206 protein-coding genes, 1 other RNA gene and 1 pseudogene (2 of these 208 running past the window's edge) are annotated in these 229,517 nt (G+C 60.0%); 111 read left to right on the top strand and 97 right to left on the bottom strand.

What is annotated here, in order from left to right; all coding sequences use genetic code 11:
- Positions 1–713, top strand: partial view of a sensor histidine kinase gene (locus AC0J6G_RS01685; protein WP_475250682.1) — the 3' portion only. The gene continues 751 nt to the left of window position 1, outside the view; only the last 713 of its 1,464 coding nucleotides appear in the window; its start codon lies off the left edge, out of view; the stop codon is at positions 711–713.
- A gap of 9 nt (positions 714–722) precedes the next feature.
- Here the strand turns inward: AC0J6G_RS01685 and AC0J6G_RS01680 are convergent, their stop codons facing one another.
- Positions 723–1,487 (bottom strand): FCD domain-containing protein, encoded by a 765-nt coding sequence (locus AC0J6G_RS01680; RefSeq protein WP_475250681.1) that lies wholly within the window; start codon positions 1,485–1,487, stop codon positions 723–725.
- 309 nt (positions 1,488–1,796) lie between these two features.
- Here AC0J6G_RS01680 and AC0J6G_RS01675 point away from each other — a divergent pair, with 309 nt between their 5' ends.
- The 4 genes from AC0J6G_RS01675 (at position 1,797) to AC0J6G_RS01660 (ending at position 7,875) form a co-directional block, all read left to right on the top strand.
- Complete coding sequence (locus AC0J6G_RS01675; protein ID WP_475250680.1) at positions 1,797–3,491, top strand: L-lactate permease; 1,695 nt, start codon at positions 1,797–1,799, stop codon at positions 3,489–3,491.
- Positions 3,492–3,569: 78 nt separating this feature from the next.
- Positions 3,570–4,724, top strand: a complete 1,155-nt coding sequence (gene lldD, locus AC0J6G_RS01670) for an FMN-dependent L-lactate dehydrogenase LldD (protein WP_475250679.1) — start codon at positions 3,570–3,572, stop codon at positions 4,722–4,724.
- A gap of 17 nt (positions 4,725–4,741) precedes the next feature.
- A complete protein-coding gene (locus tag AC0J6G_RS01665) occupies positions 4,742–7,549 on the top strand; it encodes an FAD-binding and (Fe-S)-binding domain-containing protein (RefSeq protein WP_475250678.1) in 2,808 nt (935 codons plus the stop codon).
- Positions 7,550–7,629: 80 nt separating this feature from the next.
- Entirely contained in the window at positions 7,630–7,875 is a 246-nt protein-coding gene (locus AC0J6G_RS01660) for a hypothetical protein (RefSeq protein WP_475250677.1), read from the top strand.
- 26 nt (positions 7,876–7,901) lie between these two features.
- On the opposite strand, the gene AC0J6G_RS01655 is transcribed toward AC0J6G_RS01660, so the two are convergent.
- Positions 7,902–10,817 carry a hybrid sensor histidine kinase/response regulator gene (locus tag AC0J6G_RS01655; RefSeq protein WP_475250676.1) on the bottom strand — a complete coding sequence of 972 codons (2,916 nt, stop codon included), beginning with the start codon at positions 10,815–10,817 and terminating at the stop codon, positions 7,902–7,904.
- Positions 10,818–10,961: 144 nt separating this feature from the next.
- Here AC0J6G_RS01655 and ssrA point away from each other — a divergent pair.
- Positions 10,962–11,352, top strand: a transfer-messenger RNA (tmRNA) gene (gene ssrA, locus AC0J6G_RS01650).
- A gap of 184 nt (positions 11,353–11,536) precedes the next feature.
- Positions 11,537–12,793, top strand: coding sequence for an integrase domain-containing protein (locus AC0J6G_RS01645; RefSeq protein WP_475250675.1), 1,257 nt, complete (start codon positions 11,537–11,539; stop codon positions 12,791–12,793).
- Here AC0J6G_RS01645 and AC0J6G_RS01640 read toward each other — a convergent pair whose 3' ends face one another.
- Together AC0J6G_RS01640 and AC0J6G_RS01635 are read right to left on the bottom strand one after the other, a co-directional pair.
- Positions 12,794–14,920 carry a hypothetical protein gene (locus AC0J6G_RS01640; protein ID WP_475250674.1) on the bottom strand — a complete coding sequence of 709 codons (2,127 nt, stop codon included), beginning with the start codon at positions 14,918–14,920 and terminating at the stop codon, positions 12,794–12,796.
- A gap of 103 nt (positions 14,921–15,023) precedes the next feature.
- Positions 15,024–17,606: an AAA family ATPase gene (locus tag AC0J6G_RS01635; protein WP_475250673.1), complete on the bottom strand. Its 2,583-nt coding sequence runs from the start codon at positions 17,604–17,606 to the stop codon at positions 15,024–15,026.
- 155 nt (positions 17,607–17,761) lie between these two features.
- Here AC0J6G_RS01635 and AC0J6G_RS01630 point away from each other — a divergent pair, with 155 nt between their 5' ends.
- From AC0J6G_RS01630 to AC0J6G_RS01615, 4 genes are all read left to right on the top strand, one after another.
- On the top strand, positions 17,762–18,091 hold the full coding sequence (locus AC0J6G_RS01630) for a hypothetical protein (protein ID WP_475250672.1): 330 nt from the start codon (positions 17,762–17,764) through the stop codon (positions 18,089–18,091).
- A 97-nt stretch (positions 18,092–18,188) separates the two neighbouring features.
- Positions 18,189–19,157: a DUF932 domain-containing protein gene (locus AC0J6G_RS01625; RefSeq protein ID WP_475250671.1), complete on the top strand. Its 969-nt coding sequence runs from the start codon at positions 18,189–18,191 to the stop codon at positions 19,155–19,157.
- Between the two features lie 78 nt (positions 19,158–19,235).
- Positions 19,236–20,237, top strand: coding sequence for a YqaJ viral recombinase family nuclease (locus AC0J6G_RS01620; RefSeq protein WP_475250670.1), 1,002 nt, complete (start codon positions 19,236–19,238; stop codon positions 20,235–20,237).
- A 90-nt stretch (positions 20,238–20,327) separates the two neighbouring features.
- Positions 20,328–21,221: a recombination directionality factor gene (locus AC0J6G_RS01615; protein ID WP_475250669.1), complete on the top strand. Its 894-nt coding sequence runs from the start codon at positions 20,328–20,330 to the stop codon at positions 21,219–21,221.
- A gap of 407 nt (positions 21,222–21,628) precedes the next feature.
- Here the strand turns inward: AC0J6G_RS01615 and AC0J6G_RS01610 are convergent, their stop codons facing one another.
- The 9 genes from AC0J6G_RS01610 to AC0J6G_RS01570 all read right to left on the bottom strand — a co-directional run bounded on the left by AC0J6G_RS01610 (position 21,629) and on the right by AC0J6G_RS01570 (position 33,585).
- On the bottom strand, positions 21,629–23,302 hold the full coding sequence (locus AC0J6G_RS01610) for a hypothetical protein (protein WP_475250668.1): 1,674 nt from the start codon (positions 23,300–23,302) through the stop codon (positions 21,629–21,631).
- Between the two features lie 10 nt (positions 23,303–23,312).
- A complete protein-coding gene (locus tag AC0J6G_RS01605; protein WP_475250667.1) occupies positions 23,313–24,317 on the bottom strand; it encodes a hypothetical protein in 1,005 nt (334 codons plus the stop codon).
- A gap of 25 nt (positions 24,318–24,342) precedes the next feature.
- Complete coding sequence (locus AC0J6G_RS01600; RefSeq protein ID WP_475250666.1) at positions 24,343–24,501, bottom strand: hypothetical protein; 159 nt, start codon at positions 24,499–24,501, stop codon at positions 24,343–24,345.
- A 66-nt stretch (positions 24,502–24,567) separates the two neighbouring features.
- A complete protein-coding gene (locus AC0J6G_RS01595; RefSeq protein WP_475250665.1) occupies positions 24,568–27,756 on the bottom strand; it encodes a type I restriction endonuclease subunit R in 3,189 nt (1,062 codons plus the stop codon).
- Positions 27,757–27,793: 37 nt separating this feature from the next.
- Positions 27,794–28,873: a lysozyme inhibitor LprI family protein gene (locus tag AC0J6G_RS01590; protein WP_475250664.1), complete on the bottom strand. Its 1,080-nt coding sequence runs from the start codon at positions 28,871–28,873 to the stop codon at positions 27,794–27,796.
- A 13-nt stretch (positions 28,874–28,886) separates the two neighbouring features.
- Positions 28,887–29,840, bottom strand: coding sequence for a GIY-YIG nuclease family protein (locus AC0J6G_RS01585; RefSeq protein WP_475250663.1), 954 nt, complete (start codon positions 29,838–29,840; stop codon positions 28,887–28,889).
- A complete protein-coding gene (locus AC0J6G_RS01580) occupies positions 29,837–31,171 on the bottom strand; it encodes a restriction endonuclease subunit S (protein WP_475250662.1) in 1,335 nt (444 codons plus the stop codon). Before AC0J6G_RS01580 ends, AC0J6G_RS01585 begins: the two co-directional genes overlap by 4 nt.
- The gene (locus tag AC0J6G_RS01575) at positions 31,168–33,087 is read right to left on the bottom strand and encodes a type I restriction-modification system subunit M (protein ID WP_475250661.1); all 1,920 of its coding nucleotides are present in this window, start codon (positions 33,085–33,087) and stop codon (positions 31,168–31,170) included. Before AC0J6G_RS01575 ends, AC0J6G_RS01580 begins: the two co-directional genes overlap by 4 nt.
- 141 nt (positions 33,088–33,228) lie before the next feature.
- Positions 33,229–33,585, bottom strand: a complete 357-nt coding sequence (locus tag AC0J6G_RS01570) for a hypothetical protein (RefSeq protein WP_475250660.1) — start codon at positions 33,583–33,585, stop codon at positions 33,229–33,231.
- 185 nt (positions 33,586–33,770) lie between these two features.
- Between AC0J6G_RS01570 and AC0J6G_RS01565 the strand changes: the two genes are divergently transcribed.
- On the top strand, positions 33,771–34,646 hold the full coding sequence (locus tag AC0J6G_RS01565; protein ID WP_475250659.1) for a WYL domain-containing protein: 876 nt from the start codon (positions 33,771–33,773) through the stop codon (positions 34,644–34,646).
- Here the strand turns inward: AC0J6G_RS01565 and AC0J6G_RS01560 are convergent.
- Complete coding sequence (locus AC0J6G_RS01560; RefSeq protein ID WP_475250658.1) at positions 34,640–35,698, bottom strand: CHAT domain-containing protein; 1,059 nt, start codon at positions 35,696–35,698, stop codon at positions 34,640–34,642. The genes AC0J6G_RS01565 and AC0J6G_RS01560 overlap by 7 nt on opposite strands.
- A gap of 344 nt (positions 35,699–36,042) precedes the next feature.
- Here AC0J6G_RS01560 and AC0J6G_RS01555 point away from each other — a divergent pair, with 344 nt between their 5' ends.
- Together AC0J6G_RS01555 and umuC are read left to right on the top strand one after the other, a co-directional pair.
- Positions 36,043–36,480: a LexA family protein gene (locus tag AC0J6G_RS01555; RefSeq protein ID WP_475250657.1), complete on the top strand. Its 438-nt coding sequence runs from the start codon at positions 36,043–36,045 to the stop codon at positions 36,478–36,480.
- Positions 36,473–37,747 carry a translesion error-prone DNA polymerase V subunit UmuC gene (umuC, locus tag AC0J6G_RS01550; RefSeq protein WP_475250656.1) on the top strand — a complete coding sequence of 425 codons (1,275 nt, stop codon included), beginning with the start codon at positions 36,473–36,475 and terminating at the stop codon, positions 37,745–37,747. Before AC0J6G_RS01555 ends, umuC begins: the two co-directional genes overlap by 8 nt.
- Positions 37,748–37,781: 34 nt before the next feature.
- On the opposite strand, the gene AC0J6G_RS01545 is transcribed toward umuC, so the two are convergent.
- The 3 genes from AC0J6G_RS01545 to AC0J6G_RS01535 all read right to left on the bottom strand — a co-directional run bounded on the left by AC0J6G_RS01545 (position 37,782) and on the right by AC0J6G_RS01535 (position 40,272).
- Entirely contained in the window at positions 37,782–38,747 is a 966-nt protein-coding gene (locus AC0J6G_RS01545; RefSeq protein ID WP_475250655.1) for a YagK/YfjJ domain-containing protein, read from the bottom strand.
- A 332-nt stretch (positions 38,748–39,079) separates the two neighbouring features.
- Positions 39,080–39,310 carry a helix-turn-helix transcriptional regulator gene (locus AC0J6G_RS01540; RefSeq protein WP_475250654.1) on the bottom strand — a complete coding sequence of 77 codons (231 nt, stop codon included), beginning with the start codon at positions 39,308–39,310 and terminating at the stop codon, positions 39,080–39,082.
- Positions 39,311–39,363: 53 nt separating this feature from the next.
- Positions 39,364–40,272, bottom strand: coding sequence for a hypothetical protein (locus AC0J6G_RS01535; protein ID WP_475250653.1), 909 nt, complete (start codon positions 40,270–40,272; stop codon positions 39,364–39,366).
- A 543-nt stretch (positions 40,273–40,815) separates the two neighbouring features.
- On the opposite strand from AC0J6G_RS01535, the gene AC0J6G_RS01530 reads away from it, so the two are divergent.
- Positions 40,816–41,730 (top strand): hypothetical protein, encoded by a 915-nt coding sequence (locus AC0J6G_RS01530; RefSeq protein ID WP_475250652.1) that lies wholly within the window; start codon positions 40,816–40,818, stop codon positions 41,728–41,730.
- 606 nt (positions 41,731–42,336) lie between these two features.
- On the opposite strand, the gene AC0J6G_RS01525 is transcribed toward AC0J6G_RS01530, so the two are convergent.
- Genes AC0J6G_RS01525 through AC0J6G_RS01515 form a run of 3 tightly spaced genes read right to left on the bottom strand, consistent with a single transcriptional unit; the run spans position 42,337 to position 46,337 of the window.
- The gene (locus AC0J6G_RS01525) at positions 42,337–44,376 is read right to left on the bottom strand and encodes an LTA synthase family protein (RefSeq protein ID WP_475253558.1); all 2,040 of its coding nucleotides are present in this window, start codon (positions 44,374–44,376) and stop codon (positions 42,337–42,339) included.
- A 48-nt stretch (positions 44,377–44,424) separates the two neighbouring features.
- Positions 44,425–45,039 (bottom strand): hypothetical protein, encoded by a 615-nt coding sequence (locus tag AC0J6G_RS01520; RefSeq protein WP_475250651.1) that lies wholly within the window; start codon positions 45,037–45,039, stop codon positions 44,425–44,427.
- Positions 45,039–46,337 carry a sialidase family protein gene (locus AC0J6G_RS01515; RefSeq protein ID WP_475253556.1) on the bottom strand — a complete coding sequence of 433 codons (1,299 nt, stop codon included), beginning with the start codon at positions 46,335–46,337 and terminating at the stop codon, positions 45,039–45,041. The genes AC0J6G_RS01520 and AC0J6G_RS01515 overlap by 1 nt, the downstream gene beginning before the upstream one ends.
- A 734-nt stretch (positions 46,338–47,071) precedes the next feature.
- Here AC0J6G_RS01515 and AC0J6G_RS01510 point away from each other — a divergent pair.
- The 3 genes from AC0J6G_RS01510 (at position 47,072) to AC0J6G_RS01500 (ending at position 49,645) form a co-directional block, all read left to right on the top strand.
- Positions 47,072–47,602, top strand: coding sequence for an NUDIX hydrolase (locus AC0J6G_RS01510; RefSeq protein WP_475250650.1), 531 nt, complete (start codon positions 47,072–47,074; stop codon positions 47,600–47,602).
- A gap of 521 nt (positions 47,603–48,123) precedes the next feature.
- Entirely contained in the window at positions 48,124–49,245 is a 1,122-nt protein-coding gene (locus tag AC0J6G_RS01505; RefSeq protein ID WP_475250649.1) for an alkene reductase, read from the top strand.
- Between the two features lie 94 nt (positions 49,246–49,339).
- Entirely contained in the window at positions 49,340–49,645 is a 306-nt protein-coding gene (locus AC0J6G_RS01500) for an ArsR/SmtB family transcription factor (RefSeq protein WP_475250648.1), read from the top strand.
- A gap of 26 nt (positions 49,646–49,671) precedes the next feature.
- Here AC0J6G_RS01500 and mnmH read toward each other — a convergent pair whose 3' ends face one another.
- Together mnmH and selD are read right to left on the bottom strand one after the other, a co-directional pair.
- Positions 49,672–50,775 (bottom strand): tRNA 2-selenouridine(34) synthase MnmH, encoded by a 1,104-nt coding sequence (gene mnmH, locus AC0J6G_RS01495; protein ID WP_475250647.1) that lies wholly within the window; start codon positions 50,773–50,775, stop codon positions 49,672–49,674.
- On the bottom strand, positions 50,775–51,809 hold the full coding sequence (gene selD, locus AC0J6G_RS01490; RefSeq protein WP_475250646.1) for a selenide, water dikinase SelD: 1,035 nt from the start codon (positions 51,807–51,809) through the stop codon (positions 50,775–50,777). Before selD ends, mnmH begins: the two co-directional genes overlap by 1 nt.
- A gap of 316 nt (positions 51,810–52,125) precedes the next feature.
- Here selD and AC0J6G_RS01485 point away from each other — a divergent pair, with 316 nt between their 5' ends.
- From AC0J6G_RS01485 to AC0J6G_RS01465, 5 genes are all read left to right on the top strand, one after another.
- Complete coding sequence (locus tag AC0J6G_RS01485; RefSeq protein WP_475250645.1) at positions 52,126–52,977, top strand: putative selenate ABC transporter substrate-binding protein; 852 nt, start codon at positions 52,126–52,128, stop codon at positions 52,975–52,977.
- Positions 52,974–53,771 (top strand): phosphonate ABC transporter ATP-binding protein, encoded by a 798-nt coding sequence (locus AC0J6G_RS01480; RefSeq protein WP_475250644.1) that lies wholly within the window; start codon positions 52,974–52,976, stop codon positions 53,769–53,771. The genes AC0J6G_RS01485 and AC0J6G_RS01480 overlap by 4 nt, the downstream gene beginning before the upstream one ends.
- Positions 53,765–54,592, top strand: coding sequence for a PhnE/PtxC family ABC transporter permease (locus AC0J6G_RS01475; RefSeq protein WP_475250643.1), 828 nt, complete (start codon positions 53,765–53,767; stop codon positions 54,590–54,592). The genes AC0J6G_RS01480 and AC0J6G_RS01475 overlap by 7 nt, the downstream gene beginning before the upstream one ends.
- On the top strand, positions 54,589–55,356 hold the full coding sequence (gene phnE / locus AC0J6G_RS01470; protein ID WP_475250642.1) for a phosphonate ABC transporter, permease protein PhnE: 768 nt from the start codon (positions 54,589–54,591) through the stop codon (positions 55,354–55,356). Before AC0J6G_RS01475 ends, phnE begins: the two co-directional genes overlap by 4 nt.
- Positions 55,357–55,471: 115 nt before the next feature.
- On the top strand, positions 55,472–56,095 hold the full coding sequence (locus AC0J6G_RS01465; RefSeq protein WP_475250641.1) for an eCIS core domain-containing protein: 624 nt from the start codon (positions 55,472–55,474) through the stop codon (positions 56,093–56,095).
- Positions 56,096–56,553: 458 nt separating this feature from the next.
- Here the strand turns inward: AC0J6G_RS01465 and putA are convergent, their stop codons facing one another.
- Entirely contained in the window at positions 56,554–60,495 is a 3,942-nt protein-coding gene (gene putA, locus AC0J6G_RS01460; protein WP_475250640.1) for a trifunctional transcriptional regulator/proline dehydrogenase/L-glutamate gamma-semialdehyde dehydrogenase, read from the bottom strand.
- A gap of 616 nt (positions 60,496–61,111) precedes the next feature.
- Here putA and AC0J6G_RS01455 point away from each other — a divergent pair.
- The 5 genes from AC0J6G_RS01455 to AC0J6G_RS01435 all read left to right on the top strand — a co-directional run bounded on the left by AC0J6G_RS01455 (position 61,112) and on the right by AC0J6G_RS01435 (position 64,033).
- A complete protein-coding gene (locus tag AC0J6G_RS01455) occupies positions 61,112–61,888 on the top strand; it encodes an outer membrane protein OmpK (protein ID WP_475250639.1) in 777 nt (258 codons plus the stop codon).
- A gap of 150 nt (positions 61,889–62,038) precedes the next feature.
- Positions 62,039–62,533 carry an LEA/WHy family protein gene (locus AC0J6G_RS01450; protein WP_475250638.1) on the top strand — a complete coding sequence of 165 codons (495 nt, stop codon included), beginning with the start codon at positions 62,039–62,041 and terminating at the stop codon, positions 62,531–62,533.
- 66 nt (positions 62,534–62,599) lie between these two features.
- The gene (locus AC0J6G_RS01445) at positions 62,600–62,941 is read left to right on the top strand and encodes a zinc ribbon domain-containing protein YjdM (RefSeq protein ID WP_475250637.1); all 342 of its coding nucleotides are present in this window, start codon (positions 62,600–62,602) and stop codon (positions 62,939–62,941) included.
- A 152-nt stretch (positions 62,942–63,093) separates the two neighbouring features.
- Entirely contained in the window at positions 63,094–63,816 is a 723-nt protein-coding gene (locus AC0J6G_RS01440) for a substrate-binding periplasmic protein (RefSeq protein ID WP_475250636.1), read from the top strand.
- Positions 63,817–63,841: 25 nt separating this feature from the next.
- Positions 63,842–64,033: a hypothetical protein gene (locus tag AC0J6G_RS01435; RefSeq protein ID WP_475250635.1), complete on the top strand. Its 192-nt coding sequence runs from the start codon at positions 63,842–63,844 to the stop codon at positions 64,031–64,033.
- 33 nt (positions 64,034–64,066) lie between these two features.
- On the opposite strand, the gene AC0J6G_RS01430 is transcribed toward AC0J6G_RS01435, so the two are convergent.
- Complete coding sequence (locus tag AC0J6G_RS01430; RefSeq protein ID WP_475250634.1) at positions 64,067–64,810, bottom strand: hypothetical protein; 744 nt, start codon at positions 64,808–64,810, stop codon at positions 64,067–64,069.
- Positions 64,811–65,107: 297 nt separating this feature from the next.
- Between AC0J6G_RS01430 and AC0J6G_RS01425 the strand changes: the two genes are divergently transcribed.
- From AC0J6G_RS01425 to AC0J6G_RS01405, 5 genes and pseudogenes are all read left to right on the top strand, one after another.
- Positions 65,108–65,833 (top strand): endonuclease, encoded by a 726-nt coding sequence (locus tag AC0J6G_RS01425; protein ID WP_475250633.1) that lies wholly within the window; start codon positions 65,108–65,110, stop codon positions 65,831–65,833.
- Positions 65,834–65,916: 83 nt separating this feature from the next.
- Entirely contained in the window at positions 65,917–66,498 is a 582-nt protein-coding gene (locus AC0J6G_RS01420; RefSeq protein ID WP_475250632.1) for a DUF1415 domain-containing protein, read from the top strand.
- Positions 66,499–66,656: 158 nt separating this feature from the next.
- Positions 66,657–67,019 (top strand): hypothetical protein, encoded by a 363-nt coding sequence (locus AC0J6G_RS01415; protein WP_475250631.1) that lies wholly within the window; start codon positions 66,657–66,659, stop codon positions 67,017–67,019.
- Positions 67,020–67,540: 521 nt separating this feature from the next.
- Positions 67,541–67,669, top strand: a pseudogene (locus AC0J6G_RS01410) (NYN domain-containing protein); the annotation flags it as partial.
- Between the two features lie 99 nt (positions 67,670–67,768).
- On the top strand, positions 67,769–69,457 hold the full coding sequence (locus tag AC0J6G_RS01405) for an ATP-dependent nuclease (RefSeq protein WP_475250630.1): 1,689 nt from the start codon (positions 67,769–67,771) through the stop codon (positions 69,455–69,457).
- 66 nt (positions 69,458–69,523) lie between these two features.
- Here the strand turns inward: AC0J6G_RS01405 and AC0J6G_RS01400 are convergent, their stop codons facing one another.
- From AC0J6G_RS01400 to aptA, 3 genes are all read right to left on the bottom strand, one after another.
- A complete protein-coding gene (locus tag AC0J6G_RS01400) occupies positions 69,524–70,294 on the bottom strand; it encodes a gamma-glutamyl-gamma-aminobutyrate hydrolase family protein (RefSeq protein WP_475250629.1) in 771 nt (256 codons plus the stop codon).
- A gap of 459 nt (positions 70,295–70,753) precedes the next feature.
- A complete protein-coding gene (locus tag AC0J6G_RS01395; RefSeq protein ID WP_475250628.1) occupies positions 70,754–72,250 on the bottom strand; it encodes a CoA-acylating methylmalonate-semialdehyde dehydrogenase in 1,497 nt (498 codons plus the stop codon).
- 160 nt (positions 72,251–72,410) lie between these two features.
- The gene (gene aptA / locus AC0J6G_RS01390) at positions 72,411–73,757 is read right to left on the bottom strand and encodes an omega-aminotransferase AptA (protein ID WP_475250627.1); all 1,347 of its coding nucleotides are present in this window, start codon (positions 73,755–73,757) and stop codon (positions 72,411–72,413) included.
- Positions 73,758–73,920: 163 nt separating this feature from the next.
- On the opposite strand from aptA, the gene AC0J6G_RS01385 reads away from it, so the two are divergent.
- From AC0J6G_RS01385 to AC0J6G_RS01325, 13 genes are all read left to right on the top strand, one after another.
- Positions 73,921–74,841, top strand: coding sequence for a LysR family transcriptional regulator (locus AC0J6G_RS01385; RefSeq protein ID WP_475250626.1), 921 nt, complete (start codon positions 73,921–73,923; stop codon positions 74,839–74,841).
- A gap of 285 nt (positions 74,842–75,126) precedes the next feature.
- Positions 75,127–75,915 (top strand): outer membrane protein OmpK, encoded by a 789-nt coding sequence (locus AC0J6G_RS01380; protein ID WP_475250625.1) that lies wholly within the window; start codon positions 75,127–75,129, stop codon positions 75,913–75,915.
- 42 nt (positions 75,916–75,957) lie between these two features.
- Entirely contained in the window at positions 75,958–77,016 is a 1,059-nt protein-coding gene (locus AC0J6G_RS01375; protein ID WP_475250624.1) for an ABC transporter substrate-binding protein, read from the top strand.
- Positions 77,017–77,084: 68 nt separating this feature from the next.
- A complete protein-coding gene (locus AC0J6G_RS01370) occupies positions 77,085–77,864 on the top strand; it encodes an ABC transporter ATP-binding protein (protein WP_475250623.1) in 780 nt (259 codons plus the stop codon).
- Positions 77,865–77,892: 28 nt separating this feature from the next.
- Positions 77,893–78,666 carry an ABC transporter permease gene (locus tag AC0J6G_RS01365; RefSeq protein ID WP_475250622.1) on the top strand — a complete coding sequence of 258 codons (774 nt, stop codon included), beginning with the start codon at positions 77,893–77,895 and terminating at the stop codon, positions 78,664–78,666.
- Positions 78,667–78,890: 224 nt separating this feature from the next.
- Positions 78,891–79,556 (top strand): TetR/AcrR family transcriptional regulator, encoded by a 666-nt coding sequence (locus tag AC0J6G_RS01360; protein ID WP_475250621.1) that lies wholly within the window; start codon positions 78,891–78,893, stop codon positions 79,554–79,556.
- A gap of 13 nt (positions 79,557–79,569) precedes the next feature.
- The gene (locus AC0J6G_RS01355; RefSeq protein WP_475250620.1) at positions 79,570–80,154 is read left to right on the top strand and encodes an IMPACT family protein; all 585 of its coding nucleotides are present in this window, start codon (positions 79,570–79,572) and stop codon (positions 80,152–80,154) included.
- Positions 80,155–80,411: 257 nt separating this feature from the next.
- Entirely contained in the window at positions 80,412–81,992 is a 1,581-nt protein-coding gene (locus tag AC0J6G_RS01350) for an ABC transporter ATP-binding protein (RefSeq protein ID WP_475253554.1), read from the top strand.
- Between the two features lie 11 nt (positions 81,993–82,003).
- Positions 82,004–83,101 (top strand): ABC transporter permease, encoded by a 1,098-nt coding sequence (locus AC0J6G_RS01345; RefSeq protein WP_090255392.1) that lies wholly within the window; start codon positions 82,004–82,006, stop codon positions 83,099–83,101.
- Positions 83,102–83,124: 23 nt separating this feature from the next.
- Positions 83,125–84,051, top strand: coding sequence for an ABC transporter permease (locus AC0J6G_RS01340; protein ID WP_475250619.1), 927 nt, complete (start codon positions 83,125–83,127; stop codon positions 84,049–84,051).
- A gap of 197 nt (positions 84,052–84,248) precedes the next feature.
- Positions 84,249–85,331, top strand: coding sequence for a BMP family ABC transporter substrate-binding protein (locus tag AC0J6G_RS01335; protein WP_475250618.1), 1,083 nt, complete (start codon positions 84,249–84,251; stop codon positions 85,329–85,331).
- 131 nt (positions 85,332–85,462) lie between these two features.
- Entirely contained in the window at positions 85,463–86,428 is a 966-nt protein-coding gene (locus AC0J6G_RS01330) for a 2-oxoglutarate and iron-dependent oxygenase domain-containing protein (RefSeq protein ID WP_475250617.1), read from the top strand.
- Positions 86,429–86,624: 196 nt separating this feature from the next.
- Positions 86,625–87,572 (top strand): adenosine deaminase, encoded by a 948-nt coding sequence (locus AC0J6G_RS01325; RefSeq protein ID WP_475250616.1) that lies wholly within the window; start codon positions 86,625–86,627, stop codon positions 87,570–87,572.
- Between the two features lie 79 nt (positions 87,573–87,651).
- On the opposite strand, the gene AC0J6G_RS01320 is transcribed toward AC0J6G_RS01325, so the two are convergent.
- From AC0J6G_RS01320 to AC0J6G_RS01290, 7 genes are all read right to left on the bottom strand, one after another.
- A complete protein-coding gene (locus tag AC0J6G_RS01320; RefSeq protein WP_475250615.1) occupies positions 87,652–88,185 on the bottom strand; it encodes a cytochrome b/b6 domain-containing protein in 534 nt (177 codons plus the stop codon).
- Positions 88,185–88,451, bottom strand: a complete 267-nt coding sequence (locus tag AC0J6G_RS01315; protein ID WP_475250614.1) for a PepSY domain-containing protein — start codon at positions 88,449–88,451, stop codon at positions 88,185–88,187. The genes AC0J6G_RS01320 and AC0J6G_RS01315 overlap by 1 nt, the downstream gene beginning before the upstream one ends.
- Positions 88,452–88,644: 193 nt before the next feature.
- A complete protein-coding gene (locus tag AC0J6G_RS01310; protein WP_475250613.1) occupies positions 88,645–90,756 on the bottom strand; it encodes a TonB-dependent copper receptor in 2,112 nt (703 codons plus the stop codon).
- An 82-nt stretch (positions 90,757–90,838) separates the two neighbouring features.
- Positions 90,839–91,213, bottom strand: coding sequence for a DUF2946 domain-containing protein (locus AC0J6G_RS01305; protein ID WP_475250612.1), 375 nt, complete (start codon positions 91,211–91,213; stop codon positions 90,839–90,841).
- A 103-nt stretch (positions 91,214–91,316) separates the two neighbouring features.
- Entirely contained in the window at positions 91,317–91,799 is a 483-nt protein-coding gene (locus AC0J6G_RS01300) for a copper chaperone PCu(A)C (RefSeq protein WP_475250611.1), read from the bottom strand.
- Between the two features lie 90 nt (positions 91,800–91,889).
- The gene (locus AC0J6G_RS01295) at positions 91,890–93,263 is read right to left on the bottom strand and encodes a PepSY-associated TM helix domain-containing protein (RefSeq protein ID WP_475250610.1); all 1,374 of its coding nucleotides are present in this window, start codon (positions 93,261–93,263) and stop codon (positions 91,890–91,892) included.
- A 90-nt stretch (positions 93,264–93,353) separates the two neighbouring features.
- Positions 93,354–93,740 carry a DUF2946 domain-containing protein gene (locus AC0J6G_RS01290; protein ID WP_475250609.1) on the bottom strand — a complete coding sequence of 129 codons (387 nt, stop codon included), beginning with the start codon at positions 93,738–93,740 and terminating at the stop codon, positions 93,354–93,356.
- Between the two features lie 299 nt (positions 93,741–94,039).
- On the opposite strand from AC0J6G_RS01290, the gene gltS reads away from it, so the two are divergent.
- From gltS to AC0J6G_RS01275, 3 genes are all read left to right on the top strand, one after another.
- Positions 94,040–95,236 (top strand): sodium/glutamate symporter, encoded by a 1,197-nt coding sequence (gene gltS, locus AC0J6G_RS01285; protein WP_475250608.1) that lies wholly within the window; start codon positions 94,040–94,042, stop codon positions 95,234–95,236.
- A 2-nt stretch (positions 95,237–95,238) separates the two neighbouring features.
- Positions 95,239–96,741 (top strand): TAXI family TRAP transporter solute-binding subunit, encoded by a 1,503-nt coding sequence (locus AC0J6G_RS01280; protein ID WP_475250607.1) that lies wholly within the window; start codon positions 95,239–95,241, stop codon positions 96,739–96,741.
- A gap of 225 nt (positions 96,742–96,966) precedes the next feature.
- Positions 96,967–97,146: a hypothetical protein gene (locus AC0J6G_RS01275; RefSeq protein ID WP_475250606.1), complete on the top strand. Its 180-nt coding sequence runs from the start codon at positions 96,967–96,969 to the stop codon at positions 97,144–97,146.
- Here the strand turns inward: AC0J6G_RS01275 and AC0J6G_RS01270 are convergent.
- The 3 genes from AC0J6G_RS01270 to AC0J6G_RS01260 form a co-directional block, all read right to left on the bottom strand.
- Complete coding sequence (locus AC0J6G_RS01270; RefSeq protein WP_475250605.1) at positions 97,143–98,333, bottom strand: multidrug effflux MFS transporter; 1,191 nt, start codon at positions 98,331–98,333, stop codon at positions 97,143–97,145. The two genes, AC0J6G_RS01275 and AC0J6G_RS01270, sit on opposite strands and share 4 nt — an antisense overlap.
- A 125-nt stretch (positions 98,334–98,458) precedes the next feature.
- Entirely contained in the window at positions 98,459–101,587 is a 3,129-nt protein-coding gene (locus AC0J6G_RS01265) for an efflux RND transporter permease subunit (protein WP_475250604.1), read from the bottom strand.
- Between the two features lie 12 nt (positions 101,588–101,599).
- On the bottom strand, positions 101,600–102,736 hold the full coding sequence (locus AC0J6G_RS01260) for an efflux RND transporter periplasmic adaptor subunit (protein ID WP_475250603.1): 1,137 nt from the start codon (positions 102,734–102,736) through the stop codon (positions 101,600–101,602).
- A gap of 139 nt (positions 102,737–102,875) precedes the next feature.
- On the opposite strand from AC0J6G_RS01260, the gene AC0J6G_RS01255 reads away from it, so the two are divergent.
- A complete protein-coding gene (locus AC0J6G_RS01255; protein WP_475250602.1) occupies positions 102,876–103,502 on the top strand; it encodes a TetR family transcriptional regulator in 627 nt (208 codons plus the stop codon).
- Between the two features lie 12 nt (positions 103,503–103,514).
- Here the strand turns inward: AC0J6G_RS01255 and AC0J6G_RS01250 are convergent, their stop codons facing one another.
- Positions 103,515–103,727, bottom strand: coding sequence for a heavy-metal-associated domain-containing protein (locus AC0J6G_RS01250; RefSeq protein ID WP_475250601.1), 213 nt, complete (start codon positions 103,725–103,727; stop codon positions 103,515–103,517).
- Between the two features lie 213 nt (positions 103,728–103,940).
- Between AC0J6G_RS01250 and AC0J6G_RS01245 the strand changes: the two genes are divergently transcribed.
- Both AC0J6G_RS01245 and cueR read left to right on the top strand, forming a co-directional pair.
- A complete protein-coding gene (locus AC0J6G_RS01245) occupies positions 103,941–106,334 on the top strand; it encodes a heavy metal translocating P-type ATPase (RefSeq protein ID WP_475250600.1) in 2,394 nt (797 codons plus the stop codon).
- A 70-nt stretch (positions 106,335–106,404) separates the two neighbouring features.
- A complete protein-coding gene (cueR, locus tag AC0J6G_RS01240; RefSeq protein ID WP_475250599.1) occupies positions 106,405–106,818 on the top strand; it encodes a Cu(I)-responsive transcriptional regulator in 414 nt (137 codons plus the stop codon).
- 81 nt (positions 106,819–106,899) lie between these two features.
- On the opposite strand, the gene AC0J6G_RS01235 is transcribed toward cueR, so the two are convergent.
- Positions 106,900–107,487: an HAD family hydrolase gene (locus AC0J6G_RS01235; RefSeq protein ID WP_475250598.1), complete on the bottom strand. Its 588-nt coding sequence runs from the start codon at positions 107,485–107,487 to the stop codon at positions 106,900–106,902.
- Positions 107,484–108,353 carry an acyl-CoA thioesterase II gene (tesB, locus tag AC0J6G_RS01230; protein ID WP_475250597.1) on the bottom strand — a complete coding sequence of 290 codons (870 nt, stop codon included), beginning with the start codon at positions 108,351–108,353 and terminating at the stop codon, positions 107,484–107,486. Before tesB ends, AC0J6G_RS01235 begins: the two co-directional genes overlap by 4 nt.
- 269 nt (positions 108,354–108,622) lie before the next feature.
- Here tesB and AC0J6G_RS01225 point away from each other — a divergent pair, with 269 nt between their 5' ends.
- The 3 genes from AC0J6G_RS01225 to AC0J6G_RS01215 all read left to right on the top strand — a co-directional run bounded on the left by AC0J6G_RS01225 (position 108,623) and on the right by AC0J6G_RS01215 (position 113,076).
- Positions 108,623–111,166 (top strand): EAL domain-containing protein, encoded by a 2,544-nt coding sequence (locus AC0J6G_RS01225; protein WP_475250596.1) that lies wholly within the window; start codon positions 108,623–108,625, stop codon positions 111,164–111,166.
- A gap of 44 nt (positions 111,167–111,210) precedes the next feature.
- Positions 111,211–112,131: a histone deacetylase family protein gene (locus AC0J6G_RS01220; RefSeq protein ID WP_475250595.1), complete on the top strand. Its 921-nt coding sequence runs from the start codon at positions 111,211–111,213 to the stop codon at positions 112,129–112,131.
- Positions 112,132–112,233: 102 nt separating this feature from the next.
- Positions 112,234–113,076, top strand: coding sequence for an EamA family transporter (locus AC0J6G_RS01215; protein WP_475250594.1), 843 nt, complete (start codon positions 112,234–112,236; stop codon positions 113,074–113,076).
- A gap of 13 nt (positions 113,077–113,089) precedes the next feature.
- Here AC0J6G_RS01215 and AC0J6G_RS01210 read toward each other — a convergent pair whose 3' ends face one another.
- Complete coding sequence (locus AC0J6G_RS01210) at positions 113,090–114,223, bottom strand: aminotransferase class V-fold PLP-dependent enzyme (protein WP_475250593.1); 1,134 nt, start codon at positions 114,221–114,223, stop codon at positions 113,090–113,092.
- Between the two features lie 113 nt (positions 114,224–114,336).
- Here AC0J6G_RS01210 and AC0J6G_RS01205 point away from each other — a divergent pair, with 113 nt between their 5' ends.
- The 3 genes from AC0J6G_RS01205 (at position 114,337) to AC0J6G_RS01195 (ending at position 117,142) form a co-directional block, all read left to right on the top strand.
- Positions 114,337–115,572: a TIGR03862 family flavoprotein gene (locus AC0J6G_RS01205; RefSeq protein ID WP_475250592.1), complete on the top strand. Its 1,236-nt coding sequence runs from the start codon at positions 114,337–114,339 to the stop codon at positions 115,570–115,572.
- Positions 115,573–115,675: 103 nt separating this feature from the next.
- Positions 115,676–116,677 carry a response regulator gene (locus AC0J6G_RS01200; protein ID WP_475250591.1) on the top strand — a complete coding sequence of 334 codons (1,002 nt, stop codon included), beginning with the start codon at positions 115,676–115,678 and terminating at the stop codon, positions 116,675–116,677.
- Between the two features lie 3 nt (positions 116,678–116,680).
- Entirely contained in the window at positions 116,681–117,142 is a 462-nt protein-coding gene (locus AC0J6G_RS01195) for a PAS domain-containing protein (protein ID WP_475250590.1), read from the top strand.
- 2 nt (positions 117,143–117,144) lie between these two features.
- Here AC0J6G_RS01195 and AC0J6G_RS01190 read toward each other — a convergent pair whose 3' ends face one another.
- The 4 genes from AC0J6G_RS01190 to AC0J6G_RS01175 form a co-directional block, all read right to left on the bottom strand.
- Complete coding sequence (locus tag AC0J6G_RS01190; RefSeq protein WP_475250589.1) at positions 117,145–118,485, bottom strand: DEAD/DEAH box helicase; 1,341 nt, start codon at positions 118,483–118,485, stop codon at positions 117,145–117,147.
- A 215-nt stretch (positions 118,486–118,700) separates the two neighbouring features.
- Positions 118,701–119,795 (bottom strand): cell division protein ZapE, encoded by a 1,095-nt coding sequence (gene zapE, locus AC0J6G_RS01185; RefSeq protein WP_475250588.1) that lies wholly within the window; start codon positions 119,793–119,795, stop codon positions 118,701–118,703.
- A 120-nt stretch (positions 119,796–119,915) separates the two neighbouring features.
- The gene (locus AC0J6G_RS01180; protein ID WP_475250587.1) at positions 119,916–121,262 is read right to left on the bottom strand and encodes a tryptophan--tRNA ligase; all 1,347 of its coding nucleotides are present in this window, start codon (positions 121,260–121,262) and stop codon (positions 119,916–119,918) included.
- 28 nt (positions 121,263–121,290) lie between these two features.
- Complete coding sequence (locus AC0J6G_RS01175; RefSeq protein ID WP_475253552.1) at positions 121,291–121,896, bottom strand: alpha/beta hydrolase; 606 nt, start codon at positions 121,894–121,896, stop codon at positions 121,291–121,293.
- Between the two features lie 152 nt (positions 121,897–122,048).
- Here AC0J6G_RS01175 and AC0J6G_RS01170 point away from each other — a divergent pair, with 152 nt between their 5' ends.
- On the top strand, positions 122,049–122,486 hold the full coding sequence (locus tag AC0J6G_RS01170; protein ID WP_475250586.1) for a Z-ring associated ZapG family protein: 438 nt from the start codon (positions 122,049–122,051) through the stop codon (positions 122,484–122,486).
- Between the two features lie 83 nt (positions 122,487–122,569).
- On the opposite strand, the gene cysN is transcribed toward AC0J6G_RS01170, so the two are convergent.
- From cysN to AC0J6G_RS01155, 3 genes are all read right to left on the bottom strand, one after another.
- Positions 122,570–124,471, bottom strand: a complete 1,902-nt coding sequence (gene cysN / locus AC0J6G_RS01165) for a sulfate adenylyltransferase subunit CysN (RefSeq protein ID WP_475250585.1) — start codon at positions 124,469–124,471, stop codon at positions 122,570–122,572.
- Between the two features lies 1 nt (position 124,472).
- Complete coding sequence (gene cysD, locus AC0J6G_RS01160; protein ID WP_475250584.1) at positions 124,473–125,390, bottom strand: sulfate adenylyltransferase subunit CysD; 918 nt, start codon at positions 125,388–125,390, stop codon at positions 124,473–124,475.
- Between the two features lie 142 nt (positions 125,391–125,532).
- Positions 125,533–126,291, bottom strand: a complete 759-nt coding sequence (locus AC0J6G_RS01155) for a Nif3-like dinuclear metal center hexameric protein (RefSeq protein ID WP_475250583.1) — start codon at positions 126,289–126,291, stop codon at positions 125,533–125,535.
- 112 nt (positions 126,292–126,403) lie between these two features.
- Here AC0J6G_RS01155 and algW point away from each other — a divergent pair, with 112 nt between their 5' ends.
- A complete protein-coding gene (algW, locus tag AC0J6G_RS01150; protein WP_475250582.1) occupies positions 126,404–127,558 on the top strand; it encodes a Do family serine endopeptidase AlgW in 1,155 nt (384 codons plus the stop codon).
- Positions 127,559–127,671: 113 nt separating this feature from the next.
- On the opposite strand, the gene hisC is transcribed toward algW, so the two are convergent.
- From hisC to AC0J6G_RS01100, 10 genes are all read right to left on the bottom strand, one after another.
- Positions 127,672–128,724: a histidinol-phosphate transaminase gene (gene hisC, locus AC0J6G_RS01145; RefSeq protein ID WP_475250581.1), complete on the bottom strand. Its 1,053-nt coding sequence runs from the start codon at positions 128,722–128,724 to the stop codon at positions 127,672–127,674.
- 111 nt (positions 128,725–128,835) lie between these two features.
- A complete protein-coding gene (hisD, locus tag AC0J6G_RS01140; RefSeq protein WP_475250580.1) occupies positions 128,836–130,146 on the bottom strand; it encodes a histidinol dehydrogenase in 1,311 nt (436 codons plus the stop codon).
- Positions 130,147–130,317: 171 nt separating this feature from the next.
- Complete coding sequence (gene hisG / locus AC0J6G_RS01135) at positions 130,318–130,953, bottom strand: ATP phosphoribosyltransferase (RefSeq protein WP_475250579.1); 636 nt, start codon at positions 130,951–130,953, stop codon at positions 130,318–130,320.
- A 4-nt stretch (positions 130,954–130,957) separates the two neighbouring features.
- Complete coding sequence (gene murA, locus AC0J6G_RS01130) at positions 130,958–132,223, bottom strand: UDP-N-acetylglucosamine 1-carboxyvinyltransferase (RefSeq protein ID WP_475250578.1); 1,266 nt, start codon at positions 132,221–132,223, stop codon at positions 130,958–130,960.
- A 13-nt stretch (positions 132,224–132,236) separates the two neighbouring features.
- Complete coding sequence (locus tag AC0J6G_RS01125) at positions 132,237–132,476, bottom strand: BolA family protein (protein ID WP_090255487.1); 240 nt, start codon at positions 132,474–132,476, stop codon at positions 132,237–132,239.
- Positions 132,477–132,606: 130 nt separating this feature from the next.
- Complete coding sequence (locus tag AC0J6G_RS01120; RefSeq protein ID WP_475250577.1) at positions 132,607–132,915, bottom strand: STAS domain-containing protein; 309 nt, start codon at positions 132,913–132,915, stop codon at positions 132,607–132,609.
- The gene (locus AC0J6G_RS01115; RefSeq protein WP_475250576.1) at positions 132,912–133,544 is read right to left on the bottom strand and encodes an MlaC/ttg2D family ABC transporter substrate-binding protein; all 633 of its coding nucleotides are present in this window, start codon (positions 133,542–133,544) and stop codon (positions 132,912–132,914) included. Before AC0J6G_RS01115 ends, AC0J6G_RS01120 begins: the two co-directional genes overlap by 4 nt.
- Before the next feature lie 14 nt (positions 133,545–133,558).
- A complete protein-coding gene (mlaD, locus tag AC0J6G_RS01110; RefSeq protein WP_475250575.1) occupies positions 133,559–134,029 on the bottom strand; it encodes an outer membrane lipid asymmetry maintenance protein MlaD in 471 nt (156 codons plus the stop codon).
- Positions 134,029–134,826 carry a lipid asymmetry maintenance ABC transporter permease subunit MlaE gene (mlaE, locus tag AC0J6G_RS01105; protein ID WP_475250574.1) on the bottom strand — a complete coding sequence of 266 codons (798 nt, stop codon included), beginning with the start codon at positions 134,824–134,826 and terminating at the stop codon, positions 134,029–134,031. The genes mlaD and mlaE overlap by 1 nt, the downstream gene beginning before the upstream one ends.
- The gene (locus AC0J6G_RS01100; RefSeq protein ID WP_475250573.1) at positions 134,826–135,635 is read right to left on the bottom strand and encodes an ATP-binding cassette domain-containing protein; all 810 of its coding nucleotides are present in this window, start codon (positions 135,633–135,635) and stop codon (positions 134,826–134,828) included. Before AC0J6G_RS01100 ends, mlaE begins: the two co-directional genes overlap by 1 nt.
- 246 nt (positions 135,636–135,881) lie before the next feature.
- On the opposite strand from AC0J6G_RS01100, the gene AC0J6G_RS01095 reads away from it, so the two are divergent.
- The 10 genes from AC0J6G_RS01095 to AC0J6G_RS01050 all read left to right on the top strand — a co-directional run bounded on the left by AC0J6G_RS01095 (position 135,882) and on the right by AC0J6G_RS01050 (position 143,171).
- The gene (locus AC0J6G_RS01095) at positions 135,882–136,856 is read left to right on the top strand and encodes a KpsF/GutQ family sugar-phosphate isomerase (protein WP_475250572.1); all 975 of its coding nucleotides are present in this window, start codon (positions 135,882–135,884) and stop codon (positions 136,854–136,856) included.
- Positions 136,856–137,395, top strand: a complete 540-nt coding sequence (locus AC0J6G_RS01090; protein ID WP_475250571.1) for a KdsC family phosphatase — start codon at positions 136,856–136,858, stop codon at positions 137,393–137,395. The genes AC0J6G_RS01095 and AC0J6G_RS01090 overlap by 1 nt, the downstream gene beginning before the upstream one ends.
- A gap of 7 nt (positions 137,396–137,402) precedes the next feature.
- Positions 137,403–137,972, top strand: coding sequence for an LPS export ABC transporter periplasmic protein LptC (gene lptC / locus AC0J6G_RS01085; RefSeq protein ID WP_475250570.1), 570 nt, complete (start codon positions 137,403–137,405; stop codon positions 137,970–137,972).
- Positions 137,959–138,501 carry a lipopolysaccharide transport periplasmic protein LptA gene (gene lptA / locus AC0J6G_RS01080; protein WP_090255504.1) on the top strand — a complete coding sequence of 181 codons (543 nt, stop codon included), beginning with the start codon at positions 137,959–137,961 and terminating at the stop codon, positions 138,499–138,501. Before lptC ends, lptA begins: the two co-directional genes overlap by 14 nt.
- A 2-nt stretch (positions 138,502–138,503) precedes the next feature.
- A complete protein-coding gene (gene lptB, locus AC0J6G_RS01075; RefSeq protein ID WP_136665423.1) occupies positions 138,504–139,229 on the top strand; it encodes an LPS export ABC transporter ATP-binding protein in 726 nt (241 codons plus the stop codon).
- Between the two features lie 292 nt (positions 139,230–139,521).
- Positions 139,522–141,036, top strand: a complete 1,515-nt coding sequence (locus AC0J6G_RS01070; RefSeq protein WP_475250569.1) for an RNA polymerase factor sigma-54 — start codon at positions 139,522–139,524, stop codon at positions 141,034–141,036.
- A 191-nt stretch (positions 141,037–141,227) separates the two neighbouring features.
- Positions 141,228–141,536, top strand: coding sequence for a ribosome hibernation-promoting factor, HPF/YfiA family (gene hpf, locus AC0J6G_RS01065; RefSeq protein WP_274086383.1), 309 nt, complete (start codon positions 141,228–141,230; stop codon positions 141,534–141,536).
- A gap of 15 nt (positions 141,537–141,551) precedes the next feature.
- Positions 141,552–142,025, top strand: a complete 474-nt coding sequence (gene ptsN, locus AC0J6G_RS01060) for a PTS IIA-like nitrogen regulatory protein PtsN (protein ID WP_475250568.1) — start codon at positions 141,552–141,554, stop codon at positions 142,023–142,025.
- A 2-nt stretch (positions 142,026–142,027) separates the two neighbouring features.
- Positions 142,028–142,885: an RNase adapter RapZ gene (gene rapZ / locus AC0J6G_RS01055; RefSeq protein ID WP_475250567.1), complete on the top strand. Its 858-nt coding sequence runs from the start codon at positions 142,028–142,030 to the stop codon at positions 142,883–142,885.
- A 13-nt stretch (positions 142,886–142,898) separates the two neighbouring features.
- Positions 142,899–143,171: an HPr family phosphocarrier protein gene (locus tag AC0J6G_RS01050; RefSeq protein WP_475250566.1), complete on the top strand. Its 273-nt coding sequence runs from the start codon at positions 142,899–142,901 to the stop codon at positions 143,169–143,171.
- 66 nt (positions 143,172–143,237) lie between these two features.
- Here the strand turns inward: AC0J6G_RS01050 and pmbA are convergent, their stop codons facing one another.
- Complete coding sequence (pmbA, locus tag AC0J6G_RS01045; RefSeq protein ID WP_475250565.1) at positions 143,238–144,584, bottom strand: metalloprotease PmbA; 1,347 nt, start codon at positions 144,582–144,584, stop codon at positions 143,238–143,240.
- 103 nt (positions 144,585–144,687) lie between these two features.
- Between pmbA and yjgA the strand changes: the two genes are divergently transcribed.
- A complete protein-coding gene (gene yjgA, locus AC0J6G_RS01040; RefSeq protein WP_475250564.1) occupies positions 144,688–145,206 on the top strand; it encodes a ribosome biogenesis factor YjgA in 519 nt (172 codons plus the stop codon).
- Between the two features lie 61 nt (positions 145,207–145,267).
- Here the strand turns inward: yjgA and tldD are convergent, their stop codons facing one another.
- From tldD to mreB, 8 genes are all read right to left on the bottom strand, one after another.
- Positions 145,268–146,725: a metalloprotease TldD gene (gene tldD, locus AC0J6G_RS01035; protein WP_475250563.1), complete on the bottom strand. Its 1,458-nt coding sequence runs from the start codon at positions 146,723–146,725 to the stop codon at positions 145,268–145,270.
- A gap of 2 nt (positions 146,726–146,727) precedes the next feature.
- Positions 146,728–147,576: a carbon-nitrogen hydrolase family protein gene (locus AC0J6G_RS01030; RefSeq protein ID WP_475250562.1), complete on the bottom strand. Its 849-nt coding sequence runs from the start codon at positions 147,574–147,576 to the stop codon at positions 146,728–146,730.
- Positions 147,577–147,661: 85 nt separating this feature from the next.
- Positions 147,662–151,495, bottom strand: a complete 3,834-nt coding sequence (locus AC0J6G_RS01025; protein ID WP_475250561.1) for a YhdP family protein — start codon at positions 151,493–151,495, stop codon at positions 147,662–147,664.
- A 31-nt stretch (positions 151,496–151,526) separates the two neighbouring features.
- Positions 151,527–152,984 (bottom strand): ribonuclease G, encoded by a 1,458-nt coding sequence (gene rng / locus AC0J6G_RS01020; protein ID WP_475250560.1) that lies wholly within the window; start codon positions 152,982–152,984, stop codon positions 151,527–151,529.
- A gap of 61 nt (positions 152,985–153,045) precedes the next feature.
- Positions 153,046–153,666, bottom strand: a complete 621-nt coding sequence (locus AC0J6G_RS01015) for a Maf family protein (protein ID WP_475250559.1) — start codon at positions 153,664–153,666, stop codon at positions 153,046–153,048.
- A 44-nt stretch (positions 153,667–153,710) separates the two neighbouring features.
- Positions 153,711–154,196 carry a rod shape-determining protein MreD gene (gene mreD, locus AC0J6G_RS01010; RefSeq protein ID WP_475250558.1) on the bottom strand — a complete coding sequence of 162 codons (486 nt, stop codon included), beginning with the start codon at positions 154,194–154,196 and terminating at the stop codon, positions 153,711–153,713.
- Positions 154,196–155,146 (bottom strand): rod shape-determining protein MreC, encoded by a 951-nt coding sequence (mreC, locus tag AC0J6G_RS01005; protein WP_475253550.1) that lies wholly within the window; start codon positions 155,144–155,146, stop codon positions 154,196–154,198. Before mreC ends, mreD begins: the two co-directional genes overlap by 1 nt.
- A gap of 135 nt (positions 155,147–155,281) precedes the next feature.
- The gene (mreB, locus tag AC0J6G_RS01000; RefSeq protein WP_108096189.1) at positions 155,282–156,319 is read right to left on the bottom strand and encodes a rod shape-determining protein MreB; all 1,038 of its coding nucleotides are present in this window, start codon (positions 156,317–156,319) and stop codon (positions 155,282–155,284) included.
- A 267-nt stretch (positions 156,320–156,586) separates the two neighbouring features.
- Here mreB and gatC point away from each other — a divergent pair, with 267 nt between their 5' ends.
- The 6 genes from gatC (at position 156,587) to pcaC (ending at position 161,824) form a co-directional block, all read left to right on the top strand.
- On the top strand, positions 156,587–156,874 hold the full coding sequence (gatC, locus tag AC0J6G_RS00995; RefSeq protein WP_475250557.1) for an Asp-tRNA(Asn)/Glu-tRNA(Gln) amidotransferase subunit GatC: 288 nt from the start codon (positions 156,587–156,589) through the stop codon (positions 156,872–156,874).
- 16 nt (positions 156,875–156,890) lie between these two features.
- Positions 156,891–158,342 carry an Asp-tRNA(Asn)/Glu-tRNA(Gln) amidotransferase subunit GatA gene (gatA, locus tag AC0J6G_RS00990; RefSeq protein ID WP_475250556.1) on the top strand — a complete coding sequence of 484 codons (1,452 nt, stop codon included), beginning with the start codon at positions 156,891–156,893 and terminating at the stop codon, positions 158,340–158,342.
- An 11-nt stretch (positions 158,343–158,353) separates the two neighbouring features.
- A complete protein-coding gene (gene gatB, locus AC0J6G_RS00985) occupies positions 158,354–159,802 on the top strand; it encodes an Asp-tRNA(Asn)/Glu-tRNA(Gln) amidotransferase subunit GatB (RefSeq protein ID WP_475250555.1) in 1,449 nt (482 codons plus the stop codon).
- Positions 159,803–159,874: 72 nt separating this feature from the next.
- Positions 159,875–160,246 carry a septal ring lytic transglycosylase RlpA family protein gene (locus tag AC0J6G_RS00980; RefSeq protein WP_475250554.1) on the top strand — a complete coding sequence of 124 codons (372 nt, stop codon included), beginning with the start codon at positions 159,875–159,877 and terminating at the stop codon, positions 160,244–160,246.
- A gap of 100 nt (positions 160,247–160,346) precedes the next feature.
- Entirely contained in the window at positions 160,347–161,444 is a 1,098-nt protein-coding gene (locus tag AC0J6G_RS00975) for a calcium/sodium antiporter (protein WP_475250553.1), read from the top strand.
- Between the two features lie 2 nt (positions 161,445–161,446).
- Positions 161,447–161,824 carry a 4-carboxymuconolactone decarboxylase gene (gene pcaC, locus AC0J6G_RS00970; protein WP_475250552.1) on the top strand — a complete coding sequence of 126 codons (378 nt, stop codon included), beginning with the start codon at positions 161,447–161,449 and terminating at the stop codon, positions 161,822–161,824.
- 55 nt (positions 161,825–161,879) lie between these two features.
- Here the strand turns inward: pcaC and AC0J6G_RS00965 are convergent, their stop codons facing one another.
- The 3 genes from AC0J6G_RS00965 to AC0J6G_RS00955 all read right to left on the bottom strand — a co-directional run bounded on the left by AC0J6G_RS00965 (position 161,880) and on the right by AC0J6G_RS00955 (position 164,813).
- Entirely contained in the window at positions 161,880–162,821 is a 942-nt protein-coding gene (locus AC0J6G_RS00965; protein ID WP_475250551.1) for an AEC family transporter, read from the bottom strand.
- 165 nt (positions 162,822–162,986) lie between these two features.
- Positions 162,987–163,547, bottom strand: coding sequence for a response regulator transcription factor (locus tag AC0J6G_RS00960; protein WP_304868289.1), 561 nt, complete (start codon positions 163,545–163,547; stop codon positions 162,987–162,989).
- Between the two features lie 12 nt (positions 163,548–163,559).
- Positions 163,560–164,813 (bottom strand): ATP-binding protein, encoded by a 1,254-nt coding sequence (locus AC0J6G_RS00955; RefSeq protein ID WP_475250550.1) that lies wholly within the window; start codon positions 164,811–164,813, stop codon positions 163,560–163,562.
- 211 nt (positions 164,814–165,024) lie between these two features.
- On the opposite strand from AC0J6G_RS00955, the gene AC0J6G_RS00950 reads away from it, so the two are divergent.
- From AC0J6G_RS00950 to AC0J6G_RS00920, 7 genes are all read left to right on the top strand, one after another.
- Positions 165,025–165,753: an SIMPL domain-containing protein gene (locus tag AC0J6G_RS00950; RefSeq protein ID WP_475250549.1), complete on the top strand. Its 729-nt coding sequence runs from the start codon at positions 165,025–165,027 to the stop codon at positions 165,751–165,753.
- A 223-nt stretch (positions 165,754–165,976) separates the two neighbouring features.
- Positions 165,977–167,575, top strand: coding sequence for an ABC transporter substrate-binding protein (locus AC0J6G_RS00945; RefSeq protein ID WP_475250548.1), 1,599 nt, complete (start codon positions 165,977–165,979; stop codon positions 167,573–167,575).
- A gap of 112 nt (positions 167,576–167,687) precedes the next feature.
- Positions 167,688–167,837, top strand: coding sequence for a hypothetical protein (locus AC0J6G_RS00940; protein ID WP_475250547.1), 150 nt, complete (start codon positions 167,688–167,690; stop codon positions 167,835–167,837).
- A gap of 5 nt (positions 167,838–167,842) precedes the next feature.
- Positions 167,843–168,853, top strand: a complete 1,011-nt coding sequence (locus AC0J6G_RS00935) for an ABC transporter permease subunit (RefSeq protein WP_475250546.1) — start codon at positions 167,843–167,845, stop codon at positions 168,851–168,853.
- A 120-nt stretch (positions 168,854–168,973) separates the two neighbouring features.
- Complete coding sequence (locus AC0J6G_RS00930) at positions 168,974–169,876, top strand: ABC transporter permease subunit (RefSeq protein WP_475250545.1); 903 nt, start codon at positions 168,974–168,976, stop codon at positions 169,874–169,876.
- A gap of 10 nt (positions 169,877–169,886) precedes the next feature.
- Positions 169,887–170,861, top strand: coding sequence for an ABC transporter ATP-binding protein (locus AC0J6G_RS00925; RefSeq protein ID WP_475250544.1), 975 nt, complete (start codon positions 169,887–169,889; stop codon positions 170,859–170,861).
- A complete protein-coding gene (locus tag AC0J6G_RS00920; protein WP_475250543.1) occupies positions 170,861–171,832 on the top strand; it encodes a peptide ABC transporter ATP-binding protein in 972 nt (323 codons plus the stop codon). Before AC0J6G_RS00925 ends, AC0J6G_RS00920 begins: the two co-directional genes overlap by 1 nt.
- 27 nt (positions 171,833–171,859) lie before the next feature.
- On the opposite strand, the gene AC0J6G_RS00915 is transcribed toward AC0J6G_RS00920, so the two are convergent.
- Both AC0J6G_RS00915 and AC0J6G_RS00910 read right to left on the bottom strand, forming a co-directional pair.
- Positions 171,860–172,636, bottom strand: coding sequence for a YdcF family protein (locus AC0J6G_RS00915; protein ID WP_475250542.1), 777 nt, complete (start codon positions 172,634–172,636; stop codon positions 171,860–171,862).
- Positions 172,637–172,662: 26 nt separating this feature from the next.
- On the bottom strand, positions 172,663–173,106 hold the full coding sequence (locus AC0J6G_RS00910) for a hypothetical protein (protein WP_475250541.1): 444 nt from the start codon (positions 173,104–173,106) through the stop codon (positions 172,663–172,665).
- Positions 173,107–173,298: 192 nt separating this feature from the next.
- Between AC0J6G_RS00910 and leuS the strand changes: the two genes are divergently transcribed.
- From leuS to lipA, 6 genes are all read left to right on the top strand, one after another.
- Complete coding sequence (gene leuS, locus AC0J6G_RS00905; RefSeq protein WP_475250540.1) at positions 173,299–175,911, top strand: leucine--tRNA ligase; 2,613 nt, start codon at positions 173,299–173,301, stop codon at positions 175,909–175,911.
- Between the two features lie 57 nt (positions 175,912–175,968).
- Complete coding sequence (locus AC0J6G_RS00900) at positions 175,969–176,580, top strand: LPS-assembly lipoprotein LptE (RefSeq protein WP_475250539.1); 612 nt, start codon at positions 175,969–175,971, stop codon at positions 176,578–176,580.
- A gap of 43 nt (positions 176,581–176,623) precedes the next feature.
- Complete coding sequence (gene holA / locus AC0J6G_RS00895; RefSeq protein ID WP_475250538.1) at positions 176,624–177,655, top strand: DNA polymerase III subunit delta; 1,032 nt, start codon at positions 176,624–176,626, stop codon at positions 177,653–177,655.
- An 80-nt stretch (positions 177,656–177,735) separates the two neighbouring features.
- Positions 177,736–177,894, top strand: coding sequence for an alternative ribosome rescue factor ArfA (gene arfA, locus AC0J6G_RS00890; RefSeq protein WP_475250537.1), 159 nt, complete (start codon positions 177,736–177,738; stop codon positions 177,892–177,894).
- Between the two features lie 82 nt (positions 177,895–177,976).
- Positions 177,977–179,260 (top strand): lytic murein transglycosylase, encoded by a 1,284-nt coding sequence (locus AC0J6G_RS00885; RefSeq protein ID WP_475250536.1) that lies wholly within the window; start codon positions 177,977–177,979, stop codon positions 179,258–179,260.
- Positions 179,261–179,380: 120 nt separating this feature from the next.
- Entirely contained in the window at positions 179,381–180,433 is a 1,053-nt protein-coding gene (lipA, locus tag AC0J6G_RS00880) for a lipoyl synthase (RefSeq protein ID WP_475250535.1), read from the top strand.
- Between the two features lie 64 nt (positions 180,434–180,497).
- Here lipA and lipB read toward each other — a convergent pair whose 3' ends face one another.
- The 11 genes from lipB to AC0J6G_RS00825 form a co-directional block, all read right to left on the bottom strand.
- Positions 180,498–181,151, bottom strand: coding sequence for a lipoyl(octanoyl) transferase LipB (gene lipB / locus AC0J6G_RS00875; protein ID WP_475250534.1), 654 nt, complete (start codon positions 181,149–181,151; stop codon positions 180,498–180,500).
- Entirely contained in the window at positions 181,151–181,426 is a 276-nt protein-coding gene (locus tag AC0J6G_RS00870; RefSeq protein ID WP_475250533.1) for a DUF493 domain-containing protein, read from the bottom strand. Before AC0J6G_RS00870 ends, lipB begins: the two co-directional genes overlap by 1 nt.
- A 72-nt stretch (positions 181,427–181,498) precedes the next feature.
- On the bottom strand, positions 181,499–182,674 hold the full coding sequence (locus AC0J6G_RS00865) for a D-alanyl-D-alanine carboxypeptidase family protein (RefSeq protein ID WP_475250532.1): 1,176 nt from the start codon (positions 182,672–182,674) through the stop codon (positions 181,499–181,501).
- Between the two features lie 122 nt (positions 182,675–182,796).
- Positions 182,797–183,804 (bottom strand): septal ring lytic transglycosylase RlpA family protein, encoded by a 1,008-nt coding sequence (locus tag AC0J6G_RS00860; protein ID WP_475250531.1) that lies wholly within the window; start codon positions 183,802–183,804, stop codon positions 182,797–182,799.
- On the bottom strand, positions 183,804–184,814 hold the full coding sequence (gene mltB, locus AC0J6G_RS00855; protein WP_475253548.1) for a lytic murein transglycosylase B: 1,011 nt from the start codon (positions 184,812–184,814) through the stop codon (positions 183,804–183,806). Before mltB ends, AC0J6G_RS00860 begins: the two co-directional genes overlap by 1 nt.
- 17 nt (positions 184,815–184,831) lie before the next feature.
- A complete protein-coding gene (gene rodA, locus AC0J6G_RS00850; protein ID WP_475253546.1) occupies positions 184,832–185,935 on the bottom strand; it encodes a rod shape-determining protein RodA in 1,104 nt (367 codons plus the stop codon).
- 38 nt (positions 185,936–185,973) lie between these two features.
- Positions 185,974–187,863, bottom strand: a complete 1,890-nt coding sequence (gene mrdA, locus AC0J6G_RS00845; protein WP_475250530.1) for a penicillin-binding protein 2 — start codon at positions 187,861–187,863, stop codon at positions 185,974–185,976.
- A gap of 27 nt (positions 187,864–187,890) precedes the next feature.
- Positions 187,891–188,358, bottom strand: a complete 468-nt coding sequence (rlmH, locus tag AC0J6G_RS00840) for a 23S rRNA (pseudouridine(1915)-N(3))-methyltransferase RlmH (RefSeq protein WP_475250529.1) — start codon at positions 188,356–188,358, stop codon at positions 187,891–187,893.
- Between the two features lie 12 nt (positions 188,359–188,370).
- Positions 188,371–188,742: a ribosome silencing factor gene (rsfS, locus tag AC0J6G_RS00835; RefSeq protein WP_475253544.1), complete on the bottom strand. Its 372-nt coding sequence runs from the start codon at positions 188,740–188,742 to the stop codon at positions 188,371–188,373.
- Between the two features lie 43 nt (positions 188,743–188,785).
- Positions 188,786–189,445 carry a nicotinate-nucleotide adenylyltransferase gene (gene nadD, locus AC0J6G_RS00830; protein WP_475250528.1) on the bottom strand — a complete coding sequence of 220 codons (660 nt, stop codon included), beginning with the start codon at positions 189,443–189,445 and terminating at the stop codon, positions 188,786–188,788.
- Positions 189,445–190,710: a glutamate-5-semialdehyde dehydrogenase gene (locus AC0J6G_RS00825; protein ID WP_475250527.1), complete on the bottom strand. Its 1,266-nt coding sequence runs from the start codon at positions 190,708–190,710 to the stop codon at positions 189,445–189,447. The genes nadD and AC0J6G_RS00825 overlap by 1 nt, the downstream gene beginning before the upstream one ends.
- 274 nt (positions 190,711–190,984) lie before the next feature.
- Here AC0J6G_RS00825 and AC0J6G_RS00820 point away from each other — a divergent pair, with 274 nt between their 5' ends.
- Both AC0J6G_RS00820 and AC0J6G_RS00815 read left to right on the top strand, forming a co-directional pair.
- A complete protein-coding gene (locus AC0J6G_RS00820) occupies positions 190,985–191,701 on the top strand; it encodes a DNA-3-methyladenine glycosylase (protein ID WP_475253542.1) in 717 nt (238 codons plus the stop codon).
- Positions 191,698–193,014 carry a bifunctional DedA family/phosphatase PAP2 family protein gene (locus tag AC0J6G_RS00815; protein ID WP_475250526.1) on the top strand — a complete coding sequence of 439 codons (1,317 nt, stop codon included), beginning with the start codon at positions 191,698–191,700 and terminating at the stop codon, positions 193,012–193,014. The genes AC0J6G_RS00820 and AC0J6G_RS00815 overlap by 4 nt, the downstream gene beginning before the upstream one ends.
- On the opposite strand, the gene AC0J6G_RS00810 is transcribed toward AC0J6G_RS00815, so the two are convergent.
- Genes AC0J6G_RS00810 through AC0J6G_RS00800 form a run of 3 tightly spaced genes read right to left on the bottom strand, consistent with a single transcriptional unit; the run spans position 193,008 to position 194,678 of the window.
- Positions 193,008–193,595 (bottom strand): LON peptidase substrate-binding domain-containing protein, encoded by a 588-nt coding sequence (locus AC0J6G_RS00810; protein ID WP_475250525.1) that lies wholly within the window; start codon positions 193,593–193,595, stop codon positions 193,008–193,010. The genes AC0J6G_RS00815 and AC0J6G_RS00810 overlap by 7 nt on opposite strands.
- Before the next feature lie 10 nt (positions 193,596–193,605).
- Entirely contained in the window at positions 193,606–194,322 is a 717-nt protein-coding gene (locus tag AC0J6G_RS00805; protein ID WP_475250524.1) for an LrgB family protein, read from the bottom strand.
- Positions 194,319–194,678 carry a CidA/LrgA family protein gene (locus AC0J6G_RS00800; protein WP_475250523.1) on the bottom strand — a complete coding sequence of 120 codons (360 nt, stop codon included), beginning with the start codon at positions 194,676–194,678 and terminating at the stop codon, positions 194,319–194,321. The genes AC0J6G_RS00805 and AC0J6G_RS00800 overlap by 4 nt, the downstream gene beginning before the upstream one ends.
- A gap of 218 nt (positions 194,679–194,896) precedes the next feature.
- Here AC0J6G_RS00800 and AC0J6G_RS00795 point away from each other — a divergent pair, with 218 nt between their 5' ends.
- The 5 genes from AC0J6G_RS00795 to AC0J6G_RS00775 all read left to right on the top strand — a co-directional run bounded on the left by AC0J6G_RS00795 (position 194,897) and on the right by AC0J6G_RS00775 (position 198,939).
- Positions 194,897–195,352: a MaoC family dehydratase gene (locus AC0J6G_RS00795; RefSeq protein ID WP_475250522.1), complete on the top strand. Its 456-nt coding sequence runs from the start codon at positions 194,897–194,899 to the stop codon at positions 195,350–195,352.
- A 139-nt stretch (positions 195,353–195,491) separates the two neighbouring features.
- Positions 195,492–197,216, top strand: a complete 1,725-nt coding sequence (locus AC0J6G_RS00790) for a C13 family peptidase (protein WP_475250521.1) — start codon at positions 195,492–195,494, stop codon at positions 197,214–197,216.
- An 83-nt stretch (positions 197,217–197,299) separates the two neighbouring features.
- A complete protein-coding gene (locus AC0J6G_RS00785; RefSeq protein WP_475250520.1) occupies positions 197,300–197,941 on the top strand; it encodes an oxidoreductase in 642 nt (213 codons plus the stop codon).
- Between the two features lie 15 nt (positions 197,942–197,956).
- On the top strand, positions 197,957–198,307 hold the full coding sequence (locus AC0J6G_RS00780) for a DUF5629 family protein (RefSeq protein WP_475250519.1): 351 nt from the start codon (positions 197,957–197,959) through the stop codon (positions 198,305–198,307).
- A gap of 20 nt (positions 198,308–198,327) precedes the next feature.
- Entirely contained in the window at positions 198,328–198,939 is a 612-nt protein-coding gene (locus tag AC0J6G_RS00775) for a class I SAM-dependent methyltransferase (RefSeq protein ID WP_475250518.1), read from the top strand.
- A gap of 69 nt (positions 198,940–199,008) precedes the next feature.
- On the opposite strand, the gene AC0J6G_RS00770 is transcribed toward AC0J6G_RS00775, so the two are convergent.
- The 3 genes from AC0J6G_RS00770 to AC0J6G_RS00760 form a co-directional block, all read right to left on the bottom strand.
- A complete protein-coding gene (locus AC0J6G_RS00770; RefSeq protein WP_475250517.1) occupies positions 199,009–201,636 on the bottom strand; it encodes an EAL domain-containing protein in 2,628 nt (875 codons plus the stop codon).
- A gap of 127 nt (positions 201,637–201,763) precedes the next feature.
- On the bottom strand, positions 201,764–202,399 hold the full coding sequence (locus AC0J6G_RS00765) for a response regulator transcription factor (protein WP_475253540.1): 636 nt from the start codon (positions 202,397–202,399) through the stop codon (positions 201,764–201,766).
- Positions 202,400–202,491: 92 nt separating this feature from the next.
- Positions 202,492–204,753: a PAS domain-containing sensor histidine kinase gene (locus tag AC0J6G_RS00760; RefSeq protein ID WP_475253538.1), complete on the bottom strand. Its 2,262-nt coding sequence runs from the start codon at positions 204,751–204,753 to the stop codon at positions 202,492–202,494.
- A gap of 287 nt (positions 204,754–205,040) precedes the next feature.
- Here AC0J6G_RS00760 and AC0J6G_RS00755 point away from each other — a divergent pair, with 287 nt between their 5' ends.
- The 5 genes from AC0J6G_RS00755 to AC0J6G_RS00735 all read left to right on the top strand — a co-directional run bounded on the left by AC0J6G_RS00755 (position 205,041) and on the right by AC0J6G_RS00735 (position 212,418).
- Positions 205,041–206,663, top strand: coding sequence for an acyl-CoA synthetase (locus tag AC0J6G_RS00755; RefSeq protein WP_475250516.1), 1,623 nt, complete (start codon positions 205,041–205,043; stop codon positions 206,661–206,663).
- 128 nt (positions 206,664–206,791) lie between these two features.
- Positions 206,792–208,165 (top strand): solute carrier family 23 protein, encoded by a 1,374-nt coding sequence (locus AC0J6G_RS00750; protein WP_475250515.1) that lies wholly within the window; start codon positions 206,792–206,794, stop codon positions 208,163–208,165.
- Positions 208,166–208,284: 119 nt separating this feature from the next.
- A complete protein-coding gene (locus tag AC0J6G_RS00745; RefSeq protein WP_475250514.1) occupies positions 208,285–210,057 on the top strand; it encodes an acyl-CoA dehydrogenase C-terminal domain-containing protein in 1,773 nt (590 codons plus the stop codon).
- Positions 210,058–210,184: 127 nt separating this feature from the next.
- Positions 210,185–211,363, top strand: coding sequence for an acetyl-CoA C-acetyltransferase (locus AC0J6G_RS00740; protein WP_475250513.1), 1,179 nt, complete (start codon positions 210,185–210,187; stop codon positions 211,361–211,363).
- A gap of 188 nt (positions 211,364–211,551) precedes the next feature.
- Positions 211,552–212,418 (top strand): MBL fold metallo-hydrolase, encoded by an 867-nt coding sequence (locus AC0J6G_RS00735; RefSeq protein ID WP_475250512.1) that lies wholly within the window; start codon positions 211,552–211,554, stop codon positions 212,416–212,418.
- Positions 212,419–212,425: 7 nt separating this feature from the next.
- Here AC0J6G_RS00735 and AC0J6G_RS00730 read toward each other — a convergent pair whose 3' ends face one another.
- From AC0J6G_RS00730 to AC0J6G_RS00715, 4 genes are all read right to left on the bottom strand, one after another.
- Positions 212,426–212,725: a YceK/YidQ family lipoprotein gene (locus tag AC0J6G_RS00730; RefSeq protein WP_475250511.1), complete on the bottom strand. Its 300-nt coding sequence runs from the start codon at positions 212,723–212,725 to the stop codon at positions 212,426–212,428.
- Positions 212,718–213,350 (bottom strand): flavin prenyltransferase UbiX, encoded by a 633-nt coding sequence (gene ubiX, locus AC0J6G_RS00725; RefSeq protein WP_475250510.1) that lies wholly within the window; start codon positions 213,348–213,350, stop codon positions 212,718–212,720. Before ubiX ends, AC0J6G_RS00730 begins: the two co-directional genes overlap by 8 nt.
- Positions 213,351–213,498: 148 nt before the next feature.
- Positions 213,499–214,848 carry a UDP-N-acetylmuramate:L-alanyl-gamma-D-glutamyl-meso-diaminopimelate ligase gene (gene mpl, locus AC0J6G_RS00720; protein ID WP_475250509.1) on the bottom strand — a complete coding sequence of 450 codons (1,350 nt, stop codon included), beginning with the start codon at positions 214,846–214,848 and terminating at the stop codon, positions 213,499–213,501.
- 128 nt (positions 214,849–214,976) lie between these two features.
- Positions 214,977–216,881, bottom strand: coding sequence for a sigma-54-dependent Fis family transcriptional regulator (locus AC0J6G_RS00715; protein ID WP_475250508.1), 1,905 nt, complete (start codon positions 216,879–216,881; stop codon positions 214,977–214,979).
- A gap of 288 nt (positions 216,882–217,169) precedes the next feature.
- Here AC0J6G_RS00715 and exaC point away from each other — a divergent pair, with 288 nt between their 5' ends.
- The 5 genes from exaC (at position 217,170) to AC0J6G_RS00690 (ending at position 223,317) form a co-directional block, all read left to right on the top strand.
- Complete coding sequence (gene exaC / locus AC0J6G_RS00710; RefSeq protein ID WP_475250507.1) at positions 217,170–218,690, top strand: acetaldehyde dehydrogenase ExaC; 1,521 nt, start codon at positions 217,170–217,172, stop codon at positions 218,688–218,690.
- Between the two features lie 183 nt (positions 218,691–218,873).
- Complete coding sequence (eat, locus tag AC0J6G_RS00705) at positions 218,874–220,322, top strand: ethanolamine permease (RefSeq protein ID WP_475250506.1); 1,449 nt, start codon at positions 218,874–218,876, stop codon at positions 220,320–220,322.
- Between the two features lie 51 nt (positions 220,323–220,373).
- A complete protein-coding gene (locus AC0J6G_RS00700) occupies positions 220,374–221,768 on the top strand; it encodes an ethanolamine ammonia-lyase subunit EutB (protein WP_475250505.1) in 1,395 nt (464 codons plus the stop codon).
- Between the two features lie 14 nt (positions 221,769–221,782).
- Positions 221,783–222,595 (top strand): ethanolamine ammonia-lyase subunit EutC, encoded by an 813-nt coding sequence (gene eutC, locus AC0J6G_RS00695; protein ID WP_475250504.1) that lies wholly within the window; start codon positions 221,783–221,785, stop codon positions 222,593–222,595.
- A 254-nt stretch (positions 222,596–222,849) separates the two neighbouring features.
- A complete protein-coding gene (locus tag AC0J6G_RS00690; RefSeq protein ID WP_475250503.1) occupies positions 222,850–223,317 on the top strand; it encodes a GNAT family N-acetyltransferase in 468 nt (155 codons plus the stop codon).
- A 43-nt stretch (positions 223,318–223,360) separates the two neighbouring features.
- Here the strand turns inward: AC0J6G_RS00690 and AC0J6G_RS00685 are convergent, their stop codons facing one another.
- Positions 223,361–224,947: a protein kinase family protein gene (locus AC0J6G_RS00685; protein WP_475250502.1), complete on the bottom strand. Its 1,587-nt coding sequence runs from the start codon at positions 224,945–224,947 to the stop codon at positions 223,361–223,363.
- Between the two features lie 111 nt (positions 224,948–225,058).
- Here AC0J6G_RS00685 and AC0J6G_RS00680 point away from each other — a divergent pair, with 111 nt between their 5' ends.
- From AC0J6G_RS00680 to AC0J6G_RS00670, 3 genes are all read left to right on the top strand, one after another.
- Positions 225,059–225,898 (top strand): M90 family metallopeptidase, encoded by an 840-nt coding sequence (locus AC0J6G_RS00680; protein ID WP_475250501.1) that lies wholly within the window; start codon positions 225,059–225,061, stop codon positions 225,896–225,898.
- 78 nt (positions 225,899–225,976) lie between these two features.
- Positions 225,977–226,504, top strand: coding sequence for an inorganic diphosphatase (gene ppa, locus AC0J6G_RS00675; RefSeq protein WP_475250500.1), 528 nt, complete (start codon positions 225,977–225,979; stop codon positions 226,502–226,504).
- Positions 226,505–226,712: 208 nt separating this feature from the next.
- Positions 226,713–227,084 carry a PilZ domain-containing protein gene (locus tag AC0J6G_RS00670; RefSeq protein ID WP_475250499.1) on the top strand — a complete coding sequence of 124 codons (372 nt, stop codon included), beginning with the start codon at positions 226,713–226,715 and terminating at the stop codon, positions 227,082–227,084.
- A gap of 46 nt (positions 227,085–227,130) precedes the next feature.
- Here the strand turns inward: AC0J6G_RS00670 and radA are convergent, their stop codons facing one another.
- The 3 genes from radA to AC0J6G_RS00655 all read right to left on the bottom strand — a co-directional run bounded on the left by radA (position 227,131) and on the right by AC0J6G_RS00655 (position 229,169).
- Positions 227,131–228,495, bottom strand: a complete 1,365-nt coding sequence (radA, locus tag AC0J6G_RS00665; RefSeq protein ID WP_275960642.1) for a DNA repair protein RadA — start codon at positions 228,493–228,495, stop codon at positions 227,131–227,133.
- 68 nt (positions 228,496–228,563) lie between these two features.
- Positions 228,564–228,842 carry an HP1242/YdcH family protein gene (locus AC0J6G_RS00660; RefSeq protein ID WP_475250498.1) on the bottom strand — a complete coding sequence of 93 codons (279 nt, stop codon included), beginning with the start codon at positions 228,840–228,842 and terminating at the stop codon, positions 228,564–228,566.
- Positions 228,843–228,926: 84 nt separating this feature from the next.
- Complete coding sequence (locus AC0J6G_RS00655) at positions 228,927–229,169, bottom strand: HP1242/YdcH family protein (RefSeq protein ID WP_475250497.1); 243 nt, start codon at positions 229,167–229,169, stop codon at positions 228,927–228,929.
- Positions 229,170–229,303: 134 nt separating this feature from the next.
- On the opposite strand from AC0J6G_RS00655, the gene AC0J6G_RS00650 reads away from it, so the two are divergent.
- On the top strand, positions 229,304–229,517 hold the 5' portion of the coding sequence (locus AC0J6G_RS00650; RefSeq protein WP_475250496.1) for an EAL domain-containing protein. Its footprint extends 533 nt past the window's final position; the window shows 214 of its 747 coding nt (coding positions 1–214); the start codon lies at positions 229,304–229,306; the stop codon falls past the right edge of the window.

Here is a 229,517-nt window from a genome sequence, read left to right as displayed (position 1 = left end):
TGGGCGCTGCGCTCAACCGCCTGCTGATGCAGGTCAACCAGCTGCTCGACCAGGAAAAACGCTTTATTGCCGACGCCGCCCACGAGCTGCGCACGCCGCTGGCGGTGCTGCGCATCCACGCGCAAAACGCCATGGACGCTGCCGACCCGCAAGACCGTAACGATGCCTTACGCCAGCTGGGCGGCGGCGTAGAACGCGCCACCCGGGTGGTGGCGCAACTGCTGACCCTGGCGCGCCTGGACCCGACCGTGGTGCAGCTGGCCATGCGCGAGCTGGACCTGCTTGGCTATGTGCGCAATGAGCTGGCCGAGCTGATCCCGCTGGCGTTGGAGCGCCAGCAAGAACTCAACCTCGACGCCCTTGAGCCGGCTGATTACACCCTGCTCGCCGATGGCCCAAGCCTGGGCACCCTGCTGCAAAACCTGGTGAGCAATGCAGTGCAATACACCCCCGATGGCGGACGCATTCAGGTGCAACTGCACGCCCAGGCAGACGCCATTGTGCTGCGCGTGCAGGACAGTGGCCCCGGGGTCGCCGAAGCGCAGCGGGAAAAACTCTTTGAGCGCTTCTACCGGCTGGGTACTGGCCAAGGCGCGGGCCTGGGCCTGTCCATCGTGCGCCGGGTGGTCGAGCTGCACCGCGGCAGCATTAGCCTAAGCGACTCACCCCTCGGCGGCCTGGAAGTGACGGTGCGCCTGCCAAGAAGCCGCTAACACCGCGCATTAGCGGCCGCGGCGCAGGGCGCGCTCTTCACGGCGCACTTGCTGCTGCACATCGGCCAGCACTTCCTGCACATAGTCGATATGCCGGTTGGAGAGCACACGCGCCTCTTCAGCGCGGCCGTCGATAATCGCCTGATACAAGGCGCGGTGCTGTTCGATCAACATATCGCGGGTTTCATCGCGCTGGGCGTACATGCCGCCGATGTTGGTCACCACGTTGCGTTTAAGTAAATCAAACAGGCCACGAATGGTATGCAACAGCACGGCATTGTGGCTGGCCTCGGCAATCGCCAGGTGGAAGCTAGCATCGGCGGCGCCCTCTTCGGCGCGGGTGACCTTGCCGCTGCGGCTGTAGCAATCCTGCAGCGCGGCAAAGGCGTCGCCCAAGCGCTGGCGATCTGGCTCAGTGGCGCGCTGCGCCGCATAAAAGGCGCAGGCACCCTCTAAGGTGTGGCGAAACTCCAGCAGGTCGCGCTGGGCTTCAGCGTTACTTTCCAGCAGGTGCAGCAGCGGGTCGCTAAACGTGGAGCCAAGGGTCTCGGCTACATAGTTACCGCCGCCCTGGCGGCTGACCAGCAAGCCCCTGGCCGCTAATTTCTGAATCGCTTCACGCAACGACGGCCGCGATACACCAAATTGCTCGGCCAAGGCGCGCTCTGCCGGCAAGCGTTCACCGGCCTTGAGCGTGCCCTCAAGGATCATGGTCTCCAGCTGACTGACAATATCGTCCGACAAACGGCGCTGACGCACCGAACCTACTTCCATTGCCCGCACTCCATTGGTTTGACCACCTTTCACGGGCCTTTCGGCCAACTGCGCGTGAGCCTATCGCCGGCACACCAGGCTCGCAAGACAGGCAAGTAAGACCAAAGTTGTAAGCCCACCAATTGACAGGCCGAAGCTTGCACTTTTACCCTGAGCGCGCCGCCTTGTAAATTGGTATTACCAATTTACACCCTAACAATTCAAAGAACCCAACGAGGTCTCTCTATGCCGACGCCAACTGCACTGCCTGACGCACCGCTGCATTCGCATTCACCCATGCGCACTGCGCAGCGTTAAGGAGAGACCGTTATGTCGACTGGCCTTCTTGCCCTACTAGCCTTTTCCCCCATTTTACTGGCGGCCATTTTGCTCATTGGCCTGCGTTGGCCAGCGAAAAGCGCCATGCCGCTGGTGTACCTACTCACCGCGTGCGTTGGCCTGTTTGCCTGGGACATGAGCTTTAACCGCGTACTGGCCTCCACCGTACAGGGCCTTCTAATTACCCTCGGTTTGCTGTGGATCATCTTCGGCGCGATTTTGCTGCTTAACACCCTCAAGCACTCCGGCGGCATCACCGCGATTCGCGCCGGCTTCGCCACCATCAGCCCGGACCGGCGAATTCAGGCGATCATCATTGCCTGGCTGTTCGGCTGCTTTATCGAAGGCGCTTCCGGTTTCGGCACCCCGGCGGCCATTGCCGCGCCGCTGCTGGTGGCCATCGGTTTCCCGGCCATGGCGGCGGTGATGCTGGGCATGCTGGTACAAAGCACGCCCGTCTCCTTCGGCGCAGTGGGCACACCGATCATCGTCGGCGTGAGCACTGGCCTGGATTCGGCAACCATCGGCACGCAACTGGCCGAGCAAGGTTCGTCCTGGGCGCAGTTTCTGCAACTGATCACCAGTGAGGTGGCAATTATTCACGCCATTGTCGGCACCGTGATGCCACTGGTAATGGTGCTGATGCTGACGCGCTTCTTCGGTACGCAGAAAAGCTGGAAGGCCGGCTTTGAAGTGCTGCCGTTCGCCATTTTCGCCGGCCTGGCGTTCACCCTCCCTTACGCCTTGACCGGGATCTTCCTCGGCCCCGAGTTCCCTTCACTGGCCGGTGGCCTGATCGGTTTGGCGATTGTCACCAGTGCTGCGCGCATGGGCTTTCTGCTGCCCAAAACCACCTGGGATTTTGCCCCGGCGGACCAATGGCCGACAGAATGGCTGGGCACCGTGGAGATGAAACTCGACCAACTCAGCGCCAAGCCCATGAGCGCCCTGCGCGCCTGGCTGCCGTATGTATTGGTCGGTGCCCTGCTGGTGATCAGCCGCGTATTTCCCGAGGTCAGCGCGGCGTTGAAAGGCGTGATGCTGAACTTCCCTGATTTGCTTGGTGAAACCGGTATCGGCGCCAACTTCCAGCCGCTGTACCTGCCGGGCGGGATTCTGGTGGCCGTGGTCATCGCCACCTTCTTTATGCATGGCATGAAGCTGCGTGACCTGGGCAGCGCCGTGAAAGAGTCGTCCAGCGTGCTGCTGAGCGCCGGCTTCGTGCTGCTGTTTACCGTGCCGATGGTGCGCATCCTGATCAACTCCGGGGTCAATGGTGCCGAGCTGTCGAGCATGCCGATTCTGATGGCGCGCTGGGTGGCCGACAGCGTGGGCGGCATCTACCCACTGCTGGCGCCAAGCGTGGGTGCCCTGGGCGCCTTTATTGCCGGCTCCAACACGGTGAGCAACATGATGTTCAGCCAGTTCCAATTCGGCGTGGCCAGCAGCCTGGGCATTTCCAGCGCGCTGATTGTCGCGGTGCAGGCCATTGGCGCGGCGGCCGGCAACATGGTGGCGATCCACAACGTCGTCGCTGCCTCGGCCACCGTCGGCCTGCTGGGCCGCGAAGGCAACATACTGCGCAAGACCGTTTGGCCTACGCTGTACTACGTACTGTTCACCGGCCTGATCGCACTGTTCGCGGTGTATGTGCTGGGCGTCAGCGACCCGCTGATGGCAGGCTGATACCCCTCTGAATGCGCGCCGGTCTGCCGGCGCGCATTGGTTTTCGCTGCAAACCCTTTTCCCAACTTGGGTGACTCCATGATCATTTCTGCCTCCACCGACTACCGCGCCGCCGCCCAACGTCGGCTGCCGCCCTTTCTGTTTCACTACATCGACGGCGGCGCGTATGCCGAGCACACCCTCAAGCGCAACGTGTCCGATCTGGCGGATATCGCCCTGCGTCAGCGCGTGCTGCGCAACATGTCGGAACTGAGCCTGGAAACCCGCCTGTTCAATGAAACCCTGAGCATGCCCGTGGCCCTGGCGCCGGTCGGTCTGACCGGCATGTACGCCCGTCGTGGTGAAGTGCAGGCGGCCAAGGCTGCGGCGGCCAAGGGCATTCCCTTTACCCTGTCCACGGTTTCCGTGTGCCCGATTGAAGAAGTCGCGCCCGCTATCGACCGGCCGATGTGGTTTCAGCTGTATGTGCTGAAAGACCGTGGCTTTATGAAAAACGCCCTGGAGCGCGCCAAAGCCGCTGGCGTCACCACCCTGGTGTTCACCGTCGATATGCCCGTGCCCGGCGCACGCTACCGCGATGCCCACTCCGGCATGAGCGGCCCGAACGCCCCGCTGCGGCGCATGCTGCAAGCCGTAACCCATCCGCGCTGGGCCTGGGATGTTGGCCTGCTGGGCAAACCGCATGACCTGGGCAACATCTCCACGTACCGCGGCAACCCCACCGGCTTGGCCGACTACATCGGCTGGCTGGGCAACAACTTCGACCCGTCGATCAGCTGGAAAGACCTGGAATGGATTCGTGAATTCTGGGACGGCCCGATGGTCATCAAGGGCATCCTCGATCCGCAGGACGCCAAAGATGCGGTGAGCTTTGGTGCCGATGGCATCGTCGTGTCCAACCACGGTGGCCGCCAGCTCGACGGCGTGCTGTCCAGCGCCCGCGCCATGCCGGCGATTGCCGACGCGGTAAAAGGCGACCTGGCCATTCTCGCCGACTCGGGCATTCGTACCGGGCTGGATGTGGTGCGCATGATCGCCCTCGGCGCCGACACGGTGATGCTCGGCCGCGCCTTTATCTATGCCCTGGCCGCCGATGGTGGTGCTGGTGTGAGCAACCTGCTGGATCTGATCGAGAAGGAAATGCGCGTGGCCATGGTCTTGACCGGGGCCAAATCCATCAGCGAGATCAGCGCCGATTCGCTGGTGCGCGAACTGCACCACGCCGCCTCTTAACCTGACCCGGAGCCTGCATGAGCCTGCCTGCCGCTTTTCTTGCCGCCGTCGAACACCTGATCCCACAGGAGCGGCGTTTCGACGACCCACTGTCGACGCTGGCCTTCGGTACCGATGCCAGCTTCTACCGGCTGATTCCCAAGCTGGTGGTGCGCGTCGAAGCGGAGCGGGAGGTGGTCGAGCTGCTCAAGCTGGCCCGCGCGCATGAGGTACCGGTGACTTTCCGCGCGGCTGGCACCAGCTTGTCGGGCCAGGCCATCAGCGACTCAGTGTTGATTGTGCTGGGCGATAACTGGAACGGCCGAGAAGTGCGCGGTGAAGGCACGCAAATCCGCCTGCAACCCGGGGTTATCGGTGCGCAAGCAAATGCTGTGCTGGCGCCTTTTCAACGCAAAATTGGCCCTGACCCGGCGTCGATCAACGCCTGCAAGATCGGCGGCATCGTCGCCAACAACGCCAGCGGCATGTGCTGCGGTACGGCGCAAAACAGCTACCACACCCTGGCTGGCATCCGCCTGGTACTGGCCGACGGTACGGTACTGGACACTGAAGACCCACTCAGCGTGACACGCTTCTTCGCCAGCCACGCCGACCTGTTGGCGCAACTGACCGAACTGGGCCGGCAAACCCGTGCCAATAGCCCATTGGCGGCGAAAATTCGCCATAAATACCGCCTGAAGAACACCACCGGTTTGTCCCTTAACGCTCTGGTGGATTTCGATCAGCCGCTGGATATCCTCAGCCACCTGCTGGTCGGCTCTGAAGGGACGCTGGGTTTTATCAGCGCAGTGACTTACAACACCGTGCCCGATCACCCGCACAAGGCCAGCGCCCTGTTGGTGTTCCCCGATGTGGAGAGCTGCTGCCGCGCCGTCACCGTGCTCAAGCAGCAGCCGGTATCCGCTGTGGAACTGCTGGACCGGCGCAGCCTGCGCTCGGTGCAAGACAAACCCGGTATGCCTGAATGGGTCAAGGGCTTGTCCGCCAGCGCCTGCGCCCTGCTGATTGAGTCCCGCGCCGCCAGCCAGAGCCTGCTGCACGAGCAGCTGCAGCTCATCATGGCCTCCATCGCCGATTTCCCCTTGGACAAGCAGGTGGACTTCAGCGAAGACCCCGCCGTCTACAACTTGCTGTGGAAAATCCGCAAGGACACCTTCCCCGCTGTCGGCGCGGTGCGTCAGACCGGTACCACGGTGATTATCGAGGACGTCACCTTTCCCATTGAACAGCTGGCCGAGGGCGTCAACCGCCTGCTTGAACTGTTCGACAAACACGGCTACGCCGAAGCCATCATTTTCGGCCATGCCTTGGAAGGCAACCTGCACTTCGTGTTTACCCAGGGCTTTGACAGCGAGGCCGAGAAGGCCCGCTACGCGGCCTTTATGCAGGACGTTGCCCAGTTAGTCGCCGTGGAGTTTGGCGGCGCCTTGAAAGCCGAGCACGGCACCGGGCGCAATATGGCGCCCTTTGTCGAGTTGGAGTGGGGCCATGACGCCTACCAACTGATGTGGCAGATCAAGCGCCTGCTCGACCCACAAGGCATCCTCAACCCGGATGTGGTCCTGTCAAATGACCCACAGCTGCACCTGAAAAACCTCAAACCGCTGCCCGCTGCCGATGAAATCATCGACAAGTGCATCGAGTGCGGCTTCTGCGAGCCGGTGTGCCCGTCCAAAGGACTGACCCTGAGCCCGCGCCAGCGCATCGTGATTTGGCGTGATATACAGGCCAAGAAACGCGCGGGCATCGATACGCGCGAGCTGGAAGCGGCCTATCAGTACCAAGGCATCGACACCTGCGCCGCCACCGGCCTGTGCGCCCAACGCTGCCCGGTAGGGATTAATACCGGCGATCTAGTGCGCCAACTGCGCAGCCGCGATGCCACCAGCCCGCGCAGTGCCGACTGGCTGGCGAATAACTTTCACCGCACCCTACAAGGTGCCCGCGTCATGCTGCATGTCACCAACGGCGCACGCCTGCTCCTGGGTGCACCGCTGCTGGGCCGAACATCTGCCGCAATCAGCAAAGCCAGCAAGGGCCGCGTCCCGCAATGGACCCCCGCCATGCCACAACCGCTGCAGCGCTTACAACTGCCTGCAGCCAGCAACGATGCGCGGCCACGCGTGGTGTATCTGGCTGCCTGCGTGTCCCGCGCCATGGGGCCGGCAGCCACCGATGCGGAGCAAATGCCACTGCTCGATAAAACCCGCGCGCTGTTGGAAAAAGGCGGTTTCCAGGTGGTGTTCCCGGAGAGTCTGGACAGCCTCTGCTGCGGCCAGCCGTTCGCCTCCAAGGGCTACAGCGACCAGGCCGAACGCAAGAAACAAGAGCTGATCGACGCGCTGCTAAAAGCCAGTCGCGGCGGGCTTGACCCGATTTACTGCGACACCAGCCCTTGCACCCTACGCCTGCTAGAAGACGGCCTGGATAGCCGGCTGAAACTGCATGACCCGGTGAAGTTTATCCGTGAATACCTGCTCGACCGGCTGGCGATCAGCCCACAGGCCAAACCAGTGGCCGTGCATGTCACCTGCAGTACCCAGCACCTGGGCGAGGCGCAGGGGCTGATTGATATCGTGCGGCGCTGCACCAGCGAGGTGGTTATCCCCGAAGGCATCCACTGCTGCGGCTTTGCCGGCGACAAGGGCTTTACCACTCCGCAGCTCAACAGCCATGCCCTGCGCAGCCTGAAATCTGCCGTGCAGTACTGCGAGGAAGGCATCAGCACCAGCCGCACCTGTGAAATCGGCTTGAGCCAACACGGCGGCATTGATTATCACGGGCTGGTGTATCTGCTGGATCGGGTCAGCAGCGCCAAGGCATGAACAGTTGACTGACCAGCGGCCCAGTCGGCGGGTGAGGACTTTCTATACTGAGGTCCTCACCCTACCGCTGGAGCTTCACCATGCATCGTCTAGTCGCTTTTGTTACCACCGCACTCCTCAGCACCTCGCTTTGGGCCATGCACTGCCCAGCGGATATGGCCAAGATCGATGGGCTGCTGAAAACCGACCCACCGAGCGATGCTGCGGTGCTCGCGCAAGTGCAGCAACTGCGCGGCGAAGGCGAAGCCCTGCACAAAGCCGGTAACCATGGCGAATCGGTCAAGGTACTGGGTGAGGCCCTGCAACTACTAGAAACCCGCGACTAGCCAAAGCACACGACTGAACGCGCCGCTTAGAGCGCCTGCCCCAACAGGCCAAGCGCAATACGGCGCACCTGAGCCAGATCAATCGGTTTGACCAGGCAAGCCTGGGCGCCACGCCGACGGGCCTCGGCAAACACCGTTTCATCCGCAGTCGCGCTGATCACCAGCACGGGAACAGCTTGTAGCCGCGGGTCAAGACGCATGGCATCCAGCACCTGCAAGCCATCGCCATCGGGTAAATCCAGATCAAGCAACAGCAGCGTTGGCGTGCACTGCTCCAGTTCAGCCAGCGCCCGCTGAATTGAACCAGCACCGCGCACTTCGGCAAATTCACGCAGCGCCTCCTGCACCACCTTGAGGCACGCCGGGTGATCCTCCACGCACAATACCTCGGCCAGTGGCCTGGGTGGCGTCGATACTTGGTCGACATTCGCAGCATCCTGCGCGGCTGGCGGCGCTGCGCTGGGCAAATCAATCCAGAAGCGACTGCCCAAACCGGCATGACTGCTAAAACCAATTTCGCCGCCCATCAAGGTAGCCAGTTCACGGCACAACACCAGACCGATCCCAGTACCGGGAATGCTGGAACTCTCGCGGCCAAGACGTTGGAACGGCTGAAACAGATTGGCCTGCTGCTCGGCAGTCATTCCCGCGCCACTGTCCTCAACCCACACGCGTACGCAATCTGGGCGCACCTCATAGCCAAGCCGAATCAGCCCTTGCGCGCGGTTGTACTTGATGGCATTGGACAGCAGGTTGAGCAGCACCTGACGCACCCGGCGCATGTCCGCCTGCACATACAGGCCGGCATCGGTTTCGGCCAGCACCTGCAGCTGTAATTGCCGTTGCTGCACCTCGGGCAATACCAACTCGGCGCAGCCATGCAGCAGCGCGCCGACTTCCACCGGCTGCAATGTGAGCTGCTGACGGCGGCTCTCGATGCTCGACAGGTCGAGAATATCGTCCACCAGTGAAGTCAGATGACGGCTGGCATTGACTATCTCGCGGGCGTAATCGGCTTCCTGTTTGGCCTCTGGTTTGTCTTGCGCTTCCAGCTCGATCAACTGGGCAAACCCGTAAATCGCATTAAGCGGCGTGCGCAGCTCATGACTCATGCTCGACAGGAAGCGACTCTTGGCCTGGCTGGCAGCCTGAGCATCCAGGCTGGCGCGGCGCAGGTCTTCCTGCACGTGCTTGAGCCGGGTGATATCAACATGGGTGCCGGCCACGCGCAGCGCTCGCCCATTGCCGTCACGCTCAAGCACCTTGCCGCGACTGAGCAGCCAGACGTATTCACCGTGAGCATTGGCATAGCGGTATTCCGCTTCAAACTGGTCTTCGTCACTGCTGACGAACAGCTGACGCAAGTGGCGAATGCGCTCCAAATCATTGGGGTGCACGCGCAGGTTGAATTCGCTGAAGCTCATGTTCGAGTGCGTCAGGCCGAAGCGTTTGAGGAAGCGCTCGCTGAGGGTGATGCTCATCGTCTCTGCATCGACCTCCCAGAGGCTTTCCGTGGTGCTTTCCAGCACCAGCTGGAGAATCCGCTGCGCCTCCACACGTTGCGTTTCACTGGCCTGCAACTGCTCGCCAGTGTGCTGCACGGCCTGCGCCATGCTCACCAGTTCGCGGATCTGGCTATCGGGTGCGGCAGGCTGATAGTTGCCCTGGCCCAGCTCGCGCATCATCCCGATAATCCCATCAATGGGCTGCACCAACTGCTCGCTCAGGCGGCGCGAACGCAGCCACATCACGGCAAAGAACAGCAGGTAGAACACTGCCAGACCGATGATCAGCAGGTAACCGATATGCAGGTAGCGCTCGGCCAGGCGATTGGTTTCACTGAAGATGCGCTCCTCATCCACCACCAGTAGCAGTTGCCAGCCGGTCTGCGGTATCTCGCTCCAGGCCATCAGCTGCTTGCGCCCGCCCAGCAGAACTTCCTGCACATTGCCCTGCCCGGCCCCCATCGCAGCCAACAAGGGCTGCATATCCGCGCGCTTGGCCAGGCTGAAGTCCTCAGGCTTGAGCACCTCACGGCGCACCGCTTCAGCGTAGGAATACTCGGTCAGTTCGCGCAGGCCAAAATCCTCTTCGCCTGCACTGGGCAGGGCCATGATGTTGTGGTCACGGCTAACCAGCATGGCGTAACCGCTCCAAGGCACATCCAGTTCTCCGATTTCCGCGAGCATTTGCCCGACTGTGATATCCAGCCCTACGACCCCCTCGAGAAAATCACCGCGATACACCGGCGCCACTGCCGACATCATCCAGCCCAGCCCCGCCGGGTCCAAATAAACGTCGGTCCAGGCCACTTTTCGCTCTGGGTTATGCGTGGCGTCGGCCAGGTAATAGAAGTTGTAATCAGGTATCACCATGTCATGGGGATACTGCTCGGGCGTCATAAAGAAGGGATAAATACGGTTATAGCTGTCCCAGGTATTGAAATACGCCGCTGCCGCCCGTGGGTTGGCCGCCTGAATCGAGCGCATGAGGGGGTCGAGCTGTGACAGGCGCAGGGCCTTGGCGTGGTCCTGCTGACCCAGCGGCGTGCTGTTGGCATAAAAGGATGCAGCGCGCCCGTCGTCACTGCGGCTGTAAAACACACCGTCATCCGTTAATGCATGACGCGCGCGCTCCAGCGCATCGGGCTGGAACGTGCGGTTTTCCAAGGCATTGAGGGCTGCATCACGGAAGATCTGCACCTGCGTTTCAATCGAACGCAGGCGGCCATCAATCACCTGCCCTTCACGCACAACCGCCGCCGACAAATCATTTAATGCGCTCTGCTGCAGATGCTCAATCTGCGCATCTCGAATCGCCGCATTGCTCAACAGGTATACCGTGATCAACACCGACTCAACCAGAATCAGCGGAATCAAAGCACTCTGCACAAAAGCGCGCCAAATCCACTGACGCAAGGGGTAACGCGACGCGCGCGGCATATGAGGGTCTCATCCGAAAGACAAAGCGAATATGCAGAGAACTATAGTAACCGGCACGGCCTTAAACGTCCGCCCAGCAATTGCTGGGTCGACGCTGCGGAACCTTTGGCGTAGAATCGCGTCCGACAGAAGCACAACAGTTTTGGGGCCGATTAGGATTCGACGCTGGTAGTGAAGCTCTAGGTGCATGCCGACTTGGTAACAGAAGTCGTAAATCCACTGTTGCAACTTTTATAGTTGCCAATGACGAAAACTACGAGGGCTACGCTCTCGCTGCGTAAGCGGCGCGACTAGTCCTTCTGGTAGCTTCGGCTCCAGCGATCACTAGGGGATGCCTGTAAACCTGAAGTGATTGTCATGCAGAACAGGATCGCCGCGTAGTACGTTGTGGACAAAGTGGCTAAAACTTACACAACTCGTCCAAAGCACCCTGCCCGTCGGGCGGCTGCGGATTAACTCAATAGACACGGCTAAGCATGTAGTACCGAAAGTGGAACACTGGCGGACGGGGGTTCAAATCCCCCCGGCTCCACCAAACAAGCATCTAAAGACGTCCACGGACGTCTTTTTTTGTGCCTAAAATCCAGTAAATACGGGGCTTTCAGCGCTTATAGCGTCCCAAGACATCCAACAGCATCCGTGCATTTCTGTATTCCTAATGGTATTCCAGGCATACAGGTGCTAATTTCAGGAATACAGAATCTCCTCCTGGAATACCAATGGGCGCTAAAAGCACACGTCTATCTGAAGCCAAAATTAAAGCTGCGAAGCCCAGAGATAAAGATTACGTTCTGAGCGATGGCGGCGGCCTTCAATTGCGAGTGAGAATCATTGGCTCTAGGCTGTGGAACTTTAATTATCACCACCCCATAACTAAGAAGCGCATCAACATGGGGCTTGGCATTTACCCTGAACTCTCTCTGGCACAAGCCAGGAAAATGACAGTTGAAGCGAGAGAGCTGCTTGCCTTGGGAGTAGACCCGAAAGAACATCGGGAAGCGTTGGGGCGAGCCAAGAAGGCTGAAACCGAGCACACATTTCAGAACGTAGCGACGGCATGGTATGAGCTTAAAAAAGACTCGGTGACGCCTGCTTATGCTGAGGACATCTGGCGTTCGCTGACACTGCACGTCTTTCCGGATCTGGGCACCACTCAGATATCAGCTATCAGCGCACCACAAGTCATCAACCTGCTTCGGCCACTCGAAACCAAAGGCAGCCTTGAAACCGTAAAACGGCTTTCGCAGCGCCTCAACGAGATCATGACCTACGGGGTCAACTCGGGACTAATTCACGCAAACCCGCTCAGCGGGATTCGCTCCGTCTTCAAGAAACCGAAAAAGAAGAACATGGCGGCACTTGCTCCTGATGAGCTGAAAGAGCTCATGGTGGCAATTGCCAATGCCAGCATAAAAAGAACTACGCGCTGCCTTATCGAATGGCAGCTCAACACCATGACTCGGCCAGCAGAAGCAGCTACCACCCGCTGGGTCGACATCGACTTCGAAAAACGTACCTGGACAATTCCGGCTGAGCGCATGAAGAAACGCCGCTTACATATCGTGCCGCTCACAGAGCAAGCACTGGCGCTTTTAGAGGCAATCAAACCCTACAGCGGACACCGGGAATACGTGTTTCCTGCAGACCGTAACCCTCGAACCCACTGCAACAGCCAGACTGCCAACATGGCACTAAAGCGTATGGGCTTCGAAGGGCGGCTGGTAAGCCATGGGATGCGATCAATGGCTAGCACCATCCTCAATGAAGAGGGCTTCGATCCGGAACTAATTGAGGTAGCACTTGCTCACGTAGACAAGGACGAGGTTCGCAGCGCCTACAATCGGGCGGATTATATCGAGCGCAGACGCCCAATGATGGTCTGGTGGAGTGAGCACATTCAGGAAGCCGCTACCGGCAATCTGTCGGTGTCCGCTATCAAGGAAAATCGAGACAGAAAGGTCGTATCGATACGTTAACTAACTTTCTAGATTGAAATTGAGCTTGTTCTGATAAACGCCAATCCGCTTTTTTGCCCGATCAACCACATCGCTAAAGTGCAGTATCTCGAAATAGGTTTCACCGAGCGGCTGTCTAGTATGAGGATCAAGAAGCGGGCTTGACTGGAACCAACCGCTCCCCAGGGGGAATGGAGTCCAGCTCCCACTCAGCCGTAATGTGTTAACTGTATCGCCTATTAGATAACCGTAGAATTTCTTAAGTTTTCCTCCCGATTTTGCAGCAAGCAGATGGGCATACTCCGAAAGATCGCCGATGTGCGCATCCATCGAAACACCAGGTGCCTTGAACTCAACGATTATTGCTGATCCTTCCTTATTAAAAAGGGCTATATCCGGGCGTTTGCCACCATTGTCGTCGGCTCGCCTTGCAAGAAGCGTTTGGAAGCTTTGGTCGATATCACTTTCAAATACTTTCTCGCCATCACCCCAGGCGATATTCGCGAGTGGAACGTCTGAGGCGATATAGTCATAGTAGTGATACTCCTCGCTCAAAAGCCAGATATCATGATCAGCGCATTCGACGCTGTCTTTTCGCATTGGAAAGAAGATGCTATGGATAATACGCTCATCCTTGCGACGGTTATTGCCAACATCGCCCTGCATCACAAGCTTCTTGTTGCAAGCCAAATCAAGAATTTGAACTATCGCTGCCCGACGCACAATAAGCTGAGATAAATTCGCCATGTCAAAATTCTTGAGCGATGACGTGTATTTCCACGATAACTCATTGATCTTTTTCCGAAACGTCTCAGAGTCCGGCTCCGCTTTGATGATTTCCTCTTTGAGATTGAAAATCTCGGCGGTCTCATCGACAACACGCTCCTGATATTTCTTCAAGACGCGCTCAGCGACGGCTTGAGCCGATTCACCGTACACAATGCGCGTCGATGTATCTTGGAGCATAGCCTCGCTAATCCCGAACTGATCGGTGATCAATTTGAGAACTTCCTCCTTTTTCCAATCGGCAGGCACTACCATCTTGCCAATTACCGGATCGATTGCATCATAGATAGTTTCATACGATAACTTTTCAGTCGAAAACATATCGCTGCTCGGGATCTCTGCAGGAATATTATCGAAGTCGTCACGCTGCTCGTTGACGCGCTGATCCAAATAGTCGCTCTCAATCAAAACAATATGGTGGAAACCACCTACTGGATTGTTCTGTTCCATTCGGGTTCGTAGATATCGAGGCGTAATGTCTTTTACAGGGGATGACTTCGCGCAGAATGCTATTGAGTTCTTGGCAAGGCCATATTGCAGGACATCAAGCTGATAATGGGAAATTTTGAAATTCTGGCGTGTGCAGAGGTTGTCGCCCGTAATTGGATCACGCTCTCCTACCTCGACTACAAGTTCTGCCGTCACCGTAGGCAAGTCGGAACGCCTCAGAGAATCACTTTGCTCAGAATTTTTCCAGTGACGCGCTATGAACGTGATTTCGAAATCGCCTAGGCGACTATCAAGCCCTATCAGCCTTTGAAGAAAAGCGACGAGCATCTGCCTCTTGAGGACTGGCGCAGAAAAAATACTGCTTAATGCGCCACTGTACGCGATCCGACTTTGTACGGACTCTTTGAACTGCTCCAGCCTAACGGCAGTTCCTATTGCACTCTCTATTCCAATACTGCAGTTAAAGTCACCAGTATCAATCTGTTTCTGCGGTTCTGAGTAGCGCATTTCGCGCCTAATGACGTCACCTCCCTGGCGGTAGGTACTATCAATCGCAAGAGCAGAGAAATGATGAAAAAACTGAATGCGGCCCGCACCTTTACATTTACCAATCCCTGAAATGGAAAGGTCGTCTTTATAAGAAGTATCCTTGGTCAGAAAAGCCTTAAGCTGATCATCTCCCAGACCGCACCCATTGTCCTTGCAGGATACCGCCATGCTTTCTTTATCTTCGAACATGTCAGCGGGAGAAAAATCGACCTCGACTTCAACTCGCATGCTAGGCGCTGAAGGATCGCTGTGTTTTCGGATGAGGTAAGAGTCTATGGCATTAGAAATCAACTCTTCAAACACAACATACGGATTGGAACTGAGCTTTGTATTTTTTATGCTTCCCCTGATATCAAGTGTCATTTTCGTCTCAATTTAAAGTTGCTTCGAAATAATTGGAAAAGCATAACTTCCTACGTTCCTGATCGGCCCTATACAGATGGGCAACATGTCGAACCCATCTGTTCTACAGAATTGCCGCAGAAGTGGCGCGCCTTAAGGCTAAGTCATCTCGCCATTTTTTGAGGGAATCGAGATCTGCCCGCAGCTCTGGCTCCTCAGGAATAAAAGCAGGTGCCTCCATTGATTGACTGTGCTCGTAACAGCTGTACTTGGTCATCAACCCGTCAATCAGCTTGCAATCATCAAGGTTGACAGTAGGAACACTACTGAGCCGGCCATCCGTTGTAATGCTTCTACGGTGCCGCTGTACCACCTTGTTCAGCAGGTCATCCTCGACCGAACGCTCCACAAGCTTACGGAACTCACTACAGATGCCTTGAGCCAACATCTTGTATGCATTTGCTCCATCGGCATCCCCTGCTTTCTTAGCAGCATCGAGCCTTGTCAGCAGAATGTTATTAGCTTTCTTCGTATTAGCTCTCCAAACGTCCTGGTCAGCAGGGTGGCCTGCAACTCCACCGTAGGCTTCGATGCACATTGGTCTGTAATGGTCATCTTTCCATTTATCCCCCAACTTTTTGGACACATCTTCGAGGATGCCATATAGGGACAGGCGGTGCGTCAGGACGATTACTTGTCGACTCTTGGCAAGCTCAACCAAGCGGCACGCGACATGCCATTCGAAATCTTGGTCTAACGAAGAGATGGGATCGTCAAATACAAACGGTGCAACGCCGGACTTATCGCAAACGTCGGCCAAGAAAGCTGCAAGAGAAATAATCCGCCGCTCACCTTCGCTCAGTACGCCATGCAGCATTTCCCGTTCATTGCGAGCCCCCCTCAAGCGTAACTGGTGGAGAACTTTCGCATTTTTGGTCCTTGTCTTGACCAGTTCGACTTGGATTCGGGTCGCGCCAAGGGCTTTTAGCTCGCGATTGAAGCGCGCGACATACGCTTCAGTCACCACCTTCTGGGTGATATCGGCAGCTTTCAACGAGATCGGACGGGAGCTCGCTGACGCTTTCCAGGTTTCATATTCATTCACCTTGGCTATACGTACGGCTTCCAAACGGACGGCAGCAGCTTGCTCAGTCACCCATTTTTTAGCTTCCAGCCCCAGCCTGTCTCGGGATGCTTGGGCCCTATCGAAGCTAAGGGCGTCCTGATCGTGTTGAACGGCTGCGTTCTCCAACTGTTCGCAATAGGCGATGAGAGTTTGTATCGAGGCTGAGATGTCACCTAGTGGGACTGCTTGCTGTACAAGCTCATCGTTGCGAAGCGCTGTCTGTATAACAGATGCTTGCTGCCAAAAATCTGTGAGGAACTGCTTCCATTCATCGGAGGTAAGACCTGCCGCCTCGCACTGCGTTTGTATTTGATGCTCTGGAGGAATAGCTGAGAGCTCCGCCAGTTTAAGGGCATAGAGCGCCTCCGCAGTATTGGCGTCGGACTCCAACTTGCCTTGGACGAAAGACTCGAAGTCCTTGAGGCGCTGCTGGGCCTCTGCGGTTAGTTCTTGATGGCAAAGCAGGCAGCGCGCTTCTGCTGTTACGGGGAATTGTTTATCCGGATACGGGGCCGACGAATACTCTCTGGCAGCCTCCCACATCGCGCGCCATGTTTGGGTCCCCACGCCTTCAAGCACGGCGGACTTTACCTGGGCACCCTCAATGGCAATCTGACGCTTGGACTGTGCATCGGCGCGTAGGCTACGCAGCGTCTGTACATTCTCAGACCCGTAAGCGGTGGACGCCTGATTTATAGCATCAACAATTTGCTGTACCTGAGCTTTAGTGCGGCGTTTCTGTACCGCCAAGCTACTAGGGTCTTCGACCTTCAAACGCTCAATTAGGTCTAGTAGGAGTTGCTCATCCTCTACCTTCCAAAGCAGAGCATCTTCGAGAGCCGCTGCCTTGAGAGTACCCAGAGCGGTATATGTTCGACCAGTCTCTGTTCCTTGATATACAGCCGGTAGTGCTGGCAGTGCACTGATCAGTTTCGACTGCTCGGCATCTAGCAGGTCCTTGACCTGTTCGGTCACTTTTGCCAGCTTTTCAAATAGTCCCACCATCGGTGGTATGTAGGTGGCTGCACTCTCAGCAGTGAGATAGTGACTTGCTTCGTCGCTATCGAAGATATCAACGGCTCTAAGGAGATCAATCGGGGCATCTCCGACATGCCACGTTGAGATGCTTTCAACACCGTTCACTTGAGAGGTGATTTGGCATTTGCTTTCTTGGGGAGGGGCTTTGAAAACGTTAGTTTTCAAATCTACTGCCCTGGGCTTACCGGTTATTTTTTTGAGAATACGGGTGTAGCTCGACTTGCCAGAACCATTGTGACCATAGATTACGGTCAGATTCGCGGCCTCAAACTCGAGCGGTCTTCTAGGCTCGATGTTCTCGATGCCGCAGACATCTCCAATGCGAACCAGACGAAGCGAATCCACTGCATTGGGTGCCGGTAGCAAGCCCTCGAATTGCCGGTGTTTCGTTGGCTTTTGGCCGGCCGGAGTTTTAATGAGAGCCACGAGAGCAGCCAGATCATCCGCCCCCAATTCTTCTTTTTTCAGAAGCTTGTCAGCAGCTTCCTGCAGCCAGTCTGATTGCTTCAGCAACCACTCTCGGATTTCATCCTGAACAGCCATTTGCCCACTCCCTGATGATTGGCGCGTGGCAAAAAGCTACCAAAGTGAATTGGTTATATCCAGATTTAATAATGCCGCTCAGGACAGCCATTCGATTCGAAAATAACTCAACCACACATTACTGCAATGACATCACCACCAAGAAGGTTCGACCCATGTCATTGCACTGCCCTCGCTGTCACTCACCCAAAGTCGCTTCTTTCCATCAAGCCATGAAAGTCGGCGCGGCCATCGGCACCGTAGGCGGTGTTGCGCGTGGCGTCAGCGCTGCGCTGGCTGGCGGCCAAGCAGGTGCGCTGATTGGCACCATCGCAGGGCCTTTCGGCATCACGCTCGGCTATGTTTCAGGTGCCATCCTCGGCGGCCTGGCCGGCGGGGTTGGTGGTTGTGCGCTCGGCGCACAGCTGGGCGATACGCTCGACCGTCACGTATTGGCCCACAACCTCTGCTTGCTCTGCGGTCATCGCTTCAACCTGCCGGCCTGATCTGGCCGCATCACACCTTTTTCTATCTATATCGTCCGGACGGTGCTGCGCTGGGCGCGGCGCTTTATGCCGGCCTGCACCCAAAGGAATCTCAACCATGGCTCATCTCGTCGAAACTATGGCCTACGCTGGCGCTACTCCCTGGCATGGCCTGGGCAACCAGCTCACGCAGAAACAACCTATAGAAATCTGGCAACGCGAAGCCGGCATGGACTGGCAGATCAAGGAAAGTCCCGTCCACTTCAAATCGGATGCTGCTGGGCACCTGGGCGCTATCCATTCGTTCCCTGAACAGAAGGTGCTGTTCCGCTCGGACACCAAGGCACCGCTGTCGGTGGTCTCCAACCGCTACCACACGGTGCAGCCACGCGAGGTGCTGGAGTTCTACCGGGATCTGACTGAGGTCTCCGGCTACGAGCTGGAAACCGCTGGCGTGCTCAAGGGCGGCCGTAAGTTCTGGGCACTTGCACGTACCGGTCAGGGCGCAGCAATAAAGGGTAATGACCAGGTCAACGGCTATTTGCTACTGGCCACATCCTGCGACGGAACCCTGGCCACCACAGCAACGCCAACCACGGTTCGCGTGGTGTGCAATAACACCCTGACCATCGCCCTTGATGGCACCAGCCGTGCCATCAAGGTGCCGCACAACACGCGCTTTGACTCAGCGGTGGTGAAGAAACAGCTCGGGATCGCCGTCTCGCAATGGGACGACTTTATGTACCGCATGCGTGCGCTGGCCGAGCGCAAGGTGCAGTGGCATGAGGCGCTGGGCTTCTTTATGAACGTGCTGTGCGAGACCAATCCGACCGGTGCTCTGCCGGAAGTGCTTCCCAACGAACGCGCACTGCGCAAAGTCCAAGAGCTGTACGAGGGTCGTGGTCGTGGCAGTCAGCTCGACTCAGCACGCGGCACCGCCTGGGGCCTGCTCAACTCCGTGACCGAGTTTGTCGATCACGAACGCCGAGCACGCAGCAACGAGTACCGCATGGACTCGGCCTGGTTCGGCCAAGGCGCGCAGATCAAACAACGGGCCTTGGATACCGCTCTGCAACTGGTCGCCTGACCGCTTACTTACCCACCCCATAACGCCCGATCAGCCTAGTTGCTGATCGGGTGTTTCTATTTCCGCGAGGTGAACGCTATGACAGCTACTCCGTTGAGCAGCACCAGCAAACCGCGCCCGGCGCTGCGCTTGATCAGTACCAAGGAACTACCGCGTGAAGATTGGTTGGCGGTGCGCAAGCAGGGCATTGGCAGTTCTGATGCTGGCGCGGCCGTTGGCCTAAATCCCTATAAATCGCAGCTCGAACTATGGATGGAGAAAACCGGTCGCGATACCACGTTACCCAAGGCCGACCCGCACGACGAAGAAAGCCCGATGTACTGGGGCAATGTGCTGGAACCGGTCGTGGCCTGGCATTACAGCAAACGCACGAAGCACAAGGTGCGGCGCATCAATGCCGTGCTGCAACACCCTGATCCTGAGCTGTCCTGGATGCTGGCCAATATCGACCGCGAGGTGATCGGGGCCGACGATGTGCAAATCCTTGAATGTAAGACAGCCGGCATAAACGGGGCACGCCTTTGGAAAGATGGCGTTCCTGAATATGTGCAGCTGCAGGTGATGCACCAGCTCGCTGTCACCGGCAAGCAGGCGGCAGATGTAGCGGTGCTGCTGGGCGGCCAGACGCTGGAGATCCACCGCATCAAACGGGACGAGCAGATGATTGCTCGCCTGATCGAACTGGAGCGCAAGTTCTGGCACTACGTGGAAACCGACACGCCACCGCCTGCCGATGGCTCAGCCTCGGCGGAAATGGCACTGCGCGCACTCTACCCGGAGGACAACGGCCAGACCGTCGACTTCAGTGGCCGTGCAGGTTTGGCAGCAGCTTACCTGGAGCTCAAGGCGGTGCGCCAATCCATCAGCGAGAAGGAAACGCGCGAAGCCCAGCTCAAGCAGATGCTGCAACAGGCCATGGGCGATGCCACCCGCGCGGAGTTCAGCCACGGCTTTATCAGCTGGAAGAAATCCAAGGACAGCACCGTGCTCGATGTCGAAAGCATGCTGAAAGACAAACCTTACTTGCAAGCGCGATACAGCAAAACCAAACAGGGCAGCCGGCGTTTCTTGATCGGCTAATTCCACCCAATTCAACCATTCCCGCCCCCTGGCCAGTACATGCAGTTAGTGCTGCGTGGCTGGCCTTTTTTCGTTTGCAGGAGAACCACCATGCTCAAAGGTCTCGCTATAACCCCGCCGGTCCTCGGACGAATTTCTATCGGTAAGGTCATCGAAAAGAACGGTAAACGCCTACCGGAGAAAGATGACCAGTTCACCATCACCTCCCAGGTGCAAGGCAAGGACGGCTGGTTGCTTCATCCACTTAACGAAGAACTGCGCAAAAGTCAGGAAGACAAACTGCGTAGCATCCCGGTACGCCTGCTGTTCAACGAGCCTGAGCTGAACTTTCGTGCTGACTACACGCTGTTTGATCGGCAGTCTGGCAGGCCGCTGTGCGTGGGTAATGGCGAGACGTGCAAGCGCGTCACCCAGGACGGCATGCAATCACTGCCCTGCCCTTCACCCGATGCTTGTCCGTTGGCAAAAGGCGGTGCCTGTAAACCTTACGGCCGATTGAATGTGCTGATTGGAGATGACGATCCGTTGGGCAGTTTCGTTTTCCGCACCACCGGTTTCAACAGCATCCGCACCCTCGCTGCTCGCCTGCACTACTTCCAGGCTATTTCGGGCAATCGGTTGTCTTGCCTACCACTGGAACTACGCCTGCGTGGCAAGTCGACTCGCCAGAGCCATGGCACGCCGATCTTTTACGTCGATCTGACGGTACGCGGCGGTATGGACATGGCTGAAGCGCTGGCGACAGCCAGTGAACTCGATTCGCGGCGGCATGCGGCAGGCTTCGATCAGCCAGCGTTGGATGAGGCGGCGCAACGCGGCTTCGGTAACGGCGCATTCGAGGACAGCGAGGAAGATGTCAGCGCCATCGTCGAGGAGTTCTTCGCCAGCCCGGACCAAGTGCACGACAGTCAGGACGACACAGCATCACCTGCGCCCAGCTCGCTAGCAGGCAAGCTGGAAGCGCTCGCCACCCAAGCCAATTAACCCTTCGCCTGCCCACTATCGGGCAGGCTTTCGGAGACTCGACATGACACTAAAGAGATTTCTGCTATGCCTACTCACCTTCATCGGCGCATTGGCTGCAGCCGGCGCGTTGGTTATCAGCGTGCTACTGATGCTGCGCTTTCCACCTCTGCTGGTCTCTGTGGTCTTGGCATGCTGGATTCTATGCAAACTACTGAATGCTTTTGCCAGGCCAGAACAAACCGAGCCGTCAGAGCTTCCACGAAGTGATCGGAGCATGTGCCACAGTCACAGCCCATATGTCGCAACTTAGAACAGTAGTGTCGTACGCTCTCGCTCGCCGGTCAGCTATCGAAACTTAAATAATCTCATCTGCGTCCATGAGACTAAGCAGGAGAGGTCAAAGCCTCTCCTGCTTTTTGCAACTATTAAAACGCTTTAGGACTAATATAATCTTGAAGCAAGAATCGCTCGATCTCATTGGCCACATATTGCGACCTTGAGACTCTCTCCTCTATTTCCGCATCCAACTGACCTAAAACTTCCATATCTCGACCGGACTTAACAACACCAAGCAAATCAAGCCTGTCAATTAAATAGCAAACGAAAGCCATGCACAGCGCTGTTAGCGCACCGACAAAAATCGCGGTCAAAACCGATGCATAAGGAATCAAAAAAGGCACACTCTTAATTAGCAGATCCACTGATTCCTCTAGCGCAACACCACCAACAACGATTCCACCGACAGCAAGCAATTTCATTGACTCATGAGCTGCCTGAGGGAAAGTCAACCCTTCAGGCGGCATAACCAACATCTTTAAAGCCTTAAGCAAGGACAAGACACCCTCGCGAATCAACCGTACAACTCGCTTTCCAGTTGTTATAACGGTGTTAATCAAAACAGTCACTGCATTGGAGATAAATCCCGATATAAAACCACTACCAAACCCCTTGAAAATATCCTCCCACTTAGACGCTATCGAGGCAGCAACTCGCCGCAACCTAACACCCAACTCCTCAAGCAGAGAGTCACTTTGCCGCCCATGCTTATAAAGCTGCTTTACCTCTTCAAATGCACTGCTGTAAAACTCAACCATCAACAAACCAAAGGCCTGCTGAACCCCCATTTTCCCTGCCTCTTGAAGCCCTGTACTAATAACTGCGTGACGAAATCTATCACCACCATAGTAATCACTGCGCAGCTTCGCCTCATACTCTTCCCTAGCTGCCTTATCTAAAGCCAATAATCGCTCTGGATTATCAGCTATGACCTGTTTTTGCTGGTGTAACTCGAGCTCATTACTTTCCTTTATCGTCAACTCAGGCTTAGCATTTAACTCAGCAATTCTAGCCCTACGTCCCTCACTCTGCTCTTGAAGCTCACTGACTAAAGTTTGCGCAGACTTCTGACCCTTGAACTTATTGAATCGCTCTTTTGTAGGATTGAGATTGGAGGATACATTAGCAAGCCCCACACCATCCGTACCTGCTAGAACTCTGCCTGCGTCGTCGTGAATTTCCTTAGCTGCTATAGTGTGATCCAAGTTTCGCGGATCCACATGCTTATCGCCGAGAAGCTGATCAGTATAAGAATCTTTGAGAACACCTTGCGCCTGCGCAATGGAGTCACGGGCGTTCTTATCTATATATCTCTTATCTCCGTGATACTTACTTGAATCATATTCTGGATTATCAGCATATTTCTTTTGGGCTTCACTAGTTGCATAAATCTGCTCCCTAGCGTTGTGGATAGTATCCACATTTCCACCTGTTTTATCATAAACGGAAAGAAACTTACCCAACCCTAATGGGCCCGCGATCACGCCTACCAAATCACGTTGCGCACTCTTAAGAATTTGATCGAGCCTTGAACGCTCAAGACTTATCTCGAGCTGCATAACCAACTCACGTGCCTCTTGAGTTCTAACCTCTGGCGCATGAAAAATGGCGAAATAGTCAAGCGCTTCAATACGCCCCGGGTCTGACTTGGCGGTAAGCAACTTGGTAACATCATTCTGATCTGCAGCCGCATGCATCAACGGACGATTTTTAACCGAAGCTTTCATTTCCTGAAGTTTCTTAAAGCGTTCCAAGCTATCCATACCGCTCCCCTTAAGCCGACTTAAGCTGATTCCAAGCCTGCATAAAGGCATCTTCCATCACGTGCTGAACGCCATCTGCATGAATTACAACGTTTATTATTTCTTCAAAAACAGAGATCGACACTCCAGAATTACTCGCAAGCTCCCAAGCATCGCGAATCGTAGGCGGGCTCTGATAAAGTGACTCGAGCTTTGCTGCAACATCAGCAGGGATGGAACTCGCTAAAATACCAGCGATGAATAACTCAATATTCTCTCGCTCTCGCTCACAAATCACCCCATCGCAGTTAGCCGTAGCAACAGCGACAGCATGCATGGCAATAATTGCATTGAAGTGCCCACCTGCCCCCTCTAAAGCACTCATAGCCGCCTGCAAACTGTTATGCAAGTGATCCAATTCGATCTGAAGCTTAGCCTTGGCATCCTTGAGCCCTTGGTTGTAAGCCTCGTCGCGTACTCTGGAGCTATCAGAAAGCTTGTTGACAATTACGCCTCCAGCCACAGCTGCTGTACCAGCAACTGCAACAGTTCCCGCACCTGCGAGAGAACCCGCCAGAGTTGCGCCCGCTAGCAAAGAGCCCCCTCCTGTGAAGGGAGCTGCTGCGACAGCAGCAACGCCGACAGTTGCCCCAAGCATAACCTTACCCCACTGAACTTCTTTTTCGCCCGATACAACAGCACCCGCGTAATCCTTAGTGGCCCCATATGCGTTTGATGCAGCATCACCGATAACATCTTTGGCACCACTTGCTGCGCCTGCAACGGCAGAGCCAGCCGAAGACAACCCACTAGCAGTCGCATCAATTGCATCACCAGCCTTATCAGCGACCGTACGAGCCGTGTCTGCAACCACGTCTTTAGCGCTACTTGCTACATCTGCAACGATGGATCCTGCAGAGGACAGACCGCTTGCAGTGGCGTCATATGCATCACCGGCCTTGTCTGCCACAACACGAGCCGCGTCTCCAATACCATCAGCCACTTTGGACAAGCCACTTTTAATCTTGCTGAACATAACTACTCCTTAGTTATCAGTGTTGCTACGCTGCTTCGCGGGCATTCTTCTCACGCTTAAGATCGCTGTACTCAAGGTAGAGATCCAAAGCTTTTTTTGCGGTTACGATAAAACCGACAATTGCGAACAGATTCTTCACGGAAATCTCCTTTGCCATCAATAAGCCACCAGACAGGTAAGACATTAGTCCTCTCTTTGCACAACCACCACGCTGGCTATCCTTACATGTAAAGTTTCGGCCCCCTTCCTCTCAGGTGGCAGGCCTTGCAGCCCCCAACAACTCCGCCCCCGCATCCCTTTTCAACAGCTCATACACCACCGTCAAGAACACATCCCGCGTCGACTCATCGCTGAGTAGTTTGGTCGCCATGCTTGCGTGGCTGCTCATCGCGCCGGCAATGGCCTGGATTGCGCGCGCTGGCAGATCAGCTTTCATCGCCTGTTCCATGGTGTTGTTCTGCACCTGAGCCATTACCACGCCGTCGGCACGCAGTTTCTCGGAAACATGCACGGCTAAGGCCACCTGGTCGGTGTCGGTGATGTCCTTGCCGAAGGCGTTGTTGAGTTTCTCGATCAGCTCGGTGAGGTATTTCTTTTCCCTGTCCTGAGCATCGCGCAGGCCGTTATCGGTGATGCCGTAAAGCTGCGGCGTTTCGCCGGTTGGCAGCAGGCCACCGAGGTTGTCACCCTTTTTGATTTTGTAATGGCTGAGCTTGAGATCGCCCAAGTCCACCTGCTCTGGCGTGATGCCCTTGAGGCGCTTGCGCAGCAAACGCGCGTAGCTGGCAAAGGCCTCCAGACTTGGATCACCAAACTCAACCAACTGGGCGATGTACTCGTAGTTGCGCACAAATTTGCTCAGGCTTTCACTGAACACCATGAGCGCATCTCGCTCTTTGGAATATTCCGAACGCTGCACGTCGGCGTATTCCATGTCTTTTTCACGGCCCTCGTCGTGGGCTTTTTCCCAAGCTTTTTCCCACTGGTCGATGGCATCGTTGAGCGTCTTCAGTTTGCCGTTGAAGCGGTCGGTGGCAGCCTGGGTCAGCGAGTACAGTTTCTGATGGGTCACGTTGAGATCGACGATGGCGTTGCCGAAGGCTTCAACTTCGGCCTGCTCGTAAATGAACATGCCATCCAAGCGCTGCTTGATGTCGTAAACGATATTCGGATCCTGGATGTCCGCGACCTGGGCATCGCGGTAGAAGGTCTTGAACGCAGCCAAGATTTCCTTGGCTTCGTTGGCGAAGTCGATAACGAACGTCTTGTCCTTGCCTGGAAAAGTGCGATTCAGGCGCGATAGCGTCTGCACCGCTTCCACACCTGATATTTTTTTGTCTAGGTACATGGCCACCAGCTTTGGCTGGTCGAAGCCGGTCTGGTACTTGTTGGCGACGATCATCACCCGGTAATCCGGGGTATCGAACACCTTGCGCATGTCACGGCCATTGAGGCCAGGGTTCAGGTTGAATTCACTGAATTGATGATCCGCCGGCAAGCTGGCTTCTTTCACGTCGGTATTGGGCACATCGCCGGAGAACGCGACCATCGCCCGCACGTTCTCGTAGCCGTTGCGTTGGCAATAATCCTCCAGCGCCAGGTGGTACTTAACCGCTGCCGCACGTGAGCTGGTCACCACCATCGCCTTGGCTTGGCCGCCAAGCAGGTGTGCCACATTCTTGCGGAAGTGTTCGACGATCAGCTCGACTTTCTGGCCCACGTTCACCGGGTTAAGCGACAACCACTTGGCCAGTTTGCGGCGGGCGCTCTTCTCATCCACGCGTTTGTCATCCACCAGTTCACTGCCAATGCGCAGCGCCACGTCATAGCTGGTGTAATTCTTCAGCACATCAAGGATGAAGCCTTCTTCAATGGCCTGCTGCATGGTGTAGAGGTGAAACGGTGACGGTGGATTTTCCACACTAGCCGGTTGCTGCGGCTTACGCGGCCGACCAAACAGGCTCAGCGTCGAATGCTTGGGCGTAGCGGTAAAGGCGAAGTAGCTGGCATTACCGGGGCGCGAACGCGAGCTTTGCCATACGGACAACCGTTCTTCCTTGGAGAGCTTTTCCCACTCACCCTCGCTTTGCCCGGTCAGCACATAGCGCAAGTCATCGGCGGTGCTGCCACCGGTCGAACTGTGTGCTTCGTCGATGATGATGGCGAAACGCCGGTCACGCAGGCTCTGCTCGCCGAGAATGATCTTTTGCGCATAGGGAAAGGTCTGCAGGGTACAGACGATAATCGGCACACCGTCCAGCATGGCCTTGGCCAATTGCTGACTTTTGGGCAGGCTTGACTGCTGGCGGTCGATGGCGCACACCACGCCAGCCTGATGCTCAATCTGCTGGATTGCGTCCTGCAACTGCTGGTCGAGCACCTGACGGTCAGTCACCACGATCACACTGTGGAAGAACGGCTCACCATCCGGGCGACGCACGCGGATCAGCGAATGCGCCGTCCAGGCAATGGTATTGGTCTTACCAGAGCCGGCGCTGTGCTGGATCAGGTACGGCTGCCCTGCCCCTTCTACACGAACGGCAGCAATCATCTTGGTTACACCTTCCCATTGATGGAAACGCGGGAAGATCAAGCCTTCCTTAAAATAGGTCTTGCCGTCTGTGTTTTGGGCTTCCTTACGTTCCTGCAGTACGAAGCGGTGGAAAATGTGCAGCCAGTTGTCCTTCTGCAGTACCCGTTCCCAGAAATAACTCACCGGGTAACTGCCGTTGTCGCCAGGCGGATTACCGGCAGCGCCATCGTTACCCCGGTTGAACGGTAGAAAGAAGGTCGAATCCCCCGCCAGCTTGGTGGTCATGCGGATGTCGCTGTCACTCATGGCGAAGTGCACCACTGCGCCACGCTTGAAGGTCAGTAGCGGTTCTGTGCCGCCGCTTTTGCGCTCAGGTTTGCGGTCCATGCGGTACTGCTGCATCGCGGCCTGCACTGACTGAGTGAAGTCGGTTTTCAACTCCACTGTGGCCACCGGAATACCGTTGATAAAAAAGGCCAGGTCAATCTCGTCGGCCTTATCCAGCGAATAGCGCAGCTGCGGTACCACGCGCAGGCGATTGGCAGCGTACCGAGCAATTACCGCATCGTTACGCGCATCCTCTGGCAGCGCCTGGCTCATTGCCAGGGTGCCGCCGCCAGCCACGGCAAAACCATAGCGCAGCACGTTTATCGTGCCACCTTCGACCTTGTTCTCTAGTTGCTTGACCAGGCGATCCAGCACCAGCGCCTCTGTACCGGCACCATTCATTGAACAGATCTTGGCGATGGCCTGCGACTGACTTTCTTCCAGCCAGCCGAGCACATCGTCGGGGAACAACGCACGCGCCGCGTCATAGCTGGCGGACTTGCCGACCAACCAGCCGGCAGCCTGTAGCTGCTCGACAATATGGCGTTCCAACTCGCATTCGTGGTGGATATGGCTCATCTGAACTCCCTCTCAAAAGCTAAAAACCCGCGATTGATCATCGGGGAATAAAATCCCTGCACTGCATACCATCACTCACACGACGCTTACCCCGAGGGCTGCCGGCTACGGGGTAAATACAATCACCTTTCTCGTTCTTCTCTACCAACAAGTGACTGCCCATCTTCGGATGAGTGAACCGCCGGCCGGACCAATATGAGCAGCTACCACAAGCCCTCGATATTGGCGATTTACCCACGTAATAAGTGGTCTGCTGTAGATGCGGTATCTCGTTGCTGTCAGTTTTAGCAATCAGTCGATAGTCATCGTCATCGTCATCTTCTTTTCGCGAGTTCGAACTTGGACTTGAACTTGGACTTGAACTTGAACTTGAACTTGAGTTTGAGCTTGAACTTGAGTTTGAGCTTGAGCGCGCCCATGGTCGTTCAAATATCAACAACATGAAAAAGATGACAAAACCTAACCACCAGTAACTGAAAGCCTCAGATTTAGAGCTGCGTGAAGCGTCTTCAGTCGTGTCCAAAGGCTCAGCCAAATAATCTTCGTATTGACCCTCTTGGAGTTCAACAACTGCTTCAGCGTGTTGCTGTTCCCAAGTCTCTTTTCTTGCTAACTCTTCGGCATCCGCTTTTTCTTTTAAAGCCTGCATTTGCTGGAGCCGCTTTTCTTCGACTACAGCGATATTCAACTGCTCTTGAGCCGCCTGTTGAGCTAACCGTTCGGCTACCTCAGCGCGCTCTGCAGCCATTTGGGCTTCCCACGCTTCCGTTTCAGCAGCATATGCCCGCTTAGAGGCCTCGTCCTTGGCGGCCGCAACATACGCAATCAACTGCAGATTTCGTTGCTGGATACTCGTTGTAAGGCAATCAATGTCGGTGCACTGATCCCGCGATGAGAGCCAATCTCTTTGCGTCTGCCTTAAGCCCTCCTGATCTTGGCTTAACGCCCAGGCTTCTTGATAGGTCGAGGACAACGTTTCATCCAGGAAGGAAAGATAACTGTCACTACAGATTGTCTTCTCACTTGCAGAGTTTGCCTGTGCGCAGTCAAAGCTGGCGGCCGAAAGCGATCCTGTGAATAGGGAAATCATGCACAACAGCAGGTGCAGATTACGCATAGCCATTAACCCCTCACACGCCAACCTGGCTGGTCTCCGACGCACTAGGCATGCCTTGAGCGGCATCAAGCTGCTGATCCTGCCAAGTCGCATACGTCTGCCCTGTGCCTTCTACCAACCACGACGTTCGGCCATTGGCTGATCGACCGCTGACCACGGCGGCAGCGGCGCTGGGGCTGCTGAACGCACAATCGTCGCTAAAGCGCATGTGATCGCCATCGGCTACCAACACGCCTTCATCAACCAGCTGTTTGAACAGGCCCTGATAGCCACGCTCGGTGCCGACCCATTCGGCGCGGGCCTTGGAGCCTTTGAGCACGAAGAATTCGCCGTCGATTTCCTGGCCCTGGGCGCTGATGCGGTAGCGCGGCAGCTCCAGAGCAAAACGCGGTGAGCGGCTGACCGGCGCAGCTGTGGTGCTTGAAGCGGGCGCGGAGGGCTTGGTCAGCTCACGCAAAAAGTCGAAACCCAACACCGGCAGCACAATACGGATCTGCTCCAGAAAGAACGCCATATCGGCGCGGTCGGATTCGGGCAGGTTGTTGTAGCTATGGGCGGTGCCGTTACCCACCACGCAGCGGCCGGTTTGTGTGGCGATCTGGATCAGCTGGCTTTCCAGGTACTTGGCGTGGGCCTTGGTCAGGTTCTGGTCCTTGCTGGTGATCAGACACACGCGCTCCCAGAAGTCCTTACCACCCTGCTCTTCGGGGCGGTTATGGGTTTTCAGGCGTTGCGCCACATCATCGGACTCGCCGATATATACCCGCGTGCGCAGGCTATCGTCCGGATCGGGGCCGACCAAAAAGTACACACCGGTACGCCCGCATTCGGGGCGCTGCACTAGCTCAGCCAGCTTGCTGCGCGGGCCGGTAAGCACATGGCCGGTCCAATTCATTATCTCGGCGGTGAGTAGGCCGTTGGGCGTGCCGTCGACCAGAAATAGACGAATGCTGCGGCCTGGATTCATACGGCCTCCCGTAGGTCAATTTGGCCGGTAACGGCGGCGGTGATCAGCGCGGAGCGCCGTTCTTTGAGGAGGAGGATGCTGTGTTCGGTTTTGCCGACCAATGCAGTCACTCTCAGCGCCTCTTGCTCAATGCGTTGCACGATCTCGCGCTGCTCATGAAGTGGCGGTACCGGGAGCAACACATCTTTGACATTGCCGCAATTCAGATGCGGATGCATTGCACCGGTCTGAATCGATAGCAATTTGTGATAGCCGTAGCTGGAATTGAAAACCCAGGATACCCACTCGCCTGCAACGATGCTTCGCTCGGGCGCAACAATAATTAGAGCGTGGCAATTGCACCCAGCAAACTCATCAGTTACGACAGTGACCTGACCGATATCTCCGGTCTGAACAATAAGAACATCTCCAGTTTCCAGAATCGATTTCTGGTGCTGATTACTCCACTCCTGCGTCACGAAGTAAGGAACATCGAACTTAATCTGATTGCCTTTGATGTGAAGAGACTGAAGGTAGCGCACGCCGCCCTCAACCAGAATGTCCCTAGTTGGCCCAACATAACCGTTCGTGATCTTGGTGCTCACAGATGATACGGAGCGGACCTCCCAATGCTCCGGCACCTCCCCCAGCCAATCCACGCCCGAGTCTTTCATCTTCACGTTGGGGTCGAGGCCCTTGGTGACAGTATGGGTGATCAGCGCTTGGCGCTTTTCGCGCAGCAGTTCGATAAAGCGAGTTTTCTTTTCAATCAGTCCGTCTATGCGGGTGGTTTCGCGGTCGAGATGGGCAACAACTGTCTGCTGCTCTTTTTGACTGACAGGAAACGCAATAGATGTTGCGGATACGTCCCCCATGTAAATTCCTGCCTGAGCTGACGACTTTGACTTGCTCTGGATCTGCTCTTGGAAGAATTTTGACTGTGTGAAATATCGAAAGAATTCAGGGGAAGACTTACTAGATAGCCTTATAAAACAAACGCTACGTTGAAAAGACAGAGGCTGATCAAACGTATACACACATGAGCGCCCAATGGTTCCAACAATTGTCAGAAGCAAATCCCCTTTCTTGGGATACCCATTTCCAACGATGCTCAGATGGTCCAAATCAGATATCTGGCTCTCAGTACTGGAAATATCTAACGTTCCATCAGCCACATTTTTGGCACTTAACAAAGGCCGTCCACTGTCAACGCGCTCAAAGGTCCCGTGTGTTCCATCCTTGATTCCAGAGATCACTCGGGAAAAACGGCACGCGGTCCAATGCTCCGGCACCCTCACCAGCCACTCCACCCCAGAATCCTTATATGCCGGGTACGGCTTGTAATGACTCACGCCGTCACCTCACCCAGCAGCGCAGCAATCTCGGCCTCCACAGCCTTTAAGTCCGCATCAATATCGGCCAGCGCACGCGGCGGCTGGTAGATATAGAAGTAGCGGTTGAAGTTGATTTCGTAACCAACAAGGCCAACTAGGCCGTCTTTAGCGTCGGTCTTGCCGGTGTCGATCCACGCATCCGCTACATGGGGCAGCACTTCGCGGGCAAAGTAGTCATCAATGCTCTGGCTCAGCGGCACGTTCTCGAACTCGCGCAGGTCGCTGTCGGCCTGCAGGTTGCCCTTGTCGTCCAGCACTGGCTGGGCGTTGGCATCGCGCTCGCCAAAGCAGGCCAGCGCGGCTTTTATCGCGCCTTTGCCAAGCTTTTTGATACCGGCAGCCTTAAAGAAGTCCGGCAGGTTGTCGAACTCACCCCGTACGCTGGCAAAAGCGTCCACCTGCTCGGCACCCTTGATGGCTTGGTAGGCAGCGAGTTTGTCCGGCGTGACGGAAAAGCGCAGGCGCAGCGGGCGTTCCACGGTGATGCGGCGGTAACCAAAATCGGTGGTAGCAAAGACTTTGCTGTTCGGCCCTTCCTCAAACGCCTCATGCAGCTTGGCGATTTCTGCGATCTGTTCTTCGGCGAGAAACTTGCGCTTGCTGCCCAGGCTTTTGCGCATGGATGCATGCATGGCGGTGGCGTCGATCAGCTGCACCTTGTTCTTGCGCAGCGCGTCCTTATGGTTGGACAACACCCAGATATAGGTGCCAATGCCGGTGTTGTAGAACAGGTCATTGGGCAGGGCGATAATCGCCTCCAGCCAGTCGTTTTCCAGAATCCAGCGGCGGATCTCCGACTCGCCGGAGCCTGCACCGCCGTTAAACAGCGGCGAGCCGGACAGCACGATGCCGATACGGCTGCCGCCTAACTCTATCGGTTTGCGCTTGGACAGCAAGTGCATCAGGAACAGCAGCGAGCCATCGCCCACACGCGGCAAGCCGGGGCCAAAGCGGCCAGCGAACCCCTGACCAACCTGTTCAGCCTGCACCTGCTTTTGCACGTTTTCCCACTTCACACCAAACGGCGGGTTGGCCAGGCAGTAGTCGAATTGCTCATGGGGCAGTTGGTCGTTGCTCAGGGTATTGCCGAGCTTGATGTTTTTAGTGTCATAACCCTGGATCAGTTTGTCTGCCACGGAGATGGCGTAGGTTTCCGGGTTCAGTTCCTGGGCATAGGGCACCAGGCGGGCATTGGGGTTCCACTCGTACACCTGCTCGATGGCCGAGGATAAAAACCCCCCGGTGCCAGCGGCGCAGTCATATACGGTGCGCACCACACCTTGGCCATTTAGCGCTTGGTGATCCGGGGCGAAAATCAGGGTGGTGGCCAGGCGCACCACGTCACGCGGGGTGAAGAACTGCCCGGCGTCGTCGTTGGAGGCCTCAGCAAACTTGCGGATCAGGTGTTCAAACACCAGGCCCATTTCATGGTTGCTGATGACGTTGGGGTGCAGGTCGATGGCGGCAAACTTCTGCGCCACCAGGTAGAGCAGATTGGCCTTCTCCAGTTTTTCCAGCCAACGATCAAAGGCAAAGTGCTCGAACACCTGGCGGGCGTTGGCGGAGAACTTGGCAATGTAGTCTTCCAGGTTGGCACGGGTGCTGGTGGAGCCCACTGAACCGAGGGAAAACTGCGAGACGTTATAAAAGGTGGCCCCAGCGCTGGCGGGCAGGATCAGGTCCATGTCCACGCCGCTGGCCTTCATCGCCTCAAACTGGTTGCGCACTTTATCGCGGGTGGGTTCCAGCACACATTCCAAACGCCGCAGCACGGTAAACGGCAGGATGATGCGGCCGTATTCGGAGGGTTTGAAGGCACCCAGCAGCAGATCGGCGATGTTCCAGATAAAGGGGGCCAGAGTTTGCTGGTTCACACGTTTTTCCTTACTTGATGGGCAAGGAAGGCACTTTGCGCCGCTTCCCTGCGAGATATCTTTTGCGATGCCGAACCTTAACCGGTTGGACGATTGCGAGCCAGATTAACCCGGTTAAGTCGCTGATTTAATGGGCACAGATCAATGCTGAGTCAGGCTGATACGCGCGCGCCGCACCACCACGCGGCCGGCCTCCAAACGCAGGTGAACGCCAGGGACGCTAAAGCGGTGCCCACTGGGCAGGTAGGCGGCGGCATCTTCAAACGGGTGCAGGTTGGCGGCCTCCATATCGCGCTCGATACCGTCATACCAAGGCAGCACCAGCAGTTGCGCACTCAGGATCGCCTGCGGGAAGCGCTGCATGCCAATTTCTAGGCTGCCCATGCACTGCACAACACGCTCTTGCCGAGCCACGTAACAGGGCGCTTGAAGATGTAAGCCCTCGCCGTCAGCCGTAGGCATTACACCAGCCATTTCCATTTGGATTTGCTCACACATGTTTACTTCTCCTTGTCAGCCGCGAGCATTGCCTTGCACTTGGCCAACGCTCAAGCCATCGGGTCAGCACGGGCTGGCTAAGCCACTCACCACGCTTGTCGTCGAGGCTCAAGATATGTAGCGTAAGTAGACGTATCTAGAGTGTTTGCCCGTACAGGTAAAGTTTTCGTGCAGATGGAGTGGCTATGAAACGCAAACAAGAAATCGAGTCGGTGCGCTGGGACTTGGCGCTGCGTTACCGCTTGATCGAGACCGTGGTCTGGTGGGAAGGCCGGCTGACCACGAACCACCTGATGCAGAGCTTCGGCATAAGCCGCCAGCAGGCGTCGAAAGACATCAACACCTACATCAACGAGCACGCGCCCAAAAATCTTGAATATGACAAGCATTTGAAGGGGTATGTGCCGAGCAAGCAGTTCAAGCCGCTGTTTATCGACGACAGCGCCAGCGCCTATCTGCACCTGCTCAACCAAAACCATGATCGCGCTCCGCATGTGGACGGCCTGGCATTGGCCTATGCACATACCGAGGTGCTGCAAGTGCCGGATCGTACGGTGCGACCGGAGCTGCTGCGCCCTCTTCTACGCGCCTGCCGTGAGGGCCTACGCCTGGAATGTGAGTATGTGTCCTTCACTACGCCGGACGCGGAAACCCGCCTGATCGCCCCGCACACGTTGATATACACCGGCATGCGCTGGCATGTGCGGGCGTATTGCGAGAAGAACAGGGATTACCGCGACTTCGTGCTCAGTCGCTTTCGCGGTGTGCCGGAGTTGATGGACGACGAAACCGAAAATACTCGCGAGCAAGATCCGGGTTGGAGCACGCAGGTGCAGGTCATCATCGAGCCGGACTCACGCCTGAAACCCGAGCAGCAAGCCATCATCGAAACCGACTACGGCATGCAGGATGGTCGCCTGGTGATCGAGACCCGTGGCGCGCTGGTGCAGTACGTGCTGCAGCGCTATCAAATCGACACGACCAAGGTGCATGCCAAAGCGACAGCGCAGCAGATTGTGGTGGTGAATTTGGATGAGCTGCAGGGGTGGCTTTATCACTGAGCCCTGGGCTTAACCAATATAAGATCGCTTTCATCGACGCCATCACGAAGGTACAGCTCTGGCGTGGATTCTTCTGAAATACCTTCAAGCATCAACGCAATCTTGGCTTGCTTGAAAGCAGCCGGAATTGAACAGCCAAAACCAATAGCCGAATAAAATTGCGCTGAAAATACGCGGGCCGCTTCGTCACCAATTGACTGATTCATGCCAATAGCCGCATCGACATATTGCGTACATGCGGCCGCTTGGTTGAACGAGTGACACGTATTAAAGAAGACCAACCGAACCGAGTCGTAAAGCTGGAAGGTGGCGACAATGCTCGCCATCGAAACCAGCTTAGCGTCGCCGTTTCGATCTTGAAGAACGAGCTCATCCTGATCACTGCCATGCCCACTAAAATGCACAATCGTGGGCTTGAGCTCGTTCATGTATTGCAGGATTTCTGTAGGACGCAGAGCCCATCTCGACTCAAGCTTAACCGCGTCACGATGATCCGAAAGTCGAATTTTTTGGTGAATCTCACGGACTTCTTCATCCAGCAATAGCCTACGGTCAGAGGCTGTCGCAGGATCAGTCGCAAAGAAGGCAACCTTAATTTCTTCGGGCAGCGCAGCCAACTTATCAATGCGGGCAGCAGTTTCCCGGTGTAGAGAATCATGCGTTTTCAAGCTGGACTCTACCTCACGGAATTGCCGTTTCTGCGCCTCCTGCATTTTTTGCTGCTCCGTATTTCTTTTCTTCAGCACCTTCGCTTCTTCGCTTTCCACACGCAGCTCAACTGTCGCTAGTTTTTTCTGCTCGGCGGCAATCTTCTTCTCCAGCTTGGCAACTTCAACCAAATGCTTCGCCTGCAGATCTGCATACCGGTTGGCTTCTCTGAGCTTGGAGGTAGCTGTAGACAACTGTTTGGTTTTGCTGGCGGCAGTTCCAGCAGCAAGAGATTTTTTCCCCGCGTCAGCCGCCTTCTGCGACTCCCTGGCCTTCTGGCTCGATAGCTTTGCTAGAGCGTCACGAACGCTGGCAACTTGACGACGATACATATCAAGACTCATAGGAGCCCCCTATAGTTTTCAAAAGCGGCGCAGCAGAAAAACGAGCCGAGAAGATGACGTAAAATCAGTCCGCCTGGCCGCCATAGGCAACACGAGCCAAACCCAGCATCAGGGTGAAAGCAGCTATCAGCACAAGATGTTCAGTCAGCGAACTCAGCATGATCATGGCGGATCTCCTCGGGTTGCGATGACCCAACCATAGGCATCATTAACCTCGGAAGCGATACGTAAACTTTCGGTCTGTAAACATTTCGAACATACGTAGACCTACGCCGACGGATGCGCCTTGCCGGATCTCAAAATCAACGGATACTGTACATAAATACAGTTACCGGCAATTTCTCATGAGCAATGCCCTGATCCTTGGCGCACTCCACGCCAGCAGCACACGCCTACCCTTCTTTGACGCGCACATTCCTGCCGGTTTCCCCAGCCCGGCACTGGATCACATGGAGCACAAGCTTTCCCTGGATGAGCTGCTGGATATCAATGCACCGCACACTTACGTCGTGCTGGTCAGCGGTGACAGCATGACCGGGGCGGGTATCTTCGATGGTGACCACCTGATCGTCAGTCGTGCATTGGAAGCAAAACCAGGCGATGTCGTTGTGGCCTGCTTAAACGGCGATGTGTTCGTTAAACGGCTGGGTAAAAGTCACGGGACGTATGTGCTGCAATCCGAGCACCCTGATTACGCGCCGCGCTACGTACTGGATGATGACGAACTGATGATCTGGGGCGTCGTGAGTCACAGCCTGCGGAATCACCGCCCCCATGCCTGAGCCCGTGTTTGCCCTTATCGACTGCAACAGCTTCTACGCAAGCTGCGAGCGGGTATTCCGGCCCGATCTGCAGCGCACACCCATCGTCGTGCTGAGCAACAACGACGGCTGTGTGATTGCACGCTCCGCCGATGCCAAACCCTTCGTGAAGATGGGTGCTCTGTTCCATGAAATCCGTGGCGAACTCAAGCGCCATGGCATCGTGGCGTTCAGCAGTAACTATGCGCTGTACGGTGACATGAGCGAGCGCGTGATGAGCATCATTGAAGCGCGTCTGCCAGCGGTTGAGGTGTACAGCATCGATGAGGCTTTTGCCGACCTGACCGGCATACCGGGATCACTGGAAACCCTTTCCAGAACACTACAAAGCGAGATCAAACAGAAAACCGGCATACCCGTGGGCATCGGTATCGCCGGCACTAAAACCTTGGCCAAGTTAGCCAACCACGCGGCCAAGCGCTGGCAACGACAAACTGGCGGCGTGGTCGATCTACGTGACCCTATACGCCGCGACAAACTGCTCAAGGTCATATCAGTAGAAGATGTCTGGGGCATCGGCAGGCGCATGCAGGTGCACCTCAACGCACTTGGTATTAAAACTGCCTGGGATTTGGCCAGCTGCGACGCCTGGGAACTGCGTAAGCGCTTCAATGTGATCATCGAGAAAACTGCGCGAGAGCTTCGCGGCACTGCCTGCCTAGAGCTTGAAGAAGCCGCGCCGGCCAAGCAGGAAATCTGCTGCAGTAGATCGTTTGGAAAACGCTTAAAGACCATCGGACCGATTCAGGAAGCCGTCACCGCTTACGCCACAAGGGCTGCTGAAAAACTTCGCCAGCAGGGCTCACTGTGCCGGCAGATTCGCGTCAGCCTGCGCACCGGCATGTTCAACCCCACTGAAGCCAAATACGCCAATGGGCTGCTTTGCCAACTGCCCTATCCGACCGACGACACACGCCTGATTATTGCCGCTGCCCGAGAAGGTATCAGTCGACTTTATCGAGATGGATTTAGCTACGCCAAAGCCCAGGTATTGCTTCTGGATCTGTGCAGGCGAGATGAGTACACGCAGGATCTATTTGCACCTGAACAACCAGTAAAAACTGAGCGACTGATGAGCACGCTAGACGCTATCAATCGACGATGGGGGCGCGGAACCTTGCAACCTGGGCGACTAGCCAAGCAAGCTGAATGGGGCATGCGCAGGGAAATGCTTTCGCCTGCGTACACCACTCATTGGTCAGGCCTACTGGTAGCAAAGGCCAAGTAGCGTTGCAGCTAGAAGTATGCAGAGATACTCACCATCAACGGAAACGTTTCAGATTGCCCTTACGCAGGCATCGAGCCCCCGCAGGTTTCAAGCGCAGGTGCTGGGCATCCTTGACCAGGTAACTCATTGCCCTGTGGATATGAGGCCGAATCGATAGATTCCCCCTCTGGATGTGGCCAATGCCGCACTTTTCGCCATATTGCTCCTTGTCGTGATTACAGCTGTGCGTGTAGCCCTGGCCATGGGTAATGTCTTGCCACAGCTCACCGATCTGGATGGCCTTGTAGACATCTCCACGCACCTCGTTGCCATTGAAAAAGTAGGCCGCATGAATGTGGTATCCCCGACCGTCATTCCGATCACCTTGCTCGACCGAGTAAATGTGGCCGATAAGATCGTCGAAAACCGGATTACGTTTATGCTCAGCGACTAACTGCCCAAGATCATCGAAGACGTGCTCGGCTCGAAGCCTCGCCTGCGCTTCGGAGCGGTAGTAAAGATCGACCCGAACTATGGTGATACGCGAGTAAAGCGCCATCAGAGCGTTCACGTAATCAGCGATTTCCATTTCCTGCTTACGTGCCTCACCGCGACGATCACCTTTCTTACGCCGATACCGCAACTGCCGGGTCAGCTGACGGATCCGTGCTACAAGAACGTTCATGCTTTGGTGGTGATCTAGGTAGGCGGTCCCCCTTTCATTCAGACAAGCAGGTCCATCTGGATGACGCTCAAGGCGTATGTCCTGGCAGGCCTCGCTGAACGCCTGCAGGTGCTCGCTGTAGCTGTACTCAACCCGATAATCAAAAAGGTCGATCATCTGTTTAATGTGTATGAAATGTCGGGAGAGCCTGGTCTGCTCGACGCGCTCGTAACCTGAGCGGCTTTGCGTTATGCGAAATGCCGGTGTGTCAGTATTTTCGATGGCCTGGACGAGTGACTCAATTTGCAGGGCTATGTCGGATTGAGAGAGGTGAGTGTAATTATTCTGGTTGTTCATGGCGGGTACCTGGTTGGTTGTTTTCATACCAGGTGCGTGTTGTGTGTTTATTAACCGCTTGCCTACTCCAGAAAGGTTATTGGTAGCTGTACCTACCTAGTGAGCATGACTATTAAGAAGAATAAATAGATAGCTATTGGCTATATAAATAGAAGCATCTCAGACCACAGCCGGCCACCCCAGCTGACCAGGCAATGGGGAACAACATTGCCAAGCCTGCCGAGAGATTAATCGTATTGCGTAATGGGCGAGTTAGCTGAGAATGCTGGACTTTTCCAGGCGGCATAAACGCCATGACCAACCGAAGCTGATCATGGCGCTAGTGGTCAGTTCTAACGGGCTACGCTCAGGTGGCCGGTGGTGCGTACTGCATTGCCCTGTGCAAGATCGCGCTCCTCAATCCTGGCCAAGATCCAATCACAGACCTCGCTGTACACCCAGCCGACGCAACGGTCGCCAAGTGAAACTGGCGACGGAAACGTGCCTTCACCGATGTATTTGTAGATGGTCGACCGGGCTAGGCCAGTCGAATCGATGACCTCTTTCAAACGGATGATTCGCATGAGCAGGCTCCTCTGTATGGTTCAGAGGATCTGCGAGGGCTGTAAAAAAACACTTACCCCTTGAGCCGCGTCTGAAGACCAAACCGGTAGCGGTCATCTATCCCCAGCTCAGCCTCCCGCTCGTACAGTTCGCATACATTCCACGGCTCATATTTCACAACCACACAACCATATCGAGGCACGAGGCTGGGCTTTACTAAGACTGTAGTAATCCTATGGCATGGCGTTGGTATAAGCTGGATCCGCACTCCACCATTTTTCCAATCGGGCATACGCATGAGCACTATCTGAATTCTTCTGGCACGCTCAAACACCAGAAAAGAAAAGTGCTCGATAATACGCAACCAACGCCCCTCATCAATGCTCAGGCCACCGCTAACTCTGCCCCTCGGTCTTTGGAAATTATTGCCAATCAAAGCCTCAAGCTCTGCCTCTAAATCCGCACCCAGCAAACGACCAGGCGCCGCCCAATGACTGGATAAAAGAAAGGATGCGTATCCGTCCAGTCGATGCCAGAAGACATCAAAGTCCGCATCACTTAACTGCTTAAAGTAGCCCCTCAAAACCGGAGCAATACCTCCGTCCTCTCGGATCACAACCTCTCGCCGCTCCCCAGTATCTTCCTCGATAACGACAATCCCCCGCCTATCAACGACCATCCCGAGCAGTGGATGGGATAAGTCGAGAATATAGGACGACATGACCCTTACCCCTGTGAACAACCCCCTAGAGAGGCCCGACGCATAGCTTCGGATTACGCCCATATCCATCAGGCGCGACAACTGCGCCTTCAACCGGAACTCGGTCATTCCAGTCAGTAGACGCAGATCAGCCATCCCAAGCCCATCCACAACACCAAACTCATTTGCATGATTGACCAGCACGGCGAGTAACCACCGGTTAGCAAGACTCAGTTGGTCGCTTTTCTTTCTGACCGGAGGCTGCTTGTAGCCGATCCTCATATCCGCATCCTCATCGCAACCCTCGCAGGAGCGCAAGTCAGTGATCGGCGTCAGAAGATGATTGATTATCTGCAGACATTCCGAAGTGCAACTTACTGCAGAAGAGTTCAAGCGTTCTCGGATCTTGGGCGAGATTTCATAGCTACGCGACGGCCGCCCCCGCCCGCAACTCACCTTCTTAACGACTAGGTATGAGTCAGCCGATGCCAATCTGGAGACGGCTCGCATCACAACGCGTGGAGGCATACCCACAGAGCCTGAAAGCTCTCGCACCGTCAGCGACACAGCCTCACCGTCCTGAAAGCGCATCGAAAATGACGCGAGAAACAGCCTTTCTTCAGGTCTAATGGTGCTTGTTTTGTGCCGCAGCAGAGCCATGTGCATAAGCATGAAAACCTGTTTTTATTTCGTAAAACTACACTACCATAAGAATTAACATGACTTAATATCGTTTTTATAAACGCATTAGATAACGTTATTAGCTATTATCGGTAAAGTTGCAGTGCAGCCAGGGTGCTGCGAGCTCGATTTTGGAGATGTACAATGGGACGCCCAAGAAAGCCCGGCCTTGAATGGCTAGACCCGGAAAATGCCAAGCAGCACCATTGGGCGCGAGACTACTTGCGGTTTCGGGGCCACGAGAGTCTTGTCGATGCCAACATCAACCCTTTAAGCATTTCCCGAATGGACCTGCTCCGTGTTGGTCAGGAGCTCGAAAAGAAAGAAGGGTCACGCGAGCTATTCCGCGATATGAAGGACGCTTGGCGCCAGGAAAGGAGTCGGAGCAAGAAGAAGGAAGAGGGCTACCGGCCCTGCCTTTTTACCCTCAAAGGCACCACCAGAGACAGTCTGCAACAAATGGCCGAAGAGCAAGGAATAGATGCAACGGCGCTGTTGGAGAGGCTGATTGATAAAGCTTACAAAGCTCATCTTAAAAAGCAGCAGGGAGCACAGGAGCAACCAAAGCAAACCATCTATGGGGACCGCCAAGATATTGGTTCACCCAAGGACGAGTCTGCAACGGCCACAAAAGAAGCAAATCCTAACTCACAAAAAAGCGAGAACACCGGGCATCGAGAAATCTTCCCAGGGACACCTCTACCACCCCTCGACATGAATCAGAACAGGAAAATCCGCCCCCAGAAAAAGCGCACTCTGACCATACGTCTTAGTGAAGAGCCGACAACTAAGACTGGCGATCAACCCGAACGGTACAGCCACGCCACCGAGGAGGAAATACAGGAACCATCACGCGGATCAGTAGAGGAACAACACCCCAGCAACGAGATCCATGCACCGGAACAACGAGCAGGCATCGACACACTCAACCCAGCAGAATCGCCAGAAATCTGGACCGGAACGGCTCTAACGGAAGAGGACATGAGATACGCTTTCGAAAAGAGCGCGGAAACCGCGAAACACATACGTGGCGAACTGCGGACTAAGCTAAAACCTTGAACACTATGGTCAAGACTTCGCTTTGCAGTCAGCAGAACCCCAGCTCTGCAGCTCCGAGGTATCTGCGAGCAAGAGCCCTAAGCCATCGAGATCGCTAAGCAGAAAATGCGCGAGACCAAGGAAGCAATCGGGTCCTCAGTAGCAAAGCACGAAATGATGAGCCCAAGGGTGATTTGAGGATGGCCCGACTCAGAAGCGGAAGGTGAGGCTGAATCAACAGCCAAGAGTCCCGGGTTCAAATCTAGCATTTCTGTATTCCAAACTGTATTCCTGTTACTTTTATTAACCGAATTAAACTATATATATCAACAACTTAATAGCCCTGTTCAAATTACCCCGGCCCACCAAATATACATCTAAGGGCGTCCACGGACGTCCTTTTTTGTGCCTGAAATCCAGTAAATACGGGGCTTTCAGCGCCACCAGTGTCCGTGAGCGTCCAGCAGGATCTATGTCTTTTGGTATTCCAAATAGTATTCCAAGCCAACAGATACTAATTTTTGGAATACCAAAACCCGCCATGAAATACCAACACGCGCTCAAGCCAACCGATCTCAATAATCCGGGAAGGATGCTCGGTAAACCGAGTGCATCCCCGGCGCAGTCTTAGTCTGTTCGGACGTTTTGATAGAGCATCAACCGCGAGGTTTCGTGCAGCCCGCGCGTCAACTCGGCCAGGCGGCGAAACTCTTCAGGGTGCTGCTCGGCGACATTATCCAGCGGGGTCTGCGAGGCTAGGTCATGCAGGGTTGGCTGGCTGCCGTCGTGCTGCATTTGCAGGAGGAAGTCCTTGGTCACGCCACCAATCAGCGGGAACGTCCCCTCTTGGAGTACCAGCGGCACTACACGCTCGCCCTCCGCTGCCAGCTGCTGGATGTCGCGGCCCAGCGCGCCGTTACGAAACTCCATGCCGGCCATGCCGAGCACACTGGGCAACAGGTCAACCAAACCCACGGCGTCCTCGATCACTCGCGCCCCCAGCAATTTAGGCGCATGGATCAGCAGCGGTACGTGATTGCTTTCCAGCCCGAGCTTTTCGAATGCCGGCGGCATGTGCGGAATCTGGCTGATGCGGGTGTTGTGGTCGCCAAACATGACGAAGATGGTGTTGTCGTACCAACCGCCCTCTTTGGCAATCTCCATCAAACGACCGATATTGAAGTCCAACAGCCGTACCGCGTTGTACTGAGCGACGCTGCGCGAGCCTGCGTTTTGCACGGTTTCCAGCGGTGGATCAAGCACCTCAAAGCCATCGTTCTCGTTGGGGATGGTAAACGGCCGATGGTTGCCCGCCGTTTGGATATAGGCAAAGAAGGGCTTACCCTGCGCTTGTTGGCGCAGGATGCGGTCGCTCTCCTTGAACAGGTCGAGATCCGAAATCCCCCAGACATCGACCATGGGCGAATTCCAGTGACGCTCTTCGAGCAACTGCACATCGTCGATGCTCTGACGAATCAGGGCATTCATATTCGCCCAGCCAGAGTTGCCGCCGATCATGTAATACTTGTCGTAACCGGACAGCGCATTGATCAAGCTGTGTTGACGGGTAATCAGCGGGTTGCGCGTCGAGGTCTCCGCGCGTGACACGTCGGGTACACCAGAGATGCTGGCCCAGACGGTTTTCGCCGTGCCGGTAACGGGCACATAGAAGTTTTTGAAAAACAAACTCTGCTTGGCCAGCCGATCAATATTCGGGGTTGGGTTCAGCGGATTACCGTAAGCCCCCACTGCGCTGGTACCCAATGATTCGAGCATGACGAACACCACATTCGGGCGCTGACTGCCGACAATCGCATAGGGTTGCGGGGCTTGTTGACGAATGAAGTTTAGGCTCTGCGCATCGGGCTGATCGACGCCCAGATAACGGCTGACGACCTCGTAATGCGCAGCAACCTGCGCTCGGTCGTAGGGCTCGTTTGGCACCCGAAGGGTGTCGTAGAGGAAGATCACCGGATTCAGACCGAGCGCGGATATCTGGTTGTCGCCGGAGAAGAAGGCGTCACTCCAGCGCAGCGGTACTGGGTTTTCCAGGTTGATGTTCTCAACCCGGCCCAGAATGCCGAGAAAGACAACCATAACCATCAGGGCGCTGCCCCAGGTCAGTGAAAGACGGCTGATCGGTTTTGCTGGGCGATCCAAAGTCACCCGTTCAAGACGCAGTAGCAGCCACCACACCAAGCCGGTCGCCGCTGCCCAGCCGAGAGTGATCCACACCACGGGATAGGTCTGCCAGACCATGTCACTTGAGATTTGTGCGTCATCAAGAAAGCGCAATACGGTGGCATTGATGCGCACACCAAGGTAGGCGTAATGGCCAAAATCAATGATGTAAACCAGCAGCACCGCGCCGAGCGCCAGTGCTAGATACAACCGTGCCAACCAGCGAATGGCGCGCGAGCGTGTCAGGTTCCACACCGGCAACCATGCCAACAGGGCAACGGGCAACATCAGCAAGATGGCCAGGCGCAGATCAAAACGCAGCCCTATGCCGAGGGTTGCTGGCACGGCCTCAACCTCACCAAGGGCACTGGCTGCAAATCCCGAGAAGCCGATAAAGAACAAACCGCGCAATGCCGCCAGCGCTACAAAGAGAATCGCCACTGCACCAAACCAGTAGTGCAAGCGCCGCGAGTGAAGCCAACCCATCATCCAACCCTCAATTTATAAACCCGTCAAAACCGTGCTGCTTTGCCATTAGGAACGGCTCGGCACGTTCAACTCACGCGGTGCAGACGGCCAACGCAGAACCTTTTTAATGACATAACCGATCAGCGAACCGCAGCAGTAAAGGGCGATGAACGGATCAAGCAGGTAGTCCCAATAATTCGGCGAAGGCTTGAGGCCCAGGCTAAATGCTAAGGTGGCCAGGCCGAGCATGCAGGCCCCCAGCCAATTGCCCAACACCAGCAGCGCCAGGGCTAGCAAGCCGATGACCAGGATCAACGGGCGTGGGTTGTAACCGAGGCTGTAGGGGTCAAAGTACGTCAGCCCCATCGTCGCCGGGTACAGGAAGAGTGCCAACGCTGCCATCACGATCAGCAGCTGCAAACGGGCGGCATGCCCCAGTCGTGCCGCCATCCCCATGCGCACCGCTGTAGCGAATGCCAGCGCCACCAACGAGGTAATGGCCACATCGTCGGTGAAGCTACGCATGTAGGCCGCCAGCGAGAGCCCGTCTACGGGAATGAAACTGATCCCCAGCAGCACGATTAGGCGAACCGCTTGCAGGCTAGGCCTGAGGCCAAACCCCGGAAGAACAACGAACGCGAATAGCGAAAAGGTCAGATGCGCCTGCCAAAGCTCAAGCATTAGAGCTGCTCCTCTAGCCAGGCATCATTGAAGCTGACGTGTTTGATAAAGGTGTTGTTCCACGAATAAACCAGGTGGTAGAGGCCATCAGCACTCTTGATGAAATACGGGTATTCGTACTCAAAGTCGCAGCCCAACTTGGAACACACGCGGTAATCCAATTTGCCCAGGAACGCGTCGACAAGGCTCAGGCGATTTGGCCCGCTGGAGAGGCGGAACTCGTCGCCGATGATGTCCCGATAAGCCTCCGGGCTAAATGGATTGCCTTCCAGATCAGGGGACTCATCCAGATCGATCACCTGTGTCCAATGATCGAGGCTGGCATCGGTGCCCATCAGGCGCAAACGAAAGCGCCCGTCTTCAAGATCATTCAAGGCCACCAGCAAGCCATGATTAGGTGTGGCTACCGCGGCAAGGGAAGAGTTGGGGTTGGATGGATCAAGCGGATACGGCTCGCTCCAAGTCTGCCCAGCGTCCTCCGTGCGGCTGGCGAGCACTTTGTAAAAGGTATCGCCGGCATAGCGCAGCATCGCAATCGCGTTTTGCGCGTCCATGGGCACCACAGTCGGCTGGAGGGAGTGCTTGCCCTTACTGATCCGGCTTTTATCGAGCACCTCGCCAGAGGGGCTGATGTACAGGTACTCAGCAAACTTACCGAGAAACTCATGGTAGACGGGCAGCCCAATGGTGCCGTCGCTGTGAAAGACCGGCGCGTTACGCACCAGTGTGCTGATGTTCAGAAAAGGCGAGGTGATCAGCTGCCTCGGGGGCGACCAGCTTTCGCCAAAGTCATCCGAGTGCATCGCATTGATTGCACTGCCCGCCCAACCGCCCACGGAAACCGACACATAGAACAGCCACAGGCGATTGTCGGGAGCCAGCGCAATAACCGGATTACCCAGTTTGCGTATATGCTTTTGGGTAGCGGACTGAGTCGACTCCCGCGTGGCCAGCACCAACTCGGCACCCCACTCTGCCGTTTTCGCGTCGTAGCGCGAGCCGCGAACCTGAACATCCGCTGCGCCCTCTCGGGAACCGGCAAACCACACCGCCATCAACCCACCATCGGGCAGTGATGCCACCGAAGACGCGTGCACAAACTCTTCAAGGTCCGAAGACGCGAAGCGGCTTGTGTAGAAAGGCGCTGCAGTGCTGCTGACGATTTCGTCAGATATTGCTGAAACAGCAAAGCCCGAAATGGGACGATCGGGATGAAGCCACCACGCGCAGGTAAACACCGCAGACAGGGAAATAACAGCCAGGACCGAAGGCAAAAAACCGAACTTCTTAGCGCGCATTGAAAAAACCATATTCACACAAACACCTACGAACCCTGCATGTGAGCAGGGACGGCTAGATACAGAACTCAGAGGTTAGAAACATGGCAGACGCGTTATGGGCGGGTTGTGGCAGGAGTCCAACTCAACTCAAATTGATGAAGTGACTGATTGATGCGCCCTTAAAAGCGGCCTGATGGTGGCCTAGTGGACTCATCGATGCAATCGTGGATATATATCCCCAGCACCTCAGCGATTATTTCTGGTCACTGCCGAAGGCCGCTGAAATCCCATAACGCCTGACATTTATGATCGAACTGATGCGATTGAAATTGACTGGCCTGCAACATCTGGTCAAAAAGACACCCTGGAAATGGTCGCGACTACTGATGTGCACGCACGTCCAGCGACCCGAAGCCCAACGGTATGCCGTAACGATGATCAGCGCCTGCTCCAGTGTGGCCGTTACGCCGCCATAAGCGCCCTGCACGCCTCTAGCGTACCGTTTGCTGATTTTCGCCACTGATCACTGACATGCACCGCTGTGCATCGAAGGACGTTTGGCCGTATCGGCGAACACCATTATGCTACCGCGTTCGCGGCAACACGCTCAGCGCTTGGAACAGGCTGAGGTCGAGTACATGGCGCCGCAATGTACTCGGTGCGCGAATAAAACCGCTCAGAGCACTTAGGCTATGTGCAGCAGAGGGCCACTGAAGACTCGGCTTACACCCATCGCTGGATTTGACGCCCCCATGCAACTGATTACCGAACTGATCCACCCCGAACTCAAATCCACCCAGGGCAGAGTATTTCGCCGGCATGCTGCGCGTGGCATCGTGCTGCGCGATGAGCAAATCCTGTTGTTGTACACCGAGCGGTACAACGATTTCAGCTTCCCAGGCGGCGGTCTCGATGCCGGTGAAGACATCATCGCCGGGCTCACCCGTGAGCTTGAAGAAGAGACCGGCGCCCGCGACATTCGAATAGTGCAGAACGTTGGCTATATCGAAGAGTACCGGCCCTACTGGAAGCCGCAGTACGACCTGATGCACATGACCTCGCACTTTTACCAGTGCGAAGTAGCCCCGCAACTGCAACCCGTTAGGATGGAACGCCACGAGATCGCCAATGGCATGCGCCCCGTTTGGGTTGATCTACACGAAGCCATCGCACACAACCAGGCCGTCATGCAGCGTCAGGAAACCTCGATGGGGCAATCCATTCAACGCGAGACGTTCATGCTGCGAAAGGTAGCGTCAGCGCTGTTGAACCCCGCTCAGTAGTCATCGACACCGACCGCTGCGTTCTTTCACGTGCAGTGCGCTCAATAAGCGCTGGCTGAGAGAGCGCCTGGAAATCATGACGCCGTATTAGACAGGGCACAGGCTGGTAGCTGACCCCGCCCTGACCGCTTGGCGCCATTCATTAAGTCACTCCCGAAAAAAAAGCCTGCCGTGACATCTCGGTAATTTAGATATAGACAAATCTAAATATGACGAATAACCTGGCGCAGTTATTCGCACAACCAGCAGCGGGGTGACCATGCCCAGCACCAGAGACACACCTGCGCTGCTACCCCCATATGCCCGCTTCGGATTTCCCAGCGTGGGTCAGTGAGGCAACCGGCAATCCTTGCGCAACCCTTAGCGCTCGGGTCGCCGCTGGCCTCGAAACGCAAACGCTAGCGCTTGAAGCCTGATGCACAACACGCACATCAGCAGCACCTGGCTTGAGCTAGGCGGCTGCAGACGCAATAGCAGTTTTAATTTAAAGATTGATAAATTTAGATATTGAGGTATTAAAAATGGACAACAGCGTACTGTTCCAAAGCACTCAGCTTGGCCCCTACACCCTGAAAAACCGCATCGTTCTGCCGCCCCTTACCCGCTCACGCAGCTCGCAACCCGGCAACATCGCCAACGAACTGATGGCCACCTATTACCGCCAGCGCGCCGGTGCAGGCTTTATGGTCACGGAAGGCACGCAAATCGAGCCGCGTGGTCAGGGCTATGCGTGGACGCCGGGTATCTACAGTGCGGAGCAGATCGACGGCTGGCGCAAAGTGACGGATGCCGTGCACGCCGAAGGCGGGGTGATTTTCGCTCAGCTGTGGCACGTCGGCCGCGTCTCCCACACCTCATTGCAACCCGGCGGCGCAGCGCCTGTGGCGCCGTCTGCGATTGCGGCCACCAACGTCAGCGTCTTTATCGAAACAGCTCCTGGCGCGGGCGCGCTGGCAGCTCCCTCGGCGCCACGCGCACTGACCACAGCTGAGGTCAAAGAGCTTGTACAGCTGTATGCCCAAGCCGCTCGCAACGCACTTGATGCAGGCTTCGACGGGGTGGAGCTTCACTGCGCCAATGGCTACCTAGTCAACCAGTTCATTTCAGCACACACCAATCAGCGCGAAGATGAATACGGTGGCTCGCTGGAGAACCGTCTGCGCTTCCTCCGTGAAATAACCCAGGCCGTTGCCGCCGTGGTTGGCAAAGAGCGCTTGGGCGTGCGTTTCGCCCCTCTGTTTGCCAGCACCGACGAAGACCGTGTGTACCTCGGCCTGGTAGAAGAAAACCCGCATGAAACCTATGTTGAGGCCGTAAAGGTTCTGCAAGACGTCGGCATCGCTTACCTGTCGCTGGCTGAGGCGGATTGGGATAACGCACCGGAGCTGCCGGAAGCCTTCCGCATCGCTGTGCGCGCGAACTTCACCGGCAAGATCCTCTACGCCGGGCGTTACACCGCTGAGCGCGGCATTCGCACCATCGAAGCGGGCTGGGGTGATCTGGTGGCATTCGGTCGGCCCTTTATTGCCAACCCGGATCTGCCGGCGCGTATTGCCAATAATTGGCCGCTGAACCCCGTAGACCCAAGCAGCATGTACGGTGGCACAGAGAAAGGTTACACCGACTACCCAACCTACGAATAACCAGCCCGCCACACACGGTGCCCGGCCTGACTGCGGGCACCGTGTGTTTGCGCTCGATAAATTGTAATATCGAGAAAACTAGGTATTGGATGCTATGAACATAGACGTCAGCGAAGCCCTGAAAGCCCTGGATAACCCCACACGCTTGGCGATCTTGAATTGGCTGAAAGACCCGCGAACGCACTTCCCCGAGCAGGAGATTGATCCTGAGGACGTTGGGGTTTGTGTGAGCATTATTCAGAAACGCGTCGGGCTGTCGCAGTCCACGGTTTCGCTATACCTCTCGGCCCTGCAGCGGGCCCATTTGGTCACCTCACAGCGCATCGGTCCTTGGACCTACTACAAGCGCCATGAGCAAAATATTGCGGCATTTGTCAGCGCACTCAACGCGCTGATTTAAGTGCGCGGCTTGGCAGCGCTTGCTGCTCAGCCCATCTGAGCCTGGCGCGCTTTTAGGTAAGCAATTACCTCCGCCTGCTCACCGGCAAACTCAATACGCGCCCCTTTGCTTTCGCGCTGGAAGGCGTACATGGGGTCGTAATACTCACGCAGCAGCCCTTCGATCCAGCCACGGTGCAGGTCAACGTCGCCACTGCGCTGTTGCTCGGCAAGCGCCGCCTGCATGATCGTCAGCAGCCGCTGGTAACGCTCGCCGCCCAGGCGCTTCTGGATATTGCTCAAGCTTTGCAGCAGACGCTCGGCGAACAAGCCAAAACCATCCTCAACGCCGTGCACGCGGAGAAACTCGGCGCACAAATGGGTCACGTAATCCCCGAGGATGCGTTCTACACGACCGGCGAAGCTGTCTTCCAACCACACCAACGGATAGCCCTGCATACCTTGGTACAGCTCCAACGGCAGCGAGCAGGTGCCGACCAGGCGACTCTCGTCCTCCAACACAAACTGCCGGGTGCCAACGGCGCGCTGCTTAAGGATGTCGATGGCCAGGCGGTTTTCGAAGTCGATTTGCCCTGGCTGGCCGGTGGCACGCTTGCCGAAGCTGGAACCGCGATGGTTGGCGTGACCTTCCAGGTCCAGGCTGTTGCTCAACTGGCTAATCACTTCGGTCTTGCCGGTGCCGGTCATGCCGCCGACGATGACAAAACTGCATTCGGCCACCGCCTGCTGGGTGGTCTCTAACAAGAAGCTGCGCATCGCCTTATAGCCGCCCACCACCCGCGGATATTCAATGCCCGCATCTTTGAGCCACTGCTGAGTGATCTGCGAGCGCAGGCCACCCCGGAAGCAGTAGAGGTAACCGTCGGGGTTAGCCTTGGCGAAGGCGCTCCAGGCGGCGACCCGCTCATCCTTAACCGCACCACTGACCAACTGATGGCCCAGTTCAATGGCCGCATCCTGGCCATGCTGCTTGTAACAAGTGCCCACCCGCTGGCGCTCGCTGTCGTCCATCAACGGCAAGTTGAGCACGCCGGGGAAGGCGCCTTTGTGGAACTCCACCGGTGCGCGGGCATCCATCAGCGGTCGATCATTCAGGAAAATATCGCGGTAGTCGCTGCTGTTGTCGCGCATCAGAGCACCTCTACCGCATAGGTCTGTCGCTCGACCAGCTGACCGATTGGCGCCAGGTTCAGGCCCAGCTCGGCAGCCAACGCGAGAAACTCAGCCTCGCCCTCTGCGCTGACAGCCACCAGCAAGCCGCCGCTGGTTTGCGGGTCACAAAGCAGGTTGCGTTGCGCCTCGCTGATGGGCGCGATTTTCTCGCCGTAACTCTCGAAATTGCGCAGGGTGCCGCCCGGCACGCAGCCCTCATCCAGGTAATAGTCAACGCCGGGTAAACGCGGCACGGCAGCGTAGTCGAGCTGCGCCGTAAGGCCCGCACCGTCGGCCATTTCCACCAGATGGCCGAGCAAGCCGAACCCGGTGACATCGGTCATGGCGGTAACGCCGGCGAGTTTGCCGAAGCGGCTGCCGGGCTTGTTGAGGGTGCACATCCACTTGCACGCCAGGCCGATGTCTTCAGCCCGCAGCTTGGCTTTTTTCTCAGCCGTGGTGAGGATGCCAATGCCCAGCGGTTTACTGAGGTAGAGCCGGCAGCCGACCGTGGCGGTGTCATTGCGCTTCATATGGCGCTTGTTCACCACGCCCGTCACAGCCAGGCCAAAGATCGGCTCTGGGGCGTCGATGGAATGGCCGCCGGCCAACGGAATGCCCGCCTCATCACACACCGCGCGGCCGCCGCGAATCACTTCACGCGCCACTTCCGGCGGCAGCAGGTTAACCGGCCAACCAAGGATGGCGATGGCCATCAGCGGGTCGCCGCCCATGGCGTAGATATCGCTGATCGCATTGGTCGCGGCAATACGGCCGAAGTCATAGGGGTCATCGACGATGGGCATAAAGAAGTCAGTGGTCGAGACCACGCCACGCTCATCATCCAAGGCATACACCGCCGCGTCGTCCCGCGAGGCGTTGCCCACCCACAGTTTCGGGTCGAGGTTCTGCGCGCCACTGCCTGCCAGGATGACGTCCAATACCTTGGGGGAAATTTTGCAGCCACAACCGGCTCCATGGCTGTACTGGGTCAGGCGGATCGGCTCGCTCATGGGTCAGGCTCTCGGCAAATCAGAAAACAAGCCGCGGATTCTAACAGGCCGCTGGAAAATGTAGGCGAGGCCGGCTGAGCAATGCGCCGAGAACGTGGGGCGATGGGGGGCATGGGCACGTCGTGGCGGCTTTAAGCCCTGCATTCTTTAATAAGAAGGCCAACCCAGGCTGTTTTCCCATGGCCTGCGGGCAACGCTGGTCTTTAACGCAGCGCTCCCTATAATCGCGCACGTCTGTTTACCTGACCACACGCAGCCAGCGGATCCGCTGAGCTGTCACCTCGAACCTTTTCCGCTATTGAACCGGAGAATCTTCATGCTCAAACGTACCCTGGCATTCGCCACCTGTGCTGCCCTGTGCCTGTCCGCTAGCCTGCTGCAGGCGGCTGAAACCCTGCGTGTCAGCGCTATCCCAGATGAAGCGCCAACCGAACTGCTGCGCAAATTCAAGCCGCTGGGCGCCTACCTGGAACAACAACTGGGCATGAAGGTCGAGTTCACCCCGGTTGCCGACTACCCTGCCGTGGTCGAAGCCCTGGCGACTGATCGCCTCGATATGGCCTGGCTTGGCGGTTTCACCTTTGTCCAGGTGCGCCTGAAAACCGGCAATGCCATCCCGCTGGTGCAGCGCGAGCAAGATGCCCAGTTCACCAGCAAATTCATCACCGCCGACGCCAACGTAAAATCCCTGGCCGACCTCAAGGGCAAAACCTTTGCTTTCGGTTCGGTATCGTCGACCTCTGGCAGCCTGATGCCGCGTTATTTCATGCTACAGGACGGCATCAAGCCAGAAAGCCACTTCAGCCGTATCGGCTACTCCGGCGCGCATGACGCCACGGCTGCCTGGGTGCAGGCAGGCAAGGTTGATGGCGGCGTGCTCAATGCCAGCGTGTGGGACAAGCTGGTTGCCAGCGGTAAGGTCGACACCACTAAGGTTCGCGTCTTCGCCACCACCCCGAGCTATTTCGACTACAACTGGACCGTGCGCGGCAACCTTGACCCAGCGCTGGTCGCGAAAATCAAAGCGGCCTTCCTCGCGCTCGATCCAGCTAAGCCTGAGCACAAAGCGATTCTCGACCTGCAGGCTGCCAGCCGCTTTATCGAAACCAAGCCTGAGAACTACACCGGCATCGAGGACGCCGCTCGCGCCGCTGACCTGCTGAAATGAGCCTACGCCTGACTCAGGCGACGCTGCAGCACGGTAACGGCGTTCACGCCCTGCGCAATGTCGAACTGCACATTGCGCCCGGCGAGCAGGTGGCGATTATCGGCCCCTCCGGGGCTGGCAAGTCGAGCCTGCTTAACCTGCTAGCCACTGCCCTGCAGCCCAGCAGCGGTGAGCTGCACGTACTCGGCGAACAACCTTGGCAGCTCTCTGGGCGGCAACGTCAGCGCCTGCGCGCCCGCATTGGCCTGGTTCATCAGGCGCCGCCGCTGCCGGCACGCCAGCGTGTGGTGACGGCCGTACTGGCCGGCAAGCTGGGCCAGTGGAGCCTGGCGAAAAGCTTGCTGAACCTGCTGCACCCACTGGATATTGCCGGCGCACAGCGCGAGCTGGCCAAGCTGGATTTGGCTGACAAACTGTTCGCCCAGTGCCAGCAACTCTCCGGCGGGCAGTTGCAACGCGTGGGCATTGCCCGCGCGCTATACCAAGCGCCCGAGGTGCTGCTGGCCGATGAGCCGGTGTCTGCCATGGACCCGGTGCTCGCCGCGCACACCCTCAATGTACTGTGCCGACATGCCGAAGCCAGCGGGGTCACCCTCGTCGCCAGCCTGCATGCGGTGGAGCTGGCCCTGGCACACTTCCCGCGCGTGATTGGCCTGCGCGATGGGCAGATTTTTTTCGACCGCCCGGCCGCTGAAGTCGACCAGGCGCAGCTTGATGCGCTGTATGCCAACGAACAACTGCTCCCGCCTCCCGTCCCCGCCGTTAGCCTGAGCCTACAGATTCCGCGATGCTAAACCGCCCCCACCGCGACCCGGCGGCCCTGCCGCGGCTGTTGCTCAGCCTGCTGGCGCTGGCCCTGCTGTGGCCGGGCATCCAGCTCAGCGAACTGGATCTCGGCGTGTTGCTGCAGAGCGACAGCCAGAGCGAAATGGGCCGTTTCGTTGCGGCCTTCTGGCCAGCGGCGCATGACGCAGAATTTCTCGAGCTGTTGCTGCAGGCCACCTTGCAAACGCTGGCCATCGCCACCGCCGGCATGGCCCTGGCGCTGCTATTGGCAATCCCCGCGAGCCTATTGGCCAGCCGCGCCTTGTCGCTATCCGCCGCCGCCCGTGGTGGCAGGCCTACAGCCTTGGCGCAGCTGCTACGCTGGCCGGTGCGTGGCCTGCTGATTTTCCTGCGCAGCGTGCCAGAAATCGTCTGGGCGCTATTGTTCGTCCGCGCCGTCGGCCTCGGCCCCACTGCAGGCGTGCTGGCCATTGCCATCACCTACAGCGGCATGCTCGGCAAGGTCTATGCGGAAATTTACGAGTCCGTCGACCAGCGCCCCATGCACGCCCTGCTGCAGGCTGGCAGCGGCCGGCTGGCGGCGTTCGCCTACGGCATCCTGCCGAATGCCGCGGCAGAACTGACCTCCTACACCGTGTACCGCTGGGAATGCGCGATTCGCGCCTCAGTAGTGATGGGTTTCGTCGGCGCTGGCGGCCTTGGCCAACAGATCGACCTGTCGATGCGCATGTTTGCCGGCGGTGAAGTGGCGAGCATGTTGCTGACCTTCCTGCTACTGGTGCTGCTGGCCGATCAGCTCAGCCGCCTGCTGCGGCGGAGGTTGGCATGAACCGGCTGATCAATCTGCTGCTGTTAGGCGTCATCGGCGTGGCGGTATACGCCTCGTTCGCGTATCTGGGCATCGACCTCGGCACACTGATCGGTGGCGACAGCCTGACGCAGATGGCCGGCTACGTGCAGCGCTTTCTCAGCCCCGACCTGAGCGCGGAACATCTTGCCGTCATCAGCCGTGGCGCGCTGGAAACCCTGGCCATGTCGGCCATCGGCACTTTACTGGCGGCGGTACTCGGCCTGTTGCTGGCCTTACCCGCTGCCGGACGCTTCGGCTGGCCGCTGCAAAGCGCGGCACGCATGCTGCTGAATGCCTTGCGGGCGATTCCCGAGTTGGTGTGGGCCGCGCTGATGGTGCTTGCTGCAGGCCTTGGGCCGAATGCCGGCACCCTGGCCCTGGCCCTGCACACCGCCGGCGTGCTCGGCCGCTTATTTGCCGAAGCCCTGGAAAACACCCCCACTGAACCGGCCGAGGCAATTCGCCTGCAAGGCGGCAGCCAGGTCAGTGCGTTTTGCTACGGCACCCTGCCCAATCTGTGGCCACAGCTGTTGGCCTACTGTTTGTACCGCTGGGAAAACAATATCCGCATGGCCAGCGTGCTCGGCTTCGTTGGGGCCGGCGGGCTGGGGCAGATGCTCTACGTCAGCCTCAGCCTGTTTCAAGAAGCGCAGGCCAGCACGGTGATCCTGGCGATGCTGGTGCTGGTGTTCGGCGTTGATGCGCTCAGCGGCTGGACCCGCCAGCGTTGGGTGCGGATGTAGCCGCGGCATGCCACTCTGCTGATGCGCCGCTGCCCTGCAACCAAACGCAGTGGCCAGGGTCCATGTGCGACACGGGCTGCCGCCCACCCGGCGGCGGTCATCATTGTTCGGAGAGATGCCCTTGCCTGCTGTGTTTTTGCTTAAACCTTTGCGCTGGCTCGCCTTAGTTGTGGGCGGGCTTAGCCTTGCGGCATCGGTTCTGGCCTGCCCCAGCGGCCAGCAGCAGGTGTGCGCAGTGGTGTGCTTTTGTGCGCCGCTCAGTCAGGCCGACATTGATAGGCTGTACGCAGACGCCACCCAGATCGCCGCTTCAGGCCTTGAGCATGGCTTGCTGCAAGCCCGTGAACGCGCAGCCGCCGACGGCACCGAGCCGGTGCCGCTGCATATTCGCGCACAGCTAGAGCCGTATTTCGCGATAGCGGTACTCGACTCAGCGCGCTTTAAGGTTGGCGGCGACCAGGCGCTGAACGCCGGTAATGCCCTGCTGCAAAACCCCGATGTGCAGGCCGTGACGCTGATCGACATCATCGTCTTTCGCAACGCCGAGGATGCGCAACAGAACGTAGCGCTCTGGGCCCATGAACTGCTGCATGTGCAGCAATACCAGCAGTGGGGCGTGGCTGAATTTACCCGCCGCTACACCCGCGACCACGACGCCATCGAAACCCCCGCCTACCAGCTGCAGATTGAAGTCGCCCGTGCGCTGCGCAATCAAGAGGCTGCGCGCGCAGCACCCTGAGCCGTTTGCCGGGGGCGCCAAGGTTGCCTGCCAGTGCTGAATAACCGGGTTGAGCTGCGCCCGGCGGCCTGCATGCCCAACCGCCAGCGCCCGAAAGCAGCCGACAGGTGTCCCTTGGACGCGTCGCGGCCGTGCGGAGGGCTGTGGCCATAATCGACAAAGGGCTGAGTTTAAACAGAGGGTGGCCGATCGATTGGAGCAGCGCGGGTAGCGCTGCTCCAGCACCCGCCGGGTAGGCCGGTGCATCGCATCGAAATGCCAGAGGGAAGAAACACGTCGTACGGGCGGGTAGCCCCCGTTGCCGGGTGTAAGACGGGCGCTGCGTAACGGCAAGTGCCGCGTGCAGCATCAGGAACTTGGGCAAAGCCCCTGGGGGTGGCGGTAAGCCGGTGTTGCGCACTGCCCCGACAGGCGAACCCGTCGGGGCAGGATGCTCAGTGCAGCGTGACTAAAGGCGCTTAGCCGATGGTCATCAGGCTGGCGTTACCGCCCGCCGCTGCGGTGTTGATGCTCAGGGCGTGCTCGATTAGCAAACGTTCCAGCGGAATATCGGTCTCGCCTTTGTGCAAACCATGCACACCAATAATCGCGCCCGGACGCTGGGCGGCCAACTGACAGACTTCGCGCAGTTGGTCGGAGTCACCATGATGGATGATCGCGTCAAACGTGGTGTCGCTGGTGCTCCACTGGCTCAGCAGCGTAATGCGCTGCTGCACCGCCTTGGGCAGGGCAGCGAACAACTCACGGCTCAACTCAGTTTCCTGCCAAAGCACCTGGCAACCCACGGCCAAGGCCGCCGCCAGTTGCGCCAGCAAGTCACCGCGCGCGTCAGCCAGGCACAGCACATGCTCACGTGGCAGCAGGCTGTAGCTGTTGCGCTCACCGGTTGGGCCGTTGAGCATCTGCACGGTGCCGCTCTGCGCCAGTTCAACGTACTGCGCACTCAGCGCCGCCAGGCTTGGCTCATGCTGCGTCGCCCAGTCTTGCAGCGCCGCGATCACCTTGGCCTGTTCGGCCGGACGCTGAGTCTCAGCGCCCTCTTGCTGCAGCTGCTTGGCCACTGCGTCTTGCGGACGGGTTGCCAGCAAACGGTACATGTACAGCGGGCCACCGGCTTTCGGGCCGGTGCCGGACAAGCCTTCACCGCCGAACGGCTGCACGCCAACCACGGCACCGACCATATTGCGGTTCACATACAGGTTGCCGACCTTGGCGCTATTGACCACCTGGGCGATGGTTTCATCAATGCGCGTGTGCACGCCGAGGGTCAGGCCATAGCCGCTTTCGTTGATCTGCTGCAGCAGCTTGCCCAGGTCCGCACGCTGGTAGCGCACCACGTGCAGCACCGGGCCGAAGATTTCACGTTGCAGTTCATCGAAGCTGTCCAGCTCAATCAGCGTTGGCGTGACGAAGGTGCCACGGCTGAGGTCGTCGCCACTGGCGCGGGCAGCCTGGAAAATCTTGCGGCCCTTCTCACGCATTTTCGCGATGTGCTGGTCGATATTGCCCTTGGCCTCGCTGTCGATCACTGGGCCAATGTCGGTGTTCAAGCGCTCCGGGTTGCCCAGGCTGTATTCAGCCATGGCGCCCTTGAGCATGTTGATCACCCGATCCGCTACGTCTTCCTGCACGCAGAGTACGCGCAGCGCCGAGCAACGCTGGCCGGCGCTGTCGAAGGCCGAAGCGACCACATCGACGACCACCTGCTCAGTCAGTGCCGACGAGTCAACGATCATGCTGTTGAGGCCACCGGTTTCGGCGATCAGCGGAATGGTGCGGCCCTGGGCATCCAGGCGACCGGCAAGGTTGCGCTGGATGATGCCGGCCACTTCGGTGGAACCGGTAAACATCACACCACGCACGCGCTCATTGCCGATCAAGCCGGCGCCGACGGTTTCGCCACGGCCCGGTAGCAACTGCACGGCACCCGCCGGCACGCCGGCTTCCAGCAGAATGCGCACCGCTTGCGCAGCAATCAGCGGGGTTTGCTCGGCGGGCTTGGCCAGCACGGTGTTACCGGCAGCCAGCGCAGCAGCAACCTGACCGCTGAAAATCGCCAGCGGGAAGTTCCACGGGCTGATGCACACCACTGGACCCAGCGGGCGGTGGCTGTCGTTGCTGAAGTGGTTACGTGCCTGCGCCGCGTAGTAGCGCAGGAAGTCCACCGCCTCGCGCACTTCGGCGATGGCGTTGGCAAAGGTCTTGCCGGACTCACGCACCAGCAGGCCCATCAGCTGCTGGATTTCCGCTTCCATCTGGTCAGCGGCGCGATCCAATACAGCGGCGCGCTCGGCCGGCAGAGTCGACTGCCAGATCTGCCCGCTGGACACGGCGCAGAGCACGGCATTGTGTACGTCCTGCTCGCTGGCCTCATGCACATGGCCAACGACGTCGCGGTGGTCCGCCGGGTTGCGCACCGGTTGCGCCTCGCCCAGCTCAGGCGTTTCACAGCCCAGCAGCGGCATGGCTTTGTAGGCGTTGTTGGTGCTGCTCAGCAGCGCCGAAGACAGCGAACCCAAGCGGTGTTCGTTGGCCAAGTCGATGCCTTCGGAGTTCAAGCGGGCGTCGCCATACAGCGCACGCGGCAGGGCAATGCGCGGGTGCGGCAGGCCGAGGCCACCTTCCTGTGCAGCCATTTGCTCAATCTGTTGCACGGGGTCGAGCACCAGCTCTTTGATCGAGATGCTGTGGTCGGCAATGCGGTTAACGAACGAGGTGTTCGCGCCGTTTTCCAACAGCCGGCGCACCAAGTAAGCCAGCAGGGTTTCATGGCTGCCTACCGGTGCATAAATGCGGCACGGACGGTTCAGCTTGCCATCGGCCACCTTGCCCACTACCTGCTCGTACAGCGGCTCACCCATGCCATGCAGGCACTGGAATTCGTACTGGCCAGGGTAGTAATTCTGCCCGGCCAGTTGATAGATGGCCGACAGCGAGTGGGCGTTGTGCGTAGCGAATTGCGGGTAGATGGCCTCCGGCACGGCCAGCAGCTTGCGCGCACAGGCGATGTAGGAAATATCGGTGTATGGCTTGCGGGTGTACACCGGGTAGCCTTCCAGGCCTTCGACCTGGGCGCGCTTGATCTCGCTGTCCCAGTACGCGCCTTTTACCAGACGGATCATCAGGCGGTGACGGCTGCGCTTGGCCAGGTCGATGACGTAATCGATCACATACGGGCAGCGCTTCTGGTAAGCCTGAATAACGAAGCCGATACCGTTCCAGCCGGTCAGGGCCGGGTCGAAGCACAGACGCTCCAGCAGATCGAGGGAGATTTCCAGACGATCCGCTTCTTCGGCGTCAATGTTCAGGCCGATGTCGTACTGCTTGGCCAGTTTGGTCAGGCCCAGCAGGATCGGGTACAGCTCGTCCATCACGCGGTCGTACTGGGCGCGGCTGTAACGCGGGTGCAGCGCGGAGAGCTTGATCGAAATGCCCGGGCCTTCGTAAATGCCACGGCCATGCGAGGCCTTGCCGATGGCATGGATGGCCTGCTCGTAGGAGGCCAGGTAGCGCTTGGCGTCTTCGTCAGTCAGCGCGGCTTCACCGAGCATGTCGTAGGAATAACGGAAGCCCTTGGTTTCCATGCTGGTGGCGTTGGCCAGGGCTTCGGCGATGGTTTCACCGGTCACAAACTGCTCGCCCATCAGGCGCATAGACATGTCCACGCCCTTACGGATCAGCGGCTCACCGCCTTTACCGATGATGCGGTTAAGCGAGGTCACCAGGCCGGCTTCGTTGTGCGTGGACACCAGCTTGCCGGTGATCAACAGGCCCCAGGAGGCCGCGTTGACGAACATCGACGGGCTGTTACCCAGGTGCTGGCTCCAGTTGCCGTTGCTGATTTTGTCGCGGATCAGCGCATCACGGGTGGCCTTGTCCGGAATACGCAGCAGCGCTTCGGCCAGGCACATCAGCGCCACACCTTCCTGCGAGGACAACGAGAATTCCTGCAGCAAGCCCTGCACCAGGCCCTGACGGCCGCTGGCATTCTTCTGGCTGCGCAGCTTCTCGGCAATGCTCATGGCCAATTTGTTGCTGGCTTCGGCCATGTCCTTGGGCAGACGCGCTTGTTCCAGCAACATCGGTACGGCTTCGGTTTCCGGACGGCGATAAGCGCCGGTAATCGCTGCGCGCAGCACCGACTGCGGGAGGATGCTTTCCGCGAAATCAAGGAACACCTGCAGACCCTGCTCGGTCAGGGTGTCAACCGACTCCTCACCGGCGACCGCTGCAAGGCCGGAATGCTCAGCCGGGGTCAAACCACCCTCGATCTGCTCCAGGTAATTGAAAATCGCCTGCTTGATCAACCAGTGCGGCGTGCGGTCAATTGACTGCGCTGCCTGCTTGAGGCGGTCACGGGTTGCATCATCGAGCTTTACGCCAAGGGTAGTGGTGGCCATTGGTTTATCCTGTTATGGGCTGGAGCACGGCAAAAAAACTGGCGGAAGATTAAACCCCCAGGGGCTCAAGGTGCAACTAGGCGCAACCCAACACCTATGCACGCCTCACGCCCCGTCCGCCACCTCACAAACACGCCCTATGACAGGTAGGCCTCACACCTGGCGCGGCCCGCAGGAAAACCCTGCATTGGCGCTAGCAAACGATCGTTTTAAAAAAGCCAAAACCTTCCGACGACAGGTATAACCCAAGCCGCGCAACAGGTTGCACCTTGCTGTTTACGGCGGGTTATTTGAGCAAAGCACACGCACGCCATTTGCACAGCACAGCCGACGGAGTGCCTGTGCGCTTCTTGCGACCGAGCACACCCCGGCCGCCCCAGTAGATGCACCAACATATGACTGAAACTGTCCTGGCAGTCAGTTAATAGTGCATGGCCGGCCTTTACATCCCCAGCAAACTCACTAAAGTGCGCGCCCGAGCTGCTGTCGAAGGCTCAGGATGGTGAACCTGCGCGCAGAAACAGGGTTTGGCCTTGTTCTTGCTGTATGCCGAGCTAGCCTGACCATTCAGACAGGTTTAAAAACGATAATTCAGCACTTTGGGGAGCACCACTCGATGAACCGTACTCTTTCCTCTCTGGCCCTGGCGGGCGGGCTGCTGGCGGGCGGCCAGGCTGCAGCGGGTGACCTGCTGCAGTGGCAGAACAACAGCCTGACCTATCTATATGGTCAAGACTTCAAGGTCGATCCGGAAATCCAGCAGACCGTCACCTTCGAGCACGCCAGCGGCTGGAGCGTCGGCGACCTGTTCTTCTTCGTTGACACCATCAAGTACAACACCGACGCGACCAATGGCGCAGGCGACGGCCACACCTTCTACGGTGAATTCTCGCCGCGCCTGTCGTTCGGCAAGCTGTTCAACAGCAAGCTGGAATTCGGCCCGATCAAAGACGTGCTGCTGGCCACCACCTATGAATTTGGTGAAGACGACGTTGAGTCCTATCTGATCGGCCCAGGCTTTGACTTGGCCATCCCCGGCTTCGACTACTTCTCGCTGAACTTCTACCACCGTGAAACCGACGGCGCCCGCGACGGCAGCGGCGTCTGGCAGATCACCCCGGCGTGGAGCTACACCATCCCGGTGGGCAAGTCCGACATCGTTATCGATGGTTTTATGGACTGGGTGGTGGATAACGACAAAACCTACCACGCCAACCTGCACTTCAACCCACAGATCAAATACGACCTGGGCAAGGCCATGAACTGGGGCGAGAAGCAGTTGTATGTCGGCATTGAATACGACTACTGGAAAGACAAGTACGGCATCGAAGACACCAATAGCTTCACCACCGATCAAAACACCGCCAGCCTGCTGGTCAAAGCGCACTTCTGATTCCCCGCTGCAACCCGCCAGCGCGTGCAGTTGCAGGCTGGCGGGCATCCCTCGCAACACAAGACGCCGCACTTATTTCTAACGCAGCGGCGTAATCGCACCCGCGCCAGGGTCTTCTACTCTGTCATTACTCAGCAGTGGAAACCCCGCATGCCTATCACCTTTCACCGCCACCTTGCCCGCGCCCTAATCATCAGCCTGTTGCTCATGCTGACGGCCTGCAGCACCTTCACGCCCGGTGACCCGCTGCAGATTCAACTGGTCGGGATCGAACCCCTGCCGGGCCAAGAGCTAGAACTGCGCTTCGCGATCAAACTGCGCGTGCAAAACCCCAATGACCGCCCCATCGATTTCAACGGCATCGCCCTTCAACTGAAGGTCAACCAGCAGCCGCTCCTCAGTGGTGTCAGCGACCAAAGCGGCCAAGTAGCGCGTTATGGCGAACGTATTCTGCACATACCCGTTAGCCTCTCTGCCTACGCTGCACTGCGCCAAGCCTGGGGAGCAGCCGGCTATCAGCACGGCAAAGGCCTGCCCTACGAGTTAAGCGGCAAGCTTGCAGGCGGCCTGTTCGGCACCCGCCGTTTTAGTGACAGTGGCATCCTCAATTGGCCGCAGCCTCCAGCCCCTCGCCAAGCCCCGTAAAACCAAGCCCCGTAAAACCCTATACACTATGCGGCCTTTTCATAGTGACCTAGTAAGGACCCCGCCGTGAGCACCCTGCCGCCATGCCCTAAATGCAACTCCGAATACACCTACGAAGACGGCGCCCAGCTGATCTGCCCCGAGTGCGCCCACGAGTGGTCGGCCAACGCCGCAGCTGAAACAGCCGACGACGCCACGGTAATCAAGGACTCGGTAGGCAACGTTTTGCAGGATGGCGACACCATCACCGTGATCAAGGACCTGAAAGTCAAAGGCTCTTCTCTGGTGGTTAAAGTGGGCACCAAGGTCAAAGGCATCCGCCTGTGCGACGGCGACCACGACATCGACTGCAAGATCGATGGCATTGGCGCCATGAAGCTCAAATCCGAGTTCGTGCGCAAAGTCTGAGCCTTGCACTCACTGCCTCGCCAAGCCCCGGCCTGCATACCGGGGCTTTTTTGTGGCAACGATTACGCCCCAGCAACCGTGCAGCCCGGCACGCGATTAGCTAGCATCACTACCGAGCACACCGCTCAATAAGGCCAAGCCCGGAGGACGTCATGCGTAACGCGGCGCTGTGTCTGTTGCTGTTAATCCCTTGGGCGTTACAGGCCGAAGAGTGGAACATAGTCGGCGACGAACAGTTCGCCCCCTACAGTTTTGTCACCCTCGAAGATGACCAGCCGCACGGGCTGGACGTAGAGCTGGTGCAAGCTGTTATGCAAGAAGCCAAAATTCCCTACAACCTGCGCCTGTACCCCTGGGAGCGGGTCAAAAGCATGCTCAACCGTAACGCCGTGACAATGGCCTTCCAGTTTGCCGGCACCCCCGAGCGCATGCAGCAATACGAGCTGGTCGGGCCCATCCGTACGGGCTCTACGGTATTTATGACTACCAATAAAACCGCTATTCGCGACTGGCTCGACCTGGATGACCTGTCGCTCTACGTCATCGGCCAGGTTCGCGGCTACGCCTATCAGGCGGACTTCGATCAGGCCGACCTGCGGCGTGACAGCAGCGCCCAGAACCCACGCCAGTTGGTCTCGATGCTGCTGGCTGGGCGCATCGACATCATCGTCGGCGACCGCACCCAACTGATGTACTTCGTTCGCGAGCAACGCGCGGAAGAAAGCGTGCGCATCCTCTTCAAACCCCTGGTGGAAATGCCGCGTTATGTCGCCTTCGCCAAAGGCGATCGTGCGCGTGCCGAGCGCTTCGCAGCAGCCCTTGAACGGTTAAGGCAAGCTGGCACACTGCAAACCCTCTACCAACGCTGGCAATAAGCCCGCCCAATAACACGGAGTCACCATGCGTAGCCTCGCCGCCCTATTTATCTGCACCAGCGTACTTCTGAGCGGCTGTGGCCTGGGTGAAACTGCCGCAACCGCCAGCCTGCAAGCGGAGCAGGCCGCGCAGCTGCAACAGCAAACAGAGCAACTCAAGCAACAAATAGAGGCGGCTAACACGCAAAGCCAGAAGCGCCTTGAGCAAGGCTATTAAGCAAAAAGGCGATGGAAGCCGTGGCGGCACGGCTTACTGCACCGGCAGGAAGTTCATAAACAGCAGCCCCTGGGCATAACTCACCCCCATGCGCCGGTAGCGCTCATCCAGCACATCCGTGAGCAAATCCAAACGCGCAACAATCTTGCCGAACTCCACCGCATAACTGAGGTTGCGCCCCTCGGCAGAAATCTCGTTGGACAGCAGCCACGGCGTGCCGCCTGCGTCGGTGCGTTGCGCCAACATCCAGCTGGCTTTTTCCATATTACGCGCAGCGTTATGGATGAACTGCGGGTCCAGCGTGTCGCTCAAGTAATACTCGGTGCGCCCGCCATGCGCGGTAATCAGCATGCTTGCCAATGAGTAGATAAATGCCCCAACACGGTCGCCCTGGTATTCGGCGCTTAGGGCATAGCTGAGCGCGGCGATATCCGTCCGCCCGCCCAGCGATGGCAGCGGCTGGTCCAGCTCAATCGCGCGATGCACCGCACGCTTAACCGACTCAACATCGGCCAACCCGGTTTTGCGCCACTCGCGCGGGTTACGCAGATACAGCTTGTCCATCAACCGATAAAGGCTATTGAGGTTATTGCGCATGCCCAAGGTCGCCATGCGATCGGCATGGCTCTGGAAGAACTCGGACGGCTTGATCGGGCTTTGGTTGCTGATGATGGTCTGATGGTCCTGCCGCGTGGCACACCCGCCCAGGGTCAGCAGGCTAAACAGCAGCAAACCGCACACTCGGCGACCCAACCGCGACAGCCCCAAAACGGGCATCGCCTGGGCACGTTTTGCCTGCCTGGGTAAACGCTGCACGGTACTCATCAGAGGAGGTCATCCGCTGCGGTGTGATGGGGTAACGCTAGCAACAAAATCCAGATTGGCCAGCGGCTGCGCCCAAAGGCATGACTTACAGCGCAATCAACTACCTAGCTGCGCAAGCTCAGGTTGCGTGCTAACAACGCCTGCCCGGCGGCCAAGGTTACCGACCGCTGATCGCGGCTACGCTAAAAGCCCCGTCGCAGAGCGGTTTAACCGGTATGATCCGCAGCTTTTTTTGCTGCCGAGTCCGCCATGCCACGCCTGCTTGCCCTGCTTTGCCTCATCGTTGCCCTGCCCACCTTTGCCGAAGCCCCGAAAACCTTCAGCGCCGCGAAGAAAATTGCCTGGCGCTTATACGCCGAACGGCCCAACACCTTTTATTGCCAGTGCGCGTACAGCGGCAACCAAGTCGACCTCAACAGCTGCGGCTACAGCCCGCGCAAACAACTACGTCGCGCCCAGCGCCTGGAATGGGAACACGTGGTGCCGGCCTGGGTGATTGGCCATCAGCGCCAATGCTGGCAGGAAGGCGGGCGCAAAAACTGTGCGCGTAACGACGCCACCTTCAAGGCTGCCGAAGCCGACCTGCACAACCTGGTGCCGAGCATTGGCGAGGTCAATGGCGACCGCTCCAACTACGCCCTCGGCATGCTCAGCGAAAAACCCACGCAATACGGCAGCTGCCCGATGGTGGTCAATTTCAAAGCCAAAACCGCCATGCCGCCGACTCATGCCCGTGGCGCTGCCGCGCGCATCTACCTGTACATGGCGGACCACTACAAACTGCGCCTGTCCAAACTCGACCGACGCACCTACGAAGCCTGGAACCGCCAATACCCCATCAGTGAATGGGAGCGCTGGCGCAACCAGCAGGTCGGCTGTGTGATGGGCTACGGCAACCCTTATGTCGGCGCGGTTGACCTGCGCAGTTGCAGCCCGCTACGCCGCGCCGGCAACCCGCAACGCAACAGCGGCTGAGGCGCAACACCGGCGCGCCGAGAACCCTCGGCGCGCTATTGCCGCTAAACTTAAAACCACTTTGCCAGCCCGAGCCCTCTTTTATGCATAACCCCGTCATCCCGAGCGCCGCCCACGCCATCGCCGAAACCCGCGCCTGGGTTGACCGCGCCGTGATCGGCCTCAACCTCTGCCCCTTCGCCAAAGCCGTGCAGGTCAAAGGGCAAGTGCGCTACGTGGTGTGCGCCAGCACCGAGCCAGAAGAACTGCTCAGCGCCTTGATCGACGAACTGCACGCACTGGCTAACTGTGAGCCAAGCGAAACCGACACCACGCTGCTGATCCACCCTGCCGTACTCAGTGATTTTCTCGACTTCAACGACTTTCTCGCCGTGGTCGACGACACCGTTGAGCAACTCGGCTACAGCGGCATTCTGCAAGTGGCCAGCTTCCACCCGCAGTTTCAGTTTGCCGACACCCGCGCCGACGATGTCAGCAACGCCACCAACCGCACGCCCTACCCGACCCTGCACCTCCTGCGCGAAGCCAGCATCGACCGCGCCGTCGCCGCCTTCCCCGACCCAGAGGCGATCTTCGAAGCCAACATCGCCACCCTGGAAAAACTCGGCGCCGACGGCTGGGCCGCCCTGCAAGCGCAGTGCCGCAAAGATGCCGAGGGCAACTGAAGGCCGGCTATAGCCAATCACAGGGCGGCCAGCATTCTTAACAAAGACCCGCGCTGCCCTGTTTTACACAGGCTTTACATTCCGCTCTGCAATGCCGCGCAACAGCCAGTGTCGAAACCACAAGCCGGGAAAGACCGGTTTGCACAGGAGTATCGATCATGCTGTCGCGTATCCCCCTTATCACCGGCCTGTTGGCCAGCCTGGTACTGTTTGCCCACGCCCCAGCGCAGGCCTCCAACCGTGACGCAGCGATTGCCGGAGCCGTGGTAGGCGCGGTGATTGGCGGCGTAATCGTCAGCCAAAGCCGCTACGCACCGGCTTACAGCCAACACCCACGCGAGTACTACCCGCCGCCCCCGGCCTATTACCCGCCGCAACGGGTGTACTACGAGCGCCAACCGGTCTACTACCAACCGGCACCGGTGTATTACGTGCAAGAACGACCGCGCCACAACCGCTGGCATGGCCACAAACACCGCCGGCATGACGGCCACGGCCATGGATATGGCTATCGCCGGTAAACAAAAAGCCCCGCACTTGCGGGGCTTTTTCTTGGGGATCAAACCGCACCGGCTTTATTGGGTGGACAACGCGAAGCTTGTCCACCTCGATGCCCAAGACACCCATGCCGCAAACACAGCAACATGCTTTTTGCTTTTGAGTCTGCGATTACACAGACGACGCCAAACGCCCCATCAGCAGGCCGAGTGGAATCGTTGTGGAAGGGAGCGAGCCGCATGGATGCGGCGAGAGGCGTAAAGGGCCAGGGACGGCCCTTGTACGCCGGCCCCTGGAGCAATGATGGAGCGAGGGAACCCGACGAAGTCGGGCCGGATGCAAGGGGCAAGACCTTTTGCTTACTTTTGGGGCGTCTGCCAAAAGTAAGCCGCCGTAAGGGCGGAACCAATAGACCGGTCAGCACACAAGCGGCGGATACCAGCCAACCCGAGAACAGACCCAAGACCAAAAGCCAATGCGCAAACTATGGCGCATTGCCACCCATTAGCAGTAAGGTCGAGCCAACCCTATTCAAGGAAGAAGCATGGCCGCCAAACCCAGCCCACCTCGGCAGCAAAAACACCTTGCAGTGCTGATCAACGCCGACAACGCCACCGCTGCGATTGTCGAAGGCCTGTTCGAGGAAATCGTCAACATCAAACGCATCTACGGCAAATCCAACGCACACAGCCCAGATTAATACCGAACTAAATGATGGATGAAAAAGCGTCATCCACCCTACCCGCCAATTACTTAAATTTACAGAGAAAATATGGAGCTTGTTAATTTTTCCGTAACAAACTACAGAAGCATTACTTCAGCACATAAAGTTAGCATTTCCAATATGACGACTCTAATTGGAAGAAACAACGAAGGGAAATCTAACATTTTAAAGGCGCTGGACGTCGGTATGATTTCACTTCAGCGCCATTCCAGAAGATCAAACGTAAGAACAATTCTCACTTCACCATCTAGACGAGATGAAAAAGAATATTTATGGGATAGAGATTTCCCTGTTGCTTTACAGTCACGAAAATCTGGAACACAAACTATTATCAGATTCGAATTTCAGCTTAGTAAATCCGAAGTAGAGGAGTTCAGAAGCACCATTGGGCAAGGACTAAACGGCATACTCCCTATAATTATAAAAATCGGAAAAGACAGCAAGCCACAAATAAGCATTTCCAAGAGCGGAAAGGGCTCTAAAGGATTCAATCAAAAATCCACACGAATCACAGAATTCATTGCTGAAAAGATAAATTTTAACTACATACCAGCGATTAGATCAGAACAAGAAGCAATGAATGTAGTCAGCAGGCTACTATCAGAACAGTTGAGGTCGCTAGAAGACAATCCAAGCTACATGGAAGCTCTTGATACGATTAGGCGATTGCAAATACCTTATTTAGAGGCTTTAAGCAACAACATTAGAGAACCTCTAGAAGAGTTTCTACCAAGCATTAAAGCCGTAACCATTGAGATGCCCGATAGTGCGAGAAGAGTAGCAGTCCGAAGAGACTTCGAAATAATTATTGATGACGGAACTCCAACATCCCTATCTTTCAAGGGCGACGGAGTTAAAAGCCTTGTAGCGCTTGGGCTACTCAAGGGAATGTCAAGAAAGTCTGGGGCATCAATCATTGCAATTGAAGAGCCTGAGTCTCATCTTCATCCTGCTGCGATACACCAATTAAATGAAATAATAAAATCACTATGTGATGACAACCAAGTTGTGATAACAACTCACAACCCACTATTCGTAGAACGACAGGATATCAAGTCAAACATTATCGTAGACAAAGGCAAGGCCACAGCTGCCAAAAACATCCAGCAGATACGAGACTTACTAGGCGTAAGAGCATCAGACAACTTAACAAACGCTAGTTATGTTCTTGTTGTAGAAGGAAGCGATGATCTAACATCCCTACGCACGCTACTCCCCCACCTGAGTGAAAAACTAAAGAAATGCTTATCCAACAACTTGTTAGTCATAGAGCCCATAGGTGGAGCAGGGAACTTACCATACAAACTATCATCGCTAAAAAGCTATCTATGCGCATATCACTGTTTTTTAGATCATGACGCCGCTGGAAAACAAGCATTTGAGGCAGCAGAGCGAGACGGCCTTGCAAGCATAAAAACTGTAACCTTTACCACATGCAATGGTTCTACCGAGAGCGAATTTGAGGACTGCATAGAAAAAAGCATATATGAACTAAAAATTAAAGAGATATTCGGTGTAACTCTTGACAACAGTTTCAAAGGAAAAAACAAATGGAGTGATCGACTTAAAAACTCTTTCCAGACGCAAGGAAAGCTATGGAATAATAAAGTTGAATCCCAAGCAAAGCAGGTGGTTGCAGATGCTGTCAGCAAAAACCCACAAACCGCACTTAACCAACACAAACGCAACTCTATAGATGCATTAGTAATTGCGCTTGAGACCCTAATAAAGAGCTAATTCAAAATCTTAATAAAAAGGCCCGTCACTCGACGGGCCTTTTGCCTTAAATCACCAGCGCAGTTTTTAAGCCAAGGCCGTCTGGCTGCGAAGCTCCAGCCTCTTCACCTGATATTCCCTCGCCGCCTGATGAAACGCCCCCAGCAGCGCGTTGTAATCCGCCTTCTCCCAATAGCGATACTCGGGATGCCACTGCACCCCAACGGCAAACGCCTTGGCGCCAGTCACGCTGACCGCCTCGATCTGCCCATCTTCGGCCACGGCTTCAACCTGCAAGCCCTCGCCGAGGCGATCGATACCCTGACCGTGTAACGAGTTGACCTTGATCTGCCGCTCGCCGAACAGCGAATGCAGCACGCCGCCCTCGGTCAGGGCCACGTTGTGCATCGGGCCGTAGGCCACGTCGTCCGGTACGTCCTTCACCTCACGGTGATCAAGGCGCCCTTCAACCTCGTGCACTTCACGGTGCAGGGTGCCGCCAAACAGTACGTTGAGTTCCTGCACGCCTCGGCAGATGCCGAGGAAGGGAATGCCGCGCTCCAGGCAGGCGCGCATCAGGCGCAGTACGGTTTCATCGCGGGGTTTGTCGGCCAGGCCCAGGCCGGGATGCTCGTCGCCATAGAAGCTGGGGTGCACGTTGGAAAGCGAGCCACCGAACAAGATGCCGCTGACGCTATCCAGCACCGTGTCCATGTCCAGATCATCGCCGAAAGCCGGGATCATCAGCGGGAAGGCACCGAAGCCGGTGACAGCGTGGATGTACTTCTCACCGACCAGGTGAAACCAGCCAATATCACGGCTAGTCAGCTGCCAGCGGCACAGGGGAAGGCCAATCATGGGTTTATTCATTGCAAGGAGTCCTCTTCTAAGGACCGCCTACGACCGGCTGCGCGTCGGAAAAACTGCGTTGAGAACGGCTTCGAAATGCTCATTTACAACTCGTAAACTCCGCTTTCTCAGCCGTTCTCGCCTGGTTTTTCTCTAGCTCGCACGCCCGTAAGCTGGCCCTTGTTAATTGAAGTGGGCTGCCCTTGGGAGAGCGGGCTTACGGGCCAGGAAACCCTGAACCCGCTCACCCAAGGGGTGCCGTAACCTGCGGTCACTGCACCAACGCCGCGCCCGCGCGGCTGGTTTGTTGCTTTTGTAGGAACGGGGGGGGGACGCCTAGTCCTTGTCCGCGATTCGGTGGTGGCCTTAGATCGCGGCCAAGACGGAACGCCGCCCGGCCGCTCCTACAGATAGTTCTGCGTATCAAAAAAGGGGGCTGATCCTGCGATCAGCCCCCTTGGGTGTTACTTAACCATTACTCGGGAACGCAAACTGCGCCGCTTCGTGAGAAGCGCGCTGCGGCCAGCGCTGGGTGATGGCTTTTTTGCGGGTGTAGAAGCGCACACCGTCCGGGCCGTAGGCGTGCAGGTCGCCGAACAGCGAGCGCTTCCAGCCGCCGAAGCTGTGGTAGCTGACCGGTACGGGCAGCGGCACGTTGACGCCGACCATGCCGACTTCAATCTCGTCGCAGAACAACCGCGCGGCTTCACCGTCGCGGGTGAAGATGCAGGTGCCATTGCCGTATTCGTGGTCGTTGATCAGCTGCATGGCCGCTTCCAGGCTACCGACGCGGACGATGCACAGCACTGGGCCGAAGATTTCGTCGGTGTAGATGGTCATCTCCGGGGTCACCTTGTCGAACAAGGTGCCGCCGACGAAGAAGCCGTTTTCGTTGCCGGCAACTACCAGATCACGACCGTCGACCACCAGGCTTGCGCCCTGGGCCACGCCGGCGTCGATATAGCCTTTGACCTTGTCACGCGCCGCACCAGTCACCAGCGGGCCCATGTCCAGACCGCAGGATGTGCCGGCACCGATTTTCAGCGCTTTGATTTGCGGCACGATCTTCTCGACCAGTGCATCGGCGATCTGGTCGCCTACGCACACGGCCACGGAGATGGCCATGCAGCGCTCGCCGCAGGAACCGTAGGCCGCGCCCATCAGTGCGCTGACGGCGTTGTCCAGGTCGGCATCGGGCATCAGTACGGCGTGGTTCTTCGCGCCGCCCAGTGCCTGGACGCGCTTACCGCGCTTGGTGCCTTCGCTGTAGATGTATTCGGCAATCGGCGTGGAGCCAACAAAGCTCAGGGCTTTGACGTCCGGCGCTTCGATCAGCGCATCCACGGCTTCCTTGTCGCCGTGCACTACGTTGAGCACGCCTTTCGGCAGACCGGCCTCTTGCAGCAATTGAGCGATATACAGGGTGGAGCTTGGGTCACGCTCGGACGGCTTGAGGATGAAGCAGTTGCCGCAGACGATGGCCAGCGGGTACATCCACAGCGGCACCATAGCCGGGAAGTTGAACGGGGTGATGCCGGCCACGACGCCGATTGGCTGCATGTCGCTCCAGGCGTCGATATTCGGGCCGACGTTGCGGCTGTACTCGCCCTTGAGGATTTCCGGGGCGGCGCAGGCGAATTCGACGTTCTCGATGCCGCGCTTGAGCTCACCGGCTGCGTCTTCGAGGGTTTTGCCATGCTCTTCGCTGATCAGCTTGGAGATAGTCGCTTCGTGCTGCTCCAGCAGCTGCTTGAAGCGGAACATCACCTGAGCGCGCTTGGCTGGCGGGGTGTTGCGCCAGGCCGGGAAGGCGCTCTTGGCCGAGTCGATGGCCAGTTGCATAGTGGCGCGGTCGGCCAGGGCGACTTTCTTGGTCGCCGCGCCGGTGGACGGGTTGAACACGTCAGCGCTACGGCCAGTGCCGGCGGTCAGTTCGCCGTGGATCAGGTGATTAACGAGGGTCATGGCAATTCCTTAATAACGGATCTTGTTTTTTGCAGGCGCCGAACAGCTGGCACCTGCAGGAAAATTGGGATGTTCCGTAGGGCGGATGACGCTTCACCCATCCACCGGTCTGATCCAATACAGCAATGGTGGATGAAAACAGCGTCATCCACCCTACTGCCTAGTCGAGGCTATTCAGCACATCGCCTACGGCGTTGAACACGGAGTCCAGCTGCTCGGGCTTGGTGTTGAAGGTTGGCCCGAACTGCAGGGTATCGCCGCCGAAGCGCACGTAGAAACCGGCATTCCACAGTTTGATGCCGGCCTCGAACGGACGGATCACCGGGTCGCCGTCACGCGGGGCGATCTGGATCGCGCCTGCCAGGCCACAGTTGCGGATGTCGACGACGTTCTTGCTGCCTTTGAGGCTGTGCAGCTTCTCTTCAAAGATCGGCGCCAGGGCGGCGGACTGCTCGATCAGGTGGTCGCGCTTGAGCAGCTCCAGGGTTGCCAGGCCGGCGGCGCACGCCACAGGGTGGCCCGAGTAGGTGTAGCCGTGGCCGAACTCGACCATGTGCTCAGGGATCGCCTGGTTCATAAAGGTGTTGTAGATCTCGCTGGAAGCGATCACTGCGCCCAGCGGAATCGCGCCGTTGGTGACCTGCTTGGCGGTGTTCATGATGTCCGGCACCACGCCAAAGAACTCGGCACCGGTCCACTTGCCCATACGGCCGTAGGCGGTGATCACTTCGTCGAAGATCAGCAAAATGTTGTGCTGGGTGCAGATCTCACGCAGGCGTTGCAGGTAGCCGGTTGGCGGCACGATGACGCCAGCGGAGCCGGACATCGGTTCAACGATCACGGCGGCGATGTTGGAGGCATCGTGCAGTTCGATCAGCTTCAGCAGCTCGTTGGCCAGCTCCACGCCGCCGGTCTGCGCCATACCCTTGGTAAAGGCCAGGTGCGACTGCAAGGTGTGCGGCAGGTGGTCGGCGTCCATCATCTGGCCGAACATCTTGCGGTTACCGCCGATGCCGCCGAGGCTGGTGCCGGCGATGTTCACGCCATGGTAGCCACGGGCACGGCCAATAAATTTAGTTTTGCTCGGTTGGCCTTTCAGGCGCCAATAAGCCTTGGCCATCTTCACCGAGGTGTCGGCGCACTCGGAGCCGGAGTCGGTGTAGAACACGTGATCGAGGCCGGCCGGGGTCAGCTCGGTGATTTTCTCGGCCAGCTGATAGGACAGCGGGTGGCCGTACTGGAAGCCCGGCGCGTAATCCAGGGTGCCCAATTGCTTGGCCACCGCCTCCTGAATTTCCTTGCGGTTGTGCCCCGCGCCACAGGTCCACAGCCCGGACAGGCTGTCGAAGATGCGCCGGCCCTTGTCGTCGATAAAGTGGTTGCCGTCGGCGCCGACGATCAAACGCGGGTCGCGCTTGAAGTTGCGGTTGGCGGAGAACGGCATCCAATGCGCGTCCAACTTAAGTTGGCTGGCCAGGGACGGAACGGTGGTCTGCTGCATGGTCATCGTGTGGCCTCGCAAGGAAGGGCGAATGAGCGATGGGGCTTAGAAAAAAGCGAATCTGTTGCCAGTAAAGGTGCCACGCGCTTACAGTCGTGAAAACCCGACTCTTCTTATCTTTAGTTCAGCCATCACTAAACTAAGACCTTCACATAATGAGCAGCCCAACATGAGCACTCGCCGCCCCGACCCACTAGCCCAAGTCAGCGACTTTGATATCCGCCTGCTCAAGCTGTTTCGCAGCGTGGTGGAGTGCGGCGGCTTCTCCGCGGCGGAAAGCGCGCTAGGCATTGGCCGCTCGGCCATCAGCCAGCAAATGAGCGACCTGGAGCAACGCCTCGGCCTGCGCTTGTGCCAACGTGGCCGCGCTGGCTTTGCCCTGACCGAAGAAGGCCGCGAGGTGTACCAGAGCACCCAGCAATTGCTGGCGGCGCTGGAGAGCTTTCGCACCGAGGTTAACGGCCTGCACCAGCACCTGCGCGGCGAGCTGAATATCGGTCTGACCGATAACCTGGTGACGGTGCCGCATATGCGCATCACCAACGCCCTGGCTCAATTAAAGACGCAGGGGCCGGATGTGCGCATTCATATCCGCATGACGCCACCGAGTGAGGTTGAACAAGGCGTACTCGACGGCCGCTTGCACATCGGCGTGGTGCCGCAGGTGGGCGCGCTGTCTGGCCTGGAATACCAAACGCTGTACGACGAGCGCTCGCTGCTCTACTGCGCGGTTGGCCACCCGTTGTTTTATGTGGATGACCGGCTGCTTGAGGACGAGCGCCTGGATGCTCAAGAAGCCATTGCTCCGACCTTCCGCCTGCCACCCGAGGTGCAAAACCATTATCAGGTGCTCAATTGCACCGCCAGCGCCTCCGACCGTGAAGGCATGGCGTTTCTGATTCTCACCGGGCGCTACATCGGCTACCTGCCCGACCACTACGCTCAGGCCTGGGTGCAGCAGGGCCGCCTGCGTGTGCTCAAGCCCAATAGCCGCTTCTACGACATCAGCCTGGCCTCGGTGACGCGCAAAGGTCGCCGCCCGCATCTGGTGCTGGAGAGTTTTCTCGACGCGCTGGCGAGCTGCAGCTAGCGCCTCACTGCCATCACAGGTGCCTCGTATCGGTGCAGCAAGCACCAGTTCGAGGCTGACCAGCTGAAAACCCAGCGGACACACAACACCAGCGCCACGTTGGTGTCGACGCGTTAAGCCGCGGCGCCCTACCTGATCACACAAGGCTTGCACGGAGCTGCAGCCACCCTTGGCATGCATTTTTTCTGAACAAACTGATCAGTTGGACAAGAAATTGCACTAGGCAATTTAACTGTCCGGTCAGACAGGAAAACCAAAAGAAAAAATGCCACCCAAGGAGCGCACATGTATCGCAAGGTCTCTCCCCTGCTGCTCGCCAGCACCCTGTTATTCACCGCCCACGCGCAGGCCGACAGCCCGCTGCTGTGGCAAAACAACAGCCTGACTTATCTCTACGGTAAGAACTTCAAGGTTGAACAGCCGATCCAGCAAACGGTGACCTTCGAGCACGCCAGCGGCTGGGCCTGGGGCGACGTTTTCCTCTTCGTCGACAACAAGTGGTTCAACGGTGCCAGCGGTAATGCCGGGCATACCTACTACGGCGAATTCAGCCCGCGCCTGTCGCTGGGCAAGATCACCGGCAGCAACCTGTCGTTTGGGCCAATCAAAGACGTGCTTATCGCCGCCACCTATGAGCGCGGCGAGAACCGCAATCGCAACTACCTGCTCGGCCCAGCGGTAGACCTCAACGTGCCTGGCTTTGATCGTTTTTCCATTAACAGCTACTACCGCAAGCCCGATGGCATCACCGGCAAACCCGACGGCCAATGGCAGATCACCCCGTCCTGGGCCATCACCATTCCGGTGGGTAAGTCAGACATTCTCATCGACGGCTACATCGACTGGGTGGTCAACGATGCGGGCTCCAAGGCCAACGGTGACTACCTGGCCAAGAACCTGCACATCAACCCGCAGATCAAGTACGACCTGGGCAAGGCGCTGGACTGGGGCGACAAGCAGGTTTACGTCGGTGTGGAGTACGACTACTGGAGCAACAAGTACGGCATCGAAGACAGCGCCAACTTCACCACCGACCAGAACACGGCCAGCGCCATGCTCAAGGTGCATTTCTAATTCAAGGAAAACGTGCCGCCCAGGCGGCGCTGGAGAATATCGATGACTGTATCCCCCCCAGCATGGCGACGCTTCACTCACCTGATCCGCCCCACCCTGCAGTGGTTTGGCGCAGTGGGCCTGGCCGGCTTGATGGCCAGCGCCCAAGCCGCCGCCCTGACGCCGATCAAATTCACCCTCGACTGGCGTTTCGAAGGCCCTTCTGCACCGTTTTTGCTGGCCGCACAAAAAGGCTACTTCGCCGCAGAAGGCTTAGACGTAAGCATCGATGCGGGCAACGGTTCCGCCGGCGCGGTAACACGCGTGGCCACGGGCGCCTATGACCTGGGCTTCGCCGACTTCAATGCCCTGATCGAATACAGCGCCAACAACCCGCAAACGCCGATTCAGGGCGTTTACATGGTGTACAACAACACGCCAGCCGCCGTATTTGCCCTGAAGTCGTCCGGTATTGCCACGCCCGCCGACCTCAAAGGCAAAACCCTGGCGGCGCCGGTGTTCGATGCAGGGCGCAAGGCCTGGCCGGCCTTTGCCAAGCACAACGGCTTGGCCAGCGATGAGGTGGTCTGGCAGAGCGTCGACCCAGCCATCCGCGAGACCATGCTGGCGCGTGGTCAGGTCGATGCCATCACCGGTTTTTACTTCACCAGCCTGCTCAACCTGGAAGCGCGCGGCATCAAGCCCGAGGACATCGTCAGCATGCCCTACCCGCAATACGGCGTAGAGCTTTACGGCAACAGCATCATCGCCAGCGAACAGCTGCTCAAGGAAAAACCCGAGCTGGTCAGAGGCTTCCTGCGCGCCTTCAACAAAGCCCTGCTGGAAACCCTGGCCGCGCCTGAGCAAGCCGTCAGCCATGTAAGCCAACAGGACCCGCTGAGCAAGCCAGACTTGGAGCTGCGCCGGCTGAAGCTGGCACTGGAAACCAACGTGGTGACCGCCGAAGTGCGCGAAATCGGCCTCGGCGCGGTCAAACCCGACCGTCTGGAGCGCGCCATCGACGAAGCAGTCAGCGCCTACGACCTGAAAACCAGACCCGCTGCCAGCAGCCTGTTCGATGCGAGCTACCTGCCGGCCGCCAGTGCACGCGCCCTGCCCTAAGCGCCCCCGCGAATGCCCCGCGCACGGCAGATGCGCGCGGGGTTTGTGCTTTTTACCCGGAATGCCCTATGAATTTCGTCAAATTTGAAAACGTCAGCCTGGCCTACAACGACGGCGGACCACTGGCCATCGAAGCGATCAGCCTTGATGTGCGCGAGAACGAGTTCGTCGCGGTCGTCGGGCCCTCCGGCTGCGGCAAATCCACCCTGATGAAGCTGGTGTCCGGCTTGCGTGAGCCCAGCGCAGGCTACGTTTACCTCGGCGGCCGTCAGGTAGGCGGCCCGCAAAAATGCATCGGCATGGCCTTCCAGGCGTCCAACCTGCTGCCGTGGCGCACCACCTTGCAGAACGTCATGCTGCCACTGGAAATCGTCGAGCCCTACCGCTCCAACCTGCGGCGCGAACGCAAAGCCTACGAGGAGCAAGCGCGCGCCCTGCTGGCCAAAGTCGGCCTGGCCGGTTACGAGGACAAGTACCCCTGGGAGCTGTCGGGTGGCATGCAGCAGCGGGCCTCGATCTGCCGCGCGCTGATCCACAAACCGCGCCTGCTGATGCTCGACGAACCCTTCGGCGCCCTCGATGCCTTCACCCGCGAAGAACTCTGGTGCCTGCTGCAAGACCTGTGGCGCAGTGAGCCGTTCACCGTAATTCTGGTCACGCATGACCTACGCGAGGCGGTGTTCCTCGCGGACACCGTGTACGTGATGAGCAAACGGCCAGGCCGAATCCTGATGCGCAGGCCCATCGACCTGGCGCGGCCGCGCGCCCTTGAGGTGACCTACACGGAAGCCTTCGCCAGTGATGTGCAGGCCCTGCGCGAGCAGATCGGCCGCATCCGCCAGTCCTGAAACCGCCACGCCCATCGCGAGAATAACCATGCTCACCGAAAAACAATTGATTCGCCTGGCACCCTGGCTGGTGGTGGTATTTCTGCTGCTGATCTGGGAAGCCATCTGCACCGGACTCCACGTGCCGGAGTACCTGTTCCCGGCCCCCACCGCCGTATGGCAAGCCGGCGTTGCGCGCTGGGACCCGATCCTGATGCACGCCACGCAAACCCTGTTCACCACGCTCGTCGGCTTCGCCATCGCCGTGGCGGTGGGGCTGTTATTAGGCATTGCGGTCGGTATGTCGCCGCTGGTTTATAAGGCGCTGTACCCGTTATTGGTCGGCTTTAACAGCATTCCCAAAGTGGCCTTTGTGCCCGTGCTGGTGGTGTGGTTTGGCATCGGCACGGTGCCGGCGATTCTTACCGCCTTTCTGATTTCCTTCTTCCCGGTGCTGGTCAACGTCGCCACCGGCCTGGCCACCCTCGAACCGGAACTGGAAGACGTGCTGCGCTCGCTCGGCGCCTCCCGCTTGGACATCCTGCGCAAGGTCGGCCTGCCGCGCGCCATGCCGTACTTCTTCGCCTCGCTGAAGGTGGCCATCACCCTGGCCTTCGTCGGTTCGGTGATCTCGGAAACCGTGGCCTCCAACCTCGGCATCGGCTACCTGATGATGGCGGCCAGCTCCTCAATGGACATGGCCCTGGTGTTCGCCGGGCTGATCGTCATCGGCGCCATGGGCGTGGTGATGTACGAGCTGTTCGCCTTCTTCGAAAAACGCCTGACCGGTTGGGCACACCGCGGCGAAAGCAGCGCACTGTAGGGCGCAGCCTTGGGGATGATCGGCTGGGACAGTCGGGAGCGCTTAACCGGCGCCGTGTGCCCAGGCCATAAAACTGTGCGGCGGCGCGCCGGTTATGCACGCGCGCAGTGCAACGCAGAACCGTGAAGTCATTGCGCGTATTTTTCTCGGCGTTACGCTTGTCACCCGGGTAGCAGTGCGTTATCAGTGCATCCGCTCCGTTCCTTGATCAGCTCGGTATTCCCATGACCTTTGAAGTCCGCGCGCACAGTGCCAACCCTTCCGACAAACCTGCAGGGCGTATTCGGCAGAAAAACGAAGAAGCCATTCTCGCCGCCGCCGAGGAGGAGTTCGCCTGCCACGGCTTCAAGGGCACCAGCATGAACACCATTGCGCAGAATGTCGGCCTGCCCAAAGCCAACCTGCACTACTACTTCACCAATAAGCTGGGGCTGTACCTGGCGGTGTTGAGCAACATCCTCGAACTGTGGGACAGCACCTTCAACAACCTCAGCGTCGACGACGACCCTGCCGACGCGATTGCCGGCTATATCCGCACAAAAATGGAGTTCTCCCGGCGTTACCCCAAGGCTTCACGCATCTTCGCTATGGAGGTCATCAGCGGCGGTGAATGCCTGTCGGCGTACTTTAACCAGGACTACCTGAGCTGGTTCCGCGGTCGCGCCGCCGTCTTCGAAGGCTGGATCGCTGCTGGCAAGATGGACCCGGTCGATCCCGTGCACCTGATTTTTCTGTTGTGGAGCAGCACCCAGCATTACGCCGACTTTGCCTCGCAAATTTGCCGCGTCACCGGCAAACCACGCCTGCGCAAACAAGACTTCAGCGCGGCCAGTGACAACCTCGTGCAGATCATCCTCAAAGGCTGTGGGCTGACCCCGCCGACTCGTTAAGGCCCTGTAGCTGATGCCCTTCACCCTGCTCGGCCCTTGCGAGTACCGCGAGGAAATTCGCAAAAGCCGCTTTATTGCCCTCGCCGCGCCGGTTGCCAGCGCGGCCGAGGCGCAGTCCTTCATCACCGCCCACAGCGACGCCAGCGCCAGCCATAACTGCTGGGCCTGGAAGGTGGGCCAGCAATACCGTTTTAGCGACGACGGCGAACCGGGCGGCACCGCTGGCCGACCGATTCTCGCTGCGATTGAAGCGCAGGAGATGGATCAGGTGGCGGTGCTGGTGATCCGCTTTTACGGCGGCATCCAGCTCGGCACCGGCGGCCTGGCCCGCGCCTACGGCGGCAGCGCCAATAAATGCCTGCAAAGCGCACCGCGCATCGAGTTGGTGGCCCGCGAGCACTACCGCTGCCATTGCCTGTTTGCCGAACTGCCGCTGTTCAAGGCGCGCCTGAACGACTTTGACTGCCTGCTGCAACACGAACACTACGATGCCACGGGTGCCGAGCTGCAGCTGGCACTCCCAGCCGCTCGGGTGGCCGAATTTCAACGGCTGCTGGCGGATATCAGCCGTGGGCGGATTGAGTTGCAGGCGCAGTAAGTCCTGTCGCGGCTTAAGCCCCTCCCACAGAGTTATGGTGCCCCATGGGAGGGGCTGGGCGGCACTCCGCTTTAGCCGCGACGGCCTTGCCCATCAGCACTGCGCCAAAACGCACCAGCCTTTAACACTGCGCACCACGCTGGAGCCTCCGCCAGGCAGGCGGTTGTGATGGACCTTACGCTAGCACGGCACAGCAGCTTTTCTGACCCACTGGCCAGCTTTTTGCTTTAGCTCGGGCAGTTGTCATTCCTGAGCCACTGCCCATGTCCAGTTCCCCTGCTATTCCTCGCTTGCAGCTGAGCGGTATCAGCAAGCGCTACCCCAGCTGCCTGGCCAATGACCGTATCGATCTGAGCATTGCGCCTGGGGAAATCCATGCGCTACTCGGCGAGAACGGTGCTGGCAAAAGCACGCTGATGAAGATCATCTACGGCGTCACCCAACCTGACAGTGGCGAGATTCGCTGGCAGGGCGAACCGCTGAAGATGCGTGACCCGGCCATGGCGCGCAGCCTTGGCGTAGGCATGGTGTTTCAGCACTTCTCGCTGTTCGAGACGCTGACCGTGGCGGAGAACATTGCCCTGGCCATGGGCACGGATGCCGGTACACCGAAACAGTTGGAACCGAAGATTCGCGAGGTGTCGCAGCGTTATGGCATGGCCCTGGAACCGGGCCGGCTGGTACACAGCCTGTCCATCGGTGAACGGCAGCGGGTGGAGATCGTCCGTTGCCTGATGCAAGACATCAAACTGCTGATTCTTGATGAACCGACCTCGGTACTGACCCCGCAGGAGGCCGATGAACTGTTTGTAACCCTGCGCCGCCTGGCCGCCGAGGGCTGCAGCATTCTGTTTATCAGCCACAAGCTTGGCGAGGTGCGCGCCTTGTGCCAGAGCGCCACGGTGCTGCGCGGCGGTAAGGTGTCGGGGCATTGCATACCGGCCGAGTGCAGCGACCTGCAGCTGGCGCGGCTGATGGTCGGTGACGCCGAAGGCCTGGAAAGCAGTTACCCGAAAGCTGACGGCGGTCTGCCGCGTTTGCGCGTGGATGATCTCAGCTGGCACAACGCCGACCCGTTCGGCTGCACCCTCAGCCAGATCCGCCTGGAGGTGCGCAGCGGCGAGATCGTTGGCATCGCCGGAGTCGCCGGCAATGGTCAGGACGAGCTGCTGGCTCTGCTCAGTGGCGAAACCCGCCTGCCGCGCAGCGAGCGCGAACGCATCAGCCTGGACACTCAACCCATCGCCGACCTGTACCCGGATGCGCGGCGCAAACTGGGCCTGGCATTTGTTCCGGCCGAACGGTTGGGCCATGGCGCGGTGCCGGACATGAGCCTGAGTGATAACGCCCTGCTCACCGCTTTCCAGCAAGGCTTGTTGAGCAAGGGCCTGATTCAGCGCGGCAAGGTGCGCGCCTTGGCCGACCAGATCATCCAGCGCTTTGCGGTCAAGACGCCGGATGCCGAGGCGCCCGCGCGCAGCCTGTCCGGCGGCAACTTGCAGAAATTTATCCTCGGCCGCGAAATCCTGCAGAACCCCAAATTGCTGGTGGCGGCACACCCGACCTGGGGCGTGGACGTCGGCGCAGCGGCAGCGATTCATCGCGCGCTGATTGCCCTGCGCGATGCCGGCGCGGCGATCCTGGTGATTTCCGAAGACCTCGATGAGCTGTTCCAGATCAGCGACCGCATTGGCGCGCTGTGCAGCGGCAAGCTCTCGTCCCTGGCCGCCACCGCAGCAACCGAAGCGGTTGAAGTCGGCCGCTGGATGGCCGGTGAATTCGCTCCACTGCCCCCTATCACAAGCACGCCGGCAGCCGCTGCTGCCAGCCTGAGCTGACGGAGTTTTCCATGCTGTTATCCCTCGAACCGCGCGGTCAGCAATCGCGCGCCATGCTCTGGTTGTCGCCACTGCTCGCCGCCGTGCTGACCCTGTGCAGCGGCGCGCTGTTGTTCGCCCTGCTCGGCCACGACCCGCTGGACACCCTGCACACCCTGCTGATCGCACCACTGGCCGACTGGTATGGCGTCTCCGAACTGCTGGTCAAGGCGCTGCCGATTCTGCTCTGCGCCCTCGGCCTGGCGGTGGCCTACCAGGCGCGTATCTGGAATATCGGCGCAGAAGGTCAACTGCTGCTCGGCGCGCTGGCCGGCAGCGCCATGGCGATCCAGATTATCGACTGGGACAGCCGCTGGGCGCTGGTCTGGGTGGTGCTCGCCGGCGTGGCAGCGGGTGCAGCCTGGGGCGGCCTCACCGCCTGGTTGCGCACGCAGTTCAATGCCAACGAAATCCTCACCAGCATCATGCTCAACTACATCGCGCTGAACCTGCTGCTGTTCTTCGTACACGGCCCGCTGAAGGACCCAGCCGGCTTCAACTTCCCCGAGTCGGCGATGTTCGGCGACGCCAGCCGCCTGCCCCTGGTCAGCGAGGATGGTCGTCTGCATGCCGGCCTGTACTTCGCCTTGCTGGCCCTGGTGGCGGTGTGGGTACTGCTGCACAAAAGCTTTCTTGGTTTTCAGATCAAGGTGCTCGGCCTCGACCGCCGCGCCGCCGGTTTTGTCGGTTTTCGTGAGAAGCGCCTGGTGTGGTTTGCCCTGCTGGTCAGCGGCGGCCTGGCCGGGTTGGCGGGTGTCGGTGAAGTGGCCGGGCCGATTGGCCAACTGGTGCCGCAGGTATCGCCGGGCTACGGCTACGCGGCGATCACCGTGGCCTTTCTCGGCCGCCTGAATCCGCTCGGCATTCTGTTCGCCAGCCTGCTGATGGCCCTGTTGTACCTGGGCGGCGAGAACGCGCAGATGACCATGAACCTGCCCCAGGCGATCACCCAACTGTTCCAAGGAATGATGCTGTTCTTCCTGCTCGCCTGCGACGTGCTGATTCTTTATCGGCCACGGCTGAAGCTGAAGTGGGCGCAGCGCACAACCAACGCCGAAGCAATGGCCTGACAACGTATCTGTAGGAATTCCCGATGGACCTCGACCTGTTAAGCAATATTTTCTACGCCATGGTGCGCACCGGTACGCCGCTGCTGCTGGTGGCGTTGGGTGAACTGATCTGTGAGAAGAGCGGCGTGCTCAACCTCGGCCAGGAAGGCATGATGCTGTTCGGCGCGGTGATCGGTTTTATCGTCGCCCTGAGTACCGGCAACCTGTGGCTCGGCGTGCTGCTGACGATGAGCGCCGGCATGCTGCTGTCGATGCTGTTCGCCGCCGTGGCCCTGGGCTTTAACGCCAATCAGGTGGCCACCGGCCTGGCGCTGACCATCTTTGGCGTTGGCCTCTCCACCTTTGTCGGCGCGGCCTGGGTCGGCAAACCGCTGGCCGGTTTCGAGCCCATTGCCATTCCGCTGCTTAGCGAGATTCCACTGATCGGGCGCATGCTGTTTGCCCAGGACATTCTGGTTTACCTGTCCTTCGCTCTGTTCGGTTTGGTGGCCTGGGTGCTGCTGAAAAGCCGCATCGGCTTGATCATCCAGGCAGTAGGTGAAAACCCCGATGCGGCCAGCGCCATGGGCCTGCCGGTGCTGCGCGTGCGCACATTGGCGGTGTTATTCGGTGGTGCCATGGCCGGCTTGGCGGGCGGTTACCTGTCGCTGGCCTATACACCGATGTGGGCGGAAAACATGACCGCTGGGCGCGGCTGGATCGCTCTGGCGCTGGTGGTATTTGCCAGCTGGCGGGTATTCCGCGCGCTGCTCGGCGCCTACCTGTTTGGCCTGGCCAGCATCATCCATCTGGTGGCACAGGGCATCGGCCTGTCGATCCCATCAAACCTGCTGGCGATGCTGCCGTATGTGGCGACCATTCTGGTGCTGGTCCTGCTGTCGCGCGACGCGATCAAGACACGCCTGTTTGCGCCTGTATCACTGGGCAAGCCGTGGCAGCCGGGACACTAAGCCTCTTCTACGCACCAGCAGGCAGCATGCTCTGACGCTTACGCACCAGCACAGAACCACCCAAGAACCCCGCCCCGGCGGGGTTCTGCGTTTTAGCGCGGTGTGGCGCGCTAATTGTCCAGTTGGTCAGCTTTTTGCAATCGAACAGGCAGCTGTTTAACAACAACGTACCCACACACATCGGAGTTCCGCCAACCATGTTCGAGAAGAGCAAAAAACCGCTGCTGCGCACCCTCGTTGCCGCCCTTGGCTTTAGCGCCACATTGGGCGCTTCCGCCGCCGATCCGTTGAAGATCGGCTTTGTTTATATCGGCCCGATTGGCGACCACGGCTGGACTTACCAGCATGAGCAGGGCCGTCAGGCAGTGATCAAACAGCTCGGCGACAAGGTCGAAACCAGCTACGTGGAAAACGTACCGGAAGGTGCCGACGCCGAGCGGGTGATCCGTAACATGGCCAAGGGCGGCTATGACCTGATCTTCACCACCTCGTTCGGCTATATGAACCCGACGCTGAAAGTGGCCAAACAATTCCCCAAGCTGACCTTCGAACACGCCACCGGCTACAAGCAGGACAAGAACCTCGGCACCTACCTGTCGCGCTCGTATGAGGGTCGCTATGTCGGCGGCTTCCTCGCAGCGAAGATGACCAAGACCAAAAAAATCGGCTACGTCGCCTCCTTCCCGATCCCAGAAGTAATCCGCGATATCAACGCCATCCAGCTGGCGCTGGACAAGTACAACCCCGGCACCGAAATCAAGGTGGTATGGGTCAACTCCTGGTTCGATCCGGGCAAGGAATCCGATGCCGCCAACGCACTGATCGACCAGGGCGTCGACGTGGTGTTCCAGCACACCGACAGCCCAGCACCGATCCAGACCGCCGAGCGTCGTGGCGTCTACTCCGTGGGCTACGCCTCGGACATGGCGCACTTCGGGCCGAAAGCCGTGCTCACCTCGATCGTCAACGACTGGGGCCCGCACTACGTTAAATCCACACAGGCCGTGATCGACGGTACCTGGAAATCCGAAGATTTCTGGGGCGGTCTGACCGAAGACACCATTCGCCTGCCAATCAGCGACCTGGTGCCGGCCGAGGTGAAAACCGAGGCCGAGCAGATCATCGCCGACATCAAGAGCGGCGCCTTCCACCCTTTCACTGGCCCGATCAAGGACCAGAGCGGCGTAGAAAAAATCCCGGCCGGCGTCGCCGCCACCAACGCCGAACTGGCCTCGATGAACTACTACGTGGAAAACGTAAAGGCTGAACTGCCGAAGTAAGTCATAACCCAGATGCCGTCCCTGCCTCACTGGCAGAACCGCATCAAAAGGACGATGCCTTAACGGGCATCGTCCTTTTTCGCTGCCCTGGGTACGAGAAGACTCGCAGCATGCCCCCACCCGGAGCCTCTATGAACACCCTACCGATTATCGACATCGCCCCGTTGTACAGCGACGACCAAGCTGCCTGGCCCGCCGTGGCTGAGCAGATTGACCGCGCCTGCCGCGAGTGGGGATTCTTCTACATCACCGGCCACCCGATCAGCCCGGCGCGTATCGCCGAATTGCTGAGCGCCGCCAGGACCTTCTTCGCCCTGCCGGCTGCAGAAAAGCTCAAGATCGACATCACCCAGACCGCCCATCACCGAGGCTACGGCGCGATTGCCACCGAGCAGCTGGACCCGAGCAAACCGAGCGACCTCAAGGAAACCTTCGATATGGGTTTCCACATGGACCTCAATCATCCCGAGGTGCTGGCCGGCAAGCCGCTGCGCGGGGCCAATCGCCACCCAGATCTACCTGGCTGGGCCGCCCTGATGGAACAGCACTACGCCGATATGCAGGCGCTGGCGCAAACCCTGTTGCGCGCCATGACCCTTGCGCTGGATATCGACCGCGACTTTTTCGACACGCGTTTTCATGAGCCGATCAGCGTGCTGCGGATGATCCACTACCCGCAGCGCCACACCGCCAGCAGCGCCGAACAGCAGGGCGCAGGCGCGCACACCGATTACGGCTGCATCACCCTGCTCTATCAGGACAACGCCGGCGGCCTGCAAGTGCGCAACCGTGACGGTGAGTGGATCGACGCCCCGCCGATTGCCGGCAGCTTTGTGGTGAACATCGGCGACATGCTCGCGCGCTGGAGCAACGACCGCTACACCTCAACCCCGCACCGAGTGATCAGCCCGCTGGGGGTTGACCGCTACTCCATGCCGTTCTTCGCCGAACCGCACCCGGACACCGAGATCAGCTGCCTGCCCAACTGCTCGGACGCCGCCCATCCGCCTAAGTATCCGAGCGTGACCAGCGCCGAGTACCTGCTGTCACGCTTTGCTGATACCTATGCGTATCGGCGAGACGAACAGGCGGGATGACCGCCTGTAGCCTGTAGGGTGGATGGCGCTGTTTTCATCCACCACCTGCGGCACCATGAAGACCGCTTGGTGGACATAAAAAGCGATGTCCACCCTACATAGCCCCCCACATCGTCAACGACCCGTACCGATTCGGCGAAATCCTGTCCTAACGGTTAAACTTGGCCGCAACCACGCCTGATAACGAGATCCGACCATGTACGACTGGCTCAATGCCCTGCCCAAGGCCGAACTGCACCTGCACATTGAGGGGTCGCTGGAGCCTGAGCTGCTGTTTGCCCTGGCCGAGCGCAACAAGATCACCCTGCCCTGGAACGACGTTGAAGCGCTGCGCAGTGCCTATGCCTTCAACAACCTGCAGGAGTTTCTCGACCTGTATTACGCCGGCGCCGATGTACTGCGCACCGAGCAGGACTTCTACGACCTGACCTGGGCCTACCTGCAAAAGTGCAAGGCGCAGAACGTCATCCACACCGAGCCGTTCTTCGACCCGCAGACCCACACCGACCGGGGCATTCCCTTTGAAGTGGTACTGCGCGGGATCAAGCAGGCGCTGGTCGATGGCGAGAAGCAGTTGGGCATCAGCCACGGCTTGATCCTGAGTTTTCTGCGCCACCTGTCCGAAGAAGAAGCCTTCAAAACCCTGGAGCAGGCCAGGCCATTCCGCGATGCGTTTATCGCCGTCGGTTTGGACAGCTCGGAGATGGGCCACCCGCCGAGCAAGTTCCAGCGCGTGTTCGACAAGGCGCGCAGTGAGGGCTACCTGACCGTCGCCCACGCCGGTGAGGAAGGTCCGCCCGAGTACATCTGGGAAGCGCTGGACCTGCTGAAAATCGAGCGTATTGACCATGGCGTGCGCGCCATCGAAGACGAGCGCCTGATGCAGCGCATCATTGATGAACAGATCCCACTGACCGTTTGCCCGCTGTCCAATACCAAGCTCTGCGTGTTCGACGACATGCGCCAGCACAACATCCTGCAGATGCTCGAACGCGGGGTGAAGGTGACGGTAAACTCGGACGACCCGGCCTACTTCGGCGGCTACGTCACCGAGAACTTTGCCGCCCTGCATGACAGTCTGGGCATGACCCAGGAGCAGGCCAAGCGCCTGGCGCAGAACAGCCTGGATGCAAGGCTGGTTTGAACAAAATCATCGCGGCTAAAGCCCCTCCCACAGAGTTAAACGTCACGTGGGAGGGGCTTTAGCCGCGACAGATAAAAACTCAGTGATCCAGCTTGCGCCGCTTGCCGGTGACCATCGACAGCGGCAGGTTTTCCTTCAGCCGGTAGCTTTCAAACAACGCCGCCGCGATGTGCAGGCCCACCAAGGCCATCAACGCATCGGCGCAGAATTCATGAATTGCTAACGGCAGATCTGCACCCCAGAAGTAATCGACCTCCTCCATCAGAAAGCCGGTCACACCCAGGCCGAGCATCAACAGCATCATGCCGATCATCACCAAGCCGCCCAGCGGGGAATGCCCCATGCGGTGGTAATCACGCCCGCTGAGCAAGGCCCGCAGGTGTTCGGCCAGGCGCGCCCGGGTGGGCCAAAAGTCCGCCCAGCGCGCTGCCGGTGTACCGATAAAACCCCACACCAGGCGGATCGCCAACCAGGCCACGGCGTAATAACCGAACCAGCGGTGCCAGTTCTCGCCCTCTTCGGTGAAGAAGTAATTGGCCAGAAAAGCGCCTGCCAAGGACCAGTGGAACAGCCTGATCAGCGGGTCCCACAGGCGTGCGGTGGCGGTGTTCATCAGTCTTCGACGCCGCCTTTAATGGCCTTGCCGCTGACTGGATCGAAGTATATTTCGACCTTCTGACCCTCCTTGTTAAAACCGTAGATTTCGTAGCAGTTGCCGCTGGTGACTTTGAATTTTTTGATCGCGTAACCCTGGGCTTTGAGGTCGGCCTGAAATTTGTCCTGATCCTGCCACTGCGCCTTGTCGGCGGTGGTGCACTCGGTGGCGGCGAAGGTCAGCGGGCTGGCCAAAGCCAGAGACAGCAGAAGTAATTTGCGCATGAGGTGTTCCTTACAAGTGAGTTGATGTCTGCAGGTACACAGTGCTCGGTGAAGCTTAAAACCTGCTTAAGCCCCGCAAATCTCTTCCCCGGCACAGAAAAAACCGCACGGGCCAGGCTGTGCAGAACAGAGCGACCCGTGCGGTTACAGACAGCACAGCGCCGCTCACTGCGGAGCGGCGCCTAATGGCAGATCAGAAGCTGAAGTCGACTTTGGTCCACAGCGTTCGACCCGGCTCATTGAAGGCTTGCGGGTCATCCGCAGAAAAACCGAACCCGGCATTACCGGCCAGGTTCAGGTGCTCGCTGTACGCCTTATCGAACAGGTTATCCACGCCGGCGCTGAGCTTGACCTCGGGCGTTAGGCGGTAGGCGGTATTGAGCGAGAACACGGCAAACCCACTGCTTTTATCGAAGTCTTTGCCGACCACGTTACCCTTGCCCTCATCCACCCGGTTCTGCGCCGCGACCACACGCCATAGCGCGCCAGCGCTCCAATCACTGCGCTCATAAGCCAAACCAAAACGTGCTTCCAGCGGCGGCGTTTGCCCCAGCGGGCGATCATCGGAGCTGTTCTTGCCCCAGGCATAGGCCAGGCTGGCATCGGTTTTCCAGTTGCTGTCCAGGCGATAGCTCAGGCCCAGCTCGCCGCCCATGATGCGCGCGTCGATATTGCTGGCTTGCGAACGCACATGCCCCGGCATCATCCCAGGGCCGTAGCTAAACAGGATGTAATCACGCACCTGGCCAGCGTAGGCGGAAGCCCAGGCTTCGAGTTTTGCACTGCGGTAGTTGATGCCGATATCCAGCTGGGTGGTTTTCTCCGGTTCCAGGCTTTCCATCGGCTGCACAAAACCAATAGGGCCGGGGCTGGCGGAGAACAACTCCCAATAATCGGGGAAGCGCTGGGTATGGCCGAGGCCGGCATACCAGGTGGCCGGCAGGCGCTGCAGGTCCTGCTCGTAACGCACAAAGCCACTGGGCAGGGTCTCGCTGCGGGTTTCATCGGCCGTGGGGTTGGCGCGCAGGGTCATGCCGCTGCCGAGGGTTTGCCGGTAATCCTTGACCGAGGCGCGGTCCAGGCGTGCGCCAGTAACCCAGCGCTCACGCTCACTGACCTGCCAGGTCAATTCGCCAAACAGCCCGTAGTTGTGGAACTCGGCGTCTTTGTCCCAGCGCAATTGGTCGTAGTCGGTGTAGGTCTGGGTCATCATGTTGAAGCTGGAGGCGCGCTTGCGATGCTCGTTGCGCTGCGCGTCGACGCCGGCCTTGAGTTCGACCGCTTGCCAGTCCCACGTGCCCACCACGCGACCACCCAAGGTGCGGCGGTCAACGTTACTGGCCATGGGGTTGCGCATCATCGCCATAACGTCCTGCGGGTTGGGGCTGCGCAGGCTGAAGTTTTCCATCACGTGGTCGGCATAGTTGTAATACACCTGCCCTTCCAGGCCTTGGAACACCTCACCGAGGTTTTCCAGGCGCACACGCAGGCCGAGGCTCTCACGCAAGAACTGGCTGCCATCCATACCGCGCCCAGCATAGCGGGCCTCGCCATCGCCACGACCGGCACTAAGTTCGATCAAGGTGTCGTCATTCGGCGTCCAACCGAGCAGCACGTCACTGTTCCACTTCTGCCAACGCGAGGGCACGGTGTCGCCATTACCGTCCTGGTAATCATCGGCCTGGGCGCTGTTGCCGAGCACGCGGACATAGCCCTGACTGCCCCCCGCTGTGGCATCCAAACGACGATCAAAACGGCCATTGGAGCCGGCTAATACGCTGCCATCGACACGCCCGCCGAGAGTTTCAAAGCGCGGCGTGTCACGCTCAAAGAGAATCGTCGCCGCCGAGGCACCCGGGCCCCATAGCACCGATTGTGGCCCCTTGATCACCGTCAGACGGTCGAAGTTCTCCGGCGACAGGTAGGAGGTTGGCGCATCCATACGATTGGGGCAGGCACCCAGCAGCACGCCACCATCACTGAGAATGTTCAAGCGCGAGCCGAACATACCGCGAAACAACGGGTCGCCATTGGCGCCGCCACTGCGGATGGCGTTGAAGCCGGGGATGGTTTTCAGGTAATCCGCACCATCGGCGGCGGGCACCGGCTGACGAGGCTGCTTGGGGTCGGTAACCACGGTGACCGGCGACTGCTGGGCCACGCCCGTGACCACCAACGGTGGCAATTGCAGCAATGATGGCTCAGTGGTTTGCGCGGCATACGCCTGGGTGGCCAGCAGTAAACCGACACACAGTGGTGCCAAACGAAACGGTGCAGCAGTGATCAACAACGAACGAGTCGACATGTTTATTCCAAAATCGAGACAAAACCAGGGGATTGGTCAGCGCGCGTAACCGCGGTGACACACCAAACAAGGGCAGTGGCAATCAGGAATAAACAGGCGGGGCGCGACTGCGCGAACCGGGGAAAATGGCCGAGCGGGCAACACCGCTGCGCACCGGTGCAATGTGCCGATCCGCTGGCGATGTAGCCGCCAACGCCAGCGATGGGCTGGCGCAACTGGTGGCTGGGCTGTGCAGCAGCAACGTGCAATAGCCGCACTTGGCCCACAGCGCATCGTGCTCAAGTGCGCGGTCATGGCTGCCCGCGTGCTCGCCACAGGCCAGCTCGGTCAGCCAGGCCGGTTCGGCAGGCTGGCTGAGCTGTGACCCAAGTGGCCCGAAACTGAGCAACAGCATGGCCAACAAGGCCAGGCACCCTGCTCGGTATTGAGCCAGGTGGCGACGACTACAGGGCTTCACGACCACTCAACTCCCGCGCACGCATGCCGGTAACAGGGCTGAAGCGCCTGCACAGAAACCCTGTGGCACGCGCACCGCCCTGCTGCCCAAGGTGTGACAGCGCTTAATGCGCATGCCCTTTTGCAGGCGCCTGCTCAGTGGCAGGGGCTTCCTTGTGCACAGCCACTTCTACGTCCAACTGACCGGCTTTTTCAAAGGTCAGGGTCAGCGGGAAGCGCTCACCGTCTTGGGCCTGCTGCTGCAGGTTAAACAGCATCACGTGATAGCCCATGGGCTCGAACTTCACCTTACCACCAGCAGGGATGACCACCGTCTGCACCTGCTGCATCTTCATCACGCCATCAGCATGGATATGCTCATGCAGTTCGGCCTTGCCGGCGTGCGGCGTGCTGACGCTGAGCAAACGATCCGCCTCGGCGCCTTTGTTGTGCACCACGAAATAGGCCGCCGCAGTGGGTGCTACCGCCGGCATTTGCCGCGACCAGGGGTGCTCGATATGCAGCTCACCGACGTTGTAGGCATGGGCACTGGCAAACAGGCTTGGGCTCAGTAGAGCGGCAATGAGCAAGGTCTTTTTCAGCAGCATGGTATTTCTCCGGTTGTGGACTGACTGTCCATGACAAGTGGTGTAACGCGAAGCCTTGGCGCGGGCCAAGCCCACGCCGGTTATGCCCTTTCAGCCATTGGCAAGGCGCGGCCCGGCAAAGTATGAAAACAGCAACCTATCCAGCACCCAAATCAGCAGCAAAGAGCCGCCCACCAGCGGGAAGGCAGCGCCTAGCAGGCACATGATGACCACCGCAGCCTTCCAGCGCGGCAGGTTATGCCGCAGCGGTGGCACGCCAAACGTACCGCTCGGGCGGCGCAGCCACCACATCACCACACCACTGACCGCGCTGAGCAGCACCAGCAGGCAGACCGCCAGCATCAGTAGCTGATTGGCCAGGCCGAACAGCTTGCCTTCATGCAGCATGACCCCGGTTTCCACGGTTTTCGCCACCATGCCGTAATCCTGCCAGCGCACATCGGCGAGCACGGCGCCGCTGTATTGATCGATATGCAGGGTGGCATCGTTACGCGGGTCATCGGCGAACAGCGCAATGCTGTACACCCCAGTTTCACCTTTGGGCAGGGTGATGCTGTAACCCGGCTGCACGCCGCGCTCGGCAGCCGTCTCGACCACCTGTTGCAGGCTGACCTGTGGCAAGGCGCTTGGCACTGTGCTGACGCCGGGGCGGTTGTGCGCGGCATGCGGATCAGACGCCGGCAGCGGCGTGGTTTCCACCGCCCAGGCGACGGTCTGCTGGCTGCCGTTATTCAGGCTGCCGGTGAGCGTGCCGGACTGCGGCACGTCATCCCACATCGCCGCCGGAAAATGGTTCCAGGCGCCGGCAAACTGAGCGCCCCAGAAACCGGTCCAGGTCATCCCGGTGAGCAGCATAAACAGCAGCAACGCACTGCCCCAGAACCCGATGACCGCATGCACGTCACGCCACAGCAGGCGACCACGGGCATTCAGGCGTGGCCACAGCACGCCCGCTCCGGAGCGCCCGCGCGGCCACCACAGGTACAAGCCCGAGACCACCAAGACGATGCCCCAACCGGCGGCCAGCTCAATCAGCCGGTCACCCAAGGTGCCGATCATCAGGTCGCTGTGCAGCTGACGGGCGATGGCCTGCAGGTTGTTTTGCGCATCCTGGCTGCCGAGCATCTGACCGCGGTAGGGGTCAACAAATACATTCAGGCCTTGCCCGTTGGCCTCGATCACAAACTGCGCACTGCGCCCAGCCTGCACCGGCGGCAAATACTGTTTGATGCTGGCCTCGGGGTAAGCCTGGCGCACACGCGCCAGTTGTTGATCCGCACTGATGACCTGCTCGGCCACCGGCACCTGCAGTAAGTCTGCATACATCAGCTGATCAAGCTGCGGTTTGAACAGGTAAATAATCCCCGTCACCGACAGCAGAATCAGGAATGGGGCCACCACCAGCCCGGCATAAAAATGCCAACGCCAGGCCAGGTTGTAGAAAGAAGGAGCACGTTGGCTCATGAGTCAACTCCGACAGCTCACCATTAGCCTCACTGTCCGACATAACGCGCAGTGAAACGACGGAAATACCCGGGACGTAGTGCCCGGTAGCTAACGGATTGAAGGGGATGCGCGGGGGTTGGCAGAGGGCCAGAGGTAGCGGACAGGTGGGGGCGTAAAGAACGTGCCGAGCAGCGGCGCACGGCTGGCTGCCAGCAGCCCCAGCACACCGAAGAAAGCCGCGAGGATGATCGCGCTGAACAAACTGGCGAGGGCACACCCTGCCCCCGTCGCCGGGTTGGGCGCAACAACACCGGAGCCTTCCAGGTCGGCACCCGCACCGAAGTTACCGTCAAACGAGCAGTATTGGCTGCTCAACCCGCTGAGCTGTAGGCCCGCCATCTGCCCGTGACCAATACTGCAGCCGAACGCACTGAACAGAACGCTGAAGTACAGCATCCAAGCCAGTAAGCGACGGTCAGTACGGGTGATTTTCATGGGCGCGACTCTAGCATTGCTCTGAGGCGTATGTGCCATCGCCTAACTGCGATGGATTGCCGCAGCGGGCTGGCGGCAATCTTAGTGCGGCCAGGGCGTATCCGCCAGTCACGGTTGCCAGCACTCACTCCCCCGCATCCGCCCTTCTCAACCTGTATTTATTGTCTGGAAGTCCTGCACAGTGCAGGCTTAAATGAATGGCACTGATACTGCCACTGCGCACAGGCGCAAAGCCTGTAACGCCATATGAATGAATCACCGTGGCGCGGCTGCGGGTAGCCTTGTGCAAGGAGCGCGTAGTGACCTTACTCCCCGTGGAAACCCTGCTGGTTGCAGCCTTGGTGCTGCTGCTTGGGCGGGTGGTCAATCGGCTGGTGCCATGGCTGTCTAATTACAACATCCCAGACCCCATAACCGGCGGCTTGCTGTTTGCCGTTGGCATGCTCGTCATGGGTGAGTTTGCCAGCGTCAGCCTGGAGTTTGACGCCACGCTCAAGCCGGTGTTGCTGTTGGCGTTTTTTGCGGCCGTTGGTTTGTCGGCCAACCTCAGCCTGCTCAAGCAAGGCGGCAAGCGCCTGTTGCTGTTTGTGATGGTGCTGATCCCATTTCTGTTTTTGCAAAACCTCACGGGCTTGTTGATCGCCTGGGTCCTCGACATGCACCCGTTGATGGGGCTGGTCGGCGGCAGCATCACCCTGGTTGGCGGGCACGGCACGGGCGCGGCCTATGCTGAACGCTTTGCTGAGGTGAACAACATCCAGTCCATCATGGAGCTGGCCATGACCGCCGCCACCCTCGGCCTGGTAATCGGCGGTATCTGCGGTGGGCCGCTGGGGCAGTGGCTGATCAAACGGCACCAACTCGCCAACAACACAGGCCATGCGCCCTCCCAACACAGCGATATACCGGCTAATGCCGTTGAGCCGATCAATGCCGGTAATCTAATCCCGGTATTGGCGGCCGTATTAATTGCTGTGCTGGTGGGCCGATGGCTGGGTGACCTGGTCAGCGGTGCGCCAATCACCCTGCCCAGCTTTCTCTGGTGCCTGCTGGTAGGCGTGGTGATTCGTAATGCGGGCCACCTTGTGGGCTTGCGCCTGAATGATGCTGGCATTGAGATGCTGTCCAGCGTGACGCTGGCGCTGTTTCTGGCCATCACCATGATGACCCTGAACCTGGCGAGTGTGGCCAGCCTAGCCGGGCCGTTGCTGGTGATCCTGCTCGGGCAGTTGCTGCTGGTGGTGATCTATGGCGCTCTGGTGGTGTTTCGGGTGGTGGGCCGCGATTACGAGAGCGCGGTTATTTCTGCTGCATTCTGCGGTTTCGCCATGGGCGCAACGGCCACCGCCATCGCCAATATGCAGGCCATCACGCAGAAATACGGCCCCGCGACCCAGGCATTTCTCGTGGTGCCATTGGTCGGCGCATTCCTTATCGACCTGCTCAATGCCCTGGTGCTGACGGGTTACCTGTCACTGCCCTGGATAGGAGGTTGAGCATGCGTTTACTGATGATGCTGTCCTGCCTGATATTGCTAACAGCCTGCTCCAAAGGCCCAGGCACCGAGACACTGCGCAGCGATGTGCAGCAACGCCTGCAGCAGGTCTTCCCCAGTTCGGTGCTAAGCCTTACTGAACTCAAGCGACGCGGCTCGGCCAACGATGCCAATGCCCCGCCCGGCGAAGAACGTCGCGTGATCTACTTCGATGCCACCCTCACGGTTGAACAGGACCAGAACTTCGGCGCCTGGGACTCACCGGGCGTGGCCAGTCTTATCAGCGTGCTGGGGGCTGGGCCACGCGGATTATCTGGGATCAGCAACAGCGGCAATCACCCCGGCGACAAGCTGTATGTGCATGGCAGCCTGATTTATCGCGCGCAAAACGGTAACTGGCTGGCCGAGGTGCCACAGGGCTTTACCGCCCCGCGCGCCGCTCAGGCGAGCGAAGGTGGCAGTACCACACGGGAGAACTTGGTGAATGCCTTCAGCACCGCACTCAACCTCGCCCCTGGCGATACCGGTCCGCAGCAGCGTAAGGCCATTAGCGATGAACTGGAACGCTCACTGAACAATATCCAGGGTCGGCTTTCACGCCTGCAAAAAGGCTACTCATTAGCCGGCGGCCCGCCCGCCGGCCAATACGCACGTTTCGCCACGGCGTTCAGCCAGCAGCTGAAAAGCGACGGCTTAACGATGCAGGTACTCAACACCGAAGGTGGTCTGGACAACCTGCGCATGCTGCGCCAGGGCGATGTGCTGTTGGCACTCTCGCAAAGCGATGCGGCGTATGCGGCCGTGCACGGTACAGGTGTATTCGAAACGGCCGGCCCAGACTTGAAACTGCGGGCCATCGCCAGCCTGTATCCCGAGCCGGTGCATGTACTGGTTAGCGCCACCAGCGCCCTGCAAAAAATGGGCGATCTGCGTGGCCAGCGGGTCAATATCGGTCAACCTGGCTCGGCTTCACGCCTCACTGCGCTGGCGGTGCTGGATGCCCACGGCCTGCTTCTGAGCGACCTGCAAACGGTCACCGAACTGGACCTGCAACAAGCGCTGAAAGCATTGCGCGATGGCCAACTGGATGCCGTTATTCAGGTTATCGGCGCGCCGGCTGACAATATCCGCGCCGCCAGTGAAGCCTTCGAGCTACGTCTGATCCCGCTGGAAGCCGCTGCGCTAAAGCACCTGCAAGACCACCTCCCGGGCAGCTTTAGCTTCAGCCTCCCTGCCGAGAGCTACCCGCAGCAAACACTCGCCGTACCCACCGTGGCCGTGGCCAGCATGCTGCTTACAGGGGAGCAACTGACCGCCGTTGAAATAGAGCGACTGGTGCAACTGCTGTTTGCCGACAACAACCAATGGCTGCAAAACGGCAGTATCCAGGGCGCGCAATTGTCCCGGCAAAATGCGCTGCGCGACCTTGATGTACCGCTGCACAGCGCCGCCGAAAAAGCCCTGCGACAGCTGCAAGCGCCGCCGTCACCCGCACCAGAGCGCTAACGCGGCGCTCATGGCAAACCGCTCGGACCAACGGTACACCTAGCCCAAGCGGATTTGTTACAAGTCAATGAATGTTCACATTCAGCGACTAGACTCGTGCTGTCCTAGCGTCTGCTGACAATAGTGCAGGCTGATGCGGGCCGGACTGGCGCACCCAACGGCCTTAATACCGCAGGCTCAGTGCGCAGCAGACCGTAACCACGTTCTTACAGAGGAGATGCGTTGATGAACGTCATGATCCAACCGGTAAAAACAGCCGCCGGCAACGGCTGGCAAGTACGCCTTGGCAAACAAAGCGTTACCTTCCGCAGTGAAACCGAGGCCCAGCAGTTTGTTAGCACCCTTCAAGCACGGATGAGTGCGCCACACAGCTTGCCTGCTGAGCAGCAGCGCATCGCCAGTTAACCCAATGCGTTGGGAGTACTGCGCTCGGCCCAGCGGGTAAACAGGGAAAACCCCACAGCCAGTACTCCGCAGCTGAAAATCACAAGCGCAACTGGCCCGGCACTGCCGTCATGCAGCGCAGCAACCATGGCGGCAGCACTGGCGGCGATGGCAAATTGCAGGCTACCCAGCAACGCCGAGGCGCTGCCGGCATGCCGGCCTTGGCCAGCCATCGCGCAGGCGGATGCATTGGGCAGCAAAATGCCCAGGCAGGCGATGCAGCCGAACAGCGGAATCAATAACGGCCACAGCGCCTGTGGTTTGGCCAATGCCACCAAGAGCAAAGCAAGCCCGCATGCCAGGTAAAACCACACCGTTTTACCCAACCAGTATGCCGGCCCGTGCCGCGCGACCAGCCAGGCGTTCAACTGCGCCACCAAAATAAAGCCCAGTGCATTACTGCCGAACAGCCAGCCGTAGTGCTCTGCAGGTACGCCATATAACTCGATAAACACAAACGGTGAACCCGCGATGTACGCGAACATCCCGGCAACAGCAAAGCCGCCCGTCAAGGCATAACCAAGGAAGGGTAAGTTACCAAGCAGCCGTTTGTACTCACCCACCGCACCGCGCAAAGGCGCGGGCGGCACGTCCGTGGCCAGGGTTTCTGGTAACCATTTGGCCACCGCCAATAGGCAGACAAAGCTAAACAGCATCAGGCAGATAAAAATCGATGGCCAGCCCAGCGTACTGAGCAACAGCCCGCCTGCCAGTGGCGCAAGAATGGGTGCCAGCCCCATCACCAACATCAGCTGGGAAAATACCTTCGCCGAGTTGATCGGGTCACACAGGTCACGCACCACCGCCCGCGACACCACCATCCCCGCACAGCCACCCAGAGCCTGAACAAAACGCGCGGCAATCAGCCATTCCAGACTCGGCGCCAGGGCACACGCCAGCGACGCCAGGCTAAAAAGCGTAACCCCAACCAGCAGCGGCATGCGCCGACCAAAGCGGTCAGCCAGTGGCCCATAAGCCAGCTGACCAATGGCCAGGCCCACAAAGTAGGCGGCCAACGACAGTTGCACGTGCTCAACATCGGTTGCAAAAGCCATTGCCAGCGCCGGGAAACTCGGCAAGTAGAAGTCAATGGCCAGTGGCCCGAATGCGCTAAGCGCACCGAGAATTAACAATAAACGTAAGGGCATGTATATCCAGATAGTAAGGGCGGAAGGGGCATGCGTAGCCCGGATGGCCCGAGCTACGACCGTGCAGAGCGCTCCCGGATTGGCTCCGGGTTACGCCCTGCCTGCCCCATCGCAGGGCCTGAGGGTCAAACCGAACGTTCGGTCTTCTTCCGGCCTTTGCCGATTTTCTCCGCCAGCGATTCCACCAGCAGGTAAAACATAGGGATCAGGAAGATCGCCAGGAAAGTTGCCGCCAGCATGCCGCCAATCACCCCAGTACCAATCGAGTGACGACTGGCCGAGCCTGCGCCCGAGCTGATTGCCAGCGGTACAACACCGAGGATAAACGCCAGCGAGGTCATGATAATCGGGCGGAAACGCAAGCGTGCCGCCTCCAGCGCTGAGTCGAAAATGCCCATGCCGTTTTGCCGGTTGAGCACAGCGAACTCGACGATCAGGATGGCGTTCTTCGCCGCCAAGCCGATCAGCGTGACCAGGCCGACCTGGAAGTACAGGTCGTTCTCAATACCGCGCAACCACACCGCCAGAATCGCCCCGAATACCGCGAACGGTACAGCGGTCACCACCGCCAACGGCAGGGTCCAACGCTCGTACTGGGCGGCCAGAATCAGGAACACCATGATCAGACCAAAGATAAAGGCACTGCTGCCTGAACCCTGAGAAGCCACTTCCTGGTAGGCCGAACCCGTCCAGCCGATGCTGTAATCGCTGCCCAGCACTTCATTGGCGACTTCCTGAATCGCACTTAGCGCCTGACCGGAGCTGAAGCCAGGTGCCGGGCCGCCGAGGATCTTCGCCGCCGGGTAGACGTTAAAACGCGCATAGGTATCCGGGCCAAGAATTCGCTCGACCTTGACCAGGCTGGCCAGCGACACCAATTCACCACTGGCCGCACGCACATAGACCTGGGACAGATCTTCCGGCTTGCTGCGGAACTCCGCCTCGGCTTGCAGGCTGACTTGGAAGGTACGCCCATACAGGCTGAAGTCGTTGACGTAGTAACTGCCGAACGTGGCCTGCATAGCCGTGAACACATCACTGACTGTCACGCCCAGGGCACGCGCCTTGGTGCGGTCCAGGTTGATGAAGTACTGCGGCACATTGGCGTTAAAGGTGCTGTTGACCCCCGCCAATTCTGGGCGCTTGGCCGCTGCGGCTAGGAACGCCTGCACCTTGAGCGCCAACTCGGCGGTGGTACCGCCACTGCGGTCCTGAATGTAACCCTCAAAGCCGCCGGTGGTGCTCATACCGGTAATCGGCGGAGGGTTGAAGCTCATCACCATACCGTCTTTCTGCGCCGCGCCCATCGCCATGAACTCACGGGTCAGGTTGCGTGCATCCAGCTCGGGCGTGGTGCGCTCGCTCCAGTCCTTCAGTGGCACGAAGGAAACGCCTGAACTGCTGCGAACACCCGAAGACAGAATGTCGAAACCCGCAAAGGTCACCACGTTCTCTACCGCCGGGTGCGCCATCAGTTGCTGCGTCACGTCGCTGGTGAGCTTCTCGGTACGGGTCAACGACGCAGCAGGCGGCAGGAAGTAGGCGTTGATCACATAGCCTTGGTCTTCGCTGGGCACCAGCGAGCTGGGCACCCTGTTGAACAGCACCACCATCAACGCGATCATCGCGCCAAACAGCAGCACACCTACGGCCGAGCGCTTGAGGAAGAAGCGCACGCCCGCGGTGTAGCCGTTGGTCATCTTGTCGAAGACGCGGTTAAACGCACGGAACGGCGCCGCCGGTTCGTGATGCCCAGGTTTAAGCAGCAAGGCGCAGAGCGCCGGGCTCAGCGTCAGGGCGACGATGCCGGAAATCAGCACCGACACCGCAATGGTGATGGCGAACTGTTTATACATCTCCCCGGCCAGACCGCCGAGGAAGCCCACCGGTACAAATACCGCACACAGCACCAGAACAATGGCGATGATGGGGCCGGTTACTTCCTCCATCGCCTTGATGGTGGCTTCACGCGGGCCGACCTTGTCGGTGGCCATCACACGTTCCACGTTCTCGATCACCACAATGGCGTCGTCCACCACGATACCGATGGCCAGCACCATGCCGAACAGGGTCAGCAGGTTGATTGAGAAGCCAAGCATGTACATGCCGGCAAAGGTACCCACCAGCGATACGGGAATAGCCAGCACTGGGATCAGCGTGGCGCGCCAGTTTTGCAGGAACAGAAACACCACCAGCACGACCAGCACCAGCGCTTCGAAGAAGGTGTAGATCACCTCATCGATCGACACCCGCACAAATTTAGTGGTGTCGTAAGGCACTTTATAAGTGATGCCACTGGGAAAGTTCTTCGCCAACCGCTCCAATGTTTTGGTGATGGCATCGGCCGTGTCCAGAGCATTCGCGCCAGGTTGCAGATACACCCCGAAAGCGGCGTTCTGCTGACCGTTGAGCGAGGTCATTAGCGAATAATCTTGAGCACCCAGCTCAATTCGCGCGACATCTCTAAGCAGCAAGCTGGCGCCATTGTCATCCGTGCGCAGGATGACGTTTTCAAACTCTTTCGGGTCGGTAAAACGGCCCTGGGTGGTGACGGTGTAGGTAAAGTCCTGCTCTTGCTTGAGCGGCTGCTGACCAAAACTACCGGCGGCGAATTGCGAGTTTTGTTCGCGGATCGAATTAACCACATCGGTGGGCGTCAGGTTGAACTGCGCCAGTTTGTCCGGACGCAGCCAGATACGCATGGAGTAATCTTTCGAGCCGAACTGGCTGACATCGCCCACGCCCGGCAGGCGCTTGAGTTCATCAATCACGTTGATCAGCGCGTAGTTGCTGATATACACCGGGTCACGTGAACCATCGGGGGAATACAGGGTGACGACCTGCAGGATGTCTGCAGACTTCTTCTGCACTTTGACGCCCTGCCGACGCACCTCTTCCGGCAACTTGGCCAGGGCGGCTTGCACCCGGTTGTTGACGTCGATGGTGGCCTGATCGGGGTCGCGGCCCACCTCGAAGTACACCGACAGGTTCAACGCGTTACCGCCAGAGTTGGACTGCTGGTAGATCATCCCCTCAACACCGTTGATTGACTGCTCCAGCGGTGCGGCCACCGTTTCGGCAATTACCTGGGCGCTGGCACCGGCATAGGTCGCACTGACCGACACCTGGGGCGGCAAAATCTGCGGGTACTGGGCAATCGGCAGCGAGCGCATGGCCATAAGCCCGGCGAGTACGATGACAATCGAGATGACCGTGGAAAAAACCGGTCGGTCGATAAAGAAGCGTGAAATCACTGGGAACGCTCCTTAGGATTGGCTGTCAGCAGGAACAACTTTCACCGGCGTGTCCGGGCGTACCTTGAGCAGGCCCTCAACCACCACCCGCTCACCGACACTGATACCCGACATGATCACCCAGCGGCCCTTGGCCGTATGCCCAGTGGTCACCTGACGCATACGCGCCACGCCGCCATCATCCACCACATAAACAAACGTGCCAGCAGGGCCTTGAGCAATCGCCCGCTCAGGCACGGTCATGGCATTAGGCAGGCTCAGCCCCTTGACCTGAACGCTGACAAATTGACCCGGTAACAGTATTTGCTCCGGATTAGGCACCACGGCGCGGGCGCTGACGGTGCCGGTGCCGCGATCAATCAGGCTGTCAGTGAAATCCACCTTGCCTTCCAACGGATAAAGGCTGCCGTCACCGAGGCTGATCTGCACACGCAGCTTGCCGTCTTCAGGCATGACTAAGCTGCCGTTCTGCAGGCCTCTGCGCACGCTTTCCACATCGGAATCCGGGGCGGCAAAGTTGACGTAAATAGGGTCCAGTTGGGTGATGTTGCTCAGCAAACTGGCATTCGGATCACCGGCCACCACCAGGCTGCCTTCCGACACGGTTTCCTTGCTGGTAATCCCGGAAATCGGTGCCTTCACCGTGGTGTAATCGAGGTCGATTTGCTTGGACAACACCTCAGCCTCGGCGGCCTGGATGTTCGCCTTGCTCTGCTCGAAATTAGACACGGCATTGTCCAGCTCACTTTCGCTGGCAAAGCCTTTTTTCTGCAGCTCGCGGATGCGCTTGAGGTCACGCGCCGTCTGCCGGTAACGCGCCTGCTCCTGCGCCAACGCGCCTTTGGCACGGCTCAGCGCGGCTTGGTAGATCCGCGAGTCGATGCGAAACATCACCTGGCCCTTCTTGACCTGGCTGCCTTCCAGATAGGTGCGCTCCTGCAAAATGCCACTGACCTGCGCGCGCACCTGCACTTCACGAAAGCCCGCCGTGCGTGCGGAGTATTCAAATGCCAGCGGCAGCGACTCGGCCTTAACAGTTTCAACCTCCACCTCAGGTGCAGGCGGGGCATCGGCGGCATACAACGGGGAAGCCAAAATGGCCAACAGAAGGGAGCCGACAGCAGACGGCAGATGACGGGAAAAAAGCATGGGTGTCTCCGAGACAACGCAGGACGCAACGTTTGAGGCGGGCAATGCTAGTTACATACATAAGTGGTTGTAAATAGAACATTACCGCTAACTTCATTACACTTTGCGCTTGAGCCTAGCCATAAATACACCAGCCGCCATGCGCCGAACCAAAGAAGATGCCGAGAAAACCCGGATTGCCATCCTTGAGGCCGCCGAAACACTGTTTTTGGAAAAAGGCGTAGCCCACACCAGCCTGGAACACATTGCCCGGCATGCCGGGGTGACGCGCGGTGCGGTGTATTGGCACTTTGCCAACAAGGCCGACTTGTTCAACGCCATGCTCAGCCAAGTGCGTTTGCCGCCCGAACAGCTGGCCGAGCGGATGCGCGGCTGCCCCGAGCACGACCCGTTACAGACCTTGCGCGGGGTGTGCATAGAGGCCATCGAGAACCTGGCCCGTGAGCCACAGAAGAAGCGCATCTTCACCATCCTGCTGCGCAGGTGTGAGTTCACCGAAGAACTGCGCGGGGCCGAGGAGCGCCAAGAGGCCTTTATCAACCTGTTTATCGCGCTGTGCGAGCAGCAGTTCAGCACGCCCTCGGTTCGCCAGCGCCTGCATGCCGGGCTGACGCCGCGTCTGGCCGCACGCACCGTGCATGCGTTGCTAATCGGTTTGTTTTACGACTGGTCGCGCGATCCCAATCTGTTCGACCCGCTCAGCGACACCGCGCCCATGGTCGACGCCTGCTTTCGCGGGTTGATCCGTGACTGGCCCGCCCAATAAGGCCGCCAGCGGTTAGGCCAAGCCCGCGCTATAGCCGGCTTCGGCAATCGCAATGATCAACTCATCACTGGACAGATGACTGCCCACCGTTACCTCGCCGCCCTGCAGTTTTATCCGCACATCCGCAGCGGCATCACGCGCCAGCAGCGCTTCAGTGATGGTTTTAATGCAATGGTCGCAGGTCATGCCTTCGACCCGAAATGTATGAACGCTGGTGGCTTGCATCACTAATTACCCAAATTAACCTGTTGAAGCGCACAGTGTCCCCCTGGCCTGCGGGGTCAGGTCAAGTCATAAAAAATCGCGAGCCCGTCTTTTTAACGTTGCGCGGTAACGGCCTGCAGCAAACCGCTACCGACGATGCGGGTATCAAACAGCGCTTGACCTTGCCAAGGTGGAAAGGCTGATTCTCTAGCGAAATCCATTGGAGGACGTCGCATGTCCAATCTCAGCACCTTTGACCTACCCATCAGCGGGATGACCTGCGCCAGCTGCGCCGGACGCGTCGAGCGCGCGCTGGCCAAGGTGACCGATGTCACCAGCGTCAGCGTCAACCTGGCCAGTGAACAGGCGCGCGTCGAAGCGCCCGCTGGCAGCCTGGAACAGCTGGTCAAGGCCGTGACCACGGCCGGTTATAACGTGCCCAGCGAACGCCTGGAGCTGGCCATCAGTGGCATGACCTGCGCCAGCTGCGCGGGCCGCATTGAGCGCGCACTGACGCAACAGCCCGGCGTGCTCTCCGTGAGCGTCAACCTGGCCACAGAGCGGGCACAACTGCAGGTGCTGCGCGGCAGCGACCAAAATGCCCTGCTCAAGGCTGTCAGCCAGGCGGGTTATCAAGCCAGCCTGATCAGCGACTCACCAACCGCAGAAACCGCCGGCGCCAAACCGCTGCAGCGCGAACGCTGGATGCTGCTTCTGGCGATTGTACTGACCATACCGCTGGTGATCCCCATGCTGGTTGAGCCCTTTGGCCTGCACTGGATGCTACCGGCTTGGGCGCAGTTCGCCCTGGCCACGCCGGTGCAGTTTATCTTCGGTGCCCGTTTCTACCGTGCGGCCTGGAGCGCACTGCGCGCCAAGGCAGGCAATATGGATCAACTGGTTGCCATCGGCACCAGCGCGGCCTATGGCCTGAGCCTCTATCAATGGGCGAAAACCCCAGCCGATGGCATGCCGCACCTGTACTTTGAAGCCTCGGCCGTGATCATCACCCTCATCCTGCTTGGCAAATACCTGGAAAGCCGCGCCAAACGCCAGACCAGCAGCGCCATCCGCGCCCTGCAGGCTCTGCGCCCAGAACGCGCCCTACGCCAGCGCGGTGGCAGCGAGCAATGGGTCGCCCTCAGCGAACTGCAGCTGGGCGACCTTATTGTGGTCAAACCGGGCGAGCGCTTCCCGGTCGATGGGCGGGTCGCTGAAGGTCAGAGCCATGCAGACGAGGCCCTGATCAGCGGTGAGAGCCTGCCGCAGCCGAAACAGCCAGGCGATACGGTGACGGCCGGGGCGATCAACGGTGAAGGACGGTTGCTGGTCGAAACCACCGCCCTTGGCGCAGAAACCGTCCTATCACGCATCATTCGCCTGGTTGAAGACGCCCAGGCCGCCAAGGCACCGATCCAGAAACTGGTGGATAAAGTCAGCCAGATTTTCGTCCCTAGCGTGCTGCTGATCGCGTTAGTCACCTTGATGACTTGGCTCGTGCTTGGCGCGGGCATTGAAACCGCCCTGCTCAACGCTGTCGCAGTACTGGTGATTGCCTGCCCATGCGCCTTGGGCCTGGCTACGCCCACGGCGATCATGGCCGGCACCGGGGTGGCCGCGCGCCACGGCATTCTGATCAAAGATGCCGAAGCCCTGGAGGTGGCCCACGCCGTGACGCTGGTGGCCTTCGATAAAACCGGCACGCTAACCTCCGGCTCACCGCGCATCGCCCACCTGCAGGCCGTCAATGGTGACACCACGCACCTGCTGCAATTAGCCGGCGCCTTGCAACGCGGCAGCGAACATCCGCTGGCCAAAGCGGTTCTCGACTCATGCGCGGAACAGCACCTGACACTCGCCGACGTGAGCGACAGCAAAGCGCTGGCTGGGCGCGGCATTGCCGGCAAGATCGCTGAGCGCGAGCTGGCGCTGGGCAACAAACGCCTGCTGGAAGAACGCGGGCTGCAAAACCAGGCCTTGCTGCCTCACGCGCAGGCCTGGGAGGCGGAAGGCCGCACCCTGTCCTGGCTCATCGAGTTAGCTCCACAACCGCAGGTGCTCGGTCTGTTTGCCTTTGGTGACACGCTCAAAGAGGGCGCAGCCCAGGCCATCGCCGCACTCACAGCCCAGGGCATCGACAGCCACCTGATCAGTGGTGACAACAAAGGCAGCGTCAATGCCGTGGCCCAGGCGCTGGGCATCACTGCGGCGCACGCTGAAGTGCTACCGGCAAACAAGGCCGAAATTATCAGCACGCTGAAAAAACAGGCCGTGGTGGCGATGGTCGGCGATGGCATCAACGATGCGCCAGCCCTGGCCGCCGCCGATGTTGGCATCGCCATGGGCAGCGGCACCGATGTGGCCATGCACGCAGCCGGCATCACCCTGATGCGCGGCGACCCGCGCCTGGTGGCTGATGCGCTGGACATCAGCAAGCGCACGTACAACAAGATTCGCCAAAACCTGTTCTGGGCCTTCGCTTATAACTTGGTCGGCATTCCGCTGGCGGCAGCTGGCTTGCTCAACCCAATGCTGGCCGGCGCAGCCATGGCGCTGTCCAGCGTTAGCGTGGTGAGCAATGCGTTGCTGCTGAAAACCTGGAAACCGAAGAGTGACGGCCCTATGTAGCCCGGATAAAACCGGCACCACCTGCGCCGCGGACACGACCGCGCCCACCTAGATAACCTTGGGAACCCAGATGAACATTGGTCAAGCGGCAAAGAAAACCGGCCTGAGCGCCAAGATGATCCGCTACTACGAGAGCATTGAGCTGCTGCCCGCCGCCGACCGAACAGACAGCGGCTACCGCCAGTACAGCGCGCAGGACCTGCATCGCCTGGCCTTTATCAAGCGCTCGCGTGATCTCGGTTTTTCTTTGGCCGAAGTCAGCCAGCTACTGGCCCTGTGGCAGGACCGAGAACGCGCCAGCGCCGATGTTAAAGCCCTCGCGGCCACGCATATCGCTGAGCTGGAACGCAAGATCAGCGAACTCAGCGGCCTGCGCGACACCCTCAAGGAGTTGATGGACAGCTGCCAGGGTAATGATCGCCCGGACTGCCCGATCCTCAGGGACTTGGAGTCCGGTTGCGCTCATGGCAAAGCCACCGCATAGGGTGGACGACGCTTCACCCAGCCACCGACTGCGCCACGGTGGTGGATGAAAAGAGCATCAGCCACGCCCCCCGCCGCCCCCTTACAAAACCTGCTGCAACGCGCGGCAATCCACCGCGAAATGATCGGTCAGCTCGGGCCAGGGGTTTTCCGCCAGATTGACCAATACGCTGCGCGCCCCGGCGGCGCGCGCGCACTCCAGGTCAAAGCGGTAATCACCCACCATCACCAGCTCGCTCGGCGCCACCTGCCAGGCCTTAGCAAAATGCAGCAAACCGCCTGGGTCAGGCTTGGGCGGCGCTTCATCGCGGCCAATCACGTCGGCCACGGCAAAGCAGTCATCCAGGCCAATCGCTTGCAAGGTCAGCAGCGCCAGCGCATGGGCATTGCGGGTGAGGATGCCCAGCCGACACCCGCGCTCACGCAGCTCGCGTACCAACGCAATCGCCCCAGGCGCCGGCGTGGATGCCAGCGCCAGTTCGCGCTCGTGCTCCAGCAACCAGGCATGCTTGGCGGCGGCAACCGCCTCAGGCAGCGCCGCCAGATGGCCGAGAATGTCCTCTGCCAGCGGAATATCCAGCGCCCGTTTGATCGCCTCAAAATCATGCACGGCCAGGGTCAGGGTGCCGTCCATGTCGAATACCCAGTGCTGGGCCTTGGCCAGGCTCATTTCCAGTCCTCACGCACGCGGGTCAGGCCTTCTTGCGCCACCGAGGCGACCAGCTGGCCCTGGCGGTTAAAGATGCTGCCGCGGGCAAAACCACGGGCGTTGCCGGCCCAGGGGCTGTCCATGCTGTACAGCAGCCAGTCGTCCATGCGCAGGTCGGCGTGGAACCACAATGAGTGGTCGAGGCTGGCGACCTGCATAAACTTCTGCCATACGGAAACACCATGCGGCAGCATTGAAGTGGTCAGCAGATTGAAGTCGCTGGCATACCCCAACAGATATTTGTGCAGCTGAGGGTCATCCGGCAGTTCGCCGGCGGCGCGAAACCACACATGCTTGACCGGCTTGCAGGGCTTGGGAGCAAAGGGGTTATCCACCGTCACGGGGCGGATCTCGATTGGTTTTTCGCTTACCGCCCGCTCACGCATGGGCTCGGGCAAAGCATCGACAATCAGTCGGGCCAGCTCGGTTTCCGACCTCAATGTCTCCGGGCCCGGCACATCGGGCATCAGGTCTTGATGGTGGAAACCGTTTTCATCGAACTGAAACGACGCGCTGCAGGTGAAAATCGGTTTGCCTTTCTGAATGGCGGTCACCCGCCGCGTGCTGAAGCTGCCGCCATCACGCACCCGCTCAACCTGGTACACCACCGGCAGTGTGGCATCTCCGGGACGCAGGAAGTAGCCGTGCATGGAGTGCACATGGCGCGCCGGCTCAACCGTCTGGCTGGCGGCCGAGATGCACTGGCCCAGCACCTGGCCCCCGAACAACTGACGAAAACCAAGGTCCTGGCTGACGCCACGGAACAGATTCTCTTCGATGGTTTCCAGGGTCAGCAGGGCGACCAACTCATTCAACACCTGACTCATGTAACGCTCTCCTTCTAAACCCACGGCCATCACCACACACGGCGGGCGAATATGGTACTCGATTGCGCATTGCCAGCGCCCAATCAGCGCCACCACAGCCATACAGGCCAATGATTGATGCTGATCAATACAACAGCACCTAAGCGCGGCACTCCCTTGATGCTGGCGATCAGCCACGATACCTTTCCACTTTTTAAATACGCCCGTATCGAGAGGACAGTCCCGGACCGCCCTGACTCGCCCCTCCCCTTTCGTCATAGCGAATCAGCATGTCTTCTGCGCGCAACCTCTCGGAATTTTTCACCCAGACCCTGGAACAAGCCGTCGACGGCGTGGTGGTCATCGACCGCAACAACCATGTCGTGCTGTTCAACCGGGCGGCTGAACAGCTGTGGGGGCTGGATCGCAGCAGTGTGATCGGCCACAACGTCAGCCAACTGGTGCCACCCGAGCTCCAAGCGCACCACGACGGCTATATCGACGCCAACCGCCGTACCGGCATCAACAAGATCGTCGGCAGCTCGCGCACCCTGCACATCGAGCGCACCGACGGCACACAGCGCTGGGCGTCGATGTCCATCTCCAAAATCGAGATTGACGATGAAGTGCTCTACACCGCGTTCATCAAGGACGTCACCAACCAGCACCAGCAGGATGAGCAGCTGCGCCTGCTGTCTCTGGTGGTCGATCGCACCGATAACGCCATTCTGATTACCGACAGCAGCGGCCAGATCATCTACACCAACAGTGGCTTCACCTGCCTGTTTGGCTACTCGGCCGAGCAGGCACTGCAACGCCGGCCGACCAGTTTGCTCGCCCCTTACGTGCTGCCCGATGACATCATGAGCATGCGCACTCAATTGGGCGCCGGGCAGCCGCACAACAGCGAAACGTTGATCTACTGCGCCGACGGCCAGCGCATTTGGTGCAATGTGGTGATCAACCCGATAATTGATGCCCAGGGCGTGCTGAGCAATACCGTCGCCATGTTCACCGACATCACCCAAACCAAGATGCATGAGGTGCTGAACAACCGCATGCTTGAGGCCATCGTGCGTGAAGACCCGCTGGCAAGCCTGATGGAAAAGGCCTGCCGCGAAGTTGAACGAATCGCCCCGGAAATCAGCACCTCCATCCTCAGCGTCAGCGCCAACGGCCTTCTCCACCCCCTGGCCGCCCCGAGCCTGCCCGCCAGTTTCAGCGCAGCGTTGGAAGGTGTGGCCATCGGCCCCGGCGTCGGTTCCTGTGGCACTGCCGCTTACCTGGGTGAAAGTGTGCTGGTGACCGACATTGCCAACGACCCGCTGTGGGCTGACTTCAAAGCGCTGGCGCTGCCCATTGGCCTGCGCAGCTGCTGGTCAACCCCGATCAAAGATAACGCCGGCCGGGTGTTGGGCACGTTCGCCTTTTATTACCGCGAGCCCCGTGGCCCGAGCGCCTTCCACCAGCGCCTGCTCGACGTCATCGTGCACCTGTGCTCGCTGGCCCTGCAGCGTGAGGAAAGCCGCAGCAAGATCCGCCAGCTGGCCTTTTACGACAGCCTGACCAACCTACCCAACCGCAGCCTACTCCACGCCAAAGCGGAACAGGCACTGGCCGAGGCCGAGCGCAATCAATCACAACTGAGTGTGCTGTTTGTAGACCTTGATCGCTTCAAGCAGGTTAACGACTCCCTCGGTCACCCGGCCGGCGATGAACTGCTGCGTATCGTGGCGCAGCGCCTCAGCCTCAACCGTCGCAGCTCCGACATCGTCGGACGCCTGTCCGGCGACGAGTTCGTTCTGGTGCTGCCGCACTGTGACAGCGCGCATGTCAGCGAAGTTGTCGAACAGTTGCGCCAGACCCTGAGCGAGCCCTGCCAGCTGGCCGGCAGCACCATCTGCCCGTCGGCCAGCATCGGCATCAGCCTGTTCCCCAGCGATGGCCACGACATGGGCACCTTGGTGCACCGCGCCGACATGGCCATGTACCAGGCCAAGAGCCTGGGCCGCGGGCGCTCCAGCTTCTTCAGCCACGAACTCAACCAGCTCGCCCAGGAACGCCTGACCCTGGAAATTGCCCTGCGCGACGCCCTGGAAAACCAGCAACTGCGCCTGCATTACCAACCGCAAGTGCGCATGCGCGACGGACTGCTATATGGCGTTGAAGCCCTGGCGCGCTGGCATCACCCGCAATTTGGCGACATTTCGCCGGCACGCTTTATCCCGCTGGCCGAGGAATGCGGCCTGATCAACCAGCTGGGGCTGTGGGCCCTGCGCGAAGCCTGTCGACAACTGGCGGCCTGGCGGCGCCAGGGCCTGAACATTCCGGCTATTTCGGTGAACCTCTCGCCCACCAACTTCCACAACCTGGACCTGCCCGGGATGATTGCCAACACCCTGCAGGAGCACAATCTGCAGGCCAGCGACCTGACCCTGGAAATCACCGAAAGCGTGATGATGGACACCAACCCCAGCACCATGAAAACCCTCAACGATGTGCATACCCAGGGGGTTCGGCTGTCCATGGACGACTTCGGCACCGGCTATTCCAGCCTCAGCTACCTGCGCCGCTTGCCCATCCAGGAGCTGAAGCTGGATCGCAGTTTTGTCAGTGACCTGGAGCAGGACGCCACCAACCGCGCCCTCAGCGAAGCGGTGATTCGCCTGGGCGAAAGCCTGCACCTGACCGTGGTCGCCGAGGGTATCGAATCCCCCGGCCAACAACGTATCCTCACGGATCAGGGTTACCACGTGGCTCAGGGTTACCTGTTCTCTCGGCCCCTGACCGCCGCCGATCTGGAAGCCTGGTTGAGCGTCGCGGCAACGAACTAGCCCCCACACCGCCGGCACCCAGGCGGTGCCTGCGCGAGTGTGTCATGCCCCTGCCGCTGGTCTACCACGATGACTACAGCCCGCCGTTTCCAGCCGGGCACCGCTTTCCCATGGAAAAATTCCGCCTGCTGCGCGACCACTTGGTGGACAGCGGCCTGTGCACGGATGCCGACCTGCTTCGCCCCGAGTTGTGCCCGCCCGAGGTCTTAGCCCTGGCCCATTGCCCAGCCTACATCCAGCGATTTGCCAGCGGTGAACTGGCCTATGAAGAACAGCGCCGCCTTGGCCTGCCTTGGAGTGCGGCCTTGGCGCAGCGCACCATTCGCGCCGTGGGCGGCTCGCTACTCGCGGCGGAGCAAGCGTTGCAACACGGCCTGGCCTGTCATCTGGCTGGCGGCACCCACCACGCGCACTTTGATCACCCGGCGGGGTTTTGCATCTTCAATGACCTGGCGGTGATCAGCCATTACCTGCTGCAAAGTGGCAAAGCCCAGCGCGTGCTGATTTTCGATTGCGACGTGCACCAGGGCGACGGCACCGCACGCCTGTTGGAAAACACTCCAGAGGCGATCACCGTGTCGCTGCACTGCGAAAAAAACTACCCGGCGCGCAAAGCACTCAGTGATTGGGACATTCCCCTGCCCAACGGCATGGGCGATGCCGAGTACCTGAAGGTGGTGGATGACACCCTCAACTACCTGCTGCCGCTGTATCAGCCGGACATCGTGCTCTACGACGCCGGCGTCGACGTGCACCAGCACGACGCCCTCGGCTACCTCAACCTGACCGACGCCGGCATTGCTGCCCGCGACGAAGCCGTGCTCAACCACTGCCTGGGCCGTGACATCCCGGTCGTTGGGGTGATTGGCGGCGGTTACGACAAAGACCGCATGGCCCTGGCCAAGCGCCACGGCATTCTCCATCACAGCGCGGCAAAGGTCTGGCAAGCGCGCGGGCTGGGTTAGCCGACACCGCGCACGCCTGAAACTGCAGGCAGAGCAAACACGCCCACGAGCAGCAGCGGCGCCGCTGTGGTTAGATAACCGCCCCCAGCCCGTGTACACACCATGAGCATGCGCACCTTACTGCTGACCACCCTGGCCATGCTGGCCTTTGCCGGTAACTCGTTGCTGTGCCGGCTGGCCCTGCGCGAAACTGCAATCGACGCCGCCAGCTTCACCAGCCTGCGCCTGCTCGCCGGCGCGCTGACATTGTGGTTACTGCTGCGCCTGGGTCGCACCCACACCGCAAGCCTCGGTAGCTGGCCGGCTGCCGCTGCGTTGTTTGTGTACGCTGCAGCGTTTTCCTTCGCTTACATCAACCTGGACGCCGGTGCGGGCGCCCTGATTCTGTTCGGCGCGGTGCAACTGAGCATGCTCGCCTGGGGCCTGTATCGCGGCGAGCGCTTGAATGTAATGGGCTGTATCGGCCTGTTTGTGGCATTCGCCGGCTTGCTCATTCTGCTGTTGCCGGGCGCCAGCAAACCGCCAACGGCTGCCGCGCTGCTGATGCTTGTAGCAGGCATCGCCTGGGGGATTTACTCGCTACTGGGGCGCGGCGTGAAAGACCCGCTGGCAGCGACCGCAGGCAACTTTCTGCGAACGGTGCCCCTGACACTGCTGCTCAGCGCCCTGCTAATTGGCCAGGCCCGCTGGGACAGCACCGGGATGATGTATGCACTGCTGTCTGGTGCGCTGACTTCCGGGGTCGGCTACGCCATCTGGTACAGCGCGCTGCGCGGCTTGCAGTCCTTTCAGGCCGCCTGCGTTCAGCTCAGCGTGCCCATCATCGCGGCCCTGGCCGGCAGCCTGCTGCTGGATGAAGCACTGAGCCTGCGCCTGCTGCTCAGTGCGGCTACGGTGCTCGGCGGAATCGCCTTGGTACTCAGCGCCAAGCACCGGCGCGTTTAAACACGCAACGTCGTTAGCCGGCCAGCACTTTATCCAGCGCCTGCTCCAAGGTCGCGACCGTGCGCTCGATATTGCCTAGCTTGTCCAGGCCAAACAGACCTAGGCGGAACGTCTGGAAATCCGCGGGTTCGTCGCATTGCAGCGGCACGCCGGCAGCGATCTGCAGGCCGAGGGCGGCGAATTTACTGCCGTTTTTAATCTGCGCATCGTCGGTGTAGCACACCACCACACCTGGGGCTTCAAAGCCTTCGGCGGCGACGCTCTTGAAGCCTTTGCGGGCGAGCAAGGCACGCACTCGATCACCGAGTTCCTGCTGTTGCTGACGCACGGTGGCAAAGCCGATGGCTTCGGCCTCGCGCATGGCATCGCGGAAACGCGCCAAGGCATCGCTGGGCATGGTCGCGTGATAAGCGTGGCCACCCTGCTCGTAGGCCTGCATGATCTGCAGCCACTTTTTCAGGTCGCAGGCAAAGCTGGTGCTTTGCGTGGCTTCGACACGGGCCTGGGCGGCCTGGCTGAGCATGACCAGGGCGCAGCATGGCGAAGCGCTCCAACCTTTTTGCGGGGCGCTGATCAGCACGTCGATGCCGCAGGCCTGCATATCCACCCACAGGGTGCCGGAGGCGATGCAATCAAGCACAAACAGGCCGCCCACGGCATGTACAGCGTCACTGACCGCGCGCAGGTAGCCGTCCGGCAAAATCATCCCCGATGAGGTTTCCACATGCGGGGCAAATACCACTTGCGGCTTTTCCGCGGCGATTACTGCCAGCACATCGACCAGGCGTGGCGGTGAGAATGCCGCCTGGCTGCCCTGGGTGACCGGGCGCGCCTTGAGCACAATCGACTGAGAGGGGATCTGGCCCATCTCGAAAATCTGCGTCCAGCGGTAGCTGAACCAGCCATTGCGCAGCACCAGGCACTTCTGCCCGGTGGCCAACTGCCGCGCCACCGCTTCCATGCCATACGTGCCGCTACCGGGCACGATGGCCACGGCATGGGCGTTGTAGACCTGCTTGAGGGTGCTGGAGATGTCCTTCATCACGCCCTGAAACGACTGCGACATATGGTTGAGGGAGCGGTCGGTGTAGACCACCGAGTATTCGATCAGCCCATCGGGGTCGATGCTGGGATAGAGGTCAGACATAAGAGGCTCCAGGCAGAAAAGTCTGCCACGACCGTGCCCGAAGCCAGGGCAAATGACAAGGCCGCGACCTGCTCGGGTAGAATGCGCAGCCACCCCAACCTACCGATCTCGCCATGACCACGACCGCCCCACAACCCGCCCCTCGCGTCGTCATTATTGGCGGCGGCCCTGCCGGGCTGATGGCTGCCGAAGTCTTGGCAATGGCCGGTGTAGCGGTCGTGTTGTATGACGCCATGCCCTCGGTGGGGCGCAAGTTCCTCCTGGCCGGAGTTGGCGGCATGAACATCACCCATTCCGAGGCCAAGCCGGCGTTTATTCGCCGCTACGGCCCGCGCCAGGGTGAAGTCGCAGAGCTGCTGCAGGACTTCGATGCCGACGCCCTGCGCGCCTGGATTCACGGGTTGGGCATCAACACCTTTGTTGGCACCTCAGGCCGAGTGTTCCCCACCGATATGAAAGCCGCGCCGTTGCTTCGTGCCTGGCTCAAGCGCTTGCGCGAGCTGGGCGTACACATCCATACCCGTCATCGCTGGCTGGGCTGGGACGCACAAGACGCTTTACGCATCAGCTCGCCAGCCGGTGAACAGGCCGTTACTGCCGACGCCACCCTGCTGGCACTCGGCGGAGCAAGCTGGGCGCGGCTCGGCTCGGACGGTGCCTGGGTCGCCCTGCTTGAGGCGCGCGGCGTCAGTATTACGCCCTTGCAGGCCAGCAACTGCGGCTTTGATGTGGCAGCCTGGAGCCCGTTTCTGCGCGACAAGTTCGCCGGCGCGCCGCTGAAAAACGTCAGCCTTAACCTGCCGGGGGCCGCACCACGTTTGGGCGAATGCGTGCTGACCGCCAGCGGCCTCGAGGGCAGCCTGGTGTATGCCTTGTCAGCGGATATTCGTGAAACCCTCAACCAGCATGGCAGCGCCACCGTTTACCTTGATCTGCTGCCACAGACGCCATTGAACAAACTGCAAAATGCCCTGAGCAAACCACGCGGGTCGCAATCGATGGCCAAGCACCTGCATCGCCAGGCCGGTATCGACGGGGTCAAGGCCGCGTTGCTGCGCGAACGGGCCAGCGCGGAGACATTCGACGACGCATCACTGCTGGCCGGCGCGATCAAGGCCCTGCCGATCACGCTGATTCGCCCACGGCCGTTAGATGAGGCCATCAGCACGGCCGGCGGTGTGCCGTTCGAGCAACTGACCCCAGGGCTGATGCTTAAGCAACTGCCGGGCACTTTCTGCGCCGGGGAAATGCTCGACTGGGAAGCGCCCACCGGCGGCTACCTGCTGACCGCCTGCTTCGCCAGCGGCCGCCGCGCCGCCCAGGGCGTGCTTGCCTGGATGAAAACCTGAACGAATAACAGCCCGCGCCCAATCGCTAGCGGCTATGCTTGCTCGACAATCGACTGGAACCGACCAGAGCGGTGCTCTCCCACGCGAACAGGTAGCCTTAACCTTGATACCTCTAGTGGTCTGCGACGACTCGAACATGGCGCGCAAGCAGTTGATCCGCGCCCTACCGCCCGAATGGCCGGTCAGCATCAGCCAAGCCACCAATGGCCAGGAAGCCCTTGCCGCCCTGCGCCAGGGGTTGGGCCAGGTGATGCTGCTGGACCTCACCATGCCCGTAATGGACGGCTACGAAACCCTCGCTGCCATTCGCGCCGAGGGCCTGCCCTGCAAAGTGCTGGTGGTATCTGGCGACGTTCAGGATGAAGCGCTGCGCCGGGTCAAAGCACTCGGCGCCCTGGCTTTTATCAAAAAACCTGCCGAACCCGAAATACTGCGCGCCACCTTGCTCGAACTCGGCCTGTTCGACCCCAAGGCCACGCCCAGCGCCATCGCCCAGGCGGCAGTGCTTGATGAGCTGAAGGTCAATTTCCGCGATGCCTTGCGCGAAATCACCAACGTCGCCATGGGCCGCGCCGCCGCGCTGCTGGCCAAGGCACTCGGGGTTTTTGTGCAGTTACCGGTGCCGCAGGTGAATATCTTCGAAGTCAGCGAACTGCACATGACCCTCACCGACGCCATGCGCGGTGAACGCATGAGTGCGGTGTGCCAGGGGTTTATCGGTGACGGCATCGCCGGCGAGTCGCTGCTGCTGTTCCACGACTCAGAAGTGGCTGACATGGCCCGCCTGCTCAACTGGCAGCCCAAGGACGATCTGGAAACCTCAGAAATGCTCCTAGATCTGGCCAGCATCCTGATTGGCGCGTGCCTGGCGGGGATTGCCGAACAGATCGATGTGCGTTTTTCCCAGGGCCATCCACAACTGCTCGGCCAACACTCGTCCATCGAGCAACTGATTCACCTCAATCAGCGCCGCTGGAAGAAAACCCTGGCGGTGGAAGTCAGCTACAGCCTGGAAGCGCACAACATCCATTTCGACCTGCTGCTGCTGTTTACCGAAGACTCGATCAAGCGCCTGACCAACAAAATCACCTACCTGATGAGTTAAGCCATGCCCGCCCAGATTGATATTAAAGAAGTGCATTGGCTGCTCGACATCGTGCAGTGCATCGACGTTGGCGTAATCGTGCTCGACCGCCAATACCAGGTAGAAGTGTGGAACAGCTTTATGGAGAACCATTCGGGCATGGGCCCGGATGAGGTGCACGGCAAAGCGTTGTTCACGCTGTTCCCGGAAATCAACGAAACCTGGCTACGGCGCAAGGTCGACACCGTGGTGCAACTGGGCACCCGCGCGTTCAGCCTGTGGGAACAACACCCCTACCTGATGCACTTCAAAAATTACCAGCCGATTACCGGGCAGGAAGATTTTATGTACCAGAACGTCACCCTGCTGCCTCTGGCAGGGGCGACCGGTGAGGTCGAGCATATCTGTGTGGTGATCTACGACATGACGGCCGCCGCCACCCACAAGAAGCAACTGGCAGCCGCTTTGGCGGCCAGTCGCGCCTGAGATTACTTAACGAACTTCCCAGGCTTGCCGGCTTTACCGCCAAAGCTCGGCACCTTGCGCACCGCTTTTACCACCGGCGCGGCGGGCGCATCGGCCTCCATCCAACGGCCTAAACTGCCGCCTTTGCCACCACCGACTACTTTTGGCTTCTTGGCCTTCTTAGGCTTCTTTACCACCTGGCCGCCGGGCAGCGTCTGCGGCACACGGTGATCGGGGATAAAGTCCGGCTCATCAATGCGCTGCAGCACTTGCTGGGTCAGGGTTTCGATGGCCGAGAGCAGCTGCACTTCATCGGCGCAGACCAGCGACACCGCCTGCCCTGTAGAGCCGGCACGCCCGGTGCGGCCAATGCGGTGCACATAATCTTCGGCGACGATCGGTAGATCGAAATTCACCACCAGCGGCATGGTGTCGATGTCCAGACCACGGGCCGCCACATCGGTGGCCACCAACACCTTGACCTCACCCTCTTTGAAACGCTGCAACGCGCGCTGGCGGGTGGCCTGGGGTTTGTCGCCGTGGATCGAGTCGGCGCTGATACCGTGGCGCTGCAGCTCGGCTTCCAGCTCATCAACCCCCTTGCGAGTTTTCACGAACACCAGCGCCTGGCTCCAGCGTTTGCTCTGGTAGAGGTGCAGGAACAGCTCGGTCTTGCGCTTCTTGTCGACCGGAATCAGCCACTGTTTGACCGATTTGGCGGCGGCGTTACGCGGGCTGACTTCGATGCTCAGCGGGTCATTGAGCATCTCGCCAGCCATGCTGCGGATCGCGTCAGAGAACGTCGCAGAAAACAGCAAGGTCTGACGTTTTTTCGGCAACGCGCGGAATACGCTCTCCAGCTCGTTGGCAAAGCCTAGGTCGAGCATGCGGTCAGCTTCGTCCAGCACCAGGGTTTGCACTTGGTTGAACTTGACTGCTTTTTGCCGATAGAGGTCGAGCAAACGGCCCGGCGTCGCCACCAGCACATCCACGCCCTTGCGCAGCTTCATCATTTGCGGATTGATGCTCACCCCGCCATAGGCGGCAAAGCTGCGCAGTGGCAAGTGCTGGCCGTAGGTGATGAAGCTCTGCAGCACCTGCTCGGCCAACTCACGGGTTGGCACCAGCACCAGCGCGCGCACTGAATTACTCGCCACCTGCGGCCCTTCCATCATCAGCCGTTGCAACACCGGCAAGGCAAAGCCTGCAGTCTTGCCGGTGCCGGTTTGCGCGGCGGCCATCAGGTCGCGCCCCTGAAGAATCGGCACAATGGCTTGTGCCTGCACAGCGGTGGGGGTTTTGTAGTCGAGGCTGTCGAGGGTACGCAGTAGAGGCTCGATCAGGCCGAGGGAGGCAAAGGTCATAGGGTTACCACAAAGAGCTAAAAGACGATGGCGCTGAGTTTATCCTGCCTGAAGGCAGGCGGCCTGACTGTCTTCAGCACCCGCCAGCGCCTTAGGCACGCCAAATCAGTGTGTAGGGTGGATGGCGCTTTTTTTCATCCACCACGGGGAGACATGAGGCGGTGGATGGGTAAAGCGCCATCCGCCCTACGAGAATGGCGCTCTGTGTCCTGCACTCAGGGTTTGTGCGGACGCGCGAGAAACTCATGCGACTGCATTTCCAGCAAACGGCTGAGGGTGCGCTGGAACTCAAAGGTCAGGCGACCGCCGGTGTAGAGGTCTTTCAGCTCCACTTCTGCGGAGATGATCAGCTTGACATTGCGGTCGTAAAACTCATCGACCAAGTTGATAAAGCGCCGCGCCATGTCGTCTTTGGCGGTGCTCATCTGCTCGACATTGGCCAGCAATACGGCGTGAAAGATCTTGCCCAGTTCGATGTAATCGTTCTGGCTACGCGGACCGTCGCACAGTTCGCGAAAATCAAACCAGGCCACGTCGTCGCCAATCTTGCGCGCGACGATGCCGCGATTTTCGATCATCAGCGGCTCGTTTTCCTGCACCGCGCAGTGCTCGGGCAGCAGGCTGCTGAAGCTTTTATGCAGGCTCTCTTCAGCGGCGGCATCCAGCGGCCAGTGGTACAGCTCGGCTTGCTCCAGCGCGCGCAGGCGGTAGTCGATGCCGCTGTCGACGTTGACGATCTCGGTGTGCTGCTTGAGCAGAGCAATCGCTGGCAGGAAGCGTGCACGCTGCAGGCCGTCTTTGTACAAGCCGTCAGGCACGATGTTGGACGTTGCGACCAGGCTGACGCCGTTTTTGAACAGCTCTTCCATGAGGGTGGCGAGGATCATCGCGTCGGTAATGTCGCTGACGAAAAACTCATCGAAACAGATGACCTTGGCTTCGTCGGCAAAGCGCTTGCCGATAATGGTCAACGGATTCTTTTCGCCTTTAAGGGTGCGCATTTCTTCATGCACGCGCTTCATAAAGCGGTGAAAGTGCGTGCGCACCTTGCGCTCGAACGGCAGCGCGTCGAAGAAGGTATCGACCAAGTAAGTCTTGCCGCGGCCGACGCCGCCCCAGAAGTACAGCCCTTTGACCGGCACCGGCGGCTTTTTGCCGAATAACTTGCCCAGCAGACCGCTGCTGCTGTTCTCGCTGGCAACCAAGTCGTCGTAAAGGCGCTGGAGGTGACGCACCGCAGTTTCCTGAGCCGCGTCATGGAAAAAATCAGGGCGTTTGAGGTCAGCCTGGTAGCGTTCTAGGGGGGTCATAATTCGTTAGCCGGGCAAGTAAAACGGGGGCGTCACTTTAGCGACGCCCCCGTTTATTAGCAATCGGCTTATAGACGGCATAACGCTTGTGGGGGTGCCGCCCAGCCATCTATCAGCGCGTTACTCCTGAGGTGCCAATGCCTCGCGCAAGCGCGTGATAGCGGCCTCACGCGCGTCGCTATCGACGAATGCCGGGCTTTGCGCCACGCATTCATCGTCCAGCCAGACGCCAAAACCACCCTCCTGCTCGCGGACATCTAGCGCTTCACCGGATTGCAGACGCTTGTTGGCCATACCCGCCGCCTTGCCATCGGCAAAGGATTTGGACAGCAACAGCTGCTCGCCGGCGGCATCCAGCAGACGGAAGCGGAAGCTGCCGTCGTCGTCACGGAAGCTGACAAACCGCGCGCTCTTGCCGGATTTCTTCTTCTCACCCGCCGTATTGACGACCTGGCTGCGGAAGGAGCGCAGGCCCACGGCCTCACGCAGCTCACCGAGAAACGGCGTGGCGGTTTTGCGCGCCTTGGTGGCGCCGGCCAGCAGGATATCTTCCAGGTCTGCCGGCTTGCTGATCAGGGCGTTATAACGCTCGCGCGCCTCGCCCAGCTCGGTTTCCAGCAGGTTAACCAGCGCCTGTTTGGCTTCGCCCCAGCCCAGCCCATCCTCCAGCGCGGTTCGGAAATCCGCCTGCTGAGTCGGCGCAGCAAACGCTTGGTAGAGGGTAAACAGGTGCGAATTATCCGGATCTTTCGCCTCGCCAGGCAGCTTGGAGTCGGTGACAATCCGCGCGACGGCATCCTTGAGCTGCTTGGCGCTGCCGAACAACGGGATGGTGTTGTCGTAGCTCTTGCTCATCTTACGGCCGTCGAGGCCGGGCAGGGTTGCCACGTCTTCCTCGATCACTGCCTCGGGTAGGGTAAACAGCTCTTTACCTTGGCCAAACAGATGGTTGAAGCGCTGGCCGATATCACGGGCCATTTCCACGTGCTGGATCTGATCACGGCCGACCGGCACCTTGTGCGCGTTGAACATCAGAATGTCCGCGGCCATCAGCACCGGGTAGCTGAACAGGCCCATGGTGATGCCGGCGTCAGGGTCTTCACCCAGCTCAACGTTCTTGTCCACCGAGGCCTTGTAGGCATGAGCGCGGTTAAGCAGACCCTTGCCGGCGACGCAGGTGAGCAACCAGCACAACTCAGGAATCTCGGGGATATCCGACTGGCGGTAAAAGGTCGCCTTGTCCACATCCAGCCCCAAGGCCAGCCAGGTGGCCGCAATTTCCAGACGCGAACGCTGAATACGCGCCGGCTCGTCGCACTTGATCAGCGCGTGGTAGTCGGCCAGGAAGTAGAACGAATCTGCATCAGCAGCGCGGCTAGCAACGATGGCCGGGCGAATCGCGCCTGCGTAGTTGCCGAGGTGCGGCGTGCCGGTGGTGGTGATGCCGGTAAGGATACGAGTGGTCATAACGTTCGCTTATAAGGCTGCAATCGATTCAAAGACGCGGCAGTAACAGATCTTTGAGGTCTGTTAGCTTGCCGTGAAAAAAGTGGCCGCATTCTGCCACTTTCAGCAGCTCATGGGCACGCCCGAGCGCCGCCGACCACTGGTAAACCGCTTGCGGGTCGATCACTTCGTCGTCTTCGGGCTGGATCAGAACGAGCGGACAGGTGCTGGCTGGGGGATTTTCTTCGCTCAGGCGCTGCACCGCCGGCGCCACCATAAACAACTTGTCGAGCGTCACGCCTTTGGTTTCCAGGCGCGCGCCGAGGGCTGCAGCGACAAAGCCGCCAAAGGAAAAACCGAGCAAGCTCAGCGGTAATTCGGGGTGCTGCGCTCGCAACCAGTTGGCCACGGCTTCAGCATCGTCCACCTCGCCACTGGCCATATCGTGGCTGCCGGCGCTGGCACCCACACCGCGGTAATTAAAACGCAACGTGGCCAGGCCACTGTCACGGGCCGTGCGCTGTAAGGTAGAGACTACCTTGTTGAGCATGGTGCCGCCCTGGATGGGATTGGGATGGCAGATCAGCGCCACGCCACGGGCATCAGGGGTGTTCAGCCACAAGGCTTCGAGTTGGCCGCTAGGGCCGGCAATCATTAAGGGGGTTTCGCGGGTGAGCAACAGGGAACTCCGTGACCTCGCAGTGGGTCGACTCGTCTAGCTGACAGCCTGCGCCGCACACATCTCGGCTATACAGCGCAGGTTCGAGCCGTTAACGTAAAGCAAAGCCGTTTAGAGAGGAAGGACTCGTGGAACAGACGCTTACCGCCTGGTTGCTACCCGCCATTACCCTGGTAGCCGGCATTGCCATTGGCTTCCTGATTGCCCGCCTGGCACCCAACGCAGCGCCCAGCCGTACCCAGCGCCAGCTGGACGACATGCAGGAACGCTTTGACGCTTATCAGAGTGAGGTGGTTAGCCACTTCAACACCACCGCCAGCATGGTGAAAAAACTTACCCAGAGCTATCAGGATGTACAGGAACACCTGTCCGACGGCGCCAACCGCCTGGCCCTCGACGAGCTGACCCGGCAACGCCTGCTGGCCACCCTGCACGCCGACGATGCCAGCGAAAAACGCGAACGCCTGACGCCACCGAGAAACAACGAAATGCCCAAGGACTACGCGCCCAAAAGCGCCAATGTGCCGGGCATGCTCGATGAAAGCTACGGTTTGAAGAATAAGTAATAGCCGCTGATTCGGTCGCTTCGGCGACCAAGCAGCCAATAAAAAGCCCCGCACTAGGCGGGGCTTTTTATTGAGCGGCGCTCTTAGATCGCGCCACGCTCGCGCAGCAGCGCCAACACCTGTTTGACGCCCTCTTCCACCGACACCGACTGCGTATCGATCACCAGATCGGCATTCAGCGGGATGTCGTAAGGGAAGGACTCACCCGGGATATTGTCGCCACCGGCCGCATACAAGCCTTGCGGATCACGCTCGGCGCAGACCTGCGGTGAAGCCTGCACGTACACGGTGATCAGGCGTTCGGCACCGATCAACGCCTTGGCCTGTTCGCGGCCTTCAGCATCCGGGGCAACGAAGGCAGCTAGGGTCAGCAAGCCGGCTTCGTTGAACTGACGCGCAACGTGAGCCGCACGACGCCAGTTTTCGGTACGCCCAGCACGGTCCTGTGGCAGCCCCTTGTTCAGGTCGTGACGCAGGTTCTGGCCATCCAGCACGTAGACCGCACGACCGGAGTCGAACAGCTTGCGCTCCACGGCATAAGCCAGGGTACTTTTGCCAGCGCCGGACAAGCCGCTGAACAGCACGGTAGCCGGCTGCTGGCCAAAGCGTGCAGCACGCTCTTCAGTGGATACGTGCGCCAGCTTGCCGTGATGACCGCCCGAGCCCTGCGCGCCAAGCGGTTCGGCGATGATCATGCCGGCGCCGACGGTGCCATTGGTCAGGCGGTCAATGACGATAAACGAGCCGGTGGTGCGGTTATGTGTATAGCCATCCAGCGCGATCGGTGCATCCAAGGCGATGCGCACCTGGCCGATTTCGTTGAGCTGCAGGCTGCTCGCGGCGCCCTCTTCCAGGGTATTCACATCAATCCGGTGAGTGATGCTGGCAATCGAGCCCGGCACATAGCTGGTGGCGCGTTTGATGTCGTATTTCTTGCCCGGCAGCATCGGCTCTTCCGCCATCCATACCAGCATGGCGTCGAAGCTATCGACCACCTGCGGACGGTTGTCGCCGTGCACCAGCATGTCGCCACGGGAGACGTCGATTTCGTCTTCCAGGGTGATGGTAATCGCCTGGCCTGGGCCTGCCTGTTCCAGCTCACCCTCGAAGGTGACGATGGATTTGACCTTGCTGCCCTTGCCCGATGGCAGAGCGATAACTTCGTCACCCTTGCGCACGATGCCGCTGGCCAGGGTGCCGGCGAAACCACGGAAGTTCAGGTTCGGACGATTGACGTACTGCACCGGGAAACGCAGGTCGGTGAAATTGCGATCACCCGCCACTTCCACGGTCTCGAGAATTTCCATCAGCGACTGGCCGGTGTACCAAGGCGACTGCTCGCTCTTGTTGACCACGTTGTCGCCCTTGAGCGCCGACATCGGCACAAAGTGCAGCGAGCTTGGCTTGAGCGCAATACCTTCGGCGAACTTCAGGTAATCGGCCTTGATCTGCTCGAATACGCCTTGATCGAAACCCTTAAGGTCCATCTTGTTGATGGCCACGACGATGTGCTTGATACCCAGCAGACTGGCAATAAAGCTGTGCCGCTTGGTCTGAGTCTGCACACCATAACGCGCGTCAATCAGAATAATCGCCAGGTCGCAGTTGGACGCACCAGTGGCCATGTTGCGGGTGTACTGCTCATGGCCGGGGGTGTCGGCAATAATGAACTTGCGCTTGGTGGTGCTGAAATAGCGGTACGCCACATCGATGGTGATGCCTTGCTCGCGCTCGGCCTGCAGGCCATCGACCAGCAACGCCAAATCGATATCTTCACCGGTGGTGCCGACTTTTTTCGAATCTTTGGTGATGGCATCCAGATGGTCTTCGTAGATCATCTTGGAATCATGCAACAGGCGGCCAATCAGAGTGCTTTTGCCGTCATCAACGTTGCCGCAGGTCAGAAAGCGCAGCAGCTCTTTGCGCTCGTGCTGGGCCAGATAGGCGAGGATGTCCTCGCTGATCAATTCGGATTGGTGCGACATATTAAAAGTACCCCTGACGTTTTTTCTCTTCCATCGAGCCGGAGGAGTCATGGTCGATGACTCGGCCTTGGCGCTCAGAGGTTTTGGCCAACAGCATTTCCTGAATAATTTCCGGCAAGGTGCTGGCTGTGGATTCCACCGCGCCAGTCAGCGGGTAGCAACCCAGAGTACGGAAGCGCACCATCTTTTTATGAATGCTGGCTTTTTGCTCAGGGGTGAGGTGTTCGAGGATGCGTTCGTCGTCGATCATGATCAGCGCACCGTTCATCTCGATCACTTCGCGCTCTTCGGCGAAATACAGCGGCACAATCGGGATACTTTCCAGATAGATGTACTGCCAGATGTCCAGTTCGGTCCAGTTGGACAGCGGAAATACACGGATCGACTCGCCCTTCTTGACGTTGCCGTTGTACACATTCCACAGCTCGGGACGCTGGTTCTTCGGGTCCCAGCGATGCTTGCTGTCGCGGAACGAGTACACGCGCTCTTTGGCGCGGGATTTCTCTTCATCGCGGCGCGCGCCACCGAAGGCGGCGTCGAAACCGTACTTGTCGAGCGCCTGCTTGAGGCCCTCGGTCTTCATCACGTCGGTGTGCTTGGCACTGCCGTAGGTGAAGGGATTCATGTCCTGCGCCACACCATCGGGGTTGGTGTGAGTGATCAGGTCCAGACCGTACTCGTTGACCATCTTCTCGCGGAAGCTGTACATTTCCTGAAACTTCCAGCGCGTATCGACGTGCATCACCGGGAACGGCAGCTTGCCCGGAAAGAACGCCTTGCGCGCGAGGTGCAGCATCACGGCGGAGTCTTTACCGATGGAATAGAGCATTACCGGGTTGTCGAATTCGGCGGCCACTTCACGAATGATGTGGATACTTTCCGCCTCCAGCTGTTTCAGGTGGGTCAGTTTATCGAGCATGGCTACTCACGAAATGCGATGTGTTGAGGCCGGCGGGCCGTGGACGAGGACGCACTCTAGCACAGCACCTTCGTCTAATCAGGAGACTGGTTAGATCGAAACGATCTAGCTTTATACCTGCAGGAACGGCCGCAAATACGGCTTAGATGGGATTGGGGCAGTCGATAAACATGTGTTCGATGGCAAAGCGCCGCGCCAGGTAATCACCTAACGCCTGCACGCCATAACGCTCGGTGGCGTGATGGCCGGCGGCGATAAAGCTGATACCGTTTTCGCGGGCGCTGTGGAAGGTCTGCTCAGAAGCCTCGCCCGTCAGGTACAGATCAACCCCAGCGGCAATCGCCTGATCGATATACCCCTGACCGCCGCCGGTGCACCAACCGACTCGGCGAATCATCTCTCCGCTGTCAATCACAAGCGGCTCACGACCCAGCACCTGCTGCACATGGCGGGCGAAATGCTGCGCGCTCGTGGGCTCAGTCAGTGAGCCGATTAAGCCAACGGTGCGCGGGTTTTCCGGCTCCAGCAGACCTTCGACTGTGATGCCCAGCTGCGCGGCCAGCTGCACATTATTGCCAACCTCGGGGTGCACATCCAGTGGCAGGTGATAGGCCAGTAGACTGATGTCATTGGCTAGCAGGGTCTGCAGGCGACGGCGCTTCATCCCGGTGATGCAGGGGCTTTCGCCCTTCCAGAAGTAGCCGTGGTGCACCAGCAGCACATCGGCTTCGGCCTCAACGGCCGCATCGATCAATGCCTGGCTGGCCGTCACCCCGCTGACGATCCGCTGCACCTGCGGCCGCCCCTCAACTTGCAGGCCATTGGGGCAGTAATCACTAATGCGCGCCGCATTCAAAAAACGGTCGGTTTCTTCCACCAGCGTCGCCAGGGCAATGGCCATCGTGCTTCCTTAATCAAACAGTACGCGCCGCTGCTTTATTGTCAGCCGCTTCTCTATAATGGCGCACCTTACGGGCCGCACTTGCCGCCCTGCAACCCTCAGGATTGCTCCAATGTTCAAGGCCTTGCGTTTCCTCGGCTGGCCCCTGCTGGTCGGCGTGCTGTCAGCACTGCTGATCATGCAATATTTCCCACAATGGGTCGGCTTACCAGGGCAGAACGTGCATGTGCGCCAAGCGCCATTTTATAGCCGTATTCAGGAAGGCCCGGTGTCCTATGCCGAGGCGGTGAATACCGCTTCCCCGGCCGTGGCCAACCTATACAGCACTAAATTCGTCAATAAGCCTAGCCACCCATTGTTTGAGGACCCACAGTTTCGCAAGTTCTTCGGTGACAATCTGCCCAAGCAACGGCGCATGGAGTCGAGCCTCGGTTCGGCGGTGATCATGAGCCCGGAAGGTTATCTGCTGACCAACAACCACGTGGTCGCTGATGCCGATCAGATCGTCGTGGCCCTGAAAGACGGCCGCGAAACTCTGGCGCGGTTGATTGGCAGCGACCCGGAAACCGACCTTGCCGTATTGAAGATTGACCTGCCGGACCTGCCCTTCATCACCCTCGGGCGTTCGGACAATATCCGCATTGGCGACGTTAGCCTGGCCATCGGCAACCCATTCGGCGTTGGCCAGACCGTGACCATGGGCATCATCAGCGCCACCGGGCGTAACCAGCTGGGCCTCAACACCTACGAGGATTTCATCCAGACTGACGCGGCGATCAACCCCGGTAACTCCGGCGGTGCACTGGTGGATGCCTATGGCAACCTGGTCGGCATCAATACCGCGATTTTCTCCAAATCAGGCGGATCGCAAGGCATCGGCTTTGCCATCCCGGTAAAGCTGGCGATGGATGTGATGCAGGCAATCATTGAGCACGGCCAGGTGATTCGCGGCTGGCTGGGTATCGAGGTGCAACCGCTGACTCCAGAGCTGGCGGAATCCTTCGGCCTGGACGGTCGTCCCGGCATCGTCGTCGCGGGCATCTACCGCGACGGCCCGGCGCAAAAGGCTGGCCTGCTACCGGGCGACCTGATTCTCAGCATCGACGGTGAGGCTGCGGGCGACGGCCGCAGCTCGATGAACCAAGTGGCCCGCGCGAAACCAGGCGGCAAGCTCAGCATCGACATCCTGCGCAACGGTAAACCGTTACAGCTGACTGCAGAAATCGGCGTTAGACCGCCCGTCAGTGAAAATAACCCGCGCGATTGATTGGTCGTGCGCGGCCGACTGAACCGCCAAAACCAAGCGCTGAGACAATGACCGCCAAGCGAGCATAAAAAAGCCGGAGCGTTAACCCGCTCCGGCTTTTTTAAACAATCGGTTTACAGCCCTTGCAGCGCATCCAACAGCGCCTGGTTCTGCTCCGGCGTGCCGATGGTAATACGCAAGAATTGCGCAATCCGCTGCTGGGTGAAATGCCGCACGATCACGCCCTGCTCACGCAAACCGGCCGCTAGCGTCGCAGCATCTTTACCGGGATGGCGAGCGAAGACGAAGTTCGCAGCCGACGGCAACACCTCAAAGCCTAAGGTCTCCAGCCCAGCCACCACGGCGTCGCGGCTGTCGATCACGCGCTGGCAGGTTTGCTCGAAGTAGGCCTTATCCTCGAACGCCGCCGCCGCACCGGCAATCGCCATGCGGTCCAACGGGTAGGAGTTGAAGCTGTTTTTGATGCGCTCCAGCGCCTCGATCAAGTCCGGATGGCCGACTGCGATACCGACCCGCAGCCCCGCCAGCGAGCGCGACTTGGACAGGGTCTGGCTGACCAGCAGGTTCGGGTACTTGTCCACCAGACTGATCGCCGTCTCGCCGCCGAAATCGATATAAGCCTCATCGACCAGCACAACGCTATCCGGGTTGGCCTTGAGCAAACGCTCGATAGCATCCAGCGCCAGCGCGCAGCCCGTTGGCGCATTGGGGTTGGGGAAGATGATGCCGCCATTGGGCCGCGCATAATCCTCAACACGAATCTGGAACTGCTCATCCAACGGCACCTGTACAAAGTCGATGCCATACAGCCCGCAGTAAACCGGATAAAAGCTGTAGCTGATATCGGGGAATAACAACGGTTGGCTTTGCTGGAACAGGCCGTGGAAGGCGTGCGCCAGCACCTCATCAGAACCGTTGCCGACAAACACCTGAGCTGTCTGCACGCCGTAATAATCGGCGACTGCTTGCTTTAAGCGGTCGCTATTGGGGTCAGGGTACAGGCGCAGGTTGTCATTGACCTCGGCCTGCATGGCAGCAATCGCCTTAGGCGAAGGGCCGTAGGGGTTCTCGTTGGTGTTGAGTTTGACCAGCTTGGCCAGTTTCGGCTGCTCACCCGGTACATAGGGCACCAGGTCTTTGACGAAGGGGCTCCAGAATTTGCTCATCTGCCCTTCTCTCCTCGAATTCTTCGGTTTGTGTAGGGTGAAATCCGCGACGCGTTTTTCACCGGACAAGGCGGTGGACACGCAAAGCGTTGTCCACCCTACAAACAGCCATCAGGGCTTGATGCGGTACTCGGCGCTGCGGGCGTGAGCGGTCAGCGACTCGCCACGGGCCAGCACGCTGGCGACCTTGCCCAATTCCGACGCCCCTTCAGCCGAACAATGGATGATCGACGAACGTTTCTGGAAGTCATACACCCCCAGCGGCGAGGAATAGCGCGCGGTGCCGGAGGTCGGCAGAACGTGGTTAGGGCCTGCGCAGTAGTCGCCGAGCGCCTCGGCGGTGTAACGGCCCATAAAAATCGCGCCCGCATGACGGATCAGCGGCAGGTACTCATCGGGGTTTGCCACCGACAATTCCAAATGCTCCGGTGCAATACGGTTGGCCACTTCAATCGCCTGGGCCATATCGGCTACCTGAATCAATGCACCGCGACCTTCCAGGGAGGTGCGTGCAATCGTCTCGCGCTCCAAGGTCGGCAGCAGTTTGGCGATGCTTTCGGCCACGCGATCAAGGAAGGCGGCATCCGGGCTGACCAGAATCGACTGCGCGTCCTCGTCGTGCTCGGCCTGAGAGAACAGGTCCATGGCGATCCAATCTGGGTCGGTCTGGCCGTCACACACCACGAGAATTTCCGACGGCCCGGCGATCATGTCGATACCGACTTTGCCGAACACGTGGCGCTTGGCGGTGGCGACATAGATGTTGCCCGGACCAACGATTTTGTCCACCGGCGGCACGCTTTCGGTGCCATAGGCCAACGCGGCCACGGCCTGGGCGCCGCCGATGGTGAATACGCGGTCAACCCCGGCAATACAGGCAGCGGCCAGCACCAGTTCGTTGATCTCGCCACGAGGGGTTGGCACCACCATCACCACTTCCGGCACACCGGCAACCTTGGCTGGGATGGCGTTCATCAACACCGAGGATGGATACGAGGCTTTGCCACCCGGCACATACAAACCCGCGCGATCCAGCGGCGTGACCTTCTGCCCCAGCACCGTGCCATCGGCTTCGGTGTAGGTCCAGGAGTCCTGTTTCTGCCGCTCGTGGTAACTGCGCACGCGTTCAGCGGCTTTCTCCAACGCACTGCGCTGCTCCGGGGTGATACGCGTCAGGGCCAGCTCCAGGCGCTCGCGCGGCAGAATCAGATCCGCCATCGAAGCGACATCCAGGCCGTCAAACTGCTTGGTGAACTCAACCAGCGCCGCATCGCCACGCTCGCGCACGGCTTTGATGATCTCCAGCACACGCTGGTTGACCGCATCGTCCGAGACACTTTCCCAGCTCAGCAGATGATCCAGATGCTGGGCAAAGTCCTGGTCAGCGGCATTGAGTCGGCGGATAGCGATAGGAGCGGTCATAGCGGGCCTCTTAAATTGGCAAATGCTCAAGCGCCCGTAGAGTACCAACCGCTCCGCGCGGGCACCTGAGAATTTTGGCTATAACGCGGATAGGGCCGGGAACATGCTCCTGCGATTCCGGCATTTCCGCCGTCCTTGGCGGTCACGCGGCGAATTGCCGCATGGCTGGGGTTAGCGAGGGTGTCGCGCTTCAACCGCTGCGCGCAGGGTGTCGATCAACGCCTGAATGCGCGCGTGCTGCATTTTCATCGAGGCTTTGTTAACCACCAGCCGCGAGCTGATGTGGGCAATCAATTCCTGAGCTTCCAGGCCATTGGCGCGCAGGGTGTTGCCGGTGTCGACCACATCAATAATCTTGTCGGCCAGCCCCACCAGCGGTGCCAGCTCCATGGAACCATACAGCTTGATGATGTCGACCTGGCGACCCTGTTCGGCGTAATAGCGCTTGGCCACGTTGACGAACTTGGTGGCTACGCGCAGCCGGCCTTTGGGCTCGGGCGCACCGACCGCACCGGCAGTCATCAGCTTGCAGCGGGCAATACGCAGGTCCAGCGGCTCATACAAGCCCTGGCCACCGTATTCCATCAGCACATCTTTACCGGCTACACCCAGGTCCGCGGCGCCGTGCTCGACATAGGTCGGCACGTCGGTGGCACGCACGATCAACAACCGCACATCATCAAGCGTGGTCGGGATAATCAGCTTGCGACTTTTATCCGGATTTTCGGTCGGCACAATGCCCGCCGCAGCCAGCAGCGGCAAGGTGTCATCGAGAATCCGGCCTTTGGAAAGAGCAATCGTCAGCATGGTCTTAGCCCGGCACGCGGCGAATCTTCGCCCCCAGCATCTGCAGTTTTTCTTCGATGCATTCATAGCCACGGTCGATGTGGTAAATACGATCGATCAGCGTGTCACCTTCAGCCACCAGCGCCGAGATCACCAGGCTGGCGGAAGCGCGTAGGTCGGTGGCCATGACGGGTGCACCCTTGAGTTTTTCAACGCCGGTAACGATGGCAGTGTTGCCTTCAACCTGAATCTGCGCGCCCATACGGATCATTTCATGCACGTGCATAAAGCGGTTTTCGAACACGGTTTCGATCACCGTGCCGGTGCCCTCGGCAATCGCATTGAGGGCAATAAACTGCGCCTGCATATCGGTGGGGAATGCCGGATACGGAGCAGTGCGCAGGTTGACGGCTTTTGGCCGCTTGCCGTGCATGTTCAGCTCGATCCAGTCGTTGCCACAGGTGACTTCGGCACCAGCTTCCTGCAGCTTGGACAGCACCGCTTCCAGGGTGGTCGGATCGGTGTCCTTGACCTTGACCCGGCCGCCTGTAACAGCAGCAGCCACCAGATAGGTGCCGGTTTCAATACGGTCAGGCATGACGTTGTAACGCGCGCCGTGCAGGCGTTCGACGCCATCGATGGTGATGGTGTCGGTGCCGGCACCGCTGATTTTCGCGCCCATGGCGATCAGGCAGTTGGCCAGGTCGACCACTTCCGGCTCACGCGCGGCGTTTTCCAGCACACTGCGGCCTTTGGCCAGAGTGGCGGCCATCATGATGTTTTCGGTGCCGGTTACACTGACGGTATCGAAGAAGAAGTGCGCCCCGCGCAGGCCGCCTTCTGGGGCTTTGGCCTTGATGTAGCCGGCCTCAACATCAATGATCGCGCCCATAGCTTCGAGGCCACGGATGTGCAGGTCAACCGGACGCGAACCAATGGCGCAACCGCCTGGCAGGGCCACTTCGGCGTAACCGAAGCGCGCGACCATTGGGCCGAGTACCAGGATCGAGGCGCGCATGGTTTTCACCAGCTCATAAGGCGCTACCAGGGTTTTGATCGCCCGCGCATCCACTTCAACACTGAGTTTTTCGTCGATGACCGGCTCAATGCCCATACGACCGAACAGCTCGATCATGGTGGTGATGTCGTGCAGGTGCGGCAGGTTGCAGATGGTGACAGGCGCGTCGCCGAGCAGGGTTGCAGCGAGAATCGGCAGGGCAGAGTTCTTCGCCCCGGAAATACGGATCTCGCCATCAAGGCGCACACCGCCGGTAATAATCAGTTTGTCCATGATTCTCTCGGTGTTAAGAGCGCGCAGCCCAATCGGCACGGCTAAAAAATTTCATACTCACGGCGTGGATGCTGCCATCAGCGATCCAGGCGTTGAGATGGGCGTAGATCTGTTGCTGACGCTTGACCGGGCTAAGGGCAGCCAACTCATCACTGATCAAATTCAGCTGAAAGTTGCAGCCTTCGCCTTCAACTTCCACTTGGGTATCCGGCAATTTAGCCTCAAGGAGACTCTTTACTTCTAAGGCCTGCATGCGCAACCTCGATCAATGCATGAACTAACGACAGCGGAGCAGACGCTCGCGGGTCTGGCATGATACAAAAAAGCCCCCCGCCTGCGAACCCCGGATTCTTGTCTGCCGACCGAAGCGCCAAAGCCGAGCTTCAGGCTTGCAGGGGCAGAATTTCTAACAAACCACAGACGCTGGCAATCTCACGCATGTCTTGGGGCAGGTTGCTCACGTGCAGCGTCTTGCCGGTGGCACGGGCATCCCGCATAAACGCCAGCAACAGCGCCAACCCAACGCTGCTGGATTTCGCCACCCCCGCACAATCCAGCACACAGACAGCCGCAGGGCTGGCCTTGAGCAAGCGAGCGCCTTGGTCACGCAGCGCCGGTGCGCTTTGATAATCAAGCACACCACTCAGGTTGAACACACCCTGCGCTGCCTCACTGATAGCGGCCTGACTCACGAGGCATTCGTCCCCTGGCGGGCCTTGGCAACGGTCTCCGTCCAATTATCGATAACTTTGTCCAGGTCGTTGCGGTTGTCCTGCATGGCCTGAGAAAACTGGTCGCGGAACAACTTGCCCACGTTAATACCGTTGATGATTACGTTGCGCATCTTCCAGGTACCGTCCTGGCTAACCATGGTGTAGGACAGCGGGTAGACCGTGCCATTGCCGTCCTTGATCTCCATGTTGACCGAAGTCCGCTGCGGGTCTTGCTGGCCATTGACCGGCAGCACGCGGATGTCTTGATTGTTGTATTCCAGCAGGGCATTGCCATAGAACTGCATCAGGCTGCGTTTGAAGTTTTCCTGGAAGCGTTGCATTTGCTCAGGCGTGGCCTGGCGCGAATAGCGCACGGTCATCACGCTGCGGGAAATCCCGTCGACATCCACCACAGGGCCGAGAATGCTGTTTAGCGCGTTATAAAACGCGCCCGGGTCGGTGCGGTACTGCTCCTTGTTAACCTTAAGGTCAGCCAACAACGTGGTCGTTGTTTGCTGCACCACTTCATGGGCCGCCGGAGCCGCCAGCAGCGGCAAGGACATGGCCGCCAGGCAGATAAAAAGACCGTTACGCAATGCTTTGATCATGCTCAACACCTCTATTAGTTTGCCTGGTCTTTATTGACCGAATTGAGCAGGAACTTGCCAATCAGGTCTTCCAGCACCAATGACGACTGCGTGTCCTGAATAGTGCTGCCATCGCTCAGCACTTCTTCTTCGCCACCCACGCTAATCCCAATGTATTTCTCGCCCAGCAGGCCCGCCGTCAGGATCGAGGCCGTGGAGTCTGCCGGCAGGTTGTCTACGGCATCATCGACAACCATGGTCACGCGCCCCATGTAACTGTTGCGGTCCAGATCGATGGCCGTAACCTTGCCAATGGTCACGCCAGCCATGGTCACTTTCGACCTGACCGTCAACCCGGCGATATTTTCAAAGTGCGCATACACCTTATAGGTGTTGTCGCTACTGCCCACCGTCAGACCGCTGACGCGCAAAGCCAAAAGCAGCAAAGCCAACAACCCAGCCAACAAAAACAAGCCGACACCAATTTCCAGCGTGCGGTTCTGCATCAGAAATCTCCAAACATCAAAGCGGTCAGAATAAAGTCCAGCCCCAATACGGCGAGCGAGGCGTACACCACGGTTTTTGTGGTGGCACGACTAATCCCTTCCGACGTCGGTTCACAGTCATAGCCTTGAAACACAGCAATCCAGGTCACGACAAATGCAAAGACCACGCTCTTGATCACGCCATTGAGCACATCGTCGCGAAACGAAACGCTGCTTTGCATATTGGCCCAGAACGACCCCTCATAAACCCCCAGCCAGTCGACGGCGACCATCGCACCGCCCCATATACCAACCACGCTGAAGATCATCGCCAGCAACGGCATTGAGATAAAACCAGCCCACAACCGCGGCGCAACAATATATTTGAGTGGGTCGACGCCAATCATCGCCAAGCTCGACAGCTGCTCGGTGGATTTCATATTGCCGATCTCTGCGGTTAACGCCGACCCGGCGCGCCCAGCAAACAACAAGGCGGTTACGACCGGACCCAGCTCACGCAGCAAAGTCAGCGCGACCATCTGCCCCACGGCCTGCTCCGAGCCGTATTGGGCCAAGATGCTAAAGCCCTGCAGCGACAGCACCATGCCGATAAAAATGCCGGACACCACAATGATGGCCAGGGACATGACCCCAACTGAATACAGCTGCTTAACCAACAACTGAAAGCCGTTCCCGGTCGTGCTACGGCCAAACAGCGCGCGCAGCAAAAACACACCAGAACGCCCCAGCGTGGCCACTACATCAATACCGGCACGCCCGAATAACCGCACCCGCTCGAGCACAGATGTCTTGCGCATCAGCGCCCTCCCAGCAAGTCGTCGCGGTAATTAGCCGCAGGAAAGTGAAACGGCACTGGCCCGTCGGGGATGCCTTGCATAAATTGACGTACGCGCGGGTCCTCCGACGCCATCAACTCGGCCGGCGTGCCCTGCCCTAAGACCTGGGTATCGCCGACGATGTAGATGTAATCGGCAATGCTCGCGGTTTCCGCCAAATCATGGGAAACCACAATACTGGTGATCCCCAGCGCATCACTGAGCAGACGAATCAAGCGCACCAAAACGCCCATAGCAATGGGGTCCTGGCCGACAAAAGGCTCGTCATACATCAAGATTTGCGGGTCCAGAGCAATCGCTCGCGCCAGTGCCACACGGCGTTTCATGCCACCCGACAGCTCATCCGGCATCAAGTCCACAGCGCCGCGCAGGCCTACCGCTTGCAACTTCATCAGGACGATGTCGCGAATCATCTCTTCTGGCAGCTGGGTGTGCACCCGCAGCGGAAAGGCGACGTTCTCGAACACATCCAGGTCGGTAAACAAGGCGCCACTCTGGAACAGCACGCCCATCTGCTTGCGCATATCGAACAATTCACTGCGCGACAGGCTCGGCAAATTCACATCATTGACCCACACCTCGCCCTGGCTCGGCTTCAGCTCAGCGGCAATCAGGCGCAACAGCGTGGTTTTTCCGCAGCCTGAAGGCCCCATGATGCCGGTGACCTTTCCACGCGGAATATGGAGATCAATGTTCTTGAAAATATCCCGCTCGCCGCGTTTAAAGCTGACGTTTTTCAGCTCGACTGCATACGGGCTCTCGGCGCTCATCTGGACTCCTTGCTAAACGCTTGCCTGACTGACGTATCGCCCCGAACAAAGGGCACTACGGGTCGTCGAACGTACCGAAAATGGCCGCGAACTATACCACCGCGCCTTACCTCACCCAAGACTGAACGTGTTGCCGAACATAAGCTGCGCACAGCGGCAGGGGCTAACTCGCGACGGGAAAGACTGGGCAGGCGCACCTTTACCGCTATAATCAGCCGCTTTTAGTCCGTACGCCGCAGAGAAGCCATGAGCCAATCAACCGATCTGATCCAATCAGCGCAGCGCACCATCCGTTTGGAGCTCGACGCTATTCAGGATCTACTGGCGCGCATCAACGGTGATTTCGTCAGAGCCTGCGGGCTGATTCTCGCCAGCAAAGGTCGCGTGGTCGTGGTGGGCATGGGCAAATCCGGCCACGTCGGCAACAAGATTGCCGCCACCCTGGCCAGCACTGGCACCACGGCGTTCTTCGTGCATCCAGCCGAGGCGAGCCACGGCGATATGGGGATGATCACCCGCGATGACGTAGTGCTAGCCCTGTCCAACTCGGGTTCCACCGCAGAAATCGTGACCCTGCTGCCACTGATCAAGCGCCTCGGCATCCGCCTGATCAGCATGACCGGCAACCCGGAATCCCCGCTGGCCAAGGCCGCCGAAGTCAACCTGGATGCCCGCGTATCCCAGGAAGCCTGCCCGCTGAACCTGGCCCCGACTTCTTCCACCACCGTATCGCTGGTACTGGGTGACGCCCTGGCCATTGCCCTGCTGGAAGCCCGCGGCTTTACCGCCGAAGACTTCGCTTTCTCCCACCCGGGCGGCGCATTGGGCCGACGCCTGCTGCTCAAGGTGGAAAACGTCATGCACGCCGGCGACAGCCTGCCACGCGTCAAGCGCGGCACCTCGCTACGCGACGCGCTACTGGAGATGACCCAGAAAGGCCTGGGCATGACCGTGGTGACCGAGGACGACGGCCGCCTGGCCGGGATCTTCACCGACGGCGATTTGCGCCGCACCCTGGACCGCAACATCGACGTACGCCAGACCATTATCGATGACGTAATGACCGCCCATGGCAAGACCGCTCGCGCGGAAATGCTCGCGGCAGAGGCTTTGAAAATCATGGAAGACCACAAGATCAGCTCGCTGGTGGTAATCGATGACAACCATCAGCCAATTGGCGCACTGAACATGCACGACTTGCTGCGCGCTGGAGTGATGTAATGAGCACTGACACGATCAACCCCGACCTGCTGCAACGCGCCAAGGCCATCAAATTGGCCATTTTCGACGTCGACGGCGTGCTCACTGACGGCAAGCTGTACTTTCTGATCGACGGCAGCGAATTCAAGACCTTCAACACCCTCGACGGCCACGGCATCAAAATGCTGATCAACTCTGGGGTAAGCACCGCCATTATCAGCGGCCGCAAAACCCCGGTGGTCGAGCGCCGTGCGCAGAACCTGGGGATTCAACACCTGTATCAGGGCCGCGAAGACAAGCTGGTCGTGCTTGACGAACTGCTCGGCGAACTGGGCCTAGACTATGCACAGGTCGCATACCTCGGTGACGACCTGCCCGACCTGCCAGTGATCCGCCGCGTAGGCCTAGGTATGGCAGTCGCCAGCGCCGACGGCTTTGTCCGCCAACACGCCCACGGGATTACCCGTGCTCGCGGTGGCGAAGGCGCCGCACGTGAGTTCTGTGAACTGATCATGCACGCCCAAGGCACCCTTGAAGCCGCTCAAGCCGCTTACCTATAGGCCAACCATGCCCCGCAAGTTATTCAATATTGTTCTGTTCGCCGTTGTCGCCCTGCTGGTGGCGGCGCTCGGCTACTGGAACCTCAGCCCAGATGGCTTTAACGAGCAATCCCGCACCGCTGGGACTGATAACGCCATCGACTTTTACGCCACAAACACCTACACCGTGCAATACCAAGCCGACGGCACGCTGCAATACGAGCTAACGGCCGATAAGGTCGAGCACGTCAAAGCCAGTGACATCACCCTGATGACCGGCCCGAATATGAACCTGTTCCGCGGCACCGAGCTGCCCTGGAAAATCCGTAGTGAGCGCGGTGAAGTGTCGCCCGGCGGCGTTGAGGTCGAGCTGATCGACAAGGTGCGGGTTGAACGTACCGACGCCAAAGGCCGCCCGACCATCCTCACCACCAGCCGCCTGACCGTATTCCCCGAGAAGGAATATGCGCAGACCCAGCAAGCCGTTAGAATCGACGCGGCCAATGGGGTGACCACGGCACAAGGAATGAAAGCGTACATGAATGACGGCAGGATGCTCCTGCTGTCCAACGTAAGAGGTCAGCATGAGGCTCGTTAACACCCTCCCCCTACTACTCAGCCTCAGCGCCGCACTCGGAAGTGTTAGCGCTTGGGCCCTGCCATCCGACCGTGAACAGCCGATCCGTATCCAGGCTGACAGCGCGGAACTGGATGACAAACAAGGCGTGGCCGTTTATCGCGGTGATGTCGTCATCACCCAGGGCACCATGAAGGTCACTGGCGACACCGTGACCATCACCCAGAATGCCCAAGGCGATGTCGAGGTATTTACCTCCGTCGGCAAGCCGGCCTACTACGAGCAACTGCCGTCAGCCGACAAGCAGATCGTCAAGGCCTACGGCCTGACCATCCAGTACTTTATGGCCAACGAGCGCGTGGTACTGATCGATCAGGCCAAGGTGATTCAGGAAGGCAACACCTTCGAAGGCGAAAAAATCGTCTACGACACCCAGCGCCAAATCGTCAACGCCGGCCGTGCCACAGGCACCAACGTCACCGCGCCACGTCCGCGCATCGACATGGTGATCCAGCCGAAGAACAAACCAGCCGACCAGCAGGCGCAGTAATAATGGCCACATTGAAAGCCCAACACCTGGCAAAGAGCTATAAAGGCCGCCAGGTTGTGCGCGACGTCAGCCTGAGTATCGACAGCGGGCAGATTGTCGGCCTGCTTGGCCCTAACGGGGCCGGCAAGACCACCTGCTTCTACATGATCGTCGGCCTGGTACAGGCCGATCAGGGCCGCGTGATGATCGATGATCTCGACGTCAGCCATCAGCCCATGCATGGCCGCGCGCGCGCCGGAATTGGCTACCTGCCGCAGGAAGCCTCAATTTTCCGCAAGCTCAGCGTGGCCGACAACATCATGGCCATCCTGGAAACCCGCAAAGACCTCGACGGCGCTGCACGGCGCAAGGAGCTTGAGGGGCTGCTGCAGGAATTCCATATCAGCCATATCCGCGACAACCTCGGCATGAGCCTGTCCGGTGGTGAACGCCGCCGCGTGGAGATTGCCCGCGCCCTGGCAACCAACCCCAAGTTCATCCTGCTCGACGAGCCGTTCGCCGGTGTTGACCCGATTTCCGTGGGCGACATCAAACAGATCATCCACCACCTCAAAGCCAAGGGCATCGGTGTATTGATCACCGATCATAACGTGCGCGAGACCTTAGATATCTGCGAAACCGCCTACATCGTTAGCGATGGCCAACTGATCGCCGAAGGTGATGCCGAAACTATCCTGGCCAACCAAACCGTCAAAGAAGTGTATCTGGGGCATGAATTCCGGCTGTAACCACCGCCGCTCTAAGCCGCCAGCAGGCGCTTTAGAGCGTAAGCAGAACAGGCGAAACGATTTAACACCCGCGCACTGGCCTGCCGGGTGAAGTGGCGGGTCAAAAGCCGAGCACACGCGCTGTACATGCGCATCCAACGCCTGCTTTTAACGCTGGATCGTTAACACAGGTAGTTTTCAACGACCTGCTAGGCAAAGCCCCTAAACTTAGGCATATTATTTGCTTCCAAGTGGCGATTTTTAAAACGCCCTGTAGTGGATTGCGCATAGACGCCAGTAAATAAGGCCTGCAATGAAACCATCGCTAGTCCTGAGAATGGGCCAGCAGCTGACGATGACACCGCAGCTGCAACAGGCCATCCGCCTACTCCAACTCTCCACCCTCGATCTGCAACAAGAGATCCAGGAGGCCTTGGAGTCCAACCCGATGCTCGAACGCCAGGAAGACGGCGATGATTTCGACAATTCGGACCCCATGGCCGATGGCGCAGAAAGCGCCAGCCCGAGCGAACAGCCCGAAGCGCCCTATCAGGAAACCAACTATCAGGAAGCCACGCAAACCGTGGACAACCTGGAAGAAGGTGATTGGGGTGAGCGCATTCCCAACGAACTGCCGGTCGACACCGCCTGGGAAGACATCTACCAGACCAGCGCCAGCAGCCTGCCGAGCAGCGCCAGTGATGACGATGAGTGGGACTTCACCACCCGCACCTCCAGCGGTGAGAGCCTGCAAAGCCATTTACTTTGGCAACTCAACCTGGCGCCGATGTCGGATAAGGATCGCCTGATCGGCGTCACCCTGATCGACTGTATCAACGAGCAGGGCTACTTAGAAGAAACCCTGGAGGAAGTGGTCGAGGCCTTCGATCCGGAATTGGACATCGAGCTCGACGAAGTCGAAGCCGTGCTGCACCGCATCCAGCAGTTCGAGCCGACCGGCATCGCTGCACGCAACCTGGGCGAGTGCCTGCTTCTGCAACTGAGTCAGCTACCGGCAAGCACTCCGTGGCTGAGTGAAGCTCAACGCTTGGCCAGCGATTACCTCGACCTACTCGGCAGCCGCGATTACGGCCAGCTGATGCGCCGCATGAAGCTCAAGGAAGACGAGCTGCGTCAGGTTATTGATTTAATCCAAAGCCTCAACCCGCGCCCTGGCTCGCAGATCGAGTCCGGTGAGCCGGAGTACGTGGTGCCCGATGTGATTGTGCGCAAGCACAACGAGCGCTGGCTGGTGGAGCTCAATCAGGAATCCATGCCGCGCCTGCGGGTCAACGCGCAGTACGCAGGGTTTGTGAAGCGCGCTGACTCAAGCGCGGACAACACCTTTATGCGCAACCAACTGCAGGAAGCGCGCTGGTTTATTAAGAGCCTGCAAAGCCGCAACGAAACCCTGATGAAGGTTGCCACGCAGATCGTCGAGCACCAGCGCGGCTTTCTCGATTACGGCGACGAGGCGATGAAGCCTCTAGTTCTGCACGATATCGCCGAAGCCGTAGGCATGCACGAGTCAACGATTTCGCGGGTCACCACACAGAAATTCATGCACACCCCACGTGGCATTTACGAGCTGAAATATTTCTTCTCCAGCCACGTTAGCACCGCCGAGGGTGGCGAATGCTCGTCCACGGCGATCCGCGCCATCATCAAAAAACTGGTCGCCGCGGAAAATGCGAAAAAGCCGTTGAGTGACAGCAAGATCGCTGGTCTACTGGAAGCACAAGGCATTCAAGTGGCTCGCCGTACGGTCGCAAAGTACCGTGAGTCCCTCGGAATAGCGCCCTCCAGTGAGCGCAAACGATTGATATAAGGCGGTACGAAAAGGAAGGCAACTCGCAGGACAGATAACACGCCAGGCACGTTTTTTCGCAAAGTAGACATACTGCTACTCAGCAACCAGCGTTCGTGCCAGGCCCTATCTGTCAGACCCTTCCACGCCACAGTGTTCCGGCGGCAGGCCTCTCGCCTGCCTCTTACACACGGCAACAAGGAGAAAGCGGTATGCAAGTCAACATCAGTGGACACCAGCTGGATGTGACCGACGCCCTACGCGACTACATCGGCGAAAAACTCGGCCGATTGGAGCGCCACTTCGACAAGATCACCAATGTGCAAGTCATTATGGAGGTCGAGAAACTCAAGCAGAAAATCGAAGCCACCCTGCATATTGCAGGCGGTGAAGTTGTCGCCAATGCCGAGCATGACGACATGTACGCCGCCATCGATTTACTGACCGACAAGCTCGATCGACAACTCATCAAACACAAGGAAAAACAGCTCGACCGTCAACAGGGTGCTATGGCCCGCTGACGTCGCCTATCTCCTATGATCCGACTTGAAACTATCCTGACCCCCGGCCGTTCCTTAGTGAACGTGCCGGGCGGCAGTAAAAAACGTGTCCTTGAACAGATAGCTAACTTGGTGGCGCGCGAACTGCCCGACCTGGATGGCCAGGACATTTTCGAAAGCCTAATTGCCCGCGAAAAACTCGGCTCGACCGGCTTTGGTAATGGCATTGCCATTCCCCACTGCCGCCTGCCGGGTTGTACGGCTCCCATCAGCGCGTTGTTGCGCCTGGACGCCGCCGTAGATTTTGACGCCATCGACGGCGCCCCCGTTGACCTGTTGTTTGTTCTGCTAGTACCTGAAGCCGCCACCGATGCGCACCTGGAACTGCTCCGGCAGATCGCCAGCATGCTCGATCGCAGCGATGTGCGCGCCAGTCTGCGCCAAGCCGAAAGCAGTGAAGCCCTGTATCAGGTGGTAGTCGACACTCAAAGCCAACTCAATAGAGCCTAAACATGCGCCTGATCATCGTCAGCGGTCGCTCCGGTTCCGGGAAGAGCACGGCGCTCGATGTGCTCGAGGACAACGGTTTCTACTGCATCGACAACCTCCCGGCCGGCTTACTGCCTGAACTGGCAGAGCGCGCGCTAGTGCATACCGAGTTGCTGCATCCGCAGGTGGCCGTTTCGATTGACGCGCGCAACCTGCCCAGCCATCTCGAACGTTTCCCGGCGTTGTTGGAAGAGGTGCGTGCACGGCATATCAAGTGCGATGTGGTTTACCTGGATGCCGACGAAGAAACCCTGCTCAAGCGTTTCTCGGAGACCCGCCGGCGCCATCCACTGACTAATGAGAGTCGCTCGCTAGAAGAAGCTATTGCCGATGAAAGCCTGCTGCTAGGGCCCATCATCGACCTGGCTGACATGAAGATCGACACCACTCACCTCAATTTGTATCAGCTGCGTGACAGCCTCAAGCTACGCCTGCTGAACCAACCCGAGCCGGGCACCGCGTTTCTGGTTGAGTCCTTTGGCTTCAAACGCGGCATGCCGGTGGATGCTGATCTGGTATTTGATGTGCGCTGCCTGCCCAACCCTTACTGGAAACCGGACTTACGCGACTTCTCCGGCCTCGACCAACCGGTAATCGACTATCTTTCGGCCCAGGCTGATGTTGAAGAGATGTATCAGGACATCCTCGCCTACCTGACCAAGTGGCTACCGCGCTTTGCTGCCAGCAACCGCGCCTATGTCACAGTGGCCGTAGGCTGTACCGGTGGACACCACCGCTCGGTGTATCTGGCAACGCGGCTTGGCGATACCCTCAAGCCCATCCTGAAAAACGTCCAGATCCGCCACCGCGACCTCAGCTAAGGAATTACCCGCGATGCCCGCCAGCGAAATTACCATTATCAACAAGCTTGGCCTGCATGCCCGTGCGGCAGCCAAGTTTGTTGGCGTCGCTGGGCGCTTTCCTTGTCAGGTCAAAATCGGCCGCAGTGCTGACAGCCTGGTCGACGGTAAAAGCATCATGGCCGTGATGATGCTAGCCGCAGGCAAAGGCACAGCCGTTCATGTGCAGACTGAAGGCGAGCAGGATGTCGAAGCGCTGCAGGCGTTACGCGAGTTGATCGACAACTTCTTCGACGAAGGCGAGTAACCTGCCTAGATAAAAAAGGGGCCATGCACGTGAGTGCATCGCCCCTTTTTTTTCAGGCCGCTACTGTCAGCTACCCGCCACCGTCATCCGCTCAATCAGCACGGAACCGGTACGAATGTTACTGCGCAGTTCCAGATCATTACCGACCGCGACTATTTGCTTGAACATGTCACGCAGGTTGCCGGCGATGGTGACTTCCTGCACCGGAAATTGGATCTCGCCGTTCTCCACCCAGTAACCGCCCGCGCCACGTGAATAGTCGCCGGTGACCATATTCAAGCCCTGGCCCATTAGCTCAGTGACCAACAAACCACGCCCCATCCGCTTGAGCAGCGCCTTCTGGTCTTCATCGCCGTGGCTGACGAATAGGTTATGCACGCCACCTGAGTTGGCCGTGCTGGGCATGCCCAGCTTGCGCCCGGAATAAGTGCCGAGCACGTAGGACAGCAGCTCGCCGCGTTCAACGAAGGATTTGGCATAGGTCGCCAAACCGTCACCATCAAAGGCGGCGCTGCCCAGTGCGCGCGGGATGTGTGGGCGCTCATCAATTTTCAACCACTCAGGGAACAACTGCTGCCCCAGCGTGCCTTCAAGAAACGACGATTTACGGTACAGGTTGCCACCGGAAATGGCCGCCAGAAAGCTACCAAACAGCCCTCCCGCCAGCTCGGCAGCAAACAGCACCGGCACTTCACAGGTCGGTACCGGGCGCGCGCCCAAACGGCTGACTGCACGCTCAGCGGCGCGGCGACCAATGCTGCCGGCATCGGCCAGCAGCTCACCCTGACGATTGACGTCATACCAGTAGTCACGCTGCATCTGCCCGCCCTGCTCGGCGATCATCACGCAACTCAGGCTGTGCCGTGTGCTGGCATAGCCGCTGACAAAGCCGTGGCTATTACCGTAAACCCGGCAACCCTGGTGAGTGTTCAGCGTGGTGCCGTCGGCATTCTTGATCCGCTGGTCCGCCGCAAAAGCTGCCGCTTCGCAGCTCAAGGCCTGCTCGATGGCCTGCTCGGGCGTGATTGACCACGCATGGTACAAATCCAACGCCGGCAGCTCGCGAGCCATCAGCGCAGCATCGGCCAGGCCGGCGCACTCATCTTCAGAGGCATGCTTGGCGATTGCCAGGGCCGCTGCCACCGTTTCACGAATCGCCGCCTCACCGCTGGCGGAGGTGCTGGCAGAACCTTTGCGCTGCCCCACGTACAGGGTGATGCCAAACCCCTGGTCGCGGTTGAACTCGACCGTTTCCACCTCACCCTGACGCACCGTGGTGGATAAACCTTGCTCCACCGAAACGGCCACCTCGCACGCACTGGCGCCCTGCTTTCTGGCCTCGGCAATAATCTGCTCCACCTGCGCCTGTAATTGCGGCACAGCCTGCGGGCCGACGATGTCTACTGCACTCATAAGAACTCCTGAACGATAAGCGGCAAACGCGGCTACATAGGCCAGACGCTTACAGCTGGAAACTTGCTGCTATCATGTCGGCGTTTTCCACTGGACCGCCACCATGTCTGAATACCTTGACGACTTCTCCGGCGAGAAGAGCAAAACCCAGATCAAGCGTGAGTTTCATGCGCTACAAGATCTGGGGCAACGCCTGACCACCCTAAAACTCGACCTGCTGAACAAGCTACCGCTGACTGACGAGCTGCGCCGCGCGCTTGCTGAAGCACCCAAGCACACGGCCAATGCCGCAAAAAAACGCCACGTGCAGTTTATCGGGCGGCTGATGCGCGATCAGGACATTGAATCCATCCTGAACCTGCTCGACCAACTGGATGCCTCTACGCGTCAGTACAACGAACGCTTTCATAACCTGGAGCGCTGGCGCGACCGCTTGCTCAATGGCACCGACGAAACCCTGGAAGCCTTTGTCGTCGAATACCCCGACGCCGACCGCCAACACCTGCGCCAGCTGATCCGTCAGGGCCAGCATGAACTGGCGCAGAACAAAGCGCCTGCCGCGTCACGCAAAATCTTCAAATACATCCGTGACCTGGATGAGACCCAGCGCGGCTTGCGCTAGGCCTCTCGCACCTGATGGGTTAGGCCTTTGGCCACCCCATCAGGTGACCGTTTAATAGCCGTCAGGCGCCCGTCCCGCCCACCGTAATGGCATCAATCTTCAGCGTCGGCTGGCCCACTCCCACGGGCACCGATTGCCCATCCTTGCCGCAAGTGCCCACGCCGCTGTCCAGCTCTAGATCGTTACCGACCATCGACACCTTGCTCATGGCTTCCGGGCCGTTGCCGATCAGGGTGGCGCCTTTGACCGGAGCGGTGATCTTGCCGTCCTCGATCAGGTAGGCCTCGCTGGTGGAGAAGACGAACTTGCCGCTGGTGATATCCACCTGGCCGCCGCCGAGGTTGGCGCAGTAGATGCCCTTCTTCACTGAACGAATGATTTCTTCGGGGTCGCTCTCGCCAGCCAACATGTAGGTGTTGGTCATGCGTGGCATCGGCAGGTGCGCGTAGGACTCGCGACGCCCGTTACCGGTGCAGGCCACGCCCATCAGGCGGGCATTGAGCTTGTCCTGCATGTAGCCCTTGAGCACGCCATTCTCGATCAGCGTGGTGCACTGGGTCGGCGTACCTTCGTCGTCCATGCTCAGCGAGCCGCGACGTTCAAACAGAGTGCCGTCATCGACGATGGTGCAGAGGCTAGAGGCTACTTTTTCACCTATTTTCCCGCTGTAGGCTGAACTGCCCTTACGGTTGAAGTCGCCTTCCAGACCATGGCCAACGGCCTCATGCAGCAGCACACCGGACCAACCTGCGCCCATCACCACCGGCATACTGCCTGCCGGTGCCGGAATGGCCTCAAGGTTGACCAACGCCTGGCGCAGTGCTTCACGGGCATAACCCATGGCGCGCTCTTCGTTGTTGCTGGTTTGTTCAAGGAAATAGCGGTAATCGGTGCGTCCACCACCGCCGTGACCGCCGCGCTCGCGGCGACCATTCTGCTCGACGATGACGCTGACATTGAAGCGCACCAGCGGCCGGATATCCGCGCCCAGGCTGCCATCATTGGCCGCCACCAGAATGCGGTCCCAAACCCCGGCCAGGCTGACGGAAACCTGCTTGATGCGTGGGTCAAGGGCGCGGGTGGCGACGTCGATACGCTTGAGCAGCTCGACCTTTTCCGCGCGCCCCAGCACATCCAGCGGGTTGTCTTGGGCATACAACGGCTTGACCAGCGGGCTACTGAACGCCTGCACCCGGCCATTCTGCCCGGCACGGGCGATTGAGCGCGCCGCGCGGGCCGCCTGGCTCAGCGCATCAGCGGTGATCGCGTTGCTGTAGGCAAAGCCGGTTTTCTCACCGGACTGCGCGCGTACGCCAACACCCTGGTCAAGGTTGAAACTGCCTTCCTTGACGATGCCATCCTCCAGCGCCCAGGTTTCCGAAACCTGGCTCTGAAAATACAGATCCGCCGCATCAATTCCCGGCCCGGCCAAATCCGCCAACACGCCCGGCAGATGCTCCAGGGTTAAACCGCCTGGCCCCAACAAATGCTCACTGACGGACACCAACATATTGTTCATAGCTACTCCAAACCTGGCAGCCGCGGTTCGGCCGCTGCAAAAAATCGTTTATGCCGCGCCACCGGCATGCGCTGACGAATCGCCGCCTGCTCAACCGCATTACGCGCAGCCAGCAGCACACCCGGACCGTGCGGCAGTTCGCCAAGAACCAACCCCCACGGGTCGATAATCGCCGAATGGCCAAAGGTTTCGCGTCCTCCCGGATGGATTCCGCCCTGCCCGGCCGCCAGCACATAGCATTGGGTTTCGATGGCCCGCGCACGGGTCAACACCTGCCAATGCGCCGCCCCGGTCACCGCGGTGAACGCGGCGGGTGCGCTGATCAACTCCGCACCGGCTGCGCGCAGCGCGCTATACAGTTCGGGGAAACGCAGGTCATAACACACCGTCAGCCCCAGGCGGCCGAAGGGGGTGTCGGCCACCACCACCTGGGCGCCAAAGGCGTAATCATCCGACTCACGGTAGCGGCCGTGGCTGTCGCTGACATCCACGTCAAACAGGTGCAGCTTGTCATAACGCGCCACACGCTGACCGCTGTCGTCGATCAGCAGGGAGCAGGCATGAGCCTTGGCTTCAGGCTGGCCATCGGGCGGCAAGGGCAAGGTGCCGGCGACGATCCATAAACCCAGATCACGTGCAGTCTGGCGCAGCCAAGGCAGCACTGGCCCTTCGCCTAGGGCCTCAGCGCGACCCAATACAGCCAGATCTTGCCGGCCCATCGCGGCAAAGTTTTCCGGCAGCACCGCCAAGCGAGCGCCCTGTGCGGCCGCCTGCTCAAGCAACTGCCGAGCCTGAGCCAGATTAGCCAGGACATCGGCCTGGCTGACCATTTGAATCACTGCGAGGGTCATGACTGTTTTATCTCAATGCCAACATCAGGCATCAGCTTACAAGCCATGCCGGTCGACTGCACGGCTGCATGTGAGCCACAGGGGGTTATTGGGGCTTTTCGAAGGGCTTATCAAAGCTGATATCCGGGTTCTGCCAAGAGCCTTTAACGTCATATTGCACACTGGCAAACCGCGCGACGCTATTGCCCAGCAGCTTGTCGGCAATAAACAACGCGCCACCGATGGCCGGCGCACCAACTATTAATGCGGCCAAAGGCAGGTTGTTGGTCACCGGCAGGGTCACCAACAACTTGGCATCGATGCGGTCATTGGCCATATCCAGCGTGCCGTCCAGCTCGAGGTTGCTTGACGGGCCTTCCAAGGTGATCGGCTCACGGGTAACAAACACACCATTGTTAGCCTGCAGCACACCCTTGACCCGGTCATAGCTCAGACCTTTACCGAGCAGGTCAGAGAAATCCAACCGCAAGCGCCGGCCAATCGAGTTGAAGTTCAGCAAACCAAACACCCGCAATGCTGATGCAGGCCCTTCGACTTCGGAGAACTGGCCTTTGCGCAGCGAGGCGTCCAGCGTGCCACTGAGGCGTTTCAAGCTGAACCAGGCGGGCGAGCCGGGCCAGTCGCCCTCAACATCCAGATGAAAATCACGGCTACTGGCCGTGGGCGCAAAGCTCCAGGCGATCAGCACATCGGCCAGGTCCGCACCACTTAGACGGCCGTTATAGGTGGTGCGCACACCGCTGGCAGTCTGCAGCCAACTGGCCCGCCCAGCGACCTTGAGCCCTTTGAGGTTGAGATCCAGTTCAGTGAACGCGACGCCGCCGCTTACCGGGCGCGCCTTCAACGACCAACTGCCCAAGGGCTCAATGCCTTGGAAAACGTCGGCGATACGCACGTCCAGCGCCGGAAAGCTGGCGGGATCAACCGCCGCCAGCGGATCCGGCGTCTCGACCACAGGAGCGCCCTCCACCTTGAGTGCTGCGGCAGGAAAACGCAGGTAATCGAACGCCAACACAATCGGCATGCCGGCAGCATCCGGTAACCCTACCTGGCCTTTCAACTGCGGGCTGTCGAGGCTAACGGCCCAGGCGGCAGCATCACGCTTAACCGCCACTTCCAGCGCCTCCAAGTTGACGCCGAAACCGCTAAAGCGACCAATGCGCAGCTGCGCATCCTTGAACAGCCGCTGGGCATCACCGATGGGCACGCTGGCATAGGGCTGCAATACCTGCTGCCAAGCCGCCCAGTCCAGCTCCACCACACGCCCACGCACTCGCAAGCCCTGGCTGGTGGGCAAGCGCGCAGGGCCGTCAGCCAAACGCACCTCGCCACGGCCCTGGTTGAACTGACCGGGAGTAGCGGCAAAAGACAGGCTCAGCAGCTCAGCGTAATCCAACCAGTAACGCTGCTCGCGACCGCCCAGGCTTATGCGTAACTGCGTTGCGCGCGCCTCAGCGGCCGCTTTGCCGAACGGCGCCGGCAGCGCCAGCGTCGCGCCTTTGAGGCTGGAACTTACCCGCAACTGACTGTCCGCGCCGTCCAGGGTGAGGTTGAGGCGATACGGCAGGTTGCCGCTAACAGGCAGCGGTTGCGTCACGCCCAACCAGGCGCTTAATTGATCAACGGCGATCTGCCCGTTGGCCTCGATGCGGCTACGGGCTTTGCCGCGCGTGCCTTCGGCAAACGCTTTGGCGCGCACAGCATGGCCTAACACCTGCGCACGAATATCCGCAGCACTAAGGCCACTGGCGGTGTTGTAGCGAAAGGCCCCCTGCAACTGGCTCAATTGCAGCGGTGGTCTCGGCAGGCTGAGCTGCGCGTGGTCAGTCGCAAAATCCACCACCACGTCCGGAGGCAGGCCCTTGCGCAGCGGCAGGTCGAGCTTGAGTTTGCCGCTCAGCGTGCCCTCACCACTCCACCCGGCAAAGGTTTCCGCGGTGCCAATCGGCGTTTGCTGGAGGATGTGCAGGGCATCACCGACCGAGCTGGTCAACTCGCTGGTTAGCAGCAAGTGCGACGGCTGACCGGGCAAAGCAGTGGCGATCAATGCCTCGGCATTACGCACCCGACTGTCGAGCAGACGGCCTTCGGCAAGCGCCACCCGCACACCGCTGCGTTCAATCGACACCGTTCCGCGCGCCTCGCGCAGTGCAGGCCAGCCTGGCTGAAAGGCCAGCTCGGCATCACGCACGGCAAAGAACAAGCTGATGCTACGCGCGGCGCTAACGGCGCCCTTGTTCAGCGAGCCTTGGTACTGGAAGTAACCCTCATCGACCGCGCCGCCACGGATGGCACTTTTCAGCCAGGCATCCAGTTCATGGCTAAAACCAGGTGAGCGGCTCGGCAGGTATTTCTCGGTAAACCCTGCATCGCCGTTACGCAGGCCGACGCGCAGGTCCATGTAGTCCTCTTCAGCCGGATCGAAGCGCAAGCGGATGAGAAAATCGCCAGCCACCGGACCTTCATCTCCCACCACCTGCAGGTAAGGGCTGCGCAGGGTGAAGGCCTGCTCATCAATCTGCCAGGTCAGCAGGGCATTGGCCGTTTTGTACTGCCAGGGCGTTGGGAACAGGGTATCGAGGTGCAGGGAGAAATTTTCACTGTCGAGGCGCAGTTCACCCTGGCCTAAATCACCATGGATGCTGCCGCTGACATTTTCCGCCGCCGGCGAGCCGAGGTACGCGGCAAAGCCAACATGCTCCAAGTTGGCCGAGAACTGTAAGCGCTTGCTGTCTTCCAGCTGCGGCCGATAGTCGAGCTGAATATTGCGCAGCGCACCGTGCGGTTTGAGCTGTTCCAGCAGCGCCAGGCCTTTGTCCGGCAATGGCGCCAGCCCTGCCACCAACGGGTGCAGCGGTGCTAGGTCGAGTCGGTCGGCACTCAGCAGCCACTGCTCCTCAACCTCTGCGCTCTCCGCCTGCTGGGTCAGCGCCAGGCGCACTTCACCCCAGCGCTTGTCATCACTGCTGAAGGCCAGGTCATCCAGCAGTAAGGTGAACCCTATGTCAGTGCGGGTGAAATAGGCATTCAGCGCCAGATTATTCAGCGCCACCGACTCGCGGGCGGCATAACCGGCCTTGAGCTGCGGCACATGCAAACGGCTGACGGCCCGCTGCACGCTGCCCTTGGCCCAGCTCAGCCAAACCTCACCACCCAGTTGCAACTGCTCAAGCCGCCACTGCGCCAGCAGGCTCGGCGGCACCCAGGCTGCCCAGTCACTCTGCGGCAAGCTCAGGTACAGCTCGGCTTCAGCGTCTTGCCAGCGCTTGGCGCTGATCCGCGTACGTAATTGCAGGGCAAGCGGCTGACCATCGGGCAGCAGCAGGCGACCGTCCAGACGCTGGCGCGCGCTGCCATTTCGCAACGTGAGGTTAACGTAGGTCAGGGTGCGTACGGGCAGGCCAAAGGCTTGTACGATCACCTGGCTGTTAAGCAATGACAGACGCTTGACCGCCTGCGACTGCGCCAGCAGCTGCGCCAGGTCCACTGGTGCAGCTGGGCTACGCGTCGGTAAGCCCTTGAGCGACCACTCCCCACCTTCGCTCTGCGCCACCACCAGCTGCATACCATCCAGCTCAAGCCGGGCAATCCGTACCTGACGCGCCAGCAGGCTGGCGAGTACATCGGGCACCACGCGGACTTGATCCAGCTGCAAAGCGCCAGAGCCCTCGCCAATCACCACATCGTGGGCGGTCAGAACCGGCGAGAAGCCCTGCCAACGGCCTTCCAGCGCGCCGATTTGCACGGGCATGGCCAGCGCTGCGCGGGCTTTGTCTTCGGCCTCCAAACGGTATTCCGCAGCCAGCGGCACCACTTCGCGGCCAAGGCTGACATACAGGGCGGCAAGCACCAGCGACAGAGCACACAGCCCCAACGCAGCGCGCAACAGCAGGACAATCCCACGCACTAAAGCCTGCACTCAGTTCACGTCCAAGCTGCACATATGCCTATCAGAGCAACACCACATCGTATTGCTCCTGGGAGTACATGGTCTCGACTTGAAACTTGATGGTGCGGCCGATAAAGGCTTCTAAATCGGCGACATTGCCCGACTCTTCATCAAGCAGGCGATCAACCACTTTTTGATTGGCCAGCACGCGATAGCCTTCCGGTTGATAGGCACGGGCTTCGCGCAGAATCTCGCGGAAAATTTCATAACAGGTGGTTTCCGCCGTTTTCAGCTTGCCACGGCCCTGGCAGCAGCTGCACGGCTCGCACAGCACCTGCTCAAGGCTTTCGCGGGTGCGCTTACGGGTCATCTGCACCAGGCCCAGCTCGGTAATGCCGATGATGTTGGTCTTGGCGTGGTCGCGTTCCAGCTGTTTTTCCAGGGTGCGCAACACCTGGCGCTGGTGTTCTTCGTCTTCCATGTCAATGAAGTCGATGATGATGATGCCGCCGAGGTTGCGCAGGCGCAGCTGCCGGGCAATCGCCGTGGCGGCTTCGAGGTTGGTTTTGAAGATGGTTTCTTCCAACGTGCGGTGGCCAACGAATGCGCCGGTGTTGACGTCGATGGTGCTCATCGCTTCGGCCGGGTCGACCACCAAGTAACCACCCGACTTCAGCGGTACCTTGCGCTCCAAGGCTTTCTGGATTTCATCTTCGACGCCATACAGATCAAAAATCGGCCGCTCACCAGGATAATGCTCCAGGCGGTCAGCAATTTCCGGCATCAGCTCGTCAACGAACTGGGTGATCTTGCCGAAGGTTTCGCGCGAGTCGACGCGGATCTTTTCAATTTTCGGGCTGACCAAGTCACGCAGGGTGCGCAGCGCCAGGCTCAGGTCCTCATAGATCACCAGCGGCGTCGGGCCGACCTTCATCTGCGTGGCGATCTGCCCCCACAAGCGGCGCAGGTAACGAATATCCGCGAGGATTTCATCGGCGCCAGCCCCCTCAGCGGCCGTACGCAGGATAAAACCGCCGGCCTCTTCGACACCTTCAGCCGCCACGCAATCGGTGACCACCTGCTTGAGGCGCTCGCGCTCGGCCTCGTCCTCGATTTTCAGCGAGATACCCACGTGCGCGGTGCGTGGCATGTACACCAGGTAGCGCGACGGGATCGACAGCTGCGTCGTCAGGCGCGCGCCCTTGCTGCCAATCGGGTCTTTGGTGACCTGCACCACCAGGCTCTGGCCTTCATGCACCAAGGCGCTGATGCTCTCTACGGCAGAGCCTTCGCGGCTAGAAATCTCTGCGGCATGGATAAACGCCGCACGCTCCAGGCCAATGTCGATAAACGCCGCCTGCATGCCCGGCAGTACGCGCACCACCTTGCCTTTGTAGATGTTGCCGACGATACCGCGCTTTTGCGTACGCTCGACGTGCACTTCCTGCAGCACACCGTTTTCCACCACCGCCACGCGCGATTCCATCGGCGTGATGTTGATCAGGATCTCTTCACTCATGCGCTCATCTCTTCTGAGATAAAGCTGAAAGCCCAGGGACTGCGCCGATAAAGGCGGTCACTCACCCGCGACCCGCAACCTCTTGACTGTGAACTGGCAGCGACTGCCAGCACGGAATAGCAAATTTTGCGAGCAACGCAGCCGTCTCACACAGCGGCAAGCCCACCACCGCCGAATAACTGCCCTGCAACTGGCTGACAAACACTGCGGCCAGGCCCTGAATACCGTAACACCCGGCCTTGTCCTGCGGCTCACCGCTGGCCCAGTAAGCCTCGATTTCAGCCTGGCGCAACGGGCGGAAGCTGACTTCGCTTATGACCACCCGCGACTCCAGCCGTTCGCGACTGATCAGCGCCACGGCCGTCAGCACTTGGTGGCTGCGCCCGGACAGGGCACTCAAGATCGCCAACGCATCGTCGCGGTCGGCAGGCTTGCCAAGAATCCGCCCATCCAGCACCACCGCCGTATCAGCACCCAGCACAACGGCGCCCTCGGGATCAGTCAAAACTGCCAGCCCAACCTGCGCCTTGGCGCGAGCCAGACGCTCTACATAGGCGATCGGCGTCTCACCTGGCAATGTATTTTCATCAATGGGGGCGATTAACGTGTGGAAGGGCACGCCAATTTGCGTGAGCAGTTCACGCCGGCGCGGCGATCCGGAGGCGAGATAGAGGGTGGCCATGCGGACTTCTCCCTGTCGGATAAACGCAGGCCCAGAGGACCGGCCTAGTTAACACCCAGGCGCTGATGCAGCCCGCGCAGCAGCATACAGACCCAGGGCCAGAGCAAGGCACTGACCAGCGCCGGCAGGACAAATGCCAGGGTTGGCGGGCGGCTGCCGGTCAGGGTGTTCAGCCACAGCTGCACCAGCTGCGCCAGGCCGAACACCACCAGCAGCACGGTGCTTTGCTGCCACATGGGGAACATGCGTAAGCGCTGATGCAGGGTCAACACCAGAAAGGTAATCAGGGTCAGGATTAATGCATTCTGGCCAAGCAGGCTGCCATTCAGTACATCGGCTAACAAACCTATGCCCCAGGCCGTGGTCATGCCCACACGATGCGGCAGGGCCAGCACCCAGTACGTCAGAAACAGTGCCAGCCACAGCGGCCGCCCCAGCTCCATAAATTTCGGCAGGCTCGACACGCTGAGCAGCAGCGCCAGGGCAAACGTCAGCCAGATAACCCAGATATTGCTAGAACGTGCGGCCATTATTGCGCTGCCTCAGGCGGGTTGGCGGGCGCCACTGGCGTATCGGCCGCAGGTTGCGCTTGCTGCAAAATCTCACGATCCAAGGCTTCCTGGGCTTGCGCTGAATCAGTGGCACGCTGCTCCGGCGTGCGCGGGTCAGTAAACACCAGCAGCATGTAACGGCTACGGTTAAGCATGGCCGTCGGCACCGCGCGCACAATCGCAAAAGGCTGACCGGAGTCGTGGATCACTTCCGAAACCATGGCCACCGGATAACCGGCTGGGAAGCGCTGCCCCATACCGGAGCTGACCAACAGATCCCCTTCCTTGATGTCCGCTGTATCAGCCACGTGACGCAGCTCCAGACGCTCCGGGTTACCGGTGCCACTGGCGATGGCGCGCAAGCCGTTACGATTGACCTGTACGGGAATGCTGTGGGTGCTGTCGGTGAGCAACAGCACGCGCGAGGTGTAAGGCATGACCTCAACCACCTGGCCCATCAGACCACGGGCATCCAGCACCGGCTGGCCCAGGACCACGCCGTCCCGCTCGCCTTTGTCGATCAGAATGCGATGGGTAAAGGGATTGGGATCAATACCGATCAGCTCGGTGGCCAGCACCTCATCGTCGACCAGCGCGGCCGAGTTGAGCAGCTCACGCAGACGCACGTTCTGTTCGGTGAGCGCTGCGAGCTTCTGCAGACGGCGCTGCATCATCAGCTGCTCGGCCTTGAGTTTTTCGTTCTCGGCGGTCAGCTCATTGCGCGTACTCAGCTCTTGGGTCGCGCTCTCCCATAACCGCACCGGCAAGCGCCCCGCCCAATAGACCGGCTCGACAATCAGGCCCAGTTGCGCGCGCAGCGGCTGCAGCCAGTTAAAGCGCGCATCGACCACCATCAGCGCAGCCGACAGCACGGTGAACACCAGCAGGCGCACACCCAGTGAAGGACCTTTGGCAAATAGCGGTTTGATCGGCAGCTCCTCACAGCATCAAGCAGCAAACAAAAGCTGCAAGCGGGGCAATACCCGGTTGCAGCTTAGGCTTCATTGGAAAGGTCGACGGGCACAGTGCACGCAGTAACGGCACCAAACCTATAGCCGAACGCCTTACTCCGAGGACAGCAGGTCCATGGTGTGGCGGTCCATCATTTCCAGTGCCTTGCCGCCGCCGCGGGCCACGCAGGTCAGCGGATCTTCGGCGACAATCACCGGCAAGCCGGTTTCTTGTGCCAGCAGCTTGTCCAGGTCACGCAGCAGGGCGCCGCCACCGGTCAATACCAGGCCACGCTCAGCAATGTCGGAAGCCAGTTCTGGCGGCGATTGCTCCAGCGCGCTTTTCACCGCCTGGACGATGGTCGCCAGGGATTCCTGCAGCGCTTCGAGCACTTCGTTGGAATTTAGAGTGAAGCTGCGCGGCACGCCTTCAGCCAGGTTGCGGCCACGTACGTCGACTTCACGCAGTTCGCCACCGGCGTATGCGGTGCCGATTTCCTGCTTGATCCGCTCAGCGGTGGATTCACCAATCAGCGAACCGTAGTTGCGGCGCACGTAGGTGATGATCGCTTCGTCGAAACGGTCGCCGCCGACGCGCACGGATTCGGCATACACCACACCATTGAGCGAGATCAGCGCGATTTCAGTGGTACCACCACCGATATCCACGACCATCGACCCGCGCGCTTCTTCCACCGGCAGGCCAGCACCGATGGCGGCGGCCATCGGTTCTTCAATCAGGAACACTTCACGGGCACCGGCACCGAGGGCCGATTCACGGATGGCACGACGCTCCACTTGGGTGGATTTGCACGGCACGCAAATCAGTACGCGCGGCGACGGCTGCAGGAAGCTGTTTTCGTGAACTTTGTTGATGAAGTACTGCAGCATTTTTTCGCAGACGCTGAAGTCTGCGATCACACCGTCTTTCATCGGACGAATGGCGGCGATGTTACCGGGGGTACGGCCGAGCATACGTTTGGCTTCAGTACCGACCGCCACCACGCTCTTCTGGTTACCGTGGGTGCGGATAGCGACGACCGACGGCTCGTTCAGGACGATGCCGCGCTCGCGAACATAAATCAGGGTATTGGCAGTGCCCAGGTCAATAGAGAGATCGCTGGAAAACATGCCACGCAGTTTTTTGAACATGGGATAGGGACCCTAGGCAACGCGTGGGTAAAGGCGAAGCGCGATGAAGGCGCTGCTAAAAAGTGCGGCAAACTCTAACAACGGCAGGGATTTTGAGCAAGGCACCAATATGTTAGATTGCCGGTTTTTCCGGGCACTACGGCCCATCATCGCGGCCTTTGACCGCCACCTGTCATTATCTGTTCCCTGCGCGCTCGTGCATGGCAACCCATTCACATTGGCAACGGCGGCGCAGCGACTGCACTGCTTTATATAGGGAGAAACCTGATGGCGCTTGAACGCTCCGACGTGGAGAAAATCGCTCATCTGGCCCGACTGGGCCTAAATGAAGCCGATATCCCGGATACCACCGAGACCCTAAATAACATTCTCGGCCTGATTGACCAGATGCAGGCCGTCAATACCGATGGCATCGAGCCGCTGGCTCACCCACTGGAAGCCACTCAGCGCCTGCGCGCCGACCAGGTCACCGAACGCAACCAGCGCGAGGCCTACCAGGCCATCGCCCCGGCCGTCGAGAACGGCCTGTATCTGGTTCCGAAAGTCATCGAGTAAGGGAAAGAGCCTAACCATGCATCAATTGACCCTGGCCGAGATCGCCCGCGGACTCGCCGACAAGCAGTTTTCCGCTGAAGAATTGACCCGCAACCTGTTGGCGCGCATTGGCCAACTTGACCCGCAGCTCAACAGCTTTATAACCGTCACCGAAGAACTGGCGCTGAACCAGGCTAAGGCTGCCGACGCCCGCCGCGCCGCTGGCGAGAACGGCGCCCTGCTCGGCGCCCCCATCGGTCACAAAGACCTGTTCTGCACCAAGGACGCACTGACCAGCTGCGGCTCGAAAATCCTCACCGGCTTCAAAGCCCCGTATAACGCCACCGTCGTCGACAAACTCGCCGCCGCCGGCACCGTGACCCTGGGCAAGCTGAACATGGACGAGTTCGCCATGGGCTCGGCCAACGAGTCCAGCCACTACGGCGCGGTGAAAAACCCCTGGGATCTGACCCGCGTACCCGGCGGCTCTTCCGGCGGCTCGGCTGCAGCTGTTGCGGCACGCCTGCTGCCTGCCGCGACCGGCACCGACACTGGCGGCTCGATCCGCCAACCCGCGGCGCTGACCAACCTCACCGGGATCAAGCCGACCTACGGCCGCGTCTCGCGCTGGGGCATGATCGCCTACGCCTCCAGCCTCGACCAGGGCGGCCCACTGGCCCGTACCGCCGAAGACTGCGCGCTAATGCTGCAAGCCATGGCCGGCTTTGATGCCAAGGACAGCACCTGCGTCGATCAGCCGGTCGACGACTACCTGGCAGCCCTCAGCCAACCGCTAAATGGCCTGCGTATCGGCCTGCCCAAGGAATACTTCGGCACAGGCCTGGATGCACGTATCGGCGAGAAGGTGATGGCTGTGGTCGAAGAGCTGAAAAAGCTCGGCGCGACCGTCAAAGACATCAGCCTGCCGAATATGCAGCACGCGATTCCCGCCTACTACGTAATCGCCCCGGCCGAAGCCAGCAGCAACCTGTCGCGCTTTGACGGCGTGCGTTTCGGCTACCGCTGCGAGAACCCGGTCAATCTCGAAGACCTGTACAAGCGCTCGCGCGGCGAAGGTTTCGGTGCCGAGGTTAAACGCCGGATTATGGTTGGCACCTACGCGCTGTCCGCCGGTTACTACGACGCGTACTACCTCAAGGCGCAGAAAATCCGCCGCCTGATCAAAAACGATTTCGTTGCTGCCTTTAATGACGTCGACGTGATCCTCGGCCCAACCACGCCAAACCTGGCCTGGAAGCTCGGTGAGAAGAACAACGATCCGGTCGCGGCTTACCTGGAAGACATCTACACCATCACCGCCAACCTGGCCGGCATTCCCGGTCTGTCGATGCCTGCGGGCTTCGTCGATGGCTTGCCGGTCGGTGTGCAGTTGCTCGGCAACTACTTCCAAGAAGGCCGCCTGCTCAACGTCGCTCACCAGTACCAACAGGTTACTGACTGGCACACCCAAGCGCCGACTGGCTTCTGAGGAATAAACAGATGCAATGGGAAACCGTAATCGGGCTGGAAATTCACGCCCAGCTCAGCACCCAATCGAAGATTTTCTCCGCCAGCGCCATCGCCTTCGGTGCCGAGCCCAACACCCAGGCCAGCCTGGTTGACCTGGGCATGCCTGGCACCCTGCCGGTACTGAACGCTGAAGCTGTGCGCATGGCCTGCAAGTTCGGCCTGGCGATTGATGCCGAGATCGCACCGCAGAACATCTTCGCCCGCAAAAACTACTTCTACCCCGACCTGCCGAAGGGTTATCAGACCAGCCAGATGGACCACCCCATCGTCGGCAAGGGCTTCCTCGACATCACTCTGGAAGATGGCACACAAAAGCGCATCGGTATCACCCGCGCGCACCTGGAAGAAGACGCCGGTAAAAGCCTGCACGAAGACTTCCACGGCATGAGCGGCATCGACCTCAACCGCGCCGGCACCCCGCTGCTGGAAATCGTTTCCGAGCCGGACATCCGCAGCGCCAAGGAAGCGGTGGCTTACGTTAAAGCCATTCATGCGCTGGTGCGTTATCTGGGCATCTGCGACGGCAACATGGCCGAAGGCTCGCTGCGCTGCGACTGCAACGTCTCGGTACGCCCTAAAGGGCAGGCCGAGTTCGGCACCCGCGCCGAGATCAAGAACGTCAACTCGTTCCGCTTTATCGAAAAAGCCATCAACCATGAAGTGCAGCGCCAGATCGAACTAATCGAAGACGGCGGCAAAGTAGTGCAGGAAACCCGCCTGTACGACCCGAACAAAGACCAGACACGCTCCATGCGCAGCAAGGAAGAAGCCAACGACTACCGCTACTTCCCCTGCCCGGACCTGCTGCCGGTGGTGATTGAGCAAAGCTTCCTCGACGAAGTACGCGCGACCTTACCGGAACTGCCGGTAGAAAAACGCGCACGTTTCGAGCGCGAGTTCGGCCTATCCGCCTACGACGCCGACGTGCTGGCTGCCAGCCGCGAACTAGCCGACTACTTCGAAGCCGTCAACGCCGTCTGCGGCGATGCCAAACTGGCCGCCAACTGGGTGATGGGCGAGCTGTCCAGCCTGCTCAACAAGGACAACCTGGACATCGAGCAGTCACCAGTCTCCGCCGAGCAACTGGGCGGGATGATCCTGCGCATCAAGGACAACACCATCAGCGGCAAGATCGCCAAGATGGTCTTCGAAGCTCTGGCTGCAGGTGAAGGCGCGACGGCTGACGAAGTGATCGAGAAGAAGGGCCTTAAGCAGGTCACCGACTCCGGCGCCATCGAGGCGATGCTCGACGAAGTGCTGGCGGCCAACGCCGAGCAGGTTGAGCAATACCGCGCGGCGGACGAAGCCAAACGCGGCAAGATGTTCGGCTTCTTCGTCGGCCAGGCCATGAAAGCCTCTAAAGGCAAGGCCAACCCTGCACAAGTGAACGAACTGCTGAAGAAAAAGCTCGAAGGCTGAGCCTTGCCGACACACACAACGCCGGGTCAGCCCGGCGTTGTTTTGTCCGCCGCACCCCACCAAGGAGCCGCCATGCGCCTTCTGTTAACCGCCCTAACCAGCCTGTTGCTCAGCGCCTGCGCCAGCCAAGGCCAGGTCGACCCGCAGGGTTACCGCGCCGAAGGTCAGGCGTCGTATTACGGCGCGCGTCACCATGGCAATAAAACCGCCAGCGGCGAGCGCTTCGACCAAAACGCCCTGACCGCCGCGCACCGCAGCCTGCCATTTGGCAGCCAGGTCCAGGTGACCAACCTGCGCAATGACAAAACAGTGGTGGTGCGCATCAACGACCGCGGCCCTTATGCCAAGAGGCGCATCATCGACCTTTCGCAAAAAGCCGCGGAACAACTGGATATGCTGCGTGACGGTGTAGTGCCGGTACGTGTAGAACAACTGGCCGACTGAACACAGCTGTTTACAAAGAAGCGGTAGACAACCCCGCTCAGCCTCTAGCGCCGTGCAAGCCGATGATTAAACTAGCGCCACTTTTATGGAGCCTCCTGCAATGACCCTGATGACCTTTGTTTATCTAATCGCCGGCTTGGTGCTGCTGGTCGCCGGCGCCGAGGTGCTGGTACGCGGCGCCGCCAAACTGGCCGCACAATTCGGCATTCCTCCGCTGATCATCGGCCTGACCGTGGTGGCCTTCGGCACCAGCGCGCCGGAAACCGCCGTCAGCGTGCAGGCAGCCTTAAACGGCAGCGGCGACCTGGCGATTGGCAACGTGATTGGCAGCAATATCGCCAACGTCCTGCTGATTCTTGGCCTGACTGCAGTGGTTGCACCGCTGATCGTCTCGCGCCAGCTAATCCGCCTGGATGTGCCGATCATGATCGGTGCCAGCTTGGTGGTGTACGCCTTGGCCTGGGACGGCAGCCTCAGCCGCCTCGACGGCGCTTTACTGTTCGCGGGCATCATTGCCTACACGGGCTTCTTAATTATCAGCTCGCGTCGTGACAAGACCGCCAACGAGGATGACGAGTTCGCCAAGGAGTTCGGCCTTAATGAGCCCGCCAAACCTTACGCCTGGGCGATCAACCTGGGCCTGATCATTGCCGGTTTAGTGCTATTGGTCAGCGGTTCCAACTTCCTGGTTGAGAGTGCCGTCACCATGGCCCGCGCGCTGGGCATCTCGGAACTGGTCATCGGCCTGACCGTGGTCGCCGTCGGCACTTCGCTGCCAGAGCTGGCCACCTCGATCATGGCGGCCATCAAGGGCGAGCGCGATATCGCCGTGGGCAATATCGTCGGCAGCAATATCTTCAACCTGCTGTGCGTGCTGGGCCTGGCCTCCATGGTCTCGCCGCAAGCCATCAGCGTGGCCGCCAACGCCCTGGCCTTCGACTTCCCGGTAATGATCGCCGTGGCCGTGGCCTGCCTGCCGATTTTCTTCGCCGGCTACCGCATCAACCGTTGGGAAGGCCTGCTGTTCCTGGCTTACTACGTGGCCTACACGGTTTACCTGGTGCTGTCGTCGACTGGCAAGCCGTTCGCTGAGGTGTTTGGCGAGGCCATGCTCGGCTACGCGCTGCCGCTCACCGCGGTGACCCTGGTGATCATTGCCGGCCGCGCCTGGCACACCCAGCGCGAGCAAAAGGTTTAGCCATGAGTGACAGCCACGAGCAGGGCCTGAAGGTCCGCCGCGAAGTGATGGGCGATGCGTTCGTTGACCGCGCCCTGGGTAACGCCACCGACTTTACCCAGCCGCTGCAGGACTTCGTTAACGAACACGCCTGGGGCGGCGTGTGGACGCGCGAAGGGTTGGATCGCAAAACGCGCAGCCTAATCACCCTATCGGCGCTGACTGCTCTGAAATGCCCGCAGGAGCTCAAGGGCCACGTACGCGGCGCGCTGAACAACGGCTGCAGCGTGGCAGAAATCCGCGAAACCCTGCTGCACTGTGCGGTGTATGCGGGGGTGCCGGCCGCCATCGACGCCTTTCGCGCCGCGCAGGAAGTGATCGACGACGTCCAACAAGCCTGATCGCAACACAATAGAAAGCCGGGCACTGCCCGGCTTTTTTACGCCTACTAAACGCTTAGATCCAACCCGCCCACTGCAACACAAACAACCCGAGGTTGGTGGTCACCACCGTGGCCAAGGTGGTCAAGACGATGATCGCCGCCGCCAACTGGTGATTACCGCCGACGGCCTTGGCCATGACGAAACTGGCCGCCGCCGTGGGGCTGGCAAAGTACAGAAAGAGAATCGCCAGATCGGCACCGCGAAAGCCCCACAGCCAGGCGCCCAGCGTGGCTACCAGCGGCAGCCAGAGCACTTTCATAAGGCTTGAACTGATCGCCATGCCACTGCTCTCGCGCAGCGAATCCAAGGTCAGGGTGCCGCCGATGCAAATCAGCGCCAGCGGCAGGCTCATTTGCGCAAAGTACTCACCGGACGTCAGCAGCCAGGCCGGCAGCGTGATCTGCCAGGCCGCAAACGGGATGGCAGCCAGCACGCCGATGATCAGCGGGTTGCTGAGGACGTTCTTGGTCAGGCTCCAGACATCGGTTTTAGACTGCGGGCTGTAGATCGCCAGAACAATTGCCGACAGGGTGTTGTAACAGAGGATTACCACCCCGCCGAGCACCGCCCCAACCGACAGGCCGTAATCGCCGTACATGCTGGTGGCCAGCGCCAGGCCGATAATGCCGTTGTTGCCGCGAAACGCACCCTGGGTGTAGATGCCACGATCCGCCTCTGGGCAGCGCAAGATCGCCCAGCCCCAGGCCAGCAGAAAGCAACCCAGGGTCGCCAGCACGAAATACAGCAACAAGGCGGGCTGCAAAGCGGTGCGCAAATCCGCCTGGACGATGCCGAGAAACAACAGAGTGGGCAGCGTGCCGCGAAACACCAGCGTCGACGCGGTATTGATAAACGCCGCGTCAATCAACCCGAAACGCTTGAGCGCCACACCGAGAAACAGCATGGAGAACACGGGCGCAGTAACACTGATGGTTTGCTGAACAACGGCGAGCATGGCAGCCCCCAACTACTTAGATAGGGCGCTAATGATAGCAAGGCTGCCTGACGGAAAGCTTTCAACAGCCTTTCATGCGGGAAAAAACGCGGGAGCGGTTTTTAACGTCGCGCAGCGACGGCCCGCAGGGTGGCCGCCCTGGATGGCAGGCCATAGAAATAATCGTTAACGGCGCACCGGGCGCTTCTGCAATTTGCGCTGCAAGGTACGCCGGTGCATGCCCAGGGCGCGGGCGGTGGCGGAGATATTGCCTTCGTGCTCGCTGAGTACGCGCTGGATATGCTCCCACTGCAGGCGGTCTACCGACATCGGGTTTTCCGGCACCAAGGTGTCCAGGTCGGCATGCTGAGTCAGCAGCGCGGCCAGCACATCATCAGCATCGGCCGGCTTGCACAGATAGTTGCAGGCGCCGCGCTTGATCGCCTCCACCGCCGTAGCAATGCTCGAATAGCCGGTAAGGATCACCACACGCATTTCGGCGTCCAGCTCCAGCAGTTTGGGCAGCAACACCAGGCCGGAATCCCCTTCCATCTTCAGGTCGACCACGGCGTAATCCGGTACATCCTGCTCAGCCAGGGCCAGGCCTTCTTCGGCAGAGCCTGCAGTAGAAACTCTTAAGCCGCGACGGCTCATGGCGCGGGCCATTACACGGGTGAAGGTCGGATCGTCATCGACCAACAGCAGGTGCGGTTGTTCTTCACCTTCGAACAGCACTTCATCGCTCATTCGGGTATGTCCTTAAGCTCGAGCATAGACACGCGGCAACTTCAGCTCGGTGAGCGTGCCGCCTTCTTCATGGTTATACAGTTTAACCGTACCGCCAGCACGGGTGACGCTGGCCTGACTGAGGAACAGGCCCAGGCCAAACCCCTTGCCCTTGGTGGTGAAAAACGGCCGCCCCAGCTGCTCGGCAATGGCCAGCGGCACCCCGGCGCCGAAGTCACGGATACTCAAGCGCAGCCACTGATGGTCCCAATCCAGGCGAATGTCCAGTTTGTCCGGGCAGGCATCGGCGGCGTTGTTGAGCAGGTTGATCAGCGCCTGGGTGAGGTCGGCCGGCGGCATCATACGCGGCGGCGCGCCACGGCCCAGGCATTGGTAGCGATAGCTGGCTTCGGGGCGCATCAAGTGCCAGCGATTGAGGGTGGTTTCCAGCCATTCCACAGACGACACGTCGACCACCGCCTGGCGACGATCCGCTTCAGCGGCGCGCACCAGATGCTGCAGGGTTTCCTTGCACAGCTTGACCTGCTCCTGCAGCACGGCCAGGTCCTCTTGCAGGGTTGGCTCCTGGTGCTCACGACGCAGTTCCTTGATCAGCACGCTCATGGTCGCCAGCGGCGTGCCCAGCTCATGCGCCGCACCCGCCGCCTGAGTCGCCACGGCGAGCAACTGCTGGTCACGCAAACCTTCCTCACGGCGCCCGGCGCGCAGTTCTTCCTGACGGCGCAGCTCTTCCGCCATCTTCGCCACGAAGAAGGTAATCAGCCCGGCGGCCAGGGCAAAACTCAACCACATGCCGTAGATCAACAGGCTCTCACGCGGGCCAGGAGGCAGGTCTAGCGGGTGCGACCAAACCAGCAAAAAGGTGTAACCCCCCAGCGCCAGGCCAGACAAGGTGATGGTGTAGAGCCAGGGCAAAATGGCCGCCGCAATCGTCAGCGGCACCAGGTAATAGGAAACGAAGGGGTTGGTCGAACCGCCCGAGTAGTACAGCAGCAGACTGTGGATAATTAGGTCGCAGCCCAGCTGCACCGCGTACTCCAGCTCCGTCACCGGCCAGGGGCCGCGCAGGCGTAACGCGGTGAGCAAGCACACCACCAAGGAAATACCGAGGGTGACACTCAGCTCAAGCCAGGGCAGCGGCAGCGCACCGGATTTGTAGGCCAAGCCCACAGAGCCAGCTTGCGCGGCCAGCACCAGGATGCGGATCAGGGTCAGGCGCCAGAGGTTTTGCCGGCTCGCCGACAGTAGCTGCACAGGTGCGAGCATAGAATCTCCAAGTTGCTCATTCAGCGAGCTGCAGGAGTATAACCAAGCCTCTGTATGGCCAGCTGCGGCAACACGCCGCAGCCGCTGGAAGCCTATCCACAAACCAGAGAAAAAATCCGGAACCGGATTTAACCCGTTTAGTCTGATCGCTACGTCTACCCTCTGGAAAGCCGCGCATATCCTCATGCGCCCATCACATAAAGGAATCGTCATGCTGCCATTGTCCCGCCTCGCCACCGCCCTGCTGCTGAGCGCCACCACCCTGCTGAGCGCCACGGCCATGGCCGAAGAAGCGCGCTATAACCAGGTCGCTCTGCGCGCCGAGGTCAATCAGGAAATTGCTCACGACCTGATGCACGTCACTCTCTACAGCGAAGCCCAGGACAGCGACCCCGCCGCCCTCGCTGCGCAGATCAGCAAAACCCTCAACGCCAGCATCGCCCAGGCGCGCAAGGTCAAAGGCGTCAGCGTCGCCTCCGGCAGCCGTAACAGTTACCCGATTTATTCTGAGAACAAGAGCGATGACAAGGGCCAGACAATCACCGCCTGGCGTGAGCGCGCCGAGCTGCGCCTGGAAAGCGCCGACTTCAGCGCGCTGTCTAAGCTCACGGGGGAAATGCTGCAAACCCTGAAGATGGGCGGGATGAACTTCAGCATCGCCTCAGATACCCGCAAAACCCACGAAGACGCCCTGCTCAAGGACGCCGTGGCAGCCTTCAAGGCCCGCGCGCAATTGGCCACCGAAGCCCTCGGCGGCAGCGGTTACAAGCTGGTCAGCCTGAACCTGAATACCGGTGGTTTCCAGCCACCCATGCCGATGCGCATGGAGGCCATGAAAGGCGCGGCGATGATGGATGCGGCAGTGACGCCGGAGATCGAAGCCGGCACCAGCCAGGTCAACATCAACGCCGACGGGGTGATCGAAGTGCAGATGCCATAAAAACTGCTACAAACAGAAGCAGCACCGTTATCCGAAGATAGCGGCGCTTTGCCATGTTTTTCTCGCACTTTTATAGATATGCGACACCAACATACTGTTGCGTCGTCATTCCTGTTCTCTCTGCGACATGCCACTTGCCTACGGCATACGCCCTGCATAGCTTCTCCCGAGGTCTCCACAAGAGACCCCTCAGGATCACAACCACAATAACCATGAGGTCACTATGCGTAAGAACGCCGTCATCCAGGCTTTACTCGCCGCTGGGCTGATCGCCAGCACGCCACTTGCCAGCGCCGCCGGCAACCTGGTGTTCTGCTCCGAAGGCAGCCCCGCCGGGTTCGACCCTGGCCTGTACACCACCGGCACCGATTTCGATGCTGCAGCGGAAACCGTGTTTAACCGCCTGAGCCAGTTCGAGCGTGGCGGCACTAAAGTGGTCCCCGGCCTGGCCGAAAAGTGGGACATCAGCGAAGACGGCCTGAGCTACACCTTTCACCTGCGTCCAAAGGTGAAATTCCACACCACCGAATACTTCAAGCCGAGCCGCGACTTCAACGCGGATGACGTGCTGTTCACCTTCCAGCGCATGCTCGACAAGGACCACCCGTTCCGCAAAGCCTACCCGTCGGAGTTCCCCTACTTCACCGACATGGGCATGGACGCGAACATCGCCAAGATCGAAAAACTCGACGACATGACCGTCAAGTTCAGCCTCAACGAAGTCGACGCCGCCTTTATCCAGAACCTGGCGATGAGCTTCGCCTCGATCCAGTCCGCCGAATACGCAGGCAATCTGCTCAAGGCCGGCAAGGCCGCCGACATCAACCAGAAGCCCATCGGCACCGGCCCATTTGTGTTCAGCCGCTACCAAAAGGACGCGGTGATCCGCTTCAAGGGCAACAAGGAATACTGGCAGACGGATGAGGTGAAGATCGCCAACCTGATTTTCGCCATCAACACCGACGCCTCGGTGCGCATGCAGAAGCTCAGGGCCGGCGAATGCCAGGTCACCCTGTTCCCGCGCCCGGCGGATCTGGACGCACTGAAAAAAGACCCGAATCTGGACATGCCCGAGCAGGCAGGGTTCAACGTCGGCTATATCGCCTACAACGTGACCCACCCGCCGTTCGACAAACTCGAAGTGCGCCAGGCGCTGGATATGGCGGTGAACAAGCAAGGGATCATCGACGCGGTGTACCAGAGCGCCGGCCAGCTGGCGGTCAACGGCATGCCGCCAACCCAATGGTCGTATGACGACAGCATCAAGGCCCCCGCCTACAACCCGGAAAAAGCCAAGGAGTTACTCAAGGCCGCCGGCGTCAAAGAGGGCACCGAAATCACCCTGTGGGCCATGCCGGTACAGCGCCCGTACAACCCCAACGCCAAGCTGATGGCCGAAATGCTGCAAAGCGACTGGGCCAAGGTCGGCATCAAGGCCAAGATCGTCAGCTACGAATGGGGCGAATACCTCAAGCGTGCCAAGGCCGGCGAACACGACGCCATGCTGATCGGCTGGAGCGGCGACAACGGTGACCCGGACAACTGGCTGGGCACCCTGTATGGCTGCGACGCCGTGGACGGCAACAACTTCTCCAAGTGGTGCCATGCCGACTACGACAAGCTGGTGAAAGCTGCCAAGCGCGTGACCGACACCGCCGAACGCACCGAGCTGTACAAGCAGGCTCAGGTGATTCTCAAGCGTGAAGTGCCGATCACCCCGATCGCCCACTCCACGGTCTACCAGCCGATGAGCAAGAAGGTCGTGGACTTCAAGATCAGCCCGTTCGCGCTGAACTCGTTCTACGGTGTCGGCGTCAAGTAACAGCGGTTCTCGACCAAGCTGGCGAGCGACTTACCCCGCCACTCGCCAGCCGGACAACGGCGGCCTACCCGGCTGCCGTTTGCTGGCTCCGTATAACCCGAGGATTACGCTGATGACCGAACCTATTTGGCAGTCTGCTGCCTGCTGCACCCCGCCTGCCACATGCGCGCTCGACCGGCACCTGACTGCCGAGCCACTCGCCGCATTACAACAGCGTCTGGCCATGCAGCCCAATGCACGCTCACCTTTTTTGGAGCACTGACCCGCATGCTGTCCTTTATTGCCCGACGCCTGCTATTGCTGATCCCCACCTTTTTCGGCGTCACCCTGTTGACCTTCGCGCTGATCCGCATGATCCCCGGCGACCCGGTGGAAGTGATGATGGGCGAACGCCGCGTCGACCCGGTGATGCATGCTGAGGCCATGGAGCGCCTGGGCCTGAACAAACCGCTCTACGCCCAGTATTTCGACTATATCGGCCAACTCGCCCAGGGTGACCTGGGGCAATCGCTGCGTACCCGGGAAAGCGTGTGGAGCGAATTTCTCACCTTGTTTCCCGCCACCGTCGAACTGGCGCTGGCCGCCCTGCTGTTCGCAGGCACCCTCGGCCTGATCGCTGGGGTGATTGCCGCCCTCAAGCGCGGTTCGCTGTTCGACCACGGCGTAATGGGCATCTCGCTGGCCGGCTACTCGATGCCGATTTTCTGGTGGGGCCTGCTGCTGATCATGTTCTTCTCGGTATGGCTGGGCTGGACGCCAGTGTCCGGGCGCATCGACCTGCTCTACGACATCCCGCCGGTCACCGGTTTTATGCTGATCGACACCTTGCTCAGCGGCGAAGAGGGCGCCTTTGTCGACGCCCTACGCCATTTGATCTTGCCGGCCATAGTGCTGGGCACCATTCCGCTGGCGGTGATCGCGCGCATGACCCGCTCGGCCATGCTCGAAGTGCTACGCGAGGACTATGTGCGCACCGCCCGCGCCAAGGGCCTGTCGCCGGCTCGCGTGGTGTTTGTGCATGGCCTGCGCAATGCACTGATCCCGGTGCTCACGGTGTTCGGCCTGCAGGTCGGCGCGCTGCTGGCGGGCGCGGTACTGACCGAAACCATCTTCTCCTGGCCGGGCATCGGCAAATGGCTGATCGAGTCGATCGGCGCGCGTGACTACCCGGTGGTGCAGAACGGCATTTTGCTGATCGCCTGCCTGGTGATTCTGGTCAACTTCGTGGTGGACATCCTCTACGGATTGGCTAACCCACGCATTCGCCATCAGAAATAAGGACGGAGCCATGCACAACTACATCGATTGCGTAGGGTGGATGACGCTTCACCCATCCACCATCACGACACCCGAATGGTGGATGAAAAAAGCGTCATCCACCCTACAGGAGGCTCATCAATGACCACCTCCAGCGCTCTCGATCAGAGCCTGTTCTACCCCTCGCCGCTCAAGGAATTCTGGCAGGCCTTCGCCCACAACAAGGGCGCAGTCGCCGGGCTGGCGTTTATGATCCTGCTGGTGATTTGCGCGCTGTTTGCGCCGTGGATCGCGCCGCATGACCCCAGCGAGCAATACCGCGAGTTTCTACTCACCCCACCGGCCTGGCTGGAAGGTGGCCAGCTGCAATTTCTGCTCGGCACCGATGAAGTGGGCCGCGACCTGCTGTCACGGTTGATTCATGGCGCGCGGCTGTCGCTGCTGATCGGTCTGGCCTCGGTGCTGATGTCGCTGATCCCCGGCATCCTTCTCGGGCTGGTCGCCGGTTTCTTTCCGCGCCTGCTCGGCCCATCGATCATGCGCCTGATGGACATCATGCTCGCCCTGCCCTCGCTGCTGCTGGCGGTGGCCATCGTCGCCATCCTCGGCCCAGGCCTGATCAACACCATCTTTGCCATCGCCATCGTCTCGCTGCCGTCTTATGTGCGCCTGACCCGCGCCGCCGTGATGGGCGAGCTGAACCGCGACTACGTCACCGCCGCACGCCTGGCCGGCGCCAGCTTGCCGCGACTGATGTTTATCACCGTCCTGCCCAACTGCATGGCGCCGCTAATCGTGCAGGCCACCCTGAGCTTTTCCTCGGCGATTCTCGATGCCGCTGCCCTGGGCTTTCTCGGCCTCGGCGTACAACCGCCAACGCCTGAGTGGGGCACCATGCTGGCCTCGGCGCGCGACTATATCGAGCGCGCCTGGTGGGTGGTCAGCCTGCCGGGCCTGACCATTCTGCTCAGCGTGCTGGCAATCAATCTGATGGGCGACGGGCTGCGCGATGCACTCGACCCGAAACTCAAGAATGCGCAGTGAGGAACCCCGCATGAGCCTGTTGGATATCAAAAACCTCAGCGTGCGCTTCGGCGACGCCACGGCCATTCCGGTGGTCGACGGCCTCGACCTGTGTGTAGAAAAGGGTGAAGTACTGGCGATTGTCGGCGAATCCGGCTCCGGTAAATCGGTGACCATGATGGCGCTGATGGGCCTGATCGACGCCCCCGGCATCGTCACCGCCGACAGCTTGCAGTTCGACGGCACCGATATGCTGCGGCTCAAGGGTCGCCAGCGTCGGCATATCGTCGGCAAGGACCTGTCGATGGTCTTTCAGGACCCGATGACCGCACTCAACCCCAGCTTTACCGTGGGTTTCCAGATCGAAGAAGTACTGCGCCAGCACCTCGGCCTCAAGGGCCAGGCCGCCCGCCAGCGCGCCCTGCAACTGCTCGACCGGGTAGAAATTCCTGCCGCCGCCAGCCGCCTGAATGCCTATCCGCACCAACTGTCCGGCGGCATGAGCCAACGGGTGGCGATTGCCATGGCGATTGCCGCCGAGCCCAAACTGCTGATCGCCGACGAACCAACCACGGCGCTGGATGTAACCATTCAGGCGCAGATCATGGACCTGCTGGTGGGCCTGCAACGCGAACAGAACATGGGCCTGGTGCTGATCACCCATGACCTGGCCGTGGTGGCCGAAACCGCGCAACGGGTCTGCGTGATGTATGCCGGGCAAGCGGTGGAGATCGGCAACGTGCCGCAGCTGTTCACCGCGCCCAGCCACCCCTACACCGAGGCGCTGCTCAAGGCGATTCCCGAGCACAGCCAGGGCCAGCGCCGCCTGACCACCCTGCCCGGCATCGTCCCGGGCCGCTACGACCGGCCAGTGGGCTGCCTGCTGTCGCCACGCTGCCCCTACGCCCAGGCGCATTGCCGTGAACAACGGCCGACTCTGGATGCCCATGAACGTGGCGCGGCGCGCTGCTTCTACCCGCTCAACCTGACTGCGGAGGTGGCCTGATGAACGCCGTACTGACTGCTCGCGACCTCACCCGCCACTACGAAATCTCCCGCGGCCTGTTTCAGCCCAATGCCCAGGTGCAAGCGCTGAATGGCGTGTCCTTTGACTTACTGGCCGGCAAGACCCTGGCGGTGGTCGGCGAGTCCGGCTGCGGCAAATCCACCCTGGCCCGCGCCCTGACGCTGATCGAGGAACCCAGCTCGGGCTCGCTGCAGATCGCCGGGCAGGAAGTGACCGGAGCCAACAAGGCGCAGCGCAAGCAGCTGCGCCGTGATGTACAGATGGTCTTTCAGAATCCCTATGCATCGCTCAATCCACGGCAGAAGGTCGGCGACCAGCTCGGCGAACCACTGCTGATCAACACTCAGCTGTCGCGCCTGGAACGGCGCGAGCGGGTGCAGGCAATGATGCAGCAGGTCGGCCTGCGCCCCGAGCACTACCAGCGCTACCCACATATGTTCTCCGGCGGCCAGCGCCAGCGCATCGCCCTGGCCCGCGCCATGATGCTGCAACCCAAGGTGCTGGTAGCGGACGAGCCGACCTCGGCGCTGGACGTGTCGATCCAGGCCCAGGTGCTCAACCTGTTTATGGACCTGCAGGAGCAGTTCAACACCGGCTATGTATTTATCTCGCACAACCTCTCGGTGGTGCGCCATGTCGCCGATGATGTGCTGGTGATGTACCTCGGCCGCCCGGTGGAAATGGGCCCCAGCGAGCTGATCTACAACCGCCCGCTGCACCCGTATACCCAGGCGCTGCTGTCGGCGACGCCGACCATTCATCCTGATCCGAGCAAACCGAAGATCAAGATCAGCGGCGAGCTGCCCAACCCACTGTCGCCCCCCAGCGGTTGCGCCTTCCACCAACGCTGCCCGCATGCGACCGAGCGCTGCCGGGTGGAACAGCCGCTACTGCGACTGCTCGATGCCAGGCAGGTGGCTTGCCACCATGTCGAGCAGATCAATAGCTAAATGATGTGAGCCCTGGCCAGCCGGGGCTTATTCTTGCGCCGGGCCCCGGTAGAACAACCTGTAACCCAGCAGTCCGACTGCTTCATTTAGCAGCAAACCGTTCTGCCAGACCGCCTTGCTTTCCGGCAGCCAGCCGCCGGCAGGGCGGCCATTGGGCGTACCGAGAAAGCCCATCGGCGCACTGATCACCTGCAAACCCGCCTGCTCGAAACTCCAGCGTGACCTGGGCATATGCCAAGCCTGGGTCACCAGCATCACGCGGGTAATTCCCGCCTGTTTCAGCAGCTCAGCGCTGTGAGTCGCGTTCTCCCAGGTGGTGCGGCTTAAGCCTTCCTGCCAACGCACCGGCACGTCGTAATCACGCGCCAGCACCTCAGCCATCAACGCCGCCTCGCTGGGCGGTACGCCATAGTGCAATCCGCCACTGGTTAGCAGCGGCAAACCCGAGGCCTTGGCTAACCGCGCGGCGAAACGCACCCGCTCCAACGCCATCAGGCTGGGCTGATCCGCGCCCCAACCGGGGTCAGCCAGCTCACGCCCGCCACCCAGAACCACAATCACCTCGGCCTGCTTTGCCAGATCAGCCCATTGCCGCTCATTCAATGCCGGCTCGGTTTCCAGCACTCGCGCCGAATACTCGACCACCACCGGCAGGCTAAACAGCCACATCCCGCCCAAGCCAACGACCAGGCAAGCCGCAGCCACACGCGGAAAACGCCGACGCAGCCACCAGGCGCCCAGCAGCAAAAGCAGGAACAGGCCTGGCGGAAGAAAGAACTGTTTGAGGATGTAGCGAATCGGCATTGAGCACCTCCGTGGGTGCGCGCAGCCTACCGATGATTGCTCGCCCGAAACAACTGCGAGCCGCAGGCTTTGCAAACCTGCGCACCGCTGCCGAACTGCCAGCCGGCCACGGTGTCGCACAAGGCGCAACACAGCTGTATACGACGCTTGAGCGAGGGGCTGGCCTTACCGGGGGCGTTGAGAATGGTCTTGCGCCCGAAGCGCCCGACCTTGCGTGAACTTTTTAGCTGCCGGATTTGCGCCATTTCCTGAGCGGCGGCATGCCAGCCACGCAACCAGTCCAGATCACGGTCCAGATAAGCGCGGATCAGTTGCATTTCTGCCGCCGTCAAACCGCGCAGCTCTAACTCACGCGGTGGCTGCGCAGACAACACACTGAGGCTGTCCGCTTCCTCCAAGGCGATAGCAAGACGCTGTAACAGCCGCTCGTAGAGCCCACCAACAGGCGCGCTGCGCCTTAACTGTGCCATCTGTCACCTCGTGCCGGACCACCTTGCAGCCTTTGATAAAAGCTTAGCGGTCACCCTTCAAGCAGCAGCCCCTGGCGACAGACGGCGACAGCCCGCCTACGGCCCGCCGCGTAATCAGGGTTTCCCTGAATAAGCGGGGGTCATGTATGCTACGACGTTTCCCGCAAGCCCTCATTCCAAGCGCCGGTAGCCATGCAAGAACAGTATTCGCCCCGTGAAATCGAAGCCGCCGCGCAGTCCCATTGGGATGCGCAAAAATCCTTTGTAGTGAGTGAACAACCAGGTAAAGAGACCTTCTATTGCCTGTCGATGTTCCCCTACCCGAGCGGCAAGCTGCACATGGGCCATGTGCGCAACTACACCATCGGTGACGTGATCGCCCGCTACCAGCGCATGCTGGGCAAGAACGTGCTGCAGCCCATGGGCTGGGACGCTTTCGGCATGCCGGCGGAAAACGCCGCGATGAAGAACCAGGTCGCACCGGCCAAGTGGACCTACGAAAACATCGAATACATGAAGACCCAGCTCAAGTCGCTGGGCCTGGCTGTGGACTGGACACGCGAAGTCACCACCTGCAAGCCGGATTACTACCGTTGGGAACAGTGGCTGTTCACTCGCCTGTTCGAAAAAGGCGTGATCTACCGCAAAAACGGCAGCGTTAACTGGGACCCGGTTGACCAGACGGTATTGGCCAACGAGCAGGTGATCGACGGCCGCGGCTGGCGCTCGGGCGCGGTGATCGAAAAGCGCGAAATCCCCATGTACTACTTCAAGATCACCGCCTACGCGGATGAACTGCTGAGTAGCCTGGACGAACTGGATGGCTGGCCAGAACAGGTCAAGACCATGCAGCGCAACTGGATCGGCAAGAGCTTCGGCGCCGACGTGGTGTTCGATTACGACCTAGCCAGCGTCGGTATCGACGGCCAGCTCAAGGTCTACACCACCCGCCCCGACACCCTGATGGGCGCAACCTACGTCGCCGTGGCCGCTGAGCATCCACTGGCCCAGCGCGCCGCTGAAAACAACCCGGCCATCACCGCGTTTATCGCTGAATGCAAAGCCGGTTCCGTGGCCGAGGCCGACATGGCCACCATGGAGAAGAAGGGCATTGCCACCGGGCAATTCGTTATTCACCCGCTCTCCGGCGACAAGCTGCCGGTATTCGTCGCCAACTACGTGTTGTGGGGCTACGGCGAAGGCGCCGTGATGGCCGTTCCCGCACATGATGAGCGCGATTTCGAATTCGCCAACAAGTACGACCTGCCGATCAAGCAGGTCTACGCCGGCGAAGGCAAAGCATACGATGCCACTCAATGGCAGGACTGGTACGGCGACAAAGCCGGCCTGAGCAGCATCAACTCCGGCAAATACGACAGCTTGGACTTCAGCGCCGCCTTCGACGCCATCGTCGCGGATCTTGAAGCCAACGCCCACGGCGCACGCAAAACCCAGTTCCGCCTGCGCGACTGGGGCATCAGCCGTCAGCGTTACTGGGGCTGCCCAATCCCGATCATCCACTGCGATACCTGCGGCGACGTACCGGTGCCGGAAGACCAGCTGCCCGTCGTACTGCCAGAAGATGTGGTGCCGGACGGCGCTGGCAGCCCACTGGCGCGCATGCCCGAGTTCTACGAATGCAGCTGCCCGAAATGCGGCAAGCCGGCCAAGCGCGAAACCGACACCATGGACACCTTCGTTGAGTCGTCTTGGTACTACGCCCGCTATGCATCTCCGCACTACACCGGTGGCATGGTTGACCCTGAAGCGGCCAACCACTGGCTGCCGGTCGATCAGTACATCGGCGGTATCGAACACGCGATCCTGCACCTGCTCTATGCGCGCTTCTTCCACAAGCTGATGCGCGACGAAGGCTTGGTCAGCTCGAACGAGCCATTCAAAAACCTGCTGACACAGGGCATGGTCGTTGCGGAAACCTACTACCGCCAGCTCGATAACGGTGGCAAGGACTGGTTCAACCCAGCCGACGTCGAGTTGGAGCGTGATGGCAAAGCCAAGGTCATCAGCGCCAAACTGAAAAGCGACGGTCTGCCGGTGGAAATCGGCGGTACCGAGAAGATGTCCAAGTCGAAGAACAACGGCGTCGACCCTCAGTCGATGATCGATCAGTTCGGCGCTGACACCTGCCGCCTATTCATGATGTTCGCCTCGCCGCCCGACATGAGCTGCGAATGGTCTGACGCCGGCGTTGAAGGCGCGCACCGCTTCCTGCGCCGCGTCTGGCGCCTGGCGCAAAACCATGTGAACCAAGGCATCACCGGCGCGCTCGACCTGGATAGCCTGAATGACGAGCAGAAGGCTGTGCGTCGTGCGATTCATCTGGCGATCAAGCAGTCAAGCTTCGATATTGGCCAGCACCACAAATTCAACACCGCCATCGCCCAAGTGATGACGCTGATGAACGTGCTGGAGAAAGCCGCACACACCACACCTCAGGATCGCGCCCTGCTGCAGGAAGGTCTTGAAGCCGTTGCCTTGCTGCTGGCACCGATCACCCCACATATCAGCCATCAGCTGTGGCAAGAGTTGGGTCACGACGGTGCGATTATCGACGCGCAGTGGCCGCAGGTGGATGAGTCGGCCTTGGTGCAGGACAGCCTGACCTTGGTCATTCAGGTCAACGGTAAGCTGCGCGGGCAGATTGAAGTAGCCGCCAGCGCCAGCCGCGAAGAGGTTGAGGCCAGCGCCCGCAGCAACGAAAGCGTGCTGCGCTTTACCGAAGGGCTGAGCATCCGCAAGGTCATCGTGGTGCCAGGCAAACTGGTCAACATCGTAGCCAACTGATTAAGCTCGGCGCGACCGCACAGCGGCGCGCCGCACGACATGCCAAGGGGATAAAAGATGATAAAACGGAATCTGTTGGTAATTGGCCTGGCCACCCTGCTCAGCGCTTGCGGCTTTCAGCTGCGCGGTACCGGCGACGTGCAATTTGCCCTGAAAGAACTCGATGTCAGCGCCCGTAACGCCTATGGCGAGACCGTCAAACAAGTGCGCGAAGTGCTGCAAAACAACGACGTGCGGGTTTATCCGGGCGCGCCGTACAGCCTGGTACTGAGCAACGAGCAGGAAAACCGTCGCGCCGCCAGCTTCACCAGCTCCGCCCGCACCGCCGAGTACGAGCTGACCAAGACGCTTGAATACGAGATCCGCGGCAGCAAAAACCTGCTGCTGCTGAGCGACAAAGTGGAAGCACAAAGTTTCTACAACCAGGACAGCAACAACCTGATTGGTGCTGATCAGGAAGCCGCGCAAATCCGCCAGGAAATGAACCGCGAACTGATCCAGCAACTGGTCCTGCGCCTGCAGCAGATCAGCCCGGCACAGCTTGATCAGCTGCAGCAAACCGCAGAAGCCAAGGTAAAGGCTGAAGCCGACGCGCTGGAAGCTGCGCGCCAACAACAAGCGGCGCAGCCACAGCAGTCGCCGATTCAACTGCCGATTCCCGCCCAGTAAATAAGCGCGCCGGGCCGCGCAAGCGGCCCAGCCTCGCACCGCGATGAAACTCAACCACGCACAACTCGGCAAACACCTGCAGGGCAACCTGAGCCCGGTGTATGTCATCAGCGGCGACGAACCGCTGCTTTGCCAGGAAGCCGCCGACGCCATCCGCGCCGCAACCCGGCAGCAGGGTTTTAGTGAGCGCCAGGTATTTAACGCCGATAACAATTTCGACTGGGGCAACTTATTGCAAGCCGGCGCCAGCCTGTCGCTGTTTGCGGAAAAACGCCTGCTGGAGCTACGCATACCCACCGGTAAGCTCAGCGATAAAGGCGCTGCGCTCCTTGAATATTTGGCCCGCCCCGCCGAAGACACCGTCCTGCTGATCAGCCTGCCCAAGCTCGATGGCAGCGCGCAGAAAAGCAAATGGGGTAAGGCGCTGATCGAAGGCGGGCACACTCAATTTGTGCAAATTTGGCCGGTCGAGACCAGCCAACTGCCGCAATGGATTCGCCAGCGCCTGTCGCAATCAGGCCTCAACGCCAGCGCAGAAGCCGTGGAGATGATTGCGATACGCGTGGAAGGCAACCTGCTCGCTGCCGCCCAGGAAATCGAAAAACTCAAACTGCTGGCCGAAGGCACGCAGATTGATGTCAACACCGTGCAGGCCTCGGTCGCCGACAGTGCGCGCTTTGATGTGTTCGGCCTAATCGATGCCGCGCTCAATGGCGAAGCCGCCCACGCCCTGCGCATGCTCGAAGGCCTGCGCGGTGAAGGGGTCGAACCGCCAGTAATCCTCTGGGCGCTGGCACGGGAAATCCGCCTTTTAGCAACCATCGCCCAGCAATATGCTCAGGGCGTACCGCTGGACAAAGCATTCAGCTCGGCCCGACCACCCGTCTGGGACAAACGCCGACCTTTGATCAGCAAAGCCTTGCAGCGCTTATCCGCCGCCCGCTGGGCAGCCTTGCTACAGGATGCTCAACAGATCGACGCGCAAATCAAAGGCCAGGCAAGTGGTAACCAGTGGAGCGGCCTGAGCTTGCTGACATTAAGCCTCTGCGGTCAGCGCCTGGGACTTCTCGGCTAGCCTCCAGCACTGGACATTGCTCCGGGTGCGGCTCATGCTTGCCGCGCCTGCGCATGACAGGTGTGACCCGAGGAAAAACCATGGCGAAGAAACCCAAGCACGGCCCAAACAAGGCCAAATCCCTGATTGCTCAACCGCTGTTTCGCAGTCGTCAGGAAATACCCAGCAAAGGTAAAGGCAGCTACCGCCGCGAAGCCTCCCAGCAAAACTGGGAGGCTTCATACTTTCTGGCGGCCTGAAACGCCCGCCCCAGGCCGCCAACACCCGCACACCCGTTCAATCATGTTAAGGTTACGGCCTGCAAAATGTGCCGAGACCACCATGCCTTACCTGCTTCTTCGGGGCCTGTCCCACAGTGCTGCCGCCTGCCTCCTGCTGATTCTGACTGCCTGCGCCGAAGCGCCTGCTCAGCCTCTGGCCACCCCGCCGGTTAGCGCATCCGCCGCAGCGGCCAGCCCTGCTGTGAGCACCGCCAGTAGCCCAACACCGCTGCTCAGTTTCGCCGAATGGCGCATATTGCTGCGCAGCGATGCCATTGCCGCCGGCATTGATGCCGAGCTGTTTGATAGCACATTTGCCGGCATCACCCTGAACCCCAAAGTCGTGACCGCCGACAGCAGCCAGCCAGAGTTCACCCGCCCAGTGTGGGAATACCTCGACGGCGCCGTTTCCGTTTCACGCATCGCCCAAGGCCGCTTGCTCAAAGCCCAGCATCGACCGACCCTGAAAGCCATTCGCAGCGCCTACGCCGTCGACCATGAAGTGCTGATTGCGATCTGGGGCATGGAGAGCAACTACGGCAGCAATATCGGCAATCACGACGTCATCCGCTCCCTCGCCACCCTGGCCTATGACGGGCGTCGCCAGGTGTTCTGGCGCAGCCAATTGCTGGCCGCGCTGCAAATACTGCAGGCGGGCGATGGCCCGGCGCAGGGGCTGATCGGCTCATGGGCGGGCGCCATGGGGCAAACCCAATTTATGCCGACCACCTTCAATCAACATGCTGTGGATTTTGATGGCGATGGCCGCCGCGACCTGTGGGCGTCCACCCCTGATGCACTCGCCTCTGCCGCGCATTACCTGCAGGCGTCCGGTTGGGAAAACGGCCAACCCTGGGGTTTTGAAGTAAACCTGCCGCAGGGCTTCGACTACGCCTTGGCAGACCCGGAAGTGCGTCGTAGCCTGGCGCAGTGGCGCATCCTCGGGATCCATCCGGTCCGCGCCATCGATGCCAATGAACAAAGCCAGGCCACGTTGTTTCTGCCCGCCGGTCATCGCGGCCCGGCCTTCCTGCTGATGAACAACTTCCGCAGCATCCTCAAGTACAACAACTCCACCGCCTACGCACTGGCCATCGGCCTGCTCAGCGATGCGCTGGATGGTAATCCAGGCGTACAGGCCGCATGGCCACGCAACGACCGCCAGCTGGGCCGCAGCGAGCGTATTGAGCTGCAGGAACTGCTCGCCAGCAAAGGCTATGAGCCTGGCCTGGCGGACGGCATCATCGGTGCTAATACGCGCAAAGCTGTACGCGCGTTCCAGCAAAACCATGGCCTACCGGCCGATGGCTACCCCACCACTGAGCTGTTGCAGCAACTGCGATAAGACGGCGCAACATCGCCCGCCAGGCGCTCAACGGACTGCACGGTCAGCTTTTGTGATAGACTGCGCGGCGGCCAAAAGCCGCCTCGTCCCACGGAGCCTCTAGCGGAGCCCAGATTGCCGATGTCCGATATCTCCCCGCCCAAAACCGTTGCCAGCGGCGAAAAATTTCGCACCACTCAAGGCATTACCGCGATCAAGGACGGGCAAAAGCGCCGCGCCTCAAGCGAACCCCAGGTGTTTGAACCCAAGCCCAAATGGCTGCGGGTAAAAGCACCGGGTGGCAGTCGCTTTGAAGCGGTCAAGCGCAACGTCAGCGAGCATCGCTTGAGCACGGTGTGCCAAGAATCCCACTGTCCGAATATGGGCGAGTGCTGGTCCAATGGCACCGCCACCATCATGCTGATGGGCTCGGTGTGCACCCGTGCTTGCCGTTTCTGCGCGGTAGACACCGGCAACCCCAACGGTTGGCTGGATGCGGAAGAGCCGCAAAATACCGCCAAGTCGGTAGAGCTGATGGCCCTGCGCTATATCGTGCTGACCTCGGTGGACCGTGACGACCTGGATGACGGCGGCGCCAGCCATTACGCGGCGTGCGTGCGAGCGATCAAGGAAAACACCCCGCACGTGGTGGTGGAAGCCCTGACCCCGGACTTCGACGGCGACCTGCAAGCCATCGAGCGCGTAGTGGATTCCGGCCTGGAGGTGTTTGCGCAAAACGTTGAGACGGTCAAGCGCCTTACCCATGAAGTACGCGACCCGCGTGCCGGCTACGAGAAAACCCTGCGCGCGCTGGAGCATGCCAAGCGCCATCGCCCGGACGTACTGACTAAAACCAGCTTGATGTTGGGTCTGGGCGAGACTGACGAAGAGATCATCCAGACCATGGATGACCTGCGCGCCATCAACGTCGACATCCTCACCCTCGGCCAGTACCTGCAGCCGACCCGCAACCACCTGAAGGTGCAGCGCTGGGTCAGCCCGGAAGAGTTCAACCGCTTGCGCGAAATCGGTTTGCAGAAAGGCTTTATGGAAGTGGCCGCCGGTCCACTGGTACGTTCCAGCTACCGCGCCGACAAAGTGTTCGAGAAGAACAACCTGGGTCTGGCAGCACCTGTACCCGTTCCGGGCCAAGCGCTCGACAGCAGCCTGATTCCGACCCTCAACCTGAACTAACTGCTCATAAAAAAACGCCTGGCCCTGGATCACTCCGAGGTCAGGCGTTTTTTATGGCTGCGATCTAGCAGTCGATGACGCCCGGAAGGTTCTGCTGCTGGGCGTAATCCAGGTGCTTAACCAGCTGCTCACGCAGCCGCGCACTGACCTCTGAAAACGCCAGGGGCCCCACCACCTGATCGGCGAGCTGAGTCATGGCCATACCGGCATAACCGCACGGGTTGATGCGCTGGAAAGGCTGCAGGTCCATGTCCACATTCAGCGCCAAACCATGGAAGGAGCGACCATTACGGATACGCAACCCCAGCGACGCAATCTTCGCGCCGTCCACATACACCCCAGGCGCATCTGGCTTGGCATGAGCGCTAACGCCGTAACTGGCCAACAGATCGATCAGACTGCGCTCGATCCGGCTGACCAGCTCACGCACGCCAATGCCGCTGCGGCGCACATCCAGCAGCAGATAAGCCACTAACTGCCCTGGCCCGTGATAAGTCACCTGGCCGCCACGATCAACCTGCACCACTGGAATATCACCTGGGAACAATACGTGTTCGGCCTTACCGGCCTGACCCTGGGTGAACACCGGGGCGTGCTCAAGCAGCCAGATTTCGTCAGGCGTCTCCGCGCCACGCGTGTCGGTGAAGTGCTGCATGGCATGCCAAGTCGGCTCGTAGTCGACCTGGCCAAGCTGGCGAACGCCCAACGGCAAGTTCATCAGAGCACCATGTGCACGATGCCGGTCGCGCGCAGGGCGCTGTTGATGTCGCGCAACTGATCTTCGCCGGTCGCCACAATGTGCAACTGCACAGTGGTGTATTTACCGTTGGTGCTTTTGCGCTCAGCCAGGGAGCTGAGATCGACCTCGGCATATTTACTGAGAACCTCGATCACCGTATCGCGATAGCTCGCGCCAGTGTCGCCCACCACCTTGATCGGATAATCCGGGCAGGGAAATTCAATGGTGTGTGATTTAACGTCAGGTTGAGTCATGGCAGTAATGGCCTCGCAAACCGTGACAGCAGCAGCGCCCCGGCACTGGGCGGGGGCGTGCAGGTCAGGCTATCAGTTGAACAGCCCAAAGAAGAACAGGCTGATGCTGTCCCACAGGCGACGGAAGAAGCTGCCTTCCTCAACAGCTTCAAGGGCGATCAGGTCAGCACTGTGCACCAGCTCCTCGCCCAGTTTGACTTGGACCTTGCCGATCACATCACCCTGAGCAATCGGGGCGATGAGCTGCGGATTAAGCACCATGCCGGCCTGCAGCTTATCCAGCTGGCCCTTTGGCAGGGTCAGCGTCAGGTCATCGGCCAAGCCGGCTTTAACCTGACGCACAGTGCCTTTCCACACCTGCGCCTGCGCCAGCTCCTGGCCTTTCTTGTAGAAGCTGCGGGTTTCGAAGAAACGGAAACCGTAGGTCAGCAGCTTCTGGGTTTCTGCCGCACGAGCCGACTCACTGACGGTGCCGAACACCGAAGTAATCATGCGCGCGCCATCACGTACGGCCGAAGCCACCAGGCAGTAACCGGCTTCCTCGGTGTGACCGGTTTTCAGACCGTCAACCGTATTGTCGCGCCACAACAGCAGGTTGCGATTGCCCTGCTTGATGTTGTTCCAGAAGAACTCCTTCTGCGCGTAAATGGCGTAGTGTTCCTGGTCTTCATTGATAATGGCGCGAGCCAAAATAGCCATGTCGTGCGCGCTGGAGTAATGCTCCGGGTGCGGCAAACCAGTGGCGTTCATAAAGTGGCTGTTGGTCATGCCTAAGCGCGCGGCAGCATCGTTCATCATGTCGGCAAAGGCGTCTTCGCTGCCGGCGATGTACTCAGCCAGGGCAATGCTGGCATCGTTGCCGGACTGGATGATCACCCCGTGCAGCAGGTCATCCACACTCGCCTGACTGTTGAGCGGCAGGAACATCGTGGACCCACCTGAAGCGGCACCACCGGTTCGCCATGCGTGCTCACTGACTGGCACCATGTCCTGCTCACCAATCTTGCCCTTACGGATCTCCAGGGTAGCGATGTAGGCCGTCATCAGCTTGGTCAGGCTGGCCGGGGGCAGACGCTGGTCACCGTTGTTTTCCACCAGCACCTTGCCGCTGGCGGCATCCAGCAGCACATACGATTTAGCCGCTAGCTGCGGTGCCGAAGGAATGGCGGGCTGATTGGCCCAGGCGGTCGATGCGCTGAGCAGGCAAAGTGATAAGAAAACGCGTTGCGTAAAGCTGGTGATATTCATCCGTCTCTCTAGATTGCTGATGGTGAACAGGCCCAGTGGGCATGAGGTGCTGATCCCCCCGGCCAACCGCTGGCTGGCCGGAGTTGTTTATTTAGTCCTGCAGGCGAACCATAAGTGCCCTGTCAGTCCGCCTTGACCAGGGTGGGATCGCCAAGATTGGCCAGGCGCACGCTGCTTTGCAGCTGCTCAGCCTCGCCCTGGCTGCTCACCGGCCCCAGGCGCACGCGGTGCAAAATCTGCTGGTTGCGCACCACCGAGCTGACGAACACTGGCGCAGCCACTGTCTCGCTCAGCTTGGCCTTGAGGAGCTCCGCAGCGTCCGGATTGGCGAAGGCGGCCACTTGGAGATACAGGCCAGATGCTGCGACTGAAACGTTTTTTTTTGCGTCAATCTGCACGGGGAGCACCGCGGCAGCATGCTGCTGCGGGGGCGGCGAATATTGCTCTATAGGTTGCGCCACGGCCTGGGCAACGGGTGTGGCCTGAGCCACTTGCTGCGGCGCGGCCAATACCATCGGCACCGGACGGCCCTGCTGAGCCCACCACTCATGCGGGTCGATGCCTTCGACCTTGACCCGCGCAGTGCCGCTTTCGGCGTAACCGAGCTTCTTCGCGGCGGCGAAGGACAGGTCGATAATCCGATCGGAATAGAACGGGCCACGGTCATTAACCCGCAGAATCGCGCTCTTGCCATTTTCCAGATTGGTTACACGCACGTAGCTTGGCAGCGGCAACGTTTTGTGTGCGGCGGTCATACCGTACAGGTCGTAGGTTTCACCGTTGGCGGTGGCCTGACCATGAAACTTGGTGCCATACCAGGACGCCGGACCGACCGCCTGGTAGCGACGGGCATCGGGGATTGGGTAGTACTGCTTGCCAAACACGGTGTAGGGGCTGGCTTTGACCGGGCCGTAATGCGGCATCGGGATGGCATCGGGAATCCGCGACACATCAACATCCCACCACGGCGCGCCGTCCTTGTGCGGACGGTTGAAGTCTCCCGGCCCGGAAATTGCCCCGCTCGGCTGCTGCACCGGTGCAACCGGCTGCGGCGTACGGCTGGACGAACAGCTGGCCAACAACAGGGCCAGGCTGCCATAAGCGGCCAATTTGAAAGGCAAACGCGACATCAATTTTTACCCCGTGCATCAACCAGCAGCTCGGCCAGCTGATTGACCGCCATGGCATACATCACACTGCGATTGTAGCGGGTGATCACAAAGAAGTTAGGCAGGCCCAGCCAGTACTCGGCACCCTCCGCACCTTCCAGACGGAAGGCTGTGACCGGCAGATCGTCAGCCAATGGGTCGGCACTGGTCCACCCCAGCGCACGCAGCTCAGCAACGGTCTTCACTGGGTCCAGGCCCACCGTCAGCCCTTGCTCAGCCTGCGCGCCCTTGACAGTGGCAGCGCTTGCAACCGGTTGACCCGGCTGCCAGTGGTGACGCTTGAAGTAACTGGCGACGCTGCCGATGGCATCGGTCGGGTTGTTCCAGATATTGATGCGGCCATCGCCGTCAAAATCCACGGCATAGGCGCGGAAGCTGCTCGGCATAAACTGCGGCAGGCCCATGGCGCCGGCGTAGGAGCCGGTCATGCTCAGTGGCTCGACCTGCTCTTCACGGGTCAGCAGCAAGAACTCGCGCAGTTCTTTACGGAAAAACGGCGCGCGCGGCGGGTAATCAAAGGCCAGGGTTGATAAGGCATCCATCACCCGCCAGCTGCCGGTGTTCCCGCCGTAGAAGGTCTCCACGCCAATGATCGCAACAATAATCTCGGCCGGTACGCCGTACTCCGTTTCAGCACGGGCCAGCGTAGCCTCATGTTGCTTCCAGAATTCAACGCCCTTGCTGATGCGCTTGTCGGTGATAAAGATCGGTCGATAGTCTTTCCATGGCTTGGCCTTTTCCGCCGGACGCGAGATGGCATCCAAAATTGCCTGCTTGCGCTCAACTTCAGCAAACAAGGCAACCAGCTGTTCGCTGGCAAAGCCATAGTCGCGGGTCATTTCGCTGACAAACTCAGCCACGTCTGGCGACTGTTGATAGTCACCGGCGAGCACGGGCTGAGCCATCGCGCACACGCCGGCCAATGCCAGCCAAGGTGCCGTACGTACCATCCAACCACGTGCGTTTTGCATTGAATTCATAATCCCAATCAAGCCTGTGTCATCCACTTACGATGAGTGTGAATCGACATCAAAATCCCAAAACCTGCCAACAAGGTAATCAGCGAAGTGCCGCCATAGCTGATAAACGGCAATGGCACGCCCACCACCGGCAACAAGCCGCTGACCATACCAATGTTGACGAAGACATAAACGAAGAACGTCATAGTCAGCGCGCCGGCGAGAAGCTTACCGAACAGCGTCTGCGCTTGCACGGTAATCACCAGGCCGCGCGCGATCAACAGCATGTACACCAGCAGTAACAAACACACGCCAATCAAGCCAAATTCCTCGGCCAGTACCGCGATGATAAAGTCGGTGTGGCTCTCTGGCAGAAAATCCAGGTGCGACTGCGTGCCTTGCAGCCAGCCCTTGCCGAAGACGCCGCCGGAGCCAATGGCTGCCTTGGACTGGATGATGTTCCAGCCGCTGCCCAGCGGGTCACTTTCCGGGTTGAGGAAGGTCAGCACCCGCTGCTTCTGGTAATCACGCATCACAAACAGCCACATGCCAACGGCAATCGGCACCACTGCCGCTGCCGCACCAATGACCCAGCGCCACTGCAGGCCGGCAATAAACAGCACGAAGCCACCGGAGGCAATGATCAACAACGACGTGCCCAGGTCGGGTTGCAGCAGAATCAGCACAAACGGCACGATGATCATCGCCAGGCTGATGCAGATATGTTTGAACCGCGGCGGCAGAGTGCGATTGGACAGGTACCAGGCGATGGTTGCCGGCATGATGATCTTCATAAACTCCGAGGGCTGGAAGCGAATCACCCCGGGGATATTGATCCAGCGCGTGGCGCCCATGGCGTTATGGCCCATGACATCCACCACCACCAGCAAGCCCACCCCACCGACATAGGCCAACGGCACCCAGCGCGCCATAAAACGCGGCTCGAACTGGGCGATGATAAACATGCCGACCAGACCGATACCAAACGAGCTGGCCTGCTTCATCAGCAGATCAACGTTCTTGCCGCTGGCCGAATACAGAATAAACAGGCTGCCCGTGGCCAAAATCAGCAACAGCAGCAGCAAAATGCCGTCGATGTGCAAGCGCTGCAATAGCGTCGCACGACGGCGCAGCAGGTCTTCGGAAGACAGGTTACGGTCGAAACTACTGTTCATGGTGCAGCGACCTCAGCCGCCACAGGCGGAGCATATTCGGCTTTTAACTGACCGTTCTCATCCAGCAACCAGGCATCGATCACCTGCTTGACCACCGGCGCGGCCACACCCGAGCCGGACTCGCCGTTTTCCACCATCACCGACACGGCAATCTGCGGGTTATCTGCCGGCGCAAAGGCGACGAACAGGGCGTGGTCGCGATGCCGTTCGGCCACCTTACTGCGGTCATATTTCTCACCCTGCTTGATCGCCACCACCTGCGCGGTACCACTCTTGCCGGCGATCCGGTACAGGGCCGCATCGCCGACTTTGCGCGCCGTGCCGCGTGGGCCGTGCATCACCTGCTCCATACCGTGGCGGCCGTTGTCCCAGAACTTGGGATCACGCAGGATGATGTCCGGCAGCGGGTTAGGGTCTACGGGCATCCGCCCTTGAATCGTCTTGGCCAGGTGCGGACGAATCCACTTGCCGCGCGTGGCCATCAACGCCGTGGCCTGCGCCAGTTGCAGCGGCGTGGTCTGCATATAGCCCTGACCGATACCGAGAATCAGGGTTTCCCCCGGATACCAGGCCTGACGGTAACGCGCGCGCTTCCACTCACGAGAAGGCATCAACCCGGCAGTTTCCTCGAACATGTCCAACGACACGCGCTGCCCCAAGCCGAAACGGCTCATGTAGTCATGCAGTCGGTCGATGCCCATCTTGTGGGCCAGCGAGTAAAAGTAGGTGTCGTTAGAGCGCGAGATGGCTAAATCCATGTCCACCCAGCCATCACCACTGCGGTTCCAGTTGCGGTATTTGTGGCTGTGCCCCTGCAGCTGGTAGAAGCCAGGATCAAATACACGCGTCTGCGCCGTCACTACGCCCGCATCCAGCCCCGCCACCGCGACCATCGGTTTGATGGTCGAGCCCGGCGGATAAAGGCCACGCAGGACGCGGTTGTACAGCGGCCGATCAATCGAATCACGCAGGTCGGCATAGGCCTTGAAACCGATACCGGTCACAAAAGGATTGGGGTCGAAACTGGGCTGACTGACCATCGCCAGCACTTCACCGGTCTGCGGCTGAATGGCCACAATCGCGCCACGGCGCCCGGCTAGGGCGGCCTCTGCGGCCTCCTGCAAACGAATGTCCAGGCTCAGCACAATGTCTTTGCCGGGCGTCGGGTCGGTGCGCTTAAGCACCCGCAGTACCCGGCCACGGGCGTTGGTTTCAACCTCCTCGTAACCGACCTCACCGTGCAGCTCGTCTTCATAGAAACGCTCGATACCGGTTTTGCCGATGTGGTGCGTGCCGCTGTAGGCCACCGGATCGAGCTGCTTCAGCTCTTTCTCGTTGATCCGTCCGACATAACCCACCGAATGAGCAAAATGCTCACCCTGCGGGTAATGCCGCACCAGCTGCGCAGAGACTTCCACGCCCGGCAAACGGAACTGGTTGACCGCCACGCGAGCGATTTGCTCTTCGTTGAGTTCAAACAGCACCGGCACCGGCTCGAAAGGCCGCCGCCCCTGACGCACCCGCCGCTCAAACAGCGCACGGTCATCCGGCCCCAACTCCAGCACCTCAACAATGACATCGAGGACCTGCGCCCAATCACCGGCGCGTTCGCGGGTCAGGGTCAGGCTAAAGCTGGGGCGGTTATCGGCGATGATCACGCCGTTGCGGTCATAGATCAGCCCGCGGTTAGGCGGGATCGGCTGCACATGGATGCGGTTATTTTCCGCCAGGGTGGTGTGGTACTCAAACTGCACCACCTGCAGGTAGTACATGCGCGCCAACAGCACCAAGGTCAGCAGCAAAAACACCACAGCGCCGACCACCGCTCGCTTGCGGATCAGGCGGCCATCTTTTTCGTGGTCTTTAAGGCGAATAGGTTGCGGCATCAGTGGCTGCTGGTTACTGGTGGAAAATCATTTGTGATAAGGGTGGCCGGACAACACGGTCCAGGCACGGTACATCTGTTCGCCGATCAGAATCCGCACCAAGGGGTGCGGCAGGGTCAGCGGTGACAACGACCAACGTTGCTCACTGCGTGCCTGCACCTCGGGAGCCAGCCCTTCCGGACCGCCGACCATCAGGTTGACAGTGCGCGAATCCAGGCGCCACTTGTCCAACTCAACCGCCAACTGCTCAGTGCTCCAGGGCCGCCCTTCGACTTCCAGGGTGACGATACGTTCCCCTGGCTGCACCTTGGCCAGCATCGCCTCGCCTTCCTGGCGGATCATCCGCGCCACATCGGCATTTTTGCCGCGGGTGGTCAGCGGAATTCCCACCAATTCCAGCGACAACTCGCTGGGCATGCGCTTGGCATATTCCTGCCAACCGTCTTCCACCCAGCGCGGCATCCGCGAGCCGACGGCGATCAGTTTGATCCGCACCGCTACGCGTCCTTATTCCTGCTCTGGGCTCGACTCGGCGCTGAACTGCGCGCGGCTCTGCTCAGCACCCTGCCACAGACGCTCAAGGTCGTAGAACTGGCGAGCGGTCGGCAGCATCACGTGAACCACGATGTCGCCCAGGTCGAGCAACGCCCATTCGCCGGTGTCCATGCCTTCAGTACCGATCGGACGTACGCCCTGCTCTTTAACTTTTTCCAGCACGTTGTCGATCAACGACTTAACGTGACGACTGGAGGTGCCGCTGGCGATCAGCATGAAGTCGGTGATGCTGGTTTTGCCGCGCACATCAATGGTGGTGATGTCCTGCGCTTTGATTTCTTCCAGCGCGGCGGTGGCCAGTTTGACCAGGTCTTCGCTCGGCATGATTTTTTTTGCGTTCGTCATAAGTAACTCGTTTGCCTCGTGTTCAATTCGCACCACGGTACAGTCCGTGGGCATGGATATAGGCCAGTACCGCGTCAGGCACCAAAAAGCGCGCCGACTTTCCGCTCGCCAATAGCGAACGGATCTGGGTAGCCGACACCGCCAGGGGTGTCTGCCAGATAAAAGCAATTTGCCCGCTCGGCCCACTGAGGGCCGACGGGGTACTCACACTGCGCGCCGCCAACAGGTTACGCAGCGCCTCGGGCGCTTCACTGTCGGCATCCGGGCGCTGCAGAACCAGAATATGGCAATGCTGCAGTAATTCCTCCCAACGCTGCCACGTGGGCAGCCCGCAAAAGGCATCCCAGCCCAGCAGCAGAAACAGCTGATCGTCCACGGCCAACTCACTGCGCAACGACTCCAGGGTGTCGATGCTGTAGGACGGTGTGTCGCGCTGCAACTCGCGATCATCCACCTGCAACACCCCAGCATCGGCTACCGCCAGTGTGACCATGGCCAGACGATCCTGCGCGCTGACTTCTGGCGCGCTGCGGTGGGGCGGGCGCGCGTTAGGGATCAAACGCAATTCATCCAACTGCAGCGCATCCGCCGCTTCTACAGCGCTGCGCAGATGGCCGATATGCACCGGGTTAAAGGTGCCACCCAGCAGGCCGATACGTCGAGCGCCGTTGCGTCGGGCCATCAGGTACGGATATGTCCGTCGCCGAACACCACGTATTTCTCGCTGGTCAACCCATCCAGGCCAACCGGGCCACGGGCGTGCAGCTTGTCGGTAGAAATACCGATCTCCGCGCCCAGGCCATATTCAAAACCATCGGCAAAGCGAGTCGAAGCATTGACCATCACCGACGCGGAATCCACCTCAGTTAGGAAGCGTCGCGCATCACTGAAGTTCTCGGTGATGATCGCGTCGGTGTGCTGCGAGCCGTAATGGTTGATGTGCTCGATGGCCGCCTCCAACGAATCGACGATGCGAATCGCCAGGATCGGCGCGTTGTACTCGGCAAACCAGTCGTCTTCGCTCGCTGCCAACACGTCGCTGCCGAGCAGCGCGCGGGTCGCGGCGTCGCCACGCAGTTCTACGCCTTTGTCGCGGTAAATAGCAGCCAGCGGCGGCAGCACCTTGTCGGCCACAGCGGCATGCACCAGCAGGGTTTCCATGGCATTGCACGGTGAGTAGCGCTGGGTCTTGGCGTTATCGGCGACGCGAATCGCCTTGTCGAGATCAGCAGCAACATCGATATACACGTGGCAGACGCCATCCAGGTGCTTGATCACCGGTACCTTGGCATCACGACTGATGCGCTCTATCAGGCCCTTGCCGCCCCGCGGCACGATCACATCAACAAATTCCGGCATGGTAATCAGCGCACCCACAGCGGCGCGGTCGGTGGTTTCCACCACCTGCACGGCGCTGGCGGGCAAACCGGCTTCGGCCAGACCGAGCTGAATGCAACGGGCAATCGCCTGGTTGGAATGAATCGCCTCAGAACCGCCACGCAGAATGGTGGCGTTACCGGATTTCAGGCACAGGCTGGCGGCGTCGATGGTCACGTTCGGCCGCGACTCATAGATGATGCCGATCACGCCCAGCGGCACGCGCATCTTGCCGACCTGAATACCCGACGGCAGGTAGCGCATATCGCGGATCTCGCCAATCGGGTCCGGCAGCGTGGCGACCTGACGCAGACCTTCGATCATCGAGTCGATCACCGCCGGCGTCAGCGCCAAACGGTCCACCATGGCCGGCTCCAGACCACCCGCACGCGCGGCGGCCAGGTCCAGCTCGTTGGCGGCGGTCAAATCGCTGCGAGCCGCATCCAGCGCGGCAGCGGCGGCCTGCAGGGCACGATTCTTCTGCGCGGTACTGGCACGCGCGAGCAGGCGCGAAGCGCTGCGGGCGGCCTGTCCCAGGCGGGTCATATAGTCGAGCACGGACTCAGTCATGGTCTTGGCGGGTCTGGCGGTTGAAAAAAGTCGCTGAGTATAACGGTCACGCCGCTCCACGCCCAGCACTGCGCGGCGGACGGTAGCCACGACAAGCGCCGCAGCCTGCAACACTGTCGCCCAAACGGGCGGACCGGCGCGATTAAGTGGGGTGCGCGGTCATATCAAACGCGGCTGCACACGCACGCTTAGCGAGCCGCATTCAGGCATGATTCAGGTGCGGCTTGTTACTATCCGCACCATCAAAAACCTGCCGAGCGACCGCGCCACTTTTATGCCCGCCACCCCCGCCCTACAGCTGCCCTGGCCCCACGGTCGCGCCCTGCCCGCCAGCTTCTTTGACCGAGACGCCTGCCTGCTGGCACGCGAGCTACTCGGCAAGGTAATCCGCCATAAGTGCGGCGAACACTGGCTCAGTGCGCGCATCATCGAAACAGAGGCTTACTACCTGAGCGAAAAAGGCAGCCACGCCTCCCTCGGCTATACCCACAAACGCCGGGCGTTATTTATGCAAGGTGGGCACATTTACATGTACTACGCACGCGGCGGCGACTCGCTGAATTTCAGCGCGCAGGGCCCCGGCAATGCAGTACTGATTAAATCGGCCTACCCCTGGCAAGATGCGCACAGCGGCGAGGCGGCCTTGGCGCATATGCAGCGCAACAACCCAGACCGCCAGGGCCAAGCGCGGGCCGTAGACAAACTCTGCAATGGCCAAACGCTGCTGTGCAAAGCCCTCGGCCTGAAAGTGCCCGACTGGGATGCCCACCCCTTTGACGAAAAACGCTTGTTTGTTGAAGACCTTGGCCAGCGCCCAGCACAGAGCGTGCAATGCGCACGCCTGGGCATCCCCCACGGCCGCGACGAGCACCTGCCCTACCGCTTCGTCGACGCCGCCTTTGCCCGATTTTGCACGCGCAACCCACTGCGCCGCGGGCAAGTGGCCGGCACGGACTATCACCTTCTTACTCACACGGACGCGCCGCAATGAGCCAATGGTTCGATACCCTGACCCTCTGGCTGAGCGCCAACCCGCAATGGCTGGGCATAGCGATCTTTGTTATTGCCTGCGTCGAATGCCTGGCGATTGCCGGCATCCTGGTGCCCGGCACCCTATTGTTATTTGCGGTCGGCGCGCTGGCAGGCAACGGTGCCTTGGGCCTGGGTGAAACCCTGCTGCTGGCCTTTGGCGGCGGCTTGCTGGGCGACTGCCTGTCGTATGCGCTAGGGCGCTATTTTCATCAGGACATCGGCCGCTTGCCGGTATTGCGCAATCACCCGCACTGGCTGAGCAGTGCACACGGCTATTTTCAGCGCTATGGCGTCGCCAGCCTGCTGGTCGGGCGTTTTATCGGCCCCCTGCGGCCCATGCTGCCAATGGTCGCCGGCATGTTCGACATGCCCTTCGCGCGCTTTTTGATCGTCAGCCTGCTCGCCGGCGTCGGCTGGTCAGTCGCCTATCTGCTGCCGGGCTGGGCCACCGGCGCGGCGCTGCGCTTACCACTTCCGGAAGGTTTCTGGCCACAAGCCGGGGCCGTGGCGGGCGGCGTGGCCCTGGTAACCGGGGTCAGCATACTGGGCAGCTTGCGCGGCCTGCGCCACACCAGCCTGATGACGGCTGGTGCTAGCGTGGCGCTGTTGGTCGGGCTGATGCTCAGCTGGCCGCACCTGATCGCGCTCGACCGAGGCCTGCTCACCTTGATTCAGGAGCAACGCCCGCCAGCGCTGGACACCTTGATGGTGATGATCACCCGCCTCGGCGATTTGAAGACACAACTGGCAGCGGCAGTGCTGCTGAGCCTGGTGCTGATGGTTACCCGGCAGTGGCGGCACCTGTGCCTGGCCGTTGGCACCCTGCTCGGCACCGCGCTGGCCAACGGCGCGCTGAAGGCATTCTTTGCCCGCAGTCGCCCCGACGTGTTGCTGGAGCCTTTAGGTAGTTTTAGCTTCCCCAGCGGGCACAGCTCGGCAGCCTTTGCCTTCTTTCTGGTGCTTGGCGTGCTGGCAGGGCGCGAGCAACCAACGCGCATGCGCCTGACGTGGTTACTCCTGGCGAGCTTACCAGCGGCGGCGATCGCCTGCTCACGGATTTACCTGGGGGTACATTGGCCCAGCGACATCATCGCAGGCGCCATGCTCGCGGCCTGTTTCTGCGCGCTGAGCCTGGCACTGGTGCAATGGCGCACGCCACTGCCGGCCTTGCCCCGAAAAGTCTGGTGGTTGCTGCTGCCGGCGGTTATTGCCTTGCTCGGCAGCATCGCCACTTGGCAGCTGTCCGCCGGGCTGCAGCTGTACCGCTATTGATGCCCGCCCTGCAATTGCTCAAGCAGTTGCTGCAGGAGCGCCAGACGCAGCTGCACATCGGCGGTGTCGAGTAGCTGCAACTTTTGCTCGGCCTCTAACGGCAACAGGTAGGCCAGCTGGTTGGCCAACGCCTCCTGGCCAGTGGGCTCAGCAGTCATGCCCAGCGAAGCCACCAGCGGATGCGCATTCAGCGCCCCCAGCAACGCGAGCAGATCCGCATGCTCGGCGGCCAAAGGCTGCTCCGGCTGTTCGCCTAGCCACTCAACCTCGGCCACAGTCAGTTGATCTGGCAGCACCTGCGCGCGCTGCACGCGAAAACGTCGGGCACCCTCAACGCGAATCCCCAGCAGCCCATTGGGCCGTTGCTGAAAATCGCGGATCAACGCCTCGCAGCCGAGCGCCGAAAACTGCCCGGCAGCCTCGCCGACTTCAGCCCCATCGACGATACACACCACACCAAAGCCTTGGCCCTGCTTCATGCAGCGGCTGATCATGTCCAGGTAGCGCGCTTCGAATATCTGCAAATCGAGCACACAGCCTGGAAACAACACGGTATTGAGGGGAAACAACGGCAGGGTCACAAGCGTCTCCTTACAACCACAACAAAATGGCCAACGGCAGCAGTACGGCGGTAAACACACCCATCAGGCTCATGGCCAGGGCGGCAAACGCGCCGCACTCATCGCCCTCCTGCAAGGCCCGCGCGGTACCGACTGCATGCGCCGTCAGGCCCAAAGCCATGCCTAACGCAGCCGGATGCTGCACCCCACAACGCTTAAGCAATGACGGCCCAACGATTGCGCCGATAATGCCCGTGATCATTACAAACACCGCCGCCAGCGCGGCAATGCCGCCAATTTGACTGGCCACCAACATGGCAATCGGCGAGGTCACCGACTTGGGCGCCATGCTCATCAGCATGATGTGCTCGGCGCCAAAGGCCCAGGCCATGGCAACACCCAGCACTGTGGCGACCACACCCGCCACCAATAGGGTGATAAAGGTCGGCCAGAACAACTGACGAATCCGCCGCAAGTTAACAAACAACGGCACCGCCAACGCCACCGTGGCCGGGCCGAGGAACAGCGTCAGCGCCGCAGCACTGTCTTTGTACTCGGCGAAGCTCAGGCCGCAGGCCAGCAGAATGCCAATCACCGTGAGCATCGACACCAGCACTGGCTGCAAAAATACCCAGCGGGTTTTCTCATAAACGGCCATTGCCAACTGGTAAGCACCCAAGGTGATGCCGACACCAAACAGCGGATGGTGAATTAACGCCTGCCAGGCGGCGTGCCATTCCACAGTCATGCGCCCTTCCGCTGCTGCTGGCGATCGATCAGCTTTTGCATCAGCCAGCCCGCAAACACAATTGAGACTGTCAGCGACAACAGCAGCGCGCCGGCAATTGCCCAGAAGTCAGCAAAAATATCCGTGGCATAGGCCATTACCCCAACTGCCGGCGGCACCAGCAGCAATGGCAGGTATTTCAGCAAGCTACTGGCGGCCACATGCAACGGCTCGCCGACCTCACCACGCACCAGCAAGAAGATAAATAGCAGCAGCATGCCGATGATCGGCCCCGGCAGCATCGGGATCAGCAAGACGTTCAGCGCCGTGCCGAGCAATTGGCACAGCACCAGCCAGAAAAGGCCGCGTAACAACATGATGGGTAATCTCCGAATCGTATGATCCCAGGCGGAATGCCGCGCATTATAAGCAAAAGCACCCTGTAAGGGCCGGTTTACAGCGGTTGCGCGGGATAAAACGCCACACCCGCCACCGCCGCATTCGGCACTTGACCCTACGACGCACCCATGATGATGTTAGGGCAGAAGGATTAACGCCCCAAAAAAAACAACACCCGCGTCCTCAAGGAGAAACCATGACATCAGTACCCGCCGCCGAATTGTCCAGTTACATCGGTAAGGAACTCGGCCGTTCCGACTGGCTGACCATCGATCAAGCACGCATCAACCAGTTCGCCGAGTGCACGGGTGACCATCAGTTCATCCACGTCGACCCGGAAAAAGCCAAACTCACCCCGTTCGGTACCACCATCGCCCACGGCTTTCTCTCGCTGTCACTGGTGCCCAAGCTGATGGAAGGCATCATGATCATGCCCACCGGCCTGAAAATGGCCGTCAACTATGGCCTGGACAGCGTGCGTTTTATCCAGCCGGTAAAGGTCAATTCCAAGGTGCGCCTGACGGCCACCCTGACCGAGGTTACCGAGAAAAATCCGGGCCAATGGCTGCTCAAAGCCAAAGTCGTACTGGAGATTGAAGGCTCGGAAAAACCCGCCTACATCGCCGAACCGCTGACGCTCTGCTTCGTCTGATCGCAGCCGCCGGACACAGGCGCAGCGGCTGATGCCGGTGCGCCTTTTTAATTTTACAAGTCACCCGGTGCGCTCAATCACGGCACTCCGGGCGCTTTAAGGCATACTCGGCAACGACCTTCCAGCCTGGACCTTCTGCATGCGCTTCTCCCTCCTGGCTCCACTGAGCCTTGCCCTGCTGCTTGCCGCCTGTGGCGATGGCGAACCCTTGCTGCCCGCCGATGCCGTGCTGCCCGATGGCGGCCGCTACCGTGGCGAAGTGGTCGATGGCCTCTTACAGGGCGCAGGCCGTTTGGATTACAGCAACGGTAGCTACTACCAGGGGACGTTTAAGGACGGCCAGTTCAATGGCACCGGCCAATGGCGCAGTGCACTGGGCGAGGTGTATAGCGGCGAATTTCAAGGCGGCAGTTTCCATGGCCAGGGCAGCCTCACTTACCGCGATGGCAGCCGCTATGTCGGCGGCTTTAAGGGCGGCACACCCAGCGGCGAAGGCCACCTCAAAGGACCTGACGTGGAGTACCGCGGCGAATTCAGCAACGGCCAGTACCACGGTTTGGGCGCACTGCAGTGGAGCAATGGCGAAAGCTTCCGCGGCCAGTTCCGCAAGGGCCAGCCTCACGGCCAGGGAGTGCTGAGCGATGCTGAAGGCAATGAATACGCGGGCACCTTTGCTAACAGCCAACTCAATGGCCAGGGCAGTTTCAAAAACCTTGAGGGCGACCTCTACAACGGCGAGTTTCGCGACAACCAGTTCCACGGCAAGGGCCGCTTTCAGAGCGCGGCTGGCGACGCCTGGAGCGGGCGTTTCGTCGATGGCAGCCTGACTGGCAAAGGCCAATTCAAGGGCAGCGACGGTAGCCATTACGTCGGTCAATTTCGCGATTGGAGCTACCACGGCCAAGGGCGCCTGAGCCTGGCCGACGGCGGCCTTTATCAAGGCAGCTTTGCTTACGGCCACTACCATGGCAGCGGCACCTTGACCCTGAGCGATGGCAGCCAGCAAAGCGGCACCTGGCAGCAAGGCCGGCTCGCTCGCGACGCTGACGGCAAGGCTGTTACCGACACCTTAGCCATCGGTTTGCTGGAGCAAGGCAAGCTACTTGATGCGGCGATTGCCCAACTGCCCGCCTCGACCCCAGCTATCGAGCTGTACGCGCTGACCCTGGCCGGCGACGGTAAACAAAGCGTGTTTATGCGCGAAGCCGACTATGTCGGTGACCTGCTGCAGAAGCGTTTCGCCGCTCACGGCCGCATCACCTTGGTCAACCACCGCGACCACCTGGCCGATCGCCCGCTGGCCACCAGCGCCAGCCTGGGCCGCGCGCTGCAGGCCCTGGCTGAACGCAGCGGGCCGGAAGACCTGATTTTTATCTACCTGACCAGCCACGGCTCGGCGCAGCACGAACTCAACCTCGACCAACCGCGCCTACAGCTCAATGACCTGCCCGCCAGCGAACTGGCGACGCTGCTCAAACCGCTGCAGGATCGCTACAAAGTGCTGGTGATCTCGGCCTGCTACTCGGGCGGTTTTATCCCCAAGCTGCAGGATGACAAGACACTGGTCATAACCGCTGCCCGGGCCGACCGGGTGTCTTTTGGTTGCTCAGAGGAAAACGACTTCACCTACTTCGGCCGCGCCTTGTTTGCCGAAGCCCTGCAACAGACTGACGATCTGCAACGCGCCTTTAGCCTGGCCCAAGCCCACGTCGCCGAGCGCGAAAAAGCCGACGGTTTCGAGCCGTCCGAACCACAAATCTGGCCGGCCAAAGCGGTACTCGCCCAATGGCACAAGCTGCGCGAGCAGCAAGCAGCGCGTGCCCTCACCACAGCATCTGAGCCGCAACCTGCGGCCGCCCCCTAACTCACCTTCCGAGTGGCCAGCGCCAACGTGCGCCAGCCCTACAGCCTGTTAAGCTGATGGATATCAGCGGAGAACCCCACGTTATGTATTTGACGCCCCAGCACATCCTTCTAGCAGGCGCCACCGGCCTGACCGGTGAGCACCTGCTGGACCGCCTGCTTAGCGAGCCAACTATCACCCGCGTACTGGCCCCCAGCCGCCGCGCGCTGGCGGAGCACGCACACCTGGAAAACCCTCAGGGCGAGCTACTGGCCTTGCTACCGCAGCTGAGCGGCCAGGTCGACATCGCCTTTTGCTGCTTGGGCAGCACGCTTAAACAGGCCGGCTCGCAGGAGGCTTTTCGCGCGGTCGACTATGACCTGGTGATTGCCTTTGCCGAACGCGCCCGAGCGCTCGGCGCACGCCATTTGCTGGTGATCAGCGCCCTCGGCGCAGATGCGAACGCCTCAGTGTTTTACAACAAGGTCAAAGGCCAAATGGAACAGGCCCTGCGCGCTCAGGATTGGCCACAGCTGACCATCGTCCGTCCGTCGCTGCTGCTCGGCGCGCGCCAGGAGTTTCGCCTCGGCGAGCGCTTGGCCGCGCCGTTTATGCGCTGGCTGCCTGGAAAATACCGTGGCATCGACGCCACCGTATTGGCTCGCGCACTGTGGCGCCTGGCATTGGAAGAAGAAGCCGGCACCCGCGTAATTGAATCTGACCAACTGCGCCGTCTCGGCCGCTAACAGAAGAACATACCTATGAGCACCACCCCGCACGACCTCATCAGCGCCCTCAGCAATGCCGACATGCTGGAAATTGACGCACTACACGCCTGGCAATTCCACCTCAACGCCGAACAGCTGGCTGAGCACCAGGCTGGTCGCCCGCCGGCCGCTGATGCACCACTGCTCAGCATCGAATGCATGGATGGCCGCGCCCTGCGTAAATGGCACTTCAGCCTGAGCCAGGTGGTGGCGGCCCGCTTCGACGGCGAAGCCGACGCCTGGCGAATCGATGGCGCCGCAGGCCCTCACCTGATCAAGTGCTTTGCCGCCGTATGTGGCGACAACAGCGACCAGCCGGACGATGCCAGCAACGACGCCGAGTAAGCCTTGCCGAGGGCAATACCATGGGTGTGTATGACCGCTACCTGCTGCCGCACCTGATCGACTTCGCCTGCGGCATGGGCGCGGTAATGAAAGCCCGCTCGCAATTGGTGCCTCAGGCCCATGGCCGGGTGCTGGAAATTGGCATTGGCAGCGGTCTCAACCTGGCATTTTACGATGCACAAAACGTCAGTGAGATCGTCGGCGTCGACCCCAGCGCGCAGATGCAGAAGCTGGCCAGGCAACGGGCCGAGGCCATCAGCATCCCGGTGGCGATGATTGCCCTCGAACTGGGGCAAATTCAGGCGGACGACGCCAGTTTCGATTGCATCGTCTGCACCTTCACCCTCTGTACCATTCCCGATGCGCTGGCCGCGCTGAAAGAGATGCGCCGTGTGCTCAAGCCCGGCGGACGTTTACTGTTTTGCGAACATGGCCTGGCACCCGAGCGGCCGGTCATGCGCTGGCAAAACCGCCTGACGCCGCTGTGGAAACCGCTGACCGGCGGCTGCCACCTCAACCGCGACATCAAAGCGCTGATTGAGGCCGGCGGTTTTCATATCGGCGAGCTGGGCAACCGCTACCTGAAAGGCCCCAAGCCCATGACCTACCTTTACCAAGGCTGGGCTGACTAAGTCGCGGCCGTACCGAGTTAACGTACCGCGCGTGACTCGCTGATCGCGCCTGCAAACAACCCGGAGGCCCTACACCCTGCAGAGGTCGAGGGCTTCAAACGCATCCACAGCAATCGGCTTGCTAAACAAATACCCTTGAAAGCTTTTGCAGCCGTTTTCCAGCAACAGCGCATGCTGCGCCTCGGTTTCCACGCCCTCGGCGATGGCTTCCAGGCCCAAGCTCTGCGCCAGCGCCAGAATGGCACGCACAATCGCCAAGCTGCTGCTGCGCTGCGGCAGATCACGGACAAACGACTGATCGATTTTCAGCTGATCCAGCGGCAACTGCTGCAGGTACGCCATGGATGAATACCCTGTACCGAAATCATCAATGGAGAAGCGAATACCAACGGCCTGCAAGGTCTGCATGCGCAAAGCCGCCTCGTTTTTGTCAGCCAGCAGCAGCGACTCGGTTATTTCAAGTTTGAGGCGCTGCGGGTTGGCGCCGCTGCTGTCCAGCACCTGATACAAAACCGCAATAAAGTCGTCTTTGAACAGCAAGCGGCTGCTGATGTTGACCGACAGGCTCAACCCGGCAAAGCGTGGCTGCTGGGCCCAGCGCGCCAGCAAACTGCACCCGTGCTTGAGCACGTACAGGTCAAGTTCTGCGATCAGGCCACTGCGCTCGGCAATTTCAATAAATGTGCCGGGGCCAAGCAAGCCGCGCTGGGGGTGTTGCCAACGCACCAACGCTTCCGCGCCCTGTAACTCGCCGCGCTGGTTGACCTGCGCCTGCAGATACAACACAAACTCGCCGGCCGCCAGGCCGCGGCGCATGTCTTGCTCCAGTTGCAGGCGCAGGCTGACCACCTCCTGCATGCGCGGGTCGTAAAAGCTCAGGGTGTCTTTGCCCGCTGACTTGGCGCTGTACATGGACAGATCCGCGCACTGCATCAACTCATCCACCGACTGTTGCTCATCGTTGAACAACACCGCACCGAGGCTCGCGCTGTTGAAGAAATGCTGGCCACCGACGTGGTAGGGCTCGCGCAGCGCCAGCATCAGCTTGCTGCCGATGTGCTCAACCTGGGAGCCGGCGTCTTCGGCGATGGGCTCCAGGCCCTCCAGCATGATCACAAATTCGTCACCGCCCAGGCGCGCCACGGTATCCAGCTCACGCAGAGCACCTTTTAAGCGCTCGGCCACCTGGCACAGCAGCTCATCGCCCACCTGATGCCCGTAAACGTCGTTAACGTTTTTAAAATCATCCAGATCGAGAAAAATCAGCGCGGCGTAATGCCCGTTCCGGCGGCACAGCGCAGTAGCCTGTTCAAGCCGGTCACGTAACAGGCGGCGGTTAGGCAGGCCGGTCAAGGGGTCATAAAACGCCAGGTGGAGGATTTTCTGTTCGGCATTTTTGCGCTCGCTGATGTCCACCAGCGATGCCACGTAGTTCGTCACCAGCCCCTGCTCATCGTGCACGGCACCAATGGTTAACCACTCGGGGAAAACCTCGCCGCACTTGCGCCGGTTCCATATCTCGCCTTCCCACAGCCCGGTTTCTTGCAGGCTGCGCCACATGGCCTGATAAAACTCAGGGCCTTGGCGCCCTGAACCGAGCATGCGCGTGGACTGCCCCACCACGTCTTCCAGGCTGTAGCCGGATATCTCGCTGAATGCGCGGTTGGCTTTAAGGATTCGCGTGCTGGCATCGGTAATCAGCATGCCCTGCGGCGACTCAAACGCGATGGCGGCGATGCGCCGATCCAACTCAAGCGCGACCCGTTCGGTTATATCGCGCGCCATAAAAACCATGGCGCGCTTACCGTTGACCCGAATATCCAGGCGCCGCGCACGGCCTTCAAAGACCCGCCGACCTGCAGGTGTTTGCATGTCATATTCAATTGTTTGTGCCTGATCGCTGGCCAGGGTGCGCCCGATCAATTGCATAAACAGCTCGGCCTGGCTGGTGGGAAGCACCTCAGAAATAAGACGCCCGAGCAATTCTTTGCCATCGGAAAACAGCAGATTGCTGTCGGGGGCCTTGATCTTCACATAGCGGCCGTCTTCATCCAGCACGATGGAAAGGTCAGGCACCGCCTCGGTAATGGCCTGCAACTGCGCCTCGCTCTGGCGCAACGCCTCGCGATCACGCTTCTGCCGGCGAATATCCTTCAACAGAAAACCGAGCACCAAGGTTGAAGGAATCAGGACCAAGAACAAGGGCAACACCGCATACCGCCAGGACGCGGCGAACTGCGCAGATGGCAAGAAGGTGAGGATGGCGAACTGCAAGCCCTGCACAAGGCCGGCGAACACCAGCAATGAGATAAACGAGAACGGCACTCGGCCAGACATATGCAGGTGACGATACGCCAACCCCATGAGCACCGGCATCACGATGTTGAACAGCCCCGGAACCGCCCCCACCCCACCGAGCCACAAGCGATACACCCCGGCAATTCCCCCCGCGATCAAGCCCACCAGCGGCCCACCGAAGAAGGCCGCCATGCTCAGCACCACAGTGCGGCCATCGAAAATCAGGCCCTGTTCAAGGGTGAACGGAAATGTCATGCCAATCACACAGGCCGCGCCAAACAACGCGCCGGAGAACAGCTTGCCAGGCGTCGAATGCTCATCCATGTAGCGCGTAATCAAGCCATGCAGCCAGCACAGGGTGATCAGCAGGGTGGCATTCTTGATCAGTTCCAGAAGCATTCAGTTATCCAGGAAGCCAATAGCGGCGGGGAAAGAGGCGGGGGCTTGGCGATAAATGATAGCAACTCAGTGCGACTCACGAATAAGCATTGCGCAGGTTCGCAGCCCACGGCCGGCCCAGCTCAGCTCAAGGCTGTGCATCACGCAGCTGCAGGGCATCGACCAGCCCAGCGGCAATCGCCATGCCCACCAAATCGGCCAGGGTGTCTGCCTGCATGCGCTTCATCACCCGCGAGCGGTACAGGTCGATTGTTTTCACGCTGATATTCAGCTGTTCGGCCATTTCGCGGTTGGTGTAGCCCTGCACCAGCGGTAGCAGCACATCACGCTCACGCGGGGTCAGGCTGGCCACACGCGCCTCCACCGCTTGCAAGCGCGGGTCCGCCTGCTTAGCCGCCGGCGCATGGCTCAGGGCTTGCTGCACGCTGTCGAGCAGCAGCTGTTCGTTGTAAGGCTTCTCAATAAAATCAACGGCGCCGGCGCGGAAGGCACGCACCACGATGGGCACGTCGGCATGCCCGCTGACGAAGATCACCGGCATCTGGATGCCGCGCGCACGCAGCGCTTCCTGCACGTTCAGCCCGCCCATGCCGGGCATGCGTACATCCAGCAGCACGCAGCCTTGGCTGTGCTCATCACAGGCATCAAGAAACGCTTGCCCGCTGGTGAACGGCAGAGCCTTGAGCCCTACCGACTCGAGCAGCCAGACAGTGGAATCAAGCATGCCGTGGTCATCGTCGACCACATAAACCTGGTGTTGCATCTGCAGGCTCATGCCCTGCTCCTTTTATTGTTATGCCGTCACTGCGGCGCGGTTAGAGCCGCGGCGACAATGGGCTGATGTGTAAGAAGGCGTTAGCCGCGATCCGTCACACCGCCAGCCGGGCTCTCCGCGTCTTCACTGCGCAGCAGCGGCAGGCGACATTCCAGGCACAAGCCGCCGGCCGTGCCGGGGTGCGCCTCAAGCGCCCCACCAAAGCCTTCGATGATACTGCGGCTCATCGACAAGCCGAGCCCCAACCCTTCAGCCTTGCTGGTGTAGAACGGGGTGAAGATATGCTCCAACTGCCCCTGTGCCACGCCCGGCCCCTGATCCTGCACCCGCACGCACAACTGCCCACGCTGCTCAGTGGCGCTGAGTTCAATTAGCGACGCTTGGCCGGGATGGGCCTCACGGTTGGCATCGATGGCATTGCGCAGCAGGTTGAGCAGCACCTGCTCCAGTAGAACGCGATCGGCGTATACCGGCGGCAGATTGTCCGCCAGGTGTTCGGCAATGCTCACCTGCCAATTACTCGCCTCCCATTGGCACAAGCGTACCGCCTCGCGCGCCACGGTGGCGATATCCAAGGCTTGGGTGCGGCGCTGGCCTTTACGCAAAAAGGCGCGCAAGCGCTTGATCACTTCCGAGGCGTGATTAGCGTGCTGGTTGATGCGCTCCAGGCCCTGCGCCACCTTGGCCACCGCTTCGGGGTTGCTGCCGAGGGTTTTGAGGTAGCGTTGGCTGGCGCTGGCATAGTTGACCACCGCCGCCAGCGGTTGATTGATCTCATGCGCGATGCCCGAGGCCAGCTCGCCAAGGGTAACCAGCCGCGCGGTGTGTGCCAGCTCATCCTGATGGCGACGCTGCTCAGCCTCACGCAGTTCGCGCTCGGTCATGTCACGCGCCACCAGAGAGTAATAATGCTCGCCGTCATGGCTGCGGTGCGCCAGCAGCACCAGCGACACCGGCAGCGGCGCGCGCGGCCCGAGGGGCAACAGGCGAACCTCGGCGCTCCACACGCCCTGGCGGTCAGCGGTAGACCAGCCGATGCGCTGCAAGCGCTGTAAATCATCCTGCGCCAGCAGTTGGTTGAGCGCCGGCAACGCTTGCTGTTCAGCGATATTCAGCGCATGCCGGGCGGAGGGGTTGAGGTGCGTCAGGTGGCCATTGGGGTCGATAAACAGCACCAAATCGGTGTTGGCTTCGACCACTTCGGCCAGCCGTCGTTTGTTCTCTTCGGCCAGCACGCGCGCGGTGATGTCCCGCGAGACGCTGACCACCTCGACCACCGCACCGGTGTAGGTTTCCCGAATGCCTCGGCTGGCAGTCTCGAACCACAGGTAATGACCGTCGCGGTTGCGAATACGGTAGGTCATGGTGTGGTAACCGTCCTGCTCCAGGGCCTCGCGAGCGCTGTCGACCAAATGCTGCTGGTCCTGCTCATGAAACAGGGCCTGCACCAAGGTTCCGCGCAAGGTTTCCGGCCAATAGCCAAGCAGCGTCCAGCTGGCCGGCGAGGCATCGAGAAAGCAGCCGTCCGGGGTGTGCCGGGAAATCAGGTCGGTGGTGTTCTCGGTAATCAAGCGGTACAGGCGGCTGGCTTTGGCCGCTTCACGCTCAGCCTGCACCTGAGCGGTGGCCAGCTGACAGCGCGCCAGCACCTGCTGCTCAGCACTGTCGGGCATAAAGGTCCACATCAGCACCTGACCGGCATGCTGCGCTTCCACCGCCTCAATCGCCCGCCCCTGTTGCAGGCAGGCGCGCAACAGTTGCGGGGCATTCACCGGTAGCAGATCCGTCAGCACCGCCAGCGGACGCTCACCCAGCAAGCCCTGCATGGCGGCATTTAACTGCAGCGGCTGGGCGTCGATATCCAGCAGCAAACTGGGCTGCGGGTCACTGCCCAGCAACAGGCTGCCACGCGCCTGCTGCGGCAGGCTGGCGAGCACGGCCAGCAGCAATTGGTGCACCAGGCCCAGCCAGTCACTGCTGGCGTGTTCGTGTAATTCAATCAACAGCAAGCCCGGCTGGCCGTCATCCAGAGCCAGGGCCAAGACCTGGCCATGATTAAGCCCGGCACGCCTGACCCGCCCGGCCAGCCAGCACGGCAGTTGGCGTAATGCGCTCAATGCCAACCGGGGCTCTTGCTGCAAGCGCTCAAACAGCAGCTGATCGCTGGCTTGCAGCGGGTCACCAAAACCAGGCGGCAGGTGCGGTGCCTGGCCTTCATGACTGTAGATCGCGGTGCTGGCTTGCCAGCGCAGGAAAAATGCCTGGCGCACTTCCGGGCAGGCATGCAGGACACGCCGCAGCGCATCGGCGCGCACCGCCAACGGCAAGCACTCACGTTGCATGCGCAACCAGCTGTGCAACTGCACGGAGATCTCATTCACCCGGGGTGGTTCCTCAAATACGGCGCACGGCGCGCGGCGGCGCAGCATCAAACCAGTGCGGGCTGACGATTACAAAGCGACCAAGGCCTAATAGCTTCGGATCACATATAGTACAAGCACTATACAACTATGGTTTAACTTCCATATAAGACGCGACATATATATAAATAGCCCCAGAACAATATCGAGCCTGTGCACAAGATTACTCGCACAAGGGCTCGAGCATCCAATCTGCCGTGGGTACTCGCATGTCGATCTATGAACAGGGCCTTGAGCCTTCAGCTGTCAACCATATCGCCCTCTCACCGCTGAGCTTTATCGAACGCACCGCCAGTGTTTACCCGCACTACCCCGCGGTGGTGCACGGCTCTATTCGCCGTGACTGGAGTGAGACCTACGCGCGCTGCCGGCGCCTGGCCTCGGCCTTGGCGGGCCGTGGTATTGGCAAGGGCGACACCGTGGCGGTGATGCTGCCGAACATCCCGCAGATGCTTGAAGCGCATTTCGGCGTGCCGATGATCGGCGCGGTGCTCAACACCCTCAACGTGCGCCTGGATGCCGAAGCCATCGCCTTTATGCTGCAGCACGGCGAAGCCAAGGTGCTGATCACCGACCGCGAGTTCTATAACGTGATCCATGCCGCCGTCGGCATGCTCGATCACCCGCCGCTGGTGATTGATGTGGACGACCCCGAATACGGCGAAGGCCAGGCCGTCAGCGACCTCGACTACGAGGCCTTTCTCGCCGAAGGCGACCCGCAGTTTGCCTGGCAGTGGCCAGCGGACGAATGGCAGGCGATCAGCCTCAACTACACCTCCGGCACCACCGGCAACCCCAAGGGCGTGGTCTACCACCACCGTGGCGCCTACCTGAACTCGCTGGGCAACCAAATGACCTGGGCCATGGGCAACCACCCGGTGTACCTGTGGACCCTGCCGATGTTCCATTGCAACGGCTGGTGCTACCCCTGGACCATCACCGCCCTGGCCGGCGTGCATGTGTTTTTGCGCCGCGTCGACCCGGCGAAAATCCTCACCCTGATTCGCAGCGAGCAGGTCACCCACATGTGCGGTGCGCCGATTGTGCTCAACACGCTGGTCAATATGCCGGCCGAGGCCAAGGCGGCGATTGATCACCCGGTCAAGGCCATGGTCGCTGGGGCTGCGCCACCCGCCAAGGTGATTGGCGCGGTTGAAGAAATGGGCATCCACGTGACCCACGTTTATGGCCTGACCGAGGTGTACGGCCCCGTCACCCTGTGCGCCTGGCATGCCGAATGGGACGCCCTGCCGCTGGATGAACGTGCCGTGATCAAAGCGCGCCAAGGCGTGCGCTACCCGACCCTGGAAGGCGTGATGGTGGCCGACCCGAAAACCCTGGAGCCGACCCCGCGTGATGGTGAAACCATCGGCGAGATCTTTATGCGCGGCAACACGGTGATGAAGGGCTACCTGAAAAACCCCAGCGCCACGGCCGAAGCCTTTGCCGGCGACTGGTTCCACACCGGCGATTTGGCGGTGTGCCACCCGGACGGCTACGTGGAAATCCGCGACCGCCTCAAGGACATCATCATTTCCGGTGGCGAGAACATCTCCACCATCGAAGTGGAAGGCGTGCTTTACCGTCACCCCGGCGTGCTCGAAGCCGCGGTGGTCGCGCGCCCGGATGAGAAATGGGGCGAGACACCCTGCGCCTTTATCACCCTCAAGGCCGACCAACAGCAGGTCGCCGAGGCGGACATCATCAGCTTCTGCCGCGATCACCTGGCCGGCTTCAAAGTGCCGAAAACCGTGGTGTTCACCCAGCTGCCGAAAACCAGCACCGGCAAGATCCAGAAGTTTGTCCTGCGCGACATGGCCAAAGCCCTTTGACCCGCACGTAGCCCGGATGCAATCCGGGAACAGCAATTCGGGTTCCCCGGATTGCATCCGGGCTACGGCAAGAACACACCGTTTGCACAACAACAAGAACCGGCCCTGGCGGCCGACGGAGAACCCTTATGCAAATTTTCAAGCGTCGCGATGGCGATGAACAACCGCACTGGCCCGTGGGCCCGTTCAAGGTGCGCCTGCCCTTTGTCCACTACCGCTGGGAAACGGCGGAGATGCTCCAGGCCCTGATCATGTTCGTGGTCAGCCTGGCCATGATCCCTCTGCTGGAAAAATACCTCGGCCTGCCCTATGACGTGGCCCTGGCCTATGTCGTGGTGTGCGGCGTCGGCTTTATGCTGCCGGCGCTGCTCGGCGTGCCCATGGTGCCGGGTTGGATCACCCCGGGCATTCCGGTGGTGCTGCTTTTTCTCGGTAACTTCAAACCGGGCCCCGAGGCGATTCAGGCACTGTTTGCCCTGCAGTTTCTGGTGTTCCTGATTTTCCTGATTCTGGGTGTCACTCGCTTGGGCAGCACCCTGGTGCGCTTGATCCCCAATTCGATGAAGGGCGGCATCATCATCGGTGCGGGTATTGCGGCGCTGATGGGTGAAATCTCCACCGGCGGGCGCCTGGCCAACACGCCGATCTCCCTAGTGCTGGGTAGCCTGATCTGCCTGTACCTGATGTTCTCGGTGTCGTTCAAAGGCCTGACTGAGCGCGTGCCGCTGGCGCGTAAAATCGTCAACTACGGCATGGTGCCGGGCATGTTGATCGCGATTTTCATCGGCATTGCCGTGGGCGAATACAAGATGCCTGACGTGAAGTTCGGCATCACCGCGCCGGCCTTTGGCGAGATGTGGAACTACCTGCCGTTCAGCGTCGGCTTCCCCGGTCTGGATGTGTTCCTGCTGGCCGTGCCCACCGCCGTGATCGCCTACGTGATTGCCTTCGGCGACATCATCGTCGGCCAGTCGCTGATGCAGCGCGCCGATGAACTGCGCACCGATGAAGTGATCGAGAACAACATCGATCGCGTGCATTTGGTCACTGCCCTGCGCAACGCCCTGCATGCTTTCTTTGCGCCCTACCCAGGTTTGGCCGGGCCACTGTGGACCGCCGTCGCCGCCACCATGGCTGAGCGTTACAAGTACGGCCGCAAAGCCATGGACTCGATCTACAGCGGCGCGGGCACCTTCTGGATCACCGGGTTTATTGCGCTGTTTATGCTGCCACTGGTGAGCTTCTTCCAGCCGGTGCTGCCGATTGCCCTGTCGCTGACGCTGATCCTCACCGGCTACATCTGCCTGATGGTGGGTTTCGAGCAGCTGAGCAACAACACCGAGCGCGGCGTGGCCGGCACCATGGGTGTGGTACTGGCCGTCTATGGCGCGGGCTGGGGTCTGGCGGCCGGTGCGGCGCTGTACATCCTGGTTGAGCGCACCCACCTGCTCAAGTTCACCAGCAGCAAAGCGCCGGCTAACGATCTTCCTGAAGCCGATTGACCGTACACGGCCCGCCCCCCTGCGGGCCGTCTCTGAATTCCTGCAACAGCCCAGACGCTCCTGACGCCTGGGCCGTTTAATCGCCGCGCCTTGCGCGGCATCTGTGCGAGAACTTGTCGATGCCTGACTACAACGCCCCGCTGCGCGACCTGCGCTTTGTCCTTCATGACGTATTCGAGGCCCCTCGCCTGTGGGCGCGCCTGCCGGCACTCGCCGAGACGGTCGATGCGCAAACCGCCGACGCCATTCTGGAAGAAGCCGCCAAGGTCACCGGCAGCCTGATCGCCCCGCTTAACCGCAGCGGCGATGAAGAAGGCGCGCAGTGGGTCGCTGGCGATGTACGCACCCCGGCGGGCTTCAAAGACGCCTATGCCACGTATATCGAAGGCGGCTGGGTGGGGCTTTCCGGCAACCCGGCGTATGGCGGCATGGGCATGCCCAAGATGCTCGCCGTGGCGTTTGAGGAGATGCTCTACGCCGCCGGTTCCAGCTTTGCCCTGTACTCGGCACTGAGCTCCGGCGCGTGCCTGGCCATCGACGCCCACGCCAGTGAAGCACTGAAAAACACCTACCTGCCGCCGATGTATGAAGGCCGCTGGGCCGGCTCCATGTGCTTGACTGAAGCCCATGCTGGCACCGACTTAGGGCTGATTCGCACCAAGGCCGAACCGCAGGCCGATGGCAGTTATCGGATCAGCGGCAGCAAGATTTTCATCACCGGTGGCGAACAGGACCTCACCGAAAACATCATCCACCTGGTTCTGGCCAAGCTGCCGGACGCCCCCGCCGGCGCGCGCGGCATCTCGCTGTTTCTGGTGCCCAAGGTCATGGTTAACAGCGACGGCAGCCTTGGCGCGCGCAACGCCGTGCACTGCGGTTCGATCGAACACAAGATGGGCATCAAGGCGTCGGCCACCTGCGTGATGAACTTCGACGTCGCCACCGGCTACCTGATCGGCGAGCCGAATAAAGGCCTGGCGGCGATGTTCACCATGATGAACTACGAGCGCTTGTCCATCGGCATCCAGGGCATTGGTTGCGCCGAGGCGTCTTACCAGGCGGCCCGCGATTACGCCTGCGAGCGCCTGCAGAGCCGCTCTGCCAGCGGCCCCGAAGCCCAGGACAAAGCCGCCGACCCGATCATCGTGCACGCCGATGTGCGGCGCATGCTGCTGACCATGAAGGCTCTGACCGAAGGTGGCCGCGCCTTTGCCTGCTATGTCGGCCAGCAACTCGACCTCGCCAAGTTCAGCGACGACGCCGCCGAGCAACAACATGCTGAAACCCTGGTGGCGCTGCTCACCCCGGTGGCCAAGGCGTTCTTCACCGACACCGGGCTGGACAGCTGCATCCACGGCCAGCAGGTATTCGGCGGCCACGGCTACATCCGCGAATGGGGCCAGGAGCAACTGGTGCGCGATGTGCGCATTGCACAAATCTACGAAGGCACCAACGGCATCCAGGCCCTCGACCTGCTCGGGCGCAAAATCATCGCCAACGGCGGCGTAGCGCTGCGCCAGTTCACCCAGGAGATCCGCGGCTTCGCCGAGCAGCCCGACGCACCGTATGCCCTCGCGCTGCTGGATGCCGTCGAGCGCCTGGAGCGCACCAGCAGCTGGCTGCAGGAACGCGCCGCCGGCAACCCACACGAAACCGGCGCCGCCTCGGTGGAGTACCTGCACCTGTTTGGCTACACCGCCTATGCCTGGATGTGGGCGCGCATGGCCGCCGTGGCCCAGGCCAAGTGCAGCGAGGATGAGGCGTTTTACAGCGCCAAGCTGGCCACCGCTGAGTTCTTCTTCGCCCGCCTGCTGCCGCGCACCCTGACCCTGGAAGCCAGCATTCGCGCAGGCAGCGAGCCACTGTACGGCCTGCGCGCCGAACAATTCTGACGCCCAGCCGCCACACCTCGGCGTGGCGGCAACGGCAAACACCGATTGAGCGTTTGCGCGGCGTCCAGCAAGGGCGTCGCGTTTTTTTATTCAAGCCACTGGGTGCCCCGGCACCACGAGGAAGAGCATGCAAGAAGTCGTCATAGTCGCCGCCACCCGCACCGCCATCGGCGGTTTTCAGGGTGCATTGAGCAGCGTTTCAGCCGTCGACCTGGGCGCGGCGGTCATCCGTCGTTTGCTGGCCGATACTGGCCTACCTGCTGAACAGGTTGACGAAGTGATACTCGGCCAGGTGCTCGCCGCCGGCGCCGGGCAGAACCCCGCCCGCCAGAGCACTCTCAAGGCCGGCCTGCCGCACACAGTGCCCGCGCTGACCCTGAACAAAGTCTGCGGCTCCGGGCTGAAAGCCGTGATCATGGCCGCCCAAGCGATTCGCTGCGGCGACGCCGAGGTGATCATCGCTGGCGGCCAGGAAAACATGAGCCAGTCGCCACACGTGCTGAACGGCTCACGCAATGGCCTGCGCATGGGCCACGGCCAGTTAGTCGACACGATGATCCACGACGGCCTATGGGATGCCTTCAACGACTACCACATGGGTATCACCGCCGAGAACCTGGCCGAGCAATACGGCATTAGCCGCAGCGAGCAGGATGCCTTCGCCGCGCACTCGCAACTGCGCGCCTGCGCCGCGATGGAGGCCGGCCGCTTCGTGGGGGAAATCACCCCAATCGAGATTCCCCAGCGCAAGGGCGGCAGCGTAATCGTGGCCGTTGATGAACAGCCGCGCGCCAGCAGCACCCTGGACGCCCTGAGCAAACTGCGCCCGGCGTTCAAAAGCGACGGCAGCGTCACTGCCGGCAACGCCTCGACCTTAAATGATGGCGCCGCCGCCGTGATGCTGATGAGCGCCCGCAAGGCTGCCGAACTGAACCTGCCGGTGCTCGCGCGCATCAAGGCCCACGCCAGTGCCGGCGTTGACCCGGCCACCATGGGCATCGGCCCGGTGTTCGCCACCTGCCGCGCCCTGGAAAAAGCCAACTGGAGCCTGGAGCAACTCGACCTGATCGAAGCCAATGAAGCCTTCGCCGCCCAAGCCATCGCCGTCGGCCGTGAGCTGCAATGGGACAGCGCCAAGGTCAACGTCAACGGCGGCGCGATCGCCCTCGGCCATCCGATTGGCGCCTCTGGCTGCCGCATCTTGGTCAGCCTGATCCATGAAATGATCCGCCGCGACGCGCACAAAGGCCTGGCCACCCTGTGCATCGGCGGCGGCCAGGGTGTGGCGCTGGCGATCGAGCGCTAATCGGGCCGGTGGATGTAAGAAGCGACATCCACCCTACGTCGATAATACCCGTAGGGTGGATCACGCTTCACCGATCCACCACGCACTGCCACAGCAAAGCAATCGGACACCTATCAACCGAAGGTGCAATGGCTCACCCGTGTAGCAGCCGCCACCCTGTAACGACTTACCCATAATAAGAGAAGCCCATGCGAACCCTCACCACCCTTACCGGCAACAGCCAAAAACTCGACGGCGGCGCCATGTTCGGCAATGCGCCCAAGGCGCTGTGGCAGCGCTGGATGACCCCGGATGAACTGAACCGTATCGACCTTGGCTGCCGAGCCCTGCTGGTGCAGGAAGAGGGTCGCAATATCCTGGTTGAAACCGGCATCGGCGCCTTCTTCAGCCCCGAAATGAAACAGCGCTTCGGCGTACAGGAAGAGCGTCATGTGCTGCTCGACAGCCTGGCGGCGGCCGGCCTGAGCGATGCCGATATCGACATCGTGGTGCTCACCCACCTGCACTTCGACCACGCCGGCGGCTTGCTCGCCGCGTGGGAGGAAGGCCAGCCAGCGCGCCTGTTATTCCCTAACGCCCAGTTCATCACTGGCCGCCGCCAATGGCAGCGCGCCAGCCAACCGCACGCCCGCGACCGCGCCTCCTACATCCCCGAATTGCTGGCATTGCTGGAAGCCAGCGGCCGCTTGCATCTGGTTGATGAAACCGCGCACTGCGAGCTGCTCGGTGCCGACTGGCGCCTGCACTGGAGCGATGGGCACACCCCCGGCCAGCTGATTCCCGAAGTGGCGATGCCGGATGGCCCAGTGGTGTTTCCCGCCGACCTGATCCCCGGCGCGCCGTGGGTGCACCTGCCGATCACCATGGGCTACGACCGCTTTCCCGAAGGCCTGATCGAAGAAAAAGAAGCCCTGCTGGCTGACCTGCATGCGCGCGGCGGACGCCTGGTGTTCACCCATGACCCTGAAACCGCCATGGGCCGCATCAGCCGGGATGAAAAGGGCCGCTACGGCCTGCAACAACCCTTGCGTCAGGCTGCAAAGCTGGACAGCTGAGCGAGCCTTACAAGCCGCCGCTAATGCCCAGGTTGAGGCCAATGGCGGTGGCCAGGGACAACGGCAACAACAAGGTATCGAGCAAGGCACTGGCCGGCAGATCAACCGCCGGATACGCCGGCGCTTCAGCGCCAAAGCGGTCCGTGGCGCAGCAACCACCTTGCAGCGCATACCAGTCCAAGCGCGTGCCGGCATACACCACCGGCGCGCCCGGCTTGGCCGCATCGAGGGTGCGTACCGTGGCGCAACCGCTGAGCGTCAGGCACACCAGCACAGCGCCGGCCGCGCGCAGCAGCGGCTTATTCATCGGGCGTGATCTGATGGTGTTCACCCCAACGCGGCAGCATGTCTTGCGGTATACCCAGGCAATTGAGGATGCGCGCCACAACGAAGTCGATCAGGTCATCAATCGTCTGCGGCTGATGATAAAAGCCCGGAGCCGCCGGCAAAATAGTTGCGCCCATGTTCGACAACTTGAGCATGTTCTCCAGATGAATACTGGAAAACGGCGCCTCGCGCGGCACCAGAATCAGCTGCCGGCGCTCCTTCAGCACCACATCCGCAGCGCGCTCAATCAAGTTATTGCAGGCGCCATGGGCAATCGCCGAGAGCGAGCCGGTGCTGCAGGGCACCACCACCATGGCCGCCGGCGCCCCAGAGCCAGAGGCCGCCGGGGCCATCCAGTCTTCCTTGCCGTATACGCGAATCTGCCCGGGCACAGCGCCGGTGTACTCGTTCAAAAACGCCTGCATCGCCTGTGGTTTAGCCGGCAAGGTCACGTCGGTTTCGGTGGCCATGACCAACTGCGCGGCCTTGGAAATCAGGAAGTGCACCTCACGGTCTTCGCGCACCAGGCAGTCGAGCAGGCGCAAGCCGTACTGCGCGCCGGACGCGCCGGTCATGGCTAAGGTAATTCGTTCTGGACCGCTCATAAATTCACTCTCAAAACTGCTGCGCTTGCTTATGCTGCGTTGAAAGCCTGCTCGGAATGCTCATTTACAGCAGTAAACTCCGCTTCCTCGCAGGCTTTCGCCTTGCCTAATCCGCGCTCGCGACGCTTTGAGCGCGAATTTTGGCTCTTTATAAAAGAGCCGCTGCCAGCTTGCCATGCAAACCGCCGAAGCCGCCGTTGCTCATCACCACAATTTGTGTGCCCGGCGCAGCCTCAGCCTTGACCCCGGCGATGATCGCTTCCAGGGAATCGCACACCTGCGTCGGCACCGTCGAGGTAGCCACGGTGCCAGCTAAGTCCCAGCCCAGGTTCGGCGGCGCGTACCAGTAAACAGAATCGGCCTGCAGCACAGACTCAGGCAACCCGTCGCGGTGCGCGCCGAGTTTCATCGAGTTGGAGCGCGGCTCGACAATGGCGATCAGCTTGGCGTCGCCGATGCGTTTGCGCAGGCCATCCAAGGTGGTGGCAATCGCCGTTGGGTGGTGAGCGAAGTCATCGAAAATGGTGACGCCGTTAACCTCGGCCACCTTCTCCATGCGCCGCTTGGCGTTGATAAAGCCGCACAGCGCAGCGATGCCCAACTCCGGCACCACGCCGACATGCCGCGCCGCCGCCAGCACGGCCAGGGCGTTGGCCACGTTGTGTTGGCCGGTCAGTTGCCAGTCCACGGTGCCGGCGGTTTTACCCTCGAAGATCACCTCGAAGCGCGAGCCGTCGGCGCTGAGCAGATTGGCCTGCCATTGCCCGCCCTCGCCCGTGGTGGCGACTGGCGTCCAGCAGCCCATCTCGATGACGCGTTTGAGCGCCGGTTCAGTGGTGGGATGGATGATCAGCCCTTCGCCGGGAATGGTGCGCACCAGATGGTTGAACTGCCGCTCGATGGCGGCCAGATCCGGGAAGATGTCCGCGTGATCGAACTCCAGGTTATTCAGGATGGCGGTGCGCGGGCGGTAGTGGACGAACTTGCTGCGCTTGTCGAAGAAGGCGCTGTCGTATTCGTCGGCTTCCACCACAAAGAACGGCGTGCCACCCAAACGCGCGGAGATGCCGAAGTTCTGCGGCACGCCGCCAATCAGAAAGCCCGGGCTCATGCCGGCATGCTCCAGCACCCAGGCGAGCATGCTCGAACTGCTGGTTTTGCCGTGGGTGCCGGCCACCGCCATCACCCAACGGCCTTGCAGCACGTGGTCGGCCAACCACTGCGGGCCACTCACGTAGGGCAGGCCTTTGTTCAGCACATATTCCACTGCCGGGTTGCCACGTGACAGGGCATTGCCGATCACCACCAGGTCCGGTGCGGGGTCGAGTTGGGCAGCGTCATAGCCCTGCGTCAGTTCGATGCCCTGGGCTTCCAGCTGGGTGCTCATGGGCGGGTAAACGTTGGCGTCGGAGCCGGTCACGCGGTGGCCGAGTTCCTTGGCCAAGACGGCCAGCGAGCCCATAAACGTGCCGCAGATGCCGAGAATATGGATATGCATGATGTACCTTGAAGGCGTCGTCAGAGCCGGAGAATAAGGCGGGATAAAAACTGGTCGCAGATTAGCACAGCGCCGCCGCCCCGCAGAGGCCTGGGGCGTGCTGCGAGGTAGGGCTCAAGAGGGGCGATTTAAAGCAGTGAGCGCAGGGCAATCCCATGTTTGCGCAGCTTGCGGTACAGGGTGTTGCGGCTGATGCCCAGTTGTTCGGCGCTGCGGCTCATCTGCCAGTGCTGCGCCTCCAGGACCGCGAGTAACGCCTGGCGTTCGGCATCGCCCAACTGGTCGGGTTTGGCGGCGGGCAACAGGGCAAGCGCGGGGCGTGCATGGCGAATCTCGGCGGGCAGTTCGGCGTGACTGATCACGCCGTTTTCACATAACGCACACAGGGTGCGCAGCACATTGCGCAGCTGGCGCACATTACCCGGCCAGGCATAGCCCAGCAGCGCCTCGCGGGCCGCGTCAGCCAGGCGCACGGGTTGCCCGCGCGCTTCTTCGGCCAGCAGAAAATCCAGCAGCGCTAGTTTGTCGCTGCGCTCGCGCAATGGCGGCAGCTCGATCACCAAGCCATTAAGGCGATAGAACAGATCCTGGCGAAACTCGCCGCTGGCTACCCGTTCGTTCAGGTCGCGGTGGCTGGCGCTGATCACCCGCACATCAATGGCCTGCGCTTCGCCACCAATCGGCTCGACCCGGCGCTCTTCCAGCACCCGTAGCAATCGGGTTTGCAGCGCCAGCGGCATATCGCCGATTTCATCAAGAAACAGCGTGCCGCCATCGGCCTGCTGCAACTTGCCGCGCATGCCTTCCTTGCGCGCGCCGGTAAAGCTGCCGCCGCGATAGCCGAACAGCTCACTCTCGATCAGGCTTTCGGGAATCGCCGCGCAGTTCAGCGCCACAAAAGGTTTGCCGCCGCGCGAGCTGACCAGATGCAGGGCCTTGGCGAAGGCTTCTTTGCCAGTGCCGGTTTCACCACCGATCAGCAGCGGCACATCGCGCTCATACACCCGCAGCGCACGGCGGAAATCACACTGCAAATCGGGGTCGGCCAGACACAGCCCAGGCGTTGCCAACGCCGTTGTCGCCAGCGACTGGGCGCTGCGCCGAGGCTGGCCGCGCAGCATGGCAAACAGCAGTTGGCCGCGTTGGGTATACAGCGGCCAACTGGCGCTGGGCTGCGCCGAGGCGCGGCCGAGCAAATCGTCCAAGCGACAGTCAAACACCTCGACCAAGGTGCGCCCAAGCAGCTGCCGACGCGACAGACCGAGCAGGTTGATCGCACTCTGATTCACCGCGCTGACCCGGCCATCGCCATCAAAGGCCAGCAAGCCTTCGCTGAACTGACCGATGTATTCGGCCTGAGCATGAAAACGCAGCAGCCACTCGCCTTCATAGCTGCGCAGGAAGTGGCAGCCCTCGATGGCCTTGGCCGACAGGTTGACCAGCGCCATGGTGTGAAACTGGCTTTGCCGCGACACGTCATGCCGCGCCGAAGACACATCCAGCACCGCCAGCAACTCGCCATGCGGGTCGAACACCGGGCTGGCCGAGCAGGTCAGCCCGGTGTGCCGGCTGCGAAAATGTTCATTTTGATGGATGGTCAGCGGCTGGCGCTCAACCAAACACGTGCCAATACCGTTGGTGCCTTCGCAGGCTTCGCTCCAGTCCGCGCCAAGCCACAGGCCGGCGTGCTCGAAGGTGCGTTTTTCCGCCTGCTCGGTGACGCAGTTGAGGATCACCCCACGCGCATCGGTCAGCAGCACCGCGTGGCCGCTGCCGGCCAGCTGGCGGTGCAGGCTGTTCATCTCATTACTGGAAATCTCCAGCACCTGTTGCAACTGCTCGCGCCGCTCAAGCATATGCGCGTGCTCAATCACCGCCGGCGGCATGCTCTGCGCCGGGTCGAGGTGGTGCTGCTGCAGGCAGCGCAGCCAGGAGCGCGCCACCGAGGTATCGGCTGCCGGGCCGGCGAGCTGCCCGCGCCCTTGGGCCACGGTCAGCACCTGCTGGGCGTGGCGGCTTGCTGGGTTGTGCATTGTTATTGTTCTCCGCTCTAGCTAGGAGGTGCACGTGATGGCCGAGCATCCACCAGCTTTGCGGCCATTGCAAGACGCGCTGACCGGCGAGTCACTGCGTTGTATCGCCCCTGGCACAGAGTGTCACGCGCACTGTATCAGAGCCGGTACAGGCGGCACGACGCAGCCTCCAACCGCAATCGACGCAACCGCTCTAGCCCGGCCATTGCGCACTCCTGGCCCAGCCTTTGCTCTGGTTCTGCGCAGCTGCATCACCAGAACAAACATAAGAATCAGGAGATATTCAGCATGCGTTACGCCCATCCCGGTACCGAAGGTGCCCTCGTTTCCTTTAAATCCCGTTACGGCAACTACATCGGCGGCGAGTTTGTCGCGCCGATCAAAGGCCAGTACTTCACCAATACCTCGCCGGTGAACGGCCTGCCGATTGCCGAGTTCCCGCGCTCCACTGCCGAGGATATCGACAAGGCCCTCGACGCCGCCCACGCCGCCGCCGACGCCTGGGGCCGCACGTCGGTGCAGGAGCGCTCGCTGACCCTGCTGAAGATCGCCGACCGCATCGAAGCCAACCTGGAAGTGCTGGCCATCACCGAAACCTGGGACAACGGCAAGGCCGTACGCGAAACCCTCAACGCGGACATCCCCCTCGCCGCCGACCACTTCCGCTACTTCGCCGGCTGCCTGCGCGCCCAGGAAGGGAGCGCTGCCGAGATCGACGGCAACACCGTGGCCTATCACATCCACGAGCCGCTTGGCGTGGTCGGGCAGATCATCCCGTGGAACTTCCCGCTGCTGATGGCCGCCTGGAAGCTCGCCCCGGCCTTGGCCGCCGGCAACTGCGTGGTATTGAAACCGGCCGAGCAAACGCCGCTGGGCATCAGCGTGCTGATGGAGCTGATCGGCGATCTACTGCCGCCCGGCGTGCTCAACGTGGTGCAGGGTTACGGCAAAGAAGCCGGCGAAGCCCTTGCTACCAGCAAGCGCATCGCCAAGATCGCTTTCACCGGCTCCACCCCGGTGGGCGCGCACATCATGAAATGCGCCGCTGAGAACATCATCCCAAGTACCGTAGAGCTGGGCGGCAAATCGCCGAACATCTTCTTTGAAGACATCATGCAGGCCGAGCAAAGCTATATCGAAAAAGCCGCCGAAGGCCTGGTGCTGGCCTTCTTCAACCAGGGTGAGGTGTGCACCTGCCCATCGCGGGCGCTGGTGCAGGAATCGATCTACCCGGCCTTTATGAAAGAGGTGATGAAGAAGGTCGAGCAGATCAAACGCGGCGACCCGCTGGATACCGAGACCATGGTCGGTGCCCAGGCATCCGAGCAGCAGTTCGACAAAATCTTGAGCTATCTGGAGGTTGCCAAGCAGGAAGGCGCCGAACTGCTGACCGGCGGCGCGGTGGAAAAACTCAGCGGCACCCTGGACGGCGGCTATTACATCCAGCCAACCCTGCTCAAGGGCCACAACAAGATGCGCGTGTTCCAGGAAGAAATCTTCGGCCCGGTGGTCAGCGTCACCACCTTCAAGGACGAAGCCGAAGCCCTGGCGATTGCCAACGACACCGAGTTCGGCCTCGGCGCCGGCCTGTGGACCCGCGACATCAACCGCGCCTACCGCATGGGCCGGGCGATCAAAGCCGGTCGCGTGTGGACCAACTGCTACCACCTCTACCCCGCCCATGCTGCCTTCGGTGGCTATAAGAAGTCCGGCGTCGGCCGTGAAACCCACAAAATGATGCTCGACCACTATCAGCAGACCAAGAACCTGCTGGTGAGTTATGACATCAACCCGCTGGGCTTCTTCTAAGCCACCCTGCGCAACCGTGGCCGATGGCGCAAAACGACATCGGCCCGCCAACTTGCACCCAGGTCTAGACCAGGGCGCGAGTTGGCACAGCGGTTGCTGATCCACTGGGTAACACTTTCCCCTCAAATAGCTACACGTCTGGCCGGGCCTGGGCTGCGGCCAGCGTGTTGATAAGGAATTCCCATGGCAGCAGAACAAACCAGTGCGGTAGGTCTACCGCAAGGCACCGATTTAGAGCAGGTCGATGCCGATTACTTCCAAAGCAGGCAGTTGAAGAAAGGCGCAGCAGGCTGGGTCTTGCTGGTCGGCCTGGGCGTGGCCTACGTGATTTCCGGTGATTACGCCGGCTGGAACTTCGGTCTGGCCCAAGGCGGCTGGGGCGGCATGTTTCTCGCCACCCTGCTGATGGCGTTGATGTACCTGTGCATGTGCTTCTCCCTGGCGGAACTGTCCTCGATGATCCCCACCGCCGGTGGCGGCTATGGCTTTGCCCGCAGCGCCTTCGGCCCCTTGGGCGGTTTTCTCACCGGCACGGCGATCCTCATCGAATACGCCATTGCCCCGGCCGCGATTGCGGTGTTTATCGGTGCTTATTGTGAGTCGCTGTTCGGCATTGGCGGCTGGGCGATCTACCTGGCCTTCTATGTGCTGTTTATCGGCATCCATATCTTCGGCGTCGGTGAGGCGCTGAAGCTGATGTTTATCATCACCGCCGTGGCCGCAATTGCCCTCGGCGTGTTTATCGTCGCGATGGTGCCGCACTTCTCGGTGGCCAACCTGCTCGATATTCCGGTGACTGAGGCCTCTGGCGCCAGCAGCTTCCTGCCGTTTGGCTATGTCGGCGTGTGGGCGGCGATCCCCTATGCGATCTGGTTCTTCCTCGCAGTCGAAGGCGTACCACTGGCCGCTGAAGAAACCCGCAACCCGCAGCGCGACATGCCACGCGGGCTGATCGGCGCCATGCTGGTGCTGCTGGCCTTTGCGCTGCTGATTCTGGTGGTGGGCCCAGGCGGCGCCGGCGCCAACGCGCTGATGGCCTCCGGCAACCCGCTGGTGGAAGCCCTGACCATTGCTTACGGCGAATCCACCTGGATGAGCAGCTTCGTCAACCTGATCGGCCTGGCCGGTTTGATTGCCAGCTTCTTCTCGATCATCTACGCCTACTCCCGGCAGATCTTCGCCCTGTCGCGCGCCGGCTACCTGCCGCGTTCGCTGTCGCTGACCAACAAGAACAAGGCGCCCGTATTGGCCTTGATCGTACCGGGTCTGATCGGTTTTGCCCTGTCACTGACGGGCCAGGGTGACCTGCTGATTCTGGTCGCGGTGTTCGGCGCTACCATCTCCTACGTGCTGATGATGGCCGCGCACATCACCCTGCGTGTACGCCGTCCGGAGATGCATCGCCCGTACCGCACCCCAGGCGGCATCGTCACCTCAGGCATCGCCCTGGTGCTGGCTTGCGTCGCGGTAGTGGCTGGATTCCTGGTTGACCCACGGGTGGTGATTGGCGCGGCGATTATCTATGCCGTATTGATCGCCTACTTTGTCATCTACAGTCGCCATCATCTGGTGGCGGGTACGCCGGAAGAAGAATTCGTCGCCATCGGCAAAGCCGAAGCGGCGCTCAAGTAATGCCCGCCGCGCTGGCGCAGTTGCGCCAGCGCGGTGTTTTGGAGACACGCGATGTCCAGTTTTAAGCACACGGTAGGCGGTGAAACCTACCGTTTCGACAGCTTGGCCGAGGTGATGGCCAAGGCCAGCCCGGCACGCTCCGGTGACTTTCTCGCCAGTGTGGCAGCGAGCAATGCCGGTGAGCGTGTCGCCGCGCAAATGGCCCTGGCCGATATCCCGCTCACGCATTTCCTCACTGAGGCGCTGATCCCCTACGAGGCGGATGAAGTCACCCGCCTGATTATCGACACCCATGACGCCGCCGCTTTTGCCCCGGTGAGCCACCTGACCGTGGGCGGCTTTCGCGACTGGCTGCTCAGTGAGCATGCCGACGAAACGGCCCTACGTGCCTTGGCCCCCGGCCTGACGCCGGAAATGGCCGCTGCCGTGTCCAAAATCATGCGCGTACAAGACCTGATTTTGGTCGCGCAAAAGGTCAGTGTGGTCACCCGCTTTCGCAACACCGTCGGCCTGCGCGGGCGCATGTCGACGCGCTTGCAGCCCAACCACCCGACCGATGAACCGGCCGGCATCGCCGCGAGCATTCTCGATGGCCTGCTCTACGGCAACGGCGACGCCATGATCGGCATCAACCCGGCTACCGACAGCACCAGCTCGATCTGCGAGATGCTGAAAATGCTCGACGGCATCATCCAGCGCTATGAAATCCCCACCCAGGCCTGTGTGCTGACCCACGTCACCACCTCGATCGAGGCGATCAACCGGGGCGTACCGCTGGACTTGGTGTTCCAGTCGATTGCCGGCACCGAGGCGGCCAACGCCAGCTTCGGCGTCAGTCTCAAGGTGCTGCAGGAAGGCTATGACGCTGGCCTGAGCCTCAAACGCGGCACCCTCGGCGACAACCTGATGTACTTCGAAACCGGCCAGGGCAGCGCACTATCAGCTGGCGCCCATCATGGCCTCGACCAGCAAACCTGCGAGACCCGCGCCTACGCCGTGGCCCGCCACTTCAAGCCGTTTCTGGTGAATACCGTGGTCGGCTTTATCGGCCCGGAGTACCTCTACAACGGTAAGCAGATTATTCGCGCCGGTTTGGAAGACCACTTCTGCGGCAAGTTGCTGGGCCTGCCGATGGGCTGCGACATCTGCTACACCAACCACGCCGAAGCCGATCAGGACGACATGGACGTGCTGCTGACCCTGCTCGGCGTGGCCGGCATCAACTTCATCATGGGCATCCCCGGCTCCGATGATGTGATGCTCAACTACCAGACCACTTCTTTCCACGATGCCCTGTATGCCCGGCAAAGCCTGGGCCTGAAACCGGCCCCGGAGTTTGCCGACTGGCTGCAACGCATGGGCATTCTCAGCCAGGTAGATGGCCGCCCGCGCTTGGGTAACAACCTGCCGCCGGCATTTCGCCAGGCGCTGGCGCAGTTGGGTTAATTAAGGAGCCGCCTATGTTTGATGACAGCCCAGTCAGCGGCGCCAGCGAAAATCCCTGGCAGCAGCTGCGTAACCTAACCCCCGCGCGTATCGCACTGGGTCGCGCCGGCACCAGCATGCCGACCGGCGCGCAACTGGATTTCCAGTTTGCCCACGCCCAAGCCCGCGATGCCGTGCACCTGCCGTTCGATCACGCCAGCCTGAGCGCCGCCCTGGCGCACCAGCAGCAATCCAGCCTGCTGCTGCACAGCGCCGCCAAAGACCGCGACACCTACCTGCAACGGCCTGATCTGGGCCGTCGCCTGAGCCATGAGTCGGCCGAACTGTTGAATCAGCACCGCGAGAACAATCCGGACGGCTACGACCTGGCCATCGTCATCGCCGACGGCCTCTCCGCCCTGGCCGTGCACCGTAACGCCCTGCCGATGCTGGAGCGCATTCAAGAACACGCCACCGCCGAAGGCTGGAGCCTGTCGCCCGTTGCGCTAGTGACGCAGGGCCGGGTGGCGGTGGCCGATGAAGTGGCCGAACTACTCGGCGCGCGCATGGTGGTGATCCTGATTGGCGAACGTCCAGGCCTGAGTTCACCAGACAGCCTGGGGCTGTACTTCACCTACGCGCCTAAGGTTGGCCTGACCGACGCCTACCGCAACTGCATCTCCAATGTGCGCCAGGAAGGTTTGACCTACGCAATGGCAAGCCATCGCCTGCTGTACCTGATGCGCGAAGCCTGCCGCCGTCAGCTGTCGGGAGTTAACTTGAAAGATGAAGCCGAAGTACCGCTGCTGGCAGGCTCCAGCACGCGCGAAAATTTCTTGTTGGGTTAGGCGCAGAGCGGTGGGCAGCATGCCTGGCCACGCGGAAGGGGCATTAGCCGCGATAGATTCAGCCTGGTTATCGCCCCTTGCGGCAAAAGCGCAGCGCCGCCAACGTGCCCGCACACAGCAGAGATTGCAAGGGCTTGCAGGCAAACAACTGTTTGGATTGCACTTTCAAAAAGCTTTAGGCAGCATCGGGAGCGTTCGCAGGCAGCGCTGCCGTGTTGCCGAAGCCATCCACACGACTGAAGTAGAGGCTCACCATGCGCATTGTCCAAGCGACCCTGGAGCATCTGGATCAACTGACACCGCTGTTTGTTAACTACCGCGAACACTTTGGCCAGCTGCCCTACCCTGATTCCTCACGTAAATTCCTGGAAAACCGCATCACGCGCAAAGAGTCAGTTATCTACCTGGCCATGGCCGATGACGACGACAAAATTCTCGGCTTCTGTCAGCTCTATTCGAGCTTTTCCTCGTTGTCACTCAAGCGTGTGTGGATTCTCAACGACATCTACGTCTGCCAGGATGCACGCCGCCAATTGGTCGCCGACCGCCTGATCCAGACCGCCAAGCAAATGGCCAAAGAAACCAACGCCGTGCGCTTGCGCGTTGCATCCAGCGTCAACAACGACGTTGCACACAAGCTCTACGAGTCCATCGGTTTTAAAGAAGACACCGAGTTCAAGAGCTTTGTCCTGCCCATCACCGAAGATTTCACCGCGCCGTAACCTGCCCAGCCAGCGACGCGCCGCGCGCTGCTGGCTCAGCCCCTCAGCCTTTTAGGCTAAGCCACACGCCCACCACGAGCTGTACCACCAGCACACCCAACGCCGCCAGTTGCCAGCTGTGCCGCGTGCGGCGCGTGGGTGCTGATTGATGCTGTAGCGGCTGACGCAGCGCCAGGGCAAATTCCGACAACGCCTCAAAGCGCGCCTCCGGCCTGGGCGCCAAAGCCCGCGCCAGCACACCATCCCACCCCATCGGTACACGCACCTTGAACTGCGCCAAGGGTACGTAACGGCTGGTGTGGTCCGCATCCGTCTGCGCGGCCTCAGGCCAGTGCCCGCAAATCATCCAGCAGGCCAGTGCGGCGAGGGCGAACTGATCGGCGCGGCCATCCACTGCTGCGCCTGCGCGCACCTCGGGAGCCAACGGCAGCGCCTGCGCGGGCAATGCCTGCTGCGGCACCCCCGGCAACAGCGCGGCATGTTCGGGCAGCAACAGCACTCGCCCGCTGTCATCGACCAGGATATTGCGCGGGTCCAGCCACAGCCCCTGCATCCCGCGGCGCTGCAGGCCGCGCACAGCGCTGATCAGCGGCTCAAGCACAGCCAGTACCGTCGCCGCGGCTAATCTCCCTTGACCAGTACGCCACTCAACCAGACTGCGCATGCCCGTACTGACGGGCTCGACTAGCAAGAACGCATGACGGCGCGGCTGATGCGATGAAAGCACCTGCGGCAAGCCCGCCACAGCGCAGCGCCTCAACACCCACTCGCGCTGCCAGAAAACCTCCTCCGCCTGCTCGGCTAACCACAATAGGGCTTCACGCCCACGTGGGTCAGTGGCGCGAAACACCCGCCCCGGCGACCCATAGGCGCAAGCCGAAAGCAGCGTCCAGCCGTCCAGCTGCATGCCGGGCTGGGCGTTGTTGACCAACGCCCAAGGCTCTCGTGCAATCTGCTCTGGGGCATGCTCAGCACTGCCGGGCACCATCAGTGCGGCCGCACCGGGGGCCTGTAACAGAGGCGTAAACAACGCCGTGAGCGCCTCGCCTGTGAGTAACGGGCTGGCCGCACACAAATCCTGCAGGTCAGCCACATCCAGCAGCGGCTGCGGCGCTAACAGCAACAGCTCGCCAGGGTGTAGGGTCAGGCGATGCTGCACCAGCGCCAACTCAGGCTGCGCACCTAACGGCATCCCCTCGCGGCCCGGCAAGCAGCACACCTTGCCCTGTTGAGAACGCCATAACCCGATAGCCCCCGCTTGGAGAAACTGCGCGTGCGCGTTGTGCAGCAACAACACTCCGGCGTTTATCTGAGCCTGGCCACCTCCGGCCTGGCGCTGGCGAAACAGCTGCTGGTTAAACGCCGCCAACACCTGTCGCGCCGCCTGCGCATCGCTCCAGCCAGCAGGCGTACAACTGCAATCGGCCAGCAGGCCAGCGAGATACCGCTCTAGCGCGCGCACCACATCAGGGCACTCACGCGCCCAAAGCAGCACAACCAACAGCGCTGGCGAGCGCCCTTCACGCCCTGGCAGCCAGGTCGCACCGGCTCGCGCGGCCTGCATCGACAGGTCAACACCACTGCCGCAGAGCAGTTTGATGGTGGGATGATCAAGATGCGCAATCGACATTGGCAGCCCTCCCAGGTCGCGGATAGGCATGCCATTGCAGCCTTTGTGCCGACTTGCCCGGCATGGCCTCGGCGCTTATGGTGGGCGCGTCTTACTACCTGAGCAGAGCCCATGTGGTCGCTACGCGCCTGGCGCCGCCAACGCATCCTTGCCCGTCATCCCGTGAGCCGTGCTCAGTGGGACGCCGTGCTGCAGCACCTGCCAATCCTCGATGGCCTGGATGCCGCCGAGCAGCAACGGCTGCGCGAACGCGCGGTGCTGTTCTTGCACCATAAACACCTCACTGCTCTGCCGGGCCTCGAACTGGATACTCACGCCCGCCTGCTGCTGGCGGTGCAGGCCGAATTGCCACTGCTGCACCTGGCCGACCTTAACTGGTACCAGGGTTTTCATGAAATCGTGCTTTACCCGGATGATTTCGTCAGCCCGCAACGCCACCGTGATGCCAGCGGCGTGGTGCACGAATGGGAGGGCGAGCACAGCGGCGAAGCCTGGTTGCAAGGCCCGGTCATCCTCGCCTGGCCAGGGGTGCAGGCCAGCGGCCAATGGGACGGCTACAACCTGGTGATCCACGAACTGGCGCACAAGCTGGATACGCTCAACGGCGACGCCAACGGCTTACCGCCACTGCACAGCAGCATGCAGGTTGAAGCGTGGGCCCAAGCCATGCAGCGCGCGTTCGACCAGCTCAACGCGGAACTGGATGCCAACCCCGAAAGTGAGACGGCGATTGATCCCTACGCGGCGGAAAACCCCGCAGAATTCTTTGCAGTCACCAGTGAATACTTCTTCAGCGCACCAGACCTGCTCGCAGAAACCTTCCCCGCGGTATACGTGCAGCTAGCGCTGTTCTACCGGCAGAACCCGTTGACGCGCCTGCAACAGTTTCAAGAGCGCAACTTGGCTGACAGGGTTGTGGCCAAAAACGGCGAACACGCGACCATTGGCTAAACAAGCCGGCGTAGCAACGCTTGGGGAATATGCCTATAATCGCGCCACTTTTTTGGCCCACCCCTCGGGAGTCGCCCCATGAGCTACAGCAAGATCCCAGCCGGTAAAGACCTGCCGAACGACATCTACGTCGCCATCGAGATCCCGGCTAACCACGCGCCGATCAAATACGAAATCGATCACGACATCGATTGCCTGATGGTCGACCGCTTCATGGCCACCCCGATGTTTTACCCAGCCAACTACGGTTTTATCCCGCACACCCTGGCTGACGACGGTGACCCCCTCGACGTGCTGGTTGTGACCCCCTACCCAGTGGCGCCAGGCTCGGTTATCCGCGCCCGCCCAGTTGGCGTGCTGCACATGAGCGACGAAGCCGGCGGCGACGCCAAGCTGGTTGCCGTACCGCACGACAAACTCACCGTGCTGTACAAAGATGTTCAGGAATACACCGACCTGCCACCGCTGCTGATCGAGCAGATCAAGCACTTCTTCGAGAACTACAAAGATCTCGAGAAAGGCAAATGGGTCAAGGTTGAAGGCTGGGGCGGCGCAGAAGAAGCCCGTGATCTCATTACTAAGGCAGTCGCGGCTTACCAAAAATAAGCCAAGACCGTCCCCTAAAAGCCGGCCACAAGCCGGCTTTTTTATTGCCTTTTATTCACGATTACCATCAGTTAACAGCGGCTGGGTGACGCTACAATCGCCCCGGACAATAAGTTTGTCGCCGCGCGTCGGCGGCAATGCTGATAAATCAAAGCGATTGATAGCCGCCTTGGCTATAGTGGGTTAAACCTCGCAGGAGTTTCTTTGCATGAGCGAAACAGCCAATGAGCGTCGGCGCTTTCACCGCATCGCTTTCGACGCCCCCACCGAGATTGTGCAAGGCGAGCGGCGCTGGGCGGTCGAACTGCATGACGTCTCGCTGAAGGGCCTGCTGGTCAAGTGCCCGAACAATTGGAATGGCGACCCCAACCAGCCATTTGAGGCCAACATCAAACTGGCCGATGACACCCGCGTGGTGATGGAGGTGGTGTTGACCCGCACTCAGGCGGACCTCCTCGGCTTTGTCTGCCGGCATATTGACCTCGACTCAATCAGCCATTTGCGGCGTTTGGTGGAGCTCAATCTGGGCGATGAAAGCCTGCTTGAACGTGAACTCGCCGCCCTCGGCGCAGACGAATAAATAAAAAGGAGGCCTGGCCTCCTTTTTCAATTCCCCTTCTGTTCAGTTACTCAAACAATGCATCCAACGCCTGTTCCAGACGCGTCACGGCGATGACCTGCAACCCAGGCGGCGGGTCTTTCGGTGCATTGCCCTTGGGCACGATGGCACGCTTAAAGCCGTGTTTGGCGGCCTCCTTCAAGCGTTCCTGGCCACTCGGCACCGGGCGGATTTCGCCGGACAGGCCGACCTCACCGAACACCAGTAAGTCATGCGGCAGCGGCTTGTTGCGCAGGCTGGAAATCACCGCTGCCATTAGCGCCAGGTCCGATGCGGTTTCCAGCACCTTGACCCCGCCCACCACGTTGAGAAATACGTCCTGGTCATAGGTCGGAATGCCGCCATGCCGGTGCAGCACGGCCAGGAGCATGGCCAGGCGGTTCTGGTCCAGCCCCAACGTCACGCGGCGCGGGTTGGCCATATGGCTGGTGTCCACCAACGCCTGCACCTCGACCAACATCGGCCGGGTCCCTTCCCAGGTGGCCATCACTACACTGCCAGGCACTTCTTCCTGAGCGCGAGTGAGAAAGATTGCCGAGGGGTTGGTGACTTCTTTCAGGCCCTTGTCGGTCATGCCGAACACGCCCAGCTCGTTGATCGCGCCGAAGCGGTTCTTCACCGCCCGTAGCAGACGCAAACGGCCGTCGGACTCGCCCTCGAAATACAGCACGGTGTCGACCATGTGCTCAAGCACGCGCGGCCCGGCCAGCGCGCCCTCCTTGGTCACATGCCCCACCAGAAAGATCGCCGTGCCGCTCTGCTTGGCGAAGCGCACCAGCAACGCTGCACTTTCGCGCACCTGAGACACCCCGCCAGGCGCCGAGGACAGTTGTTCGGTAAAAATGGTCTGGATCGAGTCGATCACCATCACCTTGGGCTTTTCCAGGCGCGCAGTGGCGATGATGCTTTCGATGCAGGTTTCGGTCATCACCTTGAGCTTGTCTTCCGGCAAACCCAGGCGCCGGGCACGCATGGCCACCTGCTGCTGAGATTCCTCACCCGTGACATACAGCGCAGGAAAGCGCGTGGCGATGTTGCACAAGGTTTGCAGCAGGATGGTTGACTTGCCGATGCCAGGGTCGCCACCGATCAGCACCACGGAGCCATCGACCAGACCGCCGCCGAGCACGCGATCCAGCTCGCCAGAAGCGGTGGAGAAACGCGGCACTTCCTCGACGCTGACCTCCGCCAGGGTTTTGATTTGCACCTGCTCGCCCGCCCAGCCAGAGCGCCCGCTGGGAGTGGCGGCATTGGCTTCAAGCAGGGTCTCAACCAGGGTGTTCCAGGCGCCACATTCGCCGCACTGGCCGGCCCATTTGGGGAAGGTTGCGCCGCACTCGGTGCAACCATACATGCGCTTGGCTTTGGCCATGCCGGACTCCTATGAACGCGGAGCCCGGATCATACGAAATAGCTGGATATATTTACAGCACTGCAGCGTCAGGATTTGCAGCCATTGCCACACCCGCAACATTGCCCAGCGGCACGTTTGAGACGGCGCGCCAGTTCGTCTTTGAGGCCAACACGCTCCTGCTTGAGAGATAGCAGAGCGTCGTCTGCCAGTAGCTCGTTACCGGCTTCGACCCGGCAGATGCGCTTGTCCAGCGTTTCATAGGTGTCAGCCATGCGGGCAAAGTCGGCGTCGCCAAGGCGCAGCTCATGCAGCGCGCCGCGCAGTTCAGGGAAATCTTTGATCAGCGGATGGTGTTCAACGTGCATGCTGGCACTCCTCGGGGATAGTCACTGCCTGCAGCCTATCCCTTGACCCGGGTGCATCACTTGACCCGGGTCAAGCCAGCAACGTTATGGAACCTTATGCAGAAATACGGCGAGTTCGTCCTTGAGGCTGACGCGCTGCATTTTCATGCCAAGCAACTGCAACTCATCTATCGCCACACGACCGCTTTCTGCCTCATAGATGCGCTTATCGAGCGCCTCATACTCCTCGGCCAGCCGCGCGAAATGCCCATTACTGGACAACAACGCATGCAACTGGGCTTTTAACTCGGGAAACTCGCGGTGCAGGGGGTGATGTTCCAGTGGCATAACGGCATCCTCATGGCGGGTTCGTGTTGAGACTAGCCCAGTCATGCCGGCTCTGCCGTGGCACCCTGAAATGAGGACTGAAAACCAACTTCTGCTATCTTATCCCTCAATTGCAGAACACTAGAGAACTGGTAATGGGTACAACAATCGGATGCGCGGCTTGCCGCGACGGCCAAGGCCTTGGCTTTCCTATCAGCATGGCCTTTCAACCCATCGTCAATATGAGCACGGGCACCGTCTTTGCCCACGAGGCCTTGGTGCGTGGCGCGGCGGGGGAATCTGCGGGCAGCCTGCTGAGCCAGCTCAACAAAGACAACCTCTACCCCTTTGATCAAATCTGCCGAATTA

The sequence above is a fragment of the Pseudomonas sp. TS_SC_3 genome, from assembly GCF_056156225.1.
This window is presented reverse-complemented; position numbering and strand designations above follow the sequence as displayed.

Excerpts from the sequence above, each read along its gene's own strand:
- AC0J6G_RS01680 (WP_475250681.1), bottom strand. The coding sequence starts at position 1,487 with ATGGAAGTAGGTTCGGTGCGTCAGCGCCGTTTGTCGGACGATATTGTC.
- AC0J6G_RS01675 (WP_475250680.1), top strand. The coding sequence starts at position 1,797 with ATGTCGACTGGCCTTCTTGCCCTACTAGCCTTTTCCCCCATTTTACTG.
- lldD (WP_475250679.1), top strand. The coding sequence starts at position 3,570 with ATGATCATTTCTGCCTCCACCGACTACCGCGCCGCCGCCCAACGTCGG.
- AC0J6G_RS01665 (WP_475250678.1), top strand. The coding sequence starts at position 4,742 with ATGAGCCTGCCTGCCGCTTTTCTTGCCGCCGTCGAACACCTGATCCCA.
- AC0J6G_RS01660 (WP_475250677.1), top strand. The coding sequence starts at position 7,630 with ATGCATCGTCTAGTCGCTTTTGTTACCACCGCACTCCTCAGCACCTCG.
- AC0J6G_RS01655 (WP_475250676.1), bottom strand. The coding sequence starts at position 10,817 with ATGCCGCGCGCGTCGCGTTACCCCTTGCGTCAGTGGATTTGGCGCGCT.
- AC0J6G_RS01645 (WP_475250675.1), top strand. The coding sequence starts at position 11,537 with ATGGGCGCTAAAAGCACACGTCTATCTGAAGCCAAAATTAAAGCTGCG.
- AC0J6G_RS01640 (WP_475250674.1), bottom strand. The coding sequence starts at position 14,920 with ATGACACTTGATATCAGGGGAAGCATAAAAAATACAAAGCTCAGTTCC.
- AC0J6G_RS01635 (WP_475250673.1), bottom strand. The coding sequence starts at position 17,606 with ATGGCTGTTCAGGATGAAATCCGAGAGTGGTTGCTGAAGCAATCAGAC.
- AC0J6G_RS01630 (WP_475250672.1), top strand. The coding sequence starts at position 17,762 with ATGTCATTGCACTGCCCTCGCTGTCACTCACCCAAAGTCGCTTCTTTC.
- AC0J6G_RS01625 (WP_475250671.1), top strand. The coding sequence starts at position 18,189 with ATGGCTCATCTCGTCGAAACTATGGCCTACGCTGGCGCTACTCCCTGG.
- AC0J6G_RS01620 (WP_475250670.1), top strand. The coding sequence starts at position 19,236 with ATGACAGCTACTCCGTTGAGCAGCACCAGCAAACCGCGCCCGGCGCTG.
- AC0J6G_RS01615 (WP_475250669.1), top strand. The coding sequence starts at position 20,328 with ATGCTCAAAGGTCTCGCTATAACCCCGCCGGTCCTCGGACGAATTTCT.
- AC0J6G_RS01610 (WP_475250668.1), bottom strand. The coding sequence starts at position 23,302 with ATGGATAGCTTGGAACGCTTTAAGAAACTTCAGGAAATGAAAGCTTCG.
- AC0J6G_RS01605 (WP_475250667.1), bottom strand. The coding sequence starts at position 24,317 with ATGTTCAGCAAGATTAAAAGTGGCTTGTCCAAAGTGGCTGATGGTATT.
- AC0J6G_RS01600 (WP_475250666.1), bottom strand. The coding sequence starts at position 24,501 with ATGTCTTACCTGTCTGGTGGCTTATTGATGGCAAAGGAGATTTCCGTG.
- AC0J6G_RS01595 (WP_475250665.1), bottom strand. The coding sequence starts at position 27,756 with ATGAGCCATATCCACCACGAATGCGAGTTGGAACGCCATATTGTCGAG.
- AC0J6G_RS01590 (WP_475250664.1), bottom strand. The coding sequence starts at position 28,873 with ATGCGTAATCTGCACCTGCTGTTGTGCATGATTTCCCTATTCACAGGA.
- AC0J6G_RS01585 (WP_475250663.1), bottom strand. The coding sequence starts at position 29,840 with ATGAATCCAGGCCGCAGCATTCGTCTATTTCTGGTCGACGGCACGCCC.
- AC0J6G_RS01570 (WP_475250660.1), bottom strand. The coding sequence starts at position 33,585 with ATGTGTGAGCAAATCCAAATGGAAATGGCTGGTGTAATGCCTACGGCT.
- AC0J6G_RS01565 (WP_475250659.1), top strand. The coding sequence starts at position 33,771 with ATGAAACGCAAACAAGAAATCGAGTCGGTGCGCTGGGACTTGGCGCTG.
- AC0J6G_RS01560 (WP_475250658.1), bottom strand. The coding sequence starts at position 35,698 with ATGAGTCTTGATATGTATCGTCGTCAAGTTGCCAGCGTTCGTGACGCT.
- AC0J6G_RS01555 (WP_475250657.1), top strand. The coding sequence starts at position 36,043 with ATGAGCAATGCCCTGATCCTTGGCGCACTCCACGCCAGCAGCACACGC.
- umuC (WP_475250656.1), top strand. The coding sequence starts at position 36,473 with ATGCCTGAGCCCGTGTTTGCCCTTATCGACTGCAACAGCTTCTACGCA.
- AC0J6G_RS01545 (WP_475250655.1), bottom strand. The coding sequence starts at position 38,747 with ATGAACAACCAGAATAATTACACTCACCTCTCTCAATCCGACATAGCC.
- AC0J6G_RS01540 (WP_475250654.1), bottom strand. The coding sequence starts at position 39,310 with ATGCGAATCATCCGTTTGAAAGAGGTCATCGATTCGACTGGCCTAGCC.
- AC0J6G_RS01535 (WP_475250653.1), bottom strand. The coding sequence starts at position 40,272 with ATGAGGATCGGCTACAAGCAGCCTCCGGTCAGAAAGAAAAGCGACCAA.
- AC0J6G_RS01530 (WP_475250652.1), top strand. The coding sequence starts at position 40,816 with ATGGGACGCCCAAGAAAGCCCGGCCTTGAATGGCTAGACCCGGAAAAT.
- AC0J6G_RS01525 (WP_475253558.1), bottom strand. The coding sequence starts at position 44,376 with ATGGGTTGGCTTCACTCGCGGCGCTTGCACTACTGGTTTGGTGCAGTG.
- AC0J6G_RS01520 (WP_475250651.1), bottom strand. The coding sequence starts at position 45,039 with ATGCTTGAGCTTTGGCAGGCGCATCTGACCTTTTCGCTATTCGCGTTC.
- AC0J6G_RS01515 (WP_475253556.1), bottom strand. The coding sequence starts at position 46,337 with ATGCGCGCTAAGAAGTTCGGTTTTTTGCCTTCGGTCCTGGCTGTTATT.
- AC0J6G_RS01510 (WP_475250650.1), top strand. The coding sequence starts at position 47,072 with ATGCAACTGATTACCGAACTGATCCACCCCGAACTCAAATCCACCCAG.
- AC0J6G_RS01505 (WP_475250649.1), top strand. The coding sequence starts at position 48,124 with ATGGACAACAGCGTACTGTTCCAAAGCACTCAGCTTGGCCCCTACACC.
- AC0J6G_RS01500 (WP_475250648.1), top strand. The coding sequence starts at position 49,340 with ATGAACATAGACGTCAGCGAAGCCCTGAAAGCCCTGGATAACCCCACA.
- mnmH (WP_475250647.1), bottom strand. The coding sequence starts at position 50,775 with ATGCGCGACAACAGCAGCGACTACCGCGATATTTTCCTGAATGATCGA.
- selD (WP_475250646.1), bottom strand. The coding sequence starts at position 51,809 with ATGAGCGAGCCGATCCGCCTGACCCAGTACAGCCATGGAGCCGGTTGT.
- AC0J6G_RS01485 (WP_475250645.1), top strand. The coding sequence starts at position 52,126 with ATGCTCAAACGTACCCTGGCATTCGCCACCTGTGCTGCCCTGTGCCTG.
- AC0J6G_RS01480 (WP_475250644.1), top strand. The coding sequence starts at position 52,974 with ATGAGCCTACGCCTGACTCAGGCGACGCTGCAGCACGGTAACGGCGTT.
- AC0J6G_RS01475 (WP_475250643.1), top strand. The coding sequence starts at position 53,765 with ATGCTAAACCGCCCCCACCGCGACCCGGCGGCCCTGCCGCGGCTGTTG.
- phnE (WP_475250642.1), top strand. The coding sequence starts at position 54,589 with ATGAACCGGCTGATCAATCTGCTGCTGTTAGGCGTCATCGGCGTGGCG.
- AC0J6G_RS01465 (WP_475250641.1), top strand. The coding sequence starts at position 55,472 with ATGCCCTTGCCTGCTGTGTTTTTGCTTAAACCTTTGCGCTGGCTCGCC.
- putA (WP_475250640.1), bottom strand. The coding sequence starts at position 60,495 with ATGGCCACCACTACCCTTGGCGTAAAGCTCGATGATGCAACCCGTGAC.
- AC0J6G_RS01455 (WP_475250639.1), top strand. The coding sequence starts at position 61,112 with ATGAACCGTACTCTTTCCTCTCTGGCCCTGGCGGGCGGGCTGCTGGCG.
- AC0J6G_RS01450 (WP_475250638.1), top strand. The coding sequence starts at position 62,039 with ATGCCTATCACCTTTCACCGCCACCTTGCCCGCGCCCTAATCATCAGC.
- AC0J6G_RS01440 (WP_475250636.1), top strand. The coding sequence starts at position 63,094 with ATGCGTAACGCGGCGCTGTGTCTGTTGCTGTTAATCCCTTGGGCGTTA.
- AC0J6G_RS01435 (WP_475250635.1), top strand. The coding sequence starts at position 63,842 with ATGCGTAGCCTCGCCGCCCTATTTATCTGCACCAGCGTACTTCTGAGC.
- AC0J6G_RS01430 (WP_475250634.1), bottom strand. The coding sequence starts at position 64,810 with ATGCCCGTTTTGGGGCTGTCGCGGTTGGGTCGCCGAGTGTGCGGTTTG.
- AC0J6G_RS01425 (WP_475250633.1), top strand. The coding sequence starts at position 65,108 with ATGCCACGCCTGCTTGCCCTGCTTTGCCTCATCGTTGCCCTGCCCACC.
- AC0J6G_RS01420 (WP_475250632.1), top strand. The coding sequence starts at position 65,917 with ATGCATAACCCCGTCATCCCGAGCGCCGCCCACGCCATCGCCGAAACC.
- AC0J6G_RS01415 (WP_475250631.1), top strand. The coding sequence starts at position 66,657 with ATGCTGTCGCGTATCCCCCTTATCACCGGCCTGTTGGCCAGCCTGGTA.
- AC0J6G_RS01405 (WP_475250630.1), top strand. The coding sequence starts at position 67,769 with ATGGAGCTTGTTAATTTTTCCGTAACAAACTACAGAAGCATTACTTCA.
- AC0J6G_RS01400 (WP_475250629.1), bottom strand. The coding sequence starts at position 70,294 with ATGATTGGCCTTCCCCTGTGCCGCTGGCAGCTGACTAGCCGTGATATT.
- AC0J6G_RS01395 (WP_475250628.1), bottom strand. The coding sequence starts at position 72,250 with ATGACCCTCGTTAATCACCTGATCCACGGCGAACTGACCGCCGGCACT.
- aptA (WP_475250627.1), bottom strand. The coding sequence starts at position 73,757 with ATGACCATGCAGCAGACCACCGTTCCGTCCCTGGCCAGCCAACTTAAG.
- AC0J6G_RS01385 (WP_475250626.1), top strand. The coding sequence starts at position 73,921 with ATGAGCACTCGCCGCCCCGACCCACTAGCCCAAGTCAGCGACTTTGAT.
- AC0J6G_RS01380 (WP_475250625.1), top strand. The coding sequence starts at position 75,127 with ATGTATCGCAAGGTCTCTCCCCTGCTGCTCGCCAGCACCCTGTTATTC.
- AC0J6G_RS01375 (WP_475250624.1), top strand. The coding sequence starts at position 75,958 with ATGACTGTATCCCCCCCAGCATGGCGACGCTTCACTCACCTGATCCGC.
- AC0J6G_RS01370 (WP_475250623.1), top strand. The coding sequence starts at position 77,085 with ATGAATTTCGTCAAATTTGAAAACGTCAGCCTGGCCTACAACGACGGC.
- AC0J6G_RS01365 (WP_475250622.1), top strand. The coding sequence starts at position 77,893 with ATGCTCACCGAAAAACAATTGATTCGCCTGGCACCCTGGCTGGTGGTG.
- AC0J6G_RS01360 (WP_475250621.1), top strand. The coding sequence starts at position 78,891 with ATGACCTTTGAAGTCCGCGCGCACAGTGCCAACCCTTCCGACAAACCT.
- AC0J6G_RS01355 (WP_475250620.1), top strand. The coding sequence starts at position 79,570 with ATGCCCTTCACCCTGCTCGGCCCTTGCGAGTACCGCGAGGAAATTCGC.
- AC0J6G_RS01345 (WP_090255392.1), top strand. The coding sequence starts at position 82,004 with ATGCTGTTATCCCTCGAACCGCGCGGTCAGCAATCGCGCGCCATGCTC.
- AC0J6G_RS01340 (WP_475250619.1), top strand. The coding sequence starts at position 83,125 with ATGGACCTCGACCTGTTAAGCAATATTTTCTACGCCATGGTGCGCACC.
- AC0J6G_RS01335 (WP_475250618.1), top strand. The coding sequence starts at position 84,249 with ATGTTCGAGAAGAGCAAAAAACCGCTGCTGCGCACCCTCGTTGCCGCC.
- AC0J6G_RS01330 (WP_475250617.1), top strand. The coding sequence starts at position 85,463 with ATGAACACCCTACCGATTATCGACATCGCCCCGTTGTACAGCGACGAC.
- AC0J6G_RS01325 (WP_475250616.1), top strand. The coding sequence starts at position 86,625 with ATGTACGACTGGCTCAATGCCCTGCCCAAGGCCGAACTGCACCTGCAC.
- AC0J6G_RS01320 (WP_475250615.1), bottom strand. The coding sequence starts at position 88,185 with ATGAACACCGCCACCGCACGCCTGTGGGACCCGCTGATCAGGCTGTTC.
- AC0J6G_RS01315 (WP_475250614.1), bottom strand. The coding sequence starts at position 88,451 with ATGCGCAAATTACTTCTGCTGTCTCTGGCTTTGGCCAGCCCGCTGACC.
- AC0J6G_RS01310 (WP_475250613.1), bottom strand. The coding sequence starts at position 90,756 with ATGTCGACTCGTTCGTTGTTGATCACTGCTGCACCGTTTCGTTTGGCA.
- AC0J6G_RS01300 (WP_475250611.1), bottom strand. The coding sequence starts at position 91,799 with ATGCTGCTGAAAAAGACCTTGCTCATTGCCGCTCTACTGAGCCCAAGC.
- AC0J6G_RS01295 (WP_475250610.1), bottom strand. The coding sequence starts at position 93,263 with ATGAGCCAACGTGCTCCTTCTTTCTACAACCTGGCCTGGCGTTGGCAT.
- AC0J6G_RS01290 (WP_475250609.1), bottom strand. The coding sequence starts at position 93,740 with ATGAAAATCACCCGTACTGACCGTCGCTTACTGGCTTGGATGCTGTAC.
- AC0J6G_RS01280 (WP_475250607.1), top strand. The coding sequence starts at position 95,239 with ATGCGTTTACTGATGATGCTGTCCTGCCTGATATTGCTAACAGCCTGC.
- AC0J6G_RS01275 (WP_475250606.1), top strand. The coding sequence starts at position 96,967 with ATGAACGTCATGATCCAACCGGTAAAAACAGCCGCCGGCAACGGCTGG.
- AC0J6G_RS01270 (WP_475250605.1), bottom strand. The coding sequence starts at position 98,333 with ATGCCCTTACGTTTATTGTTAATTCTCGGTGCGCTTAGCGCATTCGGG.
- AC0J6G_RS01260 (WP_475250603.1), bottom strand. The coding sequence starts at position 102,736 with ATGCTTTTTTCCCGTCATCTGCCGTCTGCTGTCGGCTCCCTTCTGTTG.
- AC0J6G_RS01255 (WP_475250602.1), top strand. The coding sequence starts at position 102,876 with ATGCGCCGAACCAAAGAAGATGCCGAGAAAACCCGGATTGCCATCCTT.
- AC0J6G_RS01250 (WP_475250601.1), bottom strand. The coding sequence starts at position 103,727 with ATGCAAGCCACCAGCGTTCATACATTTCGGGTCGAAGGCATGACCTGC.
- AC0J6G_RS01245 (WP_475250600.1), top strand. The coding sequence starts at position 103,941 with ATGTCCAATCTCAGCACCTTTGACCTACCCATCAGCGGGATGACCTGC.
- cueR (WP_475250599.1), top strand. The coding sequence starts at position 106,405 with ATGAACATTGGTCAAGCGGCAAAGAAAACCGGCCTGAGCGCCAAGATG.
- AC0J6G_RS01235 (WP_475250598.1), bottom strand. The coding sequence starts at position 107,487 with ATGAGCCTGGCCAAGGCCCAGCACTGGGTATTCGACATGGACGGCACC.
- tesB (WP_475250597.1), bottom strand. The coding sequence starts at position 108,353 with ATGAGTCAGGTGTTGAATGAGTTGGTCGCCCTGCTGACCCTGGAAACC.
- AC0J6G_RS01225 (WP_475250596.1), top strand. The coding sequence starts at position 108,623 with ATGTCTTCTGCGCGCAACCTCTCGGAATTTTTCACCCAGACCCTGGAA.
- AC0J6G_RS01220 (WP_475250595.1), top strand. The coding sequence starts at position 111,211 with ATGCCCCTGCCGCTGGTCTACCACGATGACTACAGCCCGCCGTTTCCA.
- AC0J6G_RS01215 (WP_475250594.1), top strand. The coding sequence starts at position 112,234 with ATGAGCATGCGCACCTTACTGCTGACCACCCTGGCCATGCTGGCCTTT.
- AC0J6G_RS01210 (WP_475250593.1), bottom strand. The coding sequence starts at position 114,223 with ATGTCTGACCTCTATCCCAGCATCGACCCCGATGGGCTGATCGAATAC.
- AC0J6G_RS01205 (WP_475250592.1), top strand. The coding sequence starts at position 114,337 with ATGACCACGACCGCCCCACAACCCGCCCCTCGCGTCGTCATTATTGGC.
- AC0J6G_RS01195 (WP_475250590.1), top strand. The coding sequence starts at position 116,681 with ATGCCCGCCCAGATTGATATTAAAGAAGTGCATTGGCTGCTCGACATC.
- AC0J6G_RS01190 (WP_475250589.1), bottom strand. The coding sequence starts at position 118,485 with ATGACCTTTGCCTCCCTCGGCCTGATCGAGCCTCTACTGCGTACCCTC.
- zapE (WP_475250588.1), bottom strand. The coding sequence starts at position 119,795 with ATGACCCCCCTAGAACGCTACCAGGCTGACCTCAAACGCCCTGATTTT.
- AC0J6G_RS01180 (WP_475250587.1), bottom strand. The coding sequence starts at position 121,262 with ATGACCACTCGTATCCTTACCGGCATCACCACCACCGGCACGCCGCAC.
- AC0J6G_RS01175 (WP_475253552.1), bottom strand. The coding sequence starts at position 121,896 with ATGATTGCCGGCCCTAGCGGCCAACTCGAAGCCTTGTGGCTGAACACC.
- cysN (WP_475250585.1), bottom strand. The coding sequence starts at position 124,471 with ATGTCGCACCAATCCGAATTGATCAGCGAGGACATCCTCGCCTATCTG.
- cysD (WP_475250584.1), bottom strand. The coding sequence starts at position 125,390 with ATGCTCGATAAACTGACCCACCTGAAACAGCTGGAGGCGGAAAGTATC.
- AC0J6G_RS01155 (WP_475250583.1), bottom strand. The coding sequence starts at position 126,291 with ATGGCCATTGCCCTGGCGACGCTGGTGGAAGAAACCGACCGTTTTTTG.
- algW (WP_475250582.1), top strand. The coding sequence starts at position 126,404 with ATGTTCAAGGCCTTGCGTTTCCTCGGCTGGCCCCTGCTGGTCGGCGTG.
- hisC (WP_475250581.1), bottom strand. The coding sequence starts at position 128,724 with ATGAGCAAATTCTGGAGCCCCTTCGTCAAAGACCTGGTGCCCTATGTA.
- hisD (WP_475250580.1), bottom strand. The coding sequence starts at position 130,146 with ATGACCGCTCCTATCGCTATCCGCCGACTCAATGCCGCTGACCAGGAC.
- hisG (WP_475250579.1), bottom strand. The coding sequence starts at position 130,953 with ATGCTGACGATTGCTCTTTCCAAAGGCCGGATTCTCGATGACACCTTG.
- murA (WP_475250578.1), bottom strand. The coding sequence starts at position 132,223 with ATGGACAAACTGATTATTACCGGCGGTGTGCGCCTTGATGGCGAGATC.
- AC0J6G_RS01125 (WP_090255487.1), bottom strand. The coding sequence starts at position 132,476 with ATGCAGGCCTTAGAAGTAAAGAGTCTCCTTGAGGCTAAATTGCCGGAT.
- AC0J6G_RS01115 (WP_475250576.1), bottom strand. The coding sequence starts at position 133,544 with ATGATCAAAGCATTGCGTAACGGTCTTTTTATCTGCCTGGCGGCCATG.
- mlaD (WP_475250575.1), bottom strand. The coding sequence starts at position 134,029 with ATGCAGAACCGCACGCTGGAAATTGGTGTCGGCTTGTTTTTGTTGGCT.
- mlaE (WP_475250574.1), bottom strand. The coding sequence starts at position 134,826 with ATGCGCAAGACATCTGTGCTCGAGCGGGTGCGGTTATTCGGGCGTGCC.
- AC0J6G_RS01100 (WP_475250573.1), bottom strand. The coding sequence starts at position 135,635 with ATGAGCGCCGAGAGCCCGTATGCAGTCGAGCTGAAAAACGTCAGCTTT.
- AC0J6G_RS01095 (WP_475250572.1), top strand. The coding sequence starts at position 135,882 with ATGAGCCAATCAACCGATCTGATCCAATCAGCGCAGCGCACCATCCGT.
- AC0J6G_RS01090 (WP_475250571.1), top strand. The coding sequence starts at position 136,856 with ATGAGCACTGACACGATCAACCCCGACCTGCTGCAACGCGCCAAGGCC.
- lptC (WP_475250570.1), top strand. The coding sequence starts at position 137,403 with ATGCCCCGCAAGTTATTCAATATTGTTCTGTTCGCCGTTGTCGCCCTG.
- lptA (WP_090255504.1), top strand. The coding sequence starts at position 137,959 with ATGAGGCTCGTTAACACCCTCCCCCTACTACTCAGCCTCAGCGCCGCA.
- lptB (WP_136665423.1), top strand. The coding sequence starts at position 138,504 with ATGGCCACATTGAAAGCCCAACACCTGGCAAAGAGCTATAAAGGCCGC.
- AC0J6G_RS01070 (WP_475250569.1), top strand. The coding sequence starts at position 139,522 with ATGAAACCATCGCTAGTCCTGAGAATGGGCCAGCAGCTGACGATGACA.
- hpf (WP_274086383.1), top strand. The coding sequence starts at position 141,228 with ATGCAAGTCAACATCAGTGGACACCAGCTGGATGTGACCGACGCCCTA.
- ptsN (WP_475250568.1), top strand. The coding sequence starts at position 141,552 with ATGATCCGACTTGAAACTATCCTGACCCCCGGCCGTTCCTTAGTGAAC.
- rapZ (WP_475250567.1), top strand. The coding sequence starts at position 142,028 with ATGCGCCTGATCATCGTCAGCGGTCGCTCCGGTTCCGGGAAGAGCACG.
- AC0J6G_RS01050 (WP_475250566.1), top strand. The coding sequence starts at position 142,899 with ATGCCCGCCAGCGAAATTACCATTATCAACAAGCTTGGCCTGCATGCC.
- pmbA (WP_475250565.1), bottom strand. The coding sequence starts at position 144,584 with ATGAGTGCAGTAGACATCGTCGGCCCGCAGGCTGTGCCGCAATTACAG.
- yjgA (WP_475250564.1), top strand. The coding sequence starts at position 144,688 with ATGTCTGAATACCTTGACGACTTCTCCGGCGAGAAGAGCAAAACCCAG.
- tldD (WP_475250563.1), bottom strand. The coding sequence starts at position 146,725 with ATGAACAATATGTTGGTGTCCGTCAGTGAGCATTTGTTGGGGCCAGGC.
- AC0J6G_RS01030 (WP_475250562.1), bottom strand. The coding sequence starts at position 147,576 with ATGACCCTCGCAGTGATTCAAATGGTCAGCCAGGCCGATGTCCTGGCT.
- rng (WP_475250560.1), bottom strand. The coding sequence starts at position 152,984 with ATGAGTGAAGAGATCCTGATCAACATCACGCCGATGGAATCGCGCGTG.
- AC0J6G_RS01015 (WP_475250559.1), bottom strand. The coding sequence starts at position 153,666 with ATGGCCACCCTCTATCTCGCCTCCGGATCGCCGCGCCGGCGTGAACTG.
- mreD (WP_475250558.1), bottom strand. The coding sequence starts at position 154,196 with ATGGCCGCACGTTCTAGCAATATCTGGGTTATCTGGCTGACGTTTGCC.
- mreB (WP_108096189.1), bottom strand. The coding sequence starts at position 156,319 with ATGTTCAAAAAACTGCGTGGCATGTTTTCCAGCGATCTCTCTATTGAC.
- gatC (WP_475250557.1), top strand. The coding sequence starts at position 156,587 with ATGGCGCTTGAACGCTCCGACGTGGAGAAAATCGCTCATCTGGCCCGA.
- gatA (WP_475250556.1), top strand. The coding sequence starts at position 156,891 with ATGCATCAATTGACCCTGGCCGAGATCGCCCGCGGACTCGCCGACAAG.
- gatB (WP_475250555.1), top strand. The coding sequence starts at position 158,354 with ATGCAATGGGAAACCGTAATCGGGCTGGAAATTCACGCCCAGCTCAGC.
- AC0J6G_RS00980 (WP_475250554.1), top strand. The coding sequence starts at position 159,875 with ATGCGCCTTCTGTTAACCGCCCTAACCAGCCTGTTGCTCAGCGCCTGC.
- AC0J6G_RS00975 (WP_475250553.1), top strand. The coding sequence starts at position 160,347 with ATGACCCTGATGACCTTTGTTTATCTAATCGCCGGCTTGGTGCTGCTG.
- pcaC (WP_475250552.1), top strand. The coding sequence starts at position 161,447 with ATGAGTGACAGCCACGAGCAGGGCCTGAAGGTCCGCCGCGAAGTGATG.
- AC0J6G_RS00965 (WP_475250551.1), bottom strand. The coding sequence starts at position 162,821 with ATGCTCGCCGTTGTTCAGCAAACCATCAGTGTTACTGCGCCCGTGTTC.
- AC0J6G_RS00960 (WP_304868289.1), bottom strand. The coding sequence starts at position 163,547 with ATGAGCGATGAAGTGCTGTTCGAAGGTGAAGAACAACCGCACCTGCTG.
- AC0J6G_RS00955 (WP_475250550.1), bottom strand. The coding sequence starts at position 164,813 with ATGCTCGCACCTGTGCAGCTACTGTCGGCGAGCCGGCAAAACCTCTGG.
- AC0J6G_RS00950 (WP_475250549.1), top strand. The coding sequence starts at position 165,025 with ATGCTGCCATTGTCCCGCCTCGCCACCGCCCTGCTGCTGAGCGCCACC.
- AC0J6G_RS00945 (WP_475250548.1), top strand. The coding sequence starts at position 165,977 with ATGCGTAAGAACGCCGTCATCCAGGCTTTACTCGCCGCTGGGCTGATC.
- AC0J6G_RS00940 (WP_475250547.1), top strand. The coding sequence starts at position 167,688 with ATGACCGAACCTATTTGGCAGTCTGCTGCCTGCTGCACCCCGCCTGCC.
- AC0J6G_RS00935 (WP_475250546.1), top strand. The coding sequence starts at position 167,843 with ATGCTGTCCTTTATTGCCCGACGCCTGCTATTGCTGATCCCCACCTTT.
- AC0J6G_RS00930 (WP_475250545.1), top strand. The coding sequence starts at position 168,974 with ATGACCACCTCCAGCGCTCTCGATCAGAGCCTGTTCTACCCCTCGCCG.
- AC0J6G_RS00925 (WP_475250544.1), top strand. The coding sequence starts at position 169,887 with ATGAGCCTGTTGGATATCAAAAACCTCAGCGTGCGCTTCGGCGACGCC.
- AC0J6G_RS00920 (WP_475250543.1), top strand. The coding sequence starts at position 170,861 with ATGAACGCCGTACTGACTGCTCGCGACCTCACCCGCCACTACGAAATC.
- AC0J6G_RS00915 (WP_475250542.1), bottom strand. The coding sequence starts at position 172,636 with ATGCCGATTCGCTACATCCTCAAACAGTTCTTTCTTCCGCCAGGCCTG.
- AC0J6G_RS00910 (WP_475250541.1), bottom strand. The coding sequence starts at position 173,106 with ATGGCACAGTTAAGGCGCAGCGCGCCTGTTGGTGGGCTCTACGAGCGG.
- leuS (WP_475250540.1), top strand. The coding sequence starts at position 173,299 with ATGCAAGAACAGTATTCGCCCCGTGAAATCGAAGCCGCCGCGCAGTCC.
- AC0J6G_RS00900 (WP_475250539.1), top strand. The coding sequence starts at position 175,969 with ATGATAAAACGGAATCTGTTGGTAATTGGCCTGGCCACCCTGCTCAGC.
- holA (WP_475250538.1), top strand. The coding sequence starts at position 176,624 with ATGAAACTCAACCACGCACAACTCGGCAAACACCTGCAGGGCAACCTG.
- arfA (WP_475250537.1), top strand. The coding sequence starts at position 177,736 with ATGGCGAAGAAACCCAAGCACGGCCCAAACAAGGCCAAATCCCTGATT.
- AC0J6G_RS00885 (WP_475250536.1), top strand. The coding sequence starts at position 177,977 with ATGCCTTACCTGCTTCTTCGGGGCCTGTCCCACAGTGCTGCCGCCTGC.
- lipA (WP_475250535.1), top strand. The coding sequence starts at position 179,381 with ATGTCCGATATCTCCCCGCCCAAAACCGTTGCCAGCGGCGAAAAATTT.
- lipB (WP_475250534.1), bottom strand. The coding sequence starts at position 181,151 with ATGAACTTGCCGTTGGGCGTTCGCCAGCTTGGCCAGGTCGACTACGAG.
- AC0J6G_RS00870 (WP_475250533.1), bottom strand. The coding sequence starts at position 181,426 with ATGACTCAACCTGACGTTAAATCACACACCATTGAATTTCCCTGCCCG.
- AC0J6G_RS00865 (WP_475250532.1), bottom strand. The coding sequence starts at position 182,674 with ATGAATATCACCAGCTTTACGCAACGCGTTTTCTTATCACTTTGCCTG.
- AC0J6G_RS00860 (WP_475250531.1), bottom strand. The coding sequence starts at position 183,804 with ATGTCGCGTTTGCCTTTCAAATTGGCCGCTTATGGCAGCCTGGCCCTG.
- mltB (WP_475253548.1), bottom strand. The coding sequence starts at position 184,814 with ATGCAAAACGCACGTGGTTGGATGGTACGTACGGCACCTTGGCTGGCA.
- mrdA (WP_475250530.1), bottom strand. The coding sequence starts at position 187,863 with ATGCCGCAACCTATTCGCCTTAAAGACCACGAAAAAGATGGCCGCCTG.
- rsfS (WP_475253544.1), bottom strand. The coding sequence starts at position 188,742 with ATGCCGAGCGAAGACCTGGTCAAACTGGCCACCGCCGCGCTGGAAGAA.
- nadD (WP_475250528.1), bottom strand. The coding sequence starts at position 189,445 with ATGGCCCGACGCAACGGCGCTCGACGTATCGGCCTGCTGGGTGGCACC.
- AC0J6G_RS00825 (WP_475250527.1), bottom strand. The coding sequence starts at position 190,710 with ATGACTGAGTCCGTGCTCGACTATATGACCCGCCTGGGACAGGCCGCC.
- AC0J6G_RS00820 (WP_475253542.1), top strand. The coding sequence starts at position 190,985 with ATGCCCGCCACCCCCGCCCTACAGCTGCCCTGGCCCCACGGTCGCGCC.
- AC0J6G_RS00815 (WP_475250526.1), top strand. The coding sequence starts at position 191,698 with ATGAGCCAATGGTTCGATACCCTGACCCTCTGGCTGAGCGCCAACCCG.
- AC0J6G_RS00805 (WP_475250524.1), bottom strand. The coding sequence starts at position 194,322 with ATGACTGTGGAATGGCACGCCGCCTGGCAGGCGTTAATTCACCATCCG.
- AC0J6G_RS00800 (WP_475250523.1), bottom strand. The coding sequence starts at position 194,678 with ATGTTGTTACGCGGCCTTTTCTGGCTGGTGCTGTGCCAATTGCTCGGC.
- AC0J6G_RS00795 (WP_475250522.1), top strand. The coding sequence starts at position 194,897 with ATGACATCAGTACCCGCCGCCGAATTGTCCAGTTACATCGGTAAGGAA.
- AC0J6G_RS00790 (WP_475250521.1), top strand. The coding sequence starts at position 195,492 with ATGCGCTTCTCCCTCCTGGCTCCACTGAGCCTTGCCCTGCTGCTTGCC.
- AC0J6G_RS00785 (WP_475250520.1), top strand. The coding sequence starts at position 197,300 with ATGTATTTGACGCCCCAGCACATCCTTCTAGCAGGCGCCACCGGCCTG.
- AC0J6G_RS00780 (WP_475250519.1), top strand. The coding sequence starts at position 197,957 with ATGAGCACCACCCCGCACGACCTCATCAGCGCCCTCAGCAATGCCGAC.
- AC0J6G_RS00775 (WP_475250518.1), top strand. The coding sequence starts at position 198,328 with ATGGGTGTGTATGACCGCTACCTGCTGCCGCACCTGATCGACTTCGCC.
- AC0J6G_RS00770 (WP_475250517.1), bottom strand. The coding sequence starts at position 201,636 with ATGCTTCTGGAACTGATCAAGAATGCCACCCTGCTGATCACCCTGTGC.
- AC0J6G_RS00765 (WP_475253540.1), bottom strand. The coding sequence starts at position 202,399 with ATGCAACACCAGGTTTATGTGGTCGACGATGACCACGGCATGCTTGAT.
- AC0J6G_RS00760 (WP_475253538.1), bottom strand. The coding sequence starts at position 204,753 with ATGCAACGTGAGTGCTTGCCGTTGGCGGTGCGCGCCGATGCGCTGCGG.
- AC0J6G_RS00755 (WP_475250516.1), top strand. The coding sequence starts at position 205,041 with ATGTCGATCTATGAACAGGGCCTTGAGCCTTCAGCTGTCAACCATATC.
- AC0J6G_RS00750 (WP_475250515.1), top strand. The coding sequence starts at position 206,792 with ATGCAAATTTTCAAGCGTCGCGATGGCGATGAACAACCGCACTGGCCC.
- AC0J6G_RS00745 (WP_475250514.1), top strand. The coding sequence starts at position 208,285 with ATGCCTGACTACAACGCCCCGCTGCGCGACCTGCGCTTTGTCCTTCAT.
- AC0J6G_RS00740 (WP_475250513.1), top strand. The coding sequence starts at position 210,185 with ATGCAAGAAGTCGTCATAGTCGCCGCCACCCGCACCGCCATCGGCGGT.
- AC0J6G_RS00735 (WP_475250512.1), top strand. The coding sequence starts at position 211,552 with ATGCGAACCCTCACCACCCTTACCGGCAACAGCCAAAAACTCGACGGC.
- AC0J6G_RS00730 (WP_475250511.1), bottom strand. The coding sequence starts at position 212,725 with ATGAATAAGCCGCTGCTGCGCGCGGCCGGCGCTGTGCTGGTGTGCCTG.
- ubiX (WP_475250510.1), bottom strand. The coding sequence starts at position 213,350 with ATGAGCGGTCCAGAACGAATTACCTTAGCCATGACCGGCGCGTCCGGC.
- mpl (WP_475250509.1), bottom strand. The coding sequence starts at position 214,848 with ATGCATATCCATATTCTCGGCATCTGCGGCACGTTTATGGGCTCGCTG.
- AC0J6G_RS00715 (WP_475250508.1), bottom strand. The coding sequence starts at position 216,881 with ATGCACAACCCAGCAAGCCGCCACGCCCAGCAGGTGCTGACCGTGGCC.
- exaC (WP_475250507.1), top strand. The coding sequence starts at position 217,170 with ATGCGTTACGCCCATCCCGGTACCGAAGGTGCCCTCGTTTCCTTTAAA.
- eat (WP_475250506.1), top strand. The coding sequence starts at position 218,874 with ATGGCAGCAGAACAAACCAGTGCGGTAGGTCTACCGCAAGGCACCGAT.
- AC0J6G_RS00700 (WP_475250505.1), top strand. The coding sequence starts at position 220,374 with ATGTCCAGTTTTAAGCACACGGTAGGCGGTGAAACCTACCGTTTCGAC.
- eutC (WP_475250504.1), top strand. The coding sequence starts at position 221,783 with ATGTTTGATGACAGCCCAGTCAGCGGCGCCAGCGAAAATCCCTGGCAG.
- AC0J6G_RS00690 (WP_475250503.1), top strand. The coding sequence starts at position 222,850 with ATGCGCATTGTCCAAGCGACCCTGGAGCATCTGGATCAACTGACACCG.
- AC0J6G_RS00685 (WP_475250502.1), bottom strand. The coding sequence starts at position 224,947 with ATGTCGATTGCGCATCTTGATCATCCCACCATCAAACTGCTCTGCGGC.
- AC0J6G_RS00680 (WP_475250501.1), top strand. The coding sequence starts at position 225,059 with ATGTGGTCGCTACGCGCCTGGCGCCGCCAACGCATCCTTGCCCGTCAT.
- ppa (WP_475250500.1), top strand. The coding sequence starts at position 225,977 with ATGAGCTACAGCAAGATCCCAGCCGGTAAAGACCTGCCGAACGACATC.
- AC0J6G_RS00670 (WP_475250499.1), top strand. The coding sequence starts at position 226,713 with ATGAGCGAAACAGCCAATGAGCGTCGGCGCTTTCACCGCATCGCTTTC.
- radA (WP_275960642.1), bottom strand. The coding sequence starts at position 228,495 with ATGGCCAAAGCCAAGCGCATGTATGGTTGCACCGAGTGCGGCGCAACC.
- AC0J6G_RS00660 (WP_475250498.1), bottom strand. The coding sequence starts at position 228,842 with ATGCACGTTGAACACCATCCGCTGATCAAAGATTTCCCTGAACTGCGC.
- AC0J6G_RS00655 (WP_475250497.1), bottom strand. The coding sequence starts at position 229,169 with ATGCCACTGGAACATCACCCCCTGCACCGCGAGTTTCCCGAGTTAAAA.